Annotated in this window: 216 protein-coding genes and 3 pseudogenes (2 of these 219 cut by a window edge); 149 read left to right on the top strand and 70 right to left on the bottom strand. The window is 58.2% G+C overall.

All coding sequences use genetic code 11. From position 1 onward, the window contains the following. Nucleotides 1-270, top strand: partial view of an ABC transporter permease gene (locus ACA057_RS23860; RefSeq protein WP_497342865.1) — the end only. 510 nt of this gene lie to the left of the window's left edge; the window shows 270 of its 780 coding nt (coding positions 511-780); its start codon lies off the left edge, out of view; the stop codon is at nt 268-270. Between the two features lie 494 nt (nt 271-764). On the opposite strand, the gene ACA057_RS23855 is transcribed toward ACA057_RS23860, so the two are convergent. Further along, the gene (locus ACA057_RS23855; protein ID WP_497342863.1) at nt 765-1,283 is read right to left on the bottom strand and encodes a DUF2062 domain-containing protein; all 519 of its coding nucleotides are present in this window, start codon (nt 1,281-1,283) and stop codon (nt 765-767) included. Between the two features lie 136 nt (nt 1,284-1,419). On the opposite strand from ACA057_RS23855, the gene ACA057_RS23850 reads away from it, so the two are divergent. From ACA057_RS23850 to ACA057_RS23795, 12 genes are all read left to right on the top strand, one after another. Beyond that, the gene (locus ACA057_RS23850) at nt 1,420-3,642 is read left to right on the top strand and encodes a DNA internalization-related competence protein ComEC/Rec2 (RefSeq protein ID WP_497342861.1); all 2,223 of its coding nucleotides are present in this window, start codon (nt 1,420-1,422) and stop codon (nt 3,640-3,642) included. A 98-nt stretch (nt 3,643-3,740) separates the two neighbouring features. After that, nucleotides 3,741-4,376: a flagellar polar localization protein PocA gene (gene pocA, locus ACA057_RS23845; protein ID WP_401364591.1), complete on the top strand. Its 636-nt coding sequence runs from the start codon at nt 3,741-3,743 to the stop codon at nt 4,374-4,376. Then, entirely contained in the window at nt 4,373-4,804 is a 432-nt protein-coding gene (pocB, locus tag ACA057_RS23840; protein WP_497342859.1) for a flagellar polar localization protein PocB, read from the top strand. The genes pocA and pocB overlap by 4 nt, the downstream gene beginning before the upstream one ends. Then, nucleotides 4,804-5,814: a tetraacyldisaccharide 4'-kinase gene (gene lpxK / locus ACA057_RS23835; RefSeq protein ID WP_497342857.1), complete on the top strand. Its 1,011-nt coding sequence runs from the start codon at nt 4,804-4,806 to the stop codon at nt 5,812-5,814. The genes pocB and lpxK overlap by 1 nt, the downstream gene beginning before the upstream one ends. A 24-nt stretch (nt 5,815-5,838) precedes the next feature. After that, the gene (locus ACA057_RS23830; RefSeq protein ID WP_007945752.1) at nt 5,839-6,024 is read left to right on the top strand and encodes a Trm112 family protein; all 186 of its coding nucleotides are present in this window, start codon (nt 5,839-5,841) and stop codon (nt 6,022-6,024) included. Continuing rightward, nucleotides 6,021-6,785, top strand: a complete 765-nt coding sequence (gene kdsB / locus ACA057_RS23825; RefSeq protein ID WP_497342855.1) for a 3-deoxy-manno-octulosonate cytidylyltransferase — start codon at nt 6,021-6,023, stop codon at nt 6,783-6,785. Before ACA057_RS23830 ends, kdsB begins: the two co-directional genes overlap by 4 nt. Further along, complete coding sequence (locus tag ACA057_RS23820; protein ID WP_497342853.1) at nt 6,785-7,249, top strand: low molecular weight protein-tyrosine-phosphatase; 465 nt, start codon at nt 6,785-6,787, stop codon at nt 7,247-7,249. The genes kdsB and ACA057_RS23820 overlap by 1 nt, the downstream gene beginning before the upstream one ends. Then, the gene (murB, locus tag ACA057_RS23815; protein WP_497342851.1) at nt 7,246-8,265 is read left to right on the top strand and encodes a UDP-N-acetylmuramate dehydrogenase; all 1,020 of its coding nucleotides are present in this window, start codon (nt 7,246-7,248) and stop codon (nt 8,263-8,265) included. The genes ACA057_RS23820 and murB overlap by 4 nt, the downstream gene beginning before the upstream one ends. A 299-nt stretch (nt 8,266-8,564) precedes the next feature. Continuing rightward, entirely contained in the window at nt 8,565-9,035 is a 471-nt protein-coding gene (locus tag ACA057_RS23810) for a (2Fe-2S)-binding protein (protein WP_497342849.1), read from the top strand. Then, nucleotides 9,032-11,353 carry a xanthine dehydrogenase family protein molybdopterin-binding subunit gene (locus ACA057_RS23805; protein ID WP_497342847.1) on the top strand — a complete coding sequence of 774 codons (2,322 nt, stop codon included), beginning with the start codon at nt 9,032-9,034 and terminating at the stop codon, nt 11,351-11,353. The genes ACA057_RS23810 and ACA057_RS23805 overlap by 4 nt, the downstream gene beginning before the upstream one ends. Further along, nucleotides 11,353-12,336: an XdhC family protein gene (locus ACA057_RS23800; RefSeq protein WP_497342845.1), complete on the top strand. Its 984-nt coding sequence runs from the start codon at nt 11,353-11,355 to the stop codon at nt 12,334-12,336. Before ACA057_RS23805 ends, ACA057_RS23800 begins: the two co-directional genes overlap by 1 nt. Then, entirely contained in the window at nt 12,333-12,923 is a 591-nt protein-coding gene (locus tag ACA057_RS23795) for a nucleotidyltransferase family protein (protein ID WP_497342843.1), read from the top strand. The genes ACA057_RS23800 and ACA057_RS23795 overlap by 4 nt, the downstream gene beginning before the upstream one ends. A gap of 188 nt (nt 12,924-13,111) precedes the next feature. Here the strand turns inward: ACA057_RS23795 and rne are convergent, their stop codons facing one another. After that, a complete protein-coding gene (rne, locus tag ACA057_RS23790) occupies nt 13,112-16,378 on the bottom strand; it encodes a ribonuclease E (RefSeq protein ID WP_497342841.1) in 3,267 nt (1,088 codons plus the stop codon). A 704-nt stretch (nt 16,379-17,082) separates the two neighbouring features. Between rne and rluC the strand changes: the two genes are divergently transcribed. The 3 genes from rluC to sppA are packed head-to-tail and all read left to right on the top strand — an operon-like array spanning nt 17,083 to nt 19,708. Continuing rightward, nucleotides 17,083-18,045 (top strand): 23S rRNA pseudouridine(955/2504/2580) synthase RluC, encoded by a 963-nt coding sequence (gene rluC, locus ACA057_RS23785; RefSeq protein ID WP_007945738.1) that lies wholly within the window; start codon nt 17,083-17,085, stop codon nt 18,043-18,045. Continuing rightward, nucleotides 18,032-18,694 carry an HAD-IA family hydrolase gene (locus ACA057_RS23780; RefSeq protein WP_497342839.1) on the top strand — a complete coding sequence of 221 codons (663 nt, stop codon included), beginning with the start codon at nt 18,032-18,034 and terminating at the stop codon, nt 18,692-18,694. Before rluC ends, ACA057_RS23780 begins: the two co-directional genes overlap by 14 nt. Nucleotides 18,695-18,718: 24 nt before the next feature. Beyond that, nucleotides 18,719-19,708 carry a signal peptide peptidase SppA gene (gene sppA / locus ACA057_RS23775; protein ID WP_497342837.1) on the top strand — a complete coding sequence of 330 codons (990 nt, stop codon included), beginning with the start codon at nt 18,719-18,721 and terminating at the stop codon, nt 19,706-19,708. 74 nt (nt 19,709-19,782) lie between these two features. Here the strand turns inward: sppA and ACA057_RS23770 are convergent, their stop codons facing one another. Then, nucleotides 19,783-20,361, bottom strand: coding sequence for a Maf family protein (locus ACA057_RS23770; protein ID WP_497342835.1), 579 nt, complete (start codon nt 20,359-20,361; stop codon nt 19,783-19,785). A gap of 106 nt (nt 20,362-20,467) precedes the next feature. Between ACA057_RS23770 and ACA057_RS23765 the strand changes: the two genes are divergently transcribed. From ACA057_RS23765 to ACA057_RS23635, 27 genes are all read left to right on the top strand, one after another. Next, nucleotides 20,468-20,995, top strand: a complete 528-nt coding sequence (locus ACA057_RS23765; RefSeq protein ID WP_004371317.1) for a YceD family protein — start codon at nt 20,468-20,470, stop codon at nt 20,993-20,995. 13 nt (nt 20,996-21,008) lie between these two features. Beyond that, nucleotides 21,009-21,191, top strand: coding sequence for a 50S ribosomal protein L32 (gene rpmF / locus ACA057_RS23760; protein WP_003179396.1), 183 nt, complete (start codon nt 21,009-21,011; stop codon nt 21,189-21,191). Nucleotides 21,192-21,194: 3 nt separating this feature from the next. After that, nucleotides 21,195-22,205, top strand: a complete 1,011-nt coding sequence (gene plsX / locus ACA057_RS23755) for a phosphate acyltransferase PlsX (RefSeq protein WP_401365389.1) — start codon at nt 21,195-21,197, stop codon at nt 22,203-22,205. 126 nt (nt 22,206-22,331) lie between these two features. Then, nucleotides 22,332-23,270: an ACP S-malonyltransferase gene (gene fabD / locus ACA057_RS23750; protein ID WP_401365386.1), complete on the top strand. Its 939-nt coding sequence runs from the start codon at nt 22,332-22,334 to the stop codon at nt 23,268-23,270. 16 nt (nt 23,271-23,286) lie between these two features. Further along, nucleotides 23,287-24,030, top strand: coding sequence for a 3-oxoacyl-ACP reductase FabG (gene fabG / locus ACA057_RS23745; RefSeq protein WP_497342832.1), 744 nt, complete (start codon nt 23,287-23,289; stop codon nt 24,028-24,030). Nucleotides 24,031-24,222: 192 nt separating this feature from the next. Beyond that, the gene (gene acpP, locus ACA057_RS23740; protein WP_003175607.1) at nt 24,223-24,459 is read left to right on the top strand and encodes an acyl carrier protein; all 237 of its coding nucleotides are present in this window, start codon (nt 24,223-24,225) and stop codon (nt 24,457-24,459) included. 108 nt (nt 24,460-24,567) lie between these two features. Next, nucleotides 24,568-25,812, top strand: a complete 1,245-nt coding sequence (gene fabF, locus ACA057_RS23735; RefSeq protein WP_059406870.1) for a beta-ketoacyl-ACP synthase II — start codon at nt 24,568-24,570, stop codon at nt 25,810-25,812. After that, nucleotides 25,812-26,627 (top strand): aminodeoxychorismate lyase, encoded by an 816-nt coding sequence (pabC, locus tag ACA057_RS23730; protein WP_497342830.1) that lies wholly within the window; start codon nt 25,812-25,814, stop codon nt 26,625-26,627. The genes fabF (ACA057_RS23735) and pabC overlap by 1 nt, the downstream gene beginning before the upstream one ends. Before the next feature lie 3 nt (nt 26,628-26,630). Beyond that, a complete protein-coding gene (gene mltG / locus ACA057_RS23725; RefSeq protein WP_497342828.1) occupies nt 26,631-27,905 on the top strand; it encodes an endolytic transglycosylase MltG in 1,275 nt (424 codons plus the stop codon). A 19-nt stretch (nt 27,906-27,924) separates the two neighbouring features. Then, the gene (gene tmk, locus ACA057_RS23720) at nt 27,925-28,557 is read left to right on the top strand and encodes a dTMP kinase (protein WP_497342826.1); all 633 of its coding nucleotides are present in this window, start codon (nt 27,925-27,927) and stop codon (nt 28,555-28,557) included. Beyond that, a complete protein-coding gene (locus tag ACA057_RS23715; RefSeq protein ID WP_497342824.1) occupies nt 28,550-29,536 on the top strand; it encodes a DNA polymerase III subunit delta' in 987 nt (328 codons plus the stop codon). The genes tmk and ACA057_RS23715 overlap by 8 nt, the downstream gene beginning before the upstream one ends. 42 nt (nt 29,537-29,578) lie before the next feature. Further along, nucleotides 29,579-29,935, top strand: coding sequence for a PilZ domain-containing protein (locus ACA057_RS23710; RefSeq protein WP_059406865.1), 357 nt, complete (start codon nt 29,579-29,581; stop codon nt 29,933-29,935). 15 nt (nt 29,936-29,950) lie between these two features. Further along, entirely contained in the window at nt 29,951-30,736 is a 786-nt protein-coding gene (locus ACA057_RS23705; RefSeq protein ID WP_497342821.1) for a TatD family hydrolase, read from the top strand. A gap of 342 nt (nt 30,737-31,078) precedes the next feature. Further along, nucleotides 31,079-31,717, top strand: coding sequence for a TetR/AcrR family transcriptional regulator (locus tag ACA057_RS23700; RefSeq protein ID WP_008152317.1), 639 nt, complete (start codon nt 31,079-31,081; stop codon nt 31,715-31,717). Nucleotides 31,718-31,856: 139 nt separating this feature from the next. After that, complete coding sequence (locus ACA057_RS23695; RefSeq protein WP_497342819.1) at nt 31,857-32,825, top strand: GTP 3',8-cyclase MoaA; 969 nt, start codon at nt 31,857-31,859, stop codon at nt 32,823-32,825. A 169-nt stretch (nt 32,826-32,994) separates the two neighbouring features. After that, entirely contained in the window at nt 32,995-33,603 is a 609-nt protein-coding gene (locus ACA057_RS23690; RefSeq protein WP_401362175.1) for a DUF4823 domain-containing protein, read from the top strand. 18 nt (nt 33,604-33,621) lie between these two features. Next, the gene (locus ACA057_RS23685) at nt 33,622-34,182 is read left to right on the top strand and encodes a DUF1285 domain-containing protein (protein ID WP_497342817.1); all 561 of its coding nucleotides are present in this window, start codon (nt 33,622-33,624) and stop codon (nt 34,180-34,182) included. Between the two features lie 192 nt (nt 34,183-34,374). After that, entirely contained in the window at nt 34,375-35,091 is a 717-nt protein-coding gene (locus tag ACA057_RS23680) for a FadR/GntR family transcriptional regulator (protein ID WP_497342815.1), read from the top strand. 129 nt (nt 35,092-35,220) lie between these two features. Next, the gene (locus tag ACA057_RS23675; protein ID WP_497342813.1) at nt 35,221-36,096 is read left to right on the top strand and encodes an SMP-30/gluconolactonase/LRE family protein; all 876 of its coding nucleotides are present in this window, start codon (nt 35,221-35,223) and stop codon (nt 36,094-36,096) included. A gap of 198 nt (nt 36,097-36,294) precedes the next feature. Then, nucleotides 36,295-37,113: an SDR family oxidoreductase gene (locus ACA057_RS23670; RefSeq protein WP_497342811.1), complete on the top strand. Its 819-nt coding sequence runs from the start codon at nt 36,295-36,297 to the stop codon at nt 37,111-37,113. 129 nt (nt 37,114-37,242) lie between these two features. Continuing rightward, on the top strand, nt 37,243-38,247 hold the full coding sequence (locus ACA057_RS23665) for a substrate-binding domain-containing protein (protein WP_497342809.1): 1,005 nt from the start codon (nt 37,243-37,245) through the stop codon (nt 38,245-38,247). Between the two features lie 64 nt (nt 38,248-38,311). Next, complete coding sequence (gene araG / locus ACA057_RS23660; RefSeq protein ID WP_497342807.1) at nt 38,312-39,853, top strand: L-arabinose ABC transporter ATP-binding protein AraG; 1,542 nt, start codon at nt 38,312-38,314, stop codon at nt 39,851-39,853. 9 nt (nt 39,854-39,862) lie between these two features. After that, nucleotides 39,863-40,831 (top strand): L-arabinose ABC transporter permease AraH, encoded by a 969-nt coding sequence (gene araH, locus ACA057_RS23655; RefSeq protein WP_305425749.1) that lies wholly within the window; start codon nt 39,863-39,865, stop codon nt 40,829-40,831. Nucleotides 40,832-41,095: 264 nt separating this feature from the next. Then, nucleotides 41,096-41,809, top strand: coding sequence for a GntR family transcriptional regulator (locus ACA057_RS23650; protein WP_497342804.1), 714 nt, complete (start codon nt 41,096-41,098; stop codon nt 41,807-41,809). Further along, nucleotides 41,806-42,804 (top strand): ADP-ribosylglycohydrolase family protein, encoded by a 999-nt coding sequence (locus tag ACA057_RS23645; protein ID WP_497342802.1) that lies wholly within the window; start codon nt 41,806-41,808, stop codon nt 42,802-42,804. The genes ACA057_RS23650 and ACA057_RS23645 overlap by 4 nt, the downstream gene beginning before the upstream one ends. Before the next feature lie 221 nt (nt 42,805-43,025). Then, the gene (locus ACA057_RS23640) at nt 43,026-44,492 is read left to right on the top strand and encodes a purine-cytosine permease family protein (RefSeq protein WP_401362148.1); all 1,467 of its coding nucleotides are present in this window, start codon (nt 43,026-43,028) and stop codon (nt 44,490-44,492) included. Further along, nucleotides 44,485-45,414: a PfkB family carbohydrate kinase gene (locus ACA057_RS23635; RefSeq protein ID WP_497342800.1), complete on the top strand. Its 930-nt coding sequence runs from the start codon at nt 44,485-44,487 to the stop codon at nt 45,412-45,414. The genes ACA057_RS23640 and ACA057_RS23635 overlap by 8 nt, the downstream gene beginning before the upstream one ends. A gap of 134 nt (nt 45,415-45,548) precedes the next feature. Here the strand turns inward: ACA057_RS23635 and ACA057_RS23630 are convergent, their stop codons facing one another. From ACA057_RS23630 to ACA057_RS23620, 3 genes are all read right to left on the bottom strand, one after another. Next, the gene (locus ACA057_RS23630; RefSeq protein WP_497342798.1) at nt 45,549-45,926 is read right to left on the bottom strand and encodes a Rho termination factor N-terminal domain-containing protein; all 378 of its coding nucleotides are present in this window, start codon (nt 45,924-45,926) and stop codon (nt 45,549-45,551) included. A 70-nt stretch (nt 45,927-45,996) separates the two neighbouring features. Further along, the gene (locus ACA057_RS23625; RefSeq protein WP_497342796.1) at nt 45,997-46,254 is read right to left on the bottom strand and encodes a hypothetical protein; all 258 of its coding nucleotides are present in this window, start codon (nt 46,252-46,254) and stop codon (nt 45,997-45,999) included. Nucleotides 46,255-46,307: 53 nt separating this feature from the next. Beyond that, entirely contained in the window at nt 46,308-46,631 is a 324-nt protein-coding gene (locus ACA057_RS23620; protein WP_497342794.1) for a hypothetical protein, read from the bottom strand. 174 nt (nt 46,632-46,805) lie between these two features. On the opposite strand from ACA057_RS23620, the gene ACA057_RS23615 reads away from it, so the two are divergent. The 6 genes from ACA057_RS23615 to ACA057_RS23590 all read left to right on the top strand — a co-directional run bounded on the left by ACA057_RS23615 (nt 46,806) and on the right by ACA057_RS23590 (nt 52,683). Then, entirely contained in the window at nt 46,806-47,288 is a 483-nt protein-coding gene (locus ACA057_RS23615; RefSeq protein ID WP_059406847.1) for a GNAT family N-acetyltransferase, read from the top strand. Nucleotides 47,289-47,467: 179 nt separating this feature from the next. Next, nucleotides 47,468-48,460: a 2-dehydro-3-deoxygalactonokinase gene (locus ACA057_RS23610; RefSeq protein WP_497342791.1), complete on the top strand. Its 993-nt coding sequence runs from the start codon at nt 47,468-47,470 to the stop codon at nt 48,458-48,460. 19 nt (nt 48,461-48,479) lie between these two features. After that, on the top strand, nt 48,480-49,100 hold the full coding sequence (locus tag ACA057_RS23605; protein WP_497342789.1) for a 2-dehydro-3-deoxy-6-phosphogalactonate aldolase: 621 nt from the start codon (nt 48,480-48,482) through the stop codon (nt 49,098-49,100). Between the two features lie 61 nt (nt 49,101-49,161). Beyond that, nucleotides 49,162-50,310 carry a galactonate dehydratase gene (gene dgoD, locus ACA057_RS23600; RefSeq protein WP_059406844.1) on the top strand — a complete coding sequence of 383 codons (1,149 nt, stop codon included), beginning with the start codon at nt 49,162-49,164 and terminating at the stop codon, nt 50,308-50,310. 198 nt (nt 50,311-50,508) lie between these two features. After that, nucleotides 50,509-51,819 carry an MFS transporter gene (locus ACA057_RS23595; protein ID WP_497342787.1) on the top strand — a complete coding sequence of 437 codons (1,311 nt, stop codon included), beginning with the start codon at nt 50,509-50,511 and terminating at the stop codon, nt 51,817-51,819. 60 nt (nt 51,820-51,879) lie between these two features. After that, nucleotides 51,880-52,683, top strand: a complete 804-nt coding sequence (locus ACA057_RS23590) for an IclR family transcriptional regulator (RefSeq protein ID WP_008152270.1) — start codon at nt 51,880-51,882, stop codon at nt 52,681-52,683. Here the strand turns inward: ACA057_RS23590 and ACA057_RS23585 are convergent. Further along, complete coding sequence (locus ACA057_RS23585) at nt 52,680-53,732, bottom strand: NAD(P)-dependent alcohol dehydrogenase (RefSeq protein ID WP_497342785.1); 1,053 nt, start codon at nt 53,730-53,732, stop codon at nt 52,680-52,682. The two genes, ACA057_RS23590 and ACA057_RS23585, sit on opposite strands and share 4 nt — an antisense overlap. Nucleotides 53,733-53,923: 191 nt before the next feature. Between ACA057_RS23585 and ACA057_RS23580 the strand changes: the two genes are divergently transcribed. Next, nucleotides 53,924-54,814: an AraC family transcriptional regulator gene (locus ACA057_RS23580; protein ID WP_497342783.1), complete on the top strand. Its 891-nt coding sequence runs from the start codon at nt 53,924-53,926 to the stop codon at nt 54,812-54,814. A gap of 182 nt (nt 54,815-54,996) precedes the next feature. On the opposite strand, the gene ACA057_RS23575 is transcribed toward ACA057_RS23580, so the two are convergent. Then, nucleotides 54,997-56,661, bottom strand: coding sequence for an electron transfer flavoprotein-ubiquinone oxidoreductase (locus ACA057_RS23575; protein ID WP_497342781.1), 1,665 nt, complete (start codon nt 56,659-56,661; stop codon nt 54,997-54,999). Between the two features lie 547 nt (nt 56,662-57,208). Here ACA057_RS23575 and ACA057_RS23570 point away from each other — a divergent pair. From ACA057_RS23570 to ACA057_RS23520, 11 genes are all read left to right on the top strand, one after another. Beyond that, entirely contained in the window at nt 57,209-57,958 is a 750-nt protein-coding gene (locus ACA057_RS23570; protein WP_024164570.1) for an electron transfer flavoprotein subunit beta/FixA family protein, read from the top strand. After that, a complete protein-coding gene (locus tag ACA057_RS23565) occupies nt 57,959-58,888 on the top strand; it encodes an electron transfer flavoprotein subunit alpha/FixB family protein (protein ID WP_497342779.1) in 930 nt (309 codons plus the stop codon). Nucleotides 58,889-59,076: 188 nt separating this feature from the next. Then, complete coding sequence (locus ACA057_RS23560) at nt 59,077-59,892, top strand: substrate-binding periplasmic protein (RefSeq protein WP_497342777.1); 816 nt, start codon at nt 59,077-59,079, stop codon at nt 59,890-59,892. Nucleotides 59,893-59,901: 9 nt separating this feature from the next. Next, nucleotides 59,902-60,258 carry a DUF4398 domain-containing protein gene (locus ACA057_RS23555; protein WP_059406836.1) on the top strand — a complete coding sequence of 119 codons (357 nt, stop codon included), beginning with the start codon at nt 59,902-59,904 and terminating at the stop codon, nt 60,256-60,258. Beyond that, nucleotides 60,255-61,067, top strand: a complete 813-nt coding sequence (locus ACA057_RS23550) for an OmpA family protein (protein ID WP_497342775.1) — start codon at nt 60,255-60,257, stop codon at nt 61,065-61,067. Before ACA057_RS23555 ends, ACA057_RS23550 begins: the two co-directional genes overlap by 4 nt. 212 nt (nt 61,068-61,279) lie before the next feature. Continuing rightward, nucleotides 61,280-62,719 (top strand): aminotransferase-like domain-containing protein, encoded by a 1,440-nt coding sequence (locus ACA057_RS23545; RefSeq protein WP_059406834.1) that lies wholly within the window; start codon nt 61,280-61,282, stop codon nt 62,717-62,719. A gap of 89 nt (nt 62,720-62,808) precedes the next feature. Continuing rightward, nucleotides 62,809-63,276: a translation initiation factor 2 gene (locus ACA057_RS23540; protein ID WP_497342773.1), complete on the top strand. Its 468-nt coding sequence runs from the start codon at nt 62,809-62,811 to the stop codon at nt 63,274-63,276. A gap of 165 nt (nt 63,277-63,441) precedes the next feature. Further along, nucleotides 63,442-63,696: a YkgJ family cysteine cluster protein gene (locus ACA057_RS23535; protein WP_497342771.1), complete on the top strand. Its 255-nt coding sequence runs from the start codon at nt 63,442-63,444 to the stop codon at nt 63,694-63,696. Nucleotides 63,697-63,737: 41 nt separating this feature from the next. Further along, nucleotides 63,738-64,343 carry an START domain-containing protein gene (locus ACA057_RS23530; RefSeq protein WP_497342769.1) on the top strand — a complete coding sequence of 202 codons (606 nt, stop codon included), beginning with the start codon at nt 63,738-63,740 and terminating at the stop codon, nt 64,341-64,343. A 266-nt stretch (nt 64,344-64,609) separates the two neighbouring features. Next, complete coding sequence (locus ACA057_RS23525; RefSeq protein WP_497342767.1) at nt 64,610-64,837, top strand: hypothetical protein; 228 nt, start codon at nt 64,610-64,612, stop codon at nt 64,835-64,837. Between the two features lie 31 nt (nt 64,838-64,868). Further along, nucleotides 64,869-66,962: an LTA synthase family protein gene (locus ACA057_RS23520; protein WP_497342765.1), complete on the top strand. Its 2,094-nt coding sequence runs from the start codon at nt 64,869-64,871 to the stop codon at nt 66,960-66,962. Nucleotides 66,963-67,019: 57 nt separating this feature from the next. Here ACA057_RS23520 and ACA057_RS23515 read toward each other — a convergent pair whose 3' ends face one another. Further along, nucleotides 67,020-67,178 (bottom strand): DUF3309 family protein, encoded by a 159-nt coding sequence (locus ACA057_RS23515; protein ID WP_169858239.1) that lies wholly within the window; start codon nt 67,176-67,178, stop codon nt 67,020-67,022. 281 nt (nt 67,179-67,459) lie between these two features. Between ACA057_RS23515 and ACA057_RS23510 the strand changes: the two genes are divergently transcribed. The 3 genes from ACA057_RS23510 (at nt 67,460) to csrA (ending at nt 69,011) form a co-directional block, all read left to right on the top strand. After that, nucleotides 67,460-68,275 carry an SDR family oxidoreductase gene (locus tag ACA057_RS23510; protein ID WP_497342763.1) on the top strand — a complete coding sequence of 272 codons (816 nt, stop codon included), beginning with the start codon at nt 67,460-67,462 and terminating at the stop codon, nt 68,273-68,275. Nucleotides 68,276-68,339: 64 nt separating this feature from the next. Beyond that, nucleotides 68,340-68,672, top strand: a complete 333-nt coding sequence (locus ACA057_RS23505) for a YnfA family protein (protein WP_059406827.1) — start codon at nt 68,340-68,342, stop codon at nt 68,670-68,672. Nucleotides 68,673-68,825: 153 nt separating this feature from the next. Further along, entirely contained in the window at nt 68,826-69,011 is a 186-nt protein-coding gene (csrA, locus tag ACA057_RS23500) for a carbon storage regulator CsrA (protein ID WP_497342761.1), read from the top strand. Between the two features lie 4 nt (nt 69,012-69,015). Here the strand turns inward: csrA and ACA057_RS23495 are convergent, their stop codons facing one another. From ACA057_RS23495 to mnmC, 5 genes are all read right to left on the bottom strand, one after another. Continuing rightward, complete coding sequence (locus tag ACA057_RS23495; RefSeq protein ID WP_010461751.1) at nt 69,016-69,243, bottom strand: YheU family protein; 228 nt, start codon at nt 69,241-69,243, stop codon at nt 69,016-69,018. Nucleotides 69,244-69,429: 186 nt separating this feature from the next. Further along, nucleotides 69,430-70,620 carry an osmoprotectant NAGGN system M42 family peptidase gene (locus ACA057_RS23490; RefSeq protein WP_307327371.1) on the bottom strand — a complete coding sequence of 397 codons (1,191 nt, stop codon included), beginning with the start codon at nt 70,618-70,620 and terminating at the stop codon, nt 69,430-69,432. A gap of 162 nt (nt 70,621-70,782) precedes the next feature. Continuing rightward, on the bottom strand, nt 70,783-72,531 hold the full coding sequence (gene ngg, locus ACA057_RS23485; protein ID WP_497342758.1) for an N-acetylglutaminylglutamine synthetase: 1,749 nt from the start codon (nt 72,529-72,531) through the stop codon (nt 70,783-70,785). 3 nt (nt 72,532-72,534) lie between these two features. Then, the gene (locus ACA057_RS23480; RefSeq protein ID WP_497342756.1) at nt 72,535-74,307 is read right to left on the bottom strand and encodes an N-acetylglutaminylglutamine amidotransferase; all 1,773 of its coding nucleotides are present in this window, start codon (nt 74,305-74,307) and stop codon (nt 72,535-72,537) included. 123 nt (nt 74,308-74,430) lie between these two features. Next, the gene (gene mnmC, locus ACA057_RS23475; RefSeq protein WP_497342754.1) at nt 74,431-76,413 is read right to left on the bottom strand and encodes a bifunctional tRNA (5-methylaminomethyl-2-thiouridine)(34)-methyltransferase MnmC2/FAD-dependent 5-carboxymethylaminomethyl-2-thiouridine(34) oxidoreductase MnmC1; all 1,983 of its coding nucleotides are present in this window, start codon (nt 76,411-76,413) and stop codon (nt 74,431-74,433) included. A 188-nt stretch (nt 76,414-76,601) separates the two neighbouring features. Between mnmC and pap the strand changes: the two genes are divergently transcribed. Next, nucleotides 76,602-78,125 carry a polyphosphate:AMP phosphotransferase gene (pap, locus tag ACA057_RS23470; RefSeq protein WP_497342752.1) on the top strand — a complete coding sequence of 508 codons (1,524 nt, stop codon included), beginning with the start codon at nt 76,602-76,604 and terminating at the stop codon, nt 78,123-78,125. A 99-nt stretch (nt 78,126-78,224) separates the two neighbouring features. After that, nucleotides 78,225-79,409, top strand: a complete 1,185-nt coding sequence (locus tag ACA057_RS23465) for a thiolase family protein (RefSeq protein ID WP_497342750.1) — start codon at nt 78,225-78,227, stop codon at nt 79,407-79,409. 127 nt (nt 79,410-79,536) lie between these two features. On the opposite strand, the gene ACA057_RS23460 is transcribed toward ACA057_RS23465, so the two are convergent. Further along, nucleotides 79,537-79,731, bottom strand: coding sequence for a DUF6316 family protein (locus ACA057_RS23460; protein WP_497342748.1), 195 nt, complete (start codon nt 79,729-79,731; stop codon nt 79,537-79,539). 210 nt (nt 79,732-79,941) lie between these two features. Here ACA057_RS23460 and ACA057_RS23455 point away from each other — a divergent pair, with 210 nt between their 5' ends. Beyond that, entirely contained in the window at nt 79,942-80,904 is a 963-nt protein-coding gene (locus ACA057_RS23455) for a DMT family transporter (RefSeq protein WP_497342746.1), read from the top strand. 122 nt (nt 80,905-81,026) lie between these two features. Here ACA057_RS23455 and ACA057_RS23450 read toward each other — a convergent pair whose 3' ends face one another. Further along, on the bottom strand, nt 81,027-82,421 hold the full coding sequence (locus ACA057_RS23450) for a class II fumarate hydratase (protein ID WP_497342744.1): 1,395 nt from the start codon (nt 82,419-82,421) through the stop codon (nt 81,027-81,029). Between the two features lie 193 nt (nt 82,422-82,614). On the opposite strand from ACA057_RS23450, the gene ACA057_RS23445 reads away from it, so the two are divergent. From ACA057_RS23445 to ACA057_RS23415, 7 genes are all read left to right on the top strand, one after another. Continuing rightward, nucleotides 82,615-83,136, top strand: a complete 522-nt coding sequence (locus ACA057_RS23445) for a DUF2059 domain-containing protein (RefSeq protein WP_064676461.1) — start codon at nt 82,615-82,617, stop codon at nt 83,134-83,136. 12 nt (nt 83,137-83,148) lie between these two features. After that, nucleotides 83,149-83,448: a BolA family protein gene (locus tag ACA057_RS23440; RefSeq protein ID WP_052964137.1), complete on the top strand. Its 300-nt coding sequence runs from the start codon at nt 83,149-83,151 to the stop codon at nt 83,446-83,448. 182 nt (nt 83,449-83,630) lie between these two features. Further along, nucleotides 83,631-84,572, top strand: a complete 942-nt coding sequence (gene trhO / locus ACA057_RS23435; RefSeq protein WP_497342742.1) for an oxygen-dependent tRNA uridine(34) hydroxylase TrhO — start codon at nt 83,631-83,633, stop codon at nt 84,570-84,572. A gap of 39 nt (nt 84,573-84,611) precedes the next feature. Beyond that, the gene (locus ACA057_RS23430) at nt 84,612-85,214 is read left to right on the top strand and encodes a DsbA family protein (RefSeq protein ID WP_497350003.1); all 603 of its coding nucleotides are present in this window, start codon (nt 84,612-84,614) and stop codon (nt 85,212-85,214) included. After that, the gene (locus ACA057_RS23425; RefSeq protein ID WP_497342740.1) at nt 85,207-87,024 is read left to right on the top strand and encodes an ABC transporter ATP-binding protein; all 1,818 of its coding nucleotides are present in this window, start codon (nt 85,207-85,209) and stop codon (nt 87,022-87,024) included. Before ACA057_RS23430 ends, ACA057_RS23425 begins: the two co-directional genes overlap by 8 nt. Nucleotides 87,025-87,149: 125 nt before the next feature. After that, nucleotides 87,150-89,609, top strand: coding sequence for an EAL domain-containing protein (locus ACA057_RS23420; protein WP_497342738.1), 2,460 nt, complete (start codon nt 87,150-87,152; stop codon nt 89,607-89,609). Nucleotides 89,610-89,687: 78 nt separating this feature from the next. Continuing rightward, a complete protein-coding gene (locus ACA057_RS23415) occupies nt 89,688-90,449 on the top strand; it encodes an iron-containing redox enzyme family protein (RefSeq protein ID WP_497342736.1) in 762 nt (253 codons plus the stop codon). A gap of 136 nt (nt 90,450-90,585) precedes the next feature. Here the strand turns inward: ACA057_RS23415 and ACA057_RS23410 are convergent, their stop codons facing one another. From ACA057_RS23410 to ACA057_RS23390, 5 genes are all read right to left on the bottom strand, one after another. Next, complete coding sequence (locus ACA057_RS23410; RefSeq protein WP_497342734.1) at nt 90,586-91,512, bottom strand: GGDEF domain-containing protein; 927 nt, start codon at nt 91,510-91,512, stop codon at nt 90,586-90,588. Between the two features lie 372 nt (nt 91,513-91,884). Beyond that, nucleotides 91,885-92,625, bottom strand: coding sequence for a YciK family oxidoreductase (locus ACA057_RS23405; RefSeq protein ID WP_123406840.1), 741 nt, complete (start codon nt 92,623-92,625; stop codon nt 91,885-91,887). A 104-nt stretch (nt 92,626-92,729) separates the two neighbouring features. Then, nucleotides 92,730-93,401: an N-acetylmuramic acid 6-phosphate phosphatase MupP gene (gene mupP / locus ACA057_RS23400; RefSeq protein WP_497342732.1), complete on the bottom strand. Its 672-nt coding sequence runs from the start codon at nt 93,399-93,401 to the stop codon at nt 92,730-92,732. 4 nt (nt 93,402-93,405) lie between these two features. After that, on the bottom strand, nt 93,406-94,104 hold the full coding sequence (ubiG, locus tag ACA057_RS23395) for a bifunctional 2-polyprenyl-6-hydroxyphenol methylase/3-demethylubiquinol 3-O-methyltransferase UbiG (RefSeq protein WP_056856461.1): 699 nt from the start codon (nt 94,102-94,104) through the stop codon (nt 93,406-93,408). Nucleotides 94,105-94,162: 58 nt separating this feature from the next. After that, on the bottom strand, nt 94,163-95,497 hold the full coding sequence (locus ACA057_RS23390; protein WP_497342729.1) for a TRZ/ATZ family hydrolase: 1,335 nt from the start codon (nt 95,495-95,497) through the stop codon (nt 94,163-94,165). Nucleotides 95,498-95,605: 108 nt separating this feature from the next. On the opposite strand from ACA057_RS23390, the gene mtnA reads away from it, so the two are divergent. The 30 genes from mtnA (at nt 95,606) to fabF (ACA057_RS23240) (ending at nt 132,342) form a co-directional block, all read left to right on the top strand. Continuing rightward, nucleotides 95,606-96,682, top strand: a complete 1,077-nt coding sequence (gene mtnA, locus ACA057_RS23385; RefSeq protein WP_497342727.1) for an S-methyl-5-thioribose-1-phosphate isomerase — start codon at nt 95,606-95,608, stop codon at nt 96,680-96,682. A gap of 425 nt (nt 96,683-97,107) precedes the next feature. Then, a complete protein-coding gene (gene gyrA / locus ACA057_RS23380) occupies nt 97,108-99,777 on the top strand; it encodes a DNA gyrase subunit A (RefSeq protein WP_497342725.1) in 2,670 nt (889 codons plus the stop codon). A 228-nt stretch (nt 99,778-100,005) separates the two neighbouring features. Next, entirely contained in the window at nt 100,006-101,091 is a 1,086-nt protein-coding gene (gene serC, locus ACA057_RS23375; RefSeq protein WP_497342723.1) for a 3-phosphoserine/phosphohydroxythreonine transaminase, read from the top strand. After that, nucleotides 101,091-102,185 (top strand): prephenate dehydratase, encoded by a 1,095-nt coding sequence (gene pheA / locus ACA057_RS23370; RefSeq protein WP_007899727.1) that lies wholly within the window; start codon nt 101,091-101,093, stop codon nt 102,183-102,185. The genes serC and pheA overlap by 1 nt, the downstream gene beginning before the upstream one ends. Nucleotides 102,186-102,195: 10 nt before the next feature. Beyond that, complete coding sequence (hisC, locus tag ACA057_RS23365) at nt 102,196-103,308, top strand: histidinol-phosphate transaminase (RefSeq protein ID WP_497342721.1); 1,113 nt, start codon at nt 102,196-102,198, stop codon at nt 103,306-103,308. A gap of 28 nt (nt 103,309-103,336) precedes the next feature. Next, nucleotides 103,337-105,544, top strand: a complete 2,208-nt coding sequence (locus ACA057_RS23360; protein WP_497350001.1) for a bifunctional prephenate dehydrogenase/3-phosphoshikimate 1-carboxyvinyltransferase — start codon at nt 103,337-103,339, stop codon at nt 105,542-105,544. Beyond that, nucleotides 105,541-106,230: a (d)CMP kinase gene (gene cmk / locus ACA057_RS23355; protein ID WP_059406801.1), complete on the top strand. Its 690-nt coding sequence runs from the start codon at nt 105,541-105,543 to the stop codon at nt 106,228-106,230. Before ACA057_RS23360 ends, cmk begins: the two co-directional genes overlap by 4 nt. Nucleotides 106,231-106,350: 120 nt before the next feature. Next, nucleotides 106,351-108,045: a 30S ribosomal protein S1 gene (rpsA, locus tag ACA057_RS23350; RefSeq protein ID WP_059406800.1), complete on the top strand. Its 1,695-nt coding sequence runs from the start codon at nt 106,351-106,353 to the stop codon at nt 108,043-108,045. A 219-nt stretch (nt 108,046-108,264) separates the two neighbouring features. After that, nucleotides 108,265-108,543, top strand: coding sequence for a hypothetical protein (locus tag ACA057_RS23345; protein WP_497342718.1), 279 nt, complete (start codon nt 108,265-108,267; stop codon nt 108,541-108,543). A gap of 151 nt (nt 108,544-108,694) precedes the next feature. After that, nucleotides 108,695-108,991, top strand: coding sequence for an integration host factor subunit beta (gene ihfB / locus ACA057_RS23340; protein WP_003369729.1), 297 nt, complete (start codon nt 108,695-108,697; stop codon nt 108,989-108,991). Between the two features lie 27 nt (nt 108,992-109,018). Then, the gene (locus ACA057_RS23335; protein WP_305425806.1) at nt 109,019-109,258 is read left to right on the top strand and encodes a LapA family protein; all 240 of its coding nucleotides are present in this window, start codon (nt 109,019-109,021) and stop codon (nt 109,256-109,258) included. Between the two features lie 230 nt (nt 109,259-109,488). Continuing rightward, entirely contained in the window at nt 109,489-110,565 is a 1,077-nt protein-coding gene (gene rfbB, locus ACA057_RS23330; RefSeq protein WP_497342716.1) for a dTDP-glucose 4,6-dehydratase, read from the top strand. Continuing rightward, nucleotides 110,562-111,455, top strand: a complete 894-nt coding sequence (gene rfbD, locus ACA057_RS23325; RefSeq protein ID WP_497342714.1) for a dTDP-4-dehydrorhamnose reductase — start codon at nt 110,562-110,564, stop codon at nt 111,453-111,455. Before rfbB ends, rfbD begins: the two co-directional genes overlap by 4 nt. After that, a complete protein-coding gene (rfbA, locus tag ACA057_RS23320; protein ID WP_497342712.1) occupies nt 111,452-112,342 on the top strand; it encodes a glucose-1-phosphate thymidylyltransferase RfbA in 891 nt (296 codons plus the stop codon). Before rfbD ends, rfbA begins: the two co-directional genes overlap by 4 nt. 446 nt (nt 112,343-112,788) lie before the next feature. After that, nucleotides 112,789-114,231: a mannose-1-phosphate guanylyltransferase/mannose-6-phosphate isomerase gene (locus ACA057_RS23315; RefSeq protein ID WP_497342710.1), complete on the top strand. Its 1,443-nt coding sequence runs from the start codon at nt 112,789-112,791 to the stop codon at nt 114,229-114,231. Nucleotides 114,232-114,380: 149 nt separating this feature from the next. Continuing rightward, nucleotides 114,381-115,754 (top strand): phosphohexomutase domain-containing protein, encoded by a 1,374-nt coding sequence (locus ACA057_RS23310; protein ID WP_497342708.1) that lies wholly within the window; start codon nt 114,381-114,383, stop codon nt 115,752-115,754. Nucleotides 115,755-115,855: 101 nt separating this feature from the next. After that, on the top strand, nt 115,856-116,950 hold the full coding sequence (gene gmd / locus ACA057_RS23305) for a GDP-mannose 4,6-dehydratase (protein WP_497342706.1): 1,095 nt from the start codon (nt 115,856-115,858) through the stop codon (nt 116,948-116,950). Nucleotides 116,951-116,962: 12 nt separating this feature from the next. Next, complete coding sequence (locus tag ACA057_RS23300) at nt 116,963-118,048, top strand: DegT/DnrJ/EryC1/StrS family aminotransferase (RefSeq protein WP_497342704.1); 1,086 nt, start codon at nt 116,963-116,965, stop codon at nt 118,046-118,048. A gap of 107 nt (nt 118,049-118,155) precedes the next feature. Continuing rightward, nucleotides 118,156-118,938 (top strand): ABC transporter permease, encoded by a 783-nt coding sequence (locus ACA057_RS23295; RefSeq protein ID WP_497342702.1) that lies wholly within the window; start codon nt 118,156-118,158, stop codon nt 118,936-118,938. Beyond that, on the top strand, nt 118,935-119,687 hold the full coding sequence (locus ACA057_RS23290) for an ABC transporter ATP-binding protein (RefSeq protein ID WP_497342700.1): 753 nt from the start codon (nt 118,935-118,937) through the stop codon (nt 119,685-119,687). Before ACA057_RS23295 ends, ACA057_RS23290 begins: the two co-directional genes overlap by 4 nt. Before the next feature lie 98 nt (nt 119,688-119,785). Further along, a complete protein-coding gene (locus tag ACA057_RS23285) occupies nt 119,786-121,969 on the top strand; it encodes a glycosyltransferase family protein (protein WP_497342698.1) in 2,184 nt (727 codons plus the stop codon). Continuing rightward, entirely contained in the window at nt 121,966-123,594 is a 1,629-nt protein-coding gene (locus ACA057_RS23280; RefSeq protein ID WP_497342696.1) for a glycosyltransferase, read from the top strand. The genes ACA057_RS23285 and ACA057_RS23280 overlap by 4 nt, the downstream gene beginning before the upstream one ends. Before the next feature lie 14 nt (nt 123,595-123,608). Next, nucleotides 123,609-124,244, top strand: a complete 636-nt coding sequence (locus ACA057_RS23275) for an acetyltransferase (RefSeq protein WP_497342694.1) — start codon at nt 123,609-123,611, stop codon at nt 124,242-124,244. Further along, the gene (locus ACA057_RS23270; RefSeq protein WP_497342692.1) at nt 124,241-125,350 is read left to right on the top strand and encodes a glycosyltransferase family 4 protein; all 1,110 of its coding nucleotides are present in this window, start codon (nt 124,241-124,243) and stop codon (nt 125,348-125,350) included. Before ACA057_RS23275 ends, ACA057_RS23270 begins: the two co-directional genes overlap by 4 nt. A 134-nt stretch (nt 125,351-125,484) precedes the next feature. Further along, nucleotides 125,485-126,456 carry a UDP-glucose 4-epimerase family protein gene (locus tag ACA057_RS23265; protein WP_497342690.1) on the top strand — a complete coding sequence of 324 codons (972 nt, stop codon included), beginning with the start codon at nt 125,485-125,487 and terminating at the stop codon, nt 126,454-126,456. Then, the gene (locus tag ACA057_RS23260; protein WP_497342688.1) at nt 126,453-127,481 is read left to right on the top strand and encodes an MraY family glycosyltransferase; all 1,029 of its coding nucleotides are present in this window, start codon (nt 126,453-126,455) and stop codon (nt 127,479-127,481) included. Before ACA057_RS23265 ends, ACA057_RS23260 begins: the two co-directional genes overlap by 4 nt. A 107-nt stretch (nt 127,482-127,588) precedes the next feature. Continuing rightward, the gene (locus ACA057_RS23255) at nt 127,589-129,583 is read left to right on the top strand and encodes a polysaccharide biosynthesis protein (protein ID WP_497342686.1); all 1,995 of its coding nucleotides are present in this window, start codon (nt 127,589-127,591) and stop codon (nt 129,581-129,583) included. A 112-nt stretch (nt 129,584-129,695) separates the two neighbouring features. Next, nucleotides 129,696-130,031: a ComEA family DNA-binding protein gene (locus ACA057_RS23250; RefSeq protein WP_497342684.1), complete on the top strand. Its 336-nt coding sequence runs from the start codon at nt 129,696-129,698 to the stop codon at nt 130,029-130,031. A 209-nt stretch (nt 130,032-130,240) separates the two neighbouring features. Continuing rightward, a complete protein-coding gene (locus ACA057_RS23245) occupies nt 130,241-131,035 on the top strand; it encodes an SDR family NAD(P)-dependent oxidoreductase (protein ID WP_497342682.1) in 795 nt (264 codons plus the stop codon). A 32-nt stretch (nt 131,036-131,067) separates the two neighbouring features. Further along, nucleotides 131,068-132,342, top strand: a complete 1,275-nt coding sequence (gene fabF, locus ACA057_RS23240; protein ID WP_497342680.1) for a beta-ketoacyl-ACP synthase II — start codon at nt 131,068-131,070, stop codon at nt 132,340-132,342. Here the strand turns inward: fabF (ACA057_RS23240) and ACA057_RS23235 are convergent. Further along, nucleotides 132,323-132,895 carry a TetR/AcrR family transcriptional regulator gene (locus tag ACA057_RS23235; RefSeq protein WP_497342678.1) on the bottom strand — a complete coding sequence of 191 codons (573 nt, stop codon included), beginning with the start codon at nt 132,893-132,895 and terminating at the stop codon, nt 132,323-132,325. The two genes, fabF (ACA057_RS23240) and ACA057_RS23235, sit on opposite strands and share 20 nt — an antisense overlap. Nucleotides 132,896-133,070: 175 nt before the next feature. Between ACA057_RS23235 and ACA057_RS23230 the strand changes: the two genes are divergently transcribed. Together ACA057_RS23230 and ACA057_RS23225 are read left to right on the top strand one after the other, a co-directional pair. Further along, the gene (locus tag ACA057_RS23230) at nt 133,071-133,724 is read left to right on the top strand and encodes a GntR family transcriptional regulator (RefSeq protein ID WP_497342676.1); all 654 of its coding nucleotides are present in this window, start codon (nt 133,071-133,073) and stop codon (nt 133,722-133,724) included. Nucleotides 133,725-133,739: 15 nt separating this feature from the next. Continuing rightward, nucleotides 133,740-134,591, top strand: coding sequence for an urea carboxylase-associated family protein (locus ACA057_RS23225; protein ID WP_497342674.1), 852 nt, complete (start codon nt 133,740-133,742; stop codon nt 134,589-134,591). Nucleotides 134,592-134,636: 45 nt separating this feature from the next. Here ACA057_RS23225 and ACA057_RS23220 read toward each other — a convergent pair whose 3' ends face one another. Further along, nucleotides 134,637-134,804, bottom strand: a complete 168-nt coding sequence (locus ACA057_RS23220; protein ID WP_081744012.1) for a DUF2897 family protein — start codon at nt 134,802-134,804, stop codon at nt 134,637-134,639. Between the two features lie 139 nt (nt 134,805-134,943). Beyond that, nucleotides 134,944-136,308: an ethanolamine permease gene (gene eat, locus ACA057_RS23215; RefSeq protein ID WP_497342671.1), complete on the bottom strand. Its 1,365-nt coding sequence runs from the start codon at nt 136,306-136,308 to the stop codon at nt 134,944-134,946. 426 nt (nt 136,309-136,734) lie between these two features. On the opposite strand from eat, the gene kdpF reads away from it, so the two are divergent. The 6 genes from kdpF (at nt 136,735) to ACA057_RS23185 (ending at nt 144,880) form a co-directional block, all read left to right on the top strand. Then, entirely contained in the window at nt 136,735-136,824 is a 90-nt protein-coding gene (gene kdpF, locus ACA057_RS23210) for a K(+)-transporting ATPase subunit F (RefSeq protein ID WP_007899818.1), read from the top strand. An 8-nt stretch (nt 136,825-136,832) separates the two neighbouring features. Then, a complete protein-coding gene (gene kdpA / locus ACA057_RS23205) occupies nt 136,833-138,527 on the top strand; it encodes a potassium-transporting ATPase subunit KdpA (protein ID WP_497342669.1) in 1,695 nt (564 codons plus the stop codon). A gap of 10 nt (nt 138,528-138,537) precedes the next feature. Further along, complete coding sequence (gene kdpB, locus ACA057_RS23200) at nt 138,538-140,595, top strand: potassium-transporting ATPase subunit KdpB (protein ID WP_497342667.1); 2,058 nt, start codon at nt 138,538-138,540, stop codon at nt 140,593-140,595. 184 nt (nt 140,596-140,779) lie between these two features. Beyond that, entirely contained in the window at nt 140,780-141,325 is a 546-nt protein-coding gene (gene kdpC, locus ACA057_RS23195; protein ID WP_497342665.1) for a potassium-transporting ATPase subunit KdpC, read from the top strand. 143 nt (nt 141,326-141,468) lie between these two features. Continuing rightward, nucleotides 141,469-144,114 (top strand): DUF4118 domain-containing protein, encoded by a 2,646-nt coding sequence (locus ACA057_RS23190; RefSeq protein WP_497342663.1) that lies wholly within the window; start codon nt 141,469-141,471, stop codon nt 144,112-144,114. A gap of 67 nt (nt 144,115-144,181) precedes the next feature. Continuing rightward, a complete protein-coding gene (locus ACA057_RS23185) occupies nt 144,182-144,880 on the top strand; it encodes a response regulator (protein ID WP_497342661.1) in 699 nt (232 codons plus the stop codon). Nucleotides 144,881-145,022: 142 nt separating this feature from the next. Here ACA057_RS23185 and ACA057_RS23180 read toward each other — a convergent pair whose 3' ends face one another. Then, nucleotides 145,023-146,063, bottom strand: a complete 1,041-nt coding sequence (locus ACA057_RS23180; RefSeq protein WP_497342659.1) for a patatin-like phospholipase family protein — start codon at nt 146,061-146,063, stop codon at nt 145,023-145,025. 221 nt (nt 146,064-146,284) lie between these two features. On the opposite strand from ACA057_RS23180, the gene ACA057_RS23175 reads away from it, so the two are divergent. From ACA057_RS23175 to ACA057_RS23165, 3 genes are all read left to right on the top strand, one after another. Beyond that, nucleotides 146,285-146,563, top strand: a complete 279-nt coding sequence (locus ACA057_RS23175) for a hypothetical protein (protein WP_046047942.1) — start codon at nt 146,285-146,287, stop codon at nt 146,561-146,563. Nucleotides 146,564-146,608: 45 nt separating this feature from the next. Beyond that, nucleotides 146,609-147,376 (top strand): CHAD domain-containing protein, encoded by a 768-nt coding sequence (locus ACA057_RS23170; protein WP_497342656.1) that lies wholly within the window; start codon nt 146,609-146,611, stop codon nt 147,374-147,376. A gap of 245 nt (nt 147,377-147,621) precedes the next feature. After that, nucleotides 147,622-148,419 (top strand): acyl-CoA thioesterase, encoded by a 798-nt coding sequence (locus tag ACA057_RS23165; protein ID WP_497342654.1) that lies wholly within the window; start codon nt 147,622-147,624, stop codon nt 148,417-148,419. On the opposite strand, the gene ACA057_RS23160 is transcribed toward ACA057_RS23165, so the two are convergent. From ACA057_RS23160 to ACA057_RS23150, 3 genes are all read right to left on the bottom strand, one after another. Then, nucleotides 148,420-148,785 (bottom strand): terminase, encoded by a 366-nt coding sequence (locus tag ACA057_RS23160; RefSeq protein WP_401354395.1) that lies wholly within the window; start codon nt 148,783-148,785, stop codon nt 148,420-148,422. Nucleotides 148,786-149,001: 216 nt separating this feature from the next. Beyond that, nucleotides 149,002-150,483 carry a methyl-accepting chemotaxis protein gene (locus ACA057_RS23155; protein ID WP_497342652.1) on the bottom strand — a complete coding sequence of 494 codons (1,482 nt, stop codon included), beginning with the start codon at nt 150,481-150,483 and terminating at the stop codon, nt 149,002-149,004. Nucleotides 150,484-150,671: 188 nt separating this feature from the next. Next, entirely contained in the window at nt 150,672-151,481 is an 810-nt protein-coding gene (locus tag ACA057_RS23150; protein ID WP_497342650.1) for a TatD family hydrolase, read from the bottom strand. Nucleotides 151,482-151,715: 234 nt separating this feature from the next. Between ACA057_RS23150 and ACA057_RS23145 the strand changes: the two genes are divergently transcribed. The 3 genes from ACA057_RS23145 to ACA057_RS23135 all read left to right on the top strand — a co-directional run bounded on the left by ACA057_RS23145 (nt 151,716) and on the right by ACA057_RS23135 (nt 154,482). Beyond that, entirely contained in the window at nt 151,716-153,137 is a 1,422-nt protein-coding gene (locus ACA057_RS23145; protein ID WP_497342648.1) for an MltF family protein, read from the top strand. A gap of 104 nt (nt 153,138-153,241) precedes the next feature. Continuing rightward, complete coding sequence (locus ACA057_RS23140) at nt 153,242-153,676, top strand: DoxX family protein (RefSeq protein WP_497342646.1); 435 nt, start codon at nt 153,242-153,244, stop codon at nt 153,674-153,676. Between the two features lie 497 nt (nt 153,677-154,173). Continuing rightward, a complete protein-coding gene (locus ACA057_RS23135; protein WP_059403662.1) occupies nt 154,174-154,482 on the top strand; it encodes a hypothetical protein in 309 nt (102 codons plus the stop codon). Nucleotides 154,483-154,485: 3 nt separating this feature from the next. Here the strand turns inward: ACA057_RS23135 and greB are convergent, their stop codons facing one another. Genes greB through ACA057_RS23120 form a run of 3 tightly spaced genes read right to left on the bottom strand, consistent with a single transcriptional unit; the run spans nt 154,486 to nt 158,209 of the window. Beyond that, complete coding sequence (gene greB, locus ACA057_RS23130) at nt 154,486-154,983, bottom strand: transcription elongation factor GreB (protein ID WP_059403661.1); 498 nt, start codon at nt 154,981-154,983, stop codon at nt 154,486-154,488. A 38-nt stretch (nt 154,984-155,021) separates the two neighbouring features. After that, a complete protein-coding gene (locus ACA057_RS23125) occupies nt 155,022-157,526 on the bottom strand; it encodes an ABC transporter permease (protein WP_497342643.1) in 2,505 nt (834 codons plus the stop codon). Next, on the bottom strand, nt 157,526-158,209 hold the full coding sequence (locus tag ACA057_RS23120; protein WP_007943616.1) for an ABC transporter ATP-binding protein: 684 nt from the start codon (nt 158,207-158,209) through the stop codon (nt 157,526-157,528). The genes ACA057_RS23125 and ACA057_RS23120 overlap by 1 nt, the downstream gene beginning before the upstream one ends. Before the next feature lie 10 nt (nt 158,210-158,219). On the opposite strand from ACA057_RS23120, the gene ACA057_RS23115 reads away from it, so the two are divergent. Next, entirely contained in the window at nt 158,220-158,825 is a 606-nt protein-coding gene (locus ACA057_RS23115) for an arylesterase (protein ID WP_059403658.1), read from the top strand. Between the two features lie 102 nt (nt 158,826-158,927). On the opposite strand, the gene hxsC is transcribed toward ACA057_RS23115, so the two are convergent. The 4 genes from hxsC to hxsA2 are packed head-to-tail and all read right to left on the bottom strand — an operon-like array spanning nt 158,928 to nt 162,123. After that, on the bottom strand, nt 158,928-160,091 hold the full coding sequence (hxsC, locus tag ACA057_RS23110) for a His-Xaa-Ser system radical SAM maturase HxsC (protein ID WP_497349999.1): 1,164 nt from the start codon (nt 160,089-160,091) through the stop codon (nt 158,928-158,930). Then, a complete protein-coding gene (hxsB, locus tag ACA057_RS23105; RefSeq protein WP_497342640.1) occupies nt 160,085-161,542 on the bottom strand; it encodes a His-Xaa-Ser system radical SAM maturase HxsB in 1,458 nt (485 codons plus the stop codon). The genes hxsC and hxsB overlap by 7 nt, the downstream gene beginning before the upstream one ends. After that, complete coding sequence (gene hxsD, locus ACA057_RS23100; RefSeq protein ID WP_497342638.1) at nt 161,535-161,837, bottom strand: His-Xaa-Ser system protein HxsD; 303 nt, start codon at nt 161,835-161,837, stop codon at nt 161,535-161,537. Before hxsD ends, hxsB begins: the two co-directional genes overlap by 8 nt. Before the next feature lies 1 nt (nt 161,838). After that, nucleotides 161,839-162,123 carry a His-Xaa-Ser repeat protein HxsA2 gene (gene hxsA2 / locus ACA057_RS23095; RefSeq protein ID WP_497342636.1) on the bottom strand — a complete coding sequence of 95 codons (285 nt, stop codon included), beginning with the start codon at nt 162,121-162,123 and terminating at the stop codon, nt 161,839-161,841. A 150-nt stretch (nt 162,124-162,273) separates the two neighbouring features. On the opposite strand from hxsA2, the pseudogene ACA057_RS23090 reads away from it, so the two are divergent. From ACA057_RS23090 to ACA057_RS23080, 3 genes and pseudogenes are all read left to right on the top strand, one after another. Continuing rightward, nucleotides 162,274-162,453 (top strand): annotated as a pseudogene (locus tag ACA057_RS23090) (arylesterase); the annotation flags it as partial. A 56-nt stretch (nt 162,454-162,509) separates the two neighbouring features. Continuing rightward, nucleotides 162,510-162,803 carry a hypothetical protein gene (locus ACA057_RS23085; protein ID WP_003226812.1) on the top strand — a complete coding sequence of 98 codons (294 nt, stop codon included), beginning with the start codon at nt 162,510-162,512 and terminating at the stop codon, nt 162,801-162,803. Between the two features lie 102 nt (nt 162,804-162,905). After that, complete coding sequence (locus tag ACA057_RS23080; protein WP_497342634.1) at nt 162,906-163,877, top strand: L,D-transpeptidase family protein; 972 nt, start codon at nt 162,906-162,908, stop codon at nt 163,875-163,877. A gap of 123 nt (nt 163,878-164,000) precedes the next feature. On the opposite strand, the gene oprI is transcribed toward ACA057_RS23080, so the two are convergent. After that, a complete protein-coding gene (gene oprI, locus ACA057_RS23075; RefSeq protein ID WP_003199355.1) occupies nt 164,001-164,252 on the bottom strand; it encodes an outer membrane lipoprotei OprI in 252 nt (83 codons plus the stop codon). A 638-nt stretch (nt 164,253-164,890) separates the two neighbouring features. Between oprI and ACA057_RS23070 the strand changes: the two genes are divergently transcribed. Further along, nucleotides 164,891-165,178 carry a GNAT family N-acetyltransferase gene (locus ACA057_RS23070; protein ID WP_020800382.1) on the top strand — a complete coding sequence of 96 codons (288 nt, stop codon included), beginning with the start codon at nt 164,891-164,893 and terminating at the stop codon, nt 165,176-165,178. 62 nt (nt 165,179-165,240) lie between these two features. On the opposite strand, the gene ACA057_RS23065 is transcribed toward ACA057_RS23070, so the two are convergent. Next, on the bottom strand, nt 165,241-166,317 hold the full coding sequence (locus ACA057_RS23065) for a 3-deoxy-7-phosphoheptulonate synthase (protein WP_059403656.1): 1,077 nt from the start codon (nt 166,315-166,317) through the stop codon (nt 165,241-165,243). 128 nt (nt 166,318-166,445) lie between these two features. After that, complete coding sequence (locus ACA057_RS23060; protein WP_497342631.1) at nt 166,446-166,889, bottom strand: PilZ domain-containing protein; 444 nt, start codon at nt 166,887-166,889, stop codon at nt 166,446-166,448. Here ACA057_RS23060 and ACA057_RS23055 point away from each other — a divergent pair. The 5 genes from ACA057_RS23055 (at nt 166,888) to cysB (ending at nt 170,869) form a co-directional block, all read left to right on the top strand. After that, entirely contained in the window at nt 166,888-167,274 is a 387-nt protein-coding gene (locus tag ACA057_RS23055) for a thioredoxin family protein (protein ID WP_401354419.1), read from the top strand. The two genes, ACA057_RS23060 and ACA057_RS23055, sit on opposite strands and share 2 nt — an antisense overlap. After that, on the top strand, nt 167,271-168,227 hold the full coding sequence (locus ACA057_RS23050) for a putative 2-dehydropantoate 2-reductase (protein WP_497342629.1): 957 nt from the start codon (nt 167,271-167,273) through the stop codon (nt 168,225-168,227). Before ACA057_RS23055 ends, ACA057_RS23050 begins: the two co-directional genes overlap by 4 nt. A gap of 25 nt (nt 168,228-168,252) precedes the next feature. Further along, nucleotides 168,253-169,158 (top strand): 5'-nucleotidase, encoded by a 906-nt coding sequence (locus ACA057_RS23045; RefSeq protein WP_059403653.1) that lies wholly within the window; start codon nt 168,253-168,255, stop codon nt 169,156-169,158. 95 nt (nt 169,159-169,253) lie between these two features. Then, on the top strand, nt 169,254-169,757 hold the full coding sequence (locus tag ACA057_RS23040; protein ID WP_497342626.1) for a universal stress protein: 504 nt from the start codon (nt 169,254-169,256) through the stop codon (nt 169,755-169,757). Nucleotides 169,758-169,894: 137 nt separating this feature from the next. Next, nucleotides 169,895-170,869: an HTH-type transcriptional regulator CysB gene (gene cysB, locus ACA057_RS23035; protein ID WP_008148549.1), complete on the top strand. Its 975-nt coding sequence runs from the start codon at nt 169,895-169,897 to the stop codon at nt 170,867-170,869. Nucleotides 170,870-170,878: 9 nt separating this feature from the next. Here the strand turns inward: cysB and ACA057_RS23030 are convergent, their stop codons facing one another. Both ACA057_RS23030 and ACA057_RS23025 read right to left on the bottom strand, forming a co-directional pair. Then, nucleotides 170,879-171,361: a GreA/GreB family elongation factor gene (locus ACA057_RS23030; protein WP_497342624.1), complete on the bottom strand. Its 483-nt coding sequence runs from the start codon at nt 171,359-171,361 to the stop codon at nt 170,879-170,881. Between the two features lie 2 nt (nt 171,362-171,363). Then, nucleotides 171,364-171,774: a hypothetical protein gene (locus ACA057_RS23025; RefSeq protein ID WP_497342622.1), complete on the bottom strand. Its 411-nt coding sequence runs from the start codon at nt 171,772-171,774 to the stop codon at nt 171,364-171,366. A 124-nt stretch (nt 171,775-171,898) separates the two neighbouring features. On the opposite strand from ACA057_RS23025, the gene earP reads away from it, so the two are divergent. Next, on the top strand, nt 171,899-173,041 hold the full coding sequence (earP, locus tag ACA057_RS23020; RefSeq protein ID WP_497342620.1) for an elongation factor P maturation arginine rhamnosyltransferase EarP: 1,143 nt from the start codon (nt 171,899-171,901) through the stop codon (nt 173,039-173,041). A 48-nt stretch (nt 173,042-173,089) separates the two neighbouring features. Then, nucleotides 173,090-173,659 (top strand): elongation factor P, encoded by a 570-nt coding sequence (locus tag ACA057_RS23015; protein WP_007943632.1) that lies wholly within the window; start codon nt 173,090-173,092, stop codon nt 173,657-173,659. A 204-nt stretch (nt 173,660-173,863) separates the two neighbouring features. Here the strand turns inward: ACA057_RS23015 and ACA057_RS23010 are convergent, their stop codons facing one another. The 4 genes from ACA057_RS23010 to ACA057_RS22995 all read right to left on the bottom strand — a co-directional run bounded on the left by ACA057_RS23010 (nt 173,864) and on the right by ACA057_RS22995 (nt 177,181). Further along, nucleotides 173,864-174,880, bottom strand: a complete 1,017-nt coding sequence (locus tag ACA057_RS23010; protein ID WP_497342618.1) for an alpha/beta hydrolase — start codon at nt 174,878-174,880, stop codon at nt 173,864-173,866. Between the two features lie 32 nt (nt 174,881-174,912). Continuing rightward, nucleotides 174,913-175,332, bottom strand: a complete 420-nt coding sequence (locus ACA057_RS23005; RefSeq protein ID WP_497342616.1) for an organic hydroperoxide resistance protein — start codon at nt 175,330-175,332, stop codon at nt 174,913-174,915. 362 nt (nt 175,333-175,694) lie between these two features. Beyond that, on the bottom strand, nt 175,695-176,156 hold the full coding sequence (locus ACA057_RS23000) for a MarR family winged helix-turn-helix transcriptional regulator (RefSeq protein ID WP_497342614.1): 462 nt from the start codon (nt 176,154-176,156) through the stop codon (nt 175,695-175,697). 68 nt (nt 176,157-176,224) lie between these two features. Beyond that, a complete protein-coding gene (locus ACA057_RS22995) occupies nt 176,225-177,181 on the bottom strand; it encodes a LysR family transcriptional regulator (protein ID WP_497342612.1) in 957 nt (318 codons plus the stop codon). A gap of 111 nt (nt 177,182-177,292) precedes the next feature. On the opposite strand from ACA057_RS22995, the gene ACA057_RS22990 reads away from it, so the two are divergent. After that, on the top strand, nt 177,293-178,042 hold the full coding sequence (locus ACA057_RS22990) for a sulfite exporter TauE/SafE family protein (RefSeq protein WP_497342610.1): 750 nt from the start codon (nt 177,293-177,295) through the stop codon (nt 178,040-178,042). Here ACA057_RS22990 and ACA057_RS22985 read toward each other — a convergent pair. After that, nucleotides 178,032-178,886: a LysR substrate-binding domain-containing protein gene (locus ACA057_RS22985; RefSeq protein WP_497342608.1), complete on the bottom strand. Its 855-nt coding sequence runs from the start codon at nt 178,884-178,886 to the stop codon at nt 178,032-178,034. The two genes, ACA057_RS22990 and ACA057_RS22985, sit on opposite strands and share 11 nt — an antisense overlap. 95 nt (nt 178,887-178,981) lie before the next feature. Here ACA057_RS22985 and ACA057_RS22980 point away from each other — a divergent pair, with 95 nt between their 5' ends. Further along, on the top strand, nt 178,982-179,197 hold the full coding sequence (locus ACA057_RS22980) for a DUF1127 domain-containing protein (protein WP_074878333.1): 216 nt from the start codon (nt 178,982-178,984) through the stop codon (nt 179,195-179,197). 64 nt (nt 179,198-179,261) lie between these two features. Beyond that, entirely contained in the window at nt 179,262-180,491 is a 1,230-nt protein-coding gene (locus ACA057_RS22975; protein WP_497342605.1) for a winged helix-turn-helix domain-containing protein, read from the top strand. A 98-nt stretch (nt 180,492-180,589) separates the two neighbouring features. Here ACA057_RS22975 and ACA057_RS22970 read toward each other — a convergent pair whose 3' ends face one another. Beyond that, a complete protein-coding gene (locus ACA057_RS22970) occupies nt 180,590-181,936 on the bottom strand; it encodes a class II 3-deoxy-7-phosphoheptulonate synthase (RefSeq protein ID WP_008031425.1) in 1,347 nt (448 codons plus the stop codon). A 162-nt stretch (nt 181,937-182,098) separates the two neighbouring features. On the opposite strand from ACA057_RS22970, the gene ACA057_RS22965 reads away from it, so the two are divergent. Continuing rightward, nucleotides 182,099-182,854: a spermidine synthase gene (locus tag ACA057_RS22965; protein WP_497342603.1), complete on the top strand. Its 756-nt coding sequence runs from the start codon at nt 182,099-182,101 to the stop codon at nt 182,852-182,854. Between the two features lie 139 nt (nt 182,855-182,993). Here the strand turns inward: ACA057_RS22965 and ACA057_RS22960 are convergent, their stop codons facing one another. Continuing rightward, nucleotides 182,994-183,785 (bottom strand): crotonase/enoyl-CoA hydratase family protein, encoded by a 792-nt coding sequence (locus ACA057_RS22960; protein WP_497342601.1) that lies wholly within the window; start codon nt 183,783-183,785, stop codon nt 182,994-182,996. A 422-nt stretch (nt 183,786-184,207) separates the two neighbouring features. On the opposite strand from ACA057_RS22960, the gene ACA057_RS22955 reads away from it, so the two are divergent. Continuing rightward, nucleotides 184,208-185,881: a DEAD/DEAH box helicase gene (locus ACA057_RS22955; protein WP_059403638.1), complete on the top strand. Its 1,674-nt coding sequence runs from the start codon at nt 184,208-184,210 to the stop codon at nt 185,879-185,881. 188 nt (nt 185,882-186,069) lie between these two features. On the opposite strand, the gene ACA057_RS22950 is transcribed toward ACA057_RS22955, so the two are convergent. Next, nucleotides 186,070-186,837 (bottom strand): DODA-type extradiol aromatic ring-opening family dioxygenase, encoded by a 768-nt coding sequence (locus ACA057_RS22950; RefSeq protein WP_497342598.1) that lies wholly within the window; start codon nt 186,835-186,837, stop codon nt 186,070-186,072. Between the two features lie 103 nt (nt 186,838-186,940). On the opposite strand from ACA057_RS22950, the gene ACA057_RS22945 reads away from it, so the two are divergent. Next, a complete protein-coding gene (locus ACA057_RS22945) occupies nt 186,941-187,597 on the top strand; it encodes a thiopurine S-methyltransferase (protein ID WP_497342596.1) in 657 nt (218 codons plus the stop codon). Nucleotides 187,598-187,772: 175 nt separating this feature from the next. Here the strand turns inward: ACA057_RS22945 and htpX are convergent, their stop codons facing one another. Continuing rightward, the gene (gene htpX, locus ACA057_RS22940; protein WP_010461286.1) at nt 187,773-188,660 is read right to left on the bottom strand and encodes a protease HtpX; all 888 of its coding nucleotides are present in this window, start codon (nt 188,658-188,660) and stop codon (nt 187,773-187,775) included. A gap of 316 nt (nt 188,661-188,976) precedes the next feature. Continuing rightward, a complete protein-coding gene (locus ACA057_RS22935) occupies nt 188,977-190,188 on the bottom strand; it encodes a pyridoxal phosphate-dependent aminotransferase (protein WP_034151309.1) in 1,212 nt (403 codons plus the stop codon). A 226-nt stretch (nt 190,189-190,414) separates the two neighbouring features. Between ACA057_RS22935 and msrB the strand changes: the two genes are divergently transcribed. The 3 genes from msrB (at nt 190,415) to ACA057_RS22920 (ending at nt 191,940) form a co-directional block, all read left to right on the top strand. Further along, a complete protein-coding gene (gene msrB, locus ACA057_RS22930; protein ID WP_497342594.1) occupies nt 190,415-190,810 on the top strand; it encodes a peptide-methionine (R)-S-oxide reductase MsrB in 396 nt (131 codons plus the stop codon). Between the two features lie 186 nt (nt 190,811-190,996). Further along, nucleotides 190,997-191,482, top strand: coding sequence for a glutathione peroxidase (locus tag ACA057_RS22925; RefSeq protein ID WP_497342592.1), 486 nt, complete (start codon nt 190,997-190,999; stop codon nt 191,480-191,482). Further along, a complete protein-coding gene (locus ACA057_RS22920) occupies nt 191,479-191,940 on the top strand; it encodes a MarR family winged helix-turn-helix transcriptional regulator (RefSeq protein WP_497342590.1) in 462 nt (153 codons plus the stop codon). Before ACA057_RS22925 ends, ACA057_RS22920 begins: the two co-directional genes overlap by 4 nt. On the opposite strand, the gene ACA057_RS22915 is transcribed toward ACA057_RS22920, so the two are convergent. After that, nucleotides 191,924-194,245 (bottom strand): hybrid sensor histidine kinase/response regulator, encoded by a 2,322-nt coding sequence (locus ACA057_RS22915; protein ID WP_497342588.1) that lies wholly within the window; start codon nt 194,243-194,245, stop codon nt 191,924-191,926. The two genes, ACA057_RS22920 and ACA057_RS22915, sit on opposite strands and share 17 nt — an antisense overlap. Before the next feature lie 165 nt (nt 194,246-194,410). Between ACA057_RS22915 and ACA057_RS22910 the strand changes: the two genes are divergently transcribed. Then, nucleotides 194,411-195,301: an ATP-binding protein gene (locus tag ACA057_RS22910; RefSeq protein WP_497342586.1), complete on the top strand. Its 891-nt coding sequence runs from the start codon at nt 194,411-194,413 to the stop codon at nt 195,299-195,301. After that, complete coding sequence (locus ACA057_RS22905; protein WP_497342584.1) at nt 195,298-195,780, top strand: GAF domain-containing protein; 483 nt, start codon at nt 195,298-195,300, stop codon at nt 195,778-195,780. The genes ACA057_RS22910 and ACA057_RS22905 overlap by 4 nt, the downstream gene beginning before the upstream one ends. On the opposite strand, the gene ACA057_RS22900 is transcribed toward ACA057_RS22905, so the two are convergent. The 3 genes from ACA057_RS22900 to ACA057_RS22890 are packed head-to-tail and all read right to left on the bottom strand — an operon-like array spanning nt 195,781 to nt 203,054. Then, a complete protein-coding gene (locus ACA057_RS22900; RefSeq protein ID WP_497342582.1) occupies nt 195,781-198,726 on the bottom strand; it encodes an HD domain-containing phosphohydrolase in 2,946 nt (981 codons plus the stop codon). Between the two features lie 48 nt (nt 198,727-198,774). Further along, entirely contained in the window at nt 198,775-202,419 is a 3,645-nt protein-coding gene (locus tag ACA057_RS22895; protein WP_497342580.1) for a transporter substrate-binding domain-containing protein, read from the bottom strand. Between the two features lie 8 nt (nt 202,420-202,427). After that, nucleotides 202,428-203,054, bottom strand: a complete 627-nt coding sequence (locus ACA057_RS22890; RefSeq protein WP_497349996.1) for a response regulator — start codon at nt 203,052-203,054, stop codon at nt 202,428-202,430. Nucleotides 203,055-203,420: 366 nt separating this feature from the next. Between ACA057_RS22890 and ACA057_RS22885 the strand changes: the two genes are divergently transcribed. Next, on the top strand, nt 203,421-203,669 hold the full coding sequence (locus ACA057_RS22885) for a hypothetical protein (RefSeq protein WP_497342579.1): 249 nt from the start codon (nt 203,421-203,423) through the stop codon (nt 203,667-203,669). Nucleotides 203,670-204,912: 1,243 nt separating this feature from the next. Here the strand turns inward: ACA057_RS22885 and ACA057_RS22880 are convergent. The 8 genes and pseudogenes from ACA057_RS22880 to ACA057_RS22845 form a co-directional block, all read right to left on the bottom strand. After that, entirely contained in the window at nt 204,913-205,674 is a 762-nt protein-coding gene (locus ACA057_RS22880; RefSeq protein WP_497342578.1) for a hypothetical protein, read from the bottom strand. Between the two features lie 145 nt (nt 205,675-205,819). Continuing rightward, a complete protein-coding gene (locus ACA057_RS22875) occupies nt 205,820-206,806 on the bottom strand; it encodes a hypothetical protein (RefSeq protein ID WP_497342576.1) in 987 nt (328 codons plus the stop codon). A gap of 42 nt (nt 206,807-206,848) precedes the next feature. Further along, nucleotides 206,849-208,252 (bottom strand): phospholipase D-like domain-containing protein, encoded by a 1,404-nt coding sequence (locus tag ACA057_RS22870; RefSeq protein ID WP_497342574.1) that lies wholly within the window; start codon nt 208,250-208,252, stop codon nt 206,849-206,851. A 51-nt stretch (nt 208,253-208,303) separates the two neighbouring features. Then, entirely contained in the window at nt 208,304-208,855 is a 552-nt protein-coding gene (locus ACA057_RS22865; RefSeq protein ID WP_497342572.1) for a hypothetical protein, read from the bottom strand. Nucleotides 208,856-208,944: 89 nt separating this feature from the next. Beyond that, nucleotides 208,945-209,748 carry an IS21-like element helper ATPase IstB gene (gene istB / locus ACA057_RS22860; RefSeq protein ID WP_200646038.1) on the bottom strand — a complete coding sequence of 268 codons (804 nt, stop codon included), beginning with the start codon at nt 209,746-209,748 and terminating at the stop codon, nt 208,945-208,947. After that, nucleotides 209,741-211,240 (bottom strand): annotated as a pseudogene (istA, locus tag ACA057_RS22855) (IS21 family transposase). The gene istB and the pseudogene istA overlap by 8 nt, the downstream one beginning before the upstream one ends. Before the next feature lie 92 nt (nt 211,241-211,332). After that, complete coding sequence (locus ACA057_RS22850; RefSeq protein WP_497342570.1) at nt 211,333-211,572, bottom strand: HNH endonuclease; 240 nt, start codon at nt 211,570-211,572, stop codon at nt 211,333-211,335. Between the two features lie 44 nt (nt 211,573-211,616). Next, nucleotides 211,617-212,519: a hypothetical protein gene (locus ACA057_RS22845; protein WP_497342568.1), complete on the bottom strand. Its 903-nt coding sequence runs from the start codon at nt 212,517-212,519 to the stop codon at nt 211,617-211,619. Between the two features lie 551 nt (nt 212,520-213,070). On the opposite strand from ACA057_RS22845, the gene ACA057_RS22840 reads away from it, so the two are divergent. Next, nucleotides 213,071-213,487: a hypothetical protein gene (locus tag ACA057_RS22840; protein WP_497342566.1), complete on the top strand. Its 417-nt coding sequence runs from the start codon at nt 213,071-213,073 to the stop codon at nt 213,485-213,487. Nucleotides 213,488-213,747: 260 nt separating this feature from the next. On the opposite strand, the gene dsr1 is transcribed toward ACA057_RS22840, so the two are convergent. The 5 genes from dsr1 to ACA057_RS22815 form a co-directional block, all read right to left on the bottom strand. Then, nucleotides 213,748-217,569: an anti-phage defense-associated sirtuin Dsr1 gene (dsr1, locus tag ACA057_RS22835; protein ID WP_497342564.1), complete on the bottom strand. Its 3,822-nt coding sequence runs from the start codon at nt 217,567-217,569 to the stop codon at nt 213,748-213,750. Between the two features lie 525 nt (nt 217,570-218,094). Beyond that, the gene (locus ACA057_RS22830) at nt 218,095-218,376 is read right to left on the bottom strand and encodes an SOS response-associated peptidase family protein (protein WP_497349994.1); all 282 of its coding nucleotides are present in this window, start codon (nt 218,374-218,376) and stop codon (nt 218,095-218,097) included. Between the two features lie 275 nt (nt 218,377-218,651). Further along, on the bottom strand, nt 218,652-219,371 hold the full coding sequence (locus ACA057_RS22825; protein WP_497342562.1) for a hypothetical protein: 720 nt from the start codon (nt 219,369-219,371) through the stop codon (nt 218,652-218,654). Nucleotides 219,372-219,613: 242 nt separating this feature from the next. Next, nucleotides 219,614-220,222, bottom strand: a complete 609-nt coding sequence (locus ACA057_RS22820) for a hypothetical protein (RefSeq protein ID WP_497342560.1) — start codon at nt 220,220-220,222, stop codon at nt 219,614-219,616. 392 nt (nt 220,223-220,614) lie between these two features. Further along, nucleotides 220,615-221,841, bottom strand: coding sequence for a hypothetical protein (locus ACA057_RS22815; protein WP_497342558.1), 1,227 nt, complete (start codon nt 221,839-221,841; stop codon nt 220,615-220,617). Nucleotides 221,842-222,653: 812 nt separating this feature from the next. Here ACA057_RS22815 and ACA057_RS22810 point away from each other — a divergent pair. From ACA057_RS22810 to ACA057_RS22800, 3 genes are all read left to right on the top strand, one after another. Beyond that, nucleotides 222,654-223,028, top strand: coding sequence for a hypothetical protein (locus tag ACA057_RS22810; protein ID WP_497342556.1), 375 nt, complete (start codon nt 222,654-222,656; stop codon nt 223,026-223,028). 19 nt (nt 223,029-223,047) lie between these two features. Next, nucleotides 223,048-223,392 carry an abortive infection family protein gene (locus ACA057_RS22805; protein WP_497342554.1) on the top strand — a complete coding sequence of 115 codons (345 nt, stop codon included), beginning with the start codon at nt 223,048-223,050 and terminating at the stop codon, nt 223,390-223,392. A 155-nt stretch (nt 223,393-223,547) separates the two neighbouring features. Then, nucleotides 223,548-223,766 carry a hypothetical protein gene (locus ACA057_RS22800; RefSeq protein WP_497342552.1) on the top strand — a complete coding sequence of 73 codons (219 nt, stop codon included), beginning with the start codon at nt 223,548-223,550 and terminating at the stop codon, nt 223,764-223,766. Nucleotides 223,767-223,827: 61 nt separating this feature from the next. Here the strand turns inward: ACA057_RS22800 and ACA057_RS22795 are convergent, their stop codons facing one another. Then, the gene (locus ACA057_RS22795; protein ID WP_497342550.1) at nt 223,828-224,346 is read right to left on the bottom strand and encodes a hypothetical protein; all 519 of its coding nucleotides are present in this window, start codon (nt 224,344-224,346) and stop codon (nt 223,828-223,830) included. Between the two features lie 223 nt (nt 224,347-224,569). Here ACA057_RS22795 and ACA057_RS22790 point away from each other — a divergent pair. Then, nucleotides 224,570-224,929, top strand: a pseudogene (locus ACA057_RS22790) (cupin domain-containing protein); the annotation flags it as partial. Between the two features lie 362 nt (nt 224,930-225,291). Here the strand turns inward: ACA057_RS22790 and ACA057_RS22785 are convergent. Then, on the bottom strand, nt 225,292-225,684 hold the full coding sequence (locus ACA057_RS22785) for a winged helix-turn-helix transcriptional regulator (protein WP_497342548.1): 393 nt from the start codon (nt 225,682-225,684) through the stop codon (nt 225,292-225,294). Nucleotides 225,685-225,782: 98 nt separating this feature from the next. Here ACA057_RS22785 and ACA057_RS22780 point away from each other — a divergent pair, with 98 nt between their 5' ends. Together ACA057_RS22780 and yghU are read left to right on the top strand one after the other, a co-directional pair. After that, entirely contained in the window at nt 225,783-226,532 is a 750-nt protein-coding gene (locus tag ACA057_RS22780; protein WP_497342546.1) for an SDR family NAD(P)-dependent oxidoreductase, read from the top strand. 291 nt (nt 226,533-226,823) lie between these two features. Beyond that, nucleotides 226,824-227,663: a glutathione-dependent disulfide-bond oxidoreductase gene (yghU, locus tag ACA057_RS22775; protein ID WP_497342544.1), complete on the top strand. Its 840-nt coding sequence runs from the start codon at nt 226,824-226,826 to the stop codon at nt 227,661-227,663. Between the two features lie 629 nt (nt 227,664-228,292). Here the strand turns inward: yghU and ACA057_RS22770 are convergent. Next, a protein-coding gene (locus ACA057_RS22770; RefSeq protein WP_497342542.1) for an MFS transporter crosses the window boundary here: on the bottom strand, nt 228,293-228,975 show its 3' portion. The gene runs 562 nt beyond the window's last position; only the last 683 of its 1,245 coding nucleotides appear in the window; its start codon lies off the right edge, out of view; the stop codon is at nt 228,293-228,295.

Here is a 228,975-nt window from a genome sequence, read left to right as displayed (position 1 = left end):
GATGATATTTCGATTATTCCAACGTTTGTGCTGACGCCGTTGACGTACTTGGGTGGGGTGTTTTACTCGATTACGTTGCTGCCGCCGTTTTGGCAGACGGTGTCGTTGGCTAACCCGGTGTTGCATATGGTTAACGCATTCCGTTACGGCATTCTTGGGGTTTCGGACATTAAGATCAGTGTGGCGATTACCTTTATGTTGGTGGCGACGGTGGCGCTTTACATTGGTTGCGCTCGATTGCTGGTGAGTGGGCGGGGGATGCGTACTTAAGGTTTTTGGATTGGTTGGTGTACATATCCGTTTTTTTTGGTGATGGCTGGTTATGGTTCCGCCCTTACGGCGGGTCACTTTGAAAATCCGGAAGCCGGCCCAGCCCAAAGTATCCAAACGCTCTTGCCCCTTTCGTTCGGTACCTCGCTAAGGCTCGGCATGCCCTCGCTCCGGTCCTGCTCCGTGGGCCCGCCGCCATCGGCCATCCCTGGCCGGGGGCGGCTAACCCGGCATCCCTGCCGGGTTGCCCACTGCGCAGAACCGGAACGAAGCCTCTCGAGGTGGCGGTGCATCAAGATCAAAAGCACGGCGGCCTGCAGGCCGGCCTGATTGGGAGCGAGCTTGCTCGCGAAACTGTTGCCGTTGCCGTTGCCGTTGCCGTTGCCGTTGCCGTTGCTTTGCTTTGCTTTGCCGCCGCGCCAGCAAAAACGGATATGCCCCTAATCAAAGCGCACACACAAAAAAGGCCTCCCAACACGGAGACCTTTCCACACTCATTGCATCCGCTTTTTCTTGCGTCGAGCCCACTGCCGACTAACCCACCACCGCCAATACATCATCACCAGACAATAAGCCAACGCCCCAAGCACCAACCCCGTCACCACCGAGCCGAGCAAAAACGGCTGCCACAACGTAGAGAGTTCACCACTGATCCATTCCCAGGTCAGTTCGTCAGGCAAATGACGAGCAGGAACATCCATCAACCAGGCGCCAGTCTGATAGGTACAAAAGAACACCGCCGGCATGGTGATCGGATTGGTCAACCAGACCAGGCTGACAGCAATCGGCATGTTGCCACGTACGACAATGGCGAGGATGGCAGCCACCAGCATCTGCAACGGAATGGGCAGGAAAGCCGCGAACAACCCCACCGCCATTGCCCGGGCAACGGAGTGCCGGTTGAGGTGCCAGAGGTTTGGGTCATGCAGCAGGGTGCCGAGAAAGCGTAAGGACTTGTGTTCCCTGATGCTCGTCGGGTCTGGCATGTAACGTTTGAATAAGCGCCGGGGCATAAGGCTTCTCGGTCGGTTAAGGCGGCAAGTATGTCTGGATTCTATGAGTCGCCCATTCAGACTTTGTGACAATTGATATCCATGGTCGTGCGGTGGACCGTCTATGCCTAGGGAAGGAACTCTCAAGGACGGGCTTATGCGCACAGGGATGATGGCGCTGGCGCTAGGGTTGTTGGCCCTGCGTTTTTTACCGGTTTTACCGCCGGTCTGGTTGTGGCTGTTGATGCCGGTAGCGGGTTTGATGCTGCTGCCGTTCAAGACGTACCCGGTGGCGTTCTTCCTGTTCGGCTTCAGTTGGGCGTGCGCGAATGCGCAGTGGGCGCTGGATGATCGCCTGCCGAATAGCCTTGATGGCGAAACCCGTTGGGTCGAAGGCCGGGTAACGGGATTGCCGCAGAACACTGAAGGGGTCGTGCGTTTCGAATTGGCGGACGCTCGGTCGCGGCATGCCAAAGTGCCACAACTGATACGCCTGGCCTGGTATGACGGGCCACCGGTGAACAGTGGCGAACATTGGCGACTGGCGGTCAAGTTGAAGCGTCCTGCCGGGCTGCTCAACCCTCATGCGTTCGATTACGACGCCTGGTTGCTGGCGCAGCGCATCGGCGCCACCGGCACGGTCAAGGATGGCGAGCGGCTGATGGAGGCCCGGTGGGCCTGGCGCGACAGTATTCGTCAGCGTTTGCAAACCGTGGATGCTCAAGGGCGAACGGGCGCGCTGACGGCGTTGGTGCTGGGGGATGGCGCCGGGCTGAGTCGTGAGGACTGGCAGGTCCTGCAAGACACCGGCACCGTGCACCTGCTGGTGATTTCCGGTCAGCACATCGGTTTGCTGGCGGGGTTGGTGTACCTGCTGATTGCCGGGCTGGCCCGCTATGATCTGTGGCCGAACCGTCTGCCGTGGCTGCCGTGGGCGTGTGGCCTGGCCTTTGCCGCAGCGCTCGGTTATGGGCTGCTGGCGGGCTTCGAAGTGCCGGTGCGTCGGGCCTGTGTGATGATCGGCCTGGTGCTGCTGTGGCGGCTGCGTTTTCGTCACCTCGGCGCTTGGTGGCCGCTGTTGCTGGCGCTCGACAGCGTTTTACTGCTGGACCCGCTGGCGAGCCTGCAACCGGGTTTCTGGTTGTCGTTTACGGCTGTCGCGGTGTTGATCTTCACGTTCGGCGGTCGCTTGGGACCCTGGCGATGGTGGCAAACCTGGACGCGCGCGCAATGGCTGATCGCAATCGGTCTGTGCCCGGTGTTGCTGGTGCTGGGTTTGCCGATCAGTCTCAGTGGACCGTTGGTCAATCTGCTGGCGGTGCCGTGGATCAGCCTGGTGGTTTTGCCGCCAGCCCTGCTCGGGACGCTGCTGTTGCCGCTGCCTTATGTTGGCGAAGGCTTGCTGTGGCTGGCGGGTGGTTTGATCGACTGGCTGTTCAAAGCCTTGGCGTTGATGGCCGGTCAAGTTCCTGCGTGGGTGCCGACGGCGATCCCGGTGTGGGCCTGGGCGCTGAGTACCTTCGGTGCCTTTCTACTATTGCTGCCGCGCGGCGTGCCGATGCGCGCGCTGGGCTGGCCGATGCTGCTGTTGCTGGTATTTGCACCCCGGCAAGCGTTGCCGGAAGGGATTGCCGACATCTGGCAGCTGGATGTCGGTCAAGGGTTGGCAATCCTGGTGCGCACCCGCCATCACACCCTGCTGTATGACACCGGACCGCGTTTCGGCGATTTTGACCTGGGCGAACGGGTGGTGCTGCCGTCGTTGCGCAAACTGGGCGTGGACGGACTTGACCTGATGCTGATCAGCCACGCCGACGCCGATCATGCCGGCGGTGCCCGCGCCGTGGCCAATGGGTTACCGGTGAAGCGGGTGATCAGTGGCGATCCAGTGGCGCTGCCGACCGAGCTGCAAGCGACGGCCTGTGAAAGCGGCGTGCAGTGGATCTGGGACGATGTACGGTTCCAGCTCTGGCAATGGTCATCGGCCACCGACAGCAATCAAACGTCCTGCGTCCTGCAGATCGAAGCCAACGGCGAACGCTTGCTGCTGACCGGTGACATCGACATCGCCGCCGAACAAGCCCTGCTCGACAGTCCTCTGGCCGTGCCCACCGATTGGTTGCAGGCGCCGCACCATGGCAGTCGCAGTTCGTCTTCCATGGCACTGCTGGCCGGGTTGCAACCTAAAGCAGTGTTGATCTCCCGCGGCCACGGCAATGCCTTCGGCCATCCCCATCCCACCGTCGTGGCGCGCTATCGAAAGCGCGGCATGCGGATCCATGACAGCGCGGAACAAGGTGCCATTCATCTGCAACTGGGGCGTTTCCAACCACCCGGGTCGATGCGTCAAGAACGGCGTTTCTGGCGCTCGCCGCCGTAATCGCCAGCGAGTAAAGCCCGACCGGATGCGACATCACGGTCTTCGGTGCGCCCACCCCCTATGTTAGAGTGGCGCACTTTTTCGAGGGGACTGTCACTGTGTGGGAATTGGTTAAATCCGGCGGCTGGATGATGATTCCAATCATTCTGAGTTCCATCGTGGCCATGGCGATCGTGGCCGAGCGTCTCTGGACCCTGCGCGCCAGCCGTGTGACCCCGGAGCATTTGCTCGGGCAGGTCTGGGTCTGGATCAAGGACAAGCAACTCAATAAAGACAAACTCAAGGAACTGCGCGCCAACTCCCCGTTGGGCGAGATTCTGGCCGCCGGTCTGGCGAACTCCAGGCATGGTCGCGAGATCATGAAAGAGTGCATCGAAGAAGCCGCGGCCCGGGTTATCCATGAGCTGGAGCGTTACATCAACGCCCTCGGCACCATTGCCGCCATGGCCCCGTTGCTGGGCCTGCTGGGTACGGTACTGGGCATGATCGATATCTTCAGTTCGTTCATGGGCACGGGCATGACCACCAATGCCGCGGTGCTGGCCGGTGGTATTTCCAAAGCCTTGATCACCACGGCGTCGGGTCTGATCGTCGGTATCCCGTCGGTGTTCTTCCACCGTTTCCTGCAACGGCGTATCGATGAACTCGTCGTGGGAATGGAGCAGGAAGCGATCAAGCTGGTCGAGGTTGTACAAGGTGATCGTGACGTGGACCTGAACGGGGGCAAAGCGTGAAATTCCGCCGCAAACAACGGGAAAACATAGACATCAACCTCGTGTCGCTGATCGACGTGGTGTTTGTCCTGCTGCTGTTTTTCGTTGTCACCACTACGTTCACCCGTGAAACCCAGTTGCGCGTCGATCTGCCGGAAGCGGTGAGCGGTACGCCTGCCGACGACCAGCAGGCCAAGCACCTGGACGTTGCCATCAGCGCCGAGGGCGTGTTCTCGGTGAACAATCAGATATTGCCCAAGAACGATCTGGCGACGCTGATGGATGCGCTGCAAAAGGAATCCAGCGGTGACACCAACCTGCCGCTGTCCATCAGCGCCGACGGCAAGACCCAGCATCAGTCGGTCATCACCGCCATGGACGCCGCCGGCAAGCTCGGCTTCAGCCACTTGCGCATGACCACTGTCGAAGCGGCGCCGCCCGCGCCCTGATGGCTATGTCCGATCGCTTGCTCGCCGCGTGGTACCAAGGTCACCCGGCCCTGAAACTGTTGCAGCCGCTGGAGTGGTTGTACCGGCGCGTGGTCATGAACAAGCGCAAGCGTTTTCTGGCGGGTGAGGGCGAGATCTATCAACCGCCAGTGCCGTTGATCGTGGTCGGAAACATCACCGTTGGCGGCACCGGCAAGACGCCGCTGATTCTGTGGATGATCCAGCATTGCCAGCGCAGCGGTTTGCGCGTCGGCGTGGTCAGCCGCGGTTACGGCGCCAAACCGCCGCAATTGCCGTGGCGGGTCGACGCCGATCACAGCGCAGAGGTCGCTGGCGATGAGCCTTTGTTGATCGTCCAGCGCACCGGCGTGCCGTTGATGATCGACCCGGACCGCAGTCGCGCCGTCAAAGCCCTGCTGGCGAGTGAGCCGCTGGACCTGATCCTGTCCGACGATGGCATGCAGCATTACCGTCTGGCCCGAGATATGGAACTGGTGCTGATCGACGCCGCCCGAGGCCTGGGCAACCAGCGTTGCCTGCCGGCCGGGCCGTTGCGTGAACCGGTCGAGCGACTGCAAAGTGTCGACGCGGTGCTCTATAACGGAGCTGCTGCCGATCGCGACGGTGGTTTTGCCTTCCAGTTGCAGCCCACTGCACTGGTCAACCTGAAAAGCGGCGAGCGGCGTCCCCTCGATCACTTTCCCCCAGGGCAAGCGCTGCACGCCGTGGCCGGGATCGGCAATCCGCAGCGTTTCTTCACGACCCTCGAAACGCTACACTGGCAGCCTGTCCCGCATGCGTTTGCCGACCACGCCGAGTACAGCGTCCAAGCCTTGAATTTCACTCCGTCATTGCCGTTGGTGATGACCGAAAAGGACGCGGTGAAGTGCCGTGCCTTCGCCGCTGCCGAGTGGTGGTACCTGGCGGTCGATGCTGCGCCATCGCCGGCCTTCGTGGCCTGGTTCGATACGCAGTTGATGCGCCTGTTGCCGGATCGTCTTTTGCCTTAAAACCGTTTTATCCAGGGAATGCTCATGGACACCAAATTGCTCGACATCCTCGCTTGCCCGGTCTGCAAAGGCCCGCTCAAGCTCAGCGCCGACAAAACCGAGCTGATCAGCAAGGGCGCCGGCCTGGCGTACCCGATTCGTGACGGTATTCCGGTGATGCTCGAAACCGAAGCGCGCACCCTGACCACCGACGAGCGCCTGGATAAATGACCACAGCCTTTACCGTTGTCATTCCATCGCGTTATGCCTCCACCCGTTTGCCGGGCAAACCGCTGCTGTTGATCGCCGGCAAGCCGATGATCCAGCACGTCTGGGAACAGGCGAGCAAAAGCAGCGCCCAGCGCGTGGTGGTCGCCACCGACGATGCGCGCATCGTCGAGGCCTGCAAAGGTTTCGGTGCCGAAGTGGTGCTGACCCGTGAAGACCACAATTCCGGCACCGATCGCCTGGCCGAAGTCGCCGCCAAACTGGGCCTGGCGCCCGACGCGATCGTGGTCAACGTCCAGGGTGACGAACCGTTGATCCCTCCGAGCGTGATCGATCAGGTCGCCGCCAACCTGGCCGCCCACACCGAAGCGCGCATGGCCACCCTGGCCGAGCCGATCGAAGACGTGGAAACCCTGTTCAACCCCAACGTGGTCAAGGTTGTCAGCGACATCAACGGCCTGGCGCTGACCTTCAGTCGCGCCACGTTGCCGTGGGCGCGAGACGCGTTTGCCAAGAGCCGCGAGCAATTGCCGGAAGGCGTGCCGTACCGTCGTCACATCGGCATCTATGCCTACCGCGCCGGTTTCCTGCATGACTTCGTCAGCTGGGGCCCGTGCTGGCTGGAAAACACCGAATCCCTGGAACAATTGCGGGCCTTGTGGCACGGCGTACGGATTCATGTCGCCGACGCACTGATCGCACCGCCGACCGGCGTCGACACCGTTGAAGACCTCGAGCGCGTTCGTCGCCTGCTGGAGGCCTGATGCGGGTTCTGTTCGTCTGCCTGGGCAACATCTGCCGTTCACCCACGGCCGAAGGCGTGCTGCGGCACAAACTGCGCGAAGCGGGGCTGGCCAATCAAATCGAAGTCGCCTCCGCCGGCACCGGTGACTGGCACGTTGGCAAGGCGCCAGACAAGCGTAGCCAGGCGGCGGCCAAGCTGCGCGGCTACGACCTGTCGGCCCAGCGCGCCCAGCAAGTCACGCGCGCGGATTTCGCAACGTATGACCTGATCCTGGCGATGGATAACAGCAACCTGCGCAACCTCAAGGCGCTGCAACCGGCCAAGGGCAAGGCTGAACTGGACCTGTTCCTGCGTCGTTACCAGTCGGAAATCGACGAAGTCCCGGATCCGTATTACGACGGCGACCAGGGCTTTGAGCAGGTGCTCGACTTGATCGAGCGTGCCAGCGATCGGCTGGTAATCGAATTGAAGGGACGGTTATGAGTTTGCAGGTTCGACCGCAGGTTTCGCTCAAGCCGTTCAACAGCTTTGGCGTGGACGTCCAGGCCCGGTTGTTTGCCGAGGCCCACAACGATGCCGACGTCCGCGAAGCCTTGGCCTATGCGGCAGAACACGACGTACCGCTGCTGGTGATTGGCGGCGGCAGCAACTTGCTGCTGACCGCCGATATCCAGTCGCTGGTGCTGCGCATGGCCACGCGCGGGATTCGCATCCTCAGCGATGATGGCAGCAAGGTTGTGATCGAAGCCGAGGCCGGCGAGCCTTGGCATCCCTTCGTGCAACACACCTTGGCGCAGGGTTTGTCGGGGCTGGAAAACCTCAGCCTGATTCCCGGCACCGTCGGCGCGGCACCGATGCAAAACATCGGCGCCTATGGTGTCGAGATCAAGGACGTGTTCGCCGGCCTGACGGCGCTCGATCGCCAGACCGGTGAACTGCGCGATTTCACCTTGGCCGAGTGCAATTTCGCCTACCGCGACAGCCTGTTCAAGCAGCAGCCGGGGCGTTGGCTGATCTTGCGCGTGCGGTTTGCCCTCGATCGTGCCGCGCACCTGCACCTGGAATACGGCCCGGTGCGTCAACGCCTGACCGAGCAAGGCATTGAGCATCCGACCGCTACCGATGTCAGCCAGGCCATATGCAGCATCCGCAACGAAAAACTCCCGGACCCGGCTGTGCTGGGCAATGCCGGCAGCTTCTTCAAGAACCCGTTGGTGCCCGCAGCGCTGGTCGCTCGGCTCAAAGGTGAATACCCGGATCTGGTGGCCTATGCGCAACCTGATGGGCAAATGAAACTGGCGGCGGGCTGGCTGATCGAGCGCGCCGGTTGGAAAGGTTTCCGTGAGGCTGATGCCGGCGTGCATAAATTGCAGGCATTGGTGCTGGTCAATTACGGCGGCGCGACCGGCCTGCAATTGCTCGACCTTGCGCAGCGCATCCAGAAAGACATTTCAGAACGTTTCCATGTCGATCTGGAAATGGAGCCGAACCGGTATTGATGGAGCAGATGCAGGCTTCAAGCTGCAAGCCTCAAGCTATAATTTGCTTTGGCTTCTGCTTGAAGCTTGCAGCTTGAAGCTTGCAACTAATAAGCCCTGTCTCTGCAGGGCTTTTTTGTTAATGCTGGGTTAACTTAGCCACCTAACGATGCATGCGTTTGCTCCACCAAAGGCCCGATGCAGACGTCGCCGTCCGCATAAGAGAGCCCATCAGCCTGAGCGGATCTGCGTGATGCCAACCGCCAACCCCCTGGCGGCAGATTGCTCGACCCCATAACCGATAATATGCGGGCGTGCCCATGATTACCCTGAAGCTCAATGGTCAAGACCATCAACTCGACGTCACCGAGGATATGCCGCTGCTCTGGGCGATCCGCGACGTGGCCGGTTACAACGGCACCAAATTCGGCTGCGGCATGGGCCTGTGCGGTGCCTGCACCATCCATATCGAAGGCGCCCCGGCGCGCAGTTGCATCACACCCATCGGCTCGGTGGTCGGCCAGAACGTCACCACCATCGATAACCTGCATGCCGACCCGGTCGGGCAAGTCGTCCAGCAAGCCTGGCTCGACACCGCCGTGGCCCAGTGCGGTTTTTGCCAGGGCGGGCAAATCATGTCCGCCACGGCGCTGCTCAAGACCAATCCGAACCCCAGCGACGAACAGATCGAAGAGGCGATGGTCGGCAACATTTGCCGTTGCGGCACGTATAACCGCATCAAGACCGCCATCCACCAGGCATCCACTCACCTGAAGGAGGCCAAGGCATGAGCTCGTTACCGAATGATTTCGCCCTGAGCAACCTCAGTCGCCGTGGTTTCCTCAAAGGCGTGGGCGCCACCAGCGCATTGGTGCTGGCCGCAAGTTGGGGCTGGCAGGATGCTTTCGCTGAAGAAAAAGAGAAGAAGTTCGGTGCCGACGGCATGCCCCACGGCTGGATCGATGATCCGAAGGTGTACGTCAGCATCGCCGCTGACGGCAGTGTGACCGTGGTTTGTAACCGCTCGGAAATGGGCCAGGGCGTGCGCACCAGCCTGACCATGGTGGTGGCCGACGAGCTGGACGCCGATTGGGCGATGATGAAGGTGCAACAGGCGCCGGGCGACGAAGTGCGCTTTGGTAACCAGGACACCGACGGTTCGCGCAGCATGCGTCACTGGTACGAGCCGATGCGCCGTTGCGGTGCTGCCGCGCGGACCATGCTCGAACAAGCGGCTGCCGAGCAGTGGAAAGTGCCGGTCAGCGAGTGCCATGCGCAACTGCACAAAGTGATCCATAAACCGACCGGGCGTGAACTGGGCTATGGCGCCTTGGCCGCTGCGGCCAGTGCACTGCCAGTGCCGGCCCGCGACAGTCTGCGGCTCAAGCAGCCGTCGGAATTTCGCTACATCGGCAAGGAAGGCACCAAGGCCATCGACGGTGCCGATATCGTCAATGGCCGCGCCATTTATGGGGCCGATGTGCATTTCGACGGCATGCTCTACGCCACCATCGCGCGTCCGGCGGTGTACGGCGGCAAGGTCAAATCCGTCGACTCCATCGCCGCCATGAAAGTCCCGGGCGTGATCAAAGTCATCAAAATCGACAGCAGCCCGGTGCCGTCGGAGTTTCAACCGCTGGGCGGCGTGGCCGTGGTGGCCAGCAACACCTGGGCAGCGATCAAGGGCCGCGAAGCGCTGAAAATCGAGTGGGATGATGGCCCCAACGCCAGTTATGACTCGATCGCCTACCGCAAGGAAATTGAAGCCGCGTCCCTCAAACCCGGCAAAGTGGTGCGCAACACCGGCAACATCGAAGAAGCCATGGGCAGCGCCGACAGCACCCTGGAAGCCGCCTATTACCTGCCGCACCTGACGCAGGCGCCGATGGAGCCGATGGTTGCCATCGCCCGCTTCAAGGATGGCGTGTGTGAAGCCTGGGCGCCGAGCCAGGCGCCACAAGTCACCCGCGAACGCATTGGCGAACGCCTCGGCATTCCGTTCGATAACGTCACCTTCAACGTTACCCTGCTGGGCGGCGGTTTCGGTCGTAAATCGAAACCGGACTTCATCATTGAGGCGGCCGTCCTCGCCAAGGAATTCCCCGGCAAGGCCGTGCGGGTGCAATGGACCCGTGAAGACGACATCCACTGTTCGTACTTCCACACCGTGTCGGCCGAATACCTGAAGGCCAGCCTGAACAAGGACGGCCTGCCCTCCGGCTGGTTGCACCGTACCGTGGCGCCGAGTATCACCGCGTTGTTCGCGCCGGGCATGAACCACGAAGCGGCCTTCGAGTTGGGCATGGGCTTCACCAACATGGCCTACGCCATCCCCAACGTGCGCCTGGAAAACCCGGAAGCGACGGTTCACACCCGGGTTGGCTGGTATCGCTCGGTGTCGAACATTCCCCACGGTTTCGCCATTCAGAGCTTCGTCGACGAACTGGCGCACAAGGCCGGGCAGGATCCGCTCAAATACCAGATCAAGTTGCTCGGCCCGGATCGTCAGATCGACCCGCGCACCTTGAGTGAAGAGTGGAACTACGGCGAGTCTCCCGAGCGTTATCCGATCGACACCGGCCGATTGCGCACGGTGCTGGAAACCGCTGCCAAAGCCGCCGGTTGGGGCCGTGAATTACCCAAGGGCCGAGGCTTGGGCCTGGCGGTGCATTACAGCTTCGTCACTTACGTGGCGGCGGTGATCGAGGTCGAAGTCAAGGACGACGGCACGTTGATTGTGCACAAGGCTGATATTGCGGTGGATTGCGGTCCGCAGATCAACCCCGAGCGAATTCGCGCGCAGTTCGAGGGCGCCTGTGTGATGGGCCTGGGCAACGCAGTGCTGGGGGAAATCAGCTTCAAGGACGGCAAGGTCCAGCAGGACAATTTCCACATGTACGAAGTGGCGCGCATGTCCCTGGCGCCGAAGGAAGTCGCTGTGCATCTGGTCACGCCGCCGGGCAACGTGCCATTGGGCGGTGTCGGTGAACCGGGCGTGCCGCCGATTGCACCCGCGCTGTGCAACGCGATCTTCGCCGCCACCGGCAAACGCATCCGCGCTCTGCCGGTCCGCTATCAGCTGCAGGGTTGGCAGAAGGCTCAGGCCTGATGGACAGCGTCGATCTTAATGTCCTGCGCAGCGTGCTGGAATGGCGCCGCGCCGGTCAGCGAGTGGTCTTGTACAGCGTGGTCCAGACCTGGGGCACCGCGCCCCGGGCGCCTGGCGCAATGCTGGCCTTGCGTGAAGACGGCGTGGTGATTGGCTCGGTGTCCGGCGGGTGTGTCGAGGATGATCTGATTGCGCGGTTGCACGACGGCCGGATTCCAGCGGATGGGCCGCCGGTGCAGTTGATCACTTATGGGGTGACCCGTGAGGAAGCGGCGCGATTTGGCTTGCCCTGCGGCGGCACCCTGCGCCTGACTGAGGAGCAGGTCGGCGATCCGGCCTGGCTCGCCGAGTTGCTGAAGCGTTGCGAAGCCCATGAAATCGTGGCGCGTTCGCTTGATATCGGCAGCGGTGAAGTGGTGTTGCAGCCGGCCAACAAGGCCGATGTGCTGAGCTTTGATGGCAAAACCCTGCGGGCCATCTACGGGCCGCGTTGGCGGTTATTGCTGATCGGCGCGGGGCAGTTGTCCCGGTATGTCGCCGAGATGGCACGGTTGCTGGATTTCGAAGTGTTGATCTGCGATCCGCGCACCGAATTCGTCTATGGCTGGGAGGAGCAGCACGGACGGTTTGTTTCCGGCATGCCCGACGAGGCAGTGCTGACCATCCAGACCGACGAACGGACGGCCATCGTCGCGCTGACCCACGATCCTCGTCTGGACGACATGGCACTGCTCACGGCCCTGGACTCCAAGGCCTTTTATGTCGGCGCGCTGGGTTCGCGGGTCAACAGCCTGAAGCGTCGGGATAACCTGGCTCAGCTAGGCTTGTCAGAAGAGGCCATCGGGCGCTTGCACGGCCCGATCGGCTTGCACATCGGCAGCCATACCCCGGCGGAAATCGCCTTGTCGCTGCTGGCGGAAATCGTGGCGATCAAGAACGGCGTCGAACTCAAGCAGAAGAAGCCGTTGCAGGAGGTGGTATGAGTGAATCCATCGGCGTCATCGTACTGGCGGCGGGGCAGGGCAGTCGTTTCCGCGAGGTGGCCGGTGCCGAGCAGGATAAGTTGCTGGCTGATTGCAGCGGCCGTGATGGCAAGGTTCGTTCGGTGATCGAGCACGTGCTGGTGAATGTGCCGGCCTCACTGGATAAGCGCATTTTGGTGACCACCGCAGATCGCCCACAGGTGATTCGCATGGCCAAGGCCTACGGCTGCGAAATCGTGCTGATCGAGTCGACGGGCATGGGCGACAGCATTGCCGCCGGAGTAGCGGCGTGTGCGCAGTTGAGCGGTTGGTTGATGGTGCTGGGGGATATGCCGTTTATCCTGCCGTCGAGTATGGAACAGGTGCTGGCGGGGATCGCTGATGATTGCGTCAGTGTGCCGGTGCTTGAGGGAAAGTACGGACATCCGGTGGGATTTGGTCGCAGCTTGGGGCCGGGCTTGATGGCGTTATCGGGGGATCACGGTGCCAAGTCGCTGTTCGCACAGGCGAGGGTGGTCGAGGTGGCGGTGGATGATCCCGGAGTGTTGTGGGATGTGGATGTGCCTGAGAAGTTGGTCTTCGACTGATGGATCGCCATCGCGGGCAAGCCACGCTCCCAAAGGTTTGTGTCGTTCGCTGAATATGTGAACCACACAAAACCTGTGGGAGCGTGGCTTGCCCGCGATGAACGATAACGCGGTCCCGCTGCTTCGCCGCAGACATAAAAAAGCCCCGCCTGGGATTACCAGGCGGGGCTTTTTAGTGGCCGATGGAATCAGACGAGAGGTTTAGGCTCGTGTTCTTTTTCCAGGGCTTGCTCGTGTTGCTGTACCGCTTCCTGAACGGAGCGCGGAGCTTCGTTAATCACCGAAGCAACGGGCTCGGCAGCGACTTCAGCAGCGGGGGCAGGTGCTGCCTCTACCACTTCAGCAGCAACCGGTGCCGGTTCTTCAGCGACAACCGCTTCAACCGGAGCCGCAGCGGCAGCCAGTTCAGCTTCCTTCTGCAGACGCTCTTCTTCGCGCTTGCGACGACGCACTTCACGCGGGTCGTTCGGCGCACGGCCACTAGGCGTCAGCGCGCTGACCGGGGCGGCTTCGACTACCGGCGCAGCCACTTCGGCTACAACCGGGGTTTCAACTGCGGCTTCAACAACCGGTGCTTCAACCACTGGAGCCGGTTCGGCAGCCACAACTACTGGCTCGGAAACCATTGCTTCAGCCACTGCGGCTTCAGCAGCAGGTGCTGGAGCTTCGGCGGCTACTGGCTCGGCAACCCAGTTGAACGCGGTTTGCTCTTCGCGAACTTCACGAACAGCCTCGGTCACGGTTTCGGATGCTGTTTCAACAACCGATTCCGCGACAACCACAGGCTCAGCGGCAGCTTCAACGACAGGCTGTGCTTCACGAGCCGGGGCCACTTCGATTTCCGGAGCGGCGGTGGCTTCTACCGGCGTCGTCGCTTCAACGACTGGCGCTTCCACAGGAGCAGTTTCCAGGGTGGCGGCCGTGGCGCGTTCGGCTTGCTCGTTGGCTTGTGCTTCAGCAGGCGCGCTGATCACGGAGCTGGCAACGGCTGCGGTAACCGCCAGGCCAGCGGCCAGGTCGGCAGTGCTTGGTGCTTCGTTGGCTTCGCTACCTTCGCCGGATTCGGACTCTTCCGAACCTTCGATCACGTTGCCGTTGGCATCGCGTTGACGCTCGCGACGGTTGCTGCGACGACGCTGGCCACGGGAGCGGCGGCGTGGACGATCGCCTTCGGCGCCTTCCTGACCGTCTTCCTGCAGTTGCTCTTCACTGGTGGTCAGCTCTTCTTCGGCAACGGCGGCAGCCGCTTGCTCGGCGCGAGGTTGACGTTCTTCACGCGGTGGGCGTGGAGCACGTTCTTCGCGTGGCTGACGGGCTGGACGCTCTTCAGCGGTAGCCGGAGTCGAAGTAGCCGCGGTGGCCGGAGTGGCATCCAGAGGCTCACGCAGTTCACGAACCGGACGCTCTTCACGATCGCCACGTGGCTTGCGATCTTCACGCGGAGCGCGCGGCGCACGTTCTTCGCGAGGGGCGCGTGGTGCGCGCTCTTCACGTGGGGCGCGTTCTTCACGGGCGACTGCGACTGCTGGCGTTTCTTCGCGGGCTTCACGGGCTTCGCGTGGCTCACGTGGTGCGCGTTCTTCACGCGGTGCACGTTCCTCACGAGGCTTGCGTTCTTCGTCGCGGCGACCGTTACGGTTGCGGCTCTGTTGACGACCGTTGCGACGCTCTTCGTTGCGGGCCGGACGCTCGGTGGTGGCTGGCTTTTCAACCACAACCGGAGCGGCTGGCTCTTCCTTGGTCGCGAACAGGCTGACCAGCGACTTCACCAGGCCTTTGAACAGGCTTGGCTCTGGCGCGGTGACCGGTGCAGCAACAGGTGCGACGACGACTTCGGTCGGCACTGGAGCGTTGGCGCGAGCCGGAGCGGTCTTGACCGCGGCTTCCTGGCGAACCAGGGTGCGGGTCGCAGCGGCTGGCTGGACTTCTTCGACTTCGGCAGCGGCCGCAGCGATTTCGTAGCTGGACTGGCCGACCGCGGCTTCCGGGCTGTCATCGCGCAAACGTTGCACTTCGAAGTGCGGCGTTTCGAGGTGATCGTTCGGCAGAATGACGATGCGGGCACGGGTGCGCAGTTCGATCTTGGTGATCGAGTTGCGTTTCTCGTTGAGCAGGAACGCAGCCACCGGGATCGGCACTTGGGCGCGAACTTCGGCGGTGCGGTCTTTCAGGGCTTCTTCTTCGATCAGGCGCAGTATCGCCAGCGACAGCGATTCAACGTCACGGATGATGCCGGTGCCGTTGCAGCGTGGGCACACGATGCCGCTGCTTTCGCCGAGCGATGGACGCAGGCGCTGACGGGACATTTCCAGCAGGCCGAAGCGCGAGATGCGACCGACTTGCACACGAGCGCGGTCGGCTTCCAGGCATTCGCGGACTTTCTCTTCCACGGCGCGCTGGTTCTTGGCAGGGGTCATGTCGATGAAGTCGATGACGATCAGGCCGCCGATGTCGCGCAAGCGCAACTGACGGGCGATTTCTTCGGCGGCTTCAAGGTTGGTCTGCAGGGCGGTTTCTTCGATGTCGCTGCCTTTGGTGGCGCGCGCCGAGTTGATGTCGATGGACACCAGGGCTTCGGTCGGATCGATCACGATGGAGCCGCCGGAAGGCAGCTCGACGACGCGCTGGAAAGCGGTCTCGATCTGGCTTTCGATCTGGAAACGGTTGAACAGCGGAACGCTGTCTTCGTACAGCTTGATCTTGCTGGCGTACTGCGGCATCACCTGGCGGATGAAGGTCAGGGCTTCGTCCTGGGCTTCAACGCTGTCGATCAGCACTTCGCCGATGTCCTGGCGCAGGTAATCGCGGATGGCGCGGATGATCACGTTGCTTTCCTGGTAGATCAGGAAAGGCGCGGAGCGATCCAGCGAGGCTTCTTTGATAGCGGTCCAGAGTTGCAGCAGGTAATCGAGGTCCCACTGCATTTCTTCGCTGCTGCGGCCAAGGCCGGCCGTGCGAACGATCAGACCCATGTCAGCCGGGGCAACCAGACCGTTCAGGGCTTCACGCAGTTCGTTGCGCTCTTCACCTTCGATGCGACGGGAGATACCGCCGGCACGCGGGTTGTTCGGCATCAGAACCAGGTAACGACCGGCCAGGCTGATGAAGGTGGTCAGGGCTGCGCCCTTGTTGCCACGTTCTTCTTTTTCGACCTGAACGATGACTTCCTGGCCTTCGCTCAGGACGTCCTTGATGTTGACGCGGCCTTCGGGGGCTTTCTTGAAGTATTCGCGGGAGATTTCTTTGAGGGGCAGGAAGCCGTGGCGCTCAGAGCCGAAATCGACAAAGGCAGCCTCAAGGCTTGGTTCGATGCGAGTAATCCGGCCTTTATAGATGTTGGCCTTTTTCTGCTCGCGTGCACCGGATTCGATGTCCAGGTCATAGAGGCGCTGGCCATCTACCAGTGCAACACGCAACTCTTCGGGTTGAGTTGCGTTAATCAGCATTCTTTTCATGTAGTACCGTCGGTTTCCGGGCTGCCGGAAACGGCGTTCGGCACACACGACTTCTCATGGTCGGTGTCAGGTGCGTCAGGAGTGTGGTTGGACACTCCAGTGTCTAGCGATGTCAGGCCAATGTGGGCCGGCGTCGCGACGTACGCGTCCTGCTTGCTGTGGCTACTTAAGCACTCAGTCAGGAGGAGGAATCAACCGGCGACTGTGGACGAGATGAAGCGTCTAAATATAAGCCTAGTGCTACACAGTCCGACGGTTGTGCATCTCCACCCTACACGTATCCCTGATAATTCGGGTGCTGCCGCGCGCAGAATCCGCAGCGGGTTGGCATTTACCGTGAGCTCCGAAAGGGGAGGTCACGCATCATGGCTAATTTAGGCGTTGTTTCCGAAGCGTTCGCTCGGGGTTGTTCGTAGCTGACTGCACTTTGTGAACTGGCCGTGAATATTTGCTCGGAAGGCGAGTGAAAACTCTGCTTTGCGGCATGATTCAGGCCTCATGTCACCTGCGCTCGTTACAGCTGCAAACTCTACCGTTACGTAGCGAAAGCCCCGTAGGACGGCCTCACGTCCTCGTGAATTGCGTTGGTCAGGGCCGGTTTTTGACCGTTAGTCCGCTGTCCAGGCCACTTTTGGCGGCGTTCGCGACTATAGCAGCAATGATTAAGTGCTTCAATTCCATAAAAAATTGTTATCATCCGCACCATGACGACTACTGCCCCTTCGACCCCAGCCGTACAACTGCTGGAGGTCTCGCCGGAATATGCCGGCCAACGTATTGATAACTTCCTTCTCGCTCGGCTCAAAGGCGTGCCCAAGACCTTGATTTATCGCATTTTGCGCAAGGGCGAAGTGCGAGTGAACAAAGGTCGGATCAAGCCCGAATACAAGCTGCAGGCGGGCGATATCGTGCGCGTGCCGCCGGTACGCGTGCCTGAGCGCGATGAGCCGGTGCCGCTGGCACAAGGCCTGCTCCAGCGTCTCGAAGCCTCGATTGTTTTCGAGGACAAGGCGCTGATCGTGATCAACAAGCCTTGCGGCATCGCGGTTCACGGCGGCAGCGGCCTGACTTACGGCGTGATCGAAGCCTTTCGTCAGTTGCGCCCCGATTGCAAGGAGCTCGAGCTGGTTCACCGTCTCGACCGTGATACTTCGGGCCTGCTGATGATCGCCAAGAAACGCAGCATGTTGCGCCACTTGCACACGGCATTGCGTGGCGATGGCGTCGATAAGCGCTATATGGCGCTGGTTCGCGGTAACTGGGCGGCGTCGATCAAGCAAGTCCGTGCGTCGCTGGGCAAGAGCAATCTGCGCTCCGGCGAGCGTATGGTCGAGGTCGACGAGGAGGAGGGCAAGGAGTCTGTGACCGTGTTCAAGGTCCTGCGCCGCTTCGGCGACTTTGCCACCCTGATCGAGGCGAAGCCGATCACCGGCCGGACTCACCAGATCCGTGTCCACACCTTGCACGCTGGGCATTGCATTGCCGGTGACACCAAGTACGGCGATGAAGGCTTCAGTAAGGAAATTCGTGACCTGGGTGGAAAGCGCCTGTTCCTGCACGCCTACATGCTGACGGTGCCACTGCCGGATGGCAGCGAGTTGAAGTTGCAGGCGCCTGTCGACGAGATGTGGGCCAAGACCGTGGAGCGCCTGAGTGCACCCCTCTGATTATAAATTGCTGATTTTTGATTGGGACGGCACGCTCGCTGATTCCATTGGTCGGATTGTCGAGGCGATGCACGTCGCCTCCGAGCGCTCCGGGTTTGAGTTGCGCGATGATTTTGCCGTCAAGGGCATCATTGGCCTGGGGCTGCCGGAAGCGATTCGCACGTTGTACCCGGAGATTGGCGATACCGAACTGATCGCTTTTCGCGAACATTACGCCGATCACTACATCGCCTCGGAAGCCGTGCCTTCGCCGCTGTTCGAAGGTGTTGTCGAGTCGATGGAGGCGTTTCGCGCCGAGGGTTATCGCTTGGCAGTGGCAACCGGCAAGGCCCGTCGCGGGCTGGATCGGGTGCTGAAGTCTCACGGTTGGGAAGGTTATTTCGACATCACCCGTGCGGCCGACGAAACCGCCAGCAAACCCCATCCGCTGATGCTGGAGCAGATTCTCGCCCATTGCGAGGTTCGTCCGGAGCAGGCATTGATGGTCGGCGATTCGTCTTTTGACTTGCAGATGGCGCGCAACGCCGGCATGGATTCGGTGGCGGTCAGTTACGGCGCTCAATCCATCGAAGCGCTGAAGCTGTTCGAGCCGGCACTGGCGATTGATCGTTTTTCAGAATTGCATGCCTGGCTGAATCAGCGGGCTTAATAGGTTTTTGCTGGGGTAGATGTCATGACCGACGAATGGAAAGCGCCCGCCAAGGCGAGCGCAGAGAGCGGTGACGAGAAAAGCTGGAAGCTGCTTGAAACGACTCTGCTGGCCAGCGTGCAGGAGCAGCGCCGGTCCCGTCGCTGGGGGATTTTCTTCAAGCTGCTGACCTTTGTGTACCTGTTTGGCGCGCTGGTGCTGTTCACGCCGCTGATGGACATGGAAAAAGCCGCCACACGCAGTGCCAATTACACGGCATTGATCGACGTGACCGGCATGATCGCCGACAAGGAGCCGGCCAGCGCCGATAACATCGTCGGCAGCCTGCGGGCGGCTTTCGAAGACGAGAAGGTCAAGGGCGTCATTCTGCGCATCAACAGCCCGGGTGGTAGTCCGGTGCAGTCGGGTTATGTCTACGACGAAATCCGCCGTTTACGTGGCCTGCATCCGGACACCAAGGTGTATGCGGTGATCTCGGACCTGGGCGCGTCGGGTGCTTACTACATTGCCAGTGCGGCGGATCAGATCTACGCCGACAAGGCGAGTCTGGTGGGGTCCATTGGTGTGACGGCGGCCGGTTACGGTTTTGTCGGCACCATGGAGAAGCTGGGTGTCGAGCGTCGTACGTACACCTCCGGGGAGCACAAGACCTTCCTCGATCCGTTTCAGCCGCAGAAGCCTGAAGAAACGCAGTTCTGGCAGAGTGTGCTTGATACCACTCATCAGCAGTTCATCAACAGCGTGAAGCAGGGTCGTGGTGATCGCCTCAAGGACAAGGAACATCCGGAGCTGTTCTCCGGGCTGGTCTGGAACGGCGAGCAGGCACTGCCGCTAGGGCTGATCGATGGCCTGGGCAATGCGAGTTCGGTGGCGCGTGATGTCATTGGCGAGAAAGAACTGGTGGATTTTACGGTTCAGGAGTCGCCGTTTGATCGCTTTTCGAAGAAGCTCGGTGCCAGTGTGGCTGCGCAGTTGGCAATGTGGATGGGGTTTAACGGTCCGTCGCTGCGCTGATTTTTTTTGCGGTGCTAAAAAAACCGGCCCCAGTGGCCGGTTTTTTCGTCTGTGCGCGGTCTCGGTAGCAGTGTTCAGGGGATTTGCACGCCTTCGTTGAGCAGCATATCGATCAGGCGGATCAGCGGCAGGCCGACCAGGCTGGTGGCGTCAGGCCCTTCGGTGCGTTGAAACAAGCTCACCCCCAAACCCTCAGCCTTAAAGCTGCCAGCGCAGTCATAGGGCTGTTCGGCGCGCAGATAACGCTCAATGCGCGCCTGATCGAGCGTGCGCATATGCACTGTGAACGGCACGCAATCGACCTGACAGTCTCCCGTCTGACTATTCAGCAACGCCAAACCCGTCAGAAACGTAACGCTGGCACCACTGGCCGCCATTAACTGCTCACGCGCCTTTTCGAACGTATGCGGCTTGCCAATCATCCGATCACCCAGCACCGCAACCTGATCGGAGCCGATAATCAGATGAGCGGCATGACTGCCGGCCAGCGCCCGGGCTTTCTGCTCGGCGAGGCGTTTTACTAACTCAATCGCGGACTCCCCCGGACGATGACTTTCATCAATATCCGGCGAACCGCAGGTGAACGGCAGCTGCAAGCGGGCCAGCAATTCCCGGCGGTAAACCGAGCTAGAAGCGAGTAATAGAGGCAGCATGCGCATCTCCAAAAGACAGGTGCGAATTCTAGCGGAGGCTTGCAAGTGACGGACAGGGCTGAATTTCCTTTGACATGGCTGGGTGCATCCCTATAATGCTGCGCCTATGTTGAATGACCCGATTCCACCTCACGTTGACCCGCGCAAATTGGCTGATCGTGGCACCACCCTTCAAGGTGAACTGCTGCTGGCCGATTTGGAGAGACTCTGCGACCCGCTTTCCGACACTGTCGGTACGGTGCAGGCTAAATTCGTTTTTGAACGAGATGAACGTAAGTCTGTGGTAATCCACAGCTTTATCGACACCGAAGTCAAAATGGTTTGCCAGCGTTGTCTTGAGCTGGTCACCCTGCCGATCCATAGCGAATGCAGTTATGCTGTGGTGAAGGAGGGTGCGAATACCCAGTCGTTGCCGAAAGGTTATGACGTGCTGGAACTGGGCGAAGATCCATTGGATCTGCAGTCACTGATCGAGGAGGAGCTTCTGCTCGCCTTGCCCATTGTGCCTGCTCATCATCCGGAAGAATGCCAGCAGCCGGCGGGTCTCGATGAGCCCGAACCGAGCGAGGACGAGGTAACGCGGTCCAACCCGTTCAGTGTATTGGCGCAGTTAAAGCGTGACCCAAACGTTTAGGAGTTAATCAATTATGGCTGTTCAGCAGAACAAAAAATCCCGCTCTGCCCGTGACATGCGCCGTTCGCACGACGCTCTCGAGGCTAGCACCCTGTCTGTAGAAAAAACCACCGGTGAAGTTCACCTGCGTCACCACGTATCGCCAGAAGGCGTATACCGTGGTCGTAAAGTGATCGACAAGGGCGCTGACGAGTAATCCTTGTCTGCTCAAGTCATCGCGATTGACGCAATGGGCGGGGACTTCGGTCCCCGCAGCATTGTTCAGGCCAGCCTTGCTTGTCTGTCTGCTACGCCCTCGCTGCACCTGACCCTCGTCGGTCAACCCTCACTTCTTGAAGAATTGCTCTCTGGCCAATCGGCTGTGGATCGCGCGCGCCTGTCGATTGTGCCGGCGTCCGAAGTCATTACGATGGACGAGAAGCCTGCCCAGGCGTTGCGCGGCAAACCTGATTCGTCGATGCGCGTGGCGCTTGAGTTGCTGCGTGACGGCAAGGTCCAGGCCTGTGTCAGTGCCGGCAACACCGGCGCGCTGATGGCCTTGTCACGGTTTGTGCTCAAGACCTTGCCAGGCATTGATCGCCCGGCCATGGTCGCGGCGATTCCGACGCAGAAGGGTTACTGCCAGTTGCTCGACCTGGGCGCCAATGTCGATTGCAGCGCCGAGCACCTGTTGCAGTTCGCGGTGATGGGCTCGGTGGCGGCGGAAACCCTGGGCATCGTGCGTCCGCGCGTGGCGCTGCTGAACATCGGCACCGAAGACATCAAGGGTAATCAGCAGGTCAAGCTCGCTGCAACATTGCTGCAAAGTGCCCGTGGTATCAACTACATCGGTTTTGTCGAAGGTGACGGTTTGTACCGTGGCGAAGCGGATGTGGTGGTGTGTGACGGCTTCGTCGGCAATATCCTGCTCAAATCCAGCGAAGGCCTGGCGACCATGATTGCCGGGCGCATCGAAGCCTTGTTCAAGAAAAACCTCGCGTCAAAAATGGTCGGTGCCCTGGCGCTGCCACTGATGAAGCGTTTGCAAGCCGATCTGGCGCCCGCGCGACATAACGGCGCGAGTTTCCTCGGTTTGCAGGGGATCGTGGTGAAAAGCCACGGTTCTGCCGGGGTCCAGGGCTTTCAGAGTGCTATTTCCCGCGCACTGATCGAAATTCAGGAAAACCTGCCGGAGCGGATTCACGGTCGTCTGGAGGATTTGTTGCTTTAGGCGTTTTCGTCGGACAATGCTTAAATGTGACCGCTCAGTTCAATTGGCCATCCAACTGTCAGTTTCTTGCGTCCCCCAAGCGGGGCGTCAAATTTTCCGACGACAAGATCATTAGGGGCTCGTTACATGTCTGCTTCCCTCGCATTCGTCTTTCCAGGACAGGGTTCGCAGTCCCTCGGCATGCTGGCCGAGTTGGGCGCACAACATCCTGTTGTCCTCGAAACATTCAAAGAAGCTTCCGATGCCCTGGGTTACGACCTGTGGGCACTGACCCAGCAAGGGCCGGAAGAGCAACTCAATCAAACCGATAAAACCCAACCGGCCATTCTGACCGCCTCGATCGCCTTGTGGCGTCTGTGGCTGGCTGAAGGCGGTGCGCGTCCCGCTTATGTTGCCGGTCACAGCCTGGGCGAATACAGCGCTCTGGTGGCGGCGGGCAGTCTGAGCCTGGGCGACGCCGTCAAGCTGGTTGAGCGCCGTGGCCAGTTGATGCAGGAAGCCGTTCCGGCCGGGCAGGGCGGCATGGCCGCAATCCTCGGTCTGGAAGACGCTGACGTGCTGGCTGCCTGTGCCGAAGCGGCGCAAGGCGACGTGGTGAGCGCGGTCAACTTCAACTCGCCGGGCCAAGTGGTTATCGCCGGAGCCAAGGCGGCGGTCGAGCGCGCCATTGAAGGCTGCAAGGCCCGTGGTGCCAAGCGCGCCATGCCGTTGCCGGTCAGCGTGCCGTCCCATTGCGAGCTGATGCGTCCAGCGGCCGAGCGTTTCGCTGAGTCGATCGCTGCGATCGACTGGCAGGCGCCGCAGATTCCTGTTGTGCAGAACGTCAGCGCAGCCGTGCCGGCGGATCTGGAAACCCTCAAGCGCGATCTGCTTGAGCAGCTCTACAAGCCTGTACGCTGGGTCGAGTCGGTCCAGGCGCTGGCCGCCAAGGGTGCGACCCAACTGGTCGAATGCGGTCCTGGCAAAGTGCTGGCTGGCCTGAACAAGCGTTGCGCCGAAGGCGTATCGACATCCAACCTCAATACCCCAGACGCTTTCGCTGCCGCCCGCGCAGCGTTGGCCTGAATCAGGAGAAGCTTGCATGAGTCTGCAAGGTAAAGTTGCACTGGTCACCGGTGCGAGCCGCGGCATCGGCCAGGCTATCGCCCTGGAACTGGGTCGTCAGGGCGCTATCGTCGTGGGTACCGCGACGTCCGCCTCGGGTGCCGAGCGTATTGCCGCTACCCTGAAGGAAAACGGTATTCAGGGCACTGGCCTGGAACTCAATGTCACCAGCGACGAATCTGTCGCAGCGGTGCTCGCGAGCATCACGGCACAGTTCGGAGCGCCGGCGATCCTGGTCAACAATGCTGGTATCACCCGCGATAATCTGATGATGCGGATGAAAGATGACGAATGGCATGACGTCGTCGATACCAACCTGAACAGTCTGTTCCGCCTGTCCAAAGGCGTTTTGCGCGGCATGACCAAGGCCCGTTGGGGACGAATTATCAGTATTGGCTCGGTTGTGGGTGCCATGGGCAACGCAGGCCAAGTAAACTACGCTGCCGCCAAGGCCGGTCTGGAAGGTTTCAGCCGTGCGCTGGCGCGTGAAGTCGGATCGCGTTCGATTACGGTAAACTCGGTGGCTCCTGGGTTCATCGACACCGATATGACCCGCGAACTGCCTGAATCACAGCGTGAAAGCTTGGTGACACAGATTCCGCTGGGCCGTCTGGGGCAAGCTCAAGAGATCGCGTCTGTGGTCGCTTTTCTTGCATCCGACGGTGCGGCTTACGTTACTGGGGCTACAATCCCGGTGAACGGCGGGATGTACATGAGTTAAATGTGACGGATTGCTTCAAAAAAATGTCATACGAGCTGTCTAAAATCCGTTATAAAGCTGCAATCTATTTTATAGGCGGAAGGCCGCAGGGTTTGAGGAGTGAAGCTTTCAGTTGAAAAACTGAAAAGTCTTTCTATACACTTACCCACTGGCCAGCTGCCTGAATTTGTCCATTAGGAGTGAAAACAAGGTATGAGCACCATCGAAGAGCGCGTCAAGAAAATCGTTGCTGAGCAACTGGGCGTTAAAGAAGAAGAAGTGGTCAACACTGCTTCCTTCGTCGAAGACCTGGGTGCCGACTCCCTTGACACCGTTGAGCTGGTGATGGCTCTGGAAGAGGAATTCGAGACCGAAATCCCTGACGAAGAAGCCGAGAAAATCACTACTGTACAAGCTGCAATCGACTACGTTACTAGCCACCAGGCGTAATAGTTTGTAATCGTTGCTTGCTGTCATGGAAAAACCGCACTGCCATCACGGCGTGCGGTTTTTTCTTTAGGCCTGATGCAAAGTCGTCATTTGAAAAAGGAGAGTGCTGTGTCGCGTAGACGCGTCGTAGTCACCGGTATGGGTATGTTGTCGCCACTGGGCACGGATGTGCCAAGCAGCTGGCAGGGCATTCTGGCTGGCCGCAGTGGCATTGGTCTGATCGAACACACCGACCTTTCTGCCTATTCCACCCGTTTTGGCGGCTCGGTAAAGGGCTTCAATGTCGAGGAATACCTGTCGGTCAAGGAAGCTCGCAAGCTCGACCTGTTCATTCAGTACGGTCTGGCCGCAGGGTTCCAGGCAGTACGCAACTCCGGCCTGGAAGTCACTGACGCCAACCGTGAGCGCATCGGCGTGGCCATGGGTTCGGGTATTGGCGGTCTGACCAATATCGAAGAAACCAGCCGCACGCTGCATGATTCCGGCCCACGACGGATCTCTCCGTTTTTCGTGCCTGGCTCGATCATCAATATGATTTCCGGTTTCCTGTCCATTCACTTGGGTGCACAGGGACCTAACTACGCCATCGCCACCGCGTGTACCACCGGTACGCACTGCATCGGCATGGCGGCACGCAACATCATGTACGACGAAGCCGACGTGATGATCGCCGGCGGCGCCGAGATGGCGGCGTGCGGTCTGGGCATGGGCGGCTTCGGTGCCTCCCGCGCGCTGTCGACCCGCAATGACGAGCCGACCCGTGCCAGCCGTCCATGGGACAAGGGCCGTGATGGCTTCGTATTGTCCGATGGCGCCGGTGCGCTGGTGCTGGAAGAGCTGGAGCACGCCAAGGCCCGCGGCGCGACCATCTACGCCGAGCTGATCGGCTTCGGCACCAGCGGCGACGCCTACCACATGACCTCGCCTCCCGCCGATGGCGCCGGTGCTGCACGTTGCATCACCAATGCCCTGCGTGACGCGAAGATCAACGGTGACCAAGTCCAGTACATCAACGCCCACGGCACGTCGACTTCGGCAGGCGACCTCGCTGAAGCCTGCGCGATCAAGTCGGTGTTCGGTGATCACGCCTACAAGCTGGCCGTCAGTTCGACCAAGTCCATGACCGGTCACCTGTTGGGTGCGGCGGGCGCGGTCGAGGCCATCTTCAGCGTGCTGGCGATCAACAGCCAGGTCGCGCCACCGACCATCAACCTCGATGAGCCGGACGAAGGTTGCGACCTCGATTTCGTTCCGCACACTGCGCGCAATATGGATATCGATGTGGTGCTGTCCAACTCCTTCGGGTTTGGCGGTACCAACGGCTCGCTGGTGTTCCGCCGGTTCTCTGAGTGATGGACAGCTGGGTCGACGGTCAGCCGGCTGACGCTTTGTCGCTGAAGGATCGCGGCCTGGCTTATGGCGATGGTCTGTTCGAGACCATTGCCGTGCGGGGCGGGCAGCCGCTGTTGCTGGACCGGCACCTGTCGCGTCTGGCAGAGGGTTGTTCGCGCCTGGCGATCGTTGCCGATCACGAGTTGATCCGCAACGAACTGCTGGCCTATGCCGGCGCATTGGGCGAGGGCGTGCTCAAGCTCATCCTTACGCGCGGCGACAGCGTGCGCGGTTACGCGCCCGACCCCACGGCCCAGGCCCGACGCATTGTGCAAGGTAATCCGCCCGCGGCTTATCCGGCTGTTCATGCCGAGCAGGGCGTTCGCCTGTTTCCTTGCGCGACACGGCTTTCAAAACAGCCGCTGCTCGCCGGCCTCAAACACCTGAATCGTCTTGAGCAAGTGATCGCGCGTTCCGAATGGCAAGACACCGAGCATGCCGAAGGCCTGATGCTCGATCACGTCGGGCGGGTGATCGAAGGCGTGTTCAGCAATCTGTTTCTGGTGCGCGATGGCGTGTTGATTACGGCCAATCTCAAGCGTTGTGGCGTGGCCGGCGTGATGCGTGCCGAATTATTGTTTCAAGCCAAGTCGTTGGGGATCCCCACGCAAGTCACCGATATCACCCTCGAACAGCTGCAATGGGCTGACGAAGTCTTTGTCTGCAACAGCGTGTATGGCGTTTGGCCGGTGCGCGCCTATGCAGCACTGAGCTGGCCGGTTGGTCCGCTCACCCGTAAACTCCAAACCATTGCCCGCGCGCTACTGGATGCTTGATTCGTGAGACGTAAATTCTTGCTGCTGCTGGAAACCGGATTGGTTCTGGCGGGGCTGTGTCTGGCCGCTTCGGCCTGGAAAATTCATTCGGCGCTGGAACAGCCGCTGAACATTACCCAGGAAGAACTGCTGGAAGTGCCCAAGGGCACGACTCCAACCCGTACCTTTTATCGACTCGAAGCCGATGGCGTCATCAAGGACGCTTTCTGGTTGCGCGTGTATTGGCGTTTCAATCTCGCCAAGCAACCGTTGCACAAAGGTGAGTACCGCATGCAGCCCGGCATGACGGTTGAAGGGCTGATCGACCTGTGGAAGCGCGGCGAAATCGTTCAGTACAGCCTGACCCTGGTCGAGGGCTGGAATTTCCATCAGGTCCGTGCGGCGTTGGCCAAGGATGAAAAACTCGATCAGACCCTGAACGGTTTGAGCGACAGCGAAGTGATGGACAAGCTCGGCCACAGCGGGATCTTCCCGGAAGGGCGATTCTTCCCCGACACGTACCGCTTCGTGCGCGGCATGTCCGACGTCGAGTTGCTGAAACTGGCCTATGACCGCCTCGACGAAGTGCTCGCCAAGGAATGGAGCCAGCGCGCTGCGGATGTGCCGTACACCGAACCCTATCAGGCGCTGATCATGGCCTCGCTGGTAGAGAAGGAAACGGGCGTGCCACAGGAGCGTGGGCAGATTGCCGGCGTGTTCGTGCGACGCATGGAAATGGGCATGCTGCTGCAGACCGATCCGACCGTGATCTACGGCCTCGGCGATCGTTACAACGGCAAGCTGACCCGCGCTCATCTCAAGGAGCCGACGCCATACAACACCTACATGAACTCGGGGTTGCCGCCGACGCCGATTGCCATGGTCGGTCGTGAAGCGATCCATGCGGCGCTGAATCCAGTGGCGGGCAACAGCCTCTACTTTGTAGCGCGCGGTGATGGCAGCCACGTGTTCTCCGATGACCTGGATGCGCACAACAATGCCGTGCGCGAGTTCCAGATCAAGCGCCGCGCCGATTATCGCTCCAGCCCGGCACCGGCCACTGCGCCGGAGGCCACCGATGAGCAGGCACCGATTCCGGCCGCGTCGCCCAACACCGTGCCCGAGGCTTTGCCGCCCGTGACGCCGCAGGAGCCGGTTCAGGAGTCGCCGCCAGTGCCTGCGCAAGAGGCGCCGCAAACGCCTGCTTCGCAGCCAGCTCCCGCTCCGGAGCCCGCCCAAGAACCCGCTGCTGCTCCCGCGCCCGAACCGGACGCCGCCGCGCCGCAAAGCCCGCAATGATTCTGACTAAGGACTGCCCGTGACTGGCTTGTTTATTACCCTGGAAGGCCCGGAAGGCGCCGGCAAGAGCACCAATCGCGAATACCTGGCCGAGCGTTTGCGCGCCGCCGGTATCGAGGTGGTGCTGACCCGTGAGCCGGGTGGTACACCGTTGGCCGAGCGAATCCGCGAAGTGCTGTTGGCGCCGGTCGACGAAGTCATGAACCCGGACACCGAGTTGCTGCTGGTATTTGCGGCACGCGCCCAGCATTTGGCCGAGGTGATTCGCCCGGCGCTGGCCCGTGGTGCCGTGGTCTTGTGCGATCGTTTTACCGATTCGACCTACGCCTATCAGGGTGGCGGTCGCGGCTTGTCGCTGGAGCGCATCGCGGCGCTGGAAACTTTCGTCCAGGGTGACTTGCGCCCGGACCTGACATTGATCTTCGACCTGCCGGTGGAAGTGGGCCTGGCCCGCGCCAGCGCGCGCGGTCGTCTGGATCGATTCGAACTCGAAGGCCGGGCCTTTTTCGATGCGGTGCGTGGTGCGTTCCTCAAACGCGCTGAAGCCGATCCGGCGCGTTATGTCCTGGTCGATGCCGCCCAACCGCTGGCGCAGGTTCAGCAGTCTCTGGATGCCTTGTTGCCACGTTTGCTGGAGTTGACCCGTGGCTGAAGCTTATCCATGGCAGGACGATCTCTGGCAGCAACTGGCGGGGCGTAAGCAGCATGCGCATGCGTATTTGCTTCATGGTCCGGCCGGGATCGGCAAGCGTGCGTTGGCCGAGCGGCTGATGGCTCATTTGCTGTGTCAGCGTCCGACCGCGCAAAATGCCTGCGGCGAGTGCAAATCCTGCCTGTTGCTCAAGGCTGGCAGTCACCCCGACAACTACATTCTGGAACCGGAAGAAGCCGACAAGGCGATCAAGGTCGATCAGGTTCGCGATCTGGTCAGCTTCGTGGTCCAGACCGCGCAGATGGGCGGGCGTAAGGTGGTGCTGATCGAGCCGACAGAGTCGATGAACATCAACGCCGCCAACGCCTTGCTCAAAAGTCTGGAAGAACCGTCCGGCGATACTGTGCTGCTGTTGGTCAGCCACCAGACCAGCCGTTTGTTGCCGACCATCAAGAGCCGCTGCCAGCAGCAGGCGTGTCCGCTGCCCAGCGAGGCCATGAGTCTGGCGTGGCTGGCGCAGGCGTTGCCGGACTGTTCGGAAGAAGAGCGCGTCGAGTTGCTGACCCTGGCCGCCGGTTCGCCGCTGGCCGCGGTCAAGTTGCAGGCCCAGGGCGTGCGTGAGCAGCGAGCGCTGGTGGTTGATGGTGTGAAGAAGTTGCTCAAGCAGCAGCAATCGCCAACACAATTGGCTGAAGGCTGGAATGCGATTCCATTGTTGCTGCTGTTCGACTGGTTCTGCGCCTGGTCGAGCCTGATCCTTCGCTATCAATTGACCCAGGATGAAGAAGGGCTTGGATTGACGGACATGCGCAAGGTGGTTCAGTACCTCGCGCAGAAAACCGCTCAGGACAAAGTCCTCAACATTCAGGACTGGATCCTCGCCCAGCGCCAGAAAGTTATGAGCAAAGCCAACCTCAATCGGGTGCTGTTGCTGGAAGCGCTGCTGGTGCAATGGGCATCCTTGCCTATCCAGAAGTAAGCGTCTGCGCCTAGACTCTGAACATCAGCAGTGGAGGTCAGCATGAATGAAGCCGTCAATCCGGGGCCGCGCAACGGTATTTTGTCCCTGACCATCAAGGACAAGTCCGTGCTATACGCGGCGTACATGCCGTTCATCAAGAACGGTGGCCTGTTTATCCCGACCAACAAGAGCTACAAGTTGGGCGATGAGGTATTCATGCTTCTGAACCTGATGGATGAATCGGAAAAGATCCCGGTCGCCGGCAAGGTCACCTGGATCACCCCCAAAGGCGCTCAGGGCAACCGGGCTGCCGGGGTCGGCGTACAATTCAACGCAGGCGACGACACTGCGCGCAGTCGAATCGAAACCCACCTGGCCGGAGCCCTGAAATCCGACCGTCCCACTCATACGATGTAAGTTGCAGCCCTTTTTATGCTCGTAGATTCCCATTGCCACCTCGATCGCCTTGATCTCGCTGCCCACAACGGTTCCCTCGATGCCGCGCTGGATGCGGCCCGTCAGCGCGGCGTAGGGCACTTCCTGTGCATCGGCGTCAGCGTCGACAATGCCGCCGACGTCAAAGCCCTGGCTGAACGTTATGACGACGTCGATTGTTCCGTCGGCGTGCATCCGCTGGATGTGCAGGCGGACGCCGCGCCCGCGCTGGACTGGCTGTTGCAGGAACTCAACCATCCACGTGTGGTGGCGATCGGTGAAACCGGTCTGGACTATCACTACGAACCGGAAGCGGCGGAGTTGCAGCAGGCGTCATTTCGTCTGCACCTGCAAGCGGCGCAACAGACCGGCAAGCCGGTGATCATCCACACTCGTGGTGCCCGCGCCGACACGTTGAGCCTCCTGCGCGAAGCGGCGTTGCCCCAGGCGGGCGTACTGCATTGCTTCACCGAAGACTGGGAGATGGCCAAAGCCGCGCTGGACATGGGGTATTACATTTCCCTGTCCGGGATTGTCACTTTTCGCAATGCCGAGGCGTTACGCGATGTCGCCAGCAAAGTGCCCGCTGATCGTCTTTTAGTGGAGACCGACTCTCCGTACCTCGCACCGATCCCGTACCGTGGCAAGCCGAACCTGCCGCAGTACGTGCGCGAGGTGGCGGAATTTCTGGCAATGTTGCGAGGTGAGTCCTACGAGCGTTTTGCCGAGCAAACCACTGAAAATTTCAAGCGCCTGTTTCCGCTGGCGCACGTGAAAGGTTAAATCGCAGGCAAAAAAAACCCGGGTTCTGGGGGGTGAATCCGGGTTAAGACCATTAGGAGTAAAACAAAGGTACGCGGTCCGTTGGTACCTATATCGGCGCGACACTTGGGGGAGATGCCTCGCCGACAGTTCAAGTATTGATCAGTATTGCGCCGAGTCCAGTTTACCGGCGCCGGTTTTTAAACAATTTTGGAATACGGCCGCTTCGGAAGAGTTCTCATCAACCGGCGACCCTGTCCGAATTCATCAAGAAACACATATATGGTCGGATGATCCGTGCATTTTTGCGCAAGTTAGGCATAATACGCGGCTTCGAATTTTGACCCCTACAGACCTTTTCTTATGCATAAAGAACCTCGTAAGGTCCGTGAGTTTCGTCGCCGCGAGCAAGAAATTCTCGATACCGCGCTCAAGCTGTTCCTCGACCAAGGTGAAGACAGTGTCACCGTCGAGATGATTGCTGATGCCGTCGGTATCGGCAAAGGCACGATCTATAAGCACTTCAAATCCAAGGCCGAGATCTACCTGCGCCTGATGCTCGACTACGAGCGCGATTTGAACGAGCTGTTGCATTCAGCCGATGTCGACAAGGACAAGGAAGCGCTGTCCCGGGCCTATTTCGAATTCCGCATGCGCGACCCGCAACGCTATCGGTTGTTCGATCGCCTGGAAGAGAAGGTGGTCAAGGGCAACCAGGTGCCGGAGATGGTCGAGGAGCTGCACAAGATCCGCGCCTCGAACTTTGAACGCCTGACTCTGCTCATCAAGGGCCGGATCAGCGAAGGCAAGCTCGAAGACGTGCCGCCGTACTTCCATTACTGCGCCTCCTGGGCGTTGGTGCACGGCGCTGTGGCGCTGTATCACTCGCCGTTCTGGAGCAATGTGCTGGAAGATCAGGAAGGCTTCTTCCAGTTCCTGATGGACATCGGCGTGCGCATGGGCAACAAGCGCAAACGCGACACCGACACGCCCAGCAGCTGAACCATTCAGCCGCCTGATGGCGCCATTATTTCGCTACATGGCGCAGTACCGCAGGAATATACTCAGGCTTAGGTATTGCTAAAACTGGATTTGTGAGTCAAGTTTTAGCGGTCCGAATATTCTACTGCCGGAGTGATCCATGATCGTTGACCGTCAAGGCAGGCGTTTTCGCAATTTGCGGATCAGCCTGACCTCAGCCTGCAATTACGCGTGTACCTATTGCGTGCCCAACGGCAAGCGATTGGTGGCGGCGCAGGATGAGTTGTCGGCCGAAGCAATGGCGCGTGGCGTGGCGTATCTGATCGAAGCCGCCGGCATCGAGCGCTTGCGGATCACCGGTGGCGAGCCGCTGGTCAGCCCCAAACTCGAAGCCTTCATGACCGCTGTCGGGCGGATGGGCCTGGCAGACATCAGCCTGACCACCAATGGCCAGCTGCTGGCGAAGAAACTGCCCCTGCTGGTGGACGCCGGCATTCGTCGCATCAACGTTTCCCTCGATACCCTGGATGCCAGCGCATTCCGCAGCATCGCCCGTGGCGGCGATCTGGCGACCGTGCTCGATGGCATGGACCAGGCCAGCGCGGCGGGCCTCAAGATCAAGGTCAACATGGTGCCGTTGCGCGGGCAGAACCTCGATCAGGTGATGCCGCTGCTCGATTACTGTCTGGAGCGCGGCTATGAGCTGCGTTTCATCGAGTTGATGCGCATGGGCCATCTGGCCAGCGACTCCAACGCGTTCTTGCAGCAGTTTGTCAGCCTCCAGCAATTGCTCAGCCTGATCGGCGAGCGCTACGAGTACCTTCAGGCCGATGCGCCGGTCGATGCGACGGCGGTGCGTTACGAGATTCCGGGGCAGGGCCATTTCGGCGTGATTGCCAATGAAAGCGTGCCGTTCTGCCGCACCTGCTCGCGGCTGCGCCTGTCTTCCACGGGTTGGCTGCATGGCTGCCTGTCATCGAGCAATCGCCACTATGTCGGCGACCTGCTCGACAAACCACGTCATCAGGCGTTGCCGGCCTTGCAGCGACTCTTGGTGAAAGCCTTGGGCGACAAGCAGGAAGTGGCGTTCTCCGGTGGCGCAACCATCATGAAAATCATCGGCGGCTGATCGGGCCTCTTCGCGGGCAAGCCCGCTCCCACAGGGTTTGCGCAAATCCTTGTGGGAGCGGGCTTGCCCGCGATTGCGTTCGATCAAACGACAACGCTCCCGAGCTGGCGCGGAAGCTGCATCCACTGGCCATTCGCCGGTTTTCCGTCACCGGCCTCTGGAGGGTAGGATGCGTAGCCTGGTTTTGCTGCTGGCCGTTTTGGTACTTGGTGGCTGCATGAATGTCAGCGATTTGGCTGAAGGGACTCGCTACCACATGAGCGATGCGGGCCTGCTCGACCATAGCGACAGCCGACGCGTGAACAACCTGCGCATTCAGCCGGATTCGTTCGTCTACATCGCCCAGGGCGCTTTCATCCCGCCAGGCAGCGCCGGCTACCCTCGACCCAACGTGATTGCTGAAGTCGCCTTCGATGGTTTCGTCGAATACTTCCCCATGGTCCGCCGCGCACGTACGCCGGAAGGCCTCGATGAAGCCATGGGCGAAGCCCGTGCCGCCGGCGCCCATTACTTGCTCTATACGCGTTTCGCCAAGTCCGATGACCGTATCGGCAACTCGGACGAATGGCTGGATCAGGAGGCCGTGGATCGCCTCGGCATCGACAGCGGCGTCATTCAAATCATGTTGATCGAGACCAGCACCCAGTATTTGATTGATACTGCACGCATCAAGAGTCGTGGCGGTTTACTGACGTTCCACGACAAGAAGCCAGAAGACCTGATGGGTCCGCCGCTGGAACAATACGCGCGCAGCCTGCTGGGGCTCAGCGACCAATAAATCGATAAGGAGAACGCCATGAGTGGCCCGCAAAAAGCCAACGACTTGTTGGGGCAAATCCCCAAAACCAAAGGCTTGCCGCCGGTCCACTTGTGGAACCCCGACTTCTGCGGCGACATCGACATGCGCATCGCCCGCGACGGCACCTGGTATTACCTGGGCACGCCGATCGGGCGCAAGCCGATGGTCAAGCTGTTCTCCACCATCATTCGCCGCGACGGCGATGATTACTTCCTCATCACCCCGGTCGAGAAAGTCGGCATCAAGGTCGACGACGCGCCGTTCGTGGCGATTGCCGTGGAGGTGGAAGGCGAGGGCGAAGCCCAGGTCTTGCGCTTCACCACCAACGTTGACGAAACCACCGAGGCCGGCGCCGAACACCCGATGCGCGTGGTGATCGATCCGCTGACGCAGGAACCTGCGCCATATGTGCATGTGCGCACCAACCTTGAAGCGTTGATCCACCGTAATGTGTTCTATCAACTGGTGGAACTGGCGGTGAGTCGCGAGATCGACGGCGAGCGCTGGCTAGGTGTGTGGAGTGCCGGCGAGTTCTTCCCCATCGGGCTTGAGCCTTAAGCAGTAAAAATGTGGGAGCGAGCCTGCTCGCGAAGGCGTTATCACAGACGACGATGATGTTGAATATGATGGCCCCTTCGCGAGCAGGCTCGCTCCCACATTGGATCTGCGCATTTCCTGAAAAAATCAAATTGACACCCAATCGTATGATGATTAGCGTGGACCTCCATAGCGAATGGCGTTGAGGTGTCCATGTCCAGCAGTTTTCATGCGTCGACGGTCGATTGGCTGGGTGGCTGGATCGCCGCAGGCCACGTGAAGCCCGGTGAGACCCTCAAGGTCGAAGCCGACCTCGGTGAACAACTGGGTGTCAGCCGCACGGTCATCCGCGAAGCCATCAAAACCCTGGTCGCCAAAGGCATGCTCGAAGTCGGACCAAAGGTCGGCACGCGGGTGTTGCCGGTGCGGCGCTGGAACCTCTTCGACCCACAAGTCGTAGGCTGGTTGTCACGCAGCGGTTTGCCGGAAAACTTCGTCGACGACCTGCTCGACCTGCGCCGCACCATCGAGCCGATGGCCGTGCGCTGGGCGTGCGAGCGCGCTACCGCCGAACAGGTTCACGCCATCCTCCAGGCGTATAACGCACTGGAGCGGGCAGTCGACAGCGGCATCGATTACAACCGCGCCGACCAGTTTTTCCACGAGTGCATCCTCGCCGCCAGCCACAACCAATTCATCGAGCAAATGGTCCCGGCCCTCGGCGCGCTGCTGGCAGTGTCGTTCGAAGTGTCCGCCGCCGATCCCGACGAATTGCGCCGCACCTTGCCGATCCACAAAGACATGGCCGACGCCATCGCCGCCCGGGATTCCGCGCGCGGTGTGTGGGCCTGCATGACCCTGATCGATAACGCCGACCTGGCCATCAAGCGTTTCTACCCGCAAGTCATGGCCGACAAAAAAGCCAGCTGACAACACAATCCCTGTGGGAGCGGGCTTGCTTGCGAAAGCGGTGTGGCAGTTAACAGTGATGTTGAATGAACCGACGCCTTCGCGAGCAAGCCCGCTCCCACATAAAACATGAACAACGCAGGAGGTTTCATGGACTGGACCGCGGTTACCGAACACCGTGCACGACTCGGCGAAGGCCCGTTCTGGGATGCACCGACCCAGGCGCTGTACTGGGTGGACATCGCCGGCCAGCAAGCGCTGCGGCTGATCGGCGCCAACGTGCAAATCTGGCAAATGCCGGAGCACGTGTCCGCCTTCATCCCCTGCGAAAGCGGCGATGCGCTGGTGACCTTGAACAGCGGGGTGTACCGGCTCGACCTGGACTCTCCCGGTCTCGAGCCGAGACTGACATTGCTCTGCGTCGCCGACCCGCAACCGGGCAATCGCGCCAACGAAGCGCGCTGCGATGCCCACGGCCGGCTCTGGCTCGGCACTATGCAAAACAACATCGGTCCGCAGGGCGAAGACGTGCCGATCGTGCGGCGTTCCGGTGGCCTGTTTCGTATCGACCGCGATGCCCGCGTTACGCCATTACTCCGAGGCCTGGGCATTCCCAACACATTGCTGTGGAGCGACGACGCCACCACGGTGTATTTCGCCGACAGCCTCGACAGCACGGTCTATCAGCATTTCATCCGCACCGACGGCACTCTCGACCCGGCCCAGGTCTGGTTCGGTCCGCATCAGCGCGGCGGCCCCGATGGCTCGGCCATGGATGCCGAAGGTTTTATCTGGAACGCCCGCTGGGATGGCAGCTGTCTGCTCAGGCTGGCGCCGGACGGTCGTGTCGATCGGGTAATCGAACTGCCCGTCAGCCGCCCGACCAGTTGCGTGTTCGGCGATGAAGACCTGAAAACCCTGTACATCACCAGTGCCGCCAGCCCGCTCAATCACCCATTGGACGGTGCCGTGTTATCGATTCGCGTCGACGTGCCCGGAAAAACCTGTACTCGCTTTGCTGGATAGATCCCTAAATGTGGGATGTAAAATTATATATTGAGATAATTGGCGAGTCGGGTTTATAGTCGGCCCCAGCAGTGACACGCACTCACACTTAAAAAAACAAAACAGGTGAAGTGATGCAGCGATTTTCTAAACAGCTTTTTGGCCGGACATCGACAGATGCCCGGCTTTCGTCGTGCCTTCGAAAAGGAGTCCTGATCCATGGCTGAACCTCTTTCCTTGCCACCGGTGCCCGAACCGCCGAAGGGCGAGCGCCTGAAAAACAAGGTGGTGATGCTGACCGGCGCCGCTCAAGGCATCGGCGAGGCGATTGTCGCGACCTTCGCTTCCCAGCAGGCCAAGTTGGTCATCAGCGATATCCAGGGCGAGAAAGTCGAAAGCGTCGCGGCGCAGTGGCGGGACAAGGGCTTTGATGTTCAAGCGCTCAAGGCCGATGTGTCCAACCAGCAAGACCTGCACGCCATGGCCAGGCTGGCCATCGAGCTTCACGGTCGAATCGACGTGCTGGTCAACTGCGCCGGGGTCAACGTGTTCCGCGACCCACTGCAAATGACCGAAGAAGACTGGCGCCGCTGCTTCGCCATCGATCTGGACGGCGCCTGGTACGGCTGCAAGGCGGTGCTGCCACAGATGATCGAGCAGGGCATCGGCAGCATCATCAACATTGCTTCGACCCATTCCACTCACATCATTCCCGGTTGCTTCCCGTACCCGGTGGCCAAGCACGGCTTGCTCGGCCTGACCCGCGCGCTGGGCATCGAATATGCGCCCAAGGGCATTCGCGTCAATGCGATCGCGCCGGGCTACATCGAAACCCAACTCAACGTCGATTACTGGAACGGTTTTGCCGACCCTCACGCCGAGCGTCAGCGCGCCTTCGATCTGCACCCGCCACGGCGCATCGGTCAGCCGATCGAAGTGGCCATGACGGCGGTGTTCCTGGCCAGCGATGAAGCACCGTTCATCAACGCGTCGTGCATCACCATCGATGGTGGTCGCTCGGTCATGTACCACGACTGAATAACGCGGGTTTCAGGCGAGAAGCTACGCTTGAAATCCAATCATCATACGATATGACTATTGGCTGCATGGTTTTGACGCTGCATCGATTTTTGGACACTCTCAAAAAAAATAACAAGGAGTCAGCTTATGAATCGTCGTCGTGGGATCCGTTCCCTGTGCTGTGCCGCTTTGGCGGTCACTGCGGTCAGCCTGAGCAGTACGCTGCTGGCGGCCGAGGAAGTGAAAATCGGTTTTCTGGTCAAGCAAGCGGAAGAGCCTTGGTTCCAGACCGAATGGGCGTTCGCCGAAAAGGCCGGGAAAGAGAAGGGCTTCACCCTGATCAAGATCGCCGTGCCCGATGGCGAAAAAACCCTGTCGGCCATCGACAGCCTCGCCGCCAATGGTGCCAAGGGTTTCGTGATCTGCCCGCCGGACGTGTCCCTCGGCCCTGCGATTATGGCCAAGGCCAAGCTCAATGGTTTGAAAGTGATCGCCGTCGATGACCGCTTCGTCGATGCCAGCGGCAAGTTCATGGAAGACGTTCCGTACCTCGGCATGGCCGCGTTCGAAGTCGGTCAGAAACAGGGCAACGCCATGGCCACCGAAGCGAAAAAACGCGGCTGGGAGTGGAAAGACACCTATGCGGTGATCAACACCTACAACGAACTCGACACCGGCAAGAAGCGCACCGACGGCTCGGCCAAAGCCCTGCAAGACGCCGGCATGCCCAAAGACCACATCCTGTTTTCGGCGCTGAAAACCCTCGACGTACCGGGCAGCATGGACGCCACCAACTCGGCGCTGGTGAAACTGCCAGGCGCGGCGAAAAACCTGATCATCGGCGGGATGAACGACAACACGGTGCTGGGCGGCGTGCGCGCCACCGAAAGCGCCGGATTCGCCGCCGCCAACGTGATCGGCATCGGCATCAATGGTACCGACGCCATCGGTGAACTGAAGAAAGCCAACAGCGGCTTCTACGGTTCGATGCTGCCGAGCCCGCACATCGAGGGCTACAACACCGCCAGCATGATGTACGAGTGGGTCACCACCGGCAAAGAGCCGCCGAAATACACGGCGATGGACGACGTGACGTTGATCACGCGCGACAACTTCAAGCAGGAACTGGAAAAGATCGGCCTTTGGAACTGAGGCGCGGTTGATTTCATCGGCGGCCCTGGCAACGGGGCCGCCTGATCTTTGCGATGAGGTGGTTATGCAAGCGCAAACACACAGACAAGAACACCGCGGCGGCAGCTTGCGCTTCAACGGGATCGGCAAGACCTTTCCCGGCGTGAAGGCGCTGGACGGCATCAGCTTCGTCGCCCACCCGGGGCAGGTTCACGCCTTGATGGGCGAGAACGGTGCCGGCAAATCGACGCTGCTGAAAATCCTCGGCGGCGCCTACACACCGAGCAGCGGCGACCTGCAGATCGGCGAGCAAACGATGGTCTTCAAGTCCACCGCCGACAGCATCGCCAGCCGCGTGGCAGTGATCCATCAGGAGCTGCACCTGGTGCCGGAGATGACCGTGGCGGAAAACCTGTTTCTCGGTCACTTGCCGGCGAGTTTCGGCCTGATCAATCGCGGCGCATTGCGTCAGCAAGCGTTGGCCTGCCTCAAGGGCCTGGCCGATGAAATCGATCCGCAAGAGAAAGTAGGGCGCTTGTCCCTCGGCCAGCGGCAACTGGTGGAAATCGCCAAGGCGTTGTCCCGTGGCGCGCATGTGATCGCTTTTGACGAACCCACCAGCAGCCTGTCGGCGCGGGAGATCGACCGCTTGATGGCGATCATCACTCGCCTGCGCGATGAGGGCAAAGTGGTGCTTTACGTCTCCCATCGCATGGAAGAAGTGTTCCGCATCTGTGACGCGGTGACGGTGTTCAAGGACGGCCGTTACGTGCGCACCTTCGAAGACATGAGCGAGCTGACCCACGATCAGCTGGTGACGTGCATGGTCGGTCGCGACATCCAGGACATCTACGATTATCGCCCGCGCAAGCGCGGTGCGGTGGCGCTCAGGGTCGACGGTTTGCTCGGGCCGGGCTTGCGTGAACCGGTGAGTTTCGACGCACACAAAGGCGAGATTCTCGGGCTGTTCGGTCTGGTCGGCGCCGGGCGCACGGAGCTGTTTCGCCTGCTCAGCGGACTGACGCGCAACACCGCCGGGCGCCTGGAGTTGCGCGGTCATGAACTGAAACTGCATTCACCCCGCGATGCCATCGCCGCCGGGATTCTGCTGTGCCCCGAAGACCGCAAGAAGGAGGGCATCATGCCGCTTTCAAGCGTCGCCGAGAACATCAACATCAGCGCGCGCGGCGCCCATTCCACCTTCGGTTGCCTGTTGCGCGGCGTGTGGGAGAAAGGCAATGCCGAGAAGCAGATCAAGGCGCTGAAAGTGAAGACGCCCAGCGCGGCGCAGAAAATCATGTACCTGTCCGGCGGCAATCAGCAGAAGGCCATTCTCGGCCGCTGGCTGTCGATGCCGATGAAGGTCCTGCTGCTCGACGAGCCCACTCGCGGCATCGACATCGGCGCCAAAGCCGAGATCTACCAGATCATCCATAACCTGGCCGAGAGCGGTATCGCGGTGATTGTGGTGTCCAGCGACCTGATGGAAGTGATGGGTATTTCCGACCGCATCCTGGTGCTCTGCGAAGGCGCGATGCGCGGCGAACTGTCCCGCGAACAGGCCAATGAATCCAACTTGCTGCAACTGGCTTTGCCGCGCCAACGCGCTGACGGCGTGGCGAACTGAGAGGTGACTATGACCATCCAAAACAACGCACTGCCCACCCCGCGCAAACCACTCGACCTGCGGCGCTTTCTCGATGATTGGGTGATGCTGCTGGCGGCCGTCGGGATCTTCGTGCTTTGCACGTTGCTGATCGACAACTTCCTTTCGCCGCTGAACATGCGCGGGCTGGGCCTGGCGATTTCCACCACCGGGATTGCTGCCTGCACGATGTTGTATTGCCTGGCGTCGGGTCACTTCGACTTGTCGGTGGGTTCGGTGATTGCCTGCGCCGGCGTGGTGGCGGCGGTGGTGATGCGCGACACCGACAGCGTGTTTCTCGGCGTCAGTGCGGCGCTGGTGATGGGTCTGATTGTCGGGCTGATCAACGGGATCGTGATCGCGAAGCTGCGGGTCAATGCGTTGATTACCACGCTGGCGACCATGCAGATCGTTCGCGGTCTGGCGTACATTTTTGCCAACGGCAAAGCGGTGGGCGTGTCACAGGAATCGTTTTTCGTGTTCGGCAACGGCCAGTTGTTCGGCGTGCCGGTGCCGATTCTGATCACCATCGTGTGCTTCCTGTTTTTCGGCTGGCTGCTGAATTACACCACCTACGGGCGCAACACCATGGCCATCGGCGGCAACCAGGAAGCGGCGTTGCTGGCCGGGGTCAACGTTGACCGAACCAAGATCATCATCTTCGCCGTGCACGGGGTGATTGGCGCGTTGGCCGGGGTGATTCTGGCGTCGCGCATGACCTCGGGACAACCGATGATTGGCCAGGGTTTCGAACTGACGGTGATCTCGGCGTGCGTGCTGGGCGGGGTGTCGCTGAGCGGCGGGATCGGGATGATTCGGCACGTGATTGCCGGGGTGTTGATTCTGGCGATCATTGAGAACGCGATGAACCTGAAGAACATCGATACGTTTTATCAGTACGTGATTCGCGGTTCGATCTTGCTGTTGGCTGTGGTGATTGACCGCCTCAAACAACGCTGACAGTCATTACATCTGTGGGAGCTAGCCTGCTAGCGATGGCGGTTCAGCCAACATTCATGTTGGATGTGCGGCCTCATCGCTAGCAGGCTAGCTCCCACAGTTATTTTGTGTTGTTCAGCGATTTTGTGTTCGGCGCAAATCCCCTGTGAGAGCCAGCCTGCTGGCGATTGACCGCGCAGCGGTCGCTTCTCAAGGTTCATCCTTGCGTCACTTCCCTTAAATATTCCTTGCTCGCCCCAACTCGTTTCGGGTATCACTTTGTACATGATTAGACAGGTACGATTTGACAAGAAACAACGGGTGGTCGACGAGCTCATCCGGCGTATTGAAAGCGGCCTCATGGAGGACGGCTTTCTGTTGCCGGGCGAGCATCAGTTGGCTCAAGAATTCAAAGTCAGCCGAGGTACGCTGCGTGAAGCCCTGGCCGAGTTGAAACGGCGTCACTACATCGCGACGCAAAGCGGGGTCGGTTCCATCGTCACGTTCGACGGTGTGGTGCTCGATCAACGCAGCGGCTGGGCCCAGGCCCTGGCGGACAGCGGCGCGCTGATCAATACCGAAGTGCTGCGGCTGGAGGCGGTGACGCGTCCGGACTTGCTGCCGCGTTTCGGCACCGACCAGTTCATTACCCTCGACCGGCGCCGCCGTTCCACCGACGGCAAACTGGTGTCCCTCGAACGCTCATTAATGCCCGCCACCGGAGGCCTGGAAAGCCTGCCGCGTGTCGGCCTGATCGACAACTCCCTGACCATCACCCTGGCCGCCTACGGCTACATCGGCGAACGCGGCGATCAATGGATCGGCGCCGAGCCCCTGAACGCTGAAGACGCCGAACTGCTCGGCCGTCCGGTCGGTACGGTGTTCCTCAAAGCCCTGCGCACCACTTACGACCGCCAGAACCGTTTCATGGAACAGGTCGAAAGCCTGCTCGACCCCGTGCACTTCCGCCTGCATTTGCAATTTGGATCGTCACAATGACCGCGCTCAATCGTGCCCTGGGCGCGTTCTACGGACTGGCCCTGGGCGACGCGCTGGGCATGCCGACTCAATCCCTGAGCCGCGCCGAAATCAAGGCGCGCTTCGGTGAAATCACCGACCTGCAAGACGCCGGTCCCGATCAACCCATCGCGGCCAACATGCCCAAAGGCTCGATCACCGACGACACCGAACAGGCGATCCTGGTCGGTCAGCTGCTGGTTGAAGGTGAAGGCCGTATCGAACCTGCGGTGCTCGCCCAGCGCTTGATCGAATGGGAAGCCGAGATGCAGGCCAAAGGCTCGCAAGATTTGCTCGGGCCTTCGACCAAGCGGGCGATCGAGATGATCCTCGCCGGTCATTCGCCGGAAGAAGCGGGGCGCTACGGCACCACCAATGGCGCGGCGATGCGCATCACCCCGGTGGGGATTGCGGCGGATGTCGCCAATCCTGAACGCTTCATCAAAGCCGTGGTGCAGGCCTGCCAGGTCACCCATAACACCACGCTGGGGATTTCCAGTGCGGCGGCGGTGGCGGCGGTGGTCTCGGCCGGGATCAACGGCATGGACCTGGGCGAGGCGTTGAACCTCGGCCAACACATCGCCCAGCAAGCGGAAAGCCACGGTCACTGGGTCGCGGGTGGCCGCATCGCCTCGCGCATCAGCTGGGCGCGGACCATCAGCGTCGACAGTGACAAAGGGATGCTGGCGGACCTGATGTACGACGTGATCGGCACGTCGGTGGCGTCGCAGGAATCGGTGGTGGTGGCGTTTGCCCTGGCCCAGCAAGTGGCCATTGGCGAAATCAATGCCTTCGAAGCGCTGTGCATGGCCGCCAGCCTGGGCGGCGACACGGATACCATTGCGGCGATTCTGGGTGCGATGCTGGGGGCCTGTCTCGGTCTAGAGAGTTGGCCAGCAGCGATGATCGATGAGGTCAAGGCCGTTAATGGTCTGGAGCTGGAGCCGCTGGTTAAAGGGCTCCTGGCTTTGCGTTGATCGGACTGGCGCCTTCGCGGGCAAGCCCGCTCCCACAGGGATAGTGCAAACCTTGAGGTACACGCGGTACTTGTGGGAGCGGGCTTGCCCGCGATAGTCGCGCCGCCTACTTGAATTGAAAATCCGCAATGGAACGCACGAACACGGCCAGGACCGCCGGGATGTTGTGTCGACTTCCGTCATTGCCCACAACCACAACAATGGCAACAGGAGCATTTTTCATGAGTTCAACAAACGCCGGGCCAAGCGCCGGGCAATTGGAAACCCGAGGCATCGAACCGGTGCCGGAAGCCGAGTGCAACGGTCATCCGCTGCAACTGTTCTGGGTCTGGTTCGCCGCTAACATTTCCATCCTTGGCCTGCCACTGGGCGCGACGCTCGTAGCCTTTCGCGGCCTGGCCATCTGGCAAGCGATCATCGTCGCGATCCTCGGCGCCGCCGGTTCCTTCGCGGTGGTCGGGATCATCTCCATCGCCGGCCGTCGTGGCCGCGCACCGAGCCTGACCCTGTCGCGAGCGATCTTCGGTGTACGCGGCAATATCGGCCCGACCCTGGTCTCGCTGATGTCGCGTCTCGGTTGGGAAACCGTTAACACCACCACCGCCGCCTTCGTGTTGCTGTCGCTGTGCTCGATCCTGTTCGGCTCGCCGGTGGAAGCCAAAAGCGCACCCGTGTTGACGTTGATCTTCATTGCGATTTTCGTGTTGCTGACGTTGTCGGTGTCTGGCCTTGGCCACGCTACCTTGCTGGTCATCCAGAAATGGGCGACGTACGTGTTCGGTGCGCTGAACATTCTGGTCGGCGGCTTCCTCTGCGCCACCATCGACTGGAGCGCGGTGTTCAACGCCACGCCGGCACCGCTGAGCGCGATGATCATCGGCGTCGGCACCATGGCGGCCGGCACCGGGATTGGCTGGGCCAACGCCGGTGCGGACATGTCGCGCTATCAGCACCGCAGCGTCAAGGCTGTGCGTTTGGTAGCCTCGGCCGCATTCGGCGCGGGCATTCCGCTGGTGCTGCTGATCACCCTCGGCGGCCTGCTGTCGGTGGGCAACAACGACCTGGCCTCGGCCACTGACCCGATCATCGCGATCCGCGACATGCTGCCGACCTGGATGGCCGTGCCGTACCTGATCACCGCGTTCGGCGGGTTGCTGCTGTCGAACAACCTGTCGGTGTACTCCGCCGGTTTGACCACGCTGACCCTCGGCCTCAAGGTCAAGCGCGTCTACGCCGTGGTGGTCGACATCGTTGCGATTTTCGCCGGTTCGATCTACTTCATGCTGATCGCTGACAGCTTCTACGGCCCGTTCATCACCTTCATTTCGCTGCTGGCGGTGCCGATCACGGCGTGGGTCGGAATCTTCGTGGTCGACCTGATTCACCGTCATTACTACAGCCCCAAGGATCTGCTGGACGTCAGCCCGAGCAGCGCCTACTGGTATCGCGGCGGCGTCGAGTGGCGCGCGTTTGGTGCCTGGGCGATAGCGATTGTGCTGGGTTTCAGTTTCACCACCATTGGCACCACCGAACAAACGGTGTGGTTCCGCGGTTTCCTGTCTGACTCGTGGCTGGGCCATAACGGCCTGGGCTGGATCGTCACGTTCCTGGTGGCCGGCGGGATTTACTTCGTACTCGGCGGGGCCAAGGATCGTCGCGCTGCTCTGATCGAGAACGCTCATGCCTAAGCTGTTGCACACCGGCCAGGTCATCATCGATCTGGTCATGGCCGTGGATAAACTGCCCCAGCCGGGCGGCGATGTGCTGGCGCAATCCGCCAGTTTCGAAGCCGGCGGCGGCTTCAATGTGATGGCCGCTGCTCAGCGTAATGGCTTGCCGGTGGTCTATCTCGGTCGTCATGGCACCGGGCGTTTCGGCGACCTGGCCCGGGAGGCGATGCAGGCTGAAGGCATCCGCATTGGCATCGCCCACCGTGCCGAGCGCGATACCGGGCTGTGCGTTGCGGTGACCGATGCTTCGGCCGAGCGCAGCTTCATTTCCTACATCGGCGCCGAGGGCGAGGTGACTGCCGAGGACCTGGCCAGCGTGCCGGCCGAGACGGGCGACTATGTCTACGTCAGCGGCTACAGCTTGCTGCAAGTCGGCAAGGCTCAGGCACTGGTGGATTGGGTGCTGGAGTTACCGGCCGGGATCAAGGTGGTGTTTGACCCGGGTCCGTTGGTGGATTCACCGGACACGCCCTTGATGCAGGCCTTGCTGGCGCGTATCGATGTGTGGACCAGCAACGGTGTCGAGGCGCTGCGGTTCACCGGCGCGTCGGAGATTGCCGAGGCGTTGGATCGGCTGGCCAGGCATTTGCCGGCCGACGTGTTGATGGTGGTTCGCGATGGCCCGCAGGGCTGTTGGATCAGTCAGCTGGGTGACTGCCAGCATGTACCGGGATTCAAGGTCGAGCCGGTGGACAGCAACGGCGCCGGGGATGCTCATGCCGGGGTGTTTGTGGCCGGGTTGGCGCAGGGGTTGTCGGCGGTTGAGGCGGCGCGGCGGGCGAATGCGGCGGCGGCTTTGGCGGTGACCCGATGGGGGCCGGCGACATCGCCGGGGGCGGCTGAGGTGGATGCGTTGATCAGCAAGACTCTCGGCGCCTGATCCATTGCCATCGCGAGCAGGCTCGCTCCCACAGGGGATTTGTGTCTGACCACAAATGGGTGGTCAACAAAGAACCCTGTGGGAGCGAGCCTGCTCGCGATGGGGCCATCAAATTCAACAAAAAAAATCTGGCCTTACCCAGCCTTGCGCAACGCCTCAATCAACTCCTGCTTACGCATCGATGACCGCCCAGGAATCTTCTTCGCCCTGGCCTCTTTCATCAAACTGTCCACCGTCTGCGTATCGCGCGAAGCCTTGCTGTTGCGCGAATGACCTTCGCGGCTGGCCACCGCGCGTCGGGCCGATTCCTTGCGGTCTTCCGACTTGGCGCTCGCCGGCTTCTTGCGCCCGGAGCCGCTGCGTTCACCGCCACCCGACTGCTTGTTTACCGTCGCCCAAGCACGCGCTTCGGCCTCATCTTTCGAGACACCTTTGTGCTCGTAGCTGTCTTCGATGTGTTCGGCCTTGCGCTTTTGCTCGGCGGTGTATTTGTCTTTGCTTCCACGAGGCATGGGATTTCTCCTGCTGCTTGCAGAGTCTGGCAAACGGTCGCGGCCGCGCACGGCCGCGACCTCATGGGCGCTACTGAAGGTTCAGCTTGCGCGCCGCTTCAACCCCCGCAGCGCTGAGTTTGATCGGCAGGTTCAACGAATGCTCACCGGCCTCATTGCACGTCACATGACCATGTTGAATCAACCCGCGGTCCTGCAATGTGGCGAGGGTGCTGGCCACGACTTTCTCCCCCCGGTAATTGTCCAGGACCTCCTTGCCCAAACCGCTCGGGTGAGCGTGCAGCAGGCGGGTCAAGACTTCTTTTTCCAGGTTTTTATCGACGTTCATGCTTACCTCTTCATGGCTGTGGATAGGTATTGCTCGTCGCTCGCATGGGCGAACTATTGGCTGGCACCGCCTTCGGAGCCTGAACCACCGGTGGTGGTTTTCGAACCGACGCCGGTGTCGGCGTTATCAGGCGTCCGGGTGTCCGGCATGTTCATGCCTCCTTGACGGCCCGCGTCGTTGCCTTGTGTCCGTGGGTCGGTGCCCGTGGACGGAGGCAAGCTGCTGTCGACACCTGTGCCATTGGTGTTCATGCCGGGCGCGCTTTGGATGGCGGGGGATTTTGGCTTTTCGACCGGATCGGTCGGGCCGGTTGCGGCGACGGCGGCAGAGGCCAGCAGGGTGGCGAGAGCGAGGGCAGTCAACTTGGACATGATCATGGGGTCGTCTCCATTGGTTAGAGTCCTTACCTGATATTGGTCCGCCCTCGATTGGGTTGGTGCCTGATGAACGACGAACGGTTCAGGCCTGTTGCACTAGGGAGCTTGCTCCCTCGCCACAACTCGCTTGGCGCCTTAGTATGGCGTTTTCCACTTTTTGACGAAGGCACGTCCATGACGATCGAGATCCGCCCGGCGACCCCCAGTGATGCACCGCAAATTCTCTCGTTCATCACGGAATTGGCCGACTACGAACGTGCCCGCCACGAAGTCATCGCCAGCGTCGCCGACATCGAGCGCAGCCTGTTCAGCGAAGGCGCCACCGCCCACGGCCTGATCTGCCTGCGCGACGGTTCACCGATTGGTTTTGCGGTGTTCTTCTTCAGTTACTCCACGTGGCTGGGCAGCAACTGTCTGTACCTCGAAGACCTCTACATCACCCCCGAACAGCGTGGCGGCGGCGCCGGTAAAACCTTGCTGCGCCACCTGGCAAAAATCGCCTGCGCCAATGATTGCGGGCGGTTCGAGTGGAGCGTGCTGGACTGGAACAAACCGGCGATCGAGTTCTACAAATCCCTTGGCGCGCAACCGCAGGAAGAGTGGGTGCGGTATCGGATGGATGGGAAAGTGCTGCGCGAGTTTGCCGACGGCAATTGATGCCCTTTTAAAAGATCGCAGCCTTCGGCGGTGCCTGACCCAATCAGGTGTTGCCGAAGGCTGCGATCTTTTTTTGTCTGTATCCCAATATATGGGAGTGATATTTATATATTGAGATTTTAGTCCGCCCGGGTTTATAGTCCAGCTCACTCACTGCCAAAAACAAAACAGGTGAAGCGATGCTGGCGCAATTGATCGCGCTCGATTGGGGGACAACCTCATTACGTGCTTACAAACTGGGCCTCGGTGGCCAGGTGCTCGAACAGCGCTCGCTGTCGTCGGGGATCATGCAGCTGCCGCGGACGCCGCGAATCATCGCCGGTCAGGCCTGCACCGACGGTTTTGAACTGGCTTTCGATGAAGCTTGCGGCGACTGGCTCGACGCGCAACCCGACTTGCCGGTGATCGCCTGTGGCATGGTCGGCAGCGCCCAGGGCTGGCGCGAAGCGGCCTACCGCGATACGCCGGCGAACGTCGCCAATCTCGGAACTTCCCTACAAACGGTTCGCAGTCTTCGCGGTGTCGACGTGCACATCGTGCCGGGCGTGATACAGCGTTCGCGCCTGCCGAATGTGATGCGCGGCGAAGAAACCCAAGTGCTCGGCGTGCTGCAGAATCTGCCGAGCGGGGCGGGCGGTGATCTGTTGATCGGCCTGCCGGGCAGTCATTCGAAATGGGTGGAAGTGGCCGACGGCTGCATCGTGCATTTCGATACCTTCATGACCGGCGAAGTCTTCGCCGTGCTCAGCGAACACAGCATTTTGGGGCGCACTCAGCAAAAGGCGGCGTCGTTCGATGGCGAAGCCTTTGATCGCGGTGTGCAAGTGGCCCTGTCGGCGGACGGCGAAATCGGCCCGCTGTCGACGTTGTTCAGTGCCCGCAGCCTCGGCCTGACCGGTGAACTCAGCGCCACCGCTCAAGCGGATTATCTGTCCGGCCTGCTGATCGGCCATGAACTGTCGGCGTTGGCCAGCGTTCAGCGCCGTCGACGCAACAGCGTGCATCTGCCGTCGATCATCCTCATTGGCAATGCCCAACTCTGTGCCCGCTACAGCCGGGCGCTCGATGCCTGTGGTTTTGCCCGAGTGACACTGGCCGAACAAGCCACCGAACGCGGGTTGTGGCAGTTGGCGCTCGCCGCCGGACTGATCACAGCGAACCCATCCCGTTAAACCTGACTGGAGGTCTGACATGCTCAAACAAGCACTGGCACAAAACGGTTTGATCGCGATCCTGCGCGGCCTGCGTCCGCAAGAAGCGGCAGCCATTGGCGAAGTCCTGTACTCGGCCGGCTTTCGCGTCATCGAAGTGCCGCTCAATTCCCCTGAACCGTACGACAGTATCCGCATCCTGCGCAGTACCTTGCCGGCCGATTGCCTGATCGGTGCCGGCACGGTGTTGACACCGGAACAGGTCGAGCTCGTGAAAGCGGCGGGTGGCCAGGTCATCGTCATGCCCCACAGCGATGCCAAGGTATTGCGCGCAGCGAAAGCCGCCGGGTTGTACCTGTCGCCGGGTGTTGCGACGCCGACCGAAGCGTTTGCCGCATTGGCCGAAGGCGCGGACGTACTGAAGATGTTCCCGGCCGAGCAGATGGGCCCGGCAGTCGTCAAAGCCTGGCTCGCAGTGTTGCCAGCGGGAACGATCCTGGCGCCGGTCGGCGGCATCACGCCGGACAACATGCAGGTGTTTATCGACGCCGGCGTGAAAGGTTTCGGCCTCGGTTCCGGATTGTTCAAACCGGGCATGACGCCCGAGGAAGTGGCCGTTAACGCCAAGGCCTACGTCGCTGCATGGAACGCTCTGCGTTAAGACTTTCTGGCGCCGAGCGCGCTGCATCTAAAAGAGCTGTATCTACAAAAAGAGAGCACAGATGAAAATCACCAAACTGACCACCTTCATCGTTCCGCCGCGCTGGTGCTTCCTCAAGATCGAAACCGACGAAGGCGTGACCGGCTGGGGCGAACCCGTGGTCGAAGGCCGTGCCCACACGGTCGCTGCCGCCGTTGAAGAATTGTCCGACTACCTGATCGGCAAAGACCCACGCAACATCGAAGACATCTGGACGGTGCTTTACCGCGGCGGCTTCTACCGTGGTGGCGCGATTCACATGAGCGCCCTGGCCGGTATCGACCAGGCGTTGTGGGACATCAAGGGCAAGGCCTTGGGCGTGTCGGTCAGTGATCTGCTCGGTGGCCAGGTGCGCGACAAGATTCGCGTCTACTCGTGGATTGGCGGCGACCGCCCGGCCGACACGGCGCGTGCGGCGAAGGAAGCCGTCGAGCGTGGGTTTACCGCAGTAAAAATGAACGGCACTGAAGAGCTGCAGTTCCTCGACTCCTTCGAGAAAGTCGACCTGGCCCTGGCCAACGTCGCCGCCGTGCGTGACGCGGTCGGGCCGAACATTGGCATCGGCGTCGACTTCCATGGCCGGGTGCACAAGCCCATGGCCAAGGTGCTGATGAAGGAACTCGATCCGTACAAATTGATGTTCATCGAAGAGCCGGTACTCAGCGAAAACTACGAAGCGCTGAAGGAACTGGCGCCGCTGACCAGCACGCCAATCGCCTTGGGCGAGCGCTTGTTTTCGCGCTGGGATTTCAAGCGCGTGCTCAGCGAAGGTTACGTCGACATCATCCAGCCGGACGCGTCTCATGCCGGCGGTATCACCGAAACCCGCAAAATCGCCAACATGGCCGAAGCCTACGACGTGGCGCTGGCGCTGCATTGTCCGTTGGGCCCGATCGCGTTGGCAGCGTGCCTGCAACTGGACGCGGTTTGCTACAACGCGTTCATCCAGGAGCAGAGCCTGGGCATCCACTACAACGAGAGCAATGACCTGCTGGATTACGTCAAGGATCCGCGGGTGTTCGACTACGACAAAGGCTTCGTGAAAATCCCCAACGGCCCTGGCCTGGGCATTGAGATCAACGAGGAATACGTGATCGAACGCGCGAAGGTCGGCCACCGCTGGCGCAACCCGATCTGGCGCCATGCCGATGGCAGTTTTGCCGAGTGGTGAGTGCTCCCTGACCCACCGCCATTCCCTGTGGGAGCCAGCCAGCTGGCGATTGGGCCGGCACATTCAGCATTTATGGTGAATGACACACTGCCATCGCCAGCAGGCTGGCTCCCACAGTTTGATCTCCATGGACCGCGAGATTTTCGGCAAACCCCGATTTCACACCGACCTCAATAAACATAAGAAGAGGCATTCCCCATGCAACCGCAAACCCTCACCGGGCAGGCGTCGTTGGTGACGCCCAGTCGCAAGCGTTTTTTCATCATGGTCCTGCTGTTCATCACCGTGGTGATCAATTACCTGGACCGCAGCAATCTGTCGATTGCCGCGCCGGCGCTGACCAGCGAACTGGGCATCGACCCGATCCACGTCGGGCTAATTTTCTCCGCATTCGGCTGGACGTACGCCGCCATGCAAATCCCCGGCGGCTGGCTGGTGGATCGGGTTCCGCCGCGCATCCTCTACAGCGTTGCACTGCTGCTGTGGTCGATCGCCACGGTGATGCTCGGCTTCGCCGCCAGTTTCATCGCACTGTTCGTACTGCGCATGGCGGTCGGTGCGCTGGAAGCACCGGCGTATCCGATCAATAGCCGGGTAGTGACGACCTGGTTTCCGGAGCGCGAGCGCGCCACGGCCATCGGTTTCTACACCTCCGGGCAGTTCGTCGGCCTGGCATTCCTGACGCCGGTACTCGCCTGGTTGCAGCATGAATTTGGCTGGCACATGGTGTTCGTCAGCACCGGTGCGGTGGGCATTGTGTGGGCTGTGATCTGGTACGCGGTGTATCGCGAGCCACGGGATTTCAAAGGCGCCAACGACGCGGAAATCGAGCTGATCCGCGAGGGTGGCGGGCTGGTGGATATCCAGGCTGAACAAGCCAAAGTCAAAGCCAAATTCAGCTGGACCGACCTCGGCATCGTCCTGAGCAAACGTAAACTCTGGGGCATCTACCTCGGCCAGTTTTGCCTCAACTCGACGCTGTGGTTTTTTCTGACGTGGTTCCCGACGTACCTGGTGAAATATCGCGGCATGGACTTCATCAAGTCCGGCCTGTTGGCGTCGCTGCCGTTTCTCGCGGCCTTCGTCGGCGTGCTGTGTTCGGGGTTCTTCTCCGACTGGTTGATCCGTCGCGGCTACACGGTAGGGTTCGCCCGCAAGTTGCCGATCATTGGCGGCCTGCTGATTTCCACGTCGATCATCGGCGCCAACTTCGTCGAGTCGACGCCGCTGGTGATTGCCTTCCTCGCGCTGGCGTTTTTCGGCAACGGCCTGGCGTCGATCACCTGGTCGCTGGTGTCGACCCTGGCGCCGGCACGCCTGCTTGGGTTGACCGGCGGGGTGTTCAATTTCATCGGCAACCTGTCGGCCATTGCCACGCCCATCGTCATTGGTTTCCTCGCCACCGGTGATTCGTTCGCCCCGGCGATCACCTATATCTCGGTTCTGGCGTTGTTGGGTGCACTTTCCTACATCTTGCTGGTGGGTAAAGTCGAGCGTATCAAGTTGTAGTCGCAGCCGTCGGGCGACCATAATGCCGCCCGTTCACTCGCTCAACGGTAAAGGCTGGATATGCAGGAAGACGCCCCAAAAATCGCCAAGGACGCCGCGCCGACCGGCACTCAGACCCTGCTTCGTGGTTTGGGTGTGGTTCAGGCCGTGGCCAGTGGCGCCCGCGATCTCAAGGAAATTGCCCGGTTGATCGGCACCACGCGCAGCACCACCCATCGTCTGGCCAGTTGCCTGGTGGACGAGCGTTATCTGCGGGTGGTGCCGCAGGTCGGTTACCTGTTGGGGCCGAAGCTGATCGAGTTGGGCTTCCAGGCGCGCGAAGAGTTGCCGTTGGTGACGTTGGCCGGGCCGTATCTGGATGAGTTGTCGGCGTTGACGGGCGACACCATTCACTTGGCGATTCGCGAAGGCGACGAAGTGCTGTACCTGCACAAGAATCCGGGGCGCAATGGCCCGGAAATGCGTTCGCGGGTCGGCCATCGCATGCCGTTGGCGCGCACCGGGATCGGCAAGGCGCTGATGCTCGATGACACGCAGGAAGAATGGCAGCGGCTGTACGAAGTCAGCTTGCCGGCGGGTGGGAAAAATCAGTTCTGGCCGCAGCACCCCGAGCAGTCCTGGGAGCAGTTTCAGCAGCGCATGGTCGAGTATGTCGCGGGCGGTTACGCCTTCGACCTGGAAGACAACGAACCGTCGATCCGTTGCGTGGCCGCGCCGATTCGTGATGCCAGCAAGCGCATCGTTGCCGGCATCAGCATCGCCAGCACCGTGCCGTACATGCCGCTGGAAAAAATGGCCGAGCTGATTCCCCTGATCAAAGGGGTCACGGCTCGGCTGTCGGCGGAGCTTGGCGCTAAGGTTTAAATCTTCAGCGTGGCCATGTCGATCACGAAGCGGTACTTCACGTCACCGGCAATCATGCGGGCGTAAGCCTCGTTGATCTGACGGATGTCGAGCATTTCGATGTCGCAGGTGATGTTGTGCTCGGCGCAGAAATCCAGCACTTCCTGGGTTTCGGCGATGCCGCCGATCAGCGAGCCGGCCAGCACGCGACGGCTCATCACCAGTTTGCCGGCATGCACCGGTGGATCGACCGGTTCGATCAGGCCCACCAGAATGTGCACGCCGTCGAAACGCAGGGTGTCGAGGTAGGGATTGAGGTCGTGCTGCACCGGAATGGTGTCGAGCAGGAAGTCGAACTGTCCGGCAGCAGCCTTCATCTGTTCGGCATCGGTGGACACGATCACGTGGTCCGCACCCTGGCGACGACCTTCTTCAGCCTTGCTCGCCGAGCGAGTGAACAGCGTGACTTCCGCGCCCATGGCCTTGGCGAACTTGATGCCCATATGACCGAGGCCGCCCATGCCGAGAATCCCGACCTTGTCGCCAGCCTTCACGCCGTAATGCTTGAGTGGCGAGTAGGTGGTGATGCCGGCGCAAAGAATCGGCGCGGCGCTGGCCAGGTCGAGTTTTTCCGGGATGCGCACGACGAAGTGCTCACTGACCACGATGCTGTCGGAGTAACCGCCCATGGTGTTGCTGCCGTCGACCCGGTCTGGGGTGGCGTAGGTCATGGTCGTACCTTCGAGGCAGTATTGCTCGAGGTTGGCCTGGCAGGCTTCGCAGCTGCGGCACGAATCGACCATGCAACCGACGCCCACCAGATCGCCGACCTTATGTTTGGTGACGTTCGCACCGACGGCGGTAACTTTGCCTACGATCTCGTGGCCGGGCATCAGCGGGTAAACGGCAATGCCCCACTCGTTACGTGCCTGATGGATGTCGGAATGGCAGACGCCGCAGTAGAGAATATCGATCGCCACGTCGTCGGCCCGAGGGCTGCGGCGTTCGAATTTGACCGGGGCGAGGGGAGTGGTGGCCGATTGGGCGGCGTATCCGATGGCGGTGTACATGAGGAACCTCGCAAAAGCAGTGACAGGTGAGGTAGCGAATTCTGGGCGCGGTACCGGCCAGCGGCCATGGCGATTCCTCCGGGTGTCATGCCTAATCCTCCGGCATCGGCCTTTGAACGAGCGCATTGGCGATCAGACCTGCGATGATGCTTTCATCCCTTTTTCCGCGACTTTTTCTGTGAAGAGCTCCCATGTTGTTGACCCGTCATCTTGACGCCAATGCCACGCTGGTTTCGTTGATTGAGCCGCTGACCACGCGCGATGGTTTTGCGCCCACCGCCTTGCCGGGCGTGCAGGTTTTGCGCGCCAGTTGCGATGTCGCCCGGGGTCCGCAGATCTACGAGCCCAGCCTGGTGATCATCGCCCAAGGCAGCAAACTGGCGTATCTGGGCCCTCGGACGCTGGAATACGGTGCCGGGCATTATTTGATTCAGGCGTTGCCGGTGCCGTTCGAGTGCGAGACGTTTTCGGCGCCGGATGGCCCGATGCTGGGCGTGTCCATCGCCATTGACCGGGTGTTGCTCGGTGAGTTGGTATTGGCCATGAGGCTGGCGCCGGGGCGCTATATCCCGGCGCAGACGCCAGAGTCCATGACCTCGGCGGTGCTCGACGATGCGATGCGCGGTTGTGTTGAGCGTCTGTTGCATTGCCTGCACGATCCGCTGGAATGCCAGGTGATGGGCCAGGCGCGATTGCGCGAGTTGTTGTTCGTCGTCTTGCGCGGACCGCAAGCCGATGTGCTGCGGGCGCTGGTCGAGCAGCAGGGGCAATTCGCGCGGATCGCGGCCTCGCTCAGTCATTTGCATGCGCATTACACCGAGCCCTTGAACGTCGAGACACTGGCCAGTTGCGCGAACATGAGTGCGTCGACCTTTCACGAGCATTTCAAGCGCAGCACCTTGTTGTCGCCGGTGCAGTATTTGAAACGCTTGCGCTTGCTCAAGGCGCAGGCGTTGCTGGTGGCGGAAGGGCTGGGCGTGGCGCAGGTGGCGCATCGCGTCGGGTATCAGAGCACGTCGCAGTTCAGTCGCGAGTACAAGCGCTACTTCGAGCGCAGCCCCGGCGACGAACGCGCCGCTTGATCCTGCTATGTCCCTTGTGGGAGCGAGCCTGCTCGCGATAGCAGTGTGTCAGTCGACATCTATAGCGGATGATAAACCGCTATCGCGAGCAGGCTCGCTCCCACAGGGGATTGGGGTGAGTTCGGGATTTAGGGCAACAAAAAGGCCCCCGTTTCGGGAGCCTTGATGTTCAGCCGTTCGACTTACATGTTCGGGTAAGTCGGGCCGCCGGAGCCTTCCGGTGCCACCCAGGTAATGTTCTGTGCAGGGTCCTTGATGTCGCAGGTCTTGCAGTGAACGCAGTTCTGGGCGTTGATCTGGAAGCGCTTCTCGCCGTCTTCCTTGGTCACCACTTCGTACACGCCGGCCGGGCAGTAGCGCTGGGCAGGCTCATCGTACAGTGGCAGGTTCTTGCTGATCGGGATGCTCGGGTCAGTCAACTTCAGGTGGCACGGCTGTTCTTCTTCATGGTTGGTACCGGAGATGAACACCGAGCTGAGTTTGTCGAAGCTGATCTTGCCGTCGGGTTTCGGGTAGTCGATCTTCTTGCAGTCGGCCGCGAGTTTGAGGCAAGCGTAATCCGGCTTGGTGTCGTGCAAGGTGAACGGCAGTTTGCCGCCGAAGATGTTCTGGTCGAGCCAGTTGAAACCGCCACCGACGATGGCGCCGAACTTGTGGATCGCCGGGCCGAAGTTACGGCTGGCAAACAGCTCGTCGTAGAGCCAGCTCTTCTTGAAGGCGTCGACGTAAGTGGTCAGCTCTTCGGTGCCGTCTTTCTCGGCGAACAGCGCTTCGGCCACGGATTCAGCGGCGAGCATCCCGGACTTCATCGCGGTGTGGCTGCCCTTGATCTTGGCGAAGTTCAGGGTGCCGAGGTCGCAGCCGATCAGCGCGCCGCCCTTGAAGACCATTTTTGGCAGCGAGTTCAGGCCGCCCTTGCAGATGGCGCGCGCGCCGTAGCTGATGCGCTTGCCGCCTTCCAGGTACTGCTTGAGCACCGGGTGATGCTTGAGGCGCTGGAACTCGTCGAACGGCGACAGGTAGGTGTTGCTATAGGACAGATCGACGATCAGGCCGACCACCACCTGGTTGTTTTCCAGGTGATAGAGGAACGAGCCGCCGGTGTTCTCGGTGCCCATGATGTCCAGCGGCCAACCGGCGGTGTGCACCACCAGGCCTGGTTGATGCTTGGCCGGATCGATTTCCCAGATTTCTTTCAGGCCGATGCCGTAGTGCTGGGCATCGGCCTCGCTGTCGAGGTTGAAGCGCTTGATCAGCTGCTTGCCGATATGGCCGCGGCAACCTTCGGCGAACAGCGTGTACTTGCCACGCAGTTCCATGCCCGGGGTGTACAGGCCTTCTTTCGGATGGCCTTCGCGGTCAACGCCCAGGTCGCCAGTGATAATCCCGCGAACCACGCCGTTCTCGTCGAACAGTGCTTCCTGAGCGGCGAAGCCCGGGTAGATTTCCACGCCCAGGTTCTCGGCCTGCTGAGCCAGCCAGCGGCACAGATTGCCCAGGGAGATGATGTAGTTGCCTTCGTTGTGCATGGTCTTGGGCACAAAGAGGTCAGGGATTTTCTGCGCGCTGTCGGCGTTCTTGAGGACGAAAATGTCGTCGCGGGTGACCGGCGTGTTCAGCGGCGCGCCGAGTTCTTTCCAGTCCGGGAACAATTCGTTCAGGGCGCGTGGTTCGAACACGGCACCGGACAAGATGTGAGCACCGACTTCGGAGCCTTTTTCGACCACGCAGACGCTGATTTCCTTACCGGCTTCGGCGGCCTTCTGCTTCAAGCGGCAGGCGGCGGAAAGACCAGCGGGGCCGGCACCGACGATGACGACGTCGAATTCCATGTATTCGCGTTCCACAGGTTATCTCCTACTCAAGGCTCAACAGTTTTTTTTCTAATTGGAAGTTTGGTGTCGCATCCATGAATTCCTGCGCAATGCGGGAAGAGGACAATCGATGAACCACCTTTCTCTCTGGGTGGCGCATTATATCTACACCACTCCTAGCGTCCAATACAAACGTTTGTTTGAATCGGCTCAAAGCCAGAGAAATCAAAGTCACGCGGCTTATGACTGGCCATTTTGCCGTATTGACCGGAATAGGCGTTCCGGTCAAGATACGGTCGGTTTTGCGCTCGCCGTAGGCTGACTGTTGGTTTCAAGAGCACCTCTAAAGACAGGGCGATGGCGGTACAAGGTGATGCGCCGCGCGGGCTTGGCGCGCAGTTTACACGCCGCGATATTGAATGACTCGTTAGTCACCACTGACGAACGGTCATGCGCATCGTGAGCGAGGGTCCCTTGACACATGTGCCGGCGTTTTTGGAGGTGCCCTTGCGCCCGATGAGCATCAACCGCCAGGTTCGCCTAGGCGACTTTCTTTTCACCGGAGAGTAACGAGGAATCCATGAAGGTTCTTGTAGCTGTCAAACGCGTTGTGGATTACAACGTCAAGGTTCGCGTCAAGGCGGACAATTCCGGCGTCGACCTCGCTAACGTGAAGATGTCGATGAACCCATTCTGCGAAATCGCCGTGGAAGAAGCCGTACGCCTGAAAGAGAAAGGCGTTGCGACTGAAATCGTCGTCGTCTCGATCGGCCCGTCCACCGCTCAAGAGCAACTGCGCACCGCGCTGGCTCTGGGTGCCGACCGCGCCATCCTCGTCGAATCCGCTGAAGATCTGACTTCCCTGGCCGTTGCCAAATTGTTGAAAGCAGTTGTCGACAAGGAACAGCCGCAGCTGGTGATCCTTGGCAAACAAGCCATCGACAGCGACAACAACCAGACTGGCCAGATGCTCGCTGCACTGAGCGGCTACGGTCAGGGCACGTTCGCCTCGAAAGTCGAGATCAGCGGCGACAGCGTTGCCGTGACGCGCGAAGTCGACGGCGGCGCGCAGACGGTTTCCCTGAAACTGCCGGCCATCGTCACCACCGACCTGCGTTTGAACGAGCCGCGTTACGCGTCCCTGCCAAACATCATGAAAGCCAAGAAGAAGCCTCTCGAAGTGCTGACTCCGGACGCTTTGGGCGTTTCCACCGCCTCCACCAACAAGACCGTGAAAGTCGAAGCGCCGGCTGCACGCAGCGCGGGTATCAAGGTCAAGTCGGTGGCTGAACTGGTCGAGAAACTGAAAAACGAAGCGAAGGTAATCTAAATGACTATCTTGGTTATTGCTGAACACGACAACAAAGTGCTGGCCCCGGCCACGCTGAACACCGTGGCTGCCGCCGTCAAAATCGGTGGTGACATCCACGTGCTGGTTGCAGGTCAAGGCGCTGGCGCCGTGGCTGAAGCGGCGGCGAAAATCGCTGGTGTGAGCAAAGTCCTGAACGCTGACAATGCTGCTTACGCGCATCAGTTGCCGGAAAACGTTGCTCCTCTGGTTGCCGAGCTGGGCAAGGGCTACAGCCACATCCTGGCTGCCGCCACTTCCAACGGCAAAAACATCCTGCCGCGCGTTGCCGCTCAGCTGGACGTTGACCAGATCTCCGAGATCATCTCGGTCGAAAGCGCTGACACGTTCAAGCGCCCGATCTACGCCGGTAACGCCATCGCAACCGTGCAATCGAACGCTGCGGTCAAAGTGATCACCGTGCGTGCTACCGGTTTCGACCCGGTTGCCGCTGAAGGGGGTTCGGCCGCTGTTGAAGCCGTTGCCGCTGCTCACGATGCTGCGATTTCCAGCTTCGTCGGCGAAGAACTGGCCAAGTCCGATCGTCCGGAACTGACCGCTGCCAAGATCGTCGTTTCCGGCGGTCGCGGCATGCAGAACGGTGACAACTTCAAACACCTGTACGCCCTGGCTGACAAGCTGGGCGCTGCTGTCGGTGCTTCCCGCGCCGCGGTCGACGCAGGTTTTGTACCCAACGACATGCAGGTCGGTCAGACCGGCAAGATCGTTGCTCCACAGCTGTACATCGCCGTCGGTATCTCCGGCGCGATCCAGCACCTGGCCGGCATGAAAGACTCCAAAGTGATCGTTGCGATCAACAAGGACGAAGAAGCGCCGATCTTCCAGGTGGCCGATTACGGCCTGGTGGCTGACTTGTTCGAAGCCATCCCAGAGTTCGAGAAGCTGGTCTAACCCAGCCGCTTGACTTATAAAGAGCCCGACCTTTTGGTCGGGCTTTTTTTTTGCTTTTCTGTAGGAGCGAGCTGGCTCGCGATGGACGTCAACGATGACGCGTGAGTCCTGTATAAACGCGGCGCATTGAAGAGCATCGCGAGCCAGCTCGCTCCTACAGGTAAACCGTTTGAGTGGAGTGTATTGCCATGGAGCTGCGCCGAGTGTTTGGTTGGTCATTGTTGCTGTTGCCGGCGCTGTCTTTCGCCGCGGGCAAGTGCGAGCGGCTGGTAGTCACCGGCAGCCCGGATGCGCCGCCGTACCTGTGGCAAGACCCGCAAAACCCCAAGCACCTGATCGGCGCCAGTGCCGATTTATTGCAGCAAGTGGCGGGGCAGTTGGGCATCAAGGTTGACATACTCTACGCCGGCAAACGCTCCCAGGCCCTGGACGAAGTGCGCAGCGGGCGCATGGACATGCTGGCCGATGCGCCGTTGACCGTCAGCGAACTGGAGTCCCTGGATTACATTCATCCGCCGTTGCTGGAAAACGATTACCTGGTCTGGACCCGCAAAGACTCGGCATTGGTCTACAACCAACTGCAAGACTTGCATGGTCATCCCGGCGCTTTGTCGGAAAAGTCTCGAATGACGCAGGCATTCGGCATGTTCGCCGAGCAGCAATTGACCCTCGTGCGTACGCCCAACCTGACCCAGGCCTTGCAGAAATTGCTCTTGGGCGAAGTGGAATTTGTCCTCGCGGGACGCTACTCGGGCATGGCCGCCGCGCAGGCACTGAGCATGGACAACGATCTGGTCGCGCGCCCACAACCGGTCGACAAACCCGGCCTGTTTCTCGCGGTTTCCCACAACTCCGCCTGCAACGATCCGTGGTTGCGCGGACAGCTGGCCAAAAAGATGACAGAATTGCCCGCGTCCGGACTGACGGAAGCTGTGCTGCAACGCAACATCGAGCGTTGGAAAGCGCAGCAACAGCAACAACCCGCCAGTACCCCAAAACAGTAGGGATTTTTAGTGAGTATTCGACCTCTTTTCGCTGCCCTGGCCGTTCTGGCTCTGGCGGGTTGTGCAGCCGATCCGGCGCCGAATGAACAATTGCGCCTGACCGAGCAAGCGCTCGAACAAGCCAAGGCCGTCGGCGCCACAGCCGATGATGTACCGGAAATGAAATTGGCCGAAGACAAGTTCAACCGTGCCAAGGGCAGCATGAACGACCAATCCTTCAAGAACGCACGCATGCGCGCCGAACAGGCTGAGCTGGATGCGCGCCTGGCCGAAGCCAAGGTACTGACCCTCAAGAGCGAGGAGCAGTTGAACGTGCTCAATACCCGCATCACTCGCCTGCGCAAGCAACTGGGAGATGCCCAATGAGCCTCAAGAGCACAGTACTCGGCGGCTTGATCCTGGCCGGTTGCGCCAGCCTTTATGGCTGTGCCGGTCAGCACAGCGAGACCGCGTTGCAGCAGGCCGGCACTGACTTCCAGAAGGTCAAGGAAGACTCCAACGTGCTGCGAATCGCGCCCAAGGACGTGATCCGTGCCGGTGAATCCCTGGCCCGCGCCGATCGCTTGTCCAGTTACTGGGGCAGCGGCTCGGACGTGGTGCATTACGCTTACCTGAGCCAGCGCTACAGCGAAATTGCCCGCGAACATACCAATCAGGTCCTCAATGAGGAACGGGCCGCCAAGCTCGAACTGGAACGTCAGCGCCTGCAACTGGCCCTGCGCGAATCGAAATTGCTCAGCGTGCAGCAGCAGGGCAAGTGGCTTGAAGAGCAGATTGTCGCGCTGGCCACCACCCAGACCGACCGTGGCCTGGTGATGACCCTCGGCGACGTGTTGTTCGATACCGGCGAAGCGGAGTTGAAAAACTCGGCGAACCGCGTGGTGTTGAAGATCGTGCAGTTCCTGCAGCTCAACCCCAAGCGCGTGGTGCGCATCGAAGGCTATGCCGACAGTACCGGCGGCAAGCAGGAAAACCTCAAGCTGTCCCGTGACCGTGCGCAATCGGTGGCAGACGTGCTGATGGACCTGGGCATCGACGACAAACGTATTCAGGTTGAAGGTTACGGCGATGAATACCCGGTCGACGTGAACGCCTCCGAACGGGGACGTGCGCAGAACCGTCGGGTGGAAATTGTATTCTCCGACGAAAAAGGCCAGCTCGGCGCCGCCCGTTAAGGGTTGCGTCACTGGAAAACCCGGCCTGCCATGCAGCGCCGGGTTTTTTTACGCCTGCCGGTCAGCTCGCCCATGCCAGAAAAAGCAGTACAGATTTTGCTGACACCGCACTGTACGGTCGACTATTGTGGCAACTGTCCCCGTACACTTCTAAACTGTTCCGGTATTGTTTCATACAAGAATAAAATGCCCGTGAAATCGAGTGCTGCGTCATGACCAATCTCTTGCTCTACCAACGTATTGCTCAACAACTGGCCGAAGACATCCGCCGTGGTGTCTATCAACCGGGGGAGCGCGTGCCTTCGGTGCGCAAGATGAGTTCGCAGCTCAACGTCAGCCATGCGACGGTGTTGCAGGCGTACGCCAACCTGGAAGATCAGGGCCTGATCCGTGCCCGGCCGCAATCGGGTTACTACGTGCACCAGACGCCGGCGCTCACCGCGCCGACGCCGGACATCGCCCGAGTCGAGCGTCCAGGCCTGGTCACCCGCAGCAGCATCATTCAACAAGTGTTGGTCGAATCCCGCCGCGAGGGTGTCTTTCCCTTGGGCGCCGCGGTGCCCAGCGTCGACTATCTGCCGGTGCGGGCGCTGCATCAGCAGTTGGCCAAAGTCACCCGTTTCCATAGTCCGCGCGCCTTCAGCTACATGTTCAGCCCCGGTTTCGAACCGCTGCGGCGGCAAGTGGCGATTCGCATGCGTGACGCCGGCGTGGTGGTCGACCCCTCGGAAGTGGTGATTACCCACGGCTGCGTCGATGCCCTGCAGATGTCCTTGCGCGTACTGACCCGGCCGGGCGATTTGATCGCTGCCGAGTCGCCGACCTATTACGGTTTGCTGCAACTGGCGGACCTGCTGGGCCTCAAAGTCATCGAAATTCCCAGCGATCCGGCCACCGGCATGAGCCTTGAAGCGCTACAACTGGCGGCCAACCAGTGGTCGATCAAAGCCCTGGTGCTGACCACTCGTCTGAGCAATCCACTGGGCGGCACGATGCCCGAGGAACGCCAGAAGCAATTGCTGCGTCTGGCCTCGGATTTCGATATCCAGATTGTCGAAGACGATATCTACGGCGAACTGATGTTCGAGCAAGGTCGCACCAAATCACTCAAGGCCTACGATCGGCTGGATCGGGTGATCTATTGCTCAAGCTTTTCCAAAACCCTGTCGCCAGGTGTGCGGATCGGCTGGATGATTGCCGGCAAATACCAGCAGGAAATCCAGCGTTTGCAGACCTTCAGTACTCATTCCGCTTGCAGCGTCACGCAGATGGGCATTGCCGCTTATCTGGAGAATGGCGGCTACGACCGGCATTTGCGCTACATCCGTCAGGAGTACCGCAAGAATCTCAGCGCCTTCCAGCTGGCGGTGCAACAGTATTTCCCGGAAGGCACGCAGATGACCCGGCCGACCGGCGGCTTCATTTTGTGGGTCAGTTTGCCGGGACGGGTCAATACCCAGGAACTGCACGTGCGCGCCTTACAACAAGGCATCAGCATCGCGCCGGGGCTGATTTTCAGTAACACCGAGCAGTTCAATCACTGCATCCGGCTGAACTGCGGCACACCCTGGAACCGTGAAGCGGAGCGCGCCTTGATGACCCTCGGCATGCTCGCCACCCAGCTATGCCAGGAGATGGCCGGCGGCATTTGACGGATTGGGCAGGTTCTTCCTGCCCGAGCTTGTCTTGTTGCGTGCAACAGGCGAGCATACGGCCCTCTGCCGCTAGCGCTGTTGGGTCCATGAAACCTATTTTCGCCGCCGTTTGGCTATCGATCTGCCTGTTGATGACCTTGCATGCCGAAGGCGTCATGGCGGCTGCCGTTCAGGAAAAACCACCCGCAAGCGCCACGTCGAAGAAACCGGCACCGGCCAAGAAAGCCGCGCCGGTGAAAAAGAAGGCTGCAGTGGTGAAAAAGCGTCCGCCGATTGCTTCCAAATCGAAACCGGCGAGCGAGGTGGTGAAAACTCAACTCCCGCCGGCGACACTGGATTTGAGCCTGCCCAAGGACATGGCCGAGGAGCTGAAGCCGATCGGTACAGTCCCGATGCCCCGCCACGATACGGTGTTGCCGCAAATGTTCGGCGACAAGGCCACTCCGTTTCAGCTCAACGGAAGGCTGATCAGCAACGAAATGCAGCTACAACTGCGTAACGAAGAGCGCCGTGAAGTCGAAGGCGCCGCGCTGGAATTCGAGTTCAAGCGTTAATTTCATCCCCTCGGTGACCCGTCAACCAGACGCTTTGTCGGAGACTGGTCAGTCACCTTCGTTTCAGCGAAAAAACCCGGCCCGAAGTAATTTTAAACAACTGTTTTAGCGGTTACTCTGTGCCCCGTCCTTTAACACATCAGCTATCGCGAGGAGCTCGTCGTCATGAAATGCCGTGCAGGCTGTGGCGCCTGTTGCATTGCCCCTTCCATCAGTTCACCCATTCCCGGCATGCCCAATGGCAAGCCTGCGGGAGAACGCTGCGTACAACTCTCTGTCGAAAACCTGTGCAGCATTTTCGGTAAGCCGGAGCGCCCGGCGGTGTGTTCGGCGTTCGAGGCCGACGTCGAGGTGTGCGGTAGCAGTAATGACGAAGCAATCAAATTGCTGGGTTGGTGGGAGGAAATGACGGCTGCGTGATGTGTTCGAGGAACGGAACTTCAACAATAAGGAATAAGACTATGGGTTCGCTGCATCGAATGGCTGTGTTGTGTGGTTTGACGGTTTTACTGGCCTCCACGGCTGCTCAGGCCGAAGACTGGAAAGTCGCCAAGAATGAAGACGGCATCAAGGTTTCCCTGAGTGAAGTGGCCGGGTCAGATTACAAGGCTTACCAGGGTGTCACGTTGATGAAAACCACCATGGCCAAGTTGCGTGCGCTGCAGGAAGACGTGTCCGGCGCCTGTGCCTGGATTCACGAGTGCAAGTCCCAGAAGTTGCTCAAGCACGAAGGCGATCAGAGCTGGACCTATACGCAGTTCAATACGCCTTGGCCGGTGACTGCGCGTGATTCGGTGTTGCATATCACTAGCACCGTGGGTGCTGATGGCAGCCTGACTCGCAAACTTGAAGGTGTGCCGACGTACATTCCTGAAGAGAAGGGTTTTGTGCGGGTGACAAAGGTTGATGGTTTCTGGAAATTTGTGCCCAAGGGCGATCAGGTTGAAGTGACTTATCAGGTGCACACCGAGCCGGGCGGCAGCATTCCTTCGATGGTTGCCAACAAATTTGTGGTGGATGCGCCGTTTAATACCTTGAAAGCTTTGAAGGAACGCGCTGAGAAGTAACGGCGGCTACCGCGGCATCCTTGCCGCGGCAGCCCTTTGCGCAACGCGCAACAGCAGGATCAAAAGATCGCAACCTTCGGCAGCTCCTACATTGACCGTGTGTGCCCATCCATTTGTAGCGCACCGATCCCCTGTAGGAGCGAGCTTGCTCGCGATGAACCCACAGGCACCGCGTTTTTCCCGCTGAAACACGTCATCGTTAACGTTCTTCGCGAGCAAGCTCGCTCCTGCAGGGGAATGCGTATTCCCCAATCAGGCCAGCCGGCATGCCGAGCCACGGCGAGGCACCGAACGAAAGGGCCGCAGCCTTAATTGTGTTTCCAGATATCGCCCTGTACGAAATTTTCACAAAGCGTCCAAGACAATTCGCCCGCGCCAACATCCGGGCAGTAATCAATGGCATTGCGGCGGTTGATCGTGCAACATTTGCGCACCGCGCAAGCCCCGGGGCCGAGAACTGGCCAACAGAGGGCAAGGCGCAGCTGTATTTTTGAAACTTAAACTTCCAATGGGTCCTAAAACGACATGGCAATCCCGGACGCCCTGAATCAGCAGCGAGCTTCTAGTCGCCTGCTGCAACCGACCGTCAAATCGCATCTGGCCTACACGCTGCTGTGTGCTCTGGTCATGATGGTCATGTTCAGCCTGCTGCGCGTCGCGCTGCTGGTCTACAACCGCGAAATGATCCTCGACACACCCGCATCGACTTTTTTCGAAGCCTTCGCCAACGGCCTGCGTTTCGACCTGCGCCTGGTGGTCTACCTCTGCATTCCGTTGCTGCTGGCACTGTTCAGTGCCCGGGCCATGGCCGCACGCGGGTTTTTCCGTTTCTGGCTGACCATCGCCTCGAGCATCGCGCTGTTCCTCGGCCTGATGGAGATGGACTTCTACCGCGAGTTCCACCAGCGCCTCAACGGCCTGGTCTTCCAGTATGTGAAAGAAGACCCGAAAACCGTGATGAGCATGCTCTGGTACGGTTTCCCGGTGGTTCGCTACCTGCTGGCCTGGGGCGTGGGTACCTTGATCCTGACCTTGGCATTCAAGGGCGCCGATCGCGCTACCCGCCCTCGCGGCCCGTTCAGCGGCGGCAGCATCGGCACGCGCCAGATCGCGCCGTGGTATTCACGCATCGCCGTGTTCGTGGTGTGCCTGCTGGTGTGTGTGGTTGCCGCTCGCGGCACCCTGCGTCAAGGCCCGCCGCTGCGTTGGGGTGACGTCTACACCACCGACTCGAACTTCGCCAACCAGTTGGGCCTCAACGGCACATTGTCGCTGGTCGCGGCGGCCAAGAGCCGGATGTCCGAAGATCGCGACAACATCTGGAAAGCGACGTTGCCACAGCCGCAAGCCCAGCAAATCGTGCGTGACCTGCTGGTGATGCCGGACGACAAACTGGTGGATAGCGAGACCGCGGCCGTGCGTCGCGACTACACGCCGCCGAGCGACAAGACACTGCCGATCAAGAACGTCGTCGTGATCCTGATGGAAAGCATGGCCGGTCACTCGGTCGGCGCCTTGGGCGCACCGGGCAACATCACGCCGTACCTCGACAAACTGTCGAAAGAAGGCCTGCTGTTCGACCGCTTCTTCTCCAACGGCACCCACACCCACCAGGGTATGTTCGCCACGATGGCCTGCTTCCCGAACCTGCCGGGTTTCGAATACCTGATGCAGACCCCGGAAGGCAGCCACAAACTGTCGGGCCTGCCGCAATTGCTCAGTGCTCGTGACTACGACGACGTGTACGTCTATAACGGCGACTTCGCGTGGGATAACCAGTCGGGTTTCTTCAGCAGCCAGGGCATGACCAACTTCATCGGTCGTAACGACTTCGTCAACCCGGTGTTCTCCGACCCGACGTGGGGCGTGTCCGACCAGGACATGTTCGACCGTGGCCTGACAGAGCTCAAGGCGCGGGAAAACGGCAAGCCGTTCTACGCGTTGCTGCAAACCCTGTCGAACCACACGCCATACGCCTTGCCGACGCCATTGCCGGTCGAGCGTGTGACCGATCGCGGTAGCCTGAACGAACATTTGACCGCCATGCGTTACGCGGACTGGGCGCTGGGCCAGTTCTTTGAAAAGGCCCGCAAGGAGCCGTACTTCAAGGAAACCCTGTTTGTCATCGTCGGCGACCACGGGTTTGGCAACGAGCGTCAGATCACCGAAATGGACCTGGGCCGCTTCAACGTACCGATGCTGATGATCGCGCCGGGCATCCAGGAAAAATTCGGCCAGCGTGACCACACCGTGGGTACGCAGATCGACATCGTGCCGACCATCATGGGTCGCATCGGTGGCGAAGTGCGCCATCAGTGCTGGGGACGTGACCTGCTCAATCTGCCTGAAGGCGACACCGGTTTTGGTGTGATCAAGCCATCGGGCAGTGAACAGACCACGGCGATCATCACCGCTGACCAGATTCTGGTGCTGCCGAAAGAAAAAGAAATGGCGCCGAAGATGTACCGGTACGAACTGGGCGCCACGCCGCACGCCGAGATCGTGCCGGATGCACCGCGTACAGCCGAGCTGAAACTCAAGCTCGAAGCGTTCCTGCAAACGGCGACCAAAAGCCTGATCGACAACACCGCCGGTGTGGTTGACGGCAAGCCGGACTAAAGAGTGGCGCAATAAAAAAGAGGCCCTGGGGGCCTCTTTTTTTTGCCTTTTAATTCTTTATATCTTGCCAAGCAACAGCAGGATCAACAGCACTACCAACACCACGCCGATGATACCCGACGGGCCATAACCCCAACTTCTGGAGTGAGGGAAGACCGGCAAACCACCTACCAGCAGGAGGATCAGAATAACGATAAGAATTGTGCCCATGTCTATTTCCTTGTTGGAAGTGTTCTCGAATGACCTAGCTTGTAACTATCAGCTGGAATGCAAATAAACCCGAGCTGCTTACAAAATCCGACTGTCGCACATGAAGGAAAATTCCAAGTTTTTTTAATGTTTTTCGAAGAAAGGCTTATTTCGTTTTATATGGCGCTAGTTGATTCAGGCGCTCCCACGGTTTGCTCGGGCCATTCAGCAATCTGATGGAGCGTGGGTCCGGCAATTTCCTTCGCTACACTCGGCAGATCTTCCCCGGAACAACAAGGCTGTTTGCTATGCAAAATCGCATGATGATCACTGGCGCGGGCTCTGGCCTGGGTCGCGAAATCGCGCTGCGCTGGGCGCGCGAAGGCTGGCAGCTGGCATTGTCGGACGTCAGCGAGCCCGGCCTGCAAGAAACTTTGAAACTGGTCCGAGAAGCCGGCGGCAACGGTTTCATCCAGCGTTGCGACGTGCGCGATTACAGCCAGCTGACGGCCTTCGCCCAGGCCTGCGAAGAGAAACTCGGTGGCATCGATGTCATCGTCAACAATGCCGGCGTCGCCTCGGGCGGGTTCTTTAACGAACTGTCCCTGGAAGACTGGGACTGGCAGATCGCAATCAACCTGATGGGCGTGGTCAAGGGCTGCAAGGCCTTCCTGCCGCTGTTGGAAAAAAGCAAAGGCAAGATCATCAATATCGCGTCGATGGCGGCCCTGATGCAAGGCCCGGCCATGAGCAACTACAACGTGGCCAAGGCCGGTGTGGTGGCGCTGTCGGAAAGCCTGCTGGTCGAACTGGCGCAACAGGAAATCGCTGTGCATGTGGTGTGCCCGTCGTTCTTCCAGACCAACTTGCTGGATTCCTTCCGAGGCCCGACACCGGCCATGAAAGCCCAGGTCGGCAAGTTGCTGGAAAGCTCGCCCATCAGCGCAGCCGACATTGCCGACTACATCTATCAGCACGTCGCCGACGGCGAGTTCATGATCCTGCCGCACGAGCAGGGCCGGATGGCCTGGGCGCTCAAGCAGAAGAACCCGCAACTGCTTTACAACGAAATGACCGTCATGGCCGACAAAATGCGCGCCAAGGCCAAACAAACCGCAGGCTGACTTGCCCGCAGGCAACTCCCTCGTTAGGGTGGCCGCCATCGGCCATCCCTCGCGAGACGTTTGCATGCTCAATTACCTGTGGTTTTTCCTCGCCGCACTGTTCGAAATCGCCGGTTGCTTCGCCTTCTGGATGTGGCTGCGCCAGGGAAAAAGCGTTTGGTGGGTGGTACCGGCACTGCTCAGCCTGACCTTGTTCGCGTTGCTATTGACCCGAGTCGAAGCCACTTACGCCGGGCGCGCGTATGCCGCTTACGGTGGCATCTACATCATTGCGTCGATCGGCTGGCTGGCGGTGGTCGAGCGGATTCGTCCGCTGGGCTCGGACTGGATTGGTGTGGCGCTGTGCGTGATCGGGGCCAGTGTCATCCTTTTCGGGCCGCGCTTCTCCGCGTCCTGAAAGGGCTGTCCTTCATTGACGGGTTATGTCGGACGTTTCCGTAAGGGGCGTACGGCCCACGCTGTAGGGACGGTCTGATTTGCTGCCGCTGCATTGAAGACCTGTGGCTTGGCGGGCATCTTCAGGGTTCGATAACCCTGAAGGACGAATGCCATGCTTGTACTCAGTCGCGTTGTGGGCGAATTGATTTCCATCGGTGACGAGATTTCCGTGCGCGTGGTGGCGGTCAGTGGAGACACCGTGCGCTTCGGTATCGAAGCGCCACGGGCCGTCCCTGTGCACCGGGCAGAAATCTACGACCGTATCCAGCTCGAACTGGATAAGACCAAGGGGCGCTGAGGCCTCAGTCGAACAGGTGCTTGGGCACGTCATGCTTGAGCATCAACTGGCATTGCTCGCTGTCCGGATCGAAGACGATCAAGGCCTGGCCTTTGGTCAACGCCTGACGAACGCGCAGCACGCGGGTTTCCAGCGGCGTGTCATCACCGTTGTCGGTGCCGTCACGGGTCACGAAATCCTCGATCAGGCGGGTCAGGGTGTCGACTTCAAGTTGGTCGTAGGGGATCAGCATAGGCACCTCGGCTAAACAATGGCGCGATGCTACGGCGAATGGGCGGTGGCGGCTAGCCCGGGCCTGATGCGGTGCCTGATTTGACGCTTTCGCGGGCAAGCCTCGCTCCTACAATTGAACGCCTCGCTCCTGTAGGAGCGAGGCTTGCCCGCGAAGGCAATCTTTCAAACAACGAAAACCCTTGGATCAACTCTCCGACCGCTGCCCCACCAGACTGTCCACCGACGGCACCCGGGTATCGCTTTCCATCTGCGTGTCATGTTCGATCTGATGACTGAACCGGTCCAGCGAACCCTTGGCCGGTTGCGCATCGCTGGCGAACACCGGCGGGCTGAGGATGTAAGCGCCGAGTAAGCGGCTGAGCGCTGCCAGGCTGTCGATGTGGGTGCGTTCATAACCGTGGGTGGCGTCGCAGCCGAAGGCGAGCAGGGCGGTGCGAATGTCATGGCCGGCGGTCACTGCCGAGTGCGCATCGCTGAAGTAATACCGGAACAGGTCGCGGCGCACCGGCAGCTCGTTGTCACTGGCCAGTCGCAGCAAGTGCCGTGACAAATGATAGTCATACGGCCCGCCGGAATCCTGCATCGCCACGCTCACCGCGTGTTCGCTGGAGTGCTGGCCCGGCGCGACGGGCGCAATGTCGATGCCGACGAATTCACTGACGTCCCACGGCAATGCCGCCGCAGCGCCGCTGCCGGTTTCCTCGGTGATGGTGAACAACGGATGACAATCGATCATCAGCTCTTCGCCGCTGTCGACGATCGCTTTCAGCGCCGCCAGCAACGCGGCGACACCGGCCTTGTCGTCGAGGTGACGAGCGCTGATGTGGCCGCTTTCGGTGAACTCGGGCAGTGGGTCGAAGGCGACGAAATCGCCGACGCTGATGCCCAATGAGTCGCAATCGGCGCGAGTGGCGCAATAGGCGTCGAGGCGCAATTCGATGTGATCCCAACTGATCGGCATTTCATCCACGGCGGTATTGAACGCGTGCCCGGAAGCCATCAGCGGCAACACGCTGCCACGGATCACGCCGTTGTCGGTGAACAGGCTCACGCGACTGCCCTCGGCAAAACGACTGGACCAGCACCCGACGGGGGCCAAGGTCAGACGACCGTTGTCCTTGATCGCGCGAACCGCCGCGCCGATGGTGTCCAAGTGCGCCGAGACCGCGCGGTCCGGGCTGTTCTTCTTGCCCTTGAGGGTGGCGCGGATGGTCCCGCGCCGGGTCATTTCAAACGGAATGCCCAGCTCTTCAAGCCGCTCGGCGACGTAGCGCACGATGGTGTCGGTGAACCCGGTCGGGCTGGGAATGGCGAGCATTTCCAGCAGGACTTTTTGCAGGTAGTTGAGGTCTGGTTCGGGAATTTTGCTGGTCATGGAAACTCCTGATGAGTAAACAGCATCGATGGTTTCGATGAGGGGAAAAGAATGGTTGCCTGAACTGACGCCTTCGCGGGCGACCCTCGCTCCTACAGGGGAACGCGATCAACTGTAGGAGCGAGGCTTGCCCGCGAATAGGCCCGTCCAGGCGCTACATCACTAAGAGACCGCCGGCTGACTATGCGGAAACAGCAAATCCACAAACCGCTCGGCCGTCGGCTGCGGTTCATGGTTGGCCAGTCCGGCGCGCTCGTTGGCTTCGATAAATACGTACTCTGGCTGATCCGCCGCCGGCACCATCAGGTCGAGCCCGACCATCGGAATATCCAGCGCCCGCGCCGCGCGCACGGCGGCGTCTGTCAAGGTCGGATGCAGGATCGCCGTGACGTCTTCAAGAATGCCGCCGGTATGAAGATTCGCCGTACGCCGTACGAACAGATGCTCGCCGGCCGGCAGAATGCTCTCGTAGTCGTAACCCGCCGCCTGCAAGGTGCGTTCGGTCTCATGGTCCAGCGGGATTTTGCTTTCACCGCTGGTGGCGGCCTGACGGCGGCGACTCTGGGCTTCGATCAGTGCACCGATGGAATGCTGACCATCGCCCACCACTTCCGCCGGCCGGCGAATCGCCGCAGCGACCACCTCGAAACCGATCACCACGATCCGTAAATCCAGGCCTTCGTGGAAGCTTTCCAGCAGCACGCGACTGTCGAACTGACGGGCTGACTCGATGGCTTGTTGAACCTCTTCGATGGTCCGCAAATCCACCGCCACGCCTTGGCCCTGTTCGCCATCCAGCGGTTTGACCACCACCCGTTCGTGCTCATCGAGAAACGCCAGATTGTCATCGGCATTCCCCGCCAATTGCTGTGACGGCAGGTACAGCCCGGCGGCCTTGAGCACTTTGTGCGTCAGGCTTTTGTCCTGGCACAGGCTCATGCTGATGGCGCTGGTCAGGTCGCTGAGGGATTCGCGGCAACGCACCCGACGCCCGCCATGGCTGAGGGTAAACATCCCGGCATCGGCGTCATCGACCTGCACATCGATACCGCGACGGTGCGCTTCCTCGACGATGATCCGCGCATACGGGTTGAACTCGGCTTCCGGGCCCGGGCCCAGAAACAACGGCTGATTGATGCAATTCTTGCGCTTGATGGCGAAGGTCGACAGGTTGCGAAAGCCAAGCTTGGCGTAAAGACTCTTCGCCTGCCGATTGTCGTGCAGCACCGACAAGTCGAGGTAACTCAGCCCGCGACTCATGAAGTGCTCGATCAAATGCCGCACCAGCACTTCACCGACACCGGGCCGCGAGCATTGCGGATCGACCGCCAGGCACCACAGGCTGCTGCCGTTTTCCGGATCGTTGAACGCCTTGTGGTGATTGAGGCCCATGACGCTGCCGATGATGGCGCCGCTGTCCTCGTCTTCGGCCAGCCAATACACCGGGCCGCCCTCATGACGCGGGGTCAACAGACTCGCGTCGATCGGCAGCATGCCGCGCAAGTGATACAGCTGATTGATCGCCTGCCAGTCCGACTCGCTCTGCGCGCGGCGGATACGAAAGCCACGAAACACCCGGGTCGACTGGCGATAATCGCTGAACCACAGGCGCAAGGTGTCGGACGGATCGAGAAACAGCTGCGCCGGTTCCAGCCCCAACACCTGCTGGGGCGCGGCGACGTAAAGGGCGATGTCGCGTTCGCCGGGTTGTTCGTTGAGCAATTCCTGAGCGAGGCTCGCTGCATCGGGAAAGGTGTGGCCGATCAGTAACCGGCCCCAACCGCAATGCACCGCAATCGGCGCCGCGCCCAGTTCGCTGCCATCTTCGGCAAGGCGCGCTTGCAGGCGCTCGTAAGAGGGCGCCTGACCGCGCAACAAGCGTTGGCTATAAGCCGTGGCGTGAGGTTTCATGGATCAGATTCCTTGTTCACTGAGCCACAGGTTCAGCGCCGCCAGTTGCCACAGCTTGGAGCCGCGCAACGGGGTCAGTTGACCTTGCGGATCGGTCAGCAGGCGATCGAGCATGGCCGGGTTGAACAGGCCGCGATCCTGACTCGGATCAAGCAGCAGTTCACGTACCCAGCTCAGCGTATCGCCCTGCAAATGCTTGAGACCCGGGACCGGGAAGTAGCCTTTTTTGCGGTCGATCACTTCACTCGGAATCACCAGCCGCGCCGCTTCTTTCAAGACCTGTTTACCGCCGTCCGGCAGTTTGAATTTGCCCGGCACCCGCGCCGACAATTCCACCAGGCGATAGTCGAGAAACGGTGTACGCGCTTCCAGGCCCCAGGCCATGGTCATGTTGTCGACGCGTTTGACCGGGTCATCGACCAGCATCACCGTGCTGTCCAGGCGCAGGGCCTTGTCGACGGCGGCATCGGCGCCGGGTTGTGCGAAATGTTCCTTCACGAAGTCGCCGGCCGCGTCATTCGCGGTCAGCCATTTCGGCTGCACCGTGGCGGCATAGTCCTCGTAGCTGCGGTCGAAGAAGGCATCTCGATACGCCGCATACGGATCGCTGGCGCCATCCACTTGCGGGTACCAGTGATAACCGGCAAACAGCTCATCCGCACCTTGGCCGCTTTGCACCACTTTGCAATGCTTGGCCACTTCTCGCGACAGCAGATAGAAAGCGATGCAGTCGTGACTGACCATCGGCTCGCTCATGGCGCGGAACGCGGCCGGCAGTTGCTCGATGATCTCTTTTTCGTCGATGCGCAGTTGGTGGTGCTGGGTGCCGTAGTGCTTGGCGATCAGGTCTGAATACTGGAACTCGTCGCCACGCTCGCCGCCGGCATCCTGGAAACCGATGGAAAAGGTCGAGAGGTTTTCCACACCGACTTCGCGCAACAGCCCGACCAGCATGCTCGAATCGACACCACCGGACAGCAGCACGCCGACGTCGACCGCAGCACGTTGGCGAATCGCCACAGCGTCACGGGTGCTGTCGAGGACGCGGTCGCGCCAGTCTTCGAGTGTCAGATTCATCTCATCGGCATGTGGGCCGTAGGGCAGGGTCCACCAGGTTTTCTGCTCGGTGCTGCCGTCCGCTTCGATGCGCATCCAGGTCGCTGGCGGCAGTTTTTCGATACCCGCCAGCAAGGTGCGCGGTGCGGGGACCACGGCGTGGAAATTCAAATAGTGATTGAGCGCCACCGGATCGAGGATCGGGTTGATGTCGCCGCCCTTGAGCAACGCCGGCAGCGACGAGGCAAAGCGCAGGCGCTGGCCGGTGCGCGACAGGTACAGCGGCTTGACGCCGAGACGGTCGCGGGCGATGAACAGGCGTTTGGCGTCGCGTTCCCAAATAGCAAAGGCGAACATGCCGTTGAGTTTCGGCAACAGCGCTTCGCCCCAGGCGTGATAGCCCTTGAGCAGCACTTCGGTGTCGCCGCCGGAATAGAAGGCGTAACCGAGGCTTTCCAGCTCGGTACGCAATTCCGGGAAGTTGTAGATCGCGCCGTTGAAGGCCAGGGACAAGCCCAATTGGTTGTCGATCATCGGCTGCGCCGAGCCGTCCGACAGGTCCATGATTTTCAGGCGACGATGGCCCAGGGCAATCGGCCCCTGGCTGTGAAAACCCCAGGCATCAGGGCCGCGAGGCGCCAGGTGATGGGTGATTCGTTCAACGGCCGCGAGGTCCGCAGGTTGATGATCAAAGCGTAACTCGCCAGCTAATCCGCACATATAGTCCTTACCGGTTTTTCCGTTGGGGAGGGTCAATCAGTACCGACCAAAAACGGCGGGTACTCAGAAACTGACCCGGCTCAATCCCCGGAGTTTTAGACCGATAAGTTATAAGGCGCGGGGTCAGACTTTTCCGCGGACCAGTTGCCGCACCGCAAATCGATTGGGATGACAGGCCTCGGCAACCGACTTGGGCAGCGGCAGCGGTTCATTATCCAGCCAGGCCGCCAGCAGCTCTCCCGACAGCGGGGCGGTGATCAGGCCGCGAGAACCATGCCCGCTGTTCACGTAAAAACCGTCAAGCCAAGGGCAAGGAATGTCGGGGACTTGTCGAGCGTCTTTGCCCAGCACGGCATAGGCGTCGGCGAAGGCCGCTTGCTCAGCCAGCGGGCCGACGATCGGCAAGTAATCCGGGCTGGTGCAACGAAAAGCGGCGCGTCCTTCAAGGTGTTGCGGGTCCAGGTCATGAGCGTGCAGGCGTGCTTCCAGGTCCGTGGATATTTCCTCAAGTAACGCCAGGTTGCCGAGGTGTTCGGCGACGGTCGGGGTCAGGTCATCGCTCTTGAAATCGAAGCTGGCGCCGAGGGTGTGTTCGCCCAGACGCGCCGGCGCGACATAACCTTCGGCACACACCACCGTCGCCAGCGCCTGGCTTTGCGGGGTTTGCGCCAGTCGGGTAATTTGCCCACGAATGCGTTTGAGCGGCAGCTCGGCGCTTTGCGCAAAACGCTTGATCTCGGCCGCACCGGCCAGAATCACTACCGGCGCACTGGCCAGCAGCACGTCACCGTCCCACGCTTGCCACTGGTCATCGACCTTGCGTAGCTCAAGCACTTCACGGTGCGGCAGCCACTGAATATTCGTCGAGGACGCCTGCCAGTGGCACAACGCTGGTGGATGAACCCAGCCACCTTCCGGGTAAAACAGGCCGCCGTGTTCCAGGGCAATGCCGGCCTGCGCCTGAGCCTGAGGCTGATCGAGACTGTGCACCAGCTCTGGAGAGAACGCGGCCGCCAATTGCGCCTGACGTTCGGCTTCCTTGGCATTGAACGCCAGTTGCAGCACGCCACAATCATCCCAATCGACGCCGCGTTGCAGGTGTTCGAGCACACGTCGGGTGTAGCCGAAGCCACTGACGATCAATTGCGACAGCGCCGTGCCATGCGCCGAAAGCTTGAGGTACAGAACGCCCTGAGGATTGCCCGAAGCTTCCTGCGCCAAGGCATCGTGACGCTCCAGCAGACTCACTTGCCAACCCCGCGCGGCCAGGCTCGCCGCGCTGGCGCAACCGGCCAGGCCAGCACCGATCACCAGCGCATGACGTTCACCCGTTAGCGGCTGCGGACGGGCAAACCACGGTTTCGTCGCGGTGGGCGCTGCCGCTTCTTCGGGCCAGCCGAGGAACACGCCGCGCAGGATTTCCCATTTGTGGCCGATGCCCGGCGTGCGCTTCATCTTGAAGCCCGCCGCATTCAGCAGACGGCGCACCCAACCGGTGCTGGTGAAGGTGCTGATGGTCGAGTTGGGCGCGGCCAGACGTGCCAGCTCGGCAAACAGTTCGGCGGTCCACATGTCGGGGTTTTTCGCCGGGGCGAAACCGTCGAGAAACCAGGCGTCGATCTGCGCATCCAGCTGTGGCAACTGCTCCAGCGCATCGCCAATCAACAGGGTCAAGGTGACACGACCGTTGTCCAGCACCAGGCGCTGGAAGCCCTGATGAATCGCCACGTATTGCGCCAACAGTTGATCGGCAAACGGTTTGAGTTCCGGCCACAAGGCCAGCGCCCGCTGCAGGTCGGGCTGGCTCAGCGGGTACTTTTCGACGCTGACAAAATGCAACCGCGCACCGGCCACCGCGTGCTGTTCGAACAGCTGCCAGGCACACAAAAAATTCAACCCGGTGCCGAAACCGGTCTCGCCAATCACCAGTCGACCACCGACCGGCAATGCGGCGAAGCGCGCCTGCAAATTGTTTTGCTCAAGGAACACGTAGCGGGTTTCTTCCAGGCCCGACTTGTCCGAAAAATACACATCGTCGAACACCCGCGAGCGCGGTAGACCTTGGTCATCCCAGTCAAGCTGGGCGTGGGGCAATACAGGTTTCATGGCAGGCTCGGCAACGACAAGGCGGCCATTCTAGCCGATCGCCAACGGCGGCGAGTCCATACATAGCAGCTGCCGAACGCAGCCTTCGGCAGCTGCTACAAAAAGCGATCGTGCGACAAAGGAGGGATTTCTCCCACGGACAAAGGGTCAATCCGCTAGTCTTGCTCAATTCTGGAAGGAGCCGTCCCATGTTCGAATCTGCCGAAATCGGTCACGCCATCGACAAAGAAACTTACGACGCCGAAGTGCCGATCCTGCGTGAAGCCTTGCTGGACGCTCAGTTCGAACTGCAACAGCAAGGCCGTTTTCCGGTGATCGTCCTGATCAACGGCATCGAAGGCGCCGGTAAGGGCGAGACGGTCAAGTTGCTCAACGAGTGGATGGACCCGCGCCTAATCGAGGTCCGCACGTTCGATCAGCAAACCGATGAAGAGCTGGCGCGGCCACCGGCGTGGCGCTACTGGCGGATGCTCCCGGCCAAGGGCCGCATGGGGATTTTCTTCGGCAACTGGTACAGCCAGATGTTGCAGGGCCGGGTCCATGGCTTGTTCAAGGACGCGGTGCTCGATCAGGCGATCAACCAGGCCGAGCGTCTGGAACAAATGCTCTGCGACGAAGGCGCGCTGATCTTCAAGTTCTGGTTCCACCTCTCCAAGAAGCAAATGAAAGCGCGCCTCAAGGCGCTGGCGGATGACCCGTTGCACAGCTGGCGCATCAGCCCGCTGGACTGGCAACAATCGCAGACCTACGACAAGTTCGTGAAGTACGGTGAACGCGTGTTGCGCCGCACCAGTCGCGACTATGCGCCCTGGCATGTGATTGAAGGCGTTGACGCTCATTACCGCAGCCTGGCGGTGGGCAAAATCCTCCTCGAAGGCCTGCAAAATGCCCTCAAGCGTCCCGAGGTTCATCCGGACAAGGTCAATGCCGCGCCGCTGCCCATTCATGTCGATCAGTTGAACCTGCTCGACAGCCTGGATTTGACCCAGAGCCTGGAAAAGGACGATTACGAAGAACAGTTGATTACCGAGCAGGCGCGATTCTCCGGCCTGATGCGCGACAAACGCATGCGTCGGCACGCTTTGGTGGCGGTGTTCGAAGGCAATGATGCGGCCGGCAAGGGCGGGGCGATTCGGCGGGCCGCGGCAGCCCTCGATCCGCGTCAATACAGCATCGTGCCAATCGCCGCGCCGACCGAAGAAGAACGGGCGCAACCCTATCTGTGGCGGTTCTGGCGACACATCCCGGCCAAGGGCAAGTTCACCGTGTTTGATCGTTCGTGGTATGGCCGGGTGCTGGTGGAGCGCGTCGAAAACTTCTGCCCGCCGGCAGACTGGCTGCGGGCCTACAGTGAAATCAACGATTTTGAAGAACAGCTCGTCGAGTCGGGCATGATTGTCGTCAAGTTCTGGCTGGCCATCGACAAGCAGACGCAACTGGAACGTTTCCAGGCCCGGGAAGAGATTCCCTTCAAGCGTTTCAAAATCACCGAAGACGACTGGCGCAACCGCGATAAATGGGATGAGTACCGCGCGGCGGTCGGCGACATGGTCGATCGCACCAGCACCGAGATAGCGCCCTGGACCCTGGTGGAAGCCAATGACAAGCGCTGGGCGCGGGTCAAGGTCCTGCGCACCATCAACCATGCGCTGGAAGAAGCCTTCGAAAAGTCCGACAAACACGACAGGAAGGCAAAGCGGCACACGAAGTGATCCGATGGTTACGCATACGCGGGGTGAATGATTGTCGCGGTCGGTTATGAGGTGGACTTATGCTCGGTCCACTCTCAACCGACAACAATGAGGTATGCCATGCGTGAAGTGGTGATCGTCGACAGCGTGCGGACCGGCCTGGCCAAATCCTTTCGCGGCAAATTCAACCAGACCCGTCCGGACGACATGGCGGCGCACTGCGTCAACGCGTTGTTGGCGCGCACGGGCATCGACCCGGCCAGCGTCGAGGATTGCATCGTCGGCGCCGGCTCCAACGAAGGCGCCCAGGGTTTCAACATCGGTCGCAACGTCGCGGTGCTCTCGGGCCTTGGCATCGGCACCGCTGGCATGACCCTCAACCGTTTTTGCTCCTCGGGCTTGCAGGCGATCGCCATCGCCGCCAACCAGATTGCCTCGGGTTGCAGCGACATCATCGTCGCCGGTGGCGTCGAGTCCATCAGCCTGACCATGAAAAGCGTCAACACCGACAACCTGATCAACCCGCTGCTGAAAGAGCAGGTGCCAGGCATCTACTTCCCGATGGGCCAGACGGCCGAAATCGTCGCGCGGCGTTACAACGTCAGCCGTGAAGAACAGGATGTGTACGCCCTGCAAAGCCAGCAACGCACCGCCCAGGCTCAGGCGGCCGGCCTGTTCGACGATGAAATCGTGCCGATGGCGGTGAAGTATCGGGTCGAAGACAAGGCCACCGGTCAGGTGCAGATCCTCGACGGCATCGTCGATCGCGACGACTGCAACCGCCCGGACACCACGCTGGAAAGCCTGGCGGGTTTGAAACCAGTGTTTGCCGAAGACGGGTCGGTCACGGCTGGCAACTCTTCGCAATTGTCTGACGGTGCTTCCATGACTCTGGTGATGAGCCTGGAAAAAGCCCTGGAACTGGGGTTGAAGCCGAAAGCGTTCTTCCGCGGTTTTGCGGTGGCCGGGTGCCAACCGGATGAAATGGGCATCGGCCCGGTGTTTTCGGTGCCGAAGTTGCTTAAGGCCAAAGGCCTGCGCATTGCCGATATCGACCTGTGGGAGCTCAACGAAGCGTTCGCCTCGCAGTGCCTGTACAGCCGCAACCGGCTGGAGATCGATAACGACCAGTACAACGTCAATGGTGGCTCGATCTCCATTGGCCACCCGTTCGGGATGACCGGTTCGCGTCAGGTCGGGCATATCGTGCGGGAGTTGCAGCGACGTAACTTGCGTTATGGCGTGGTGACCATGTGTGTCGGGGGCGGGATGGGTGCGACCGGGTTGTTTGAGGCGGTGCGATAGATCCGAAAGATTGGTTGGCTGATCCACCGCCTTCGCGAGCAAGCCCGCTCCCACATTCGACCGAGATCTAATAGAGGAATGCGGTTGAATGTGGGAGCGGGCTTGCTCGCGAAGGCAGCGATGCGGTCTACAGGCTCATCCGCAACAGCAGCATCCGCTCGATGTAGGCTTCAATCTCCCGCGCAGCCTTCTCCGGACTTTCAAACGGCCCTTCCAGGGTGTTTTCCCGAGTGCTGAAGTACAACTCCCCATTCACACGACACATCCGGTCACTGCGAAAGTGTGTGGCGGGGGCGTTGTCCTGGGCGCGCATGCCGTACATGGCAATCTCCTGAAGGCTGTTCCGGTGGGTGGATCCAATGAGCTTATGCATGAACCGCTTACAACGCCTGGCCAACCGATCGACGGCATGTCGCCAATTAAACGTTGCGACCTGCACAGTTTCATTCACGGCGAACGGCCAACTGTCCCTGTGTGCTGAAGGGCTCTGAGCCTAGAATGACGGTTTTCGCTTCTGGGCTTTGGGGTTTGCATGCACATTTCATCGGGTCGCTGGGTTTACGGTCTGTTCCTGGCCTTGTTGACCGCGTTGTTGTGGGGAATCCTGCCGATCAAACTCAAGCAAGTGCTGCTGGTGATGGACCCGGTGACAGTGACCTGGTTTCGCCTGATCGTGTCCGGCAGTTGCCTGTTCATTTACCTGGCGGCGACCAAGCGCCTGCCGAGCCGCAAAGTCCTTGGCCCGCGCGGTGGCTGGCTGGTGTTGATGGCGGTGCTCGGGCTGGTGGGCAATTACGTGCTGTATTTGATGGGCCTGAACCTGCTCAGCCCCGGCACTGCGCAACTGGTGGTACAGATGGGCCCGATCATGCTGCTGATCGCCAGCCTGTTTGTGTTCAAGGAGCGGTTCAGCGTGGGGCAGGGGATTGGCCTGCTGGTGTTGCTGATCGGCTTCGCGCTGTTTTTCAATCAGCGCTTGAGTGAATTGCTCACCTCGCTGACCGATTACACCGCTGGCGTGCTGATGGTGCTGCTGGCTTCAACGGTCTGGACGTTCTATGCGCTGGGGCAGAAGCAATTGCTGACGGTGTGGAATTCGTTGCAGGTGATGATGGTGATCTACCTGTTCTGCGCGCTGTTGCTGACCCCATGGGTGCATCCGCTGGAAGCATTGCAACTGAGCCCGCTGCAAGGCTGGCTGCTGCTGGCTTGCTGCATGAACACGTTGATCGCCTATGGCGCGTTTGCCGAAGCGTTGGCTCACTGGGAAGCTTCGCGGGTGAGTGCGACGCTGGCGATCACGCCGCTGGTGACGTTTGCCGCGGTGGCCATCGCGGCGTGGTTGTGGCCGGACTATGTACATGCCGAAACGATCAATGGTCTGGGGTATGGCGGGGCGGTGCTGGTGGTCGTGGGGTCGGCGCTGGTGGCGTTGGGGCCTTCGTTGATTGCCGGGCTTCGGGCCCGGCGGATCAGAATGGCGATTGGTCGTTAGACCGCGTTATCGTTCTTCGCGAGCAAGCCCGCTCCCACATTTAACCGTGTTCTGTCAGAAGAATGCGGTCGAAAGTGGGAGCGGGCTTGCCCGCGAAGACTGACTGTCCGGCGCTATGGAACTCAGCCCTTGGCACCCGCTTCAAGCATATTCTCCGGCCTGACCCAGGCATCAAACTCTTCATCGGTCAGGTACCCCAGCTGCAACGCCGCCTCACGCAAGGTCAGCCCTTCGCTGTACGCCTTCTTGGCAATCTCCGCCGATTTGTCATAACCGATGTGTGGATTGAGTGCCGTTACCAGCATCAACCCACGTTCCAGATGTTCAGCCATTTTCGCCGCGTCCGGCTCCAGGCCGGCGATGCAATGCTGCTGGAAGTTGCTGCAGCCATCGCCCAGCAGGCGGATCGATTGCAGCAGGTTGTGGATGATCACCGGCTTGAACACGTTCAGCTGCAAGTGCCCCTGACTCGCGGCGAAACCGATCGCCACGTCGTTGCCCATGACCTGGCAAGCGAGCATCGACAAGGCTTCGCACTGGGTCGGGTTGACCTTGCCGGGCATGATCGAACTGCCCGGTTCGTTGGCCGGCAGCTTCACTTCAGCTAAACCGGCGCGTGGCCCGGAGCCCAGCAGGCGCAGGTCGTTGGCTATTTTCATCAGTGTTACGGCAAGGGTTTTCAGCGCACCGGACAGCGTGGTCAGCGGCTCATGGCCGGCGAGCGCGGCGAATTTGTTCGGTGCGGTGACGAACGGCAAACCGGAGAGCGCCGCCAGTTCGGCCGCAATCGCTTCGCCAAAACCGTGGGGTGAGTTCAGCCCGGTGCCGACGGCGGTGCCGCCCTGGGCCAGTTCACACACCGCCGGCAGCGCGCTGCGGATCGCCCGTTCGGCGTAATCCAGTTGCGCGATGAACGCCGAAATTTCCTGGCCAAACGTTATCGGCGTCGCATCCATCATGTGTGTGCGGCCGGTCTTGACCAGTTTCATGTGCCGTGCAGACAACTCCGCCAATCCACCCGACAGTTCGTTGATCGCCGGCAGCAAATGCTGTTGCACGGCCTGCGCCGCAGCGATGTGCATGGCGGTGGGGAAGCAGTCGTTGGAGCTCTGGGAGCGATTGACGTGGTCGTTGGGGTGCACAGGCGTCTTGCCGCCACGCGGATTGCCGGCCAGTTCGTTGGCTCGGCCGGCGATCACTTCGTTGACGTTCATGTTGCTCTGGGTGCCGCTGCCGGTCTGCCAGACCACCAGCGGGAACTGGTCGTCGTGGCTGCCGTCGAGCACTTCGTCGGCGGCTTGTTCGATCAGCCGGGCGATGTCGGCGGGCAGGTCGCCATTGCGGTCGTTGACCCGCGCGGCGGCTTTCTTGATCAGCGCCAGGGCGTGCAGCACGGCCAGCGGCATTTTTTCGTTGCCGATGGCGAAGTTGATCAGCGAGCGTTGCGTCTGAGCGCCCCAGTAGGCCTCATCCGGGACTTCCACCTGGCCAAGGCTGTCGGTTTCGATACGGCTCATCATGCACACTCCTGTAGGTCTGATAGCGCAGTTTAGGCCGTGATCGTCGGCCGTGGTTCCATCAGTCTGGTTTTTGACCATTCAACCCCTCTAAATCAAGCCCGACAAGGCTTGGGGTTGAGTGACACACTTTTTTAGGTGCAGAATGGTCGCCCTTGGGGTAATGACCTCGCCTGCTAGAAAAGGAAACTCGATGACTCGTCTTCGTGCCATCTGTACCGCGGTTGCACTGGTTTGCGCCAGCGGCCCTGTTTTTGCCGATACCGCCAGCCACAACGCCAGTGCCGAAGCTTTCCTGACTCTGGCGCACGCTGACAAACTGGGCACTCCGGTGTACATGCAAGTGCAGCAAATGTTCGCTCAGCGCTTTGAACAGACCAAAGCCCCCGAGTCGAAAAAAGCCCTCCTGGAAACCTACCAGGCCAAAGCCAACGCCGCTCTGGACCAAGCCATCGGCTGGAACAAGCTGAAGCCGGACATGGTCAAGCTCTACACCACCAACTTCAGTGAGTCCGAGCTCAAGGACCTGGTCGCGTTCTACAAGTCGCCACTGGGCAAGAAAGTCCTGGAAAAAATGCCGCAGCTGACCCAGCAATCGGCCCAGATGACCCAAGCCAAGCTGGAAAGCGCCGTGCCTGTGGTCAACAAACTGCTGGCTGACATGACCGCTGAGCTGGAGCCTAAAGGCGCCGCTCCTGCCAAGAAAAAGCCTTAAGCGGAGTTCGGTATGACCATGCAACAACGCATCGAATCGACTCTTGGCCTGTTGCAGCCCGAGCATCTGCAAGTGCTGGATGAAAGCCACATGCACAGCCGTGGGTTGCAGACCCATTTCAAGGCCGTGGTGGTCAGCCAGCAGTTCGAAGGGCTCAACCGCGTCAAGCGTCACCAGAAAGTCTATGGCACGCTCGGCGAGCTGATGGGCGAATTCCATGCGTTGGCGCTGCATACCTACACGCCGGAAGAATGGGCACAGATCGACGCGGCTCCGGCCTCGCCGACCTGTGCTGGCGGCAGCAAACACTGAAATCACCACCGGTAGGAGCACGGCTTGCCGGCGAAGGCGTCCTTGAAATCGCCTTCGCCGGCAAGCCGTGCTCCTACAGGGAAGGTTATTTTTGTTAGACTGCACAACGCGCCGCTTACCCGGCGCGTTTTTTTTCGCATCCGGTTCACCCTTTACGAGGGTAGCCACCTGGAGAAACACCCATGACACAACAGATTGTCGTGGCGGCACTGTATAAGTTCGTCACCCTGGAAGATTACGTCGCCCTGCGCGAGCCTCTGCTGCAAGCCATGGTCGACAACGGCATCAAAGGCACGCTGCTGATCGCTGAAGAAGGCATCAACGGCACCGTGTCCGGCACCCGCGAAGGCATCGACGGGCTGATGGCCTGGCTCAAGAACGACCCACGCATGGACGACATCGACCACAAAGAGTCGTACTGCGACGAGCAGCCGTTCTATCGCACCAAGGTCAAACTGAAGAAAGAAATCGTCACCCTCGGCGTTGAAGGCGTGGACCCGAACAAGAAGGTCGGCACCTACGTCGATCCAGAGAACTGGAATGCGTTGATCAGCGATCCAGAGGTGCTGTTGATCGACACCCGCAACGACTATGAAGTCTCGATCGGCACCTTCGAAGGCGCCATCGACCCGAAGACCACCAGTTTTCGCGAATTCCCCGATTACATCAAAGCCAACTTCGACCCGGCCGTGCACAAGAAAGTCGCGATGTTCTGCACCGGCGGCATTCGCTGCGAAAAGGCGTCGAGCTACATGCTCAGCCAGGGCTTCGATGAGGTCTATCACCTCAAGGGCGGCATTCTGAAGTACCTCGAAGAGGTGCCGCAGGCAGAGACCAAATGGCAGGGCGACTGCTTTGTGTTCGATAACCGTGTGACCGTTCGCCATGACCTGAGCGAAGGCGACTACGATCAATGTCATGCCTGTCGTACACCGGTCAGCGTTGAAGACCGCGCATCCGAGCACTATGTGGCTGGCATCAGTTGCCCCCATTGCTGGGATAAGCTGAGCGAGAAAACCCGTCGCAGCGCCATCGACCGGCAAAAGCAGATCGAATTGGCCAAGGCTCGCAACCTGCCTCACCCGATCGGCTACAACTACAAGCAAACACCTTCCGAGGCTTGAACCATGTCTGCGCGCCGCCTGCTCTATGTGATGGACCCGATGTGTTCCTGGTGCTGGGGCTTTGCGCCAGTGGCCAATGCGCTGGTCAAGCAGGCGCAGGCAGCGGGGGTGGATGTGCACCTGGTGGTGGGCGGTTTGCGCACCGGCAGTGGTTCGGCGCTGGAACCGACCACCCGACGCTATATCCTTGAACACTGGCAGGCGGTCACCGAGGCCACCGGCCAGCCGTTCAAGCGTGAAGGCGCGTTGCCTGATGGTTTTGTCTACGACACCGAGCCTGCCTGTCGGGCACTGGTGACGGCGCGCAGCCTGGCGCCGGATTGCGCGTGGAAACTGCTCGGGCTGATTCAGCACGCGTTTTACGCCGAAGGCCGCGATGTCACCCACGCGAGTGTGCTGGTGGAACTGGCGGAGCAGGCCGGTCTGCCGCGCATCGAGTTCGCCGCAGCGTTCGACCGTGCCGACATGCACGCCGCAACGGCTGCCGATTTCACCTGGGTCCAGGACCTGGGCATTGCCGGTTTCCCTACTTTGCTCGCAGAGCGTGCTGGTCAATTGGCGCTGTTGACCAATGGTTATCAACCTCTGAACGTACTGTCACCGCTGCTCGGCCGTTGGCTGGAGCGCGCTGCCTGTGCATGATCTGCCCGACAACGCCGCAACCGCTCCACGTGTCGATCGTCTGAGCTGGGCGGAAATCCGTCGACTGGCCCTTCATCACAAGAAAGCCCTGTGGATCGCCAACGGCGTGGCCGTGCTGGCGACCCTGTGCAGCGTGCCGATCCCCTTGCTGCTGCCGTTGCTGGTGGATGAAGTCCTGTTGGGGCACGGTGATACCGCGCTGAAGATCATGAACCACGCGCTGCCTGATGGTTGGCAGAAAGCGGCGGGCTACATCGGCCTGATGCTGCTGGTGACCTTGACCCTGCGTTGCGCGGCCTTGCTGTTCAACGTGGTGCAGGCGCGGTTGTTCGCGGCGCTGGCCAAGGACATCGTGTACCGCATTCGCGTACGCCTGATCGAACGGCTCAAGCGCATCTCGCTGGGTGAATACGAAAGCCTGGGCAGCGGCACGGTGACCACGCACCTGGTGACCGACCTCGACACCCTGGACAAATTCGTCGGCGAAACCCTCAGCCGCTTCCTGGTGGCGATGCTGACGCTGGTCGGCACCGCCGGCATTCTGGTGTGGATGCATTGGCAACTGGCGCTGTTGATCCTGCTGTTCAACCCGCTGGTGATCTACGCCACGGTGTTGTTGGGCAAACGGGTCAAACACCTGAAGAAACTCGAGAACGACAGCACCTCGCGCTTCACCCAGGCGCTGACTGAAACCCTCGATGCCATTCAGGAAGTACGCGCCGGCAACCGCCAGGGTTTTTTCCTCGGGCGCCTCGGCCAGCGTGCCCGGGAAGTACGCGATTACGCGGTGAACTCCCAGTGGAAAACCGATGCATCGAACCGTGCCAGCGGTTTGCTGTTCCAGTTCGGCATCGATATTTTTCGCGCGGCGGCCATGCTCACCGTGCTGTTTTCCGACCTGTCCATCGGCCAGATGCTCGCGGTGTTCAGCTACCTGTGGTTCATGATCGGTCCGGTGGAGCAGCTGCTGAATCTGCAGTACGCCTTCTACGCTGCCGGTGGTGCGCTATCGCGGATCAACGAGTTGCTCGCCCGTGCCGATGAGCCGGAGTATCCGGGTGGTGTCGACCCGTTCAACGGTCGCGAGACCGTGGGTATCGAAGTCCAGGGCTTGAGTTTCGGTTACGGCGACGAGCTGGTGTTGAACCAGATGGACCTGTCCATCGCCCCCGGCGAAAAAGTGGCCATCGTCGGCGCCAGCGGTGGCGGCAAAAGCACGCTGGTGCAATTGCTGCTGGGCTTGTACACGCCGTTGGCCGGGACCATCCGCTTCGGCGGTTCGACCCAGCAAGAGATCGGCCTGGAAACCGTGCGGGAAAATGTCGCCGTGGTTTTGCAACATCCGGCGCTGTTCAACGACACCGTGCGGGCCAACCTGACCATGGGCCGCGAACGCAGCGACGAGGCCTGCTGGCAGGCACTGGAAATTGCCCAGCTGCACACCACGGTCCGCGAGTTGCCCAATGGCCTGGACAGTATCGTCGGACGTTCCGGCGTGCGCTTGTCCGGCGGGCAGCGTCAACGCCTGGCGATTGCGCGAATGGTCCTGGCCGAACCGAAAGTGGTGATTCTCGACGAAGCCACGTCGGCACTGGACGCGGCCACCGAATACAACCTGCACCAGGCGCTGGCGCGTTTCCTGAGCAACCGCACCACGCTGATCATTGCCCATCGCCTGTCCGCGGTGAAACAGGCTGACCGTGTCCTGGTGTTCGACGGCGGGCAGATTGCCGAGGATGGCGACCACCAGCAACTGATTGCCGAGGGTGGTTTATACGCCAAGCTGTATGGGCATTTGCAGCAGTTGTAGCCATCCGGGCCGCATCACGCCGGCCGGGCAAGGTTTGCCGCTTGCCGGGAGCGAAATCGCCACCTAGTCTAGCGGTAGCGATCTTGTCCGGACGACGATCGAGCAGTGCTAAAACAAGGGACCTCATGAATCAAACGCGGACTCTCGGAACGCCACGGTTGTTGGGCATCGTCTGGCCATTCATCGCCGTTGTGTTATTTCAAGCCCTGCTGGGCGGCGTCAGCCTGTACGTTCTGTCGGCGGTTCGCGGCTACGTTGCCGGTGAAAGCCTGTGGTCCAAGGGCCAGAAAGATGCCATCTATTACCTCAATTTGTACGCCGACAGCCGCGACGAATCGATTTTTCTCAAATACCAGAACGCCATTTCCGTGCCTCAGGGCGGCCATGAATTGCGCGTCGCCCTGGATCAGCATCAACCGGACATCGAGGCGGCACGACTGGCCATCCTCAAGGGCGGCAACCACCCGGATGACGTCTCCAGCCTGATCTGGCTCTACCTCAATTTCCGGCACTTCAGTTACCTCGAAAAAGCCATCGACCGCTGGACAATCGGCGACGCGTATCTGGTGCAACTCGACAACGTTGCGCAGGAGATGCATCGGCATATCGCTGCCAGTCACGCCTCCGAGGCCGACGTCAAGCGCTGGAGGGAGCAGATATTTGCCATCAACGACGGCGTGAGCCCGGCGGCGAAGGCCTTCAGCGATGCCTTGGGCGAAGGCTCGCGGGTCATCCTGCGCCTGCTGCTGGTGACCAACCTCGCCACCGCGCTGGGCTTGATTGCGTTGGCCTTGATGCGCACGCACAAACTGCTCAAGCAGCGCCATGCGTTCGCCGAAGCCCTGCAGTTGGAGAAAGACCGGGCGCAGATCACCTTGCAGTCGATTGGCGATGCGGTGATTACCACGGATGTCGCCGGCGCGATCGCCTACATGAACCCGGCGGCCGAGGCGTTGACTCATTGGAAGGCTGAACAGGCGACGGGGCTGCCGTTGGCGGCGTTGTTCAATCTGCTGGACGAGAACGCCCAGGCCGATGGCTTTACGTTGATCGAGCACATCTTGAGTGGTCAGCTCAGCGGTGGCAGCGAACATTCCAAATTGATCCAGCGCCTGGATGGCAGCACGGTGTCGGTCACCCTGGTGGGGGCGCCGATCCGCAATGCCGGCAAGGTCAGTGGCACCGTGCTGGTGCTGCATGACATGACCCAGGAGCGCCAATACATTGCCAATCTGTCGTGGCAGGCAACCCATGATGCCTTGACCGGTCTGGCTAACCGCCGCGAGTTCGAATATCGCCTGGAACAGGCACTGCATAACCTGACGCGGCATTCGGGGCGTCATGCCCTGATGTTCCTCGATCTGGATCAGTTCAAGCTGGTCAACGACACCTGCGGCCACGCGGCGGGTGACGAGTTGCTGCGGCACATTTGCGCGTTGCTGCAATCGGGCTTGCGCGAGGGCGATACCCTGGCCCGCTTGGGCGGCGATGAGTTCGGCATTTTGCTGGAGAACTGTGCACCGGAGTCGGCGGAGAAAATCGCCGAGAGCCTGCGCCAGACCGTGCAAAACCTGCACTTCGTGTGGAAAGGCCGACCGTTCGTGACCACCGTGAGTATCGGGCTGGTGTATGTCACTCAGAACCCGACCACCCTCGAAGCCTCGCTGCGCGCGGCCGACATGGCGTGCTACATGGCCAAGGAAAAGGGCCGCAACCGGGTCCAGGTCTATCACGCCGACGACTCGGAACTGTCACTGCGTTTCGGCGAGATGGCGTGGGTGCAGCGCTTGCACATCGCGCTGGAGGAAGATCGCTTTTGTCTGTATTCCCAGGAAATCGCGCCCCTGGGTCATGTCGAGAAGGGCGGCGGGCATATCGAAATCCTGTTGCGCCTGCATGACGAAGCCGGGCGCATGATTCTGCCTGACAGCTTTATCCCGGCGGCAGAACGTTATGGCTTGATGACGTCGCTTGATCGCTGGGTTGTCGAAAATGTGTTCAAGATCATCGCCCAATGCATCGCCGAAAAGCGCAAGGGACCGCTGGCCATGTGTGCGATTAATCTGTCAGGCACAACCATCGGCGATGAGGCGTTTCTGGACTTTTTGCGGGAAAAGTTCGTTACATACGCGATACCGCCAGAAATGATTTGTTTTGAAATTACCGAAACCAGCGCCATTTCAAATCTCGGAAGTGCAATCAGGTTTATCAATGAACTCAAAGGCTTAGGCTGCCATTTTTCGCTGGATGATTTTTGTGCCGGAATGTCCTCGTTCGCCTACCTGAAACATTTGCCTGTAGACTTCCTGAAGATCGACGGGAGTTTCGTAAAGGATATGCTGGACGACCCGATTAACCGCGCCATGGTCGAAGTGATCAATCACATCGGCCATGTCATGGGTAAACGTACGATTGCCGAGTTTGTAGAAACACCCCAGATCGAGCAGGCATTGCTGGAGATCGGGGTCGATTACGCTCAAGGGTATGTCATCGAACGCCCGCATCTGTTTACCTGCGACAGTTTACAAAGTCGTCCTGCCAGGCCTCAGCCCTTGTTATTCAAGGCGCCTGGCACGTTCCGTTGAAATCTCTTGCTGATCCTTACAATCACAATCAAAAGGAGCTCGACAGTGATCGACACATTCAACCGAACCGGACCACTCATGGAAGCTGCAAGTTATCCCGCCTGGGCTCAGCGCCTGATCCAGGATTGCAGCGAGAGCAAGCGCCGGGTTGTCGAACACGAACTGTATCAGCGTATGCGTGATAACAAACTCAGCGCAAAAACCATGCGTCAGTACCTGATTGGTGGCTGGCCGGTTGTCGAACAGTTCGCGTTGTATATGGCACAAAACCTGACCAAGACCCGCTTTGCCCGCCATCCCGGCGAGGACATGGCGCGCCGCTGGCTGATGCGCAACATTCGTGTCGAATTGAACCACGCCGACTACTGGGTGAACTGGAGCCGTGCACACGGCGTCAGCCTGGACGATCTGCAAGCGCAACACGTTGCCCCTGAACTGCACGCCTTGAGCCACTGGTGCTGGCACACCAGTTCGGCGGATTCGCTGATCGTGGCGATTGCCGCGACCAACTACGCCATTGAAGGCGCGACCGGCGAGTGGTCGGCACTGGTGTGTTCCACTGGCGTTTATGCGGCCGCTTTCCCGGAAGAAGACCGCAAGCGGGCCATGAAGTGGTTGAAGATGCATGCCCAGTATGACGATGCCCATCCGTGGGAAGCGCTGGAAATCATCTGCACGCTGGCAGGCATGAACCCGAGTAAGGCGCTGCAAACGGAATTGCGCCAAGCAGTCTGCAAGAGCTACGACTACATGTTCCTGTTCTTGGAGCGCTGCATGCAACTGGAACACGGCGAACGAGCGCCGGTAGCCCGTGAGCGCAAGGAACTGGCGGAAAGCTGATCTGAAGATCACGCAATAAAACTGTGGGAGCGGGCTTGCTCGCGAAAGCGGACTATCAATCAACATCATCGTTGAAGGGTAGAACGCCTTCGCGAGCAAGCCCGCTCCCACATTTGTTTTGTAGTGTTGGTGGGGGTCAGCCCGCCATCGCCAACCGGTTGCGCCCTTCGCGCTTGGCCACATACAACGCGCTATCCGCCCGGCGCAACAGGCTCTCGGCAGACTCGCCCGGCAACAGGGTCGAGCAGCCCAGGCTGACCGTCAGGCCGATCGATTGGCCGTCGGCCGAATATTCCGCGGTCTGCGTCGCGAAACGCAGGCGTTCACCGACCATGGCCGCGGCTTCGCGGCTGGTGTTGGACAGCAGGATCAGAAACTCTTCGCCACCAAACCGGAACACCATGTCGACGTTGCGCAACTGGTTTTTGATCGAGGCGGCAACCGCCTTGAGCACATCATCGCCGGCGCTGTGGCCATGATTGTCGTTGATGTGTTTGAAATGGTCGATGTCCAGCATCAGCAACGACAAGGGTTGCAGGTGCCGACGCGACATGTCGATTTCCCGTTGCAGGGTCTGATCCATGGCGATGCGGTTGCCCGTGTTCGTCAGCGGGTCGCGCAAGGCGCTTTGCGTGGCGGCGCGGTAAAGCAGGGCATTGCGCATCGGATACAGCAACGCTGACAGCAGCGACTCAAGGTTGCCCTGTTCCTGTTCGCTGAAGCGCAGATTGCGGCGGAACACCAATTCACCCAGATGCTCGCCTTCGTGGCTGAGGCTGTAGCTGATCGAATGACGGCCGCGCAGGCCGAGTTCCAGGCGCAAATCACTGGACGTGTGTTCGTAGCTCAAGGCATCGAGCGGGACAAGTTTCTGAATTTCACGGAAGAAGAGGCCGAGAATGCGTTGCGGCTCAAGGCTGGTTTGCAGTTGCAGGCTCAGCTGCTGACGCAACTGCGCGAGACTGATGGGCCTCTCCAGAAGGGCGGGCTGATGACCAAAGCCCAGGCGTTGCAATTTGGCACTATCAAAGTCAATTGCGTTGTACTGGGAAGGTGATTTCATATGGCATGCGCCCCTAAGCAGTAAGGCTGTCTTACAAGCTGGGTGAGAGCGGCTTTGGGCTGCGCGTCATACTGGTCCGTCAGTCCCGTAGGACATTTCGTACAAGTCTAATCTGCTTTTCGGAAGATTAGTAACCATCGACTCGAGCGCTGCACCCTCTGCTTTCACACGGCGTGTCTGAGCAGATGTAGAGCGAAAGTCGTGCCATCGGTTCAATTGGATAAAAAAACCGTTCCAAATCAACCTTGTGGATATGTTGGGACGAAATGGCAGCGAATTCGATGTCATTTGTTTGACTTGAACCGCTGTAGTTACAACGTTTTTTGAATGCCGCGACGGGAATTCGTCACGGCACAAAAGCGACGCGCGGCGTTACTGAGCGTTGAACGCCTGGCCGTTGATGCCAGTGCTGTCCGGCCCCATCAGGTAGAGGTAGACCGGCATGATCTCCTCGGGCGTCGGGTTGTTCAGCGGGTTTTCACCCGGGTACGCCTGGGCGCGCATGCTGGTGCGGGTGGCACCGGGGTTGATGCTGTTGGAGCGCACGGGGGCAACGGTGTCGACTTCGTCGGCGAGGGTTTGCATCAAGCCTTCGGTGGCGAACTTGGAGACACCGTATGCGCCCCAATACGCACGACCCTTGCGACCGACGCTGCTGGAAGTGAACACCACCGAGGCGTCCTGAGACAGCTTGAGCAGCGGCAGCAAGGTGCTGGTGAGCATGAACATGGCGTTGACGTTGACGTGCATGACGCGCATGAAGTTCTCGCCGGACAGCTGTTCGATCGGCGTGCGTGGGCCAATGATCGATGCGTTGTGCAGCAAGCCGTCGAGGTGGCCGAATTCGCTTTCGATCATCGCCGCCAGCTCATCGTATTGATGGGGCAGGGCGGTTTCCAGGTTGAACGGGATCACCGCCGGTTGCGGATGGCCGGCGGCTTCGATTTCGTCGTAGACCTGAGTCAGGTTGGCTTCGGTCTTGCCCAGCAACAACACCGTGGCACCGTGCGCCGCGTAGGTTTTCGCCGCGGCAGCGCCGATGCCTCGACCAGCGCCGGTGACCAGGATGACCCGGTCCTTGAGCAATTCAGGGCGGGCGGAATAATCAAACATAAAAAACCTCACAAAACAGAAGACACATCGCGGCGCGGCCATCGCGGGCTTGCCCGCGAAGGCGTCAGCATTCACGCCACATTCCCGGAATCCGCAATCGGCACTCAGCAGCTGCAAAGAGCGCTGTCGAGCACCTTGCGCAACTCCAGCGGATGATCGACCACCACATCCGCGCCCCAGTGCCGAGGGTTGTCGTCCGGGTGAATGTAGCCAAAGGTCACGGCGGCGGTCTTGGTGCCGGCATCGCGCCCCGACTCGATATCGCGCAAGTCATCACCTACGAACAACACGCTGGCCGGATCGAGATTGAGCATCTTGCACGCCAGAATCAATGGCTCCGGGTCCGGTTTGCTGTTCTTCACATGATCCGGGCAGATCAATAGTGCCGAGCGCTCGGCCAGCCCAAGTTGCTGCATGATCGGCTCGGCGAAGCGCAGCGGCTTGTTGGTAACCACGCCCCAGATCAGGTTGGCTTTCTCGATGTCGGCCAACAGTTCGCTCATGCCGTCGAAGAGTTTGCTGTGAACCGCACAACCCACCAGGTAGCGCTCCAGGAACTCCAGGCGCAGCTCCTCGAAGCCCGGCGATTCCGGGTCCATGGAGAAGGTCACGGCGACCATCGCCTTGGCGCCGCCGGAAATCTCGTCGCGAATGTGCTTGTCGTTGATCGGCGGCAAGCCACGATCGGCGCGCATGGCCTGACAAATCGCAATGAAGTCCGGCGCGGTGTCGAGCAGGGTGCCGTCCATGTCGAAAAGGACTGCTCTGATACGCATCGGCTTACTCCTCGCGCAGGGTCTGGATCATGTAGTTGACGTCGACATCGGACGCCAGTTTGTAATGCTTGGTCAGCGGGTTGTAGGTCAGGCCGATGATGTCCTTGACGGTCAGGCCGGCCATGCGGCTCCAGGCCCCCAGCTCGGAAGGACGGATGAATTTCTTGAAGTCGTGGGTGCCGCGCGGCAGCAGCTTCATGATGTATTCGGCGCCGACGATGGCGAACAGGTACGCCTTCGGATTGCGGTTGATGGTCGAGAAGAACACCTGGCCGCCGGGCTTGACCATGCGGAAGCAGGCGCGGATCACCGAGGACGGATCCGGCACGTGTTCCAGCATTTCCAGGCAAGTGACCACGTCGAACTGCTCGGGCATTTCCTCGGCCAGGGCTTCGGCGGTGATCTGCCGGTATTCGACGCTCACGCCCGATTCCAGCTGATGCAATTGCGCAACCGCCAGCGGCGCTTCGCCCATGTCGATGCCCATGACGGTCGCGCCACGCTGGGCCATGGCTTCGCTGAGGATGCCGCCGCCGCAGCCGACGTCGAGGACTTTCTTGCCGGCCAGACTGACCCGTTCGTCAATCCAGTTGACCCGCAGCGGGTTGATGTCGTGCAGCGGTTTGAACTCGCTTTCGCGGTCCCACCAGCGATGGGCCAGGGCTTCGAATTTGGCGATTTCGGCGTAGTCGACGTTGCTCATGGTTTAAGTCCTCTAAAACTTGAAAAATCCTGTTGCCCCGGCGTTAGGTCCGGGGTGCTTACAATTCGGTATGACCGCTGATGCGCTGGCCCCAGGCCTTGGCGGTGGCGCAGAGCTGTTCTTCATCCAGGCGGGTCAGGCGACGGTCGTCGAGCAGTTGCTTGCCGGCGACCCAAAGGTGCTTCACGCAATCCCGGCCTGTGGCGTATATAAGCTGCGAAACCGGGTCGTAGATCGGTTGCTGCGCCAGCCCCGAGAGGTCGAACGCGACGATGTCGGCCGCTTTGCCGACTTCCAGCGAGCCGACTTCAGCTTCGATGCCCAGTGCCCGGGCGCCGTTGAGCGTGGCCATGCGCAGGGCGCTGTGGGCGTTCAGTGCGGTGGCCGAGCCGGCGACGGCTTTGGCCAGCAGGGCGGCGGTGCGGGTTTCGCCGAGCAGGTCGAGGTCATTGTTGCTGGCGGCGCCGTCGGTACCGACGGCCACATTGACGCCCGCTTGCCACAAACGCTCCACGGGGCAGAAACCGCTGGCCAGCTTCAGGTTCGACTCCGGGCAATGAATCACATTGGTGTTACTTTCTACCAGCAGCGCCAGGTCTTCATCGCTGATCTGCGTCATGTGCACGGCCTGAAAGCGCGGCCCCAGCAAGCCCAGGCGCCCGAGGCGGGCCAAGGGGCGCTCGCCACGCTGTTCGACCGATTGCTGCACTTCGAAAGCGGTTTCATGCACGTGCATGTGAATCGAGGCGTCCAGTTCTTCGGCGATTACCCGGATTTTCTCGAGGTTTTCGTCGCTCACGGTGTAGGGTGCGTGAGGGCCGAAGGTGATTTTGATGCGCTCGTGGTGCTTGAGATCGCCGAACAATTCGACGCCCTGACGAATGGCGTCGTCCGCCGTGCTGGCGCCCGGTATCGGGAAATCGAGGATCGGAATGGCGATTTGCCCGCGGATGCCGCTGTTATGGACGCACTCGCTGGCAACCTTCGGGAAGAAATACATGTCAGAGAAGCAGGTGATGCCACCTTTGATCTGCTCGGCGATGGCAAGGTCGGTGCCATCGCGTACAAAGGCTTCGTCGACCCACTTGGCTTCGGCCGGCCAGATGTGGTTTTCCAGCCAGGTCATCAGCGGCAGATCATCGGCCAGGCCGCGGAACAGCGTCATCGCCGCATGCCCGTGGGCATTGATCAGGCCGGGGCTGAGCAGCATGTCCGGCAGTTCGCGAACTTCAGTTGCGTTAAGCTTCAGTGCAGCCGCACGCGGGCCGATAAAAACGATGCGCCCGTCACGGATGCCGAGGGCGTGCTCCTTGAGGACAACGCCAGCAGGTTCGACGGGTACCAGCCAGGTCGGCAGCAACAGCAGGTCGAGCGCAGCAGCAGTGTTCGGCATCGAAGGTCGGTTCCAGTGCTTTTGTAAAGGATGGCGAAGTATACCCGAGCGTCTTCGCGGGGGGATCGCTATAATCGGCGGCTTTTGTTCATGAGTGCGGGGTGAGGGATGCGCGATCGACTGTTGGCTGCGGAGAAAGTGAAGGCCATCGATTGGCGTGATGGCGCCCTGTACCTGCTGGATCAGCGTATTTTGCCGTTCGAAGAAACCTGGATCGCCTACACCAGTGCCGCTGGCGTGGCTGAAGCCATTCGTTCGATGGTCGTGCGCGGCGCGCCGGCCATTGGCATCACTGCCGCCTATGGCGTGGTGCTGGCTGCTCGCGCCCGGTTTGCTCAGGGCGGTGAATGGCAAGCGGCGCTGGAAGAGGATTTCGCGCTGCTGGCCGACTCCCGTCCGACTGCGGTCAACCTGTTCTGGGCCCTGGGTCGCATGCGCGACCGGCTGGAGCGCCTGAAGCATCATGCCGATCCGCTGGCGGTGCTGGAAGCCGAAGCCATCGCCATTCATGAAAGTGATCGCGAAGCCAATCTGACCATGGCGCAACTGGGCGTTGACCTGATCCGCAAGCACCAGGGCAATGCCCAGGCGATCCTGACTCACTGCAACACCGGCGCACTGGCCACCGGCGGCTTCGGCACGGCGCTGGGGGTGATTCGCGGGGCGTTCATCGAGGGCATGGTCGAGCGCGTGTATGCCGATGAAACCCGTCCATGGCTGCAAGGCTCGCGACTGACTGCGTGGGAGCTGGCCAACGAGGGCATTCCCGTGACCGTCAATGCCGACTCCGCCGCGGCGCACATCATGAAAACCAAAGGCGTGACCTGGGTGATCGTGGGTGCCGACCGGATCACCGCCAATGGTGACGTGGCCAACAAGATCGGTACTTATCAGCTGGCGGTGAACGCCATGCACCACGGTGTGCGCTTCATGGTGGTGGCGCCGAGCTCGACCATCGACATGAACCTGGCCAGTGGCGACGACATTCCCCTCGAAGAGCGTGATGGTCGCGAATTGCTGGAAGTCGGCGGCAAGCGGCTCGGTGCCGACGTTGACGCGTTCAATCCGGTGTTCGACGTGACCCCGGCGGACTTGATCGATGCGATTGTCACTGAAAAAGGCATCGTCGAGCGTCCGGATACGGCGAAAATGGCGCTATTGATGTGCCGTAAGCGGTTGCATTGAGAGCGTCCGGCGCCTTGTGAATCGCCATCGCCAGCAGGCTGGCTCCCACAGGTTTTGTGACCGACACCGATCCTGTGGGAGCCAGCCTGCTGGCGATGAGGCCCTCAAAGTCAATAAACATCCGTAATTCAGCGGCCAATTCTGCATTCGGAGCGGCTCTAAGCCTCTCTCGTCCGCTTTCAGCCTGTCACCGGTCAACTAACTATGCTCCATGCGCATCAGGGGGATAGGTGCGTGGCGGCTCTTGTGATAACATCCGGCGTTTTCCGAGGCAGTCCCGCGGGGTTGTCTTTACTGCGCAGATCCATGGCATAACTCGTTGATTTGTCGTAAGTCGGTGCATGGCACTCAGCCTGCGTCGGCGAGCTTCGTTCGTCCCATATGGATGTGACGAAGTTTCACCAGAAAAAGGAATCAGGCTTCTCATGGGCGAACTGGCCAAAGAAATCCTCCCGGTCAATATCGAAGACGAGCTGAAGCAGTCCTACCTCGACTACGCGATGAGCGTAATTGTCGGGCGGGCACTGCCGGATGCGCGCGATGGCTTGAAGCCCGTGCACCGGCGTGTGCTGTTCGCGATGAGCGAGCTGGGCAACGACTTCAACAAGCCGTACAAGAAATCTGCCCGTGTTGTCGGTGACGTGATCGGTAAGTATCACCCTCACGGTGATACCGCGGTGTACGACACCATCGTTCGGATGGCGCAGCCATTCTCCCTGCGCTACCTGCTGGTAGACGGTCAGGGCAACTTCGGTTCGGTGGACGGCGACAACGCCGCGGCCATGCGATACACCGAAGTGCGCATGACCAAGCTGGCGCACGAGCTGCTGGCTGACCTGCACAAAGAAACCGTGGACTGGGTGCCGAACTACGACGGCACCGAAATGATCCCGGCGGTCATGCCGACCCGTATTCCCAACCTGCTGGTCAACGGCTCCAGCGGTATCGCCGTGGGCATGGCGACCAACATTCCGCCGCACAACCTCGGTGAAGTCATCGATGGTTGCCTGGCCCTCATCGACAACCCTGAGTTGACCATCGATGAGCTGATGCAATACATCCCAGGTCCGGACTTCCCGACCGCCGCGATCATCAACGGTCGCGCCGGCATCATCGAAGCCTACCGTACCGGTCGCGGGCGCATTTACATGCGTGCCCGCTCGATGATCGAGGACATCGACAAAGTCGGTGGCCGCCAGCAGATCGTCATCACCGAACTCCCTTACCAGCTGAACAAGGCCCGTCTGATCGAGAAGATCGCCGAGCTGGTGAAAGAGAAGAAGCTCGAAGGCATCACCGAACTGCGCGACGAGTCCGACAAGGACGGTATGCGCGTCGTGATCGAACTGCGTCGCGGCGAAGTGCCTGAGGTGATCCTCAACAACCTCTACGCCCAGACCCAGCTGCAAGCGGTGTTCGGTATCAACATCGTCGCGCTGATCGACGGCCGTCCGCGGATCCTGAACCTCAAGGACCTGCTGGAAGCCTTCGTTCGTCACCGTCGCGAAGTCGTTACCCGTCGTACCGTGTTCGAACTGCGCAAGGCGCGCGAACGGGGTCACATCCTCGAAGGTCAAGCGGTTGCCCTGTCGAACATCGACCCGGTCATCGCCCTGATCAAGGCGTCGCCAACGCCGTCGGAAGCCAAGGAAGCGCTGATCAAGACTGCGTGGGAATCCAGCGCTGTAGTCGCGATGGTTGAACGCGCCGGTGCCGACTCGTGCCGTCCGGAAACCCTCGACCCGCAATACGGCCTGCGTGAAGGCAAGTACTTCCTGTCCCCGGAACAGGCGCAAGCCATCCTGGAACTGCGTTTGCACCGCCTGACCGGTCTGGAACACGAGAAGCTGCTGGCCGAGTATCAAGAGATCCTCAACCAGATCGGCGAGCTGATCCGCATCCTCAGCAGCGCCACGCGCCTGATGGAAGTGATCCGCGAAGAGCTGGAAGTGATCCGCGCCGAATACGGCGACGTGCGCCGCACCGAGATTCTCGATGCCCGTCTCGACCTGACCCTGGGTGACATGATCCCGGAAGAAGAGCGCGTCGTGACCATCTCCCACGGTGGCTACGCCAAGACCCAGCCATTGGCTGCGTACCAGGCTCAGCGTCGTGGCGGTAAAGGCAAATCGGCTACCGGCGTCAAGGATGAGGACTACATCGCTCACCTGCTGGTCGCCAACAGCCACACCACGCTCTTGCTGTTCTCCAGCAAAGGCAAAGTGTACTGGCTGAAAACCTATGAAATCCCGGAAGCCTCCCGCGCTGCCCGTGGTCGTCCGTTGGTCAACCTGCTGCCGCTGGACAGTGATGAATACATCACCACCATGCTGCCGGTCGATGAATACACCGAAGGTCACTTCATCTTCATGGCCACTGCCAAAGGCACCGTGAAGAAGACCCCGCTGGAATCCTTCAGCCGTCAACGCAGCGTCGGCCTGATCGCGCTGGAGCTGGACGAAGGCGACGTACTGATTTCCGCGGCCATTACCGATGGCGAGCGCGAAGTCATGCTGTTCTCCGACGGCGGCAAAGTAACCCGCTTCAAGGAAACCGACGTTCGCGCCATGGGCCGTACTGCTCGTGGTGTTCGCGGCATGCGTCTGCCGGAAGGTCAGAAGCTGATTTCCATGCTGATCCCGGAAGAAGGCAGCCAGATCCTCACCGCTTCGGCCCGTGGTTTCGGCAAGCGCACGGCGATCACCGAGTTCCCTGAGTACAAGCGTGGCGGCCAGGGCGTTATCGCCATGGTCAGCAACGACCGTAACGGTCGTCTGGTCGGCGCGGTCCAGGTGCTCGACGGCGAGGAAATCATGCTGATTTCCGACCAGGGCACGCTGGTTCGTACCCGTGTCGACGAAGTCTCCAGCCTGGGTCGTAACACCCAGGGCGTGACCCTGATCAAACTCGCCAGCGATGAAACGCTGGTCGGTCTGGAGCGGGTTCAGGAGCCGTCGGAAGTCGAGAGCGAAGAGCTCGAAGGTGAAGAGCTCGAGGGCGAAGAGGGTGCAGTGTTCGACGGTGAGGTCGTGATCGACGACGTGGCCGAAGACCAGCAACTCGACGCCGCCGCCGACGAAGAACCACAGGAGTAAGCGGGCAAACAGGGGGCGGATGAAAATTCGCCCCCTTGTTGTTTGTCTGTAATGAAATTTCGACGCCCATGGAGATCGAGTGTGGGAGCGGGCTTGCTCGCGAAGACGGACTGACATTCAACATCGATGTCGCCTGTTAAACCGCTTTCGCGAGCAAGCCCGCTCCCACATTGGATCTGCGTCGACTGATATGTTTGCGTGACCCACCAAATCAGAGCGAGATTGGATGTGAGCAAGAGAGCCTTTAACTTCTGTGCCGGTCCTGCGGCACTTCCCGAAGCTGTCCTGCAGCGCGCCCAGGGTGAACTCCTTGATTGGCACGGCAAGGGCTTGTCAGTCATGGAAATGAGCCATCGCAGTGATGAGTTCGTGTCCATCGCCACCAAGGCCGAACAGGATCTGCGTGATCTGCTGAATATCCCCTCGAACTATAAAGTGCTGTTTCTGCAAGGTGGCGCGAGCCAGCAATTTGCTCAGATTCCTCTGAACCTGTTGCCGGAAAACGCTACCGCCGACTATATCGACACCGGTATCTGGTCGCAGAAGGCCATCGAAGAAGCTTCGCGCTACGGCAACGTCAATGTGGCCGCTACCGCCAAGCCTTACGACTATTTCGCTATTCCGGGTCAGAACGAATGGACGCTGTCGAAAGACGCGGCCTACGTTCACTACGCACCGAACGAAACCATTGGCGGCCTGGAATTCAACTGGGTTCCGGAAACCGGTGATGTTCCGTTGGTGGCCGACATGTCCTCGGACATCCTCTCGCGCCCGATCGATGTCTCGCGCTTCGGCATGATCTACGCCGGCGCCCAGAAAAACATCGGCCCGAGCGGCGTCGTGGTCAACATCGTTCGCGAAGACCTGCTGGGTCACGCCCGTTCCCTGTGCCCGACCATGCTCAACTACAAGGTCGCGGCCGATAACGGCTCGATGTACAACACTCCGCCGACGCTGGCCTGGTACCTCTCGGGTCTGGTATTCGAGTGGCTGAAGGAGCAGGGTGGTGTTGAAGCCATCGGCAAGCTTAATGAAGTGAAACAGCGCACGCTGTACGACTTCATCGACGCCAGCGGCCTGTACAGCAACCCGATCAACAAGTCGGACCGCTCGTGGATGAACGTGCCATTCCGTCTGGCTGACGACCGTCTCGACAAGCCGTTCCTGGTCGGTGCCGAAGAACGTGGCCTGTTGAACCTCAAAGGTCACCGTTCCGTGGGTGGCATGCGTGCCTCCATCTATAACGCCGTCGATATCGTTGCGGTCAACGCACTGGTTTCGTACATGGCAGAGTTCGAGAAGGAACACGGCTAATGTCTGAGCAAGAACTCAAGGCACTGCGCCTGCGCATTGATGCCCTGGACGAGAAAGTCCTGGAGCTGATCAGTGAGCGCGCACGCTGCGCCCAGGAAGTTGCGCGAGTAAAGATGGCCTCGCTGGCCGAAGGCGAAGTGCCGGTGTTCTATCGTCCTGAGCGCGAAGCTCAGGTGCTCAAGCGCGTGATGGAGCGTAACCAGGGGCCGCTGGGCAACGAAGAGATGGCGCGGCTGTTCCGCGAAATCATGTCCTCGTGCCTGGCCCTCGAGCAGCCGCTGAAAGTGGCTTACCTCGGCCCTGAAGGCACCTTCACTCAGGCGGCGGCCATGAAGCATTTCGGCCACGCCGTGATCAGCAAGCCGATGGCAGCGATTGACGAAGTGTTCCGCGAAGTGGCGGCCGGTGCGGTGAACTTTGGCGTGGTCCCGGTGGAAAACTCCACCGAAGGTGCGGTCAACCACACCCTCGACAGCTTCCTCGAACACGACATGGTCATCTGTGGCGAAGTCGAGTTGCGCATTCACCATCACCTGTTGGTCGGCGAAAACACCAAGACCGACAGCATCAGCCGTATCTATTCTCACGCCCAGTCCCTGGCCCAGTGCCGCAAGTGGCTGGACGCGCATTACCCGAATGTCGAGCGCGTGGCGGTGTCCAGCAACGCCGAAGCGGCGAAGCGGGTCAAGGGTGAGTGGAACTCGGCGGCGATTGCCGGCGACATGGCCGCAGGCTTGTACGGGCTGACCCGTCTGGCCGAGAAAATCGAGGATCGCCCGGATAACTCCACGCGATTCCTGATGATCGGCAGCCAGGAAGTGCCGCCGACCGGCGACGACAAGACCTCGATCATCGTCTCCATGAGCAACAAGCCCGGCGCGCTTCACGAGTTGCTGGTGCCGTTCCACGACAACGGCATCGATCTGACACGGATCGAGACCCGTCCGTCGCGTAGCGGTAAATGGACCTACGTGTTCTTCATCGACTTCGTCGGCCACCACCGCGATCCGCTGGTAAAAGGTGTGCTGGAAAAGATCAGTCAGGAAGCAGTAGCACTCAAAGTGCTGGGTTCCTACCCGAAAGCAGTTCTCTAAGGGGTAGCAAATGAGTGGTGACTTCCTCGCTCTGGCACAGCCGGGCGTGCAACAACTTTCGCCTTATGTTCCGGGCAAACCCGTGGACGAACTGGCGCGCGAGCTGGGCATCGATCCAGCCAACATTATCAAGCTGGCGAGCAACGAAAACCCGTTGGGCGCCAGCCCCAAGGCACTGGCGGCCATTCGCGATGCAGTAGCCGAGCTGACCCGTTACCCGGACGGCAATGGTTTTGCGCTGAAAAGCCTGCTGGCCGAGCAGTGCCGCGTCGAACTGAATCAGGTGACGCTGGGCAACGGTTCCAATGACATTCTGGAGTTGGTCGCGCGTGCCTATCTGGCACCGGGCCTGAACGCGGTATTCAGTGAGCATGCGTTCGCGGTCTATCCGATCGTGACCCAGGCCGTTGGTGCCCAGGCGAAAGTGATCCCGGCCAAAGACTATGGTCATGATCTGCCGGCCATGCTGGCCGCGATCGACGCCGACACCCGCGTGGTGTTCATTGCCAACCCGAACAACCCGACCGGCACCTGGTTCGACGCCGAGGCCCTGGACGAATTCCTCCAGGACGTGCCAGAGCACGTGTTGGTGGTGCTGGACGAGGCCTACATCGAATACGCCGAAGGCAGCGACTTGCCGGATGGCCTCGACTATCTCGCGGCGTACCCGAACCTGCTGGTTTCGCGCACCTTCTCCAAGGCCTATGGCCTGGCGGCGTTACGGGTCGGTTACGGTTTGTCCACCGCCGTGGTCGCCGATGTGCTGAACCGTGTACGCCAGCCGTTCAACGTCAACAGCCTGGCCCTGGCCGCGGCTTGCGCTGCGCTTCAGGACGCCGAGTACCTGGCAGAAAGTCGCCGCCTGAACGAGTCCGGCATGCAGCAACTGCAAGCGGGTTTCCGTGAACTTGGGCTGAGCTGGATTCCATCCAAAGGCAACTTTATCTGCGTCGACGTCGGTCGTGTTGCCATGCCGGTTTTCCAGGGCTTGCTGCGCGAAGGCGTGATCGTGCGTCCGGTGGCCAACTACGGCCTGCCGAACCACCTGCGCATCACCATCGGTCTGCCGGCGGAAAACAGTCGCTTCCTCGAGGCGCTGACCAAGGTTCTGGCTCGTGGTTGATGTCACTGCACTGCAATCTGCTGCACCTATGATCGGTCGCCTGGTGGTGGTCGGCCTGGGGTTGATCGGCGGTTCGTTTGCCAAGGGTTTGCGTGAGAGCGGCCTGTGCCGCGAAGTGGTCGGGGTCGACCTCGATCCGCAGTCACGCAAGCTGGCGGTTGAGCTGGGTGTGGTGGATCGCTGCGAAGAAGACCTGGCCGTTGCGTGCCAGGGCGCCGACGTGATTCAGTTGGCCGTGCCGATCCTGGCCATGGAAAAAATGCTGGCTCGCTTGGCCGGCATGGACCTGGGGCAAGCGATTCTGACCGACGTCGGCAGCGCCAAGGGCAATGTCGTGCGCGCGGCAACCGAAGCGTTTGGCGGCATGCCGTCGCGGTTCGTGCCGGGGCATCCGATTGCCGGTTCCGAGCAGAGCGGGGTGGAAGCTTCCAACGCCGAACTGTTCCGTCGCCATAAAGTGATTCTGACGCCGCTGGATCAAACCGATCCGGCAGCCCTGGCCGTGGTCGATCGGTTGTGGCGCGAATTGGGCGCCGATGTCGAGCACATGCAGGTCGAGCGTCACGACGAAGTGCTGGCGGCGACCAGCCATTTACCGCACTTGCTGGCCTTCGGTTTGGTCGATTCGTTGGCCAAGCGCAATGAAAATCTTGAGATCTTCCGTTACGCTGCGGGCGGTTTCCGCGATTTCACAAGAATCGCCGGAAGCGACCCGGTGATGTGGCACGACATCTTCCTCGCCAACCGCGAAGCTGTCCTGCGCACACTCGATACATTTCGCAGCGACCTCGACGCCTTGCGCGACGCGGTCGATGCAGGGGATGGGCACCAATTGTTGGGCGTATTCACTCGCGCCCGGGTTGCCCGCGAACATTTCAGTAAAATCCTGGCCCGCCGGGCTTATGTGGACGCTATGAACTCCAACGACCTGATTTTCCTGGCACAACCTGGTGGCCGCCTGACTGGGCGGATTCGTGTACCGGGCGATAAATCGATTTCCCACCGTTCGATCATGCTGGGCTCCCTGGCCGAAGGCGTCACCGAAGTCGAAGGTTTCCTCGAGGGCGAAGATGCCCTGGCGACGCTGCAAGCTTTCCGTGACATGGGCGTCGTGATCGAAGGTCCGCACCATGGTCGCGTGACCATTCACGGCGTCGGCCTGCATGGCCTGAAGCCAGCGCCGGGCCCGATCTACCTGGGCAACTCCGGCACCTCGATGCGCCTGCTGTCTGGCCTGTTGGCTGCGCAGAACTTCGACAGCACCCTGACGGGCGACGCCTCGCTGTCCAAGCGTCCAATGAATCGCGTGGCCAATCCGCTGCGTGAAATGGGTGCTGTGATCGAGACCGCCGCTGAAGGTCGTCCACCGATGACCATTCGGGGTGGCAACAAACTCAAAGGCCTGACCTACACCATGCCGATGGCCAGTGCCCAGGTTAAGTCCTGCCTGCTGCTGGCGGGTCTGTATGCCGAAGGCAAGACCACCGTCACCGAACCTGCGCCGACCCGCGATCACACCGAGCGCATGCTGCGTGGCTTTGGCTACCCGGTGACCGTCAACGGCGCGACCGCGTCGGTCGAGTCCGGGCACAAGCTGACCGCGACCCACATTGAAGTGCCGGGCGACATCTCGTCGTCGGCCTTCTTCCTGGTGGCCGCTTCGATCGCCGAAGGCTCGGAACTGGTGCTTGAGCACGTTGGCATCAACCCGACCCGTACCGGTGTGATCGACATCCTGCGCCTGATGGGCGCTGACATCAGCCTGGAAAACCAGCGTGAAGTCGGCGGCGAACCGGTAGCGGACCTGCGCGTACGTGCGGCCAAACTCAAAGGTATCGAGATTCCGGAAGCGCTGGTTCCACTGGCCATCGACGAATTCCCGGTGCTTTTCGTGGCCGCTGCGTGTGCCGAAGGGCGCACCATCCTGCGCGGCGCTGAAGAACTGCGCGTGAAGGAATCGGATCGTATCCAGGTCATGGCCGATGGCTTGCTGGCGCTGGGCGTCAAATGCGAACCGACCCCGGACGGCATCATCATCGACGGCGGCCAGATCGGCGGCGGCGAAGTGCACGGCCACGGCGACCACCGGATTGCCATGGCCTTTAGCGTGGCTTCGCTGCGCGCCACGGCACCGATCCGCATCCATGATTGCGCCAACGTCGCGACGTCGTTCCCGAACTTCCTCGCGTTGTGCGCGCAGGTCGGTATCCGTGTTGCCCAAGAGGCTCAGTCGTGATTATCAAACCACCGGTCATTACCATCGACGGCCCAAGCGGGTCGGGCAAGGGCACTATTGCCGGGATTCTGGCCAAGCGTCTTGGCTGGTGCCTGCTGGATTCCGGTGCGTTGTACCGTCTGCTGGCGTTCGCGGCGCGTAACCACGGCGTCGATCTGACCAATGAAGAGTCGCTGAAGCTGTTGGCCGCTCATCTGGACGTGCAGTTCGTCGGCGCGACCGAAGGTCATCCGCAGCGAATCATCCTCGAAGGTGATGATGTCACCGACGATTTGCGTAACGAACAAGTGGGCGCCTGGGCTTCCCAAGTGGCCGCGTTGCCGGCGGTGCGCGACGCACTGCTGCAGCGCCAGCGGGCATTCCAGGAGCCGCCGGGCCTGGTGGCCGATGGTCGCGACATGGGCACGGTGGTTTTCCCGGACGCGCCGCTGAAGATATTCCTCACTGCCAGTGCCGAGGAGCGTGCGCGCCGTCGATACTTGCAGTTGAAGGGCAAAGTCGATGGTGTTAGTCTGTCGAGTCTGCTAGATGAGATACGTGCACGCGATGAGCGTGACACCCAGCGAGCGGTAGCCCCGCTCAAGCCGGCGGCTGACGCCATACAGCTGGATTCCACGGAATTATCCATCGACCAGGTGCTGGAACGCATCATGAGCGAGATCGCCATTCGCGATATCGCCGGGTGACCAAGAAACACCGTAGGGGACCAGTCATAGTCTTGCGGCGCTTCTTCTAATGAACATAACCCACGTCGTCTGGGACGTGGAGATGGGCGTATCCTTCGCCCTTATTCAACAGGAATTAAAATGAGCGAAAGCTTTGCGGAACTCTTTGAAGAAAGCCTAAAAACCCTGAACCTTCAGGCAGGCTCCATCATCACCGGTGTTATCGTTGATATCGATTACCAAGCTCGCTGGGTAACCGTTCACGCTGGCCTGAAGTCTGAAGCACTCATCCCGCTTGAGCAGTTCTACAACGATGCTGGCGAACTGACTATCAACGTCGGTGACGAAGTTCACGTTGCTCTGGACTCGGTTGAAGACGGCTTTGGTGAAACCAAGCTGTCCCGTGAAAAAGCCAAGCGCGCTGAATGCTGGATTGTTCTGGAAGCAGCCTTCGCAGCCGAAGAAGTGGTCAAGGGCGTTATCAACGGTAAGGTTAAAGGCGGCTTCACAGTCGACGTTAACGGCATCCGTGCGTTCCTGCCAGGTTCTCTGGTTGACGTCCGTCCAGTGCGCGACACCACGCACCTGGAAGGCAAAGAGCTGGAATTCAAGGTCATCAAGCTTGACCAGAAACGCAACAACGTTGTCGTTTCCCGTCGTAGCGTCCTCGAAGCCGAGAACTCCGCTGAGCGTGAAGCTCTGCTGGAATCCCTGCAGGAAGGCCAACAAGTCAAAGGTATCGTCAAGAACCTCACCGATTACGGCGCATTCGTCGATCTTGGTGGCGTCGATGGCCTGCTGCACATTACCGACATGGCTTGGAAGCGTATCAAGCATCCTTCCGAAATCGTCAACGTTGGCGACGAGATCGATGTCAAGGTTCTGAAGTACGATCGCGAACGCAATCGTGTTTCCCTGGGCCTCAAGCAACTGGGCGAAGATCCATGGGTTGCTATCAAAGCCCGTTACCCAGAAAGCACTCGCGTTACCGCTCGTGTTACCAACCTGACCGACTACGGCTGCTTCGCTGAGCTGGAAGAAGGCGTTGAAGGCCTGGTACACGTTTCCGAAATGGACTGGACCAACAAGAACATCCACCCTTCGAAAGTCGTACAAGTCGGCGACGAAGTGGAAGTTATGGTTCTGGACATCGACGAAGAGCGTCGTCGTATCTCCCTCGGCATCAAGCAGTGCAAATCTAACCCATGGGAAGATTTCTCTGGCCAGTTCAACAAGGGCGATAAAATCTCCGGCACCATCAAGTCGATCACCGATTTCGGTATCTTCATTGGTCTGGACGGCGGCATCGACGGTCTGGTTCACCTGTCCGACATCTCCTGGAACGAAGTGGGCGAAGAAGCCGTTCGCCGCTTCAAGAAGGGCGACGAGCTGGACACCGTTATCCTGTCGGTTGACCCAGAGCGCGAGCGCATCTCCCTGGGTATCAAGCAACTGGAAAGCGATCCGTTCTCCGAGTACGTTCAAGAGAACGACAAAGGCGCAATCGTTAAAGGCATCGTGAAAGAAGTTGACGCTAAAGGCGCCATCATCACTCTGGCCGACGATATCGAAGCGACTCTGAAAGCCTCCGAAATCAGCCGTGACCGCGTTGAAGACGCGCGCAACGTTCTGAAAGAAGGCGAAGAAGTAGAAGCCAAGATCATCAGCGTTGACCGTAAGAGCCGCGTAATCCAGCTCTCGATCAAGTCGAAAGACGTTGAAGACGAGAAAGAAGCTATCCAAAGCCTGCGCGACAAGCCAGCGACTTCGGAACCAGCTGCTGGTCCTACCACTCTGGGCGACCTGTTGCGTGCACAAATGGAAAAACAGAACTAAGTTCTGTCAGACCATAGAAAAAGGGCGACTTCGGTCGCCCTTTTTTGTGCCTGGAATTTGATGGGTTATTAATCGCGCCAGCCCTGTGACGGTATGCCGGTGAAACCAACAGGCGTTACAAGCTGTCTCTTTCTTTAATCGTATCAATCGTTTAATTGCAGCTAGTCTTTAGCCTGAAAGCGAACGATCGACGGCAGGTCGCACGGCCTAAGGAAATGAATGAACAAGCTCATCGTCGCAATAGCAGTACTGACATTGGCGGGGTGTACCACTAATGCCAAGACTCACGCGGTGCGTGGCGTCAGTGGCATAGAGGTCGATTGTTCGGGGCTGGGGTCGGGATGGGAAAGGTGTATCAAGCGAGCGGCAAAAGAGTGTAAGGGGGCAGGTTACAAGGTTGTGGCAAGGTCCGATGATGCCAAAGACGAGGATGAATTCCCCTTTGGCTTCAATCCGGCGGGGTATTACACGCGCACCATGTTAGTTATCTGTAGATGAGTGCGAAGGTCGGGTTCGGTGTTCTCGTGCTCTTGAATCGGGCGTCTCGTGGCTTGTAAAGATATGTCGGAACTCAGGCTGTTCAAATTCATCCGGGCGTGCTAAAACCTTTGAAGCGCTGATCTAGCTGCTTGAAAAAGAAGGGAAAAATATGACGAAGTCGGAGTTGATCGAACGAATTGTCACCCATCAAGGGCTGCTCTCATCCAAGGATGTGGAGCTGGCCATCAAGACCATGCTCGAACAAATGTCCCAATGTCTGGCCACCGGTGATCGCATCGAGATCCGTGGTTTTGGCAGTTTCTCACTGCACTATCGCGCACCGCGCGTAGGTCGCAATCCTAAAACCGGTCAGTCCGTCAGTCTCGATGGCAAGTTCGTGCCGCATTTCAAGCCAGGCAAGGAACTGCGCGATCGTGTGAACGAGGACGAGGAGGAAGGGCTTTGACGGCCGCCGCCATTCAAGGAGCCGCTCATGCGTAACCTCAAACGCGTATTGCTCGCGGTATTCGTCCTGTTGCTAGTGTTGGCGATCCTGGCGTTTGTCCTCGAGAACCAGCAATCGGTGTCGCTGCTGTTTCTTGGCTGGGCGGGCCCTCAGTTGCCGGTTTCGCTGATCATGGTGATTGCGCTGCTGATCGGAATGGTGATCGGGCCGATACTCGGCTGGTTTCTGGGGCGCACTTCCAGGGCTTCACGCAAGCGCCTTGTCTGATTGCGACACCGCCGGGGAGGAGCACTAAACTTTAAGCGCAGCTTGTCTATATCCATTAGTAAAACCGTCATTAAGCTGTAAAATGCTGCGCTTCTCCGATAGTGGCATATTCCCATATCAGTTCAGGCTGCTCCGTTAGAAGTCTCGGCTGGCTTGATGATTTTTGCCTTCATGGATCAGGCAGTGCGCGGTTTGGCAGCCCTGTCTGCAACTCAAGGGTATGGTTTCGCGTGAAAGTTCTAGTAACCGGTGGCGCCGGGTTTATTGGCTCGGCGGTCATTCGTCATATCATTTCCAACACCAATGACTCCGTCGTTAACGTCGATAAGCTGACGTATGCCGGCAACCTTGAGTCGCTGTCCCAGGTTAGCCAGAACTTGCGTTATGCCTTCCAGCATGTGGACATCTGCGATCGCGATCAGATCGATCGCATTCTGCGTGAACACCAGCCGGATGCGATCATGCACCTGGCCGCGGAGTCCCATGTCGATCGCTCGATCTCCGGCCCATCCGAGTTCATCCAGACCAACATCATCGGTACTTACACACTGCTGGAAGCTGCACGTCACTATTGGGCGGTGCTGGAAGACGCGCGCAAAGCCAACTTCCGCTTCCATCATATTTCAACTGATGAGGTGTACGGGGACCTCGAAAGCCCGGAAGACCTCTTCACCGAAACGACGCCCTATCAGCCAAGTTCGCCGTACTCCGCCAGCAAGGCCAGTTCCGATCACCTGGTTCGCGCCTGGAGTCGTACCTATGGTCTGCCGACGCTGGTGACCAACTGCTCGAACAACTATGGTCCTTGCCACTTTCCCGAGAAGCTGATCCCGCTGATTATTCTCAATGCACTGGAAGGCAAACCACTGCCCGTCTACGGTAAAGGCAATCAGGTTCGTGACTGGCTCTACGTCGAAGACCACGCCCGCGCTTTATACAAAGTGGTGACCGAAGGTGTAGTCGGCGAGACGTACAACATTGGCGGCCATAACGAAAAACAAAACATCGAAGTGGTGCAAACCCTCTGCGCGCTACTCGACGAACTGCGCCCAGACTCTCCTCATCGTCCACATGCCAGCCTGATCACCTATGTTCAGGATCGTCCGGGGCACGACCAGCGTTATGCCATCGACGCCAGCAAAATCCAGCGCGAACTGGGTTGGGTGCCGGAAGAAACCTTCGAGACGGGTATCCGCAAAACTGTCGAATGGTACCTCGATAATGCCGAGTGGGTTGCCCATGTGAAAAGCGGCAGCTACCAGCAATGGATCGATCAGAACTACGCGGACCGTTTGAGCAAGGCATGAAAATCCTGCTGCTGGGCAAGAACGGTCAAGTGGGTTGGGAGTTGCAACGTTCCCTTGCGCCGCTTGGCGAGTTGATTTCCCTGGATCGCCAGATGATCGATGGATTGTGCGGTGATCTGACTGATCTCGGCGGATTGCGCGCTACGATTCGCCACATCAATCCCGATGTCATCGTTAACGCTGCTGCCTACACTGCCGTCGATAAAGCTGAGTCCGAAAGGGCGCTGGCCGATCTTGTGAACGGCCGGGCAAGCGGAGTCATGGCCGAAGAAGCTGCGTCACTGGGCGCTTGGCTGGTTCATTATTCGACTGATTACGTCTTCAGCGGCTTGGGCTCGACGCCATGGCGAGAGTCAGATCCGGTCGCCCCAGTGAATCACTACGGGGCCAGCAAACTGGCCGGTGAGCAGGCAATTATCGCGTCAGGCTGCAAGCATCTGATCTTCCGAACCAGTTGGGTCTACAGCGTCCGTGGCAATAACTTCGCCAAGACCATGCTGCGTTTGGCCAGGAATCAAGCAACTCTCCAAATCATCGCCGATCAGATTGGCGCTCCCACCGGAGCTGATTTAGTCGCTGACGTGACTGCGTTGGCTATCCGGCACGTCCTGCAGCGTCCCGAATTGGCAGGCCTTTATCACCTGGCTGCCGGCGGTGAAGTCTCCTGGTACGGCTATGCTAATCATGTGATCGATTTCGCCCGGGCCAATGGTGAGCCACTGGCCGTTACGGTGATCAATCCGATAGCGACCAGCGCTTATCCAGCATCTGCGCGCCGCCCTCTGAACTCTCGCTTGAATACACAAAAGCTGCGTGACACTTTTTCTCTACATTTACCGGATTGGCAAAGTGGTGTAACTCGAATGCTTAGGGAAGTGCTGGGTAAATGAGCACGACAAATCGTAAAGGCATTATTCTCGCCGGCGGTACGGGCACGCGTTTGTACCCGATGACCCTTGGCGTGTCTAAACAGATGTTGCCGATCTACGACAAGCCGATGATCTTTTATCCGCTGTCAGTGCTGATGCTCGCGGGTATGCGGGAAATCCTGGTCATCTCCACGCCGAAAGACCTGCCGGGCTTCCGTAAGTTGCTGGGTGACGGCAGTTTGTATGGCATCAAGCTGACCTACGCCGAACAACCTAGCCCGGATGGTCTTGCGCAAGCCTTCATCATTGGTGAAGAGTTCATCGGCGAGGATCCATGCTGCCTGATACTGGGCGACAACATCTTCTACGGTCATCACTTCTCTGACAGCCTGCGTTCTGCCAACAATCAACAGCACGGTGCGACTGTATTCGGCTATCACGTATCTGATCCGGAGCGTTTCGGTGTCGTGGAGTTCGATGCTGCAGGTCAGGCTTTGAGCATTGAAGAAAAACCCCTGCTGCCTAAATCCAATTATGCCGTGACCGGTTTGTACTTCTATGACAATCAGGTCATCGACATCGTGAAGAGCATCAAGCCGTCAAAGCGCGGCGAGCTGGAAATCACCGACGTCAACGTTGCTTATCTCAAGCGTAAGGCGTTGAGCGTTGAGATACTGGGTCGCGGTTTCGCCTGGCTGGATACCGGTACTCCGGATTCGTTGCTCGAGGCTAGCCACTTCGTGCATGCCATCGAAAAGCGCCAGGGCTTGAAAGTTGCCTGTCTGGAAGAGATTGCCTACAACAATGGATGGATATCCGCTGATGATCTGTCAGCTCAGGCAGAACGGCTTGGAAACACGGATTATGGTCGTTACCTGGAGAAAATCTTGCGGGTGCCTGGCCGCTGAGATTTGATGGTGTTGTAGGATGATGTTATTTTGATGGCGCACGTTCGAAGCATTTGTTTGTTTTTAAATGATTTTTTTGTCTTCGGTCGGCTCATGAGTTATTAATTCCTGGCACTACCTGTAGAATGGCCGGCAGATTTATCTGACCTGTTTAGCGTGCATCTCAATCTCAATTTATCTGCTTTTCGTTTCCAAGAAAGACTCCTTTATCGAGACTGCCGTCAATGGACAGTGCTGGTAGGCAGGGATATCCGATAAGCGGTAGAGCGGGCAATCCGAGAGGTGGCGGGCATAAAGCCGATGGGTTTGGATCGAAGTCGAGCTGTCACCCTTGCAATCGCGTCGAGCAAAGAATTTGCATCGATTACGATGCAAGAATGACCGGAAACATAACTGAGCCCCACTTTTTGGACGTATCTGCCAGAAGGGGGATTAAGGACTAGAGCATGGAACTGATTCCCGTAATTTTGTCTGGCGGAGTGGGCAGCCGGTTGTGGCCTGTTTCTCGAGAAGCCCATCCAAAGCCGTTCATGGAGCTGCCAGATGGCCAGAATCTAATCCAGAAAACCTTCCTCCGTGCGTCGCGCCTGGAGGGTGTAGTGGAAGTTCTTACGGTGACCAACCGTGAGCTCCTGTTCAAGACTGAAGACGAGTACGGCGCAGTCAATTCGGCCAAGCACGCACAGGGTTTTATCCTGGAGCCTTTCGGTCGTAACACGGCTGCGGCTGTTGCCGCCGCCGCGCTTCAGCTCGAAACCACCCACGGCCCCGACGCCCAAATGCTGGTATTGGCCGCCGACCATCTGATCAAAGACGAAAAAGCCTTTGCTGAGGCCGTATCCAGCGCCATGACGCTGGCCGCCGACGGTTGGTTGGTAACCTTTGGTATTCAACCGACTTACCCTGAAACAGGGTTTGGTTACATCGAAGCGCAAAAAGATGCCCCGCTGAAGGGCGGCTTGAAAGTGGCGCGCTTTGTCGAGAAGCCTAATCTCGAAACCGCTGAAAATTATGTCAGTGCAGGCAATTACTATTGGAACTCCGGGATGTTCTGCTTCCGGGTGGGGACCGTTCTCGAAGAACTTCGCCAGCACGCTCCGGACGTCGTGGAAGCGGTCAGTAATACAATTGAAGCATCGCGGCTTACTTCATCCGCCAAGTACCGCTGCCTTGCGCTTGATGCTGAAGCCTTCGCAGAGGTTCCGGACATCTCGATCGACTACGCGTTAATGGAGCGTTCCTCCAAGGTAGTGACCGTTCCATGCGACATCGGCTGGAGTGACATCGGTTCCTGGAACGCCGTCAGTGAGCTGACCGAGGCTGATGAGAACGGTAACCGCTTTGAAGGCGAGGTGTTATCCCACGGTTCTCGTAACAATTATGTAAACAGTGAAAGCCGACTGACCGCGCTGGTCGGGGTTGAAGACTTACTGGTCATCGACACCCCGGACGCGGTGATGATTGCCCATAAGGACCACGCTCAAGACGTGAAACATATCGTCAACCAGCTCAAAGCCTGCAGTCACACGGTGCATTTGCTCCATCGGACGGTGCATCGCCCTTGGGGTACCTACACCACGCTGGAAAATGGCGATCGCTTCAAGATCAAGCGCATTGTGGTCAAGCCCAAGGCTTCTTTGTCCCTGCAAATGCATCACCACCGAAGCGAGCACTGGATCGTTGTCAGCGGCATGGCAAAGGTTGTCAACGACCAGCAAGAGCTGATGTTGAACACCAACGAATCGACCTTTATCCGTGCTGGGCACCAGCACCGCTTGATGAACCCGGGTGTCATAGATCTGGTGCTCATTGAAGTGCAAAGTGGTGACTATCTCGGTGAGGACGATATCGTCCGCTTCGAAGACAATTACGGGCGCGTCGATCAGTAACGGCGGCTTGGCAGTCATTAGCCTGGTCGGTGAATTTTCCACCGACCAGGCTGGTCTACATTCAGCCTGATCCTGATGCATTTCCATTCTGATGAGAGAGCAGAACCGTCTATCGGCCTCGCTTCCACATATCTCAGCAAGAGAGCGGTATGAATACCCCAATCAAAACCCAGTGTTTCAAAGCCTATGACATTCGTGGTCAAGTGCCCTCCGATCTCAATGAAGAGGTTGCCTACCGAATAGGCCGGGCAATGGTTACTGAGTTGCAAGGCAAAAACATTGTGCTGGGACGGGATATGCGGCTCGAAAGCCCGATGCTGGCAGAGGCGATGACCCGTGGCTTGCTTGAGGCAGGTGCCAACGTCATCGATATCGGCTTGTGCGGCACCGAAGAAGTCTACTTTGCCACCAGCGCCTTCAAGGCGGATGGCGGAGTGATGATCACCGCAAGCCACAATCCCAAAGGCTTCAACGGGATGAAGCTGGTGAAATCCGAGTCGCGGCCGATCAGTGGTGATACCGGGCTCAATGCCATACGCGACCGCGTGGAAAGTGGTGATTTAGGCGCATTGGCCGCCAACTCGGGTGAAGTTCGATTCGAGCTGGATAAGACGGCCTACATCGAGCACCTTCTCAGTTACGTCAATGTGGCGGATCTGAAGCCGCTGAAGATACTGGCCGATCCGGGCAACGGTGCTGCCGGGCCTGTGTTGCAGCAACTGATCAAAAAACTGCCTTTCGAATGGGTGGTCATCAACCCCGAGCCCGATGGCAACTTTCCCAATGGCGTCCCCAATCCGCTTCTGCCAGAGAACCGCATGCTGACACGGGAAGCGTTGTTGGCAAATGGCTGCGATTTGGCGATAGCGTGGGACGGTGACTTCGATCGCTGCTTCTTTTTCGACCAGGAAGGCCGCTTCATCGAGGGCTACTACCTGGTTGGCCTGCTGGCGGAGATGCTGCTCAAGAAGAACCCTGGCTCCAAGATCATCCATGACCCAAGGTTGACCTGGAACACCATCGATCAGGTTCGATTGGCGGGCGGTGTTTCAGTACAATGCAAGACCGGGCACGCCTTTATCAAGGAGCGCATGCGCCTGGAGAATGCGATCTACGGGGGTGAAATGAGTGCCCACCATTATTTCCGTGATTTCGCCTACTGCGACAGCGGCATGATTCCCTGGTTGCTGGTGACGGCGTTGATGTCTGCGTCCGGAAAGAATTTGGCCCAGCTTGTTGATGAGCGCATTGACGCCTATCCATGCAGTGGTGAAATCAACTATCGGGTCAACGATGTATCGGCGGCGCTGGAGGAGGTCCTGGCACATTATTTACCTCAAGGGCCGCACCTTGATCAAACCGATGGCGTCAGTCTGGAATTTCCTGAATGGCGGTTTAATCTCCGCGGTTCTAACACAGAGCCTCTGCTGAGGTTGAATGTGGAAAGTAGAAGGGACCCAGCGCTGGTAGCGCTGAAAGTTAAAGAAATTGAGGAACTGCTGAACAGTAGAAGAATGGAATGACAAAACGGGTCTCACTTCCAGAGGGAAGGTGAGGGGCAGCAAATAGTTGGCTCTCTGCTAGAGACTTACTGTTCGATTGATTAATTTAAATTGGTGAGAAAATGAGCGACAAGAAAGTAGCGTTGATTACGGGTATTACTGGTCAGGATGGTGCTTACCTTGCCGAGTTCCTGCTTAAAAAAGGTTATTCGGTACACGGCATCAAGCGCCGTAGCTCTCTGTTCAATACTCATCGTATTGATCATCTCTACCACGACCCGCACAATCAAGGCTACGATCTCAAGCTGCATTACGGCGACCTGACCGATTCGAGCAGCCTGATTCGTATCGTGCAGGAAATACAACCGGACGAAATCTACAACCTGGCCGCACAAAGCCACGTGGGCGTTTCCTTCGAAGCGCCAGAATATACTGCTGATACCGATGCCATGGGTACACTGCGTATTCTTGAAGCCATCCGCATCGCAGGGCTCGAGAAAAAGACCAAGTTCTATCAGGCCTCCACATCGGAACTGTACGGTCTGGTTCAGGAAATCCCACAGAAAGAAACCACGCCTTTCTATCCGCGCTCCCCGTACGCCGTCGCCAAGTTGTACGCCTACTGGATTACCGTGAACTACCGTGAGTCTTATGGCATGTATGCCTGCAACGGTATCCTGTTTAACCATGAATCGCCGATCCGTGGTGAAACCTTCGTAACCCGCAAGATTACCCGTGCCTTGGCGCGCATCAAGCTAGATCTGCAAGATTGCCTGTACCTCGGCAACATGGACGCCCTGCGTGACTGGGGTCATGCCCGTGATTACGTGGAAATGCAGTGGCTGATGCTGCAACAAGAAACACCAGAAGATTTCGTGATCGCGACCGGTGTTCAATACTCCGTGCGCCAATTTGTTGAGCTCGCGGCGAAAGAAATCGATATCAAGATTCGTTGGGAAGGTACGGGCGTAGAGGAAAAAGGTTACGACGTCGCAACAGACAAGTGCATTGTTGCCGTCGATCCGCGTTACTTCCGTCCGGCCGAAGTTGAGACCCTGCTGGGTGACCCTAGCAAAGCCAAAGCCAAATTGGGCTGGGTACCGGCTACTTCCTTCGCCGAGCTGGTAGAAGAAATGATGCGTGAAGACATGCGTGAAGCCGAACGCGACCAACTGGTCGAGGCTCACGGCTACAAATACTTCAAAGGTCAAGAATAAGAGGGGGCTGGCATGATACCGGTATATCAGCCCTTTCTGGGCGGACGCGAAAAGGAATATGTAAACCAGTGTCTTGATTCGACCTGGATTTCTTCCCGTGGAGAGTTTATTTCCCGCTTTGAGAGCGAGTTTGCCCGATACATCGGTGCGGACCATGCGACCACAGTGAGCAATGGCACGGTTGCTCTGCACCTGGCAATGGCTGCTTTGGGCCTTGGGCCTGGCGATGAAGTGATTGTTCCAACGCTCACGTACGTGGCGTCGGTCAACACCATCATGCAAACCGGGGCCAGCGTTGTCTACGCTGAATCCCTGGCTGATACCTGGAACGTCAGCGTTCCAGACATCCGCAGCCGCATTACGCCGAACACCAAAGCCGTCATGGTCGTGCATCTGTACGGCCTGGCGTGCGACATGGATGAAGTCGTTGCTCTGTGTAAAGAGCACAACCTGCTGCTGATCGAAGACTGCGCAGAAGCCTTTGGCTCTCTGTACAAAGGTCAGCATGTCGGGACTTTTGGTGATGTCGCGACGTTCAGCTTCTTCGGAAACAAGACCATTACCACCGGTGAGGGCGGAATGGTCGTGTCCAAGAACAAGGACATCCACGAGAGAGCCTGTCATCTGAAAAGCCAAGGCGTGTCCAAAACCCGCGAATACTGGCATGACGAGTTGGCATTCAACTATCGGATGACCAACATCTGCGCAGCCATTGGCCTTGCCCAGTTGGAACGTGCAGACGAGATCATCACGCTTAAGCGGCAGGTTGCGGACTGGTATCGCGAAGCGCTCGAAGGGCTTCCGCTGCAGATGCACGCAGAGCAACCCGGTACCCGTCACTCCTACTGGATGTGCTCGGTGCTGCTGGATGATCCGACCCGGCGTCAGGCATTGCGTGATCATTTGAAGAGCAAAGGCATTGAGACACGTCCTCTGTTCGCTCCTGCTCACAACATGCCGCACTGCAAGACCGATGAAACCTTTCCAGTGGCGCAGGACCTTAGCTCGCGAGGGATGAACCTTCCGAGTTATCCGACGCTGACCCGCGAGCAGGTGCAGCAAGTAGTAGAAGAAATTCGAAGCTACTTCGCCGACTAAAATGCAGGAAATCGGGGTTGAGAAGTCAACCCCGATTGCCAAATGGAATTCAGAAAATCAAGTTGAAACTGAATTTTTGAATTTAATATATTTACTCAGGTGAAGTGATGCTTTCCTATTTTTCTCGCGTTTGGGCTGCCCGGTATTTTTGGATTCACCTTTCTCTGGCTGATCTTAGATCAAGGTGGAGACGATCTTTTTTTGGGATGACCTGGTCAATTATCCAACCGCTTGGATTGACCTTGCTGCTGACATTAGTGTTTAGCAGACTTTTTAATACAGATATTGTTACCTATGCACCTTATATTCTCTCCGGGATTATAGTCTGGGAGTATATTTCTGCTAACACCGTTGCAGGTTCATTGTCGTTTGTTCAGGCGGATGCCTATATTAAGCAATGTAACCATCCATTAGCCATCTATACTCTTAGAACTGTAGTTGGCAGCGCCATCGTTTTGATGCTGGCGAGCATCTCCTTGTATGGCTGGGTTGCCGTTGTTCTTCCGCAAAATATTGGCTGGAGCTGGTTGGCTTCGTTCACTATTTTTCCGATCCTTGCGCTTATCGCGTGGCCCGTGTCGACATTGTTGTCTTATGTTAGTACCCGGTTTCGAGATATCCCACATGCGTTGGGATTGGTGATGCAGTCATTATGGTTTGTCTCGCCGGTTTATTTCGAAGCCAAGATGTTTCAGAATGGCGGGCTTCATGCGTTGGTCGATTACAATCCAATCTATCATCTACTGCAGTTGATACGTGCTCCGTTGCTTCAGGGGCAGTGGCCGACGTGGCAAAACTACGCGTTCAGTATTGGTACTGCGATTTTCTTTGGCGCATTAGCTATCATCATTGGCAGCAAGGCTGAGCGGAAAGTGATTTTTTACCTATGAAAAATAACCGAATTTTACTTGAGAACGTTAACCTTCACTATGCATCGGTCGCGTATAAGGAACGTTCATTAAAGTCGCTCATGGCTAGCGTGTTCAGCAGAAAAAAAACCGCTTCCAACGTTGCAGATATTCACGCACTTAAAAATATCAGCGTTGAAATTAAAAGTGGTGAGCGCGTTGGTTTGCTCGGTCATAACGGAGCCGGCAAAAGTACCTTTTTGAAAACCGTTGCCGGGCTTTATCCTGTTTCGAGTGGCCTGCTCAAGGTAGAAGGTCAGGTGCGTTCTCTGTTTGATTTGAGCCTCGGTTTTGAGCCAGACGCGACGGGCAGGGAAAATATCCTGTATCGCGGTTTGTTGTTAGGCCTCTCCCCACGGTTTATGCGAGAGAAAGCTGACGAAATCGTTGCATTTGCCGGGCTGGGCGAGTTCATCGACTACCCGATAAAAACTTATTCTGCGGGCATGCAAGTCAGGTTGGCTTTCGCCATCTCCACCACGGTGGGGGGCGATATTCTGCTACTGGACGAAGTGATCGGCGCAGGCGACGCGAACTTCATGGCCAAGGCCAAGGAACGTATTACCAGCCTGATTGAACAGGCGGAAATTTTAGTTTTGGCAACACACGATTTCGGTGCATTACGTTCGATATGTAACCGAGGGCTGGTTTTTCATCATGGTGACTTGGTATTCGATGGCCCGTGTGATGAGGCAGTTGCTGAATATAAAGTTATAAACGGACTGGATTAATTTTGAAGACGCTAAGAGTCCTTTGGTTGCTCAACCATACTACATTACGAAAATTCGAAGTTGACCAGTTGAAAGCGTTAGGGGTGAATGAGATATTCATGCCGAAAAGCTTTCCTTATGACGAGGGAAATCTCTCAGCGAATGTCGACTCTAGTTTTGATGAAGGTTTAACGATACCAAAATCGGAACTGGATATTCTTAATGCTCAGGATTGGTACTCCAATCCCAGTGAGGAAGCTTGGCGAATTGCCAATCTTTACTTTGATGTTGCAATCATTGGATTCTTTCCACTTCAAATCAATAGTGCCGTGCGTCATTTTAGCGGTGCCATTATATTGCGGGTTTTTGGTCTGTCGAAAGGCTATTCGTACTCGCAGTTGTTTTACGAAGAGGCCGGAGAGGCGCTCGTTCGCAATATAAAAGCTATTGGCTCGCGTTTTTGGTTCGGGGCGGGCTACGAGCACCTCAAAGATTCAGAGCAAAATTTTCTAGCCAGTCGAAATTGCTTTCTGCCTGTAGGTCTGAAGGGGGATGCTGCGCCCGAGCTTTGGGAGGGAGGGCTTAAGAAAATACTTTTCGTTTGTCCTCGAATTGGATCGTCTCCCTATTTCGAAACCATATATAAAGATTTTGTGCGTGAGTTTTCGGATATAGGCTACACGATAGGAGGGGCTCAGCCTATTGCTGTTTCTGATAAAAATGTTCTTGGTTTTGTATCAAGTGAAGAACATGAATTCAATATGAAACAGCACAGAGTGATGTTTTATCATTCTACTGAACCCAATCATATTCACTATCATCCTTTCGAAGCGATTCGAGCGGGCATGCCTCTGTTGTTTATGGCCGGGGGGATGCTTGATAAAATGGGAGGGGTTGGGTTGCCGGGTCGTTGCAAGACAGTTGCGGAGGCGAAAGCTAAAGCAAATCAACTGATGAGTGATGATCAAAAGCTTATAAAGAGCATCCGCGAATCCCAGATGATTTTGCTTGAGCCGATGAAAGCAAAAAACTGCGAACAGGCTTGGCAAAATGGATTCAAAAAAGTACTGGCGGAACTTGAGCTGACAAAGAAGGAAAGTATCGATCGTCCAGTACGTCGCAAACGAATTGCTGTCATCGTTCCTGTTGAATATAGAGGCGGAAGCTTGCGAGGTGCAAAACTTCTGGCCAATGCTTTGTATCATGGAAGCCGCCAGGCGGGTGAGCCTGCTGAAATTGTCTTTTTTCACCTGGATAAACCAGAAAGTTACACGTCTGAAGAGTTCACAGATCTCGCAGATGAGGTCAAGGTTCGTCCGTTTAGTTGGAAGTCATTGAATCCGGCAACAGCTCGTAGAGCCATGCGCTATTCGGGGCACGAAGGGTGGGAACCTAAAGAGAATCGATATATGGTTATCGATGATGGTATTAACCACCTTCAAGATTGCGATGTCTGGGTCGTTGTGTCGGATCGTCTTGAAGCTCCGTTGTTACCTATGCGCCCGTCAATACTCGTCATTTATGATTATCTACAGCGATATGTTCCGATACTTCCATATGGTGCGGATCAGCCATATTTAGACGCTGCCAGGGCGGCCGCGAAAGTATTGGTAACCACTGACTTCACAAAACAAGATGCTCTCAATTATGCCGGGGTTACACCGGATAAAGTGTTCAAGTTGCCGATGCTTGCTCCTGATTTTTCTCGCGTGAGAGGCAGTCATGCTGAAAGCGCGAATTATTTTTTGTGGACAACTAATTCCGCGATTCACAAGAATCACGTCAATGCTTTGAATGCGCTAAAATTCTATTATGAGGAGCTGGGTGGGACACTGGAATGTAGAATCACAGGTGTCAATACCAAGGATTTGTTCAAAAGTTCTTTACCGCATCTGAAGCCTTTGGCTGATTTGCTTAGGCAAAGTCGTCTGTTGAAGAAAAATATCAAGCTGGTGGGTGAACTTCCAGACCGAAACTACCAAAGCATGTTGGCCAGTGCAGCATTTTTGTGGCATGCGGGCTCAATAGATAATGGTACTTTTAGTGTTATTGAAGCTGCCGGTCTCGGTGTTCCTTCATTGAGCAGTGATTACCCTGCGATGAGAGAAATTGATCAGCAGTTTTCCTTGAGTTTAAGTTGGATGAAGTCTGATCAACCAAAACATATGGCGAGTCAGCTTAAAGAAATGGAACTTGCATATCTAGAGCGTCGCAATTTTCTACCGTCCAGTGATGTACTGGGTGAGCAAAGTGTAGAGAAGTTAGCGAGTGCCTATTGGCAGGTTGTCAGGGAGTGCGTATGAAGAAGTTTGGGATTTACTTGGCATACGCTCCAGGACTGGACCTCCGGCATGAAGGTTTAGGCCGGTATCTTGCCGCATTTCTTAAGGGGGCGGCTGGGCGAGACGATGTAAAGTTTGTTTTGGTTTGCCCGAGTTGGTCGAAAAAAGGGCTTGAGGACCTCTTTCTGAGTGAAGGTGTTCAACAGGATCTGTTTGAAGTCGTTTCCCCTTTGAATTCGCCTATGATCTTGCGAATTTACGAAGCCTATGTCGCTAGAAAAAAGAAACTTAAGAATCTGACCATTAAGCAAAGACTTGCCAGAAAGTTTTTCTTTTGGAAGGAAAAATTCGCAAGCTATATTGAGGAGCGTTTGATTTCTCTCGATTCCTATGGCGGCGTTTTTCGCTTCGGACTTGAGGTCGCGCCTCTATCTTTGTTATTGATTCTGTTGAGCCCAATACTAATTCTTGTTCCGGTATATGCACTTCTTCTGAAGTTGAAGATTGTTGTGCGTCGTGCTCTCAGGCCGGTAATGAGGCAAATCAACCGCCTGCGCGTGGCGGTAGGCGCCCCAAAAGAAGATGCGTTTGTACTTCGTTTGTATCGGGGGTTGGAGCGAGTCGAGTCTGATCGGATGCTACAACTCATTGATAAAATGACAGAGGTAAAAGCTTGGTACAGTCCAACGGCTTTTTGGCCTGCGTTTAATAAAATTCAAGCCCCGCGCCTGATGTGTGTGCCCGATGTAGTGCTTTCGGATTTTCCTATAGGATTTTCAAAAGTGGGGGGAGAACGGTTTCTGCAAGTCTACGAGCGCGTTGAGGCTGCAATTCATGGCGGGCAGCACTTTGTCACCTATAGTCAAAGTGTTAAATGGGATACTCTCGTGGAAAGGTATGCCGTAAGCCCGTCTGCTGTTTCAGTCGTTCATCACGCGCCTAATGACTTAAGTAGTCGCGTTACTGTCAATGGCTTCTCGGATGTAGACGCCACCTCTAAAAATTATTGCATGACTCTTTTCAAGAGGGCGCTGAAGAAGTCGTCGAATTATTCGTATTCGTCGTCGTTCTCCAATGGTGATGCGAAGTTTATTTTTTATGCCAGTCAATTCCGTCCAAATAAAAACGTTATTTCGTTGCTCAAGGCTTACAAGCATCTTTTGCGTAACGATTTTATTCGGCATAAATTGATACTGACCGGGCATGCTGATGGCTTTCCGGTGGTCAAGGATTTTATCCGGGATAATCATCTGGAAAATGATGTCCTGTGTGTGCACGGATTGACGGTTCAGGAACTGGCCGCATGTTACAAGTTGGCGGATCTCGCAGTGAATCCTAGCCTGAGTGAAGGAGGGTGCCCCTTTACTTTCACTGAGGCTCTGTCTGTCGCAACGCCTGTTGTTATGGCGCGTATCCCTGTTACGGAAGAAGTCTTGGTAGACTCTGAACTGCAAGAAGTGACTTTCTTCAATCCATATGATTGGAAGGACATTGCTGACCGTATTAAGTGGGGGATTCACAATCGTGACGAGTTGCTTGCCGTTCAAACGGACGCTTACGAGTTACTGTCTAAGCGCAATTGGACAGACGTTGTGAACGAACACATTGACATATTGGACAAAATTTCGAGAACAGAAATTTCTTGAAAGGAACGAGGCCCATGACTCTTTTATCCGGTTTACTTATTCTCGGCTTCGGTGGTCACGCTCGCGCAGTGGCTGATGTTGCGCTGGCATCGGGCATAAAGCAACTTTGCTTTATCGACAGTAATGCTCGTCCGAATGAAACTTTTGGTGAGTTTTCGGTACTGCCGAGCTGGGACGAAGAGCTTCCGGATGGATGGTCTGTCATGCCGGCTTCGGGTGATGGCCTTAGTCGGCAAACACAGTGTAATTGGGTGACGGAGCGTGGTTGGCCTCTGGCGACGCTCATATCACCAACTGCCACGGTCGGCGTAGGCGCCAAGGTGGGTCCTGGAACGCTGGTAGCACATCATGCTCACGTTGGCCCTATGGCCTCTATAGGGGCCGCGTGTATTATAAATACCGGTGCCATTGTTGAACACGAGTGCATAGTTGATGACTTTACTCATGTTTCAATAAAGGCTGCTGTGGCAGGAAGATGTAAAATAGGTCGTTTTTGTTTTATTGGCGCGGGATCGACGGTCATCGACAGTATCAGGATTCATGATGGTGTGACTTTGGGTGCGGGCGCATGTGCCCATCGCGATCTGGAGGAGCCGGGAGTTTATGTTGGAGTTCCGGCGAAGAAGTTGACAGGGAAACCAGAAAATTGAAAGTTCTCCATTTCTTTAAAACCTATTACCCGCAAACCATGGGAGGGATTGAACAAGTCATCTTTCAGCTTGCGGAAGGGGGAAGAGAACATGGAATAACTGCGCAAGTATTGTCTCTGAGTGCACAAGGGGCTTCCCGTAACGTGAAGGTTGGTGAGCACTTGGCTCACACGTCAAAACTGGACTTACACTTAGCCTCCACGGGGTTTTCGTTTTCAGCATTCAAGGACTTTACCGAGTTGGCCAGAGAAGCCGACATCATTAACTATCATTTTCCATGGCCGTTCATGGATATCGTGCATTTTGCATCACGTGTACGTAAGCCGACGGTCGTGAGTTATCACTCGGATATTGTTAAGCAAAAAACGTTGCTGAAGTTGTATCAGCCGCTGATGCATGGTTTTTTGGGAAGTGTAGATCGTATTGTTGCGTCCTCTCCAAAGTATGTAGAGAGTAGTCCGACGCTCCAAAGATTTAAGGATAAAGTCACTGTCATTCCTATTGGCTTGGACAGGAACACTTATCCGCCTGTTTCTCCAGAAAAGTTGAGTTATTGGAAAGAAAAACTACCCGCGCGGTTTTTTCTTTTTATTGGCGCTCTGCGCTACTACAAAGGGTTGGATTATTTGCTTGAAGCGGCTCGTACGGCTCGCTTTCCAATCGCTATTTTGGGGCTGGGGCCGATGGAGGCCGAGTTGAAGGCTAAGGCCAACAAATTAGGTCTTTCCAATATTTATTTTCTTGGCGGCTTGCCCGACGCAGACAAAACTGCACTGTTGATGTTGTGCGATGGTTTGGTGTTTCCGTCTCATCTTCGTTCTGAAGCATTTGGTATTTCACTTCTTGAAGCCGCAATGTTTGGCAAGCCCCTTATTTCCTGTGAGATTGGCACGGGTACAACTTACATAAATATCGCTGGCGAGACTGGGTTGGTCGTCCCTCCCTGTAATTCGAGTGCGCTTGCGCAGGCGATGATTACACTATGGGAAAATCCTGAAGAAAGCAGTGCGATGGGACGTCGCGCGGCTTTACGTTTCGAGCAGGTATTTACAGCGGAGAAAATGGTTGATTCTTATGCGGAAGTTTATCGTTCTTTGCTGACGTAAATCGAAGGGCTCTAGAAATGCTATAGTTTTTGGAGCTTTTTTACTGAATGCAGCGGTTCCGCTGATTGATTTAACTTGTTGGCGTTGTTTTAGGTCTTGGCGCTGCTTCTCATCTCTATACCCTTGAGTTCAAGATGATCCCCACATCTATTCTGGTTACTGGTGGTTCCGGCTTTTTAGGGAAAGCTATTGTTCAGCGTCTTGCGTTGGGGGAGGCGTTTGACCTCGTGGTACCTCTAAGAGCGCTCGGCACGGAGCTGCCCAGACGGGTGAAGGCCGTAAAGTTTTCCGATATTGATGGTCAATCCAACTGGAAAGAAGTTCTCGATGGCGTAACGGTTGTAGTGCATGCCGCCGCCCGCGTTCACCTGATGCATGAGCAGGCTACGGACGCCCTTGCTGCGTTTCGCAAGGTAAATGTAGAGGGCACTTTGAATTTGGCTCGGCAGGCCGCCGATGCCGGAGTCAAACGCTTCATATTCATCAGCTCCATCAAGGTAAACGGGGAGAATACATTAGCGGGCAAGCCTTTCACCGCGGATGACGAGCCAGCCCCCAACGATCCGTATGGCATCTCCAAGCTTGAGGCAGAGCAAGGTTTGCAGGATCTTGCGATCGCTACTGGCATGGAAATAGTGATTATTCGTCCCGTGCTCGTCTATGGCCCCGGTGTAAAAGCTAATTTTCTGAGCATGATGCAATGGCTTCATAGAGGCGTACCGTTACCTTTTGGAGCGGTCCGAAATCGTCGCAGCCTGGTCTACCTGGATAATCTTGTAGATTTAATAGTGACCTGTCTTGATCATCCGGCAGCGGCTAACCAAACTTTTCTGGCGAGCGACGGTGAGGATGTTTCTACTTCTGAACTGTTGCGCAAGCTTGCCAAGTGCTTGGGTACATCGGCACGTCTGTTACCCCTACCCGTTTGGTTAATGAGTGCGGGCGCGTCTATGCTGGGCAAGCAGGCCCTTGCTCAGCGTCTTTTCGGCTCGTTGCAGGTTGATCTCAATAAAAACCACCAACTTTTAGGGTGGGCTCCTCCGGTCAGTCTTGATCATGGTTTGAGTCTCACTGCACAACATTTCCTGGATTCTCGAAAATCATGAGTTATGCGTGGTTTATTCCGGTCATTGCCGGCATTTCTTTTTTTATGACCGCGCAACTGCGTAGCTATGCATTGTCTCGAAGCCTCATGGATGTCCCCAACGCGCGAAGCTCCCATTCGATTCCCACGCCTCGAGGTGGCGGGGTAGCCATTGTCGTAGCTTTTCTTTTGGCGTTGGCGCTTTTGTTCTTTATGGGCGTTATTTCGTTAGCCGACTTCCTGGCGATGGCTGGCGCAGGTGCCGCAATCGCGGTTATCGGATTTATGGACGACCACGGCCACATCGCCGCGCGCTGGCGTTTGCTCGGCCATTTTGCCGCGGCGGCCTGGCTGCTGGTCTGGATGGGTGGATTGCCTGCCATCGATCTGTTCGGCATCCAGGTCAATCTGGGTTGGGCCGGTCACGTGCTGGCTGCTTTTTATCTGGTGTGGTTACTCAATCTCTATAACTTCATGGACGGCATCGATGGCATTGCCAGCGTAGAAGCTATTTGTGCTTGTCTGGGCGCGTGCCTGCTTTACTGGTTGGCGGGTCTCGATTCGCTGATTTGGGGACCGTTGTTGCTCGCTGTTTCCGTTGCCGGTTTCCTCTGCTGGAATTTCCCACCCGCAAAGATTTTCATGGGTGATGCCGGAAGCGGCTTTCTTGGAATTGCACTGGGCGGGCTTTCTCTGCAGGCGGCGTGGGTCAGTACACCGATGTTGTGGGCCTGGTTGATTTTGCTGGGGGTATTCATCGTCGACGCAACATTTACGCTGTTCCGCCGTTTATTGAGGGGGGACAAGGTTTACGAAGCCCATCGCAGTCATGCTTACCAGTTCGCCTCACGGCGTTTCGGCAGGCATTTACCCGTCACGCTTGCAGTGGGTGTGATTAATATTTTCTGGTTGCTGCCGATAGCCGTGGGCGTGACACATTTCGGTCTGGACGGGGCCTTTGGCGTCGTTGTGGCTTACGTGCCATTGATCGCGCTGGCTATAAAGTTTCGGGCAGGGGATCTGGAAGATCCTGCGGTAAAGAACTAAGCACCAACTACTATGTCATTAGGTTTAGAGTGATCGCGCGGCGCCCATGAAATTTCACTAGCGTGATGGGGTCGTCGAGAGGAGGGACTGAGGTGTTTGAAGGGTTTATGGATAAAATCAGAGCATATCTGGTAGGGCTCCCCCGGCGCCGAAAAAGGTTGATACAGGTAACAACAGACATAATGCTGGTTTGGGCCGCGTTGTGGTTGGCATTCATCGTGCGTTTGGGTATCGATGATATGTACAACCCCTTCAAGGTTCACTTTTGGCTGTTTGTTTGCGCCCCTCTTGTCGCGATTCCCTTGTTTATCCGTTTCGGCATGTACCGTGCCGTGATGCGCTATTTCGGCAATGACGCCCTCATTGCCATCATCAAGGCCGTCAGCCTGTCTTCGCTGATCCTGGCGGTTGTGGTCTATTGGTACAGCAATCACGAAGCCGTGGTTCCGCGCTCCATCGTCTTCAACTATTGGTGGCTCAGCCTGGTCATCATCGGCGGCCTACGCCTGTGCATGCGTCAATACTTCATGGGCGACTGGTTCACCGCCGCCCAGCACGTACCGTTCACCAATCGCGATGACGGCCTGACCAAAGTTGCGATCTACGGTGCGGGCATGGCCGGCAATCAGCTGGTCGCGGCGCTTCGCATGGGGCGCGCCATGCGTCCTGTGGCCTTTATCGATGATGATCCGAGCATCGCGGATCGTTCGATTGCCGGGTTGCAGGTGTTCAAACCCAAACACATCCAGCAGATGATCGATGAAACCGGTGCGCAGGAAATTCTCCTGGCGCTTCCGTCATCGACCCGTGCCCGCCGTCGAGAAATCCTGACACTTCTGGAACGGTACCCGCTTCACATACGAAGTGTGCCGAACTTCTCCGATCTGGCCAGCGGCCGGGTCAAGGTCGAGGACATCCAGGAAGTGGATATCGCCGACCTCCTCGGACGCGACTCGGTGCCCGCGCAACCCGACTTGCTCGAACGCTGCATCAAAGGCAAGACCGTGATGGTCACGGGTGCCGGTGGATCGATCGGTGCCGAACTGTGCCGGCAAATCTTCTCGCTGGGGCCGACCACGCTGTTGCTGTTCGAGCACAGCGAGTTCAACCTCTACAGCATCTTGTCGGAGCTTGAGCAGCGGGCTTGTCGGGAGTCGGTTACTGTCCGATTGCTGCCGATCCTCGGCTCGATCCGGCATCAGGACAAACTGCTGGATGTGATGAAAACCTGGGGCGTGGACACGGTGTACCACGCCGCCGCCTATAAACACGTGCCAATGGTTGAACACAATATTGCCGAAGGCGTGCTCAACAACGTGATTGGCACGCTCAACACCGCTCAGGCGGCCTTGCAGTCGGGTGTTTCCAATTTTGTGCTGATCTCCACCGATAAGGCCGTACGCCCGACCAACATCATGGGCAGTACCAAACGCCTGGCAGAGTTGACCCTGCAAGCCCTCAGCCGTGAAATCGCCCCGGTGCTGTTTGGCGACAAGGCGAATGTGTCTCGGGTCAACAAGACCCGTTTCACCATGGTTCGCTTTGGCAACGTGCTGGGGTCTTCCGGTTCGGTGATTCCGCTGTTCCACAGCCAGATCAAATCCGGTGGCCCGCTGACGGTCACTCACCCAAAAATCACCCGCTATTTCATGACCATCCCCGAAGCCGCGCAATTGGTGATCCAGGCCGGTTCCATGGGGTTGGGCGGTGATGTGTTCGTGCTGGACATGGGCGAACCGGTGAAGATCGTCGAACTGGCAGAGAAGATGATTCACCTGTCCGGCTTGAGCGTGCGTTCGGAGAAAAACCTGCAAGGCGACATCTCCATCGAATTCACCGGTCTGCGTCCCGGCGAGAAGCTGTATGAGGAGTTGCTGATCGGCGACAACGTGGCGGCGACCCAGCATCCGATGATCATGAGCGCCAACGAAGATCATCTGCCCTGGGATGTGCTCAAGGGCCGCTTGAGAGAGTTGCTGGTGGCGGTTGATCGGGACGACTACGCGCGCGTCCGTCAGCTCCTGCGTGAAACCGTCAGCGGCTACACCCCGGACGGCGATATCGTTGACTGGATCTACCAGCAACGTCGCCTCGAACCCTGATTGTTTCACATCCTGTAACGGACACATTTTTGACAGGCTCCAGACATCGCCTAAGTTTGGGAGGCAGCTTCGGAAAAGCTGCTTTCTCAATCGATCTCATGGAGCGTCATTTATGCGTACTGGCTATTTCTACTCTCTGGTTTTTGCCCTGCTCACCAGCGCCTCTATCGGTGCCATTGCTGCACCGACAACGAAGCCGGAGGCTGGCAGTGCTCCTGTCGTGCTGGACGTTTCTCCTAAGGTACAGTCCGACAAGGTCGATCTGAATGCCGCCGACGCGCCAACCTTGCAGCGCGAGTTGTCGGGTGTGGGCGAGGCCAAAGCCAAGGCGATTGTTGCTTATCGTGAGGGTAATGGGCCGTTTGCGTCCGTCGACGAACTGCTGGAAGTGAAGGGGATCGGTAAAGCTATTCTGGATAAGAATCGCGAGAAGCTTGAGGTGAACTAAGCTTGTAGATCAACGCCAAGAAGGCCGGTCATTGACCGGCCTTTTTTGCATTCTGGCGAACGCTCGGAGGATGTGCCTTCTGTCGTCAGAATAAAAATTACGGCTATCATATGTTTGTTGGATTATGCCTATAATAAAAACATCATTCGCCAAAGCGTTCTGAGATTCAGGCGCTTGTCTTTCCATCAAGCACTCCCAGGAGCACAGTCATGACGTCCACTCAGTCCCAAGGTACGGCCCTTGTCACCGGTGCTTCTTCCGGTATCGGTGCGATTTACGCTGAGCGGTTGGCGGCGCGTGGTTTTGATCTGTTGCTGGTCGCTCGCGACGAGCAGCGACTGGAAGCGGCGGCGAGCACGTTGCGCGCCGAGCATGGCGTTCAGGTGGAGGTGCTCAAGGCGGACCTGACGCAAAAGGATGATGTGCTCAAGCTCGAGCAGCGCCTTCGCAGTGATTCGAGTATCAGCCTGTTGCTGAACAATGCCGGTGTCGCGGCGGATGGTTTGCTGGCCAATGCCGACATGGATCAGCTGGAACGCTTGATTCAACTGAACGTCACCACGGTCACGCGGTTGGCATCGGCAGCGGCTGCCAGCTTCGCCAAGGCCGGTCGTGGAACCATCATCAATATCGCCTCGGTGGTGGCGTTGTTTCCTGAGCGTTTCAATGCCACTTACACCGCGAGCAAGGCTTATGTGTTAAGTCTGACCCAATCGTTGAACGCTGAACTGGATGGCACTGGGGTCAAGGTCCAGGCTGTGTTGCCAGGCGTCACACGCACCGAAATCTGGGAGCGTTCCGGTGTCGATGCGACCCAGATCCCGGCGGACATGGTCATGGAAGCGGGGGAAATGGTCGATGCGGCGTTGGCCGGTCTGGACCAGGGTGAGTTGGTCACCATTCCTTCGTTGCCGGATGCCGCCGACTGGGATGCGTTTGTTGCGGCGCGTCATGTGATGGCGCCGAATCTTTCCAAAAGCAAGGCCGCCTCGCGTTACAAGTGAGGTGCCATCAATCGGCTTGAGGTAGTTGCGGTATGAGTGATCGTCGAGTGGTTGTAACGGGCATGGGCCTGGTGTCTCCGTTGGGTAGCGGTGTCGAAGCCGTCTGGGAGCGCCTGTTGGCCGGACGTTCCGGGTTGCGCAATTTGCCGGACGAGGTGGTTGCCGATCTGCCGGCCAAGGTCGGCGGCGCTGTGCCGACCCTGGCTGACGATGCCGAGGCGGGTTTTGACCCGGACCGGGCGACGCCGCCCAAAGAACAAAAGAAGATGGACCGCTTCATTCTGTTCGCCATGGAAGCGGCGCGTCAGGCGCTGGAACAGGCCGGTTGGCGGGCACAGGACGCCAATGCCCAGGAGCGCACCGCAACCATCATCGGTTCGGGCGTGGGCGGCTTCGGTGCGATTGCCGATGCGGTGCGCACCACGGACAGCCGTGGGCCGCGACGTTTGTCGCCGTTCACCATTCCGTCGTTCCTGGTCAACCTTGCCGCGGGGCATGTGTCGATCCAGCACGGTTTCAAAGGCCCGTTGGGCGCACCGGTCACGGCCTGTGCGGCCGGGGTTCAGGCGATTGGCGACGCGGCGCGGCTGATTCGTTGTGGTGAGGCGGACATTGCGGTGTGCGGTGGCGCGGAAGCGGCGATTGATCGCGTCAGTCTCGCCGGGTTTGCCGCAGCGCGGGCCTTGTCCAGTGGTTTCAACGACACCCCGGAACGTGCTTCTCGACCGTTCGACCGTGACCGCGATGGTTTCGTCATGGGCGAGGGCGCGGGTCTGCTGGTGATCGAATCCCTGGAGCATGCCTTGGCGCGCGGCGCTCAACCGCTGGCGGAGCTGGTCGGTTACGGCACCAGCGCCGATGCCTATCACCTGACAGCGGGCCCCGAGGATGGCAGTGGTGCGCGACGGGCGATGACGCTGGCCTTGGCTCAAGCGGGTGTTTCGCCAGCACAGGTGCAGCATCTCAATGCCCACGCCACGTCGACCCCGGTGGGCGATCTCGGCGAATTGGCGGCGATCAAGGCGCTGTTTGGCGCGGAAAACAAAATTGCGGTGACGTCGACCAAGTCGGCTACCGGGCATTTGCTCGGTGCAGCGGGCGGGATCGAGGCGATCTTTACGTTATTGGCCATTCGCGATCAGATCGTGCCGGCGACCCTCAATTTCGATAACCCGGACCCTGCCGCCCAGGGTGTGGACATCGTTCACGGTCAGGCGCGGCCGATGCCCATCGAGTATGCGTTGTCCAATGGCTTCGGCTTTGGCGGGGTCAACGCCAGCGTGTTGTTCAAGCGCTGGGAGGGTTAATCCCGGGTTGTTTCAGGTATTCGCGAGTGACGTCGAGAATCCGCTGGGCCAGCTCAGGATTCTCGACACTGCGCGATAGCAATAGCGCCCCGACCAGCGTCGACATAATGACGACGCTGCGGTCGGCGGCGTCCTCGCCTTCCAGGGTGCCTTGCACCTGTTCGAGCCGTGCGTTGAGCACCACGTCAGTGGTCGAGCTCGGCTGCCCGCGCATGCCGAGTTCCGATGACATGGTCAGCAGTGGGCAGCCTTCATGCGGTGAAGTCTTGTGCCATTCGGACAAATAGGTATCGATGAACGCTTCCAGCGGACGATCCCGGGCGAACAGGTCGGCACACACCACGTCCACCTCATCACCGGCCGCTTGCAGGGCCTTTTCCACCAGTTCGTCCTTGGACTTGAAATGCGAGTAAAAGCCGCCGTGCGTCAAGCCCAGTGCTTTCATGAGGGGTTGCAGGCCTGTCGCGCCAATGCCATCGCGGCGAAAGCGCGCTGAAGCTTCCTTGATAATGCGTTCGTGGGTCTGGGCTTTGTGGTCCTGCGAGTAACGCATGTCGAATCTCCGCAACAATGCGCCATATTAACCAATGAAAATGAGATGGTGACTGTACTTCTACTTCTAAAAAGCATGCAGATGCGTCCAACTCCGTCGTAAACGATTCGGTAAGTGGCACGAATAGTGATTACTCATTACTCGACGATTGTTGAACAATCACGAGGCGATGAGCATGAGCAGCGGACTGTCCCTGGCCGACCACATCACACTGGAGTTGCGCGCCGACATCATCGGCGGCCGTTTGCTGCCCGGCATGGCGCTGGTGGAAAACGATCTGGTGTCTGCCTACAACGCCTCCCGTAACACCATCCGCGAAGCGCTGCATCGCCTGGGACAGGAAGGTCTGACCCGCTATGTGCGCAACAAAGGCGTGATGGTGCGCAGGCTCGGCGTTGATGATGTGCGGGACCTGTTCAACGTCCGTCGCACCCTGGAATTGCAGGCCATCAGCGCGAGTCAGCCGCTGCGCGAGTATCAGTCCGACCGAATGCTTGAATCCCTGGAAGCCACCGAACTGGCCCGGGAACGCGAAGACTGGCGCGCCGTCGGCACCCATAGCCTGGCGTTTCATCAACACATCGTCGGGTTGCTGCGCAGCCCGCTGTTCGACGAGTTCTTCACCAACGTCGTCGCGCAATTGCGCCTGGTGTTTTGCAGCGCGCCCGACGAATCGAGCTTTCAGGCGCCCTGGCTTGCGCGCGACCGGCAGATACATGACTTGCTGGCCGAGGGCGACAAACGTGCGGCCGAAGACGCCATGAGCCTGTATCTCGACGATTCCGAACAACTCCTGTTGCGGTTGCTTGCTCCGATTTCCCATCACTGATCGAGGATTCGTGCCATGTACAAAGACTATCCGGCGGCCTATCAAGTCAGCAAAGGCTCGGCCTTGCAGGTGGACAAAGCGTTCTATGAGCGGATCCGCGACACCAAGGACGGGCGTACGCTGATCGAAGCCTTCGAGGTGCCAATCCGCACCGGCCGCGCCTGGAAAGTGCCGGCCGGACACGTGTTCCGGGTCACGACGCCTGTTGGCCCGCAAGTCGGCGATTTCAACGTCTGGAACGCCAACGATCCGCGCGAACGCTTGTGGGCGGCGCGGACCCGGCAGCTTCAGGGCGCGCATGTGAGCACCCATGACCGGCTGTGGTCTAACCTGCCTTTTTTACGGCCGCTGGTGACCATCACCGACGACAGCCTGGCCAGTTACGGTATCGACGAACATGGCGGCCGCTTGCACGATTTGCTTGGGACACGCTGCGATCCCTATGTGAACAAAATGCTCACCGGCGAAGATTTCCATCATCACTGCCACTCGAACCTGACGCGGGCGGTGTTACCTCATGGCTTGACTGAGTTCGACGTGCACGATGTGTTGAACATTTTCCAGTGCACCGGCCTGAACCACGACGACATGTATTTCATGAAAGCCTGTCCGGCGCAGAAGGGTGACTACCTGGAGTTTTTTGCCGAAATCGACCTGTTGTGCGCGCTGTCCACCTGCCCGGGTGGCGATCTGTCGCTGGCCATGTGGGGGCCGGATGCGCAGGATCCACTGAGCGTGTGTCGACCGCTCGGGGTGGAGATTTATCGCTTGGAGGATTCATTGCTCCAGGGCTGGAGCCAGCCTGAGCGTGCGGCGTACAAAGGGCTGCATGGCTTGCACATCGCCAAGGCGGATTGGGAAAAGTAGAAACGCAAAACCCTGTCATTCGATGAGAATGACAGGGTTTTTGTTTTAGCGGTCCTGAGCTTCCTTGGCATCCATTTCCGCATTGCGTTCGGCGACGCGTTTACGTTGCTCTTCGGTCAGATCGACCTTGGTGGCGGTGTCACGCAACATCATTAAACCGCCAACGATCGAGCCGATGGCAACGACCAGAATCAACCAGGCATACCAGGGCATAAGGGCTCTCCTTGAGGGCAGGCCGATTGGCGGGTTTTGCCAATCGATCGTGCATACCACTTTGAGCGATTGGATTTCGCACCAGTTCCATCGCAGTCGCTCCATTCTATGCCTGATAGGCCAGCGGTATCGCGACTGTTTAGAGCCCGGTCAACATTGCATCTGCCGGCGCATCGGCACGCAATTGCGCGGTCAGCATGAAGTACACGAAACCCACGGCCATGAAACCGAGGAAGATCACCCCGATCAGCGTGTTGAACCAGGCCATGGCCACCAGGCAGACCACCGCCAGCACCAGCGCAATCAACGGCACAAAGGGATAGCACGGCGCGCGGAACGTTCGCTCCAGGTTCGGCTCGGTTTTACGCAGTTTGAACAAGCTGAGCATGCTCATGATGTACATCACGATCGCCCCGAACACCGCCATGGTGATCATCGCTGCCGTCAGTGTCATGCCGCCGAGGTTGATCAAACCGTCGCTGTAGATCGCGGCGATGCCGATCACCCCGCCGGCGATGATTGCCCGGTGCGGTGTCTGGAAGCGTGACAGTTTGGCCAGGGACGCCGGCAGGTAACCGGCTCGGGCGAGGGCGAAGAACTGCCGTGAGTAGCCCAGGATGATCCCGTGGAAACTCGCAACCAGGCCGAACAGACCGATCCACACCAGCATGTGCAACCAGCCGGAGCTTTCACCGACCACGGTCTTCATGGCTTGCGGCAGCGGATCGTTGATGTTCGACAAGGTGCGCCAGTCGCCGACGCCGCCGGCAAAGAACATCACGCCCATCGCCAGCAATACCAGCGTCAGGATGCCGCTGATGTAGGCCTTGGGAATCGTGCGTTTCGGGTCCTTGGCTTCTTCGGCCGCCATGGCGGCGCCTTCGATGGCCAGGAAAAACCAGATGGCAAACGGAATCGCCGCGAACATCCCGGCAATCGCCGGTGCGCCGAACACGTCGGAGCCGGCCCAACCATTAAGCGCGAAGTTGCTGAAGCTGAACGCTGGGGCGACCACGCCCATGAACACCAACAACTCGGCAACCGCCAGCACGCAGACCACCAGTTCAAAGGTCGCCGCCAGTTTTACCCCGAGGATGTTCAAGCCCATGAACACGATGTACGCGCCGACTGCTGCGTGTTTCGGGTCGAGGGCGGGAAACTGCACGTTCAGGTAGGCACCAATCGCCAAGGCAATCGCTGGTGGAGCGAAGACGAATTCGATCAGGGTCGCCAGCCCGGCGATCAATCCGCCTTTCTCGCCAAAGGCGCGGCGGCTGTAGGCAAAAGGACCGCCGGCGTGAGGAATCGCGGTGGTCAGCTCGGTGAAACTGAAGATGAAGCAGGTGTACATGGTGGCGACCATGAACGAGGTCACCAGAAAACCCAGCGTGCCGGCCACGCCCCAGCCGTAACTCCAGCCGAAGTATTCCCCGGAAATCACCAGCCCGACCGCAATGCCCCACAGGTGCAGCGTGCCAAGCGTGGGTTTGAGTTGTGTGTTCATGCGTTTGCTCCCTGAACGGTTTGGAAAGCTCGGGGAGGGCGCGTGCAGTGGGCGTGCCAGTGTTGTGATGGCAGTCGTAAAGCGCAAAAAGGCGTCGTATCGAGGATGTTTGCGGCGTAATAAGCCTTTTTTGTGCGCCAGTTGGGAGCGTTGTTGCCTGTCCTGCCGCCTTCGCGAGCAAGCCCGCTCCCACATTTTGATTGGCGTCGAATACACATCCTGTGTTCGCTGAAGATCAAGTGTGGGAGCGGGCTTGCTCGCGAAGAGGCCCGCCCAGACGCCGCAAAACCCGCCTGTAACGCCAGCATAAACCCACTCTTTACGCTTTCTTTATGCACAGCCAACACCCTCGGTCTCGTTCCTTTACAGCCTCCCTGCCGACAATGACTCCACACGCGGCAATACGCCGTAACACGGAGAACTTCCATGAGCGTTCTGGACGGGGTGTCACTGCTGCTGGCAGTGGGGCTGTTCATTTATCTGTTGGTTGCGCTGTTGCGCGCGGACCGGAACTAGGAGCGGCTATGCACAGTTATGACTATTGGCTGATCCTTGCCTTCTTCGCCGTGGTGCTGATACCGGCACCGTTTCTAGGGCGTTTCTACTACAAAGTCATGGAGGGGCAACGCACCTGGCTGACACCGATCCTGGGGCCTGTGGAGCGTGGTTGCTATCGGGTGGCCGGCGTTGATCCGCAGGCCGAACAGAGCTGGCAGAAATACACCCTGGCCTTGCTCGCCTTCAACCTCGCGGGCTTCCTGCTGTTGTTCGCGATCCTGTTGTTCCAGGACCACTTGCCATTGAACCCGCAAAACCTGCCGGGTCAGGAGTGGACGCTGGCGTTCAACACCGCCATCAGTTTCATGACCAACACCAACTGGCAGGCCTACAGCGGCGAAGCGTCCCTGAGCTACCTCAGTCAGATGGCCGGCCTCACCGTGCAGAACTTCGTCAGCGCCGCCACCGGCCTCGCTGTGCTGGTTGCACTGTGTCGCGGTATCGGGCGCAAATCGACCAAGACCCTTGGCAACTTCTGGGTCGACATGACCCGCGCCACCCTCTACGGCTTGCTGCCACTGTGCCTGTTGCTGGCGCTGTACCTGGTCTGGCAGGGCGTGCCACAAACTTTCGCGCAGTACGTGAATGCCGTGACCATGCAGGGCGTTGATCAGGTGATCCCGCTCGGCCCGGCCGCCAGCCAGATTGCGATCAAGCAATTGGGCACCAACGGTGGTGGCTTCTTCGGCGTCAACTCGGCGCACCCGTTCGAGAACCCGACGGCGTGGAGCAACCTGTTCGAAGTCAGCTCGATCATTCTGATCCCGGTGGCGCTGGTGTTCACCTTCGGCCACTACGTGAAAGACCTGCGTCAGAGCCGCGCGATCATCGCCTGCATGCTGGCGCTGTTCCTGATCGGCGGCGCGACGTCGCTGTGGGCTGAATACCAGCCGAATCCGACCTTGAACAATGTCGCCGTCGAACAGACCGCGCCGCTGGAAGGCAAGGAAGCACGCTTCGGCACGACCGCCACGGTGCTGTGGTCGGTGACCACCACCGCGGCGTCCAACGGTTCGGTCAACGGCATGCACGACAGCCTCAACCCGCTGAGCGGCATGGTCGCGCTGGTCAACATGATGGTCGGAGAAGTGATCTTCGGCGGCGTCGGTGCCGGGCTCTATGGCATGTTGCTGAACGTGTTGATCGCGGTGTTCCTCGCTGGCCTGATGATCGGCCGCACACCGGAATACCTCGGCAAGAAGCTGCAGGCCAAGGAAGTCCAATTGCTGGTGGTGACCTTGCTGGTGATGCCGGTCGGCGTGCTGGTGCTCGGCGCGATTGCCGCGAGCCTGCCCGGCCCGGTGGCGGCGGTGAGTAACCCCGGTGCCCACGGTTTCAGTCAGTTGCTCTACGCCTACACCTCGGCCAGTGCCAATAACGGCTCGGCGTTCGGCGGCTTCGGCGCCAACACCGCGTTCCATAACCTGATGCTGGGCTTGGGCATGTTGATCGGGCGTTTCGGTTACATCCTTCCGGTACTGGCGTTGGCCGGCAGCCTGGCGATGAAGAAAACCGCACCGATCGGCCAGAACAGCTTCCCGACCCACGGCCCGCTGTTCGTGACCTTGCTGACCGTGACCATTTTGCTGGTGGGTGGTTTGACGTTCTTGCCAACCCTGGCTTTGGGCCCAATCGCTGAACACCTGAGCATGGGCTTCTAAGGAGTCAATGATGAATATGCCCGCAACTAAAACCGCCGCCGTCAAGGCGCCGGAACAACCGAAAACCGCGATCTCGGCCCTGTGGCGTCCGGCGCTGGTGCAAGCTTTCGTCAAGCTCGACCCACGGCAATTGCAGCGCGCACCGGTGATGCTGGTGGTCGAACTGACCGCGATCCTGACCACCGTGCTGTGCTTCATTCCCGACGCAGCGGTGCCGACCTTTGTCGCGGCGCAAATCGCCCTGTGGCTGTGGTTCACCGTGTTGTTCGCCAACTTCGCCGAAGCGCTGGCCGAAGGTCGCGGCAAGGCCCGCGCCGACAGCCTCAAGGCCGGCAGCGAGGGCCTGAGTGCCCGACGCAAAACCAGCAACGGCGCCTTTCAAGTCGTGCCGGCTACCAGCCTGCGCAAGGGCGACGTGGTGCGCGTTGAAGCCGGGGAAATGATCCCCGGTGACGGCGAAGTGATCGAAGGCATCGCGGCGGTCAACGAAGCGGCGATTACCGGTGAATCCGCGCCGGTGATCCGTGAGTCCGGCGGCGACCGTTCGGCCGTCACCGGCAACACCCGCCTGGTGTCCGACTGGTTGCTGGTGCGCATCACCGCGAACCCGGGCGAGTCGACCCTGGACCGCATGATCGCCCTGGTCGAAGGCGCCAAGCGCCAGAAAACCCCGAACGAAGTGGCGCTCGACATCCTGCTGATCGGCCTGACCCTGATCTTCCTGCTGGTGGTCGTGACCCTGCAACCGTTCGCCCACTTCGCCAACGGCAGCCTGCCGCTGGTGTTCCTGGTGGCGTTATTGGTCACGCTGATTCCGACCACCATTGGCGGCTTGTTGTCGGCCATCGGTATCGCCGGGATGGACCGTCTGGTACGCCTGAACGTGATCGCCAAATCCGGTCGCGCGGTGGAAGCAGCGGGTGACGTACACGTCTTGCTGCTGGACAAGACCGGCACCATCACCTTCGGCAACCGTCGCTGCACCGCGGTGTTCGCGGCCCCCGGCGTCACTGCCAAAGAACTCGCCGAAGGTGCGTTGTTCGCCTCGTTGGCGGACGACACCGCTGAAGGCAAATCCATCGTCGAGTACCTGCGCGGCTCTCAGCCACAACCTGAGCCGTCCACCGACCTGCTGACGGCCGTGCCGTTCAGTGCCGAGACTCGCCTGTCCGGTGTCGACTATCAGGGCCGCGTGTATCGCAAGGGCGCGGTGGATTCGCTGCTGGCCTTCGTTGGCCTGAAACGCGCCGACCTCGCCGCGTCGCTGTCGCGGGAAATCGACAAGATTGCCCAGAGCGGCGGCACCCCGTTGCTGGTCTGCGTCGACGGTAAATTGCTCGGTGCGATCCACCTCAAGGACGTGGTCAAGCCTGGCATCCGCGAACGTTTCGCCGAGCTGCGCAAACTGGGGATTCGCACGGTCATGGTGACCGGCGACAACCCGCTGACCGCTGCGGCGATTGCTGCCGAGGCGGGTGTCGATGACGTGCTGGCCGAAGCCACGCCGGAGAAAAAACTGGCGCGCATTCGTCACGAGCAGAACGACGGTCGCCTGGTCGCCATGTGCGGCGACGGTGCCAACGACGCCCCGGCGCTGGCCCAGGCGGACGTCGGCATGGCGATGAACGACGGTACACAAGCGGCGCGCGAGGCGGCGAACATGGTCGACCTCGACAGCGACCCGACCAAGCTGCTGGACGTGGTGCAGATCGGCAAGGAATTGCTGGTGACTCGCGGCGCATTGACGACGTTTTCCATCGCCAACGACGTGGCCAAATACTTCGCGATTCTGCCGGCGCTGTTCGCCTCCATCTATCCGCAACTGGGCGTGCTCAACGTCATGCACCTGAGCAGTCCGCAGAGCGCGATTCTCTCGGCGATCGTGTTCAACGCGTTGATCATCGTCGTGCTGATTCCGCTGGCATTGCGCGGCGTGCGGGTGCAAGCGGCGAGCGCGGCGGCGTTGCTGCGACGCAATCTGCTGATCTACGGGCTGGGCGGGATTCTGGTGCCGTTCGTGGGGATCAAGGCAATCGACATGCTGCTGACTGCCTTGCACCTGGTTTGACCCTGGATAAGCGGTGTGTCAGCCACACCGCCTTCGCGGGCAAGCCTCGCTCCTGCGGGGTTTGAGGTGTTCGCAAAACGTGTGCACGCCACCAACCCGTAGGAGCAAAGCTTGCTTGCGAAGAACACGACACGGTCCATCTGAATGAACGCAGCAGTTTTTATCCGAATTCGAGGATTTTGAAATGTCCACAATGATACGTCCGGCCTTGAGCCTGTTAGTGCTGATGACCCTGATCACCGGCGTCGCCTATCCCTTGGTGGTTACCGGCGTGGCCCAGGTCGCGTTCCCGGATCAGGCCAACGGCAGCCTGGTGCGCGACGCCGATGGTAAGGTCCGTGGCTCGTCGCTGATTGCCCAGGATTTCGTCGGTGACGCCTGGTTCCACCCACGGCCTTCGGCCGGTGCTTTTGCCACCGTGTCGAGCAGCGCCAGCAACCTCTCGCCCAGCAACCCGGCGCTGGCCACTCGGGTGATCGACGACGCCAGCAAACTGTTGGTGCCAGGCCAGGGGCCGGTGCCGCTGGCGATGCTGACCACCTCCGGCAGCGGCCTCGATCCACACTTGCCACCGGCGGCGATTGCCTATCAACTGGCGCGTGTCGCGGCGGCGCGCAACCTGCCGGTGTCTACGCTTCAACAATTGCTGGAGGCACACATCGAGCAGCCGCTGGTGGGGCCACCGGTGGTGAATGTGCTGGCACTGAACATCGCGCTGGAAAACCTGTAGATCGTTGGCACCGCCATTCGCGGGCAAGCCCGCTCCCACACTGGATCTGCGTCACACTGAAGATCAAATGTGGGAGCGGGCTTGCTCGCGAAGACGGCCTTGCAGACACCTCATCACGACCTGAATAAAAGAGAGCTTCAAGCATGAGTGACTCCGGCCGCGCCGACGCGCTGTTAGCAGACCTGCCCCGCGATGGCCGTGGCCGGCTCAAGGTTTTTCTCGGCGCGGCGCCCGGTGTCGGCAAGACGTACGCCATGCTGCAAGCGGCCCACACCCAACTACGCCAGGGTGTGAAAATCATCGCCGGCGTGGTCGAGACCCACGGCCGCGCCGAAACCGAAGCGCTGCTCGGCGGCTTGCCGCAGCAGCCGTTGGTGCGCTCGGAATACCGTGGCGTGGTGCTTGAAGAAATGGACCTCGACGGCCTGCTCGCGGCCAAACCGAAACTGGTGCTGGTGGACGAACTGGCCCACACCAACGCTCCCGGCAGCCGTCACGCCAAACGTTGGCAAGACATCCAGGAACTGCTCTCCGCCGGCATCGACGTGTTCACCACGGTCAACGTCCAACACCTGGAAAGCCTCAACGATCAGGTGCGCGGCATCACCGGCGTGCAGGTCCGTGAAACCTTGCCGGACTGGGTGCTGCAAGAGGCTTACGAACTGCTGCTGGTCGACCTGCCCCCGCGCGAACTGCTTGAGCGTCTGCGCGATGGCAAGGTCTACGTGCCGGAGCAGGCGCGGGCGGCCATCGACGCGTTCTTCACCCAGACCAACCTCACCGCGCTGCGCGAACTGGCGATGCAAACCGCCGCGGCCCAGGTCGATAACGATTTGGCCCAGGGTTATCGCCAACTCGGCCAGGATGCGCCGGCCGTGCGCGGTCGCTTGCTGGTGGGTGTCGACGGCGATGCGCAGGCCGAACGCCTGGTGCGGCATGCCAGCCGCGTCGCCCAGCGTCGGCACCTGCCGTGGAGCCTTGTGCATGTCGACAACGGCAGCGTGCGCGACGAGCAATCGCGCCTGCGCCTGCAAAGTGCCCAGCAACTGGCCGAGCGTCTGGGCGGCGAAGTGGTGTTGCTGCGGGCCGGCGAAGTGGCGAAAACCCTGATCCAGCACGCCGCCGAACGCCGCGCGAGCCTGGTCCTGGTCGGTCAGTCGCGACAGAGTTTGCGTCGACGACTGTTCGGCGGCGGCCTGGCGTCACGTTTGCTGCGCAATGCGCGTGGGCTGGAAATCAACGTCATCGACAGCGAACAAGAGCAGCACCCGCCACGGCAGCGTGCGGCGCATTCGCTGGTCTGGTTCGACTACGCGCTGGCGCTGGTGGCGACGGTGCTCGCCACCGCCCTGGCCTGGGCGGTGGCGAGTGTCTTGCCGTTGCCGAACATCTCGCTGGTGTTCCTCGCCGCTGTGTTGCTGGTGGCGGTACGCAGCAGCCTCGGCCCTGCGCTGGCCTGTGCGGCGCTGTCGTTCCTGACCTACGACTTTTTGTTCATCCCACCGAATTTCTCCTTCAGCATCCAGCGCGAAGAAGACGTGCTGACCTTGCTGTTCTTCCTGCTGATGGCGGCCCTCACTGGCAACCTCGCGGCGCGGCAGCGGCGGCAATTGCAGGCATTGCGCGACACCCAGGAAGAAACCACCGAACTGCTCGACCTGTCGCGCAAACTCACCGCCGCCACCGACCGTCAGGCCGTGGTCAGCGCCGCCGCCCAGCACCTCAACGGCTGGAGCGATCTGCAACTGTGCCTGCTCAATCGCGACAATCAGGGCGGCTGGAAAGTCGAGACCGGTGGCCCGCTGGAGTTCTCCGAAGCTGAACGCGCCGCCGCCGATTGGGCCTGGCAACACGATCAACCGGCGGGCGCGGGCACCGGCACGTTGCCGTTCGGGCGTTGGTGGTGGTGGCCGTTATCGGTGGAAGACGGGCCGCTGGCGTTACTCGGCGTGTGCGCCAAAGAAGGCCAGACCTTGAGCGGCCAGCGCCGCCGTTTGCTCACCGCGCTGAGCCAGCCGCTGGCCCAGGCGCTGGCCCGCGCACAATTGGCCGAAGACCTTGAAGCGGCGCGCCTGCACGGCGAAACCGAGCAACTGCGCAGCGCCTTGCTGGCCTCGGTGTCCCACGACTTGCGCACGCCGCTGACGTCCATGCGCGGCAGCATCGACAGCCTGTTGGCCCTCGGCGAAGCCATTCCGCTGGAGGACCGTCGCGAGCTGCTCGAAGGCACGCGCGATGAAGCCGAACGCCTCGATCGCTACATTCAAAACTTGCTGGACATGACTCGCCTCGGTCACGGTGCCCTGAAGCTGGCGCGGGACTGGGTGTCGCCGGCCGACATTGTCGGCAGTTCGCTCAATCGCCTGCGCGCCGTGCTGGCGCCGTTGCAGGTGAGCACCGAAGTGCCGCCGGAATTGCCGCTGCTCTTCGTCCACGCCGCACTGATCGAGCAGGCGCTGGTCAACGTGCTGGAAAACGCGGCGCGATTCTCACCGACTCACGGCCGTTTGCAATTGCGCGCCGGGGCCGATGATACCGAGCTGTTTTTTTCGGTCAGCGATGAAGGGCCGGGGATTCCGGAGGAGGAGCGGGCGAAGATTTTTGATATGTTCTACACCGCCGCGCGCGGTGATCGTGGCGGGCAGGGCACGGGGTTGGGGCTGGCGATTTGTCAGGGCATGGTCGGCGCTCACGGCGGGCGAATCAGCGTCGCCGACGGCATCGAAGGGCGCGGCACCTGCATCACGCTGCACCTGCCGTTGCAGGAACAACCGGCCTTTGAAAATTAAAAGCCGAAAGTGAAGCCTGAACGCACTTGCGCTACTCTCTTGCCACTCAATTTGTTGATGTGAATTCATGAGCCAGACCGCGACCATCTTGGTCATCGACGACGAACCGCAGATCCGCAAGTTCCTGCGCATCAGCCTGGTTTCCCAGGGCTACAAAGTGCTGGAGGCCGGTACCGGCACCGAAGGCCTGGCGCAGGCCGCGCTGAACAAACCGGACTTGCTGGTGCTCGATCTCGGCCTGCCGGACATGGACGGCCAGCAAGTGCTGCGCGAATTTCGCGAATGGTCGACGGTGCCGGTGCTGGTGCTTTCGGTGCGGGCCAGCGAAGGGCAGAAAGTCGAAGCGCTGGATGGCGGCGCCAACGACTACGTGACCAAACCGTTCGGAATACAGGAATTCCTCGCCAGGGTGCGCGCGTTGCTGCGTCAGGCGCCGGCCGGTGAAGCCCAGCAAGCGGCGCTGACGTTCGGCCCGTTGACCGTGGACCTGGCGTATCGCCGAGTGCTGCTCGATGGCACCGAAGTCGCGCTGACCCGCAAGGAGTACGCGGTGCTGGCGCAATTGGCGCGGCATCCGGGACGGGTCATCACCCAGCAGCAATTGCTCAAGGACATCTGGGGGCCGACGCATACCGACGACAGTCATTACTTGCGGATTGTGGTCGGGCATTTACGGCAGAAACTGACGGATGATCCGACCCAGCCACGGTTTATCGTGACCGAAGCGGGGGTGGGGTACCGGTTGTTGAGTGAGGGTGGTCTTTAGGTTTTGTGGTGAATGATCGGGCTCCATCGCGGGCAAGCCCGGCTCCCACAGGTTTTGAGGTGATTACAACATTTGTGAACGACACTAATCTTGTGGGAGCCGGGCTTGCCCGCGATAGGGCCCTCGAATTCACTCGAGAACTTCAGGAATCGCGCTCATTCTCATATCGATCCAGCGTATCCCGCGCAATCTCCCGCCCCAGCGCGATCAGCTCCGGTGCCTTGTAGAACTCGAAAAAACGGCACACGCGCTTCGGCACGTTGATCAGGATATCCGGCGGATACCCGGCAATCTTGTACTGCGCCAATGACGTTTGCATCACCTCGAAACTCTGGTTGATCAAGTCCAGTAAGGACGCCGGCCCGACGTTGTCGATGATGAACGAGCCGGTGGCCGACTTCGGCGCGCCGTCGCGTTCAGGCGCGGCCGCCGGTTGCTGGGCTTCGGGGTCGGCGGATTCGACCCAAGGGTTGATGTCGGCCGCTTCGGCCATCAACGCTTCCTTTTCCAGCAGCAGCAATTGTTCCGCCTGTCTGCGGCGGAACGGCAATTTTGAACCGAGCGAATTGATCAGGCTGTCAAAGCGGCTCTTGAACGCCGCCGGGCGCTGGATCACCGGCAGTTGATAGTGACGCTGGTTGGTCGAGTTGAGGTTGACCGCGATGATCAGGTCGCAGTGACTCGACACCACGGGCACGATCGGTAAGGGGTTGAGGATGCCGCCATCGACCAGCATGCGATTGCCCTGCATCACCGGGGTAAACAGGCTGGGGATCGCCGCCGAGGCGCGCATGGCCTGGTGCAGGCAGCCTTCCTGGAACCAGATTTCCTGCTGGTTGGTCAGGTCGGTGGCCACCGCGGTGTAGGGGATGCGCAGGTCTTCGATATTGATCTCGCCGACGATCTTGCGGATTTGCCCGAAGACCTTTTCTCCACGAATCGCGCCGAGACGAAAACTGACGTCGACCAGGCGCAAGACGTCGAGGTAGTCCAGGCTCTCGATCCAGTCGCGATAATCATCGAGCTTGCCGGCGGCGTAGATTCCGCCGACCACCGCGCCCATGGAACAACCGGCAATGCAGGCAATGTCGTAGCCACGCCGTTCGATTTCTTCAATGACCCCGATATGGGCATAGCCTCGGGCCCCGCCAGAGCCCAGTACCAGTGCGACACGCTTTTTCATGAATCGCCCTCGTCTGACAAGGTTCAACAATGCACCCATCGAGGGGCGCGCTTCAATCGCTAAGGTCGCTCGGTGAGGGGAGGGCGTCGTTTTTTCGACACTCCATGGCGGCAGTTGGGTATTCTCGCAGCGCTGTAGTTTCCAGGGCGGGACCAAGGCACTTTTTACGCGCCTGACCGTCTTACCTGCACGACTGTTTACCTATTGTTGAGGTGTGAGTGATGAAAGCCTGGATCTGTGTGCCATTGATTGCCCTGGCACTTGCCGGTTGTGCCGGCAAAACCGCTTATCGCGACAGCTGCGGCAGCGGGCTCGATGCGGCGTGGCATGAGCTGGACCTGGCCAAGGCCGAAGGTTTCGCCGGCACCGTCAGCTACTCCAAGGCCCTGTCGCTGTTGACCGCGGCCAAGACCCAACAGCAATTCGAAGGCTTCGAAGGCTGCGCCAAGAAAGCCGAGAAGGCGCGCTTCTATATTCGTGAGTCACGTGCCGGCCGTTGAGGCATGATGTAGGGAATAGGGGAAACTCGATTCAGGGAGCAAGCGATGTCTGCCTTGGTTGATCGGTTGGTGGCTCATGTCCTGGGCCTGGAAGTTCGTCTGCTGGCCTGTCAGGCACGCTTGAGTGCCCGTACCGACCCGGAAGCGCTGCATGACTTGCGCACCACGGTTCGCCGTATGCGCAGTCTGTTGCGACCCTTGCGCGGCTTGCCGGGCGTCGAACAACTGGAAGCGGCGGCGTCCCGGGTCGGCGACCTGACCACGCCGCTGCGCGATCGCGAAGTGCTGGCGGCGTATTTGCTCGAGCACGGTCAACCCGAGGCGGCGCATCGGCGCATGGTGCTGATGGCGGAGGCTTATCCGGCGGTCGCGCACAGTTCGGAGCTTGCACAGTTGCTGATGATCTTCGACGCCTTTCCGCGGTTTTTGCGGGCTTCCCAGCGTCAGGGGTTACTCAAGGGATTGCGTAAACGCATCGAAAAACGCCTGGGCAAGCAGTGGAAGAAACTCGACCAGGCGCTACGCGACCCGGCCCATGATCGTCATCGCTTGCGCCTGCTGATCAAGCGGGTGCGCTATGGCATTGAGGCCTATCCCGAACTTGATCGTTTGCCGAAGCAGGCGCTGCCCCGACTCAAATCGGCCCAGGGTGCTTTAGGCGATTGGCACGACAGCTGGCAATGGCTGGCGAGGGCCGAAGAGGAGGCGGATTTGCAGCCCTGTGTCGCGGCCTGGAAAACCACCATGGCCAAAGCCGAAGCCCGCGCCGACCGCGTTCTCGACAAACTCGGCGACAGCTGTTTCAAATCCTGAAATCATCGCATATCCCTGTGGGAGCGGGCTTGCCCGCGATAGCGGTCTGACAGTCGACATTAATGTTGAATGTGCTGGCCTCATCGCGGGCAAGCCCGCTCCCACATTTGTTTTGTATTGGATAGAGAATGAGTGTTCGAGCCGGATGCGTCCCTTCTGTCAGTCAATTTGGCCGAAATAGGCACTGTGCAGTCATGACAGGCTGGTTAAGATCCCTTCATTCTTTTCGTGCTTCTGAGGTTTTCATGCGCTTTTCCGATCTGCTCGACGCCGTCCGCAGCCAGCCTCTGGAGCTGTCTATCCCGGCCGAATGGGCTCAGGGGCGAGCCAGTTTTGGTGGCCTGGTGGCCGCACTGCAATACGAAGCCATGCGCGCGAAGGTTCCGGCGGATCGTCCGGTGCGATCGCTGGCGATCACCTTTGTCGGGCCGGTCGAGCCCGAAGTGCCGGTCAGCTTTGAAGTCGATGTGTTACGCGAAGGCAAGGCCGTCAGCCAAGTACTGGGCCGGGCGGTGCAGAAGGGCCAGGTGGTGACATTGATCCAGGGCAGCTTCGGTGCCTCGCGCCCCTCCGAAGTGGCGGTCACCGCCGAACCGGCGCCGGAAATGAAGCACTGGGACGACTGTCAGGAACTGCCCTACATCAAAGGTGTAACCCCGGAATTCATGCGCCACCTGGCGATGCGCTGGAGCGTAGGCGGCCTGCCGTTTACCGGCAACAAATCCCGCGAGATGGGCGGTTGGGTGCGTTTGCGTGGGGATGTGAAGGAGGAGGCCGTCAGCGAGTCGCACATTCTGGCGCTGGTGGACGCGTGGCCACCGGCCTTGTTGCCACACCTGAAGAAACCGGCAATGGGCAGCACGCTGACCTGGACCATCGAATTCGTCCAGCCGTTGCTGGCGCTGAGTACGCTGGACTGGTGCAAATACCTCGTCGAAACCGAACACGCGGCCGACGGCTACGGTCACGCCGCCGCGAAGTTGTGGGACGTGGACGGTCGGTTGATTGCCATGAGCCGGCAGACGGTGACGATTTTTGCCTGATCAGTGACGACGGTGGCGCTCACGCCAGGCGCGCCACCAACCGCCGCTGAGGAAAAACCGAGGGAAGGTCAGGAACTGCTCGACCAGCAGGCGTGACATCGCATCTTTGCGATCACTGAATGGCTCGGAGGCTTGCGCCTCCAGGCTGTGCCCGTGACGTTGCAGGCCCAGCGCGGCGAGCAGGCCGATGACGCCGATGGCGATATTGGCAAAGCTCAGGCCGAACACCCCGGAAACAATCAGCAGAAACGCCACGATGAACAGCGGCACGGCAATCAGGTGCAGCACCAGATTGGTCGGGTGCTGGTGATTGTTCGGGTAGGCACGCCATTGCCAGGCGGGAAGGTTGGGGTGACGTTTGCCCATGATGCTAATCCTCGATCCATGTTGAACACATGATTGAAGAATAGGCCCGGCGCATGCGCGGGGCGAATCGAGGTTGGCTATTGGTGCGATAGGGGTCATGGTCAATATTGATGTTGACCGGGTGGACGCCTTCGCGGGCAAGCCCGCTCCCACAGGTAATGCGCAAATTTTGAAACAGCGCTAATCCTGTGAGCGGGCTTGCCCGCGAAGAGGCCGTTACAGCTTGAGCTGCCCGATGGCCTTGCTCAACTCCCCAGCCAGCGCCGCCAACTCATTACTGGTGGTCGCCGAATCCACCGTCTGCTGCACAGTGTTCTCGGTCACGTCGCGAATGCTCACCACCGCCCGATTCATCTCTTCCGCCACATGGCTCTGCTGCTCGGCCGCCACTGCGATCTGCGTATTGCTTTCACGCATCTGCGCCACCGCGCTGGTGATTTCCGCCAGCGCTGCACCGGCCTCTTGCGCCTGCTGCACGCAATCGTCAGCCTTGAACGAGCTCTCCTGCATAAAGTCCACGGCATCCCGAGTCCCGGCCTGCAACGCGGCCACCATGATCGTGATCTCATCGGTAGACGTTTGCACCCGCTTGGCCAGGTTGCGCACCTCATCGGCCACCACCGCAAAACCACGGCCCATTTCACCCGCGCGGGCCGCTTCAATCGCTGCGTTCAGCGCCAGCAGGTTGGTTTGCTCGGCGATGCTGTGAATCACGCCGACTACGCCGTTGATCTTCTGACTGTCTTCGGCCAGGCGCTGAATCATCTCGGCGGTCTGTTGCACGCCGGAGGACAACCCGGCAATCGACTTCTGCACCCGACTGACCACTTCCTGCCCGCTGCCGGCCAGGGTGTCGGCGGTTTGCGAAAGGTCGCGGGTGGCGCCGGCGTGTTGGGCGATGTGGTAGACGGTGGCGGTCATCTCATTGATCGCCGTGGCCGCTTGGTCGGTTTCGCTTTGCTGACCGAGCATGCCGTGGCGTACCTCGTTCATGCTCGACGCCAGCCGCGCCGCGCCGACATCCAGTTGCCGGGCGGTGCTGGCCACGGTGTTGACCACCCGTTGATAACCGGCCTGCATCGCATTGAAGGCGTTGGCCATCTGCCCGACTTCATCGGTACAGGCGAGCGGGACACGGGCCGAGAGGTCGCCGGTTTTTTCGACGTGCAGCATCACGTCTTTCAAGGTATTGAGCTGGCTGAGCAGAAAGCGGATCAACAATTGCGAGGCACCGAGCATCGCCAACATCAGGATCGCCACCGCCACGGCATAGTTGCCGAAACGCTCACCGAACACCTGGGCCAGGCTCGGAACGTACGCCACCACAGCGGCCTGCTGGCCGTCGGTGCGAGTGAACACTTCGGCCCCCATCAACAGGTTGTCGCCGAACAACGGCATGGGATTGATCTCGACCCAACCGTTGCTATCGGTCAGCTCCAGCACCGGTTGGCCGTTGAGCAACGGTGCTTGCCCGTGACTGAACGTCAGCAGGTGATCGGCCTTCGGCAGCGCCTGCCCGGCCGGCCAGGCGCTGAGCAAGCGCGCCTGGGCCTGGGCCGACACCTGGGCGGCGTGGCTGCGGGCCTGTTGCTCAAGCTGCACGGCGTACAGCACGAGCATCAGCGTGGTGACGAAGGCGACGGCGTTGACCGCCCAGAATTTGTATTTCAGCGAGATGTTGCTAAGCCAGGCACCCATGGAGGTCTTCTCTGATAGCGGAAACAGCATTGGCAAGGTGCCAGTATTGTGCCGCTACACAGGGAATTGACTCTTGATATGGGTCAATGTGGGAGCGTGCTTGCTCGCGAAGAGGGAGTGTCAGTCGACATCAATGTTGAATGACACACCGCTTTCGCGAGCAAGCCCGCTCCCACAGAGTTTTGTGATTACTGGGGGATTGAAGGCAGCGCGTAAAATGCCCGCGCGCACGCCGTGGTGTGCGCCGCCAGGTCTTCCTCACTCTCCCCGCGATGCAACGCCACTTCACGCAACACTTCGGTCAGATACGCCGGTTCGTTGCGACCGTTTTTCGGCTTGGGCCGCAGGCTGCGCGGCAACAGGTACGGCGCATCGCTTTCCAGCATCAGGCGCCCGCGTCTGATCTCTTTGACCAACGGATGCAGGTGCGTGCCCCGGCGTTCGTCGCAGATCCAGCCGGTGATGCCGATGTGCAAATCCAGGTCGAGGTAGCTGAACAACGCCTTCTTTTCGCCGGTGAAACAATGCACCACGGCGGCCGGTAGCTGATCACGGTAATCACGCAGGATTTCCAGCAGGCGCTGACTGGCGTCGCGTTCGTGGAGGAACACCGGCAATTGCAGGTCGACTGCCAGCGCCAGGTGCTCTTCGAGGACTTTTTCCTGTTGCGGGCGCGGCGAGAAATCCCGGTTGAAATCCAGCCCGCACTCACCCACGGCCACCACGTTCGGCTCCTTGAGCAAACTGCGCAGACGCTGGGCGCTGTCGGCGTTCCAGTCGCTGGCCGAGTGGGGGTGAATGCCGGCGGTGGCGAACAGCCGTTGAGCCGTTTCGTCCAGTTGCTGGCACAGCTCCAGCGCCTGCTCGCTGCCCTCGACACTGGTGCCGGTCAGCACCAATTGGCAGACCCCGGCGGCGTAGGCACGGTCGAGTACAGCCTGGTGTTTGTCGGCAAAACTGGGGTTGGTCAGGTTGACGCCGATATCGATGAGTTGCATGGTGCTACCTCGGACCAAAGGCCGGAAAGCATATCAGAGCTGTAGATTTATAAGAAAAACGAAGAACTACAACGGGTTATAGCTGTCTCTTGAGGCCGCAAGACAAGCTGGGTGGCTAGTGTGCCATCACTGTGCCAGTCTTTCGCACGTTGCCAGCGCTCAAGGCGCCCTGTTTCTGCTGTCTGAGCTTCATGAAAATCATGAGGCCGGACCCATATCCTTTCCGGAGAGTGGATGATACGTCCCTCGGTGTTATTACTGCTGTGTGGTTCGTTGCTGTTGCCGATGCCGGCCGTTGCGCGACTGGCCGGCCCGTTGCAGGCCGTGCCGTCGACCAAGGTGCGCGACCTGGCGGAAATCCGCAGTAGTCGCGTGTTGAGGGTGCTGGTCAATCAGAGCCGCAACAGCTCCGGCGAAGTCCAGGGCCAGGCCATCGGTGTCGAATACCACCGCTTGCGCGCCTTCGAGCAATACCTCAACGGCCACGCCCGCGACGGTCAGGAAATTACCCTCAAGATCATTCCCAAGGCCAAGGATCAACTGATCGGCGCGTTGCAGCGCGGCGAAGGTGATCTGGTTGCACCGGGGGAGTTGCTCGATCTGCAACCGGGACACGCGGTCAGCACCAGTGAACCGATTGCCAGTAACATTCCCTTGGTCCTGGTCGGGATCAAAGGCGAGCGACGTTACACCCGCCTCGAACAACTCTCCGGTAAAACCCTCGCGTTGCCCACCGGCAGCGCGGCTGGGGATGCGGTCAGCCAGATCAACCAGAAACTCGCCCTGCACAAGTTGCCGCCGGTGAAAGTCGAGTGGGTCGATCCCACCCTGGCGGTCGAGGACGTGCTGGAAATGGTCCAGGGCGGAATCTTTCACCTGACCATCGTCGAACAACCGATTGCCGAGCGCTGGGGCAAGATCCTGCCCAAGTTGCGTTTCGATCGGCAGGTGCTGATCAGCGATCCGGGCGAAGAGTTCTGGTTCGTGCGCCGCGATGCCTCGATGCTGCGGGCGAGCATCGATCGTTTCCTGACCGGGTACAAGAAACCATCGGATCAGGATGCCGCGTTCCTGCGGATCTATCGACGCCTGTATCAAGTGCACTATCCGTTGGCCAAGGCGGACCGCCAGCGATTGGAAAAGCTACGACCGGTGCTGCAGAAACACGCAGACGCTCAGAGCATGGACTGGCTGAACCTGGCGGCGCTGGCGTTCAAGGAGTCCGCGCTGCAACCCAACGCCCGCAGTGGCAGCGGCCCCACCGGGCTGATGCAGATCACCCCGTCAGCGGCGCAGCGGGTGGGGGTCAACAATATTCAGGACCTGGACGCCAATGTGCAGGCCGGAGCCAAGTACCTGGCGATGATTCGCCGCAAGTTTTTCGCCAGCCCCAAGCTCAACGAACGCGAGCGCATGGCGTTTGTGCTGGCGGCTTACAACATCGGGCCGGAACGGGTCCAGGGGATGCGCGCCGAGGCTCGTCGACGCGGTTTGAATCCCAATCAGTGGTTCTTCCAGGTCGAGCGCATCGCCATGGAGCAGGTGGGAATGGGCCCTGTCAGCTATGTTAATAGCGTGAACAAGTATTACTTGGCGTTCGATCGGGAGCGGGAGTCGTTGGAGCCCCAGGGGCAGAAAGTTGTCCTGCGTAAGTGATCGAATAAACTGATTGTTATGGCGGTTTTTTTGCGCTTTTAACATGATATTTACTGATTAATATAGCGGCCAACCAACACACTACTCACAAGGGATTACACAGCATGAACTCACTGATCAACAAGGTACTGTTTACCCGCGCTGGCTACGGTCTGACTGTTTTGCGGATTTTCGTCGGCATCGTCTTCGCTGCCCACGGCGCGCAGAAACTCTTCGGGGCGTTCGGTGGTTACGGTCTGGCGGGTACCGCGCAGTACATGGAGAGCATCGGTTTGACGCCGGGTTATCTGATGGCGACGCTGGCGGGCGGGACGGAGTTCTTCGCCGGTCTGGCCTTGATCATTGGCTTGCTGGCTCGCCCGGCAGCACTGGGCCTGGCCTTCCTTTCGCTGGTGGCGATCTTTACGGTGCACCTGCCTAATGGGTTGTTCATGGCCAACAATGGTTATGAGTTTGCGCTGGCCTTGCTGGGTGGCAGCATTGCGGTGTTGATTGAAGGGGCTGGGAAGCTGTCGGCGGATCGCGCTATTGCGGGTTGAATGTTTTGGTTTAGCGGTAAGACCGTGTACATATCCGTTGCTGCGGTAACGGCTGCTTATGGTTTCGCTCTTACAGCGAGTCCCTTTTTCTAACGCCAAAAAGGAACCAAAAGGCTTTGCCCCTCCATTCGGTGCCGAGCCTAGGCGAGGCACCGAACGAAAGGGCAAAAGCGCTTTGGTTACTTTCGCGCTTTTCGAAAGTGACTCGCCGTAAGGGCGAAACCAATATCGGCCGCAACCCAAAAAACGGATACACACCCAAATCAAACAGCCCCGCCGCACAGGCCTTTTTGTTAACCGCGATTCTTGACACTGTCCAGTCAGCTTCTCTAGGATGTTGTCCCATGCGCCGATTTAAACAGCTACTTGCGGGGCGCCAGGTGACTCATTTCCGTCGCCGATAGAAGCTGCAAGCCAGCTTCGAAATACCGCTAAAGCGCTGGTTCGGTGTTGCCTCTCACCTGCCATGCAGACTTTTGAGGCAGAGACACGACACAATGAATGCACTAAGCCCCGTTATACGTCCCGCGCCGATCACGGCACATCTCACCCAGCGCAATCCAAAAATCCTGCTTGGCGGCAAACATCAGCCGACGCTCTTGCGTTACCTCGATGGCTGGCCACGTCGTACCGGCGGACCTGCCGCGTTCCTGATCCAGTTTGTCGAAGACGGTGAATCCCTGGCACGATTTGCCAGCGACAGTTTCGATCTGGCGGTGATTCAATCGCCAAGCCTCGAAGACGCCCCCGAAGTCATCAAACAACTGACCCGCGTAGCCCGGCAGGGGCTGATTACCCGCCGTTAAGGTTCAGGGATAGTCGATCGCCACGATATACACGCACTGCTCACCATCAGGTGTCTGGACCCGGACTTCAGCGTCCAGCGCCTTGCCGATCAGTGCGCGTGCCAGAGGCGAGTCGATGCTGATCAGGCCCAGTTTCAAGTCCAGCTCGTCCGGCCCGACGATGCGATAGCGCGACTCTTTGCCATCCTCGTTTTCAATCGTGACCCAGGCGCCAAAATAGACCTTGTTCGGATCGCTGGGCTTTTCGCTGACCACCTTGAGCGCTTCCAGCCGCTTGGTGAGAAAACGCACGCGACTGTCGATCTCGCGCAGCATCTTTTTGCCGTAGGTGTATTCGGCGTTTTCCGAACGATCGCCCTGTGCCGCGGCCTCGCTCACCGACTGCGTCACCTGCGGGCGCCGAACATGCCACAGCTCATGAAACTCGGCCCGCATCCGCGCTTCACCTTCGGGGGTGATCAGCGCGGTGCCGGCGGGGCGGGGAGGGCGATAACGGCTCATGACAACTACTTGTGGTTGAGTGCTTGTGGCTGAGTCTATCAACCCTCGCGCAAGACTGTCAGGGGGCTGGCGTTCAAGGCGCGGCGGGTGCCGAACACACCGGCCCCGCCGATCAGCACGGCACCGATCAACGGCAACACCAGCAGCCACGGATGCGGATGCCAAGGCAGGTCGAAGGCATAACGGTAGAGCACCAGGCTCACCACCTCCGACCCCAACGCCGCCAAAAGGCCGCTGACGGCGCCAAGCAAACCGAATTCGATCCGTCGGGCCTTGACCAACAGCTGCCGCTCGGCCCCCAGTGCGCGCAACAAGGCGCCTTGGCGAATACGTTCATCAAGGGTGGCTTGCAGGCCCGAGAACAACACTGCCATCCCCGCCGCCAGCACGAACAGCAACACGTATTCCACCGCCAAAGTAACCTGGGCGAGGATGCTGCGCAGCTGCTCCAGCAAGGCTTCGACTTGCAGAATGGTGACCGCCGGAAAGCTGCGGGACAGATCGACGATTTGCTGATCATGACCCGCCGCCAGATAGAAACTGGTCAGGTAAGTTGCCGGCAAATCCTTCAAGGTGCCGGGCTGGAAGATCATGAAGAAGTTCGGCTGGAAGTTGTCCCAGTTGATCTCCCTCAGGCTGGTGACTTTCGCTTCGCGATTGACCCCGCCGACGGTGAAGACCATGTGATCGCCCAGCTTGAGTTTCAGGCTTTCGGCAACTTTGCCTTCCACCGATACGCCGGGAATCTCATCCGGCGGTTGTTCGGTCCACCAGTTGCCCGCCGTGAGCTTGTTGCCCGCTGGCAGGTCCGCGGCCCAGGTCAGGCTCAGGTCGCGCTGGATTGCTCGATCACCGGCCGAATCCTTGCTGACGATTTCCTGCACTGGCTCGCCGTTGATGCTGATCAGTCGCCCCGGCACCACCGGATACAACGGCGCCGATTGCGCAGACAGTTCGATCAGGCGATCGGTGAAGGCCTGTTTGTCGGCGGGCAGGATGTTCAGCGCGAAATAGTTGGGAGCGTTCTTCGGCAACTGGTTTTGCCAGGTGTCCAGCAGCTCGCCGCGCAACAAGGCGATCAGCGCCATGGACAGCAGAATCAAGCCGAAGGCCAGGGCTTGGCCCGCCGCCGCCAGCGGATGACGCAGCAACTGGCCTAGCCCGAGCCGCCACGGCAAGGAGGCGCGGGCAAGCATTCGGCGCAGACTTTTCAGCAGCAGCAACAGCAAGCCGCCCAGCACCAGCGCCGCGACGACGCCACCGCCGAGCAGGGCGAAGGTCAGCACCAGATCCAGGCTCAAGCGCCACATGATCAGCCCGAGGGCGCCCAAAGCCGCGCCGTAGACCATCCAGGTGCTGGACGGAATCGGCAGCATGTCCCGGCGTAAAACCCGCAATGGCGGAACGCGACCGAGTGCAGCCAGCGGCGGCAAGGCAAAACCAGCCAGCGCCACCAGACCGGTGCCGATCCCGGCAATGGCCGGAAACAGGCCGCCCGGTGGCACGTCGGTCGGCAATAAATCATGCAGCAGTGCGAACAGCCCAAGCTGCGCCAGCCAGCCGATGAAGGCACCGCTGATACTGGCGAGCAAGCCGAGCACGGTCAGCTGCAAACTGAACAGGACCATGGTTTCCCTGCGGGAAAGTCCCAGGCATCGCAGCAATGCACTGGCATCAAAGCGGCGGGTGGCGAAGCGCGTCGCCGACAAGGCCACCGCCACACCGGACAGCAGAACCGCCACCAGACTGGCCATGTTCAAGTAACGCTCGGCTTTGCCCAAGGCACCGCCGATCTGTCGGTTGCCGTCGCGGGCATCCTGTATGCGTTGGTTGGGTGCCAGCCCGGGTTTGATCAGTTGACGATAGGTTTCCAGCGACTCGGCTTTGCCCCGCCAGAGTTCGCGGTAACTGACCCGGCTGCCGGGTTGCACCACGCCAGTCGCGGCAAGGTCACTGAGGTTGATCAGCACCCGCGGCGTCAGGCTGTAGAAATTACCGGCGCGGTCCGGTTCGTAGGTCAGCACCCGCGCCAGTTTCAGGGTGCGCATGCCGACGTCAATGCTGTCGCCGATCTTCAAGTCCAGCGCAGTCAGCAGTCGCGCTTCAACCCAGGCTTCACCCGGTTTCGGTCCGCCCCCGGAGGCTTCCGCGGCAAAGGGCGCGGGGGCGCTTTTCAGTTCGCCACGCAGTGGATAGACCTCATCGGCCGCCTTGATGCTGGACAGCTGAATGCCGTTGTCGGTGGCGATGACGCTGGAGAATTCCACTACCTGCGCATGTTCGAGGCCCAATTCCATGCCGCTTTTAATCTGCTCGGGCCGCGCCGGCGAACTGCCTTCGAGCAACAGGTCGGCACCGAGAAACTCGGTGGCACGCAACATCATGGCGCCGTTCAGGCGGGCGCCGAAATAACCGATGGCGGTACTCGCCGCCACGGCTACCAGCAAGGCGAAGAACAACACGCGCAACTCACCGGCGCGGGCATCGCGCAGTAATTGGCGGATGGCGAGACTGAACAGGCGCAACAGCGGCAGGCGTGCCATCAAGGCTCCAGAGGGGCGACCAGCAGGCCGGCTTCAAGGCGGATCAGGCGCCGGCAGCGATGTGCCAGGCGTTCGTCGTGGGTCACCAGCACCAGGGTCGTGCCGCGTTCCTGGTTGAGTTCGAACAGCAAGTCGCTGATGCGCTCGCCGGTGTGGCTGTCGAGGTTGCCGGTGGGTTCATCGGCGAACAGCACATCGGGTTCTGCGGCAAAGGCTCGGGCAATCGCCACGCGCTGCTGCTCACCGCCGGAGAGCTGGCGCGGCGAGTGGGTCAGGCGCTGGCCGAGACCCACCCGTTGCAGCAACTCGGTGGCACGCTCGCGCGCATCTTTGCGGCCATCGAGTTCCAGCGGCAGCATGACGTTTTCCAGGGCGTTGAGACTGTCGAGCAACTGGAATGATTGAAAAACGAAACCCACATGCTCGGCGCGAATGCGCGCCCGTTGGTCTTCGTCGAGAGTGCTCAAGCCTTGCCCGGCGAGGGTGACTTCGCCGCTGCTCGGCAGGTCGAGGCCGGCGAGCAGGCCGAGGAGGGTGGATTTGCCGGAACCGGAGGCGCCAACGATGGCCAGGCTATCGCCCTTGTTCAGTTCCAGGCTGAGTTCGTGCAGGATAGTCAGTTCACCTTCCGCGCTGGGGACCACTTTGCTGAGGTTCTTCGCGGTGAGAATACTTGCGCCCATGGAGAATCCGATGCGTGTGTGGTTTTTGAGTGCTGGCCTGGCCTTGATGTGCATGGCCCAGAACGCAGCGGCGGGTACTGTCCTGATCGTTGGCGATAGTATCAGCGCCGGTTTCGGCCTGGATACCCGCTTGGGGTGGGTGTCGCTGCTCGAGCAACGGCTCAAGCGCGAAGGTTTCGACGATAAAGTAGTCAACGCGTCCATCAGCGGCGACACCAGCGCCGGAGGCCAGGCGCGCCTGCCGGCGCTGCTTGCAGAGCATAAACCGGAACTGGTGATCCTCGAATTGGGCGGCAACGACGGGCTGCGTGGATTGCTGCCAACACAATTGCAACAAAACCTTGCAGCAATGATCGACAGCTCCCGCGCCAGTGGCGCCAAGGTGCTGCTGTTGGGCATGCAATTGCCACCCAACTACGGCGTCCGTTACACCGAGGCCTTTGCGAAGGTCTACACCAACGTGGCCAGCGAGAAAAACATCCCGCTGGTGCCGTTTTTTCTCGACGGCGTGGGCGGCCATCCGGACTTGATGCAGGCAGACGGCTTGCACCCGGCTGCCGGGGCTCAGGACAAGTTGCTGGAAAATGTCTGGCCGACACTGAAACCGCTGCTTTGAAATGACGTCCTTGGAGGTTCAGAACGGATTCTGGTCCTCGTAAACAGGTTTTCCATTCCTAGCAACTCAGAAAACGCAGAATTCCGAGGCGAGACAACAAGATCAGAAGGGAGAAAGCTGTTTGCTGTAACCGAACTTAACACCCGAGGCGAAAAAACCTCCGCACTCATTCTGTTTTTTGCAGCTCTGGCATTCGGGTGCGAACTCGTTTTTCCAATCACTGATCGATTTGCGGTAGTAGGGCAGAATGTCCGGATTCACCAAGCAAAGCTGGTGGTTGTAGACCGAAATGTTCATACCGTATCGGGCCAGAATGTTAACCGACTTGCTGAGTATGTCTTTGTACTCGATTGGGTCAATCCAGAGCTCGTCAAGATTAGCCCTGGTGAAGCCCATCATTTCAAGGCCCATGAGAGCTACCTGATCAACAAAAAGCAGATTACGTGCGATGAACTCACATAGCTCAGGAAGGCGTTGTACCGAGAGCTTATGAATGACTATTCGGATTTCAACCTTCTGGCCTAAGCGCTTCAGGTTGAGAATGCCCTGTATGGTTTCATCGAATGCACCTTTAGCCTGGACGATGTAATCATGAAGCGTCGGATCGTCAGAGTAGACAGGGATTCCGATCATCGCATCAGTCAGTTCAATGGCTGCATATTTTGCTGCGAACGCAGGGTCTTTGAAGCTACGCCCGTTCGAGAGGATATGGATTCCAGTTCTTGGAAGATGGCTTTTGGTCAAGCGCAGGATCTTAAGAAAACGCTCCCTGTTGGTCGTCGGCTCACCTCCAGTGAATCCCAATTCCCGGGTGTCTTTTGGAATCAAGGGAATCAAGGACTCGATGTCATCGAGTATCCATGAGTCATCAACTGCCTTAGGCGGTTGGGAACACATCAGGCAGTAATGATTGCACTGCTCGGTTACGAGGATGCTGTTGTGCGGTGACGATGCCCGAAACAGCACACGGATGCTTTGACGATCAGCTGAAAGCCGGACAACGTCGCTATCGCCGATGTAGCTGTAGTCGTTTGGCAGGACTGAGTAATCAGCGTCAGATGGCAGTTCGAGAGCCAGCGCTTGATGTTTCTCAAGGAGAAGATAGTGCGCGAAGCCTCGTGGAACATTGTTGTCGGAAACCAGGTAGGCCAATTCCCGTCGCAAGATTTCGGGCAGATTCCGATTTGTGGACACCTTGATCAGATTGAGGGGCTTCAGTACGTCAACCGCGTGGATGCGAATTATTTTTCCGCTGAGCTTCAGCATCGGTTGGCCCATCCCATGAAAATCCGTTTTGTATCTTCGTCGCTTCCCATCAGTTCAATGAGATGCTTGAAAATCGCCATGTTTCGCTTACAGAAAGAGGATTCGGGTTTCCTCGCTACCACGTCCTTGTGAATGGCGTGATGGTAGACGGGCTCAGCACCACAGTAAGCTTCAAACGCACAGTCGGAGCACATGGGGGCGCTTAAGGTGAAGGAGTTTTCCAGTGCGTCCAGAAGCTGATCAGAGAGGATTACTTCCTCGTATGAGTTCTCTAGGATATTGCCGAGGCGGAATGTATGATCACCCATCTCAGCAAGCATACGGCTCTCATCTGAGGCGTAGACAGCTCCGTCGTAGTTGAACACGATGGCAGCGATACCAGCGCCGGCAGGGTTCATCAAATCAACAAACCCAGGGTCCCCGGACGTCAGCATTTTTGTCAGCACGAGTGCTGAATACTGCTCTACAAATCGTACGCCGGCCTTGTTCAGCTCAATGATGTACTCAAGACCTTCCTTGTAAAAATCCAGCCAGCGCTCAGTATCATAGGACATGAATTTTTTGGTCTTGATCGCAAAGCCGTATGGGGAAAGTGTGCGGAGGAAGATGCCATCAAAACCCAGGCGCAGATACTCATCAATGATGTCGCGCACCCGTGGCAGGCTTTTATCTGTGGTTGTCATTAGCGCTGACACTTGGTCGTAGCCGAGAGCTGCGCGGGCTTTCTTCAAGCCATATTCGAAACGCTGGTGACTATCTCGGCCTGGCCGTGGGCGGTTTGCATCGTGCAGGTCCATTGGCCCGTCGAGCGAAGATGAAAGCACAATGTTGTGTTGTTTGCAGAAATCGAGCATGTCGTCGTTCAGGAGCGATAGTGTGGTCGCAATGACGAACTGCAAGTCACGGCCTTCCTGCAGGTTGCGTTTTTTTGCCTGCAAAACGATGTACTTCACCATCTCGAAATTCAGCAGCGGTTCGCCACCCTGAAATTCAATTTTGATGGCTGGATTCGGCGACCTAAAAACGAAATCCAACGATTTGTCTGCCATCTCCATGGTCATGTCGAATTCGCCTTTGCTCTCCGATTGCCTCGATACCTGGCAATACGGGCAGCTATGGTCGCAACGAAGGGTAACTACAAAGATATGTAGATTGGTGAACTGCGCCAACCTCGATAGCCGCGTGCGGATCTTGAGCGCCAGAAGCTGAAGCGGTGCCTGCTCGTTGGGGAAACGAATGAACTGCTTGGACCGGAGCGTAGGGATCAGCTCTGACGAGAGCGGAAGCGTCTTGCTTATGATTGGCTCAAGCATCCGCACTGGGATGACATGAAACTCACCTGCCATATTGGTAATGACGTACTCATCGTCATTCAGGCGGTCAAATTTGAAGGGCAGCAATTCGTAGGGACGTTGCTGTGCGTAAAACTCCAGCTTTTGGAATTTACTCACTGATCAGCCCAGTTTTTGAAAAGGCCAATCCAAGGATCAGATTCTTGATCGGTAAGGTTTCAGCATTCAGCCGGTGGCGTAGCTGATAGTCGAGTACATCCTTCTTGAACTCTTGAACGGCAAACAGATATGCAGGCTCCTCAATCCCAATATTCGAGCACAAGGCGCAGATAAACTGCCCATCGGAGGATTTGATATCAACCGTCAGTGAGTTCATCGAGCGATAGGCGGCTTTTTGCAGAGCTTGCACGTCGTAAAGCCGCTCATCAAAGGTGAGCGTATCCGCAAGCTTCATTTTAAGAGCCCGAGTGGTGAGAGCTATGTGAGCTGTGCGATGCGTGAGAGCTATGAGAGGTGTGGTAGGCCATCAGTTGACCTTGATCTCCACGTTTTAGAACAAACGCAAACAGGTCATTACCACCGCGAATTGAAAGGTTTTCATTCGGAGCAGTAGATTGGAGTGTGTTCGTGGTGTCGGTTTTGGGTTCTACAATCTCATGGGTAGTTAATGCCGACGCCTGGTCTGCAGCGACTGCCGCTGCCAGAGTTGCCATTGGTACCAGAAAGGAGCGCTTTTTCATTGTTAGATTTCCTTATCGTTGGTGAGGTTATTGGTTGAGTCTCGCTGGCGAACATCGGTGATGTCAATATGGAATCTCCGGTTACATTCATTCCGCCTAAACAATCCGACAGACGTATCATGTCACCCAACAACCGGTGCGCTAGACAAAGCATTCTCCGAGATCTACAGCGCATTGGCGGAAGAGAAAAACATCCCGCTGGTGCCGTTTTTTCTCGACGGCGTGGGCGGCCATCCGGACTTGATGCAGGCTGACGGCTTGCACCCGGCTGCCGGGGCTCAGGACAAGTTGCTGGAAAATGTCTGGCCGACACTGAAACCGCTGCTTTGACGCTTTTCTAGCGGCGGTGTTTCGGCTAAGGTGGCGCCCCCGATTTGGAGCCCCCGATGCCGCGTCCCGCCTGGTCACTTTTTGCCTATCAACTGATCGAGCCTGACGAACAGCTGGATCTGTTCGCCTGCCAGGAAGTGCGGGTACATCTGGTGACCCGTCAACTGGAGCTGGGTGGCTCGGCGGATCGAACCTTGTGCGGCAGCCTGTTGCCCGCACAGCCACGCTGGTCGAGCGTCGACCGCCGAGTGTTCCAGGACCAGCGCCTGTGCTCACTGTGCCGGGCCATTCTGGAATCGCAAAAACGCGGCACCTCGCCGATCTGGCCGGAGTTGCGCTTCGAGCTTTAGCGCGATAAAGATAGCTGGCTATCGGCCAACTCCCCGAAATTCCGGACGCCGGTGTACAATCCCGTTTTTATACCCTTGTCGATCATGCGAAGGATTTTCCGGATGTTGCCGCGTTTTCCTGCCGTCACCCGCTGCCTGACTCTTGCCGCCCTCTGTGTGGCCGGTCCCGCTTCAGCATTGGAGCTGCCTCTGCCACCGCCCGGTGAAGACATCATCGGCCAGGTGCAGGTCATCAAGGCCAAGTACGAAGATACCTTCGCCGACCTTGGTACCACTTACGATCTGGGCTATTCGGAAATGCTCGCCGCCAACCCGGGCGTCGACGCCTGGCTGCCGGGTGCCGGCACCGAAATCATTCTGCCGACGCGGTTTATCCTGCCACCGGGCCCGCGCGAAGGCATCGTGATCAACCTGGCTGAGTACCGCCTCTATTACTACCCGAAAGGCCGGAACGTGGTGTACACCTTCCCGCTGGGCATCGGTCGTGAGGGTTGGGGGTCGCCGATCGCCCACACCACCATCACCGCCAAGACGCCGAACCCGACCTGGACCCCTCCAGCGTCGATCAAGGCCGAGCACTTGGCCGATGGTGACCCGTTGCCGAATGTGGTGCCGGCCGGTCCGGATAACCCGTTGGGGCCGTTCAAGTTCAACCTGGGCACGCCGGGCTACCTGATTCATGGTTCGAACAAAAAATTCGGCATCGGCATGCGCACCAGCCACGGCTGCTTCCGCATGTTCAACAACAACGTGCTGGAAATGGCCAGCATGGTGCCGGTCGGTACGTCGGTGCGGATCATCAACGACCCGTACAAGTTCGGTATCAGCGCCGGCAAGGTCTATCTCGAAGCGCACACGCCGCTGGACGACAACGGCAACCCGTCGGTGGTCGACAAGCACACCGCGGTGATCAACGCGATGCTCAAGCGTGAAGACATCACCAACAACTTGCGCATGAACTGGGATGTGGTACGTGACGTAGTGGCGGCTGAAGATGGCTTGCCGGTGGAAATCGCCGTGCCGAATACCTCTGCGCCGATGGTGACGAGCGCGCCGATCGATCCGCTGCAGTAACGCTTGAAAGGAACCCGCCGACGCTGACTGCGTCGGCGGGTTTTTTATGGCCTGGACAAAACACCGGGCCATAAAAAAGCCGACCCAAGAATGGGTCGGCTTGATAACAATCCCGAAGGACTATTACTTGCGGCTAGCTTTGTCCAGCATGCGCAGAGCACGCTCGTTAGCTTCGTCAGCAGTCTGTTGTGCTTTTTGAGCAGCAGCCAGAGCTTCATCAGCTTTACGGTAAGCTTCGTCTGCACGAGCCTGGGAGCGAGCAGCTGCGTCTTCAGTAGCTGTCAGACGTGCTTCGGTTTCTTTCGATGCGCTGCTGCAACCGGTAGCCAGAACTGCGGCCAGAGCCAGAGCAGAGAATTTCAGAACGTTGTTCATCGTGTTCCCCTTCAAGGACTTTCTATTAAGTAGCTGTCTCCTCAGAGTGAGGAAATAGCCGGCGTACATACTACCCATTACTTGTCGTAAGTAAACTGACGTAAAGCAAGAAGCAAAAAAAATTGTAGGCGTTGATTCTTTTTCGAGCAACTTTTAACTGCGTTGCTTAAAAAATACCCAGCTGGGAGGCCCGAGATGAGCGAGCCGGCAAAGAAAAGTTCCCCGCGCTCGCTAGTCTTTTCGCCCTCTTGGCTAAAGTCTGTCTAGATGGATTCGTCTACACTTTTGTTCGGATTTCGTGCGACGCCTCTCATATCTTTCTCCATGTTCAGGTGACTTTAACAAAGGGCGCTCGTCTTAAGTCTCAACATCCGGCAATGTTCAGGCTATCGACCTTCAGCGACACTCGGTCGAGCCTTCCCTGCGTGACCCGGAGCAGCACCCGCCGCCCAGCACGATGACGAGCGTACCTTGAGCATTTTTGCCGATGGTGCCTACTATTTGATACGTGCTCGGTTGCGCGAGATCGGTGCAGCTCTTCTCGGTGTCCATTCAGGCACGAGGTGGCGTAGATGTTCCTTCGCCGGAAAAACATCGGTAAGGTAGGGGTCAGAATTCAAGACCCGCGAGGAGTAGTGATGAGCGAGGCGTTGTCCATCCACCATGACCAGGCTGGTCATCAGTTCGAGACCAATGTGGACGGTCATCGTGCCTACCTGACCTATATGGACCTGGGGAAACAGACCCTGGATATCTATCGCACGTTTGTGCCCAACGCACTGCGGGGACGCGGCATCGCTGCGGCATTGACCGAGCAGGCGCTGCAGTACGCCGAAGAAATGGGCTACACCGTCATTCCATCGTGCTCCTACGTGGAGCGCTACATGGAGCGTCATCAGCGGCACGCGGCGAAACTGAGCCAGTAAACGCTGCGCATAAAAAAACGCCGGGTTAAGCCCGGCGTTTTTTTGTGCCCAAAAAACAACGATCAGCTGCGATCGCGTTTGGGCAGCACGTCCTTGAGCTTGGCGTGCATGCTGCGCAAGGTGTTTTCGGTAGCGGACCAATCGATGCAAGCATCGGTGATCGACACGCCGTATTGCAGGTCGGCGAGGTCTTTCGGGATCGACTGGCAGCCCCAGTTCAGGTGGCTTTCAACCATCAGGCCGATGATCGACTTGTTGCCTTCGAGGATCTGGTTGGCGACGTTCTCCATCACCAGCGGTTGCAGGGCCGGGTCCTTGTTGGAGTTGGCGTGGCTGCAATCGACCATGATGTTCGGCTTGATCTTCGCTTTGTTCAGCGCTTGCTCGCAGAGCGCGACGCTGACCGAATCGTAGTTCGGCTTGCCGTTGCCACCGCGCAGCACCACGTGACCGTAGGCGTTGCCCTTGGTGGTGACGATCGACACGCCACCTTCCTGGTTGATGCCCAGGAAACGGTGCGGGCTGGAAACCGATTGCAAGGCGTTGATCGCTACAGTCAGGCCGCCGTCGGTGCCGTTCTTGAAGCCGACTGCCGAAGACAGGCCGGAAGCCATTTCACGGTGAGTCTGGGATTCGGTGGTGCGTGCGCCGATGGCCGACCAGCTGATCAGGTCCTGCAGGTACTGCGGGGAGATCGGGTCGAGGGCTTCGGTCGCGGTTGGCAGGCCCATCTCGGCCAGGTCCAGCAGCAGCTGGCGGCCAATGTGCAGGCCGTCCTGAATCTTGAACGAGTCGTCCAGGTACGGGTCGTTGATCAAACCTTTCCAGCCGACCGTGGTGCGTGGCTTCTCGAAATACACGCGCATGACCAGATACAAGGTATCGGACACTTCCGCTGCGAGGGCCTTGAGGCGCTCGGCGTATTCGTGGGCGGCCTTGATGTCGTGGATCGAGCAAGGCCCGATAACCACGAACAGCCGGTGGTCGGTGCCATCAAGAATGTTGCGAATGACTTCGCGACCCTTGGTGACGGTGCGCAGGGCAGCGTCGCTCAGAGGGATATCACGCTTGAGCTGATCAGGAGTGATCAGCGTCTCGTTGGAGGCGACGTTTAGGTCGTTGATCGGTAAATCAGCCATCGTTTACTCGTCAGGTCACGGGTGCCGGCCGCCAGCGAACCCGCGCGGCGGAGCACAGCAAATTAAGCGCGTCGGGGAGCCGAACCTTAGCGCGTTAGGCGCCTTCTCGACAATGGGCAGACACCGGTTTAATCCAGCACAGCCTGCGCAAATGCCCTGCGAACCGTCTCGTGGGAGAACTCGTCGGCGTGCTGCTGGACCCATTCGAGGGCCAGGGCCTGAGTTTCCTGCAGGTCATCGTGCGCGTCGTGCAGGCGACAGTAGCGCTCGATCTGAACCACCTGTTCGCCCATTCGCGCACTGAACATCATCTGCTCGTCAACAAACGCAATGCCCACCAGATAGCCGCGCTTGCGTCGCAGGCACCAGGCCACATAGCCCAGAAAACGCAGGTCGGGGTTCAAGCTCGGCATGCGCACTTCCAGCGCCGTACCGTGGCGCCACGCGCGGTGGTAATTGCAAGCCACGCCCCCGAGGCTGATAGTGTGCAGCTGTTGCCGGGAAATACACTCAGGTTTGAGCAACGTTAATTCGACGGGTACATCGTCAGGATGAGGAATAAAACGTCCCATGAGCACGGACTCCATGTGTCGGCCATCTGACATTGTTTCCCCCAGTATAGTGGTCGAATTGGAACTGACCGATTTCGACGCCGACCAACGGCTGCTGGCGATGAGCGGGGTTTCGCTGGTGATTTTCACCAGCGTCGGCTGCGCCAGTTGCCGTTTTGCCCGTGAGCAACTGCCACGGCTCGATCTGCAGGTCGACCGACTGTGCTGGATCGATGCCGGGAACAATGGCGGCGTGGTCGAGCGTTATCAGGTCTTTCATTTACCGGCGCTGTTTGTGGTGCGCGACGGTGAGTTCTTCGGGGCACTTAAATCGCGCCTGACCAGCACCGAGCTGAATGCGGCCGTGGGTCAGGCACTGAGTCAAATTGCAGAGGAGTTGCCATGATGGGGGCAGTTGCGAAACCGACCATCGGTATTATCGGAACCGGTGCGATCGGCGGGTTCTACGGGTTGATGCTGGCGCGCGCCGGCTTCGATGTGCATTTTTTGCTGCGCAGCGAATTTTCCGCGGTGGCCGAACGCGGGCTGCAACTCGACAGTGCGGTGCACGGCGCGTTGACGTTGAATCCGGTACAGGCCTATTCGACGGCTGAAGACATGCCGCCCTGCGACTGGCTGCTGGTGGGCGCGAAGACCACCAACAATGCGGACCTGGCGCCGGTCATCATTCAAGCCGCCGCCCCGAATGCCAAAGTGCTGCTGTTGCAGAATGGCCTGGACGTTGAAGACAGCCTGCGCGAATGGCTTCCCGAGTCGTTGCACCTGCTCGGCGGGCTCTGCTTTATCTGCGTGCATCGTGAGGGTCCCGGCGTCATCACCCATCAGGCGCTCGGCGCGGTGAATGTCGGCTACCACAGTGGTCCGGCCGTTGATGAACAGGCGCGCATGGCGATTGTCGAGGAAGGCGCCGGGCTGTTCCGTGCCGCCGGCATCGATTCCCAGGCGATGCCGAATTTACATCAGGCGCGCTGGCAGAAACTGGTCTGGAATGTCCCGTACAACGGTCTGTCGGTGTTGCTCGGTGCCAGCACCACGCCGTTGATGGCCGATGCCGACAGCCGGGAGCTGATCAAGGCGCTGATGTCCGAAGTGGTTCAGGGGGCCAAGGCCTGCGGTCACGACATGCCGGTCGGTTATGCCGATCATCTGTTCATGGTGACCGAGAAGATGCCCGACTATTGGCCAAGCATGTACCACGATTTCCTGCACCAGCGACCGCTCGAGCTGGCCGCGATTTACGCCCGGCCACTGGCGGCAGCCAAAGCGGCCGGGTGCGAGTTGCCGCGCATCGAAGCCTTGTATCGCAGTTTGAGTTTTATCGATCGACGTAACACTTGAGTCGATCAACCTGAGGGGGAAGGGCATGGCGAAGACTATCGACGACAAGCTGGTGCTGGCGATTTCGTCACGCGCGCTGTTCGACTTGAGCGAAAGCCACAAGGTCTACCTGTCGAGCGGCGTCGAAGCCTATCGGCAATATCAGATCGAACACGAAGACGAAATTCTCGAGCCCGGTGACGCTTTTCCGTTGGTGCAAAAACTCCTCAACCTGAACACCAGCCTCGGCCGCGCCCGGGTCGAGGTGATCCTGGTGTCGCGCAACAGTGCCGACACCGGCCTGCGGGTGTTCAACTCGATTCACCACTATGGGCTGGCGATTTCCCGCGCGGCGTTTGTCGGCGGGCGCAGTCCGTATCCGTACCTCAAGGCCTTTGGCTGCGACTTGTTTCTTTCCACCCACGCCGAAGACGTGCGCAGCGCACTGGATGCCGGATTCGCCGCGGCAACCATTCTGTCCGGGGGCGCCAGCCGTGCGGCCAGCGACGAATTGCGCATTGCTTTCGACGGCGACGCGGTGCTGTTTTCCGACGAATCTGAACGGGTTTATCAGGCCGGTGGCCTGGAAGCGTTTCAGGCCAGCGAACGTGAAGCTGCCCGCGAGCCGTTGCGCGGAGGCCCGTTCAAAGGCTTTCTCGCGGCGCTCAATTTGTTGCAGCGCGAGTTCCCGGATGACGCCTGTCCGATCCGCACCGCGCTGGTGACGGCGCGATCGGCGCCGGCCCATGAGCGGGTGATTCGCACCTTGCGCGAGTGGGATATTCGTCTGGACGAGTCGCTGTTTCTCGGCGGCCTGACCAAGTCGGCCTTCCTCGAAGCCTTCGCCGCCGACGTGTTTTTCGACGATCAGGCCGGCCATTGCGAACTCGCCCGCGAAGTCGTCGCCACCGGTCACGTACCGCATGGCATAAGCAACGAGCAAAAGGTTTAAGCCCGCCGTTCAACGCGTTACGCGGTCCGTCGTACTCGCCAAGGCACTGCTAAGCTGAATCAATCTCCGCCATTGTTGGCACTCGAGGAGGTCATATGATTCATTCGATGCTATATGCCACTGACCTCGGCCTGTACGCACCTTTTGTAATGCAGCATGCACTGGCGCTGGCTCGAACATTCAATGCCGACTTGTATGTGGTGCATGCGGTTGAACCCATGGGGCTGTTTGCCGAATCGGTGCTGCAGAGTTATCTGGACGAGCAGTCGTTGAACGAGTTTCACAGTCAGGGCCTGAATACGGTGATTGCCAACATCGAGCAGCGGGTGCTCGACAGCTTTCGTGAGGAACTGGGGGAGGAGGGTGAGCAGGACCTGGAGCGGATCAAGGCCGTGCGGGTGCTTCAGGGCGATCCGTCGCAGGTGATTCTCGACCAGGCGCAGAAACTCTCCGTGGATTTGTTGATCGTAGGTAGTCATAGCCATGGTGCAGGCGCGGAGACGCCGTTGGGCCGGACCGCCGCGCGGGTGTTGCAGTTGTCGAGAGTGCCGGTCTATCTGGTGCCGCTGGTGGAACGCCGTCGCCAAGGGGATCGTTAGCGTCCCGCCTCGCCCATTCACCAGAGCAAGAATAGTGGCAGTTTGATAAAAAAGTTCTAGATTTATTCTTCAAACCATTAATATAGTTATATACCGTCGCTGATGCCCGTGGCGTCTACCTGCTTTGAGGGATTCATATGAAGCTTCAACAATTGCGCTACATCTGGGAAGTGGCGCACCACGACCTCAACGTTTCCGCTACAGCCCAAAGCCTCTACACCTCGCAACCGGGCATCAGCAAGCAGATCCGTCTGCTGGAAGACGAATTGGGCGTCGAGGTTTTCGCGCGCAGCGGCAAGCACCTGACCCGCGTCACCCCGGCCGGCGAGCGCATCATCACCACCGCCGGCGAGATCCTGCGCAAGGTTGAAAGCATCAAGCAGATCGCCCAGGAATTCTCCAACGAGAAGAAGGGCACCCTGTCGATCGCCACCACGCACACTCAGGCGCGTTATGCGCTGCCGCCGGTGATCAGCAATTTCATCAAGCAATACCCGGACGTAGCCCTGCACATGCACCAGGGTTCGCCGATGCAAATCGCCGAAATGGCCGCTGACGGCACCGTGGATTTCGCCATCGCCACCGAAGCCCTGGAGCTGTTCGGTGACCTGGTGATGATGCCGTGCTACCGCTGGAACCGTTGCGTGGTCGTGCCTCAGGGGCACCCGCTGACCAAGCTGTCGAAGCTGACCCTCGAAGCCCTGGCTGAATACCCGATCGTGACGTACGTGTTCGGTTTCACCGGCCGTTCGAAACTCGACGAAGCGTTCAGCCATCGCGGCCTGACCCCAAAAGTGGTGTTCACCGCCGCCGACGCCGACGTCATCAAGACGTACGTTCGTTTGGGCCTGGGCGTGGGCATCGTGGCGAAGATGGCGGTCGATGCCAAACTCGACAGCGACCTGGTCATGCTCGATGCCAGCGATTTGTTCGAATCGAGCATTACCAAAATCGGTTTCCGTCGCGGCACCTTCCTGCGGGGCTTCATGTGCGACTTCATCGAGAAGTTCGCCCCGCACCTGACCCGCGAAGTGATGGCCAAGGCCATCCAGTGCCACAACAAGCAGGAACTGGAAGAGCTGTTCGACGGCGTCGAACTGCCGGTCCATTAATCGCTTTTTCTAGACCACCTCGGTGACAGCAAACTGTTGCCGAGCGCCCGCCACCAGAATCTCCACTTCGTCCCCTTCGAACTTGCCCAGCAGGCTTTTGCCCAGCGGCGAGCGAGGGGTGATGACGGTCACAATTTGCCCCACCAGGTCGACCTTCAATCCAGCCGCATCCGGGGCCAGGAACAGCCATTGCTCGCGACCCTTTTCGTCTTCCAGGCCGAGCAGGGCGCCCACTTCAATGCCGCGCTGATCGTCATAAGGGCGCAGGCTCAGGTTCTGGCACAGCGTCAGTGAGTGCCTGATTTCTTCCACCCGTTTGGCCTGGCCGGCGGCCAGATAAGACGCCTCCAGACCAAGGGTGTCGTACTTGTTTTCGGCGATGTTTTCTTCGTGGGTCGCGGTTTCGTAAGCGGTTTGCGCGGCCCGTTCGGCGATGTCGAGATCGATGCGCAGTTTGTCGAGAATCAATTGGTGGACGATTTGCTTATTCATGATCAATCGCAGAATTGCAGAACATTGGCGCGGCTTTTTTCGCTGGGTGCGTTCTGGTCCTGTTGCAACCAGAACTGGCATTTAGGGTTCGACAGATTGCGACTCGTGCCGCGGGCCTGATCGAGGCGTTGCTGCAGCTCGTTCTTGCGCAGGTTCTGTTCGTACTGTTCGAATATCGGGCTCTGCGGCGGCAGATCCGGTTCCGGCTGCACCACCACCGGTGGCTTGGCCAGTTGCTCCACCGCTGCCGCGACAGGCGCCAGTTGTTCGCTGAACAACAGGCGAGAGGCGAGCCAGCAGGTCAACGCAATGGCGATGAACCCGACCCATAAACCCAGGGCAATGCTGCCGGTCAGTTGCAGGGCGCTGAGCTGGATCGGCAAGGGGCGGCGCGGAGTTGGACGGTAGGGCATGGCTGCCTCCTGGCGGATGGTCGCGGGCAAGTGGCGATTGTCGCATGAAGATTAATCGCCGTCGGCTCTTCTGCACGGGGTAATTTATGCGGACAATCGGCGCCTTTGCCAACGGGAGCCTGGAATGCCTGAATTGAAAACCCGCTGGGATATTTTTTGCACGGTGGTCGACAACTTTGGCGACATCGGTGTGACCTGGCGTCTGGCCCGCCAACTGGTGGCCGAACATTCGCTGGAGGTGCGCTTGTGGGTCGATGATCTGCGAGCCTTCGAGCGCATGTGCCCGGAAATCGACACCCACGCTTCACAGCAGTGGCAGCAGGGCGTCGAAGTGCGTCAGTGGACGGCCGACTGGCAACCCACCGAAGCCGCCGATGTGGTGATCGCCGCATTTGCCTGCCAGTTGCCGAGTGCCTACATGGACGCCATGGCCGAACGGGCAACGCCGCCGCTGTGGATGAACCTCGACTATCTGAGTGCCGAGGACTGGATCATCGGCTGCCACGGCTTGCCGTCGGTGAAGTACAAGAGCGTGCAGAAGTTCTTCTTTTTCCCAGGGTTCAAGAAGGGCACCGGTGGCTTGCTGCGTGAACGCGGATTGCTGGAGCGGCGTCGGCAGTTTCAACAAAGCCCGGAGGCCCAGCGAGCATTCCTGCAAGGTCTGGGCGTTGATCGCGCGCCGGGTGCGCAGTTGATCTCATTGTTTGCCTACGAAAATACCGGGCTGGCCAGTTGGCTCGACGCCATGGCGACCGACTCGACGCCCACTCATCTGTTGGTGCCGGAAGGTCGGGTGCTCGGGGACGTCGAGCGCTGGCTCGGTGTGGTCGGCCTGGCCGCCGGTGCCGTGCATGTGCGCGACGCCTTGACCGTGCAAGTCATGCCGTTCGTCCGACAGGACCAGTACGATCTGCTGCTCTGGAGCTGCGATTTCAACGCCGTACGCGGCGAAGATTCCTTTGTCCGCGCCCAATGGGCAGGTCGCCCGCTGCTCTGGCACATCTATCAGCAGGAAGAAGATGTGCACCTGGACAAGCTCGAAGCGTTCCTGGCGTTGTACGTAAAAGGCCTTTCGGCGCCCGCCAGCGAGGCGATCAGCGGTCTATGGCGAGCGTGGAATGCCGGCGACAATATGGCCGGGCACTGGCAATCAACCCGAAAACACTGGCCGGAACTGCAAAAGCATGCCGAAGCGTGGTGTCTGGAACAGGCCTTGCAGGCCGATCTTGCCGCAGCGCTGGTACAGTTTTATGTAAATTGGATATGATACGCGGCCTAGATTTTTGTAAATCCCATCCAAATTCGGATATTCGCAATGAAAACTGGTAAAGAACTGAAACCCGGTACCGTGATCCGTCTCGAAAACGATCCTTGGCTGGTTCAGAAAGCTGAATTCACCAAGTCTGGTCGTAACAGCGCGATCATGAAGACCAAGTTGAAAAACCTGCTGACCGGTTACAAGACCGAGATCGTCTACAGCGCCGACGACAAACTGGACGACGTGATCCTCGACCGCAAAGAAGCGACCCTGTCGTTCATCAGCGGCGACACCTACACGTTCATGGACACCACTGACTACACCATGTACGAACTGAACGCTGAAGACATCGAAGCCGTTCTGCCTTTCGTTGAAGAAGGCATGACCGATGTTTGCGAAGCGATCTTCTTCGAAGAGCGTCTGGTTTCCGTAGAACTGCCGACCACTATCGTGCGTCAGGTTGACTACACCGAAGGTTCCGCTCGCGGTGACACTTCCGGCAAGGTGATGAAGCCTGCCAAACTGAAGAACGGTACCGAGCTGTCGGTTGCTGACTTCATCGAAATCGGCGACATGATCGAGATCGATACCCGCGAAGGCGGTTCCTACAAAGGCCGTGCTAAATAAGCACCGCTTCAGGAATGAAAAAGCCCGACCATTGAGTCGGGCTTTTTTACGCCTGTCGCACATGCACGGGCCGATGCGCGACCGGTGCACAACCCGATCCCCTGTAGGAGCGAGGCTTGCCCGCGAAGGCGATGCATCATCCAACATTGATGTCGTCTGACACGGCGCCTTCGCGGGCAAGCCTCGCTCCTACAGGGGGCGGGGTTATTTCTTCAGGTGTTGCTTGAGCTCTTCGGACGCTTGCAGCATCGCCGAGCGTACTTCCGGCACCTGACTCACCACGTTAAGCAAACCGTAGTCGTGAATCATGCCGTTGTAGCGAACCGACGTGACCGGCACGCCGGCCTGGTCGAGTTTGCGCGCGTAGGCTTCACCTTCATCGCGCAGTACGTCGTTGCCGGCGGTCTGCACCAGCGCAGGTGGCAAGCCCTTGAGTTGCGCCGTGGTGGCTCGCAACGGCGAGGCGTAGATCTCGTTTCGCTGCTTGGCGTCGGTGGTGTAGTTATCCCAGAACCACTTCATCGCATTTTTCGTCAGGAAGTGTCCCTCGGCAAACTGGTTGTAAGACGCCGTTTCGAAACTCGCATCCGTCACCGGCCACAGCAGCACCTGGAACTTGATCGCCGGTGTGCCCTTGTCTTTGGCCATCAGTGCAACCACGGCCGCCATGTTGCCGCCGACGCTATTGCCAGCCACCGCCAGACGCTTGCCATCGACGTTGATTTCTTTCCCGTGCTCAGCCACCCATTGGGTCGCGGCATACGCCTGGTTGATCGCCACCGGGTAGTGCGCTTCCGGCGACGGCGTGTAATTGACGAAAACGGCCGCCGCACCCGAACCCACCACTAGGTCCCGAACCAGACGTTCGTGAGTCGGGAAATCCCCCAGTACCCAGCCGCCGCCGTGGAAGAACATGAACACCGGCAACTCGCCCTTGACCCCGGCGGGCCGGACGATGGTCAGGCTCAGCGGTTGGCCGTCGACCTGAATGGTCTTCTGGCTGACATCGGCTTTTGGCAGCGTCAGCTTCACCCCGGCTTGAGCGCCCACCAGTACGGCGCGGGCATCTTTCGGGCTGAGCTGCTCAAGCGGCTTGCCGGTGCCCGCATTCAACACATCAAGGAACGCCTGGGTGTTGTGTTCAACCCCATCGCCAGCGAACGCGTTGCCGATGGACAAGGCGAGAAGGGTACCGGTCAAGACTTTGCTGAAAGTGTTCATGTTCGTTTCCTGTTCGGCCTGGTCATCAGCGGTTAGACGGTGACGTGCAAACGCACATCGACGTTGCCACGGGTGGCGTTGGAGTACGGGCAAACCTGGTGGGCAGCATCGACCAGGCTTTGCGCGTCGGCGTGTTCGAGACCCGGCAGGCTGACGTGCAGGTCGATGTCCAGACCGAAACCGCCAGGGATCTGGCCGATGCCGACATGGGCGGTGATCGAGGCATCGTTCGGGATGCTGCGTTTGGTCTGGCTGGCGACGAACTTCAGCGCGCCGATGAAGCAGGCGGAGTAGCCGGCTGCAAACAGTTGCTCAGGGTTAGTTGCTGCGCCGCCGGCACCGCCAAGTTCTTTTGGGGTGGCCAGTTTGACGTCGAGAATGTTGTCGCTGGAAACCGCACGACCGTCACGGCCGCCAGTGGAGGTTGCGATTGCGGTGTAGAGAGTTTGCATGGTGTAAGCCTCGTTCGGGATTGGACGTTTCGCGCTAAATATTTGCGCGCTAAGTAAGTGCGAGCTAAATGTAGCTCGTGAATATTTTGCGCGCAAGATAAATTTTTGAAAAAAGTTTGGCGAGGGCTAATGAGCGCACCAGCAATCGGTCGCGAAAGCACTGAGTTAGAGCTCGCGGAACTGGATTTTTTGACTGGGGATTTTTTTGAGGAGGGGTGAATCGAAGCGGAAGGAACACCCTAAAACAACTGTGGGAGCGAGCCTGCTCGCGAAGGCGGTGTGTCAGTCAACATCAATGCTGAATTTCACAACGCTTTCGCGAGCAGGCTCGCTCCCACAAGGGATTTGTTATGGATTGAAGGTCAGAGACTGTCCTGGAGGTGGCGACGCAGCTCTTGCAGCTCCGCTTGCAGTTTGCTCAATCTCTCCAGCGTCATTCCGCTGGCGCCGAGGATGCACTGGGGAATATCCCGCGCCTTGTCCCGCAAGGCGCGGCCCTGCTCGGTGAGTTCGACAATCACCACCCGCTCGTCATCGCGGCTGCGGGTGCGGCTGATCAAACCCTCGACTTCCAAGCGTTTGAGCAAAGGCGTCATTGAGCCGGGATCGGTCAGCAGGCGCGTGCTGATTTCACCGACGGTCAGACGATCCTGTTCCCACAACACCATCATCGCCAGGTATTGCGGATAGGTCAGGCCCAGCGCTTGCAACAGCGGCTTGTAGACCTTGGTCATCATCAGCGAAGTGGAATGCAGGGCGAAGCAAGCCTGATTATCCAACAGCAGGTGGTCGCAGTTATCCGGGGTGTTGCGCTCGGTGGTCATTTCTAAGCCTTGATCAGTGATCGTCATGAATCTAGCGGACGAATCTTTAATGCACCAGATAATTCTGCCTAGTGGCGATCCAGCGTGTTTTGCAGCGCCAGATCCCACGGCGGGATCGGACTGAAGCGGGTTTTCAGGTATTCCAGCAACAAGCGGCTGCGGGAATTGGGTTGTTGCTCCAGCCGCAATGCGTAGATGCCGGTGCTTTCCGGCGGTGGCAGGCCGTTTTCGCAGAACAGCGGCAGCAGTTCGCCGCGCAGCAGGTACTCACTGGCCAGCCAGGTCGGCAAGTGCGCGATGCCCAACCCGGTCAACGCACCGCACACCAGCGCCTCGGCATTGTTGGCGCTCATGCGGATGCGCGCCGGACGGTGCAGATGCATCTGCCCGTCCCGTTCGAAGCGCCAGGCGAACGGCGGGGCCAGGCCATCCCAGTCGAGCCCGTCGTGTTCAATCAGCTGCGCCGGATCGGTCGGCACGCCACGACGCTTCAGGTAGTCAGGACTGGCGCAGGCAATCCGCACCATGCTCGCCAGCGGCGTGGCCACCAGCCGGGTATCGGCCATTTGCCCGGCGCGCAGCACCAGATCGACCTTGCCCAGGTTCAGCCCCTGCATGTCGACAAAACTGTCGATCAGGTGCAGTTGCACGTCGAGGCCGGGGTACAGCATCAGAAAATCAGCAATCACCGGCGCCAGGTGCCGCCGCCCGAACGCTGCCGGTGCATCGATCCGGATCAAGCCTTCCGGCGCATTGCTCAACGACACCGCTTCCGCCCGGGCCAGGCGCAGTTCGGCAACGATGCGCCGCGCGCGCTCGGCAAACGCCAGACCTGCCGGCGTCGCACGCACCGCATGGGTGCTGCGAATGAACAGCTGGCTGCCGACGGCGTTTTCCAGGCTATCAATGCGCCGCGCGACCGCCGAAGGCGTCAGTGGATGACGGCGTGACGCGGCGGAAAAACTGCCGGTTTCCAGCACGTCGAGGAACAGGCCCAGCTGTTCGGTCAATTGATTGGGATTCATGGTGATGGCGCTGCTTGTGCGAAGTTGGCACAGCCATTGTGCGTTGCTGTGCGTTTCCCCGCCAGAACCAAGTGCGTAGGATGAATCGCCTGACGTGAGGGGAAATCGCCTGTGATTGAGTTGTTGATGTATCTGGTCTTTGGCGCTGCCCTGGGAACCTTGGGTGGAATATTTGGCATTGGCGGTGGTTTGATCGCAATCCCGCTGCTGGGCGTGCTGTTCGGTCTCGATCAGCAAATCGCCCAGGGCACCGCGCTGGTGATGGTGGTGCCCAACGTCATGCTGGCGCTGTGGCGTTATCACCAGCGCAACCGGATCGAATTGCGCCATGCGCTGCCGTTGGCTTCGATGGGCTTCTGCTTCGCCTGGATCGGTTCGATCTGGGCGGTGGGCATTGATGCGCAAACCATGCGCGTCGGATTTGTCGCGTTCTTGATCGCGCTGTCGGCCTACAACCTGGCGCGAATGTTCTGTGCCAATGCGCCCGCGTCTTCGCAGATGAATTATTCGTGGCCATGGCTGGGCGTACTCGGCGCGGCGTCCGGCACCATGGGCGGGTTGTTTGGCGTGGGCGGGGCGGTGGTGGCGACGCCGGTGCTGACCAGTCTGTTTGGCACGACTCAGGTGGTGGCGCAGGGCTTGTCGCTGGCGCTGGCGTTGCCCAGCACGGGCGTTACGCTGGCCACTTATGCCGTGCACCATCAGGTGGACTGGATGATCGGCGTGCCGTTGGCCGTCGGCGGTTTGATGAGCATCAGTTGGGGCGTGAAGATTGCCCACGCCATGCCGGAGCGACTGCTGCGTGGGCTGTTTTGTGGCTTCCTGGTGTTCTGTGCGGTGACGCTCGCCTTTAAAGTTTGAAGCCTTCAACGATGTGCTCGGCCAGGCACTCGGTGATCGGCGACGGGTTTTGCAGATTGCGCAGCAGCATGATGCTCGCCTCTGGCAGCTCCGGCAGATCTTCGGCTTCACCGAGAATGCGCATGTCCGGGGTGACCAGGCTTTCCAGTTGCGCAGTCACCGCCAGGCCGGCGCTGACCACCGCCATAATTGCCGACAGGCTGTCGCTGTTGTACGCCACGCGGTAATCGCGACCCATGGCATCCAGCGCATTGCACGCCCATAAGCGGCAAAAACAGTCACTGTTGAACATCGCCAACGGCAACGGCGTTTGCTCGTGGGCGCTGTAGCATTGCGCCTCGGCCCAGACAAAACGTTCCTTGCGCAACAACTGACCGATCTCGTTGCCCGGCTCGCGGGTGACGATGGACAAGTCCAGGTCCTGGCGCAGCAGCAATTGTTTTGATGATTCGCAGTGCACCTCGATCTGGATCAGCGGGTACGTCTGCGCAAATCGCCGCAGAATCCCCGGCAGAAAACGCATCACATAATCGTCCGGGGTGCCAATGCGCACCATGCCGACCATGTGCGGCTCGCGCAGGGTGTTGAACACTTCGCTGTGCAGCTTGAGGATGCGCCGGGCGTAACCCAGCAGCACCTGGCCCTCGGCCGTGAGACGCACTTGCCGTCCGTCGCGCTGGAACAATTGGCGCTGCAACACATCCTCTTCCAGCCGCTTCATCTGCATGCTCACGGCTGACTGGGTGCGATTGACCAACTCACCGGCCCGGGTAAAGCCGCCCTGATCGGCGATGGCGACAAAGGTGCGCAGCACTTCGGTGTCGATACTTGGGAAGGCTGACATTCATCAATCTCCGAGATGTGTGACATCAGAAACATTCGTTGGATTGATCTTAGACCTGGGGTGAGACTGAAGCCATCCAAACGGAGGGCAACAAGATGAAAGGTCAAAAAGGCTATGTCGACGTAGAAAAACACTCGGTGCATCTGATCTCTGATTTGCTGCACAAATTTAATCGCTGGTACGAACTGCACCGTGAACGGGAAATGTTGGCGGGCATGAGTGATGAAGCGTTGAAGGACATCGGGCTCAGTCGTGCGGATGTCGAGCACGAAGCCATCCGCCCATTCTGGGATGACCCGATGCACAAATGAGCAAAGCACAACTACACAAACCGTCTACCGGTGAGGTAGGTTGCGAGCAGACAAGGAGATGCTCATGCCCGCAACACTGTCCTTTACCCTCAAACAGGCTCGGCGTCTGGCGCTGGCCGCCCAAGGGTTCAATGGGCGCCAGCCGCCAGCGACGATCAAAGCGGTTCAGCTCAACCGTCTGATCGAGCGGCTGGGCATTTTGCAGATCGATTCGGTCAATGCGTTGGTGCGTTCGCACTACCTTCCCTTGTTTTCCCGCCTTGGCAATTACTCATCCGACTTGCTCGACCAGGCTGCCTGGAGTTCGGGCCGGCGTCGTACGTTGTTCGAATATTGGGGCCATGAAGCGTCGTTGCTGCCCTTGTCGATGTACCCGATGATGCGTTGGCGCATGTTGCGCGCGACCCGTGGCGAAGACATCTATCAGCAATTGGCGCGTTTCGGTCGTGAACAGCAGGACACGATTCGCCGGGTGCTGGCGTTGGTTGAGGAACGGGGCGCGCTGGGTGCCGGCAGCCTGTCGACCCGTCAGGAGCGGGCCGGGCCGTGGTGGGACTGGAGCGCGGAAAAGCATGCGCTGGAATGGTTGTTCGCTGCCGGCGAAGTGACGGTGGCAGGCCGGCGCGGATTCGAGCGGCTTTATGATCTGCCGGAGCGGGTGATCCCCTCGGCGATTCTGGCGCAACCGCTGCTCAACGAGGCCGAAGCCCAGCGCGGCCTGCTGCTGCATGCCGCAACGGCGTTGGGCGTCGGCACCGAGAAAGACCTGCGGGATTATTTTCGCTTGAACCCGGCAGACGCGCGTCCGCGTCTGGCGGAATTGGTCGAGGCCGGCGAGCTATCGAGCTGTGAAGTCCAGGGCTGGCGGCAGCCGGCTTATTGCCTGCCCCAGCCTAAGGTGCCGCGCAAGGTCGAGGCCAGTGCGTTGCTTTCACCGTTCGATTCGCTGATCTGGGAACGCAGCCGCACCGAGCGGCTGTTCTATTTTCGCTATCGATTGGAGATTTATACACCGCAGGACAAGCGGGTCTACGGCTATTACGTGCTGCCGTTTTTACACAACGAACGGATAGCCGCACGCGTCGATCTGCGCGCCGAGCGGGCGTTGGGCAGGCTGGCGGTGCATGCCGTGCATGAGGAAGAGCCGGGGCTGGACGAGGAGGGGATGCTGGCGTTGGCGGTCAATCTGCGGCGGATGGCGCAGTGGTTGGGGCTGGCGCAGGTTCAGTTGAATTGCCCACGGGCGAGTGCGGATAGGTTGAGAGTGGCATTGGCACAGTTCGGGGGTGATTGATCTGGCCTGATCGCCAGCAGGCTGGCTCCCACACTGGATTTGTGTCCTACACAAAACCCATGTGGGAGCTAGCCTGCTAGCGATAGGTTTTACGCGATTTAGCGCCGAACCTGCTTCAAGGTCTCGGCAATCAAAAACGCCAACTCCAGCGACTGATCGGCATTCATCCGTGGGTCGCAATGGGTGTGATACCGGTCCGACAACCCGTCTTCAGTAATCGGCCGCGCACCACCGATGCACTCGGTGACGTTCTGCCCGGTCATCTCGATGTGAATCCCGCCGGCATACGTGCCTTCCGCTTCGTGAACCTGGAAGAACTGCTTCACCTCGCCCAGGATCTGCGCGAAATCGCGGGTCTTGTAGCCGCTGCTGGCCTTGATGGTGTTGCCGTGCATCGGGTCGGAACTCCAGAGCACCTGCTTGCCTTCGCGCTGCACCGCACGGATCAGTTGCGGCAGATGATCGCCGACCTTGTTCGCGCCCATCCGCGCAATCAGGTTCAAGCGGCCCGGATCGTTGTCCGGGTTGAGCACGTCGATCAGGCGGATCAGGTCTTCAGGGTTCATGCTCGGGCCGACCTTGACCCCGATCGGGTTGTTCACCCCGCGCAGGAATTCGACATGCGCGCCGTCGAGCTGACGGGTGCGATCGCCAATCCACAGCATGTGCGCCGAGCAATCGTAGTAATCGTTGGTCAGGCTGTCGCGGCGCACGAAGGCTTCTTCGTAATTCAGCAGCAACGCTTCGTGGGCGGTGAAAAAACTGGTCTCGCGCAATTGCGGCGAACTGTCCATGCCGCAGGCGCGCATGAAGGCCAGGGTTTCATCGATGCGATCGGCCAGGTGGCTGTACTTTTCCGCCAGCGCCGAGTTGGCGATGAAGTCCAGGTTCCACTTGTGCACTTGATGCAGGTCGGCAAAACCACCCTGGGCGAAGGCGCGCAGCAGGTTCAGGGTCGCGGTGGACTGGTGATAGGACTGGAGCAAACGCTCCGGATCAGGCACGCGGCTTTTTTCGTCGAAACCGATGCCGTTGACGATGTCGCCACGGTAGGCGGGCAGGGTCACGCCATCGATGGTTTCGTCGTTGGCCGAACGCGGTTTGGCGAATTGCCCGGCCATGCGCCCGACTTTCACGACCGGGCAACCGGCGGCAAAGGTCATGACGATTGCCATTTGCAGCAGCACTTTAAAGGTGTCGCGGATTTTCGCGGCGGAGAACTCGGCGAAGCTTTCGGCGCAGTCGCCGCCCTGCAACAGGAACGCGCGACCCTGGGTCACTTCGGCAAACTGACGGCGCAACTCCCGGGCCTCACCGGCAAACACCAGCGGCGGATAGCTGGCCAGGGTTTGCTCGACGTGCAGCAAATGCGCCGCGTCGGGGTAGTGGGGTTGTTGCTGGATCGGCAGGGCACGCCAGCTGTCAGGGCTCCAGGGTTGGCTCATCGCGGTCTCTAGTGTTTTACGCTCGGACGCTCATGTTATCAGCAATTAGTGCGTGACCTGTTCCCGTCGCTTCGCGGACAATCGCGCCTTTGCCGCTTCATGTTGCGGCGTGTCGCGTTGCTGTTTGCCTAGTGGCAGGCCCGGTGACGATCAGGAGACGAAATGACTGAGGAGCGCGTCGAGCATCTGCTCGCCGAGGTACAGGACGAATTCGGCGTGATTCGCGTGCTGGAAGTGGCCGATTACCGTTTTCTCGAATTCGGTGATGCCATCGAACAGAGCTGCGTGTTCACCGCCGACCCGAGCTGGCTCGAATACGATTACACCCGGGCCATGCTGATCGGCGCGTTGTGCCATGAACAGCCCGAAAGCGCGCTGTTCCTCGGCCTCGGTGCCGGCACGCTGACCCAGGCGTGCCTCAAGTTCCTGCCGCTGGAAGACGTCGAAGCGATCGAACTGCGCCCTGACGTGCCACGCCTGGCCATCGAATACCTCGGCCTGGATGACGATCCACGGCTGTACATCCGCATCGGCGATGCGCTGGAACTGCTCGATACCGCTGAGCCGGCGGACCTGATTTTCGTCGACCTCTATACCGATGTCGGGCCGGGCGTCGGGCATCTGGCCTGGAATTTCCTCGAAAACTGTCAGAAACGCCTGACGCCGGGTGGCTGGCTGGTGATCAACCAATGGGCTACCGATGATGGCAAACCGTTGGGCGCGGCGTTGTTGCGTGGGCTGTATCACCGGCATTACTGGGAGCTGCCGGTGAAGGAGGGCAATGTGATTCTGATCGTGCCTTCGGAACTGGATCAGGAGCTGGACATGGACGGCCTGATTGCCCGGGCCGAAGGGCTTGCACCGCGGCTGGGGTATTCGTTGCAGTCGTTGATCAAGGCGATTCGCCCGGCCACGTAATCGAGTTGACTGTGCCGGCCTCATCGCCAGCAGGCTGGCTCCCACAGAGAATGCATTTCGCAGTGAGCTACTCAAGTGAATTGCTTTTCCCTGTGGGAGCTAGCCTGCTAGCGATGGCGGCCGGACAGACGCCACAATTTCAGATCCCTTTGAACACTCCAGGCCGCCGCTCCACCAGCGATCGCACACCTTCCTTGGCATCCTCACTGGCCAACAACTTCTTCACCAACGGCGGCAACGCCAGCGCGGCCGCCGTTTCCCCTTCATAACGCGCCTGCCGTGCAGACATCAGCGTCGCCTGCACCCCCAACGGCGCCTGCCGGGCAATCCGCTCCGCCAACTCGATCGCCCGAGGCAGCAAATCCTCGCTGGCCATGACTTCCTGCACCAACCCCAGGTGCAAGGCGTCATGCGCATCGAATTCATCACCGGTCAGCAACCAGCGCATGGCATTGCCCCAACCCGCGACCTGATGCAGGCGCAGCGTCGCGCCGCCGAACGGGAAGATCCCGCGCTGCACTTCTTTCTGCGCGAAGCGGGTGTTGCTGGCGCACAGGTTGATGTCGGCGGCCAGCATCAATTCGATGCCGATGGTCAGGCAGTAGCCTTGCGCGGCGACAATCACCGGTTTGCTGACCCTCGGGCCGGCGAACACTCCCCACGGATCGCAGCCGCCGAGCGGTGCCTGCCAACCGTCGGCGAGCGCTGCGCTGGCACTGACCAGGTCGAGCCCGGCGGTGAAATGCTCGCCATGGCCGAACACCACCGCCACACGCAGTTCGCTGTCGGCCTCGAACTCGCCATAGGCCAGGCTCAGTTCGTTGAGCAGCGCAAGGTCGAAGGCGTTGCGCTTGGCCACCCGGTCCAGGCCGATCAACAGGACATGACCGTGACGTTCACGGCTGACACGACTCGAACTGGGCTCATTCATAGGGCATTTCCTTGGGCGGGAAGGGGGGTATCAGACCGCAGGTCTGCGTCACAAGGGTGAACCGTTTTAGCGCTATCGCCAGCCGGGCCGGGCCTTTGAAAAATAGACCGTTGCACGATTATCCGCAAAGCCTGTGACATAACGGTGTATCCGTCAGTTTTCCGACAAATAATGCTCCCTTTTTGGGCTATTTCCGGTATAGTGCGCGCCGGCCTTTAACCGGGCCGCGTTTAGGTAGCGCAATTTCCCGAAGTCAGCTTCGGCTGCACGTCCGCACAGCGGACTCTCCCTTGACGAATCTTTTTCATTCATTCGTTTTCGCAAATCCCCGCCGACAAAGCAGCCAGGGCGACTCTTGAGTCTTACACGGCATGCGCAGCTTTGGAGCATGGGTCTTTGCGGATGCACTTAGAGGCAGACCCATGACCCAGGAAACCGGCGGCTTCGCCGCTTTTAATCTTAATCCGAATATTCTTGCAGCCGTCATCGCGACTGGCTACGAAGAACCTTCGGCTATTCAGCAGCAATCGATCCCGATCATCATGGCCGGTCACGACATGATTGGTCAGGCGCAAACCGGTACGGGTAAAACCGCCGCGTTCGCCCTGCCGATCCTGCACCGCATCGATCCTGCTAAGCGCGAGCCGCAAGCCCTGATCCTGGCGCCAACCCGTGAGTTGGCGCTGCAAGTAGCAACCGCTTTCGAAACCTACGCCAAGCAAATGCCGGGCGTTACCGTTGTGGCCGTTTACGGCGGCGCCCCTATGGGTCCACAACTGAAAGCAATCCGTAATGGCGCACAGATCGTTGTCGCCACGCCGGGCCGTCTGTGCGACCACCTGCGTCGTGACGAAAAAGTCCTGTCGACCGTGAACCACCTGGTTCTCGACGAAGCGGACGAAATGCTCAAACTGGGTTTCATGGACGACCTCGAAGTTATCTTCAAGGCGCTGCCACCTACCCGTCAGACCGTATTGTTCTCGGCCACCCTGCCGCAGTCGATCCGTGCCATTGCCGAACGCCATCTGCGCGATCCGCAACACGTGAAGATCCAGACCAAGACTCAGACCGTTACCGCGATCGAACAGGCTCACCTGTTGGTTCACGCTGACCAGAAGACCTCGGCTGTATTGAGCCTGCTGGAAGTGGAAGATTTCGACGCCCTGATCATGTTCGTGCGCACCAAGCAAGCGACCCTGGATCTGGCCAGTGCCCTGGAAGCCAAAGGCTACAAAGCCGCTGCGCTGAACGGTGACATTGCTCAGAACCAACGTGAGCGCGTGATCGAATCCCTCAAGGATGGCCGTCTGGACATCGTTGTGGCGACCGACGTTGCTGCTCGTGGCCTGGACGTTCCGCGCATCACTCACGTGTTCAACGTTGACATGCCGTACGATCCAGAGTCCTACGTTCACCGTATCGGCCGTACCGGCCGTGCCGGTCGCGAAGGTCGTGCACTGCTGCTGGTGACTCCGCGTGAGCGCCGCATGCTGCAAGTGATCGAGCGCGTAACCGGTCAGAAAGTTGCGGAAGTTCGCCTGCCGGACGCTCAAGCTGTTCTCGATGCCCGCATCAAGAAACTGACCAACAGCCTGTCGCCGCTGGTAGCCGATGCCGAATCGACTCACGGTGAGTTGCTCGATCGTCTGACTGCCGACATCGGTTGCACTCCGCGTGCCCTGGCCGCTGCGCTGCTGCGCAAGGCCACCAACGCTCAGGCGCTGACCCTGGCTGCCATCGAGAAAGAACGTCCACTGGTGCCGAACAATGCACCGCGTGGCGATCGTCCAGAGCGTACCGGTGATCGTCCGGACCGTGGTGATCGTGAGCGTCGTGCTCCGGTTCCATTGGCCGAAGGTCGTGCTCGTTGCCGTACCGCGCTGGGTGCGCGTGATGGTATCGCTGCCAAGAACCTGCTGGGCGCCATCCTCAACGAAGGTGGTCTGGCTCGCGAAGCAATCGGTCGCATCCAGGTGCGTGACAGCTTCAGCCTCGTCGAGCTGCCGGAAGATGGTCTGGAGCGTCTGCTGACCAAACTGAAAGACACTCGCGTTGCTGGTAAGCAGTTGAAGCTGCGTCGCTATCGCGAAGATTAATCCGCTCTCGGGCTGATTGATCGAACATAAAAAATCCCCGACTGGTTCGGGGATTTTTTTTGCCTGCTGTTTGTGCCTGACCTGGAGAGCGGTGTTGCGCCCAATCGCGAGCAGGCTCGCTCCCACAGGGGAACGCATTCCACTGTGGGAGCGAGCCTGCTCGCGAAGGGCGCGGCGCGGTCTACCGGTCAGCCGAAGCGATAAATGTCCATGCCCAAGGCGCCCATGGTGAACCCTTGATGGGCAACGCTGAATTCACCCCCGGCGCCGCGAGCAAAGTACAACGGCAGCAAATGCTCATCACTCGGATGATTGCGCACCGCATTCGGTGCCTGCTGGCGATAATCGTGCAGCGCGACTTCGTCGTTGGCGGCCAGCTTCTCAATCATCCAGTCGCGAAACACCTTCGCCCACGGCTCAACACTCTCCGGGCCGGCGTGCCAGTCCAGTTCGCGCAGGTTGTGGGTGATGCTGCCAGAGCCGATCAACAGCACGCCCTGTTCGCGCAAGCTACGCAAGGCATGGCCGACGCGGGTTTGCAGGGCAGGGCCACCACGGGTCGGCAGGGAGACTTGCACCACCGGAATGTCGGCCTGCGGATACATCAACGACAACGGCACCCAGACGCCATGGTCGAAAGGCCGTTTGGCGTCGATGCGTGCGGGCAGGTCATCGGACTTCAGCAGTTCGACCACCTCGGCCGCCAATTGTGGATCGCCGGGCGCCGGGTATTGCACCTCGAACAAGGCCTTTGGAAAACCGCCGAAGTCATGCCAGGTTTCAGGTTGTGGATTACCACTGACCAACAGTTCGTTGCTTTCCCAGTGCGCGGAGACGATTACGATGGCCTTGGGTTTCGGTAATTCGGCGGCCAGTCGCGCGAGGGCCGGGCCACTGGCGCCCGGTTCCAGTGCCAACATGGGCGAACCATGGGATATATACAGGCTGGGGAACATGAACGAGCTCCTGAGGGGTAAGATGGCACCATCTTCAGTCAGATCATTGATCTAAATCTAATATAAGTTTTAGGGTCTTTTGATCGAATTTTCGGGATTAATTATGCAGCCGGAGTTTTGGCACAAGCGGTGGACGTCGAATCAGATCGGCTTCCACCTGCCGGAAGTGAATCCATACCTGCAACGGTACTGGCCGCAGCTAGGCCTGGAGGAGGGCTCGCGCGTACTGGTGCCGTTATGTGGGAAAAGCCTGGATCTGCTGTGGCTGGGGAAATGCGGTCACGAGGTGTTGGGTGTCGAGTTGTCGGAAAAAGCCGTGGAAGACTTTTTCCACGAGCATCAGTTTGACCCGGACGTCAGCGACCAAGGCCCCTTCACCGTTTATCGTGCGGGTTCTATCGAGATCTGGTGCGGTGATTTCTTCGCGTTGACGGCCGGTGATGTCGCCGATTGCAGCGCGCTGTACGACCGCGCTGCGTTGATCGCCTTGCCACCGAAGATGCGCGAGCAATACGCCGAGCACCTGAAGCGGATTGTGCCGAAGGATTCTCTGGGGCTGTTGATCTCCCTGGATTACGACCAGGCGCAAAAGGAAGGTCCTCCCTTTGCAGTGCTGGACGACGAAGTGCAGCGGTTGTTCGGCGCGTCGTGGGATTTGAAGATTCTGGAGGACCAGGACGTTCTGGGCGAGAGCTGGAAGTTTATCGAGAGCGGTGTCACTCGGCTTGAAGAGCGGGTGTATCGGATTTCCAGCCGTTAAGGTGTATTGAGTTCACTGGCCCCTTCGCGAGCAAGCCCGCTCCCACCTTTGACCGCGATCTAATGTGGGAGCGGGCTTGCTCGCGAAGGGGCCAGTATGAACACCACACCCATCAGACAAAAAAAAGGCCCGCATCGCTGCGGGCCTTTTCTTTTAGTGCGTTGTGCGGAGTTTATTAGCCCCGACGACGCAGTGCGTCAATACGCTCTTCCAGCGGCGGGTGGCTCATGAACATGCGGGCGAACCCTTGTTTGATACCACCGTTGATGCCAAAGGCGTTCAAGGTGTCCGGCATGTGCACCGGCAGCCCTTGTTCGGCCCGCAAGCGTTGCAGGGCACCAATCATCGCGCTGGTACCGGCCAGGCGTGCACCGGCTTCGTCGGCACGGAATTCGCGTTTGCGCGAGAACCACATGACGATGGAGCTGGCCAGGATACCCAGGACCAGTTCGGCGAAGATGGTCGCAATGTAGTAGGCAATGCCCTGGCCTTCTTCGTTCTTGAAAATCACCTTGTCGACAAAGTTGCCGATGATCCGTGCGAAGAACATCACGAAGGTGTTCACCACGCCCTGGATCAGCGCCAGCGTCACCATGTCGCCATTGGCCACGTGGCCGATTTCGTGGGCCAGAACGGCTTTCACTTCATCTGGCGAGAACCGCTCGAGCAAGCCCTGGCTGACCGCAACCAGTGCGTCGTTCTTGTTCCAGCCAGTGGCGAACGCATTCGCCTCGTAGGCCGGGAAAATCCCGACTTCGGGCATCTTGATCCCGGCTTCGCGGGACAGTTGCTCAACGGTTTGCAGCAGCCATTGTTCATGGCGAGTGCGCGGCTGGCTGATGATTTGGGTGCTGGTGCTCATCTTCGCCATCCACTTGGAGATGAACAGCGAGAACAGGGAACCGGCGAAACCAAAGACCGCACAGAAAATCAGCAGCTGATTGAGGTTGAGATCAACCCCGTTGGCCGCCATGAACCCGTTGAAGCCGAAAAGGCTCAGGGTGATGCTGGCAATCAGCACGACCGCCAGGTTAGTGGCCAAAAACAGCAGGATGCGCATCATGGTTGTAGAAATCTCCTCATGCTAAAGATGTAGCGTACTGCGGGGTATATAAGGTGCTGCACCGGGCTATTCAACCGAGTGACTATTTCAAACTGTGTCCTACGGCAATAGTCTAGCTGGTTGAAGGGCATTTCCGACGTCGTTGCGGGAAGTGGTTGTCAGCCGATTCACGTCGCGACCCCCGTCGTTGTTGGACGCGAGCACGCAACGGGTCATCGGTGCGCGATCGACGCGGCGACGTTCGGCAGTGCGCAAAGATATGTTGCAGAATCAATCACCGTGCGACCCGGGGCACGCATCGCACGGTGACAGGCCATTATTGGCGATAGGACTTGAGGAAATTGCCGATGCGTCCGATGGCCATGTCCAGGTCATCCACGCGCGGCAGGGTCACAACCCGGAAGTGGTCCGGCCATGGCCAGTTGAAGGCGGTGCCTTGAACCACCAGCAGCTTCTCGGAGAGCAGCAGGTCGAGCACGAACTTCTCGTCGTTGTGGATCGGGCAGACCTTCGGATCGATGCGCGGGAACGCATACAGCGCGCCCATCGGCTTGACGCAGCTCACGCCCGGAATGTCGTTGAGCAATTCCCAGGTACGGTTGCGCTGTTCCAGCAAACGGCCTTGCGGCAGCACCAGGTCATTGATGCTCTGATAGCCGCCGAGGGCGGTCTGGATCGCGTGCTGGCTCGGCACGTTGGCGCACAGGCGCATGTTGGCCAGCATGTCGATGCCTTCGATGTAGCTCTGGGCGTGCTGTTTCGGGCCGGAAATGGCGATCCAGCCGGAACGGAAGCCGGCCACGCGATACGACTTGGACAGGCCGTTGAAGGTCAGGCACAGCAGGTCTGGCGCCAGCGAAGCGGTGCAGATGTGCACGGCATCGTCGTACAGAATCTTGTCGTAGATCTCGTCGGAAAAAACCACCAGGTTGTGCTGGCGGGCCAATTCCAGCATACCCAGCAGGACTTCTTTCGAATACACCGCACCCGTCGGGTTGTTCGGGTTGATGATTACCAGCGCCTTGGTGTTCGGCGTGATCTTGGCCTTGATGTCGGCCAGGTCCGGCCACCAGTTGGCCTGCTCGTCGCACAGGTAATGCACCGGGTTGCCGCCCGACAGGCTCACGGCGGCGGTCCAGAGTGGATAGTCAGGCGCCGGCACCAGCACTTCGTCGCCGTTGTTGAGCAAGGCCTGCATCGACATCACGATCAGTTCGGAAACGCCGTTGCCCAGGTAGATGTCTTCAATGCCGACACCTTCTACCTGCTTTTGCTGGTAGTACTGCATGACGGCCTTGCGCGCGCTGAACAGGCCCTTGGAGTCGCTGTAACCCTGGGCGGTCGGCAGGTTGCGGATCACGTCCTGGAGGATTTCATCCGGCGCTTCGAAACCAAAGGGCGCCGGGTTGCCGATGTTCAGCTTGAGGATGCGATGGCCTTCCTCTTCCAGGCGTTTGGCGTGCTTGAGCACTGGGCCGCGAATGTCGTAGCAGACGTTGGCGAGCTTGTTCGATTTGCTGACCTGCATGGCGATGTGTTCCCGAAAATGAACGATCCAGGCGGCGTATGAACGACCGTGCTGGGAATCCTGCGTATTCACACAGGCCTGACGCCTTGAAATGCAGCACCCATAAATCCGTTTGAATGCGCGTGGTCTGGCTGCCAGACTGGCGTTTGACGAGGCGCAATCATACGTGCCGCCCGATCCGTGGAAAAGGTACAGATCGGGCTTTTTCAGCCGCTGAGGTGTGACAATGGAAAAGTTGGAAAAAACCCTGGAAGAATGGAAGGCAATGCTCGATCCGGAGCAGTACAACGTGTGCCGCCTCAAGGGCACCGAACGGCCGTTCTCCGGTAAATACAACGACAGCAAGGTCGACGGTGTTTACCACTGCATCTGCTGCAACGAGCCACTGTTCGATTCCAGGACCAAGTTCGATTCCGGCTGCGGCTGGCCGAGCTTCTACGCACCGATCGGCGACAGCGCGATGGTCGAGATCCGTGACGTCAGCCACGGCATGATCCGTACCGAAGTGGTCTGCGCCAAATGCGACGCGCACCTGGGGCACGTGTTCCCGGACGGCCCGCCGCCGACCGGCCTGCGTTATTGCATCAATTCGGTGTGCCTGGACCTGGTCCCGCGCACGTAAAGCGAGCCCTGTAGGAGCGAAGCTTGCTCGCGAAGGCGGATTTTCAGTCAACATCAATGTTGAATGTCAGTCCCTCTTCGCGAGCAAGCTTCGCTCCTACAGGTGCACGCCATCGATTTATTAAATTGCACACAATTCAATTGCTCGCTATGTTTACCTCATCTTCCTTCATTCAGAGTCCGGATCATGAGCGACAACCTGCTGACCATCCCGGTGACCACCATCAAAGGTGAACAAAAGACCCTGGCGGATTTCGCCGGCAAAGCCGTGTTGGTGGTCAATACCGCGAGCAAATGCGGTTTCACCCCGCAATACAAAGGCCTTGAAGCGCTGTGGCAGACCTACAAGGATCAAGGTCTGGTGGTGCTCGGCTTCCCATGCAATCAGTTCGGCAAGCAAGAGCCGGGCAACGAAGGGGCGATTTCCGAGTTCTGCGAGCTGAACTTCGGCGTCAGCTTCCCACTGTTCAAAAAGATCGAAGTCAATGGTGCCGACGCTCATCCGCTGTTCGTTCAGTTGAAGAAACGCGCACCGGGTTTACTCGGTTCCCAGGGCATCAAGTGGAACTTCACCAAGTTCCTGATTGGCAAAGACGGCCAATTGGTCAAACGCTTTGCGCCGGCGACCAAGCCGCAGGACCTGAGCAGCGAGATCGAAGCCCTGCTCAAATGAACACGTTGTCAGTCGATTCCCTGAAGCTCGACAGCCAACTCTGCTTCAAGCTGTACGCCGCTTCCCGGGCGGTGATCCGCGCCTACAAGCCGATGCTCGATCAGCTCGGCCTGACGTACCCGCAATACCTGGCGATGCTGGTGTTGTGGGAATGGCAGGACGCCGCCCCGGAGCAGCCGACGGTCAAGGCGTTGGGCGAACGCCTGGCGCTGGATTCCGGCACGCTGACGCCGCTGCTCAAGCGTCTTGAGCAACTGCACCTGGTCCAGCGTCAGCGTTCGGCGCGGGATGAGCGTGAAGTGCATTTGAGTTTGTCGCCCGCCGGCCAGGCATTACGCGACCAGGTCGGGCCGCTCAAGGCTCGCCTGATGTGCGACAGCGGGGTTGATCTGGATCGCCTGAATGAACTGCGCGACGGTCTTGATCACCTGTTGGGGCAAATCAAAGCACTGTCGTAGCCGGTATCCATAAGTCCAGCAGGGCGGCGAGTTCTTCCCGGCGGAAGGGTTTGGCCAGGTAATCGCTCATGCCCGCCGCTCGGCAGCGTTCGCGCTCTTCGGACATGGCGTTGGCGGTCAGGGCGACGATAGGCAGTTGTGGCCAGCGACCGCTGCGGCGGATTTGCCGGCTGGCTTCGTAGCCGTCCATCACCGGCATGTTGCAGTCCATCAGCACCAGATCGAATTCCTTGTGCTCAAGCTGATCCAGGGCTTCGCCACCGTGCGCGGCGACAATCACCTCGCAACCGAGTTTGCCGAGCATGCCCTTGGCCACCAATTGGTTGACCGGGTTGTCCTCCACCAGCAGCACCCGCCCGCGTCGCAGCGGTGAAAGGGTGTCGAGCCGGGCGCCGTTGATCGTGTGCAGTTCCGGTTGCAGCACGCGCCGCAAGGTCTGGTACAACGCGTTGCGCGCCAGTGGCCGCGCCTGTTGCTGCAAAGGCGCGAGGGCGCTGGCTTCTTCGCTGGGCATGAAGTTGCCGTAGGCGGTGACCAGCAGAATGGGCGCAGCACAGGTGGTGCGCAGGCCAAACAGGCATTCGGGGCAATCGGTGATCAATACATCGGGGTTCAGGCCGATCATCGGCTCATCGATGGACCGCTGTTCAAAGTCGAGTCCCCAACCGGGCAACAAGGTTTTCAACAGTTCCGCCAGACCGCTGCTGGCACTGGTAATCGCGATGACCTTGCCCTGCAACGTTGCCGGCGCAAGGGCCCGAGTGTGACTGGGCAGCGGCAGGTCGGCGCAAAACTGGCTGCCAAAGCCCGCTTCCGAGCTGATGGTGAGGCGCCCTTGCATGGCTTCGCAGAGGTTGTAAGTCAGCGCCAGCCCCAGCCCGGTCCCGCCAAATTGCCGGGTAATGCCGGCACCGGCCTGGGTGAAGGGTTGGAAGATCTTGACCTGCGCGTCCTGCGCGATACCGATGCCGGTGTCGCAGACTTCGATTCTGACACCGTCTTCGAACGTCGACAGGCGCACGTCGACCCGACCGAAACGGGTGAACTTGAGGGCGTTGGACAGCAGGTTGCTGACGATCTGTCGGACCCGGGTCGGATCACCGAGCACCAGCGCCGGAAATTGCGGATCGATCAGGCAGCTCAGCTCAACGTTCGGCGCGGCATTTTGCGACAGCAGATTGGCGGTGTCCTCGATCAGCGAGCCGAGGTCGAACGGGATATGTTCAAGCTCAAGTTGGCCGGCGTCGAACTTCGACAGATCGAGGATATCGTTGAGCAGTTCCACCAGGACTTTGCCCGAGTCATGGGCGATGGACAGCTGCTGCAGTTGCTCGCCATTGAGCGGGCCGTCCAGGGACAGCGCGATCATCCCCAACAGGCCGTTGAGGGGCGTGCGGATTTCGTGGCTCATGTTGGCCAGGAACACCGAGCGCGCTTCGGCCATGTCCAGCGCCGTGCTGCGGGCGACTTCCAGCTCCTGATTGGATTGGCTGAGCCTGGCGTTGATGGCCTTGAGTTCTGCCGTGCGGGCCGAGACGATGTTTTCCAGTTGACTGAGGTAGTCGGTCAGGCGGTTTTCAGCGTTGCGCCGCTGCTGGATCTCGGTGGCAATGTTTTCGAATTGCTGGTTGGCGGCCTCGACCAACACGCCGATCTCATCGTTTTCATGGCCCGTCGGGCACTCCAGCGACGTCGGCTCCGTGCTGCGCGGATCGCGGCCGCTGAGTTCGCGGATGACCCGCACCAACGGCTTGGTCAGCATCACGTAGAACAGCGCCAGCAGGATCCCGGTCAGCAGCAGGCTGCGCGCGAAGCCATTGAGCAGGGTCACTTCGGCTCGACGCAGGAAGCGGCTGCCGAATGAAAAGGTGTCGACGTCCAGTCGCAGGGTACCGAGGGATTCGCTCGGCAGGTGATCCAGATAGAGGCGGTCTTCGAATTGCCGGTTGGCGCCGAACAGGAAGTCGCTGAGCAGTCGATAATCGCTTTGCAGCCCCGGTCGCTTGACGCTCGCCAGCACGGTCCCGTTGTTGTCGGTCAACTGCGCGCCGACGATGGCGGGCGAGCGCAGCAGGCCCAGGGTCAGTTCCTGGGAGAGTTCGGCGTCGATGTTGTAGGCGATGCGTGAGGCGGGGTTATGGCTGATTTCCAGCAAAGACCGTATTTCACGGTTGATGGAGGCGTCTTCACTGGCATAATCGATGCCTATTTGCAGCAGGCTGAGCAGCGTGCCCAGAATGAAACCGACCAGCACGGTCAGCCGGGCTTGTTTGTAGGACAGCCGGTTGGTGAACTTGATATCCATGGGGTGTTGAACCACTTCCGTTTCCCTTCGCTGCTCAAGCATAGCCGATCATGCATGGATACCGATGTTCTCGCGAGCCCTTGTATCGAGGGATGAACAGGGCATTAGAACGCTTTTTCGGCGCTGAAGCGCCATCATCACTGTGAACGTGCCCGAGGAGAAGACGTGGATTCCCGATTAAATGCTTTTCTTGAACGCGCCGATGCCGTCCTGGCCCGTATCGAACCGCTGTTGCCCGCACCTCGGCAAGCCATCGACTGGACTGATTGCCTGGCCGCACGCTGGCAACGCGAAGGGCGCAGCGGTTTTCTGCTGCCGCTGCACGTCAGCCTCGACACGCGGTTGTCCGACCTGATCGGTGTCGACCGACAAGTGGAGCAACTGGGGCGCAATACCCAGCAGTTCCTCGACGGCATGCCGGCCAACCATGCACTGCTCTGGGGCTCGCGTGGCACCGGTAAATCGTCGCTGGTTCGCGCATTACTGTCCGAACACGCCGAGTCCGGCCTGCGGCTGATCGAGATCGAACGCGATCACCTGGCAGACTTGCCGCGGGTGGTCGAACAGATTGCCAGATTGCCCCAGCGTTTTGTGCTGTTCTGCGATGACCTGTCATTCGAATCGGGCGAAGGCGACTATCGCGTGCTCAAGAGCGTGCTGGATGGTTCTCTCGAACAGGCCCCGGATAACGTGTTGCTCTACGCCACGTCCAACCGTCGCCACCTGGTGCCGGAAAAGGAAAGCGATAACGAAAACTGGAAACGGGTCGACGGCGAACTGCATCCCAGCGAGGCGGTGGAAGACAAGATCGCGCTGTCGGATCGATTTGGCCTGTGGCTGTCGTTCTACCCGTTTACCCAGGAGCACTTCCTCAACGTCGTCGAACACTGGATCGGTCAACTGGCCGACAAGGCGGGCCTTGAGTGGCAGCGTAACGAAGAACTGGACATCCTCGCCGTGCGCTGGGCAACGGGACGGGGCAATCGCAACGGACGTTGCGCGTATCAATTTGCTCGCTATTGGGTCGGGCTCAAGCTGTTGGAGCACAAGGCATGATCGATTTACAACAGAGCGGTAAAGGCCTCGAAGGCTACGGCATGCTGTCGGCACAGTTGGAATCATTGCTGGCGGACGAGCGGGATTTCATCGCCAACGCCGCACAGTTTTCGGCGTTTCTGTACAACCAGCTCGATGACCTGAACTGGGCCGGTTTCTACCTCAATCGCAACGAAGAACTGGTGCTCGGCCCGTTTCAGGGGCAGATCGCCTGCGTACGGATTCCCTTCGGTCGCGGTGTCTGCGGGGCGGCGGCGGCGAGCTTGCAGACCCAGCTCGTCGAAGACGTGCACGCGTTCCCCGGGCATATCGCTTGCGACAGCGCGTCGAACAGCGAACTGGTGGTGCCACTGGTCAAGGACGGTCGATTGATCGGCGTACTGGACCTCGACAGCCCGAGCCTGGCGCGTTTTACCGCTGAAGATAAGGCCGGCATCGAACAGCTGGCCGCGATATTCCTGCGCCTGACCGACTGCTGATCATGCCCGCAAGCCTGCCTTGACCAGCAGGCTTGCCGGGTCCACCGCATCAATCTGTTGCGGATCGAGGAATCGCTCGGCGTATTGCAGATAGATGCGTGCATTGATGAACAGCTCGAACAATTGCGGATCGATGTGGGCGTCACGGCACATCGTCGCCATGATCCCCAACGCTTCGCTCAACGACTTGGCTTTCTTGTAGGGGCGATCGGCAGCGGTCAGCGCTTCGAAAATATCGGCAATCGCCATCATCCGCGCCGGCAGGCTCATTTCTTCGCGCTTCAACCGTTTGGGATAACCGGTGCCGTCCATTTTCTCGTGGTGACCGCCGGCGATTTCCGCGACGTTGTTGAGGTGGCCGGGGAAGGGCAGGTGGCTGAGCATCAGGATCGTCTGCACCATGTGGTGATTGATGATGTAGCGCTCCTCGCGCGTCAGGGTGCCTCGGGCAATGCTCAGGTTGTACAGCTCGCCCCGGTTGTACTTGTAGCGCGGCACATCGAGCTTGAACCCCCAGGGATTGTCGTCGGGAATTCGTTCGGCTTCCGCCCGTTCGAACAGGTGCTCGGGTTTGTCCGCCAGCAGCGGCTCGCTGACGGGCAGGGTCGGCGCCGGGGTGCGGGCCTGGCGCCGATTCTCTTCCCAGGAAACGCCCAGCCGGTCATCCAGCGTCCGGGTCCAGGTGCGTTGGGCCAGGCTGCGCAGGCGCTGCAAGTCGGACTCGGCCATCGCCTCGCCGCCCAGGTTGCAGCGGGCAACGAAGGCAAAATCATCGTCCAGCCCCGCCAACGTGGCATTGCGCTGTTCAGCCAGGTGCTGCTCGTCACCGCCCAGGGCAATGGCTTGCCAGTAGTTGATCCAGGCATCGCGCTTGAGCACTTCGAAACGGGTGCGGATTTCGTGGATGCGGTCGTTCAGGGTTTCCAGTTTCGTTGCTTTGTCGACGACGTATTCCGGGGTGGTGACCTTGCCGCAGTCGTGCAGCCAGGCGGCGATGTGCAACGCCTCCCACTCGTCTTCGGTGGGTTGATAACCGCTGAAAGCCGGGTCCTGGCTGGCGGCGGCAGCCTGGGCGAGCATCAGCGTCAATGCCGGTATTCGCTGGCAGTGACCGCCGGTGTAGGGGCTTTTGGCGTCAATTGCACCGGCGAGCAATTGAATGAAGGCGTCCAACAACTGTTTTTGTTTGGCCTGCAGACGCTGGCTTTCGATGGTCACCGCCGCCGCGCCGGAGACGGCCTGGAGAAATGCGATGCGGTCCGGTCGTAGTTTTTCCAGGTCGCTTTCATGGCCGCTGTCGGCCAACAGCAGGATCAGCAGGCCCACGGTTTCGCTATGGCGGTTGTGCAGGCGAAGGCCGATCAGATGAACCCGGGGGGATTCCAGCGCAAGCAACACCTTCTGCAAATCCCCGGCCTGTTCGAAACCGAGATTGGTCACCACATTGTCCGCATTCGCCAGCTGCTGCAGCCATGCGGGGCTGCGTGGGCTTTGGAGTTCGTGTGCTCGAACGTCGAACGAAGACAATGCCTGTGACGTGCCGTTGATCACCAGACCCTGCGGCTCCATGAGATCGCCATCGCTTTCGCGCAGGTAGAGCAGACCCGCCTGCGCCTGGCCGATGTTCACGGTTTCAAACAGCACCCGTTCCAGCAACGGCGCGAAGCGGGTTTCGGCGCTGAGGCTGTCAGTGATCTGGAAAAAACTCGCCAGGGTGTCCTTCATGCGCAGCATCGAGACGCTCAATTGGTCGACTTCGAGCACTGGAGAGCGACGGGATGCCGGGAAGTTGAAATTGAAGCTGCGAATCGCATCGGCTTCCTGCACCAGCGCGCGCAAGGGCTTGACCAGGATTCTGGAAGTCAGCCAGCCCAACGGCAGGCACAGCAGCAGCGTGGCCAAGGTGATCAGTGCACCTTGCCAACGCATGCGATAGGCATCGACGAGCAATTCATCTTCCGGCACCAACAGCGCCAGTTCCAGTCCTTGAGGGCCACCCTCCTGCATGTGGCTGCGGGCGACGATCCATTGCCGACCGGCCGCGTCCAGGCGATTGCCTGCGGGGGGATGGTTGAGCAGCGCGCCGAGGCTGGGGCTGAGGTCAGCCGCCTTGGCCAGGTGCGCTTTTTGATCGTCGATGATCAGTTTGCGGCTGTCGGGGTAAGCGATGGCATTGCCTTGCGCATCGAACAGCACGATTTCGGTACTGGGGGTGACGACATGATTGGCCAGGGTCGCGGACAGTTCGGCCAGGGTCAGGTCAGCGCCCATCACCGCGTTTTCGCCACTGCGCCGGGCCAGGGTGGTGCCGATGTTGTGAGTGGAGAAGAAGAGGTAGGGTTCGGTGGTGATCTGATCGCGGTCGCGGCTGGCACTGGAGAACCAGGCGCGGGTCCGTGGATCGAAGGTTTCGTCGGGGTTGTCCTGGCGGCTGATGAGGGCCAGGTCCTGATCGAAAAACAATCCCTGGGATTGGACCTGGCCGCTGCTGTTTCGCTCAATGCTCCACACTTGATAGGCCGCCGTCTCCGGGGCCTTGAGCAGGGTTTTCAGTTCGGCGGTGCGCAGCGGGCGAACCATGAAGAAATCGCCGTTGCCGTAGCCCAGGTACAGCGAGGCCAGATCGGGGTTGTCCTTGAGTGACTGAGTGAAGGGTTTGAGCAGGGCCAGGCGTTGTTCCAGGTCGGGTGCCTGGGCCGCCGGGTGATCCGCCAGCAGGCTTAGCAGGTGACGAATCGGTTCATAGGTGTTGCGCAGGTCCAGCCGCACATCCTGCTCGATGCGGTTGAAGAGCTTCTCACTGCTGGAAAGAATGATCTGCGTGGTTTGTCCGTAGTTGAAAATCCCCAGCACCACCCCGGTCAGCAACAGCAGGAAGGTGAACATCACGCTGATGTGGACGTGCAACGGCAGCCGCCGTTGATCCGGGCGCAGTGGGCTGGGCATTGCAGGTCTCTCCATGATGGTAAACACACTGCTAGCGACCAAGCATAGTTAAGGCTCTGTCATTCTGCCTTTGTCGTTGATTGCGATCTGTTGCTGCAACGCGTGTTCCAGTTCGAACATGGAGCGCTCCATGGCCCTCGTGCAATTGGCCACTTGTTGATGATCAAAGACTTGCTGGCAGGCCTTCTCCAGTGCCTCGCAGCTGTCGATCAACCGGGAGGCCTGGACGATTCGCGCGGCGCCCTTGATTTTGTGGGCGATGTCGATAAACGACTGCGGGCCCTCGGCGTGGGACAACGCCAACAACGCCTCTCGGTCCAGGCGGTTGCTGTTCAGCAGTTCGGTCAATAAACGCAGGTCCAATGCCGGGTTGCCACCCGTCAACAGGCGCAGCCCTTGCAGACTGAACGCCGGCGCGCGGTCGGTTGGCTCGAGCCCTTCAACCCATTGACTCAAGGCGGTCAGGGTGAGGGGTTTGAACAGGCAGTCGTCCATCCCGGCTTGTTTGCAGCGTTGCACTTCTTCCGGTTGGGCGTTGGCGGTGAATCCCAGGAGGGTGCAGGGCAGGCGTTGGGTTTGTCGTTCATGGTGGCGAATGGCGCGGGCCAGTTCGTAACCATTCAGGATCGGCATGTTGCAATCGGCAATCACCAGATCGAACGGCTCGACCTTCCACGCCTCGAATCCCGCCTGGCCATCCTGCGCGACACTGAATCGATGCCCCAGAAACTCCAGTTGCTGGCACATGAGCAAGCGATTGGCCGGGTGATCGTCGACCACCAGAACATTCAACGGGGCCGTGGTCACGTGAATCGGCGTTGGCGCAATCGCCGACACCGGTACGAATGGCAGGGCTGCCAGGTGCAACGACACCTGGACACGCGTGCCGAAACCCGGTTGGCTGCTTAAATGCAGGCTGCCGCCCATCATCTCGCAAAGGCTGCGGCTGATCACCAATCCAAGCCCTGCGCCCCCTCGGCTTGACTGGCCCGTGTCACTGGCCTGGGCGAAGGGTTCGAACAAGCGTAGCTGATCTTCCTGGCTGATCCCGATCCCGCTGTCCTGAACCTGCAACAGCATTTGCACCTGTTCGGGGTCAGCGGTCGGGTGCAGGTCGACGGTAATCCTGACCTGGCCCTGTTCCGTAAACTTGATGGCGTTGCTGATCAGGTTGGACAGCACCTGCTTGAAACGCATCGGGTCCAGCAGAACGTCGATTGCCGGGTTGGCAGGGTGGAACTCCACCCGCAAGTCGAGATTCTTCTGACGAGCCAGGCCATCGAAAATCCGCACCACCGAGGCGATGATCTCGCCCGGATTGACCCGCTCCGGGCTCAGGCTCAGGTGCCCGGATTCGATCCGTGCAATGTCGAGAATGTCGCCGATCAGTTCCAGCAGGTCCCTGGCCGAGTTGTACGCCACATCGATGGCCGGGCGATCCGGATGGTCGAGTTCGATACGCTTCAGCGTCAGCTCAAGCATGCCGATGACCGCATTCATCGGGGTGCGGATCTCATGACTCATGGTAGCCAGAAACGTGCTTTTCGCTCGGTTGGCTTCGTCGGCGCGCTCTTTGGCGCAGCGCAGGTCATCGAACAATTGCCGCCGTTCGCTGATGTCGATCCAGCCGCCGATGATGCCTTGCACTTCACCGCTCGAATCGCGGTAGGGAAGAATCCAGTGGTAAATCGTCAGCCGGCGACCACCGATGTGCAGCGCCCGGTCAAGAATCAACGGGATGCCCTCGGCCACGACGCGCTGATAGTCGGCCTGATATTCCCAGGCTTCGAACGCGTTGCTCATGTTGCCCTGCATGACGCTTTTGCCGATCACGTCCTCACGTTTTGCGCAGAAGGCTTCCAGGTAACTGTCGTTGCAGCTTTGCAGCAGGCCCTGACGATCACGCACGTAAATCGGATGGGGCGTGCCATTGACCAGTGATCGCATGAATTCGAATTGATCGTTCAACGCACGCTCGGCCGCCTTGCGCTGGTTGATCTGACGACGCATGTAGGCGTTCCAGGCAACGGAAATCAGCAGCAGGACACCGGCACCGATAACGACCTGAAAGAACACTCGGTGATAGTTGCGCCAGGTGCTTTGCGAAGACGCCGAATAGCCACGCCAGCGGCTGTTGATAATGCCCAGTTCTTCTGGCGCGATGCTCAACAGCGCCTTGTTCAGAATCGAGTTCAGTTCTTTGGCGTCGCGGCTGGTGGCGAGCGCGAACGCGGCTTGTCGGGTGCCGATGGTGGTGCTGATTTGAAGTGTGTGCTCGAACAGTCGCGATGAGATGAAGTAGTTGGCAATCACCAGCGAGTTCACCGCACCTTCCGCCTTGCCCTCGGCGAGCAATTCGACGGCGCTGAAGGTGTCTGCCGTTTCGATCAGTTTGATTCGCGGGTACTCGCTGCGCAGGTAATCGAGCAACGGATTGCCCTGGGTAATGGCCAGGCGCTTGTCCTGGAGTTGTGCAAGGTTTGCCGGGCTGTCGGCGGCTTTGCGCGTCAGCAGGACGAACGAGTTTTGCAGGTAGGGACGGGTGAAGTTCAACGTTGTTTCGCGTGGCGTACTGGGCAGCAGGGCGGCGATCAGGTCGGCTTGATTGTTGTTGATCTGCTCGATCATCTCGCCATTGCTTCGGCTGCGACGGATGTCGAAGCGCAACCCCGTGCGCAATCTGATCAGTTCGAGCAGGTCGGCCGTGACACCACGAAAATGGCCATTACTGTCGAAAAACGTCAGCGGCGCAAAGGCCTCATTGACCACCACGCGTACCACTGGATGTTGCGCCAGCCAGCGTTCTTCGCTGTAGCTCAGGTCCAGTTTTTGATCGGTGAGCAGAATGTCACTGCCGGCGCTCCAGCGCTTGGCGATGTTTTCTCGCTCGCTGGTGGGGATGACCAGCAGCATCGCATTGATGATGCCGAGCAGTTTCGGGTTGTTCTTGTGCACGGCAAAACTGAAGCCGTGGGCTTCGTGCTTGCCGAAGTTGGCCATGCGGATGTTGTTCAGGTAGCCCTTGTTGATCATGTAATGGGTGGAAATGGTGTCGCCGAGAAACACATCAGCCTGATCGAAGGCCACCGCGTTGATTGCATTCTGGTAGGACGGATAGGAGGTGATGATCGCCTTCGGATACATCGCCTTGACCTCTTCCAGCGGCAAATAGTGATACACCATGCTCAACCGCAGATCGGCAAGGCCATCGGCCAGGGATCGGGTTTCCCCTTCGCGTGTCACCAGGACCGGTTGATCCACGGCATAGGGCGTGGAAAGCACGATGTCGGCGGTGCGCGCCTCGAATCCATTGGCGGTGCCGAGCAGGTCGACTTCGCCATTCTCAAGCGCCTCGATGGCTGCACCGCGAGAGGCGAAGCGCTGAACCTTGATGGGCAAACCGGTGGTCTTGCTGAGGATGCCCGCGTAATCGGCGGTGAAACCTTCATAGTCGTGGCCGCTGATGGTCAGATCAAAGGGCGGATAATCCGGGGCTGAGGTACCGAGGATCAGTTCACGCTTGTTCTTGACCCATTGCCGTTGTGATTGATCCAGCTGGACTTCCAGGTTTCCGGTCGTTGAGCGACTGAGCAGGGTGTAATAGTCATTCGTAGTTTGCGCAGCGGCCACCGAGGCGCTCAGGCATACACCGGCGGCCATCAGTATCAAATAGTCCTTTATACGACTGGGCATCCTGTCCCTCACACTAATGCGTTACGTTTTGCCATTTCAATGAGCTCAACCAGCGATTGCGCCTTGAGCTTTTGCATGAGTCGTTTTTTATAGGTGCTGACCGTTTTGTTGCTCAGAAACATGCCTTTGGCAATTTCCTTATTGGTTCGGCCTTGAGCAAAAAGTTGCAATACCATCAACTCCCGGTCATTGACTGACTTGAATAACTCCAGGTCGGCGTAGCGTGCGTCATCTCCACGAACAGGGTTCAAGGCCTGACTTGGGAAGTAGTTGTAACCTGACAATACCGCTTTTATGGCGCTGACCAATTCACTCAGGTCTTCCTGTTTGCACACATACCCCGATGCGCCAGACTGCATGCAGCGAATACCAAACATCGTCGGGCACTGCGCGGTTAATACCAATGTTTTGATGGGGGTACTCATGGCGTTGAAACGAGAGAGAACTTCCAGCCCATCGAGTTTCGGAATGCTGATGTCGAGTATGACCAGATCGGGCATGCATTCTCGAACCATCTGCATGGCGTCGACCCCATTATCAGTTTCACCAACAACTTTGTAACCTTCGTGTTCAAGCAACATTCGAACGGCAAGGCGGATGACGGGGTGATCGTCGACAATAAAAACGGAGTTCATAATCAGATCCCATGCGAGCTCAAATAAAGCGCGCACCTTAGCTCTTGCGCTTAGTACACGTAGTAACTGTTACCTCTAGCTAAGTCATTGAAATTAATAGCTTATGAAAAAGTAACTATTTTTCAGGATGCTTGGCTGCCGGCTTTTTTTATATCGCTACTTCGTTACCTTTTCCCCAAACATGAGGTGGGTGAGCCCGCTTATATGCCTAGACCAAGGTGATAACCTGGAACCTATGGGCAATAATAAATGGGAAATTCGTGTGAATCTGTACCAGTGAGGTCGCCAGCAGTTTTCACTCATATAGATTTTTGAGGGTGCGGCAACATTTGTTCTAAATTAAATTTGATGCCTAAGGATGGATGTATGACGGAATTTTGGTTTCGTGCAGAATACCTACACGATGCTTTGGGCTTTGTAGCAGCAATCGCTGAGCAAGCAAGAATAGTGGATTTACGCTTGAAGCAGGATTCGGCGTTTCCCGATTGTGAGGTAGAAATAACTATCGATCTAACGTTGGCTGCTCTCAAGAGAGTTGCGAAGGGGATCGAAGACGCCCATGTTATTGAAGAGTCGATTGCGCACAAAAAACACAAAAAAATTTGGGAGGCATGAGAAAAGTATCTTAGCCAGAAGGGAGTTGCTTTTCGCCGCGACTTAATGCGCTGTCCAACTCTCAGATAGCTGTTGTACAGTCGATCTATTGCATCTACATCCTCCTGCCCGCTTCATGAAATGCGCCGCAGACGGCCATCCGCTATAAATAAATGCTCTTTTAAAGCATTGAAATTATATCTTGAGACAGCTTCCCTAATTGGCTTTGTGAATTGACTCAAGTAAAATGGAGAATAAAAAAACCGCCCTGGTGGGCGGTTTTCGCATTAAAGATAGTTAGTAGCTATCTTTAGGTTCACCCAAGGTGGGTGCACTGGCGCAAGAAGATCTTAACTCTAGTATCCACTCACGTCAAATTGCCATCATTAGAAGACAGAGTGCCAGTTTCTTGATAATGGCAAAAAGACACTAGTTCGATATCAAAGTGACTTTGTCAATGATGGCCCCGAGCTACGATTTCACAATCAGATTTGGTTCTGTATGATCAGACGATCGGTCGGATTTTCAGACGGCCGGTAGATCGGCCCTTTTGCCTAGGATTAGTAACCCTACCAGATCAGCGAAAGGATCATAGGTTTGAGCTTGCCTAAGGTGGGTGCACTGGCGTCTCCCCCCTACCAGAAATGAAGACTGGATATCGTTTCTGGAGGCCGGCTTCATCAAGGAGCAGGCATGCTTGTGCTTATCCTCAGGATCGCATTCGCACTCTACCAAATCTGGCAGATAATCCGCGATTACTACAACCAACGTTGAATAAAAATGTGCACCGCAGGTTCGAAGCCGCGGTGCACATCTTTGGTCTGAACATGTCATTGAAAACGCCATGTATCTGCAAGAGCTTCAAACCAAAAAAATCCGTATTTTGCTGCATTTCCGGCATCTATCAGTTTTGCCGTTTTCAGCATTTACAAGCGCCTGAAGATCATTTGCTGCAAGTCAACTTGGTTGTCGGCTGCGCGTTTTGCGAGATTCCTCATCGAACGCCCAGTTGTGGTGTACCTGATGCTTATCTAGCCAGGACAAAAAACGAGAAGCACATACTTTTAAAATATATATAGAGTCGTTGTGAGGTCGCTAGGGAATCTGTAACGGCGCTTGAGACTGTGCGAGCAGTCTTAGAAGAGCGGCGTAAAGCATACTAGGGTGAGGCGTCTAACAAATGACAAGGTACGGGTTGTCCGCCTGATTCAGCGTGTAAGCCTCATACGCAGTATGGCTGCCTATTCCACTCCATGTTAATTATTCATGGTGTGGAGTAGGGGAAGTGTTGGTGCCAATTCGGTTTTTCTTTCATCGTGCTTACGAAGTGATCAATAACTGCTTTTGCCGCAATGTGGGGAGCGGGTGCAAGAATAATGGCCTTCCATACAGTGTCTATCTCGGCACCTGATGATCGACGGTCTTCTGTTTTCATATGAATTATGCGATCTCGAGCATTTTTTAACGTTTTATATCCATGCCAGCATCTCCCACCTTTTGGTGAAGTGCAGCTCAAGATTTCCGGCAGAACATTTGTTAGCTTTTCGTCTAACGTGGTATGGCGTTCAATTGTTTGTTTGCTAGCGGCCTCTAATACGATGTTACTTCTGTGGTGGCGTGCATAAAAATAGTCTGAAGGTATAGTCTCGTTAACAAATGCTTCAAGTGCCGTGAAGGCTAAAACAATCGATTCAATCATTTTTTCAATATAGTCGAAAGCTTCCTCGTCAGAGGGGAAATTGACTTCGGTATGCAAGGTTTTATCAATACCGCTTCGGTCGCGAATTCTGCGTGCAGAAATGAACGCCAAAGCAGATGAATTGAGTAGCAATGCCGAAGCATTTGGTAGCGGGATAGTAAGCTGCTTTTTTTTAGTTAAAGAAATGATAGAAGATACTATGATACGTGTACCCTTAGGTGACAAAATTCCGGACCAAGGCGATACCCAATCCTCTGCTAAATACGTGAATGTTTGTAGTCTCCAATCATTGGCGGGTTGGCTATTTACAGGGGGAACAGGCTTCATGGGATACCTTCCTGGAATTGTGACGGGTGCATTTTAGTCGAAGATGAACACATGAATTGTAAACGTACCATCCTAGTCTGCGCTAGCTAGGCGCGCTGATTCAAAATTGTTTATTTCTATAAAAAATAGAGTATTGAATTGATTGTTAGCTAACCGCCTTGTATTCGAGTGGCAGGCTAAATGTTTTTTGTAAATACTCGATGTAGGACATTTCCTCCGCAGTCGCCACCGCAGAGCCGACGATAACCAATTTTGCGGCGCGTTGATGACCAGGCCAGTAAGAATATTCCATTATCTGTCCAAGTGCCTGTCGAATGCAGGCTCTGGCAGTAGATGCTGTCTTAATTTCGTAAAACCAATAACTTTCACCCTGTTTGACTACCAAGTCTATGCTTAAGCCGTTTGCGTATATTTCAGTGCCAACATTATCTTCTCCGTATAAAGCTGACAGTTCTATATAGAGGTTGTTTTGATAATCGTTATGCCTCAGTCGAATGTCCAATTCTCTTTGGGTGAGTAGGCCAGAGGTTTGCGATGGTTTTTTTGTACAACCAGCGCTAAATCTAAAATCGTATAGCTTCTTTTCCAAAGCTGTCTCAGGAAGGTCTCCCTCTGTGAATAAATAGATTGGAAGTAGTCGATCAAGAATTTGCAGTATCTGGTCATAGTCGATAGCGTTCTTTTCTGACCTCGCTCCAAGGAATATAAAAATACCTTCTTTCACTCGTTCCTGAGGAATGGAGGAGGGCATATATTCGGAGCTTCGGACATCACTTTCGTAATGCCACATACGCAAGTCAGAAAAGTTTTCGCAGAACTCGTTTAGGTACTCATTAAACCGCGCTATTTTGGGAACGAGCACATCGATGTTGGGAAGCGATTGGCTGCACTCTAGGGAAAAGGCGACACCGTACCTTACGAACTCCCCCTCAATGCCGACGTTAAACTGAAGCTCTTTCCTTCCCCCATAGTGCCATCCCCAATTTTCGAATACAGTTCTTTGATCGAACAATTGGCTGGATGGAGTCCTTGAAAATTTATTGATTTTTTTTCGAATGCTTTGTAATTTTCCGACTTTATATGATTTTGACTTTTTATTAATTTCTTCCGCTACTTGTGCCAAGAAATGCATCAAAGGGATTCCTTTACTTTGTTGATTCGGCCTAGGTCAGTTTTATTCGTGGTAGGCAATTATCCATTCACCCAGGGTCATATCATAATCCTCCCACTCCTTTTCCCAGTTCTCTCTCAGAAAACTACCGATTTCTTTTGGCTCCAAATCAAACAGGTTAAGCCCCTCGCGCTTCATAGCGTGGCGGATTCGTCGAGCTACTAACGATGGTGTTAGTTTTTTTACCGCCTCAACTGCAATCGACTCACACCATGAGTATACAAAGCGCTCCCATGCAATTACATCTTGCCTAAATCGCGGAACGTCCGGAAAGTCGTACCCGTTTACATACCGATTTTTAAAGTCTTCGTCTTGGGCAAGATGGAGATCCTGCTCTAATTTTTGTATCAGTCGTTGCTCATAAAAGGTTGAGTTCAATTTTCCGTTTTTGCTTTCGAGGTAAAGACTAGGAACAACTCCAGATGCCTCCAAATCGTTCCATACCTCCGCTAGCGCCCTCAACAAAGCATCGATCCTTTCCCGACGCCAACCTACATCATGAGCGTTGCCTAATAGCTTGGATATTTTTGCATGACGGGCAGATGAGGCTTTCGATTTCATGCGTGTGCTATGTGACTTGTAGCACTCATACGAAATCCAGTCGCCCAAGTGGGTCCACACGCCATACCGAGATTTCCAGCGAGGTATTTCAGCTTCATCCGCAGCGATGTCGCTGCTGCCGTTCATGTAGCCGTACCGTACGATGTCTCGATCACCTTTCTCGGTGAAGCTGCGACTGGCGAATATCTTTGCAACCATGTCTTGAGGTAAGGCCTTCTTTAGCTGAATACTCAATATTGCGAACTGAGGGGCGTTTCTGTATTGAGCAGCAAGCAGGCCACGTTGCAGCCAGGTATCGAATCCAAAAGGCATCGCGCTGGGCATAATGCTCTTGAATCTTGGAAGGTAGAGCTTAGGTATTTGACTCGGCCAGACCTCAGTACCCTCAATCACCGTCGTAGATTCGGTATCGAAGGTTGCGAGGATTCTAGAAAAATAATTCGCAATATCCGCATCGTGTTGAATAGCTAAGTCGAGGTCTGCGATCAGCTCGGCATTCCTGCTGCCGAGAAATGCTGCATTCGTAGCGTTTGCTGAACCGAATAACAATCTGCGCTTTCGTCTTTTCGGCGCCTCCTCGCGGATGAATTCGAAATAAAAGGCTTTCATGTGCATGAGGCCTGCTGCCCGGCCTAGACGAACCTCAAGTTTTACACCCTTGCGGCGAGCTTTATGGAAACCCTGGAGGTCCTCGGGCCTGATCCCATCATCCACTAACAAACAGAGCCGCCGGGGATTCATTCGTTTAACCAGCGCATCCATGAATTTCACGTCTACGTAAGGTGCGATAACCAACGCCAAATCCAGTTGGTATCCTTCCGGGACCGACAGTAAATCAAAGCTCATCTGTATTTATTCCATTTCAATTGTCGATCGCTTTTCCTTGGAACCTATGTTTCACACAGATCTTTTTTTCATCAGTTGAGCCTTTCGATCATACTTGGCTCCAGCGTTAGAGCTAAAGCTACCTTCGAGAAAATCTACTTCCTTTCCATCAACGAGCTTTTTTATCAACTTTACACCGATGCGTTTTAGCGGATCATGTTCTTGAAGCCACAATTCATATCCATCAATTGAGGGGGGGCCTAGATTGATAGTGAAATTGACACCGTACAGTAAAAATGTAAAGTATGTTTCGGGATGGGGAGTAAAAATCAAATCATGTCCAAAACCAGCCTGAACCCAATGCCCTGTATCTGGGTGCCTCATTTGTGCATCCATTGAAAACAGAACTTGCCGATGGTAAGGCCAATGTTTTACGCCTTCACCGTATCTAGCGAATCTTCTAATTGCGTCGTAAGCTGGATGGTCAATGATAACGTCGACGTCTCCTAGTTTTACATAGCGAAGAGCCAATGCTTCCAAAGGCTGTTGGCGCTGATTGAAAACTGACCCACCCTGCCGATTGAAAATTGACCCAGGGCGGATTGCTGTTTTTTGTCCCAGCAATTGTGAATAAGCTTAGCAGTAGTGTCCCGGTTGAACGGTCATCGAGCCCCACCGCATAAAGGCATGCGGCAGGGTGTTTATGGTGCAGATCAAAACGGTTCATCGTCCTCGATACCATCTTCGTCCTTGCGCTTTCGTTCACGTGATTTGATCTTTGTCTGCGCGGCCAGCGTGCTGTGTTGCAGGCGGTAGGACTCGTTGCCCGTTTCGACGATGTGGCAATGGTGTGTCAACCGATCCAGCAACGCTGTGGTCATCTTGGCGTCGCCGAACACACTCGACCATTCCGAGAAGCTGAGGTTGGTCGTGATCACAATGCTGGTGTGCTCGTACAGCTTGGACAGCAAGTGAAATAACAGCGCGCCACCGCTCTGGCTGAAGGGCAAATACCCCAGTTCATCGAGTATCACCAGGTCTGTCCGAAGCAGCCCTTGAGCGATTCGGCCACTCTTGCCGTCGTACTTTTCACGCTCCAGCAGATTGACCAGATCCACTGTGGAAAAGAAGCGCACGCGTTTGTTATGGGTCGTGATTCCGGACACGGCCAGGGCGCTGGCCAAATGTGTTTTGCCGGTTCCGGGCCCGCCGATGAACACCACATTCTGCGCGGTCTCTGTGAACTCCAAGCTCGACAGATCTTTGACCAGACGGGCATCTGCGCTGGAGGCGCTAAAGTCGAAGCCAGCCAAGTCACGATGCATGGGTAGTTTGGCCATGCTCATCTGATGGTTAACCGAGCGTACGGCGCGATCTGCTTGTTCTTGTTGGAGCAGATGTTCGAGCAGCCATTTCGACGACGCCGTCGAGGCCTCTCCTTGAGAAGCCAGCTCTTCCCAAGCGCTGGCCATGCCATGCAGACGCAGCTCTTTGAGTTCCGCCATTAGGTCACGCATTGCGATTCTCCTCATCGGTTGTACGGAGCCGGTCGTAGCGCGCTGTATTGGCGACAGGCGCTACCTTGAGTTGCAGGCTGGTTTCTGCGGAAGGAGGTGGTGCAGTAGAGGTCAGTCGAGCTAGAACATTCAGGATGTGATCGGCGCTCAGGCTTCCCGACTCAAGCACCAGTTCTACCGCCACGAGCACCGGGTCGAGACCGGCGATGGGCACAGCAGCCAGTACCTGCGTCAGGATTCGATCACCGTTGCTGTGACGTCTCAGGCCCCGCTTGAGAAGCTGTAACGGCTTGGGCAGATCGGCAAACGGCGCGCCATTGCGCAGCGCACCGGGTTTGCGTTCGATGAGTGGGATGTAATGCTGCCAGTCAAAACTGACCTGATCTCGATCAAACAGACGCTCGTGGCTGGCGATCATCGTTTCATCGGCGATGACCACGATCCGAGAAGGATACAGACGGCTGCTGACCCACTGGCCGACTCGCTCACAAGGCACCGAATATCGATTTCGCGCCACGCTGATCAGGCAGGTGCTGGAGACCCGTACGGTGCGCTCGACGTAGCCATCAAAAGCCGTCGGCATCGGCATCATTTCGACCCGCTCCAGCTCCAAGACCTCTGCCACCGTCAGCCCGTTGTACTGCGGATGCACCAGCTCGCTCCAGAGTGCACGACAGCGTTGGCCGAGCCAGGCATTCAATTCTTCGAAGGTGTGAAACATGCAGTCTTGAGCGTCGAGCCAGATGCGTCGTCTGCTGTCTTGCACGTTCTTTTCAACGATGCCTTTTTCCCAGCCCGAGGCGACATTGCAGAAGTCCGGATCGAACAGGTAGTGCGCGCACATCACGGAAAACCGGGCATTGACCGTGCGGCCTTTGCCCTTGTTAACCTTGTCGACAGCCGTTTTCATGTTGTCGTAGATGCCGCGACGTGGCACCCCACCTAACGCACCGAACGAGCGCGTATGGGCATCGAACAGCATCTCGTGGCCTTGGCTGGGATACGCAACCAACCAGAACGCGCGACTGGCGCATAGCTTCATGTGGGAGACCTGAATGCGTCGGAACAGGCCGCCGATCAGCAGACCTTCTTCGCTCCAGTCAAATTGAAAAGCCTCACCAAGTGCAAACGTCAGCGGTACAAAGGCACGTAACGATTTGCCTTGCTCACCGCGCCACGAGCGGATGAAGGCTGTGAGCTGACTTTAACCGCCGTCATAACCCTGGGCTTTGATCTGCTCAAAGAGTGCTTTGGCGCTCCTGCGGTTGTGCTTTGCCCGAAACGAATCAGCCTTCAGCGCCTGCTCCAGCGTCTCGTGGAATGGGCTGAGTTTGTTGAAGGTAGCGCCCCGCTGGTACGCCGGCTGAGTGGCTTCGGGTGCTCTGACCCATTTTCGGATGGTGTTTCTCGACAGCCCGGTACGCTTGGCGATCTGGTGCAGCGACAGCTTGTCGCGAAAGTACATCCTCCGAATTTTCCCCAACATTTCCATGCTGATCACCCTGTGTTCTCCTGCTCGGAAGGTGAGCAGAAGTAGTTGAACACCTGGGTCAGTTTTCAGTCGGCAGAACAGCCTTTACTGGGTCAGTTTTCGGTCAGCGGCAACATGCCCTTCTTATTAGGGACTTGATACCACCCTCTGAGGTTTCTTATCGATGGGTGGGAAAGTACGGGGTTTTCTACTTTTCTAGCGAAATAATTGTTGCACTTGTCGCAAACCAGTCCTTTTGGAAGGACCAGTTTTTTGCTTCCTATAGATTCGGGAATTAGGTGTTCGACACCCTTGGTGTCATGACTCGCTTCCTTGCAGAATAAACAGCGCACAATTCCCTCAAATGGTTATTAATGGAGTGAAACTGCGCAATGAATCACGATTCTGAACGACGTCTGGATTTTTCAGAGCCTGATACGGTGTTGTTTTTTGCTACGTCATTCCTTATTTGTTCTCGATTTTTTTCATCCATTAACGGTATTGATGCAACAAAACTATCGTGTAGGTGCTGGAGGTAGTATCTTAGTACATCAGGTATTTCTTTTATATCGGTTAGTATAAGGCTTCCAACGGTGAACTCGGTGGATTTTGAAGTTTCTGCCGCTGACCAACCATCAGCAAAGATATGGAAGTACATGAAAGGCAGCTTAAACGTAGCGAAAAATCTATGCGGCTCATCAAAAAATTGTATGTCTTGTCCGCCTATGGAGCGCTCTATTGAGTAAACTACTGGCCCCGACAAGTCGTAATATGGCGGTTTTCCACAAAATGGTGTGAAATAGATCTTGGTTGAACACCGGTTCGCAACAATGTCAGCTTTCATTGAGGCAAGAAATTCCTCAAGCTTTTGATTGTCTTCCTCTGTGCGATTATTTGCACGGTTCTTGGTGGTAAGGATGGCCCGCCAAAAAATTGAGAGTATCGCTACTTGCATTGTTTCTGTGACTACAATCGCTGGTTTCTGTTGTCGATAATTAGCGATTTTTTTGAAAAGCTGTTCGGCCAACTCTTTTTCAAGGGTTGAAAGAGCACCTTCGCACGTTCCGCAAAGTAAGTATTCTTTAGGCCCATCTTGGTGACGGATGTTGACGTCGTCGCTGCATCGAATATATGGAGTGGCTGAAGTAATTTTTAGCCAATCGAACACAAATTTTGGGATGCTATGTGACTCCTTCAATATTATATTTATAGAATCACAAAGAGCGCAGTCCCCATTTTCACCTCCGTCTGCAATTCCGTTTTCATTGTCAGCAGTAATCGCTGCTTGCGCCTCAGGCATCTTAAGCTCCAAAAAAGTGAAATTAACTCGCCGCTGGGCACCTTGCAGAGAGGCTGTAGGATGAAATGCTCCCTGTTTTATGCCTGTCGGACGATCCGGGATGGGGTGGAATGGCAATGGGGATGCGTCAGGATACTCGGATGATGCGGCTCTAAAAAGCACGTGCGCCCCACGAAGATATTTGTTTTAGGGTTAGTTTTTCAATCTAATGATCAGCAGTGTGAGAGGAGAGCTAAAAATTTAGGTCCGACGCTTGTCGATCCCCTAGTCCAACTGACCAAGAGGGATCGGAGGAAAGGCAACTGTCGGATTTTCTTTAAGGTTTCAGGACCAGCTTGATGACACCGTCTTCCAGTTTACCGAACAGCTCGTAAGCCGCTTGGAGACTCGAATAGAACTGAGCTGAGAATGCTGTGCCGTCGTCGGCGCACGGGAAGGTATTTCGTCGCCTATACCATCGTGGAAAATTCATAACGCTACACTTTGAGTTGGTAACGTGTCCGCCAACGGTAGGCTCTCAAGACCGCCTGAAACAACGAGGAGTGAACACTATGATGAACGATTCCGCTTCGTCCGATGAGCGCCTGGTTCTTGGAGCAGTCCAATGGGCGCGTCTTCCTTTTATCGAGGAAGTCGAGCCGATTTCAGAGAAGGACTATGACGTTCTTCGGCAGTTAAGGGAGGTTCTCGTTCGACATGGGTATGAAGAGCGGTTCGGCGTATGCCTACTCCATAAGCACTTCGAGGTTCGAGAAGGAGAAATAGCCCTCGAAGAGTCAGATGAGAATGCGCGGGTTTCAACGATAAGAATTGTCGCGGATGAGGACTGCGAAGGCGCGATGGAGACGGCATGGCAATTTACTGCAAGCACTGAAATTCACGCAGGGTGGGCTTGTAAGTTTAAATGCAGGGGGTCCGGAATGACGAATCACAATAAATATCACTCTGGCGAAAAAGAGAAAGTTTGATCATCGTGAGAGGCAACACCTAACAACCAGATGTCGGTCGCGACTGTAGGGCGGAAGTCGATCTGCGACTAGTTTGCATGCTGGTTCGGTATCCGCGCCAGTACGTCTTTGAGAAAGGCGTACTGAACATGCATTTTGAAGAAACGTAGGTGCTCCCAGTAACGCTACCCGAGGTTTAAAGAACAGCGGAATGCGCCCAATGCAAAGCTAATAGGCGAACTGTTGAATTTGAATCGATTGCCCGTTTGAGCCCACTAGGATCACCCTCCTCGACGGCGTATACCCACCATCAACTCTTGGTACCTTGTATCGTCGCTGAGCTTTGGATCGGCTTGGACAATTTTGCTCAGGCAGGATGTGAGGTCCGATGGAATCCAGGATTGATCCTCTATCGTGAGGCTCAGCAACAATAGGGCTTCTGCCGGATAGTCGGAGCAAACGGAGCTTTCATTCATTTCATGAAGCAACGAATGGGGATGCTCAATGGGCAGCAGCCAATCTTGAACTGATGCCAACGCCGTTGGAAATTTTTCGCCAGATGCAATGGCTAGGCTTGCTAATGAGGCTGCTATCGCTGGGGTGATGAGTTGTATTGATTTAGGCCAGACATCTCGCCAGAAAGGGAGAACTCGATTTTCCCAATAAGCCTCCTTTTGCTCAGCAGCACCTTCCAAAGCTTGCGTTAGAGCCTGTGCTGCGTCTTCGAGGCCCCGCTTAGGCAACTCTTTGAAGGCTGACCTAAATTCTGTAGCTGTGTAGCCCTCGAGAGGGCCTAGCGCTGCGTACGTGAGAAAAGCAGCGAATTGCTGTGCGTGCTCACCCAATTCTTCAAAGTGCTTGGCTGTGTCCAAGAATTGATTTTTGAACGCAAGCAATAGAGGGCGGTACAAACGAGGCGACCACAGGAAGCCCTCCCATACGCCCTTTGCTTCAAATGGATAAGTGTTCCAGTCGAATAAAGGAAGTAAGCACGACTCTGTCCAGGGGCGATCAACGCGGAAGAGGACGATCAACCTCGAACCGAGAATCACTCTGCCATGTCGATATTTTTCTATCGTGGTGTCACACAGCTCGGTGAAGAGGTCTTTGATCTGAGTCGGCAGGCTATCGTTATCGTTGGGTTTTTTGCCCAGCCAAAGATTCAACAGCGCCTGAGTGACGTGACCAATCGGATGGTTAATGGCATCGGTCACAGGATCGTTCAGTGGCTCGCCGTTGCTTGTAATTCCTGATTTTGGCTCAAGCGGCAGAGCCATAATCCGCCTGCATAATTCCAGGAGGATCGATTCGTCATGGCTGATAACCTTGGACACAGCATCTATCCAATACGTAACGCTGTGGACGATCTCTGTAAGAAGGTCATCTGGCAGGGTGAGTATCCAAGGAGCTGAATACTGCCACGACCTTTTGGTACGACCTTTTTCGCCCCAAGTCTGAATGGCTTGCCGCCATCGATTAGCTGGCCATACTCCTTCTTCCGCAAGATCTCTCAATGCGTACATAGCGTTCAATGGATGCTTACGGCAGGTGTCGCGCCAGGTGTCTTCGTAATGTCCTGATTCAGAAGGCGGGGCTTTAAGCCACTGAAATAACTCGTCTCTTTTGGTTGGTGCGACGTCAATGCTCTGGGTTTCTTCGTGGTCGGGTTCACCACTCATGCTCATCCAATGAGAGAACTCGTCACTTTCATTGGATGCAAGGCGCCATTTTGAATGCGCACGTGACAAGACTTTCAATCGTGCAGCTGCTGCCTTACCCAGCGATACACCGGAGCTTTGCAACTTGGCGAGCCTACGCCACACGGTGCTGTCTGCGAGGTCTTTCCATGCTTCAGGTAGGATGTCATCGCTATACATGCGACGTGGCGGGCCTACCAAGATTGCGGTCTCAAGCCGTTTCTGATCCGCTGGTGCTAAGAAGCGTCCCTGCAACACGATGAGTCGAAACATTTCGCGCTTAGTAGCCACAGACCAAAGCCACCATGCATCGTTTGCCAAAAGCCACTCGACCCAATGATTCGGGGAAATGCAATTTTCCTGACTTGCAGCGAATAGTGCGAGACGCTTGTAAGTCGCGAACGGAAGTTCGGACCACTCTTTCGCAATCTGATGGGCCAGCGAGAAATTTTGCTCGTAGACGGACAGCCACGAGTCCCGCAGGAGTTCGATCAAAGCCACCCAATCACGATTCTTGCGGTTCTGAGTATGGGGTGCGATTGATGGAAGATCCCAATGAGATCGATCGTCTTCGTCGTCCGCTTCGCTCAGTTCACGAAGCAATTCCAACGCATCCGTTAAAAGCTGCTGGAGATCCTTCTGTAGCAGAGGCAATGCAGTTTGCCATCGGTTGCTTCTGAAATTACGAAACACCGAATAGATGTCATCGGCCGCCAGCGTTAATTTCCATTCTACAAGGTCACGGATTCCTCTAGGTACGGAGGACTGGTCGGACTCCTCTTGCCAGCGAAATGGTTTCGATAGCGAGATCATTGGAGCGAGCAACTCGCGTAGCTGAAGCCGTGCAGTAAGGGTTAATCCATCCCGTTTGAAACGCTCTTGCCACTCGTAAAGGGCTGAGTCGCGCCACGGCTGTTTGACCCTACCAGTTAATAGCAGCCGCCATAAAACCTGCATCAAACGGCTGGGCTGTGCTTTTGGAGCATTTTTTAAGATTTCTGCCAGCTCAGAGGTCTGTCCCTCGCTCTCCAGCCGAGAAAGAAAGCCCAACCGCTCTTCTATTTTCCAGCGGAACCGTTCATGGATTCGTCCTCCTCGCTCTACTATCCAAAGAAGTAGGTCGGGATTATCCAGGTGCCGAACGAGCCAACGGCCGATGTGACCCATTACATCATCCCACTGGGAGCCGGAATCATTCGAGGATACCAGTGACATGGAGGGAGCGAGTGGGTAGGGCGCCGGTCGTTGTACGAGGCTAAATTTTAGTTTTTTATCATTTTCATTTTGGGGAGTTACACCAAACCGATTCAAGTCAGTATGGCGGTATCGGTAGTCAGCAAAGGCCTCAAGCCAGTCAAGAGGAGGGACCGGATTGAAATCGGCAAAAAGACGAGCGGGTAAGCCAGATTTATCAGAAAGGGCCCAAAGCACCCGGCCTACATAGTCATCCTGCCTGGTGCTGGCTGATGGGCGACTTTGAGCATGGGTGACGACAAAACGTTCCTTTCCCATGACCCCATCTCGGTAGACTTCTCCCCAGGCCTGGAGCGTCAAATGCAATGCCGAGTGATCCCGAGTGCCAGCTGGCACGTTGTAAAGAATTGGGGTGACACCTTTCGCCTCCCATTCCTCTTGTCTGACCTCCTCTTCTCCAGGAGAGCTTGAGCCGAAGGCCCATGCGTTTGGGGTGATCTCACCCTGCATCCTGTCGGCAGCTATAGCATCCCTCATGTACCTGAGAACGGGGTCGTTGATGCTGTATCCAACGAAGCAAACGACATAGTTGCGAAAGAGTTCGCTTACGAATCGAGCCGCCCACCGTTCGACAAGGTAGGCCAGACCGAAATCGCCACTTGTGACTACGAGACGGTTCAGGCCCGCCTCATCGGGAACTTTTGGCAATACACCATGCAAGTAGACCAATCCGTCCCAGCGACTATTTTTCGGAATAGGCAGCATCGGGGCCGAATAGGACTGAAATTTATGGGAGACTTTTCTTGCCGCTGTATCGAAAATGCGGTCGAAGTTTGTCGTCACTAGACGAAGTGTGCCATGCCGGGTACGGGCGAGCCTCAGCAATGCGGCATGTGTATCAACAGCACCTTTCTTACGTAAGTTAGGTTTTAGAGCCCTGCAAAGAGCTTGTCGAACGGCGAACCGGCCTCCGTTGATTCGGCGCTCTAGCAGATCAAGAGTGGCGTCGAATTGATAGTTGTTGAAGGCTTTTTCCTCGGCACCGCCAAGCTCATCATGAGCTTCTTTATAGATCAGCTCCACTAAGCCTTTGAAGTCGGTTAAGCCCGCGGGATAGGAAATACCAGCTCCGCAGAAGAACACTACGCGGCCCTCCTCGTGGGCCTGTAGCAACTCATCTGGGATGTCTGGTCCATCAGTTACAAATTGCATTCCCTTTCCCCATCAACCATGCCGAATGTGCGCGGAAGCCTATTTAGCATGCGCTGGAGCCGGTTAGCCATCCTACCTTTGCCGACGCGAATTTTGCTTAGGACAAAAAACTAAGGGGTGACGCCTACAGCCGGCCCCAAAGGAAAGTCATAGCCAGCAGGCGGCATATTTTCCCATTTGAAATCGATACTTTGCTCAGGCGTTTCACCTAACAGCGTCATGAGGTCAAGCTTGACTCTGCGGGAAGTTTGTCGGGGATTTCCGGTTTTAGAGTTTTCAAGGCTGGGGGGATCATCCTCTGACCATCAGGTGTTTCCGTTTCAACGACGCCATTGCACGCCTCCACAACATTTCGGTGACCTGAGGAGTTTTTTTGCATTGCTGGATTTGCCAACAAATCATCCGCGCATCCATGGGGATTTTGACTCCACCGCAGGCTGTTACGGCAGGCTGGCTAACATCATGTCTGCAACACGTCGCAATTGTTGTGTACTTACCTACTCAGTAACCAGCGGGTCCATCAGTTCAGCCCCCCCCTGATTCCGCGCGTTGCAAACTTCCCTGCCCAACTGGATACCAAACGAACTCCGGAACATTTCGGCAACAACCCCTGGCAAGCTCCTCAGCGCGCAGAGCTGAGATATGTGGATCAACCCACTCCCGAGAATGCTCCGCGTTTAGGACGACAGGACGACGGTCATGGATGTCGACCATTCCTTGGTCGCTATCAGCCGTGATAATTACAAATCCGTCTCGCTCGTCAGGTTCGAATCCCGGTCGAACTTGACCGAGTGCAGCGAAAAACATCGGACGTTCGTCCTTGAGACAGATGAAATATGGCTGTTTTTTTTGGGATCGGTTGGGTCTTTCATCCACTTAAATCACCCATTCGCTGGAGCTACTATTCGACAATTTGGCAAAAGTTCTTTGAATAACTTTCCTGCCATGACCGACTTGACAGTATTGCTTCCAGGCATCCCTGTCTTTGAGGAAGTTTTGGCGTCTCCAATTTAGTCCTCTTTTCGTAGGGGGGGCGCTACGCAGATCCACATTCAGTCCGAGCCATACCCTATCATTTCCGATTATTCACCATTACGGTTATCGAATGAAATGATAAGAGCGTCATATGGCGCACCGACGTCTCCGAATGCCGTTTGATAGTTTCCAATTTGCATGCGTGTTCCTTGTTGGCATATGCAGATGGCTTCGATAACCTCAGAAATCGTTAATGATTTCCCTTCAAGCAAAGCATCCAGCTCGTGGTCACTCCAAGGCGTATTAAAATTAGGTCGCTTCATGGTTACGGCATAAGCATCAGCGTGCCAAACACAGGCAGATCCCTCCGGTGGAAAATGCATTGGCTGCCTGCCAAATGGATGCTCAGAGTAAAACATTTCCCATATAGCTGCATAACGCGTTTGAGCATGTTGGCGAATGAGCTGAGAATGGAAATGTGACTGCCCTGAGGACTTTTGTTTTGAATCCCATGTGTCTACATGTGAACTTAAGCGAGGCCATTTAGCCTCGAATATGGATGCTTTGAAGTGAGTTTCGTTTTGTAGAATTATGCACGCATCTGCGCCCATCTCTCGCTCAGCGCTTGCATTCAGAACTTGGATTTTGGCGCTGAGCCCTTCAATTTTTCTAGCAGTAATCTCCCGGCGAAGCGCGCCTGTGAAATTAGATGTGTAATCATTCTCGCTGACGATATATCCATCAATGAGGTCCGCCTTAACCAGCCTATCTGCCCATTCAGCGCAATTCATGATTACTTGAATAATTTCTGGGGGGAAAAGCATCATTAACGTCCTGTATGTCTATCTATAAGTTTCGATAAGAAAATGATTCGTTTTTTTGACTGTTTACGCCCGCGTAAAAGTTTCGGCTTCTCTGCGGTTTACTGATATAGATATTTCCTCACAGGCAGCAATCTGCGGGAGGGGAGAGGACTGGGAGCAGTGATGCATTAGCTACGGTTTGCCAGGTATCTTGTCTAGCAAAACGCCGACATTCGTGCGATCCCACCCCTCACCCAACCTGTGAGTTAAATATTTGATTTGGAGAGAAGCAGCTGAAGCTCGACAACTGCCTTCTCAACCAAAACGTCATGTACTCCCCGACCATAGCGCTTTGCCAGAAAAATGGTAGCGTCTTCGAGTACCACCAGGCATTTCATGGGGTGACCCTCTAGTGGCATGATGCTGCATGGAGCGTCTAAAACGGGTAACTGAATATGTCCGTCCAGAACGGCCTCATATCGCTCTAGAACCCCGAACTCAACCGTGAAACCTCTGGCTCGACTTCTGAATCCGTATGGATTGTCCGCAAGCGGATGGCGCTGCCCAAATTCTGCTGGGATGAGAGTCGCAACTAGTGAATTTTCGAAACTGGTTTCCCTTTCATCGTTGCGAGCGTACTCGAAAGGCTTGTACGGGGCGCTCCCGGCCCATGAGATAGTTGCTCCATTTTCTTCTACAACAACTGTCCCACTGTTGCCATCAGCGTTCATGCTGCCTTGAGCAGACATTTTTGCGATGACTTTATATCCCATGTATTCGAATTCAGCATGAGTCTCAAACACTGTGGCAGCGTAGTTGCCATCAATCGGCCTTGGCTGGTCGTACTCAGTAGGGACAATGTAAGCCGCAGTCATAAAGTATCCTAAATCTCTATAGGTTTTCCCTGTCATCATTTGGTTATTAGCCTATGCAGGGTGCTTGCTATTTCTGTTTGGCACGAAAACGTCGTAGCTCACGTCAAGCCTTCGTTGATACCGTAGCAAGTTTGGAAAAGCAAGCGGCGCGAGATGCACGATCCTACTAGGATTAGTCACGGGCGAGAGCCCGATCCTGACAGGCGTGATTTGGCCAGTAGGAGATTCAAGAGAGATCCAAATGACACCCTAGCAGTTGTACGGAGAAAAAATGGTCGGTACCTCATGGGGGCTGCGGCGCGGTATCGGGCATTGTGGTTGTTTGCAGGATGATGTCCTCTCCATGGTAGCAGTCGGTATCTTCGAGCATTGGGTCTGAGTATCAGAACCTGTCAATCATCATAACTGTGCATCTCGAAACAAACTCCCAAGCGTTCGCTGAGTACGCGGCAAACAACCCTGTAAGCTTCCTCATTCTGGTATCTGCTTTGTGAAAGAGGCAATCCAGGAATATTAAGATGCGCATGACCGTCCAGTGTGTAAGCAATCCCGCTGCGGATCATATGCTGCACGACTGGATGTGTTGTCTCAGAGGTTTCAGCCCATGCGCGGCCACATGGCACCCATCTAGGGTCACCATGGGTCAAAAAATAATCAAGCGATGCTGCTGTTCCTTCGATGGTTGCTTCTGCAATGACCTCGGAAATTTTTACGTTGATTTTGCGATCAAATACAGTTAAGGCGTTTACTGCTTTCATTATTGCGGAGGGATAAATTTGCTCTATAACTTCAATACTGAGTGAACGCGTTGCCGTAGCGCGCAGCTCATCAGTTATGATGATGTTTGTCTCCAAAAGCTTTTGCTCGTCGAATAATATCGAAAAGCTATTCATGCCTGAGTGATAAAGTCCGGTCATCAGTTGTTGAATAGCTTCTGCGCTACCCCGATTGTCGACGATAATATACACTTCTGATATATAGCAGTTATCTTCCGTAGGCCCGAGCAATCGAATGGCTGGTAGTCGAAGCTGATAAAACGGCGTCCAGAATCGATTGTAAAGTTTGATTGGATAGTCTATTTCAAGAGAGGTAGGTTGCCAGTACAGCGTCTGGCTTCGATAAGTCTTGTCCGATGGGGCAGGTCGAGTTCGATGGGCCGCAAATGACTCGACCTCAGACTCGATGAATTCAGTAACCGAATCTGTATCGAAGTCGAAGAGGTTATCGGGTACTCGTCTGGTATCTTTGTTGCTGGTGACTGTGTTGAGGGTCTCTCGCGCTCCGGCCGTAATCAACTCAGACTTCAGTACCGCAATTGCAAAACGCTGGTGAATCGACTGCTCACGCCAGTCGCCTGGAGTAGTAGGGTAGATTCCACCTGATGAAAAGCACAAAGCAGCGTTATGGTCGGAGCCTACGAAATCTCCATGTATGAGAGGGTAAAGAGGAGATAGTCCGCCAAAATTTATGACTGCATATAAAGCTAGAAAAGAATCTCCTTCGAAATCCAAATGTAGCCTTTCCTCCGCCAGTTGATAGTACCACTCGGGAGCGGTCTCACAGTCTGAATCAACGAACAAAGGATGGAAGTGGTGCAGCATCCATCTAGAGGTACTCATTTCTCATCTCGAATAGCAGCATCGATGTAGTCGTCCAAACTTGATGCGGAGAAATGCCCCGTCATTCTGCTTATCTGTTACTTGAATCCTTTTTGGTTGTTTTCTAAACATAGCACTAGTATTTTTTGGACTTCGCTTTGTACGGGGCAGGGCACAGTCGTTGCACAACGTCCTACTTTGGTCTGAATACGGAAGTCGATAGGGGTTTTAGCCCCGGAGTCATTATCGGGTTTATTGGTGTCAGATGACTTTGGATTGTGTTGGTCATGAGAATTCATTTTTCATCACTCGTCGGTTTGCGAAATGTAAGTCTCAGGTAAGCCGAAAGAGTGGATGTCGTCAAGAAGAAGGGGGACTTTATAAGTGTGTCGTAATTGTTGCTGTCAGTAAGCCTGGTTAGTGTTTTTTTGTCATTGTGTGTTCGTTTGAATTCTCAAGTTGTTGAATGTTAAATAATGATGATTGAGGATGGTCGATTTTTATAAAAATTATATATGTTTATGTATTAAACAAAAAGCGAAGTCGCCCATGGTTTTGTGGGTATTAAACTTCGATTTTCCGATAGGCGGCGTAATGTGCGGCATCTAAAGCTTTCCCAGTCTTTGGGGCTGTCGACCTATACCTGCACAATTGGCAGCTATGACTGACAACAGGCTTGTCTGGAGTTTCCCGCCGGGAGGACTTGCATGAGCTGCGATGTGTGATCATCACAGTAGACCAGGCAGAGCTTCATGGTTGATACGCGCTTGGTCACAGACGCGTATGGGCTGCTATAAAGGTTTGGACTTACAGGCGACGAAGGTGCGAGAGCCATGGCTCTCATTGATGACGTTGACGGCTTGCAATCGATCTACATCAATCGTGCCACCGGGAACGGGAACGGGAACGATGATGATGAGCGGGATTACCCTCTTTACCGACAGAGCGTTTTTGATGATCCTCGTGTGGCGTCACTTGTTCCGGGGTGGGTGCGTCGTCACAGGAACTTGGAGCAGTTTTGGGGGTTCATCCAGCCGAAATTTCCAAAGTACGCCGAGCGTAGGAGATTCATCTGGGATGAGTTCAGGGCGCTCGTTGACTTCGCTGAATCAAATGGGGGGCACCCTTCTGATATCGCTGTTTCGGAGGCGCTGGACCGCATTGACGCTGAGCACGTTCGGATCGCATGGACAAAGGCGCTCAACTGATCCTGAGGGAGCTATCACCATGGCTCGAACCCTCCTGGAGTCGGTATGCAAACACATTCTCGACGAAGCCGGAACAAGCGACCATGAGACGACTCCTGACCTTAACAAACTCTACAAGCAAACAGCTACGCTTCTAAATCTGACGAAGGCACAGCATGAAGAGGTTGTGTTCAAGCAAATCCTCGGAGGGGGCACAGCAGTTATAGAGGGTTTAGGGGCGCTTCGGAATCGTTTGAGCGATGCCCACGGAAAAGGAAAGGGCGGGGTGAAGGCTGCCCCACGTCATGCAGAGCTGGCAGTGAATCTAGCCGGTTCGACTGCGCTTTTTCTGCTTGCCACATGGGAGGCAAAGAACGGGAATTGAGTGCGACGTCGCCCGATTAGAGCGCGGGTCAGATCCGGTGTAAATAGGTGGTCAAGCCAATGCAAATGCCGATAGGTAAACGGATCTGAAGAAGTGAACTCAGCCAAGGGCGAATTCAACTAGGCTTGCCGCACAGGTTAATCAAGGCGGACTCCATGCCAGATAACTGCGAAGCCAACATACACACAGCGGACGCTCTCACACTGCTCCTGCAAAACCAGCATGCCCTAGCTGCGGCCATTGAAGAAGTGACCGTGTGGCTTTCAGAGCATGGAGTGGGGAGTGTCGCCGCTAACGCAATAGCTGCCATGTCCACGTTGGACACGAATGCCCAAGGCATTACAGGCGCCATCATGCGGCTACGCCAGTTGTAGGCATCCCCCCGACGGCCGTCGACTCGCTCTAATTTTCTGCGCTATCAAGCCTAGATTTATGTCAGCTCAGTAGGCCTAGCGCGACAGGAAGCCCGGCGCCAACGGCAGAAGCCACTAGCGGGTGGGAAAGGAAAGCATTCAGTCGGCTTTTAGCCTCCTCACGCTGTTCCCTCGGAGCATCTGCTTTGTCGATGGACGACAGCACTTCTTTCAAGGCGGCTTGCAGATTTTGCACGTTGTGGTCACCAATCTGGATGCCGGTAGATCCATGGATGTTGATGTGGTTCGTAGTAGATGACTGGGCTCGTTTGGGAATTGCCGAATCTTTAGATATTTGAAGGGTGTAGTGCGGTGGTATGCCTCGGCCAAAACCAGCACTGTATTCCACTTCATGAACGCTATAGCTGTCCTCTTTGCCAGGTACGATCCGGATAAGCTTGTCGCCCTCGCTGATATCTAATTCCTTGTAGAAAAGGGTCAGCTTTTTACCGCTAAAGTTACATTTGTAAGGCCCCGTTCTTACTCCTTCCCGCTCGAAGTAAATTGTGTCATTTCCAGCCTCTGGCGAAAAAAGACTCATGGTTGAACACTCCTTGTCGATGGTTAGACCTCCATCCTATCTGCGGAAGCGAAAAGAAGTCATCTAGTTCAACGATTTCCCATTGCCGGCCTCGCTGGCGAAACCAACTCCGTGCAATAGCTCTGCGGAGCCACTGAGAAGCATTGCTTAAATGTCAGTTTGTACCGATCCGCGTATGGCAGGTAGTCTTGTCTTCGCGCTTCATCACTTACGATGCCTCCAAATGACTTCGATCGATAAATTGATCTCACTGGCCAACGTCCGCGGCGTTCTCGATTTACGTTGCCAATTTCAGGGCGATTGGGCGATGGAGCAAGAGCAGAAGGCGCTGGGCTTGGCGCCTTACCACGTGGTTTTAGCGGGGGAATGCAGGGTCGAGTTTCCCGACGGCCAGCGTCTGCCGATGCGTGCGGGAGACATTTTGCTGCTGCCGACTAGAATTCCACATGTTATGCAAAGCACCGGCAAGGCAGTGACACCGACTAAGCCGGAAGTGGTGATGGGTGGCCTTTTAAAAATGCATCGAATCGGTGGGGCCAGCCCTGACCTCGACATGATCTGCGGACGCTTTCACTACAACAGATGAGGATCTTGGGCATCGCAGGGCTGCTTGAGGCGATCAGGGCGTGAATCTACCCGCTTGTTCGCCCGTTAGTAGCGGTTTGGGCCGCTGACGCGGCCCAAGCGTCATTACGAACGTCTATGTAGCTGACTAAGGTAATTCGCGCTTCCGCCCGCTGATTCCACAGACAAACCTCGCGACTCTCAGTTTTCGACGTGTTTAGCGCGTTTTCACACAGCCTTGTTCCTTTCAAGACTGGCCGTTTATTGGTCTAGTTTCGCACCTGCGAAACCCGAATCAATATAACTAAACTAAACTATCATTTAGTTTAGCTATAAGTTAATTGCATGACTGGAGAGGGGAGACGCTCTATTCAACGTCGCTCAGGTTGATTCCGTTTGAGCCTCAGGCACTGGCTGGGACTGAGCGAGGGAGGCCATTCGGCGCTCGCTGATTCGCTCGACGGTGCGCATATGCTCGGTACCCCATGCGCATAACGCGCCCAACGCGGTGGCCAATGATTGGCCCAAGGGCGTCAGCGAGTATTCGACCTTTGGCGGTATTTCCTGGTAATCCAGGCGCGCAATGATTTCGTCGCGTTCCAGCTCTTTTAATTGCTGGATCAGGACTTTGTCAGTCACGCCGCCGATTGCGCGGCGCAGCTCACCGTAGCGATGAACATCACGGGACAGATGATAAAGGACCAGTGGTTTCCATTTGGCGCCGATCACTGCCAGGGCGGCGTCTAACCCGCAATTGAAGGTGTTATTCGACATAATTGTGCTCGCTGATAGGGTACTTACCTAGAGGTGCATACTATTCAAACGGAATGCGCAGATCTACAGTTGAGCCTCAACTTTATCTGGAAACCATCATGAGCAGACTCAACGGTAAGATTGCAGTGGTCACCGGCGGCAACAGCGGAATCGGCCTGGCGAGCGCTATACGCTTTGCAGCAGAAGGCGCGCAAGTAGTGATCATCGGGCGCCGCCAGGACGAACTGGACAAGGCTTTGCAGCTGATCGGGCCGGAGGCGATTGCGATCCAGGGTGATATCTCCAAGCTCGACGACCTGGACCGCATCTACACCCAAATCAAAGCCGCCAAAGGCCGGATCGACATCCTGTTTGCCAATGCCGGGATCGGTGATTTCGAGGCACTCGGATCCATCACCGAAGCATCCTTTGATCGCACCTTTGGCATCAACGTCAAAGGCACGCTGTTCACTGTACAAAAAGCGCTGCCATTGATGCAGAACGGCGGCTCGGTGATCTTGACCGGCTCAACCACCGGGACCATGGGCACAGCAGCGTTCAGCGTCTACAGCGCCACGAAGGCTGCCTTGCGAAACTTCGCGCGCAGTTGGGCGGTAGACCTCAAAGGCAGCGGCATTCGCGTCAACGTACTTTCGCCCGGGCCGATCGCAACGCCAGGTTTGGACTTGGCGCTGTCAAGCACCGGCCAGAAGGATGCGATTGTCGACGGCATGGTTGAGCTGTTGCCACTGGGGCGTATTGGTCAGTCGGAGGAAGTCGCAGCGGCGGCGTTGTTCCTGGCGTCGGATGAAAGCAGCTTTATGACCGGCAGTGAGATGTTTGTGGATGGAGGGCTTGCGCAGATCTGAGGTAGATGTGGCGGAATGAGGGGTTGTGCCAGGTGAAATGTGTTTGGCACTGGCCCTCGTTGCGTATTGGATGGGTACGCATAATTCGACGTACGTTATGTTAGCGAAGCCGCCCAGGCGGGCGAATCAGGTGCCGGGGAAATTGCGAAGCCCCGGCGCCTGATTTACACATAGCGTGCATTATGCGTGGCCTTCACGAAACAGGTTCTTGCTTAGCCTATCGATCAAGGCATCAAGTCTTGCCCATCGCGGTCTATCTGAGCACAGCATACAAACGTTGAGGTCTGTCCCATGAGCAAAGCGTCATATGTTCCTCCGAAGGTGTGGAAAAGTATCCCTCCATCTGGCGGCGAATTCGCCAGCATCAATCGGCCAACGGCCGGATCGAACCATGAAAGAACGTTGCCGGTAGGCAAGCATCCATTACAGCTTTATTCGCTGGCCACGCCCAATGGGGTAAAAGTGACGATCCTACTGGAGGAGTTGTTGGCGCTTGGGCATACCGGGGCCGAGTACGACGCTTGGCTGATCCGTATCAACGAGGGTGATCAGTTTTCCAGTGGCTTTGTTGAGATCAACCCGAACTCAAAAATTCCGGCGTTACTAGACCGCAGTGCAGAGCCAGCTATTCGTGTGTTTGAGTCCGGTTCGATCCTGCTTTATCTGGCGGAAAAGTTCGGTGTCTTCCTGCCCACGGATCTCGCGGGACGTACTGAAACCCTGAACTGGCTGTTTTGGCAAATGGGAGCGGCGCCCTATTTAGGTGGCGGCTTCGGGCACTTCTACGCCTATGCGCCGGAGAAGCTCGAATACCCGATCAACCGCTTTACGATGGAGGCCAAGCGGCAGCTTGATGTCCTCGACCGCCGCCTTGCTGAAACCCCCTACCTGGCCGGTGATCGCTACACCATTGCCGATATCGCGGTCTGGCCCTGGTATGGCCAACTGGTGCGGGACAACGTGTACTCAGCTGCCGAATTTCTTTCTGCGCACGAATACACCCACGTGCAGCGCTGGGCAGAGGAAATCGCCAAGCGCCCGGCGGTAATCCGTGGACAGCGAGTTAACCGTACGTGGGGCGATGAAGAGACGCAGGTGCCAGAACGGCATCAGGCTAACGATTTGAGTTAGTTCCGTGGCTGTTCCTGCGTCTTAAGCTTGAATACGACACCAACGCAAAGGGCCTTTAAAAGGCCCTTTGTTGTACCCTCGGGTCATCATCCATCGGCACGAAGCTTTCGCAGTGCCTGAGCAACGCATCAGAGTCGTTTGTGTTCAAATCAAATTCAATCATTCTTGCCACGCTCCCTCTGTGCAGCCAATTGCTCCATCTCGCGCACCCACCCTCGCAAAAAACGGCGCCAATCACTCGCATAGCTTCCTTGGGGTAAGCGTGTTGATATTGCGGATGCGGCTTCAAACCTCATCCGCCACGGCTGGGCAGCGCCACTAGGGCGGCAAAAAGCCCGTAGAGCAGAAACAGCACGCAGTTGATCACCACCGGCGCGAATCCATGCGCACGAACGTCCTGACGTTGGATGAGACGGCGCCAGCTTTTGGCCGGCGTCGTTACTTCAGTAAAACGCTGGAGGGATAAATCAGAACCAGACGATCGTGGCACCTGGTTCTGGCATGCACGTCCTGTACATGGCGAGAAGTCTCGGTCTTACGAACTGAAACTCCCATTCCGACATCCTGTCACTCCCCTGACGGAGAGTGAATTATGGGTTCCACTTGTCCCGTTGAACGATCCCGCTTTTCTAAGCCGCCTCCTCTTTGATTTGAGTTTTCAGCTTGAGGCGCAGGGGGGCGGTTTCGCGCAAAAACAACGCGACGATCAGGCCCAGCACTGCGCCACTCAAGGCCAGGTAGAGTGTGTTTTCGATACCGTGGTGCTGGGCAATGTAACCCGCCAGTGCTGGCGCAACTCCACCACCGAACACCTCCCCAATGCCGACGACCAGACCTGTGGCAGTGGAGACCAGCGCCGGTGGCACCGACTCACTGGTGAGCGGGCCGACGGTCATGCAGATCATGCTGAAGTTGAAGAAGGTGGTTGCGAACAATAGAAGGAACAGCTTTACGGGTTCGGCCCCCGTTTGAATCATGAGCCAGAGCGCCAGGCCCGTAGCCAGGCAGGAAAGCAACGCCACGGGTTTTCGTCCCAGTCGGTCGGAGAGGGTAGGCATCACCACCATGCCGCAGAAACCTCCGAAACCGATGGCTGACATGACGAACCCCATCTGCTGCATGCCCATGTGCAGGAAGTCAGTCAGATAGTTCGGCAGCATGACCGAACTGACAAACAAGCAGGTCAACATGCAGAACATGCAAGCGATGTTAAGCAAGACGTTGCGTTGGCGAAGTACAGCCTTCCAACTGGTTCTAGGGCCTTCCTCCTGCTGCACGGTCGACAATGGCTGGCGGTTGTCCCGCAATACGC

This window comes from Pseudomonas sp. LBUM1661 (genome assembly GCF_059695925.1).
Note: the sequence above shows the minus strand (reverse complement) of the source record. Positions and strands in the feature narration are given on the sequence as shown.

Coding starts and splice junctions, on each gene's coding strand:
- araG (WP_497342807.1), top strand. CDS start 38,312: ATGCAAGCGCAAACACACAGACAAGAACACCGCGGCGGCAGCTTGCGC.
- ACA057_RS23300 (WP_497342704.1), top strand. CDS start 116,963: ATGATACCGGTATATCAGCCCTTTCTGGGCGGACGCGAAAAGGAATAT.
- ACA057_RS23570 (WP_024164570.1), top strand. CDS start 57,209: ATGAAGGTTCTTGTAGCTGTCAAACGCGTTGTGGATTACAACGTCAAG.
- ACA057_RS22970 (WP_008031425.1), bottom strand. CDS start 181,936: ATGAGCCAACCCTGGAGCCCTGACAGCTGGCGTGCCCTGCCGATCCAG.
- ACA057_RS23085 (WP_003226812.1), top strand. CDS start 162,510: ATGCCGCGTCCCGCCTGGTCACTTTTTGCCTATCAACTGATCGAGCCT.
- ACA057_RS23310 (WP_497342708.1), top strand. CDS start 114,381: ATGAATACCCCAATCAAAACCCAGTGTTTCAAAGCCTATGACATTCGT.
- ACA057_RS22920 (WP_497342590.1), top strand. CDS start 191,479: ATGAACACGTTGTCAGTCGATTCCCTGAAGCTCGACAGCCAACTCTGC.
- fabD (WP_401365386.1), top strand. CDS start 22,332: ATGTCTGCTTCCCTCGCATTCGTCTTTCCAGGACAGGGTTCGCAGTCC.
- ACA057_RS23525 (WP_497342767.1), top strand. CDS start 64,610: ATGCCGAGCCACGGCGAGGCACCGAACGAAAGGGCCGCAGCCTTAATT.
- araH (WP_305425749.1), top strand. CDS start 39,863: ATGACCATCCAAAACAACGCACTGCCCACCCCGCGCAAACCACTCGAC.
- yghU (WP_497342544.1), top strand. CDS start 226,824: ATGAGCAAAGCGTCATATGTTCCTCCGAAGGTGTGGAAAAGTATCCCT.
- acpP (WP_003175607.1), top strand. CDS start 24,223: ATGAGCACCATCGAAGAGCGCGTCAAGAAAATCGTTGCTGAGCAACTG.
- ACA057_RS22980 (WP_074878333.1), top strand. CDS start 178,982: ATGAAAGGTCAAAAAGGCTATGTCGACGTAGAAAAACACTCGGTGCAT.
- ACA057_RS23175 (WP_046047942.1), top strand. CDS start 146,285: ATGAAAGCCTGGATCTGTGTGCCATTGATTGCCCTGGCACTTGCCGGT.
- ACA057_RS23465 (WP_497342750.1), top strand. CDS start 78,225: ATGCGTGAAGTGGTGATCGTCGACAGCGTGCGGACCGGCCTGGCCAAA.
- ACA057_RS23680 (WP_497342815.1), top strand. CDS start 34,375: ATGTCCAGCAGTTTTCATGCGTCGACGGTCGATTGGCTGGGTGGCTGG.
- ACA057_RS22975 (WP_497342605.1), top strand. CDS start 179,262: ATGCCCGCAACACTGTCCTTTACCCTCAAACAGGCTCGGCGTCTGGCG.
- ACA057_RS22800 (WP_497342552.1), top strand. CDS start 223,548: ATGCCAGATAACTGCGAAGCCAACATACACACAGCGGACGCTCTCACA.
- murB (WP_497342851.1), top strand. CDS start 7,246: ATGAGTTTGCAGGTTCGACCGCAGGTTTCGCTCAAGCCGTTCAACAGC.
- pap (WP_497342752.1), top strand. CDS start 76,602: ATGTTCGAATCTGCCGAAATCGGTCACGCCATCGACAAAGAAACTTAC.
- ACA057_RS23665 (WP_497342809.1), top strand. CDS start 37,243: ATGAATCGTCGTCGTGGGATCCGTTCCCTGTGCTGTGCCGCTTTGGCG.
- rpsA (WP_059406800.1), top strand. CDS start 106,351: ATGAGCGAAAGCTTTGCGGAACTCTTTGAAGAAAGCCTAAAAACCCTG.
- kdpA (WP_497342669.1), top strand. CDS start 136,833: ATGCACAGTTATGACTATTGGCTGATCCTTGCCTTCTTCGCCGTGGTG.
- ACA057_RS23550 (WP_497342775.1), top strand. CDS start 60,255: ATGAGCCTCAAGAGCACAGTACTCGGCGGCTTGATCCTGGCCGGTTGC.
- ACA057_RS23405 (WP_123406840.1), bottom strand. CDS start 92,625: ATGTTTGATTATTCCGCCCGCCCTGAATTGCTCAAGGACCGGGTCATC.
- ACA057_RS23295 (WP_497342702.1), top strand. CDS start 118,156: ATGCTTTCCTATTTTTCTCGCGTTTGGGCTGCCCGGTATTTTTGGATT.
- ACA057_RS22820 (WP_497342560.1), bottom strand. CDS start 220,222: ATGACTGCGGCTTACATTGTCCCTACTGAGTACGACCAGCCAAGGCCG.
- dgoD (WP_059406844.1), top strand. CDS start 49,162: ATGAAAATCACCAAACTGACCACCTTCATCGTTCCGCCGCGCTGGTGC.
- ACA057_RS22895 (WP_497342580.1), bottom strand. CDS start 202,419: ATGCCCAGTCGTATAAAGGACTATTTGATACTGATGGCCGCCGGTGTA.
- ACA057_RS22905 (WP_497342584.1), top strand. CDS start 195,298: ATGATCGATTTACAACAGAGCGGTAAAGGCCTCGAAGGCTACGGCATG.
- ACA057_RS23635 (WP_497342800.1), top strand. CDS start 44,485: ATGCCTAAGCTGTTGCACACCGGCCAGGTCATCATCGATCTGGTCATG.
- csrA (WP_497342761.1), top strand. CDS start 68,826: ATGCTTGTACTCAGTCGCGTTGTGGGCGAATTGATTTCCATCGGTGAC.
- ACA057_RS23070 (WP_020800382.1), top strand. CDS start 164,891: ATGAGCGAGGCGTTGTCCATCCACCATGACCAGGCTGGTCATCAGTTC.
- ACA057_RS22815 (WP_497342558.1), bottom strand. CDS start 221,841: ATGAGTACCTCTAGATGGATGCTGCACCACTTCCATCCTTTGTTCGTT.
- ACA057_RS23415 (WP_497342736.1), top strand. CDS start 89,688: ATGGAAGCTGCAAGTTATCCCGCCTGGGCTCAGCGCCTGATCCAGGAT.
- ACA057_RS23120 (WP_007943616.1), bottom strand. CDS start 158,209: ATGGGCGCAAGTATTCTCACCGCGAAGAACCTCAGCAAAGTGGTCCCC.
- ACA057_RS23695 (WP_497342819.1), top strand. CDS start 31,857: ATGATCGTTGACCGTCAAGGCAGGCGTTTTCGCAATTTGCGGATCAGC.
- ACA057_RS23025 (WP_497342622.1), bottom strand. CDS start 171,774: ATGCCCTACCGTCCAACTCCGCGCCGCCCCTTGCCGATCCAGCTCAGC.
- ACA057_RS23850 (WP_497342861.1), top strand. CDS start 1,420: ATGCGCACAGGGATGATGGCGCTGGCGCTAGGGTTGTTGGCCCTGCGT.
- hxsC (WP_497349999.1), bottom strand. CDS start 160,091: ATGCTGAAGCTCAGCGGAAAAATAATTCGCATCCACGCGGTTGACGTA.
- ACA057_RS23030 (WP_497342624.1), bottom strand. CDS start 171,361: ATGAATAAGCAAATCGTCCACCAATTGATTCTCGACAAACTGCGCATC.
- ACA057_RS23455 (WP_497342746.1), top strand. CDS start 79,942: ATGCACATTTCATCGGGTCGCTGGGTTTACGGTCTGTTCCTGGCCTTG.
- ACA057_RS23060 (WP_497342631.1), bottom strand. CDS start 166,889: ATGGGACGTTTTATTCCTCATCCTGACGATGTACCCGTCGAATTAACG.
- rfbD (WP_497342714.1), top strand. CDS start 110,562: ATGAAAATCCTGCTGCTGGGCAAGAACGGTCAAGTGGGTTGGGAGTTG.
- ACA057_RS23700 (WP_008152317.1), top strand. CDS start 31,079: ATGCATAAAGAACCTCGTAAGGTCCGTGAGTTTCGTCGCCGCGAGCAA.
- ACA057_RS23180 (WP_497342659.1), bottom strand. CDS start 146,063: ATGAAAAAGCGTGTCGCACTGGTACTGGGCTCTGGCGGGGCCCGAGGC.
- ACA057_RS23150 (WP_497342650.1), bottom strand. CDS start 151,481: ATGCAACTCATCGATATCGGCGTCAACCTGACCAACCCCAGTTTTGCC.
- ACA057_RS22960 (WP_497342601.1), bottom strand. CDS start 183,785: ATGAATGAGCCCAGTTCGAGTCGTGTCAGCCGTGAACGTCACGGTCAT.
- earP (WP_497342620.1), top strand. CDS start 171,899: ATGCCTGAATTGAAAACCCGCTGGGATATTTTTTGCACGGTGGTCGAC.
- ACA057_RS22965 (WP_497342603.1), top strand. CDS start 182,099: ATGACTGAGGAGCGCGTCGAGCATCTGCTCGCCGAGGTACAGGACGAA.
- ACA057_RS22830 (WP_497349994.1), bottom strand. CDS start 218,376: ATGTTTTTCGCTGCACTCGGTCAAGTTCGACCGGGATTCGAACCTGAC.
- ACA057_RS23065 (WP_059403656.1), bottom strand. CDS start 166,317: ATGGCTGATTTACCGATCAACGACCTAAACGTCGCCTCCAACGAGACG.
- ACA057_RS23255 (WP_497342686.1), top strand. CDS start 127,589: ATGGATAAAATCAGAGCATATCTGGTAGGGCTCCCCCGGCGCCGAAAA.
- ACA057_RS23590 (WP_008152270.1), top strand. CDS start 51,880: ATGCAGGAAGACGCCCCAAAAATCGCCAAGGACGCCGCGCCGACCGGC.
- rne (WP_497342841.1), bottom strand. CDS start 16,378: ATGAAAAGAATGCTGATTAACGCAACTCAACCCGAAGAGTTGCGTGTT.
- ACA057_RS23565 (WP_497342779.1), top strand. CDS start 57,959: ATGACTATCTTGGTTATTGCTGAACACGACAACAAAGTGCTGGCCCCG.
- ACA057_RS22915 (WP_497342588.1), bottom strand. CDS start 194,245: ATGGATATCAAGTTCACCAACCGGCTGTCCTACAAACAAGCCCGGCTG.
- ACA057_RS23460 (WP_497342748.1), bottom strand. CDS start 79,731: ATGTACGGCATGCGCGCCCAGGACAACGCCCCCGCCACACACTTTCGC.
- ACA057_RS23275 (WP_497342694.1), top strand. CDS start 123,609: ATGACTCTTTTATCCGGTTTACTTATTCTCGGCTTCGGTGGTCACGCT.
- ACA057_RS22840 (WP_497342566.1), top strand. CDS start 213,071: ATGATGAACGATTCCGCTTCGTCCGATGAGCGCCTGGTTCTTGGAGCA.
- ACA057_RS23360 (WP_497350001.1), top strand. CDS start 103,337: ATGATCGGTCGCCTGGTGGTGGTCGGCCTGGGGTTGATCGGCGGTTCG.
- lpxK (WP_497342857.1), top strand. CDS start 4,804: ATGGCTATGTCCGATCGCTTGCTCGCCGCGTGGTACCAAGGTCACCCG.
- ACA057_RS23855 (WP_497342863.1), bottom strand. CDS start 1,283: ATGCCCCGGCGCTTATTCAAACGTTACATGCCAGACCCGACGAGCATC.
- ACA057_RS23445 (WP_064676461.1), top strand. CDS start 82,615: ATGACTCGTCTTCGTGCCATCTGTACCGCGGTTGCACTGGTTTGCGCC.
- ACA057_RS23265 (WP_497342690.1), top strand. CDS start 125,485: ATGATCCCCACATCTATTCTGGTTACTGGTGGTTCCGGCTTTTTAGGG.
- ACA057_RS23510 (WP_497342763.1), top strand. CDS start 67,460: ATGCAAAATCGCATGATGATCACTGGCGCGGGCTCTGGCCTGGGTCGC.
- ACA057_RS22870 (WP_497342574.1), bottom strand. CDS start 208,252: ATGAGCTTTGATTTACTGTCGGTCCCGGAAGGATACCAACTGGATTTG.
- ACA057_RS22810 (WP_497342556.1), top strand. CDS start 222,654: ATGGCTCTCATTGATGACGTTGACGGCTTGCAATCGATCTACATCAAT.
- ACA057_RS23155 (WP_497342652.1), bottom strand. CDS start 150,483: ATGGGTGCCTGGCTTAGCAACATCTCGCTGAAATACAAATTCTGGGCG.
- ACA057_RS22925 (WP_497342592.1), top strand. CDS start 190,997: ATGAGCGACAACCTGCTGACCATCCCGGTGACCACCATCAAAGGTGAA.
- ACA057_RS23235 (WP_497342678.1), bottom strand. CDS start 132,895: ATGCGTTACTCGCAGGACCACAAAGCCCAGACCCACGAACGCATTATC.
- ACA057_RS23580 (WP_497342783.1), top strand. CDS start 53,924: ATGTTGTTGACCCGTCATCTTGACGCCAATGCCACGCTGGTTTCGTTG.
- eat (WP_497342671.1), bottom strand. CDS start 136,308: ATGAACACACAACTCAAACCCACGCTTGGCACGCTGCACCTGTGGGGC.
- ACA057_RS22985 (WP_497342608.1), bottom strand. CDS start 178,886: ATGTCAGCCTTCCCAAGTATCGACACCGAAGTGCTGCGCACCTTTGTC.
- dsr1 (WP_497342564.1), bottom strand. CDS start 217,569: ATGCAATTTGTAACTGATGGACCAGACATCCCAGATGAGTTGCTACAG.
- ACA057_RS23650 (WP_497342804.1), top strand. CDS start 41,096: ATGATTAGACAGGTACGATTTGACAAGAAACAACGGGTGGTCGACGAG.
- ACA057_RS23285 (WP_497342698.1), top strand. CDS start 119,786: ATGCCGAAAAGCTTTCCTTATGACGAGGGAAATCTCTCAGCGAATGTC.
- ACA057_RS22885 (WP_497342579.1), top strand. CDS start 203,421: ATGACGGAATTTTGGTTTCGTGCAGAATACCTACACGATGCTTTGGGC.
- ACA057_RS23540 (WP_497342773.1), top strand. CDS start 62,809: ATGAAACCTATTTTCGCCGCCGTTTGGCTATCGATCTGCCTGTTGATG.
- ACA057_RS23800 (WP_497342845.1), top strand. CDS start 11,353: ATGGACAGCGTCGATCTTAATGTCCTGCGCAGCGTGCTGGAATGGCGC.
- greB (WP_059403661.1), bottom strand. CDS start 154,983: ATGAGCCGTTATCGCCCTCCCCGCCCCGCCGGCACCGCGCTGATCACC.
- kdsB (WP_497342855.1), top strand. CDS start 6,021: ATGACCACAGCCTTTACCGTTGTCATTCCATCGCGTTATGCCTCCACC.
- ACA057_RS23015 (WP_007943632.1), top strand. CDS start 173,090: ATGAAAACTGGTAAAGAACTGAAACCCGGTACCGTGATCCGTCTCGAA.
- istB (WP_200646038.1), bottom strand. CDS start 209,748: ATGCGTGACCTAATGGCGGAACTCAAAGAGCTGCGTCTGCATGGCATG.
- ACA057_RS23545 (WP_059406834.1), top strand. CDS start 61,280: ATGACCAATCTCTTGCTCTACCAACGTATTGCTCAACAACTGGCCGAA.
- ACA057_RS23610 (WP_497342791.1), top strand. CDS start 47,468: ATGCTGGCGCAATTGATCGCGCTCGATTGGGGGACAACCTCATTACGT.
- ACA057_RS23040 (WP_497342626.1), top strand. CDS start 169,254: ATGATTCATTCGATGCTATATGCCACTGACCTCGGCCTGTACGCACCT.
- ACA057_RS23640 (WP_401362148.1), top strand. CDS start 43,026: ATGAGTTCAACAAACGCCGGGCCAAGCGCCGGGCAATTGGAAACCCGA.
- ACA057_RS23055 (WP_401354419.1), top strand. CDS start 166,888: ATGAGCACGGACTCCATGTGTCGGCCATCTGACATTGTTTCCCCCAGT.
- ACA057_RS23440 (WP_052964137.1), top strand. CDS start 83,149: ATGACCATGCAACAACGCATCGAATCGACTCTTGGCCTGTTGCAGCCC.
- cysB (WP_008148549.1), top strand. CDS start 169,895: ATGAAGCTTCAACAATTGCGCTACATCTGGGAAGTGGCGCACCACGAC.
- ACA057_RS23010 (WP_497342618.1), bottom strand. CDS start 174,880: ATGAACACTTTCAGCAAAGTCTTGACCGGTACCCTTCTCGCCTTGTCC.
- ACA057_RS22945 (WP_497342596.1), top strand. CDS start 186,941: ATGCAGCCGGAGTTTTGGCACAAGCGGTGGACGTCGAATCAGATCGGC.
- ACA057_RS23615 (WP_059406847.1), top strand. CDS start 46,806: ATGACGATCGAGATCCGCCCGGCGACCCCCAGTGATGCACCGCAAATT.
- msrB (WP_497342594.1), top strand. CDS start 190,415: ATGGAAAAGTTGGAAAAAACCCTGGAAGAATGGAAGGCAATGCTCGAT.
- ACA057_RS23420 (WP_497342738.1), top strand. CDS start 87,150: ATGAATCAAACGCGGACTCTCGGAACGCCACGGTTGTTGGGCATCGTC.
- ACA057_RS23520 (WP_497342765.1), top strand. CDS start 64,869: ATGGCAATCCCGGACGCCCTGAATCAGCAGCGAGCTTCTAGTCGCCTG.
- ACA057_RS23290 (WP_497342700.1), top strand. CDS start 118,935: ATGAAAAATAACCGAATTTTACTTGAGAACGTTAACCTTCACTATGCA.
- gyrA (WP_497342725.1), top strand. CDS start 97,108: ATGGGCGAACTGGCCAAAGAAATCCTCCCGGTCAATATCGAAGACGAG.
- pheA (WP_007899727.1), top strand. CDS start 101,091: ATGTCTGAGCAAGAACTCAAGGCACTGCGCCTGCGCATTGATGCCCTG.
- ACA057_RS23560 (WP_497342777.1), top strand. CDS start 59,077: ATGGAGCTGCGCCGAGTGTTTGGTTGGTCATTGTTGCTGTTGCCGGCG.
- ACA057_RS23770 (WP_497342835.1), bottom strand. CDS start 20,361: ATGCTGCCTCTATTACTCGCTTCTAGCTCGGTTTACCGCCGGGAATTG.
- mnmC (WP_497342754.1), bottom strand. CDS start 76,413: ATGAAACCTGTATTGCCCCACGCCCAGCTTGACTGGGATGACCAAGGT.
- ACA057_RS23135 (WP_059403662.1), top strand. CDS start 154,174: ATGAATGCACTAAGCCCCGTTATACGTCCCGCGCCGATCACGGCACAT.
- ACA057_RS22825 (WP_497342562.1), bottom strand. CDS start 219,371: ATGATGCTTTTCCCCCCAGAAATTATTCAAGTAATCATGAATTGCGCT.
- ACA057_RS23115 (WP_059403658.1), top strand. CDS start 158,220: ATGCGTGTGTGGTTTTTGAGTGCTGGCCTGGCCTTGATGTGCATGGCC.
- ACA057_RS22805 (WP_497342554.1), top strand. CDS start 223,048: ATGGCTCGAACCCTCCTGGAGTCGGTATGCAAACACATTCTCGACGAA.
- ihfB (WP_003369729.1), top strand. CDS start 108,695: ATGACGAAGTCGGAGTTGATCGAACGAATTGTCACCCATCAAGGGCTG.
- ACA057_RS23765 (WP_004371317.1), top strand. CDS start 20,468: ATGTTGAATGACCCGATTCCACCTCACGTTGACCCGCGCAAATTGGCT.
- ACA057_RS22845 (WP_497342568.1), bottom strand. CDS start 212,519: ATGCCTGAGGCGCAAGCAGCGATTACTGCTGACAATGAAAACGGAATT.
- ACA057_RS22890 (WP_497349996.1), bottom strand. CDS start 203,054: ATGAACTCCGTTTTTATTGTCGACGATCACCCCGTCATCCGCCTTGCC.
- ACA057_RS22955 (WP_059403638.1), top strand. CDS start 184,208: ATGACCCAGGAAACCGGCGGCTTCGCCGCTTTTAATCTTAATCCGAAT.
- gmd (WP_497342706.1), top strand. CDS start 115,856: ATGAGCGACAAGAAAGTAGCGTTGATTACGGGTATTACTGGTCAGGAT.
- rluC (WP_007945738.1), top strand. CDS start 17,083: ATGACGACTACTGCCCCTTCGACCCCAGCCGTACAACTGCTGGAGGTC.
- ACA057_RS23125 (WP_497342643.1), bottom strand. CDS start 157,526: ATGGCACGCCTGCCGCTGTTGCGCCTGTTCAGTCTCGCCATCCGCCAA.
- sppA (WP_497342837.1), top strand. CDS start 18,719: ATGACCGACGAATGGAAAGCGCCCGCCAAGGCGAGCGCAGAGAGCGGT.
- ACA057_RS22785 (WP_497342548.1), bottom strand. CDS start 225,684: ATGTCGAATAACACCTTCAATTGCGGGTTAGACGCCGCCCTGGCAGTG.
- kdpB (WP_497342667.1), top strand. CDS start 138,538: ATGAATATGCCCGCAACTAAAACCGCCGCCGTCAAGGCGCCGGAACAA.
- ACA057_RS22795 (WP_497342550.1), bottom strand. CDS start 224,346: ATGAGTCTTTTTTCGCCAGAGGCTGGAAATGACACAATTTACTTCGAG.
- ACA057_RS23690 (WP_401362175.1), top strand. CDS start 32,995: ATGCGTAGCCTGGTTTTGCTGCTGGCCGTTTTGGTACTTGGTGGCTGC.
- hxsA2 (WP_497342636.1), bottom strand. CDS start 162,123: ATGAAAAAGCGCTCCTTTCTGGTACCAATGGCAACTCTGGCAGCGGCA.
- ACA057_RS23080 (WP_497342634.1), top strand. CDS start 162,906: ATGTTGCCGCGTTTTCCTGCCGTCACCCGCTGCCTGACTCTTGCCGCC.
- ACA057_RS22900 (WP_497342582.1), bottom strand. CDS start 198,726: ATGCCCAGCCCACTGCGCCCGGATCAACGGCGGCTGCCGTTGCACGTC.
- ACA057_RS23045 (WP_059403653.1), top strand. CDS start 168,253: ATGGCGAAGACTATCGACGACAAGCTGGTGCTGGCGATTTCGTCACGC.
- ACA057_RS23535 (WP_497342771.1), top strand. CDS start 63,442: ATGAAATGCCGTGCAGGCTGTGGCGCCTGTTGCATTGCCCCTTCCATC.
- ubiG (WP_056856461.1), bottom strand. CDS start 94,104: ATGAGCAACGTCGACTACGCCGAAATCGCCAAATTCGAAGCCCTGGCC.
- ACA057_RS23595 (WP_497342787.1), top strand. CDS start 50,509: ATGCAACCGCAAACCCTCACCGGGCAGGCGTCGTTGGTGACGCCCAGT.
- ACA057_RS23315 (WP_497342710.1), top strand. CDS start 112,789: ATGGAACTGATTCCCGTAATTTTGTCTGGCGGAGTGGGCAGCCGGTTG.
- ACA057_RS23280 (WP_497342696.1), top strand. CDS start 121,966: ATGAAGAAGTTTGGGATTTACTTGGCATACGCTCCAGGACTGGACCTC.
- kdpC (WP_497342665.1), top strand. CDS start 140,780: ATGTCCACAATGATACGTCCGGCCTTGAGCCTGTTAGTGCTGATGACC.
- ACA057_RS23645 (WP_497342802.1), top strand. CDS start 41,806: ATGACCGCGCTCAATCGTGCCCTGGGCGCGTTCTACGGACTGGCCCTG.
- ACA057_RS23230 (WP_497342676.1), top strand. CDS start 133,071: ATGAGCAGCGGACTGTCCCTGGCCGACCACATCACACTGGAGTTGCGC.
- ACA057_RS23220 (WP_081744012.1), bottom strand. CDS start 134,804: ATGCCCTGGTATGCCTGGTTGATTCTGGTCGTTGCCATCGGCTCGATC.
- pabC (WP_497342830.1), top strand. CDS start 25,812: ATGGACAGCTGGGTCGACGGTCAGCCGGCTGACGCTTTGTCGCTGAAG.
- rpmF (WP_003179396.1), top strand. CDS start 21,009: ATGGCTGTTCAGCAGAACAAAAAATCCCGCTCTGCCCGTGACATGCGC.
- trhO (WP_497342742.1), top strand. CDS start 83,631: ATGACACAACAGATTGTCGTGGCGGCACTGTATAAGTTCGTCACCCTG.
- ACA057_RS23625 (WP_497342796.1), bottom strand. CDS start 46,254: ATGAACGTCGATAAAAACCTGGAAAAAGAAGTCTTGACCCGCCTGCTG.
- ACA057_RS23245 (WP_497342682.1), top strand. CDS start 130,241: ATGACGTCCACTCAGTCCCAAGGTACGGCCCTTGTCACCGGTGCTTCT.
- ACA057_RS23345 (WP_497342718.1), top strand. CDS start 108,265: ATGAACAAGCTCATCGTCGCAATAGCAGTACTGACATTGGCGGGGTGT.
- hxsD (WP_497342638.1), bottom strand. CDS start 161,837: ATGAAGCTTGCGGATACGCTCACCTTTGATGAGCGGCTTTACGACGTG.
- ACA057_RS23685 (WP_497342817.1), top strand. CDS start 33,622: ATGAGTGGCCCGCAAAAAGCCAACGACTTGTTGGGGCAAATCCCCAAA.
- ACA057_RS23390 (WP_497342729.1), bottom strand. CDS start 95,497: ATGCCGAACACTGCTGCTGCGCTCGACCTGCTGTTGCTGCCGACCTGG.
- ACA057_RS22780 (WP_497342546.1), top strand. CDS start 225,783: ATGAGCAGACTCAACGGTAAGATTGCAGTGGTCACCGGCGGCAACAGC.
- ACA057_RS22935 (WP_034151309.1), bottom strand. CDS start 190,188: ATGCAGGTCAGCAAATCGAACAAGCTCGCCAACGTCTGCTACGACATT.
- ACA057_RS23480 (WP_497342756.1), bottom strand. CDS start 74,307: ATGTGCGGATTAGCTGGCGAGTTACGCTTTGATCATCAACCTGCGGAC.
- ACA057_RS23630 (WP_497342798.1), bottom strand. CDS start 45,926: ATGCCTCGTGGAAGCAAAGACAAATACACCGCCGAGCAAAAGCGCAAG.
- ACA057_RS23505 (WP_059406827.1), top strand. CDS start 68,340: ATGCTCAATTACCTGTGGTTTTTCCTCGCCGCACTGTTCGAAATCGCC.
- kdpF (WP_007899818.1), top strand. CDS start 136,735: ATGAGCGTTCTGGACGGGGTGTCACTGCTGCTGGCAGTGGGGCTGTTC.
- ACA057_RS23670 (WP_497342811.1), top strand. CDS start 36,295: ATGGCTGAACCTCTTTCCTTGCCACCGGTGCCCGAACCGCCGAAGGGC.
- ACA057_RS23795 (WP_497342843.1), top strand. CDS start 12,333: ATGAGTGAATCCATCGGCGTCATCGTACTGGCGGCGGGGCAGGGCAGT.
- rfbA (WP_497342712.1), top strand. CDS start 111,452: ATGAGCACGACAAATCGTAAAGGCATTATTCTCGCCGGCGGTACGGGC.
- ACA057_RS23410 (WP_497342734.1), bottom strand. CDS start 91,512: ATGAAATCACCTTCCCAGTACAACGCAATTGACTTTGATAGTGCCAAA.
- ACA057_RS23705 (WP_497342821.1), top strand. CDS start 29,951: ATGCTCGTAGATTCCCATTGCCACCTCGATCGCCTTGATCTCGCTGCC.
- mupP (WP_497342732.1), bottom strand. CDS start 93,401: ATGCGTATCAGAGCAGTCCTTTTCGACATGGACGGCACCCTGCTCGAC.
- ACA057_RS23675 (WP_497342813.1), top strand. CDS start 35,221: ATGGACTGGACCGCGGTTACCGAACACCGTGCACGACTCGGCGAAGGC.
- ACA057_RS23050 (WP_497342629.1), top strand. CDS start 167,271: ATGATGGGGGCAGTTGCGAAACCGACCATCGGTATTATCGGAACCGGT.
- ACA057_RS23805 (WP_497342847.1), top strand. CDS start 9,032: ATGAGCTCGTTACCGAATGATTTCGCCCTGAGCAACCTCAGTCGCCGT.
- ACA057_RS23000 (WP_497342614.1), bottom strand. CDS start 176,156: ATGACCACCGAGCGCAACACCCCGGATAACTGCGACCACCTGCTGTTG.
- ACA057_RS23250 (WP_497342684.1), top strand. CDS start 129,696: ATGCGTACTGGCTATTTCTACTCTCTGGTTTTTGCCCTGCTCACCAGC.
- fabG (WP_497342832.1), top strand. CDS start 23,287: ATGAGTCTGCAAGGTAAAGTTGCACTGGTCACCGGTGCGAGCCGCGGC.
- ACA057_RS23170 (WP_497342656.1), top strand. CDS start 146,609: ATGTCTGCCTTGGTTGATCGGTTGGTGGCTCATGTCCTGGGCCTGGAA.
- ACA057_RS22880 (WP_497342578.1), bottom strand. CDS start 205,674: ATGAAGCCTGTTCCCCCTGTAAATAGCCAACCCGCCAATGATTGGAGA.
- ACA057_RS23225 (WP_497342674.1), top strand. CDS start 133,740: ATGTACAAAGACTATCCGGCGGCCTATCAAGTCAGCAAAGGCTCGGCC.
- ACA057_RS23810 (WP_497342849.1), top strand. CDS start 8,565: ATGATTACCCTGAAGCTCAATGGTCAAGACCATCAACTCGACGTCACC.
- ACA057_RS23820 (WP_497342853.1), top strand. CDS start 6,785: ATGCGGGTTCTGTTCGTCTGCCTGGGCAACATCTGCCGTTCACCCACG.
- fabF (WP_497342680.1), top strand. CDS start 131,068: ATGAGTGATCGTCGAGTGGTTGTAACGGGCATGGGCCTGGTGTCTCCG.
- ACA057_RS22995 (WP_497342612.1), bottom strand. CDS start 177,181: ATGAATCCCAATCAATTGACCGAACAGCTGGGCCTGTTCCTCGACGTG.
- ACA057_RS23145 (WP_497342648.1), top strand. CDS start 151,716: ATGATACGTCCCTCGGTGTTATTACTGCTGTGTGGTTCGTTGCTGTTG.
- ACA057_RS23005 (WP_497342616.1), bottom strand. CDS start 175,332: ATGCAAACTCTCTACACCGCAATCGCAACCTCCACTGGCGGCCGTGAC.
- ACA057_RS23495 (WP_010461751.1), bottom strand. CDS start 69,243: ATGCTGATCCCCTACGACCAACTTGAAGTCGACACCCTGACCCGCCTG.
- ACA057_RS23490 (WP_307327371.1), bottom strand. CDS start 70,620: ATGACCAGCAAAATTCCCGAACCAGACCTCAACTACCTGCAAAAAGTC.
- ACA057_RS22875 (WP_497342576.1), bottom strand. CDS start 206,806: ATGCATTTCTTGGCACAAGTAGCGGAAGAAATTAATAAAAAGTCAAAA.
- ngg (WP_497342758.1), bottom strand. CDS start 72,531: ATGAAACCTCACGCCACGGCTTATAGCCAACGCTTGTTGCGCGGTCAG.
- ACA057_RS23260 (WP_497342688.1), top strand. CDS start 126,453: ATGAGTTATGCGTGGTTTATTCCGGTCATTGCCGGCATTTCTTTTTTT.
- oprI (WP_003199355.1), bottom strand. CDS start 164,252: ATGAACAACGTTCTGAAATTCTCTGCTCTGGCTCTGGCCGCAGTTCTG.
- mtnA (WP_497342727.1), top strand. CDS start 95,606: ATGCGCGATCGACTGTTGGCTGCGGAGAAAGTGAAGGCCATCGATTGG.
- ACA057_RS23335 (WP_305425806.1), top strand. CDS start 109,019: ATGCGTAACCTCAAACGCGTATTGCTCGCGGTATTCGTCCTGTTGCTA.
- ACA057_RS23530 (WP_497342769.1), top strand. CDS start 63,738: ATGGGTTCGCTGCATCGAATGGCTGTGTTGTGTGGTTTGACGGTTTTA.
- ACA057_RS23620 (WP_497342794.1), bottom strand. CDS start 46,631: ATGATCATGTCCAAGTTGACTGCCCTCGCTCTCGCCACCCTGCTGGCC.
- ACA057_RS23450 (WP_497342744.1), bottom strand. CDS start 82,421: ATGAGCCGTATCGAAACCGACAGCCTTGGCCAGGTGGAAGTCCCGGAT.
- ACA057_RS23185 (WP_497342661.1), top strand. CDS start 144,182: ATGAGCCAGACCGCGACCATCTTGGTCATCGACGACGAACCGCAGATC.
- hisC (WP_497342721.1), top strand. CDS start 102,196: ATGAGTGGTGACTTCCTCGCTCTGGCACAGCCGGGCGTGCAACAACTT.
- ACA057_RS23160 (WP_401354395.1), bottom strand. CDS start 148,785: ATGGGCAAACGTCACCCCAACCTTCCCGCCTGGCAATGGCGTGCCTAC.
- ACA057_RS23430 (WP_497350003.1), top strand. CDS start 84,612: ATGTGTTCCTGGTGCTGGGGCTTTGCGCCAGTGGCCAATGCGCTGGTC.
- ACA057_RS23585 (WP_497342785.1), bottom strand. CDS start 53,732: ATGTACACCGCCATCGGATACGCCGCCCAATCGGCCACCACTCCCCTC.
- ACA057_RS23710 (WP_059406865.1), top strand. CDS start 29,579: ATGAATGAAGCCGTCAATCCGGGGCCGCGCAACGGTATTTTGTCCCTG.
- ACA057_RS22950 (WP_497342598.1), bottom strand. CDS start 186,837: ATGTTCCCCAGCCTGTATATATCCCATGGTTCGCCCATGTTGGCACTG.
- ACA057_RS23605 (WP_497342789.1), top strand. CDS start 48,480: ATGCTCAAACAAGCACTGGCACAAAACGGTTTGATCGCGATCCTGCGC.
- ACA057_RS23830 (WP_007945752.1), top strand. CDS start 5,839: ATGGACACCAAATTGCTCGACATCCTCGCTTGCCCGGTCTGCAAAGGC.
- ACA057_RS23140 (WP_497342646.1), top strand. CDS start 153,242: ATGAACTCACTGATCAACAAGGTACTGTTTACCCGCGCTGGCTACGGT.
- htpX (WP_010461286.1), bottom strand. CDS start 188,660: ATGATGCGCATCCTGCTGTTTTTGGCCACTAACCTGGCGGTCGTGCTG.
- ACA057_RS23165 (WP_497342654.1), top strand. CDS start 147,622: ATGCGCTTTTCCGATCTGCTCGACGCCGTCCGCAGCCAGCCTCTGGAG.
- ACA057_RS23190 (WP_497342663.1), top strand. CDS start 141,469: ATGAGTGACTCCGGCCGCGCCGACGCGCTGTTAGCAGACCTGCCCCGC.